Origin of the sequence: Erysipelothrix sp. strain 2 (EsS2-6-Brazil) (assembly GCF_016617625.1) — a bacterium.
In the GTDB taxonomy this organism is placed as follows: domain Bacteria; phylum Bacillota_I; class Bacilli_A; order Erysipelotrichales; family Erysipelotrichaceae; genus Erysipelothrix; species Erysipelothrix piscisicarius.
Window position 1 is genome coordinate 1 of record NZ_SBAR01000003.1, and the last position, 174850, is coordinate 174850.

Sequence of the window (174850 nt, forward strand, 5' to 3'; positions counted from 1 at the left end):
GAATATGTACATTATTTCAATTTTGAAAGACCTGCTTACTGTTTAAATTACAAAACCCCTATCCAATATAAAATGGATAAGGGTTTCTAGTTTTTTATTAATGTCTACTTTTGTTTGACAACTCCACCCTATATCTGCTGTCTTTTTACATGCTCTCAATGATATGTTTAACTTCAACCATCCCCATATCTAAGTCTTCAATGTCATCTTCGGATTTCCATACGAATCCTTGACCGGATGACTTAATGTTTTCTGAAAAATCACCCGACACTTCAAAAACAAGATTTAAATAATGGACGATTTTATTGTACTTTGGCAGTTCCACAATATCTTCCGCAATCCCTATGAAATATGAGTCATCGATATCATATCCAGATTCTTCTTTAACTTCACGTTCCAACGCTTGATAGATTGTTTCATTAAGTCGTTGACGACCACCAATTAAATTATGAGCATCATCGAAGAGAATTCCCTGATCTGAACGTATTACCGCACTTACTCGAAATGTAAACTCATGTCCGGTAGCGATCGCATAACTTAAATCCTTGGACTCCAAAGAACTCGGTTCTACGGTGCGATACTCATAAAAATCAAAATCCTCTGCATTAATCAATGGGAGCCACATCTCAGGATAATTTGCTTCTTGTACCACAGAGAAAGACGTATTTTCACTGAAACCTTCCACATCCGCAATCATGATAAAATTATGACCGTGACTACACTCAAATCCAAATGACTCTCCAAGACCGATAAATTCAAGATTTTCTATCGATTGATTAAGCGTTTCTTTAACCAAGCGCTTTGCGCAATCTTCAATGCGTTCTTTGTATCGTAAAACCCCTTGAATGGGTTTTTGGTTTTTATCAAATAAAAATTGATTGTTGTATTTAGTGAGAACTGTTACAAAAACACAGTATTCACTGTTAAATTTTAAGTCCATGGTTACTCCTTAATATAGAAAAACCGGTCTAAGACCGGTTTGTTTAATTTAACATAAATTAGTCGATTGAAACTTTGATTCCAGGACCCATTGATGTTGAGATTGTAAGGTTTTTAATAAAAGCACCCTTAACTGCAGCTGGACGTGATTTAAGAATTACGTCATGTAATGCGTTAAAGTTTTCTTCTAATGCTTCATCTGTAAATGATGATTTACCGATAATTGTATTGATGTTTGATTCTTTATCAACACGGTATTCGATTTTACCTTTTTTGATTTCTTCAACAGCTTTAGTAATGTCCATTGTTACTGTTCCAGTTTTAGGGTTTGGCATTAAACCTTTAGGTCCTAATACACGACCAAGTTTACCAAGTTCACCCATCATATCTGGTGTTGCAACGATAATATCAAACTCGAACCATCCTTTTTGGATTTCTTCAAGAATTTCTTTACCACCAACAAAATCTGCTCCAGCATCTTTTGCTTCTTGTTCCTTAGCACCTTGAGTTACAACCAATACCTTTTGTGAACGACCTGTTCCATTAGGTAATACCATAGCACCACGGATTTGTTGATCAGCATGACGAGGATCAACATTTAAACGGTATGAAACTTCAAATGTTTCATCGAATTTTGCGAAACTTGCTTCTTTTGCTAATTTGATTGCTTCAGAAATTGAGTAAACTTTTGAGCGATCCACTAATTCATTAGCTTTAACGACGTTTTTTGATTTTTTAGCCATTATACTCTAGTCCTCCATTCCTTCAATAGCAATACCCATATTACGTGCTGTACCAGCAACGATGTTCATAGCACCTTCGATGCTATTTGCATTTAAATCGGGCATTTTATATTCAGCAATTTCACGTAATTGATCTGCTGAGATTGTAGCAACAATGTTTGAATTTGGTGTTGCTGATCCACTCTTAACGCCAGCAGCTCTCTTTAATAAGATTGCAGCAGGTGTTGTTTTTAAGACAAAATCAAATGACTTGTCATCGTATACTGTAATTTCTACAGGAACGACATCTCCTGCACGTTCTCTACTTTGATCATTGAACGCAGTACAGAATTGAGGCATGTTAATACCAACACCAGCTAATGCAGGTCCTGGTTTAGCGCCACCGGCAGGGAATTGTAGTTTAACTACTCTTGCAACTTTTTTACTCACGAGACATTCCTCCTTATATGTGTTTGTCTGTGCTGTGGTTAAATGAATGGTTGCATCACTCTCCCACATAACAAAAGCCTTTTTATAGGCTTATATATTTTACATCTTACATCGGTCTAAGTCAAGTCTCTTAATGAGAGATCATTAAACTGTTTCTGGCCAAACCATGGTATGTTCGACAGGACTCTCGGGATGCGTTTCCACAACAACAAATCCTTCGCGTTTATAAAAGTTTTGTGCTTGTTTATTGTGATCATAAACATCAAGTGTGAGTTCATCATATCGCGTTTTTATATAATCAAGAAGTTGCTTACCAATTCCTTTGTTTCGATAATCTTTCAAAACAAAAATACCCGCAAGATAATAGCCCTCAGTCACACCTGCAAACCCTTGAATAACACCTTCTTCAACTGAAACATAGATGTTTGAATTCTCCATCATTTCTTTTACAGTATCATAATTGTCTGTCCAATAGGTGGCCTCCATAAAGGAATGAACCTCCAAGTTGCACTCCAACCATATTTTCATAACCTGTTCAATCTCGGGAATTTCCATATAACGTATCATCTAACATGCACCTCTTCTTTTTATGTTTATTATACCCTATCCTTTGAATAAAAAAAGATGTGAGACTTCCTCACATCTTAATCGTTATTATTTGATTACTGATTTTACAGTTTCAGATACATTTTCAACAGTAAATCCAAATGCTTCAAAGAGTTTTGGTGCTGGTGCAGAACCACCAAAGTGATCCAAGGTTACATACGCACCATCAAGTCCGATAAATTTACCCCAACTCATCGATGACCCTGCCTCTACAGCAACACGGGCACGAACGGATGAAGGAAGTACCGATTCTTGATATTCTTTGCTTTGCGCTTCAAAGAGTTCAATACATGGCATTGAAATAACACGAACACCGATGTTTTCTTTTTCTAATGACTCAGCTGCTTCAATTGCAAGTGAAACCTCAGATCCAGTAGCCATGATGATTGCATCAACCTTTTCCGCATCCTTCACAACATAACCACCCTTAAGTGCATCGGCACCTGTTAATTTAAGTTGTGGTAAGTTTTGACGTGAAAGAATCAGTCCAACTGGTGTTGTTTTTGATGTAAGTGCTAAAACCCAGCCGTATGCTGTTTCAGTAGCATCTGCAGGACGGAATGTATAGAAGTTCGGTAATGAACGTAACATTGTTAATTGTTCAACAGGTTCATGAGTTGGTCCATCTTCTCCAACGCCGATACTGTCATGCGTTAAAACGTAGGTTAGTGGCAAGTTCATAAGTGAACTTAAACGAGCCATTGGTTTTAGGAAGTCTGAGAACACGAAGAATGTTGCAACATATGCTTTAAGTCCACCATAGAGAACAATCCCATTTCCCATTGCAGCCATTGCATGTTCACGAATACCAAAATGAATATTACGTCCTGCAAAGTTTTGTGAAGAGAATGAATCTTCATCATTCATATGAGTCATGTTTGAAGGCGCTAAATCTGCAGACCCTCCAAAAATATTTGAATATTGATCTTTAAGACGGTTAATCATCATACCCGAAACACTGCGTGTTGCCATTGGCTTATCTTCAAATTCAAAAAGTGATTTATTTGCTGTGAGTTCTTCAACAGTAATATCTTTGAAATCTTGCTCTAATTGTTGTGCTAATTCTGGATACGTATTCTTATATGAATCCATCATTGCATTCCATGCTTCTTGTGCTTTTGCGCCTTCAGCTGCAATTGAACTAAAGTGTTCGTAAACTTCTTCGGGTACATAGAATGGTTCAAGACTTGGATAATTTACAAGTTCTTTAAATGTTTTGATACCTTCTTCACCGATTGGAGCACCGTGTGATGCGGCAGAACCTTCTTTAGGTGTTCCGAAACCAATTTTTGTTCGAATTTCAATAAATGAAGGTTTATCCAGATTTACTTTAGCTTCTATAATTGCAGCATTAATTGCTTCGATATCGTTACCATCTTCAACTACGAATGTATCAAACCCATAGGATTCATAACGTGCACAAACATCTTCATGGAATGAAAGATCTGTACTTCCTTCAATTGTAATGTTGTTTGAATCATAAAGAACAATCAAGCGACCTAAATTCATTGCTCCTGCATATGAGGAAGCTTCACTTGTAATTCCTTCCATCATACAACCATCACCTGAAATGACATAAGTGAAGTTATTGAAGACTTCAAAACCGTCTTTGTTATATTTTGCTGCAAGATGTTCTTGAGCCATTGCCATACCAACTGCTGTCGATAGACCCGCTCCTAAAGGACCTGTTGTAGCTTCAACGCCATCCGTATGACCATATTCTGGATGACCTGGTGTTAACGAGTTAAACTGACGGAAATTTTGTAAATCTTCTTTTGAAACATTATACCCAAATACATGGAGTAATGAGTAGAGCAGTGCCGAACCATGTCCTGCAGACAGAACAAAACGATCTCTGTTAATCCATTTTGGATCAGCAGGGTTAAAGTTCATATGGTTTGCCCAGACTGTGTATGCCATGGGTGCAGCACCTAAAGGCATCCCTGGATGACCAGAATTTGCTTTTTGAACTGCATCGACAGATAACACACGTAGTGTATTAACTGCTAAGTTTTCTATATTATTCATAATTTATATGTGCTCCTTCTTTTTCATATATAAGATACATGATTTTAACGAATATATCAATGTACCGTTTACGCCTTAAAAAGACATAGCACACTGTATTTTTAGTCGAGTTGCGCTATTTGATTAATGTCTTTTTTTAGTGCTTCAAATTTCAAGAGTGATTCTTCGATTGTTTTACCGACAACGCAATAGTAGAACTTGCATTTTGGTTCGGTTCCCGATGGACGAATTGCAATCCAAGAACCATCTTCAAGACTGTATTTAATAACGTTTGATTTTGGTAATGTTAACATCTCACCATTTGATCGTGTCGAAGTGAGATAGTCATCACGATATAGAACCTTAATTCCCGCAAACATTTCAATATTTGATTCTCTAAACGTTGTTAGTATTTCTTGAATACGATTTAAGCCTTCTTGTCCTGATAACGTAATCGCAACCTGCGTTTCATGATAAGCACCATGGCGGTCGTAAAGTCCGTTTAAAACATCTACAAGCGTCAACCCTTTGTTTTTATAGTAGTTTGCTGCCTCCGCAACCATCATACATGCTTGCAATGCATCTTTGTCACGTACAAAGTCCGCAATGAGGTAACCATAACTCTCTTCATATCCAAATACAAAATTGTAATCACCAACTTTATTGTGGTTTTCAATGCTATCACCAATATACTTAAATCCGGTTAATGTTTTCTCCACATTAACACCATATGCTTGCGCAATCTTTTCGCCTAGATCAGAAGTCACAACTGTATTAAACATAATTGGATTTTCGGGCATCGTTTCTTTTTCAATATGCGTAGCATAAATATATTCTTGGAGGATCGACCCACCTTGGTTCCCTGTAAGGTAAACATACGTATCTTGATGTTTAACTACAATCCCCATGCGGTCTGCATCCGGGTCACAACTCAACACGAGATCTGCATCATGGTTTTTCGCATATTCAACCGCGAGATCATAAGATGCTTTTTCTTCAGGGTTTGGTGTTTTAGTATCACTAAAATTAGGGTCATAATTACTTTGTTCAAGAACGGGTATAACATGATATCCTGCATCCGTTAGGATATCGGGTACAAGCGGATAAGATGTTCCGTGTTGAGATGTAAATACAACCGATAACGTCTTTTCTTCCTCAGGGCGTAATTGAATCGAATGAATTGCATCTTTATAGGTCTCATCAAAATCAGCTTCCATATATGTAATCATTGAACGATCACCTTGATTGATATCAACACATGTTTCATCCGGTTCCTCATTGATGAGCGTAATCACACGCGCAATCTTGTGATCCACCAATTGACAACCATTTTCATCATAGACTTTATAACCATTGTATTCTTTAGGGTTATGACTTGCTGTAATAACAATTCCCCCAACACAGTTTAAAGTTCTTACCGCAAACGATAACTCCGGTGTTGGTCGAGGTTGTGAGAAAATGTAACTTTTAATACCGTATGTGGACAATACCATTGCACTCACATCCGCGAATTCTTTAGACATATGACGGTTGTCATATGCAATCGCTATTTTTAATTCTTGATTTTTGAATGTCTCAACTAAGTATTTCGCAAATCCCACACTTGCTTTCGCTACCGTATAAACATTCATGCGGTTAGGTCCGATTCCTAATAATCCGCGCATTCCTGCAGTACCAAATTCTAATGACTTATAAAAAGCGTCCTGTTTTGTGCTTTCATCCATTGATTTCATTGCTTCCTCAATCCATGAATAATTGCGAGCCAACTCATTCCATCTATCTAATGACATAATTCCCTCCTGCATAAAAAAAATAGAAGATTCTCATCTTCTATTTTATTCTAATTATAAAATTAAGCAATTACTTTTTGTGCTTTTAGTACTTCTTCAATTGTAGCGATTGCATCATCTTGATCTTCGCCTTCAGCTGAAATAACGATTTCTGACTGAGTTGGAATTCCTAATGACATAACGCCCATGATTGATTTCATGTTTACAGCTTTACCTTTGTAGCTGATTTTGATTTCACTCTTGAATTTGCTTGCTGCATTTACTGCTACGGTTGCAGGACGTGCATGCAATCCAACAGGATCAATAACTGTTACTGTAATCTCTTTCATAAGTATAACCTCCTACTTTTCATTTCAATTTTATACTATTTTAAAGATTAATACAATGATTAGTCTTTTTTTACTTGTGATATGGATGATTTTTTGAAATCATAAAAAAACGGTACACTTGTTCGTACAACATGAGTCGTACAAGTTGGTGCGGAAATGTAAGGTTTGAAATCTTCCATCGATAGTTCGCACGATCTCGAATCGCTTGGTTCACACCATGAGAACCTCCGATGATAAAGATGATTGGTTTTCCCATATCAATCAGGTCAATTATTTTCTCACCCATTGATACAGAATCCAAATCTTTACCCTTTAAGTCCATAAGAATCACGTAATCACGATCATCAATTTTTTCCATAATACGCTGACATTCATCTTCGATGATGCTTGTAATATCCGTTTTATTGGAATTCGGAAGTTCAACCATCTCAACGGCATGAATGGGTTTAAGACGTTTTTCAAACTCTTGGATCAGTGCTTGCATTGGTTTCTCTTTTATTTTTCCAATTGCGATTATTTTAATCACTGCAATGTTACCTCTACCTCATGTGTTGCGCCATTTCGATTTATGGTGAGTTTAACAGCATCGCCCACTTTATGTGTATAAAGTTCGCGTCTAAATTCTCGATAACTCGAAATAGCTTTGTCATTAATGTGAGTTAAGATGTCACCCTCTTTAATATCTGCTTTTCGGGCTGGGCCATTTTGTGTTAATTCCGCAATAAAGACGCCGGCACTTACATCCGCAGGCACTTTATAGTAATTTCTTAGGAATGGATTCATTTCTGAAACGGAAACACCCGAAATTCCGATCACGGGATATTGAACCTTACCTGTTTCTTCAATTTGTTTAATGATTGGAACCACTTCATTGATTGGAATCGAGAATCCCATCCCCTCAACTTGAGCCGAAGAAAGTTTCATTGAATTAATACCAATTAATTCGCCATTCATATTCACAAGGGCACCACCACTATTTCCCGGGTTAATTGCGGCATCTGTTTGCATAACAACCATATCCCAATCTGGATTACGATCACCATTTAAATCTACCGGAACTTTTCGGTCTTTACCCGAAATAACGCCGAACGTTACTGAGTTTGCGAATTCCAAATCGACGGGACTTCCGATTGCAAGTACAAATTCCCCTACTTTAACAACCGATGAATCTCCAAGTTTCATGGGTTTTACGTCCGATTCGGTTTCTACCTGAAGCAATGCGAGATCGGTAAATGGATCTGATCCTAACAATTTCGCTTCGACTTTTTCACCATTAGAGAACTGAACATAAAACTGTTCCCCTTTTTCCGTTACATGATTGTTGGTAATGATATGAATTTTACCACCCTCATTTTTGTATACAACTCCAGATCCACTACCCGCCAGTTGTCCACCTTGAACATTTAAGACACTCACTACTTGGTCGCGAACATTCTCAACGACTTTTGTTGGATCTGTTTCAAATTCTGTGACAACTTTCTCAACAGTTTTTCCATCTTCTGTCTTTTCTGTGACTGTAGGGCGATTGTTTAAATCATACACTTGGTATGTTAAAAATCCATTCCAAGCAAGTAAAATAACTAAAATTCCGATAAATGTGTTTTTAAAGCCTTGGTCTTTTTTCATATTTGATATCCTCCAATTACAATTTCAAATTGTTTAGCGACATTGAATTCAATCCCCTCATTATCAACTAATTCACGAACTGTTGATAGGGCTAAATATTCATCATTAGCTTCCGAACTAAGATGGGCTAGTAAAATTTCCTTTGTTTTTTCCGAAACAACTTTTGATAACAGAACACCCGCTTCTTCATTTGACAAGTGACCTGTATCCGATAAAATACGACGCTTTATGGCATAAGGACGATTGGTTTGCATTAACAATTCAGGATCGTGGTTACTCTCTAGTATGTAGTAATCTGCATCACGAATCAGTTCAAAATCTTGTTCTCGAATATATCCTGTATCAGTAATATAAACAAGTTTTCGATGTCCATCATCCACAATATAGCCAACTGAATCATCCGCATCGTGAGATGTTTTCACGGCTGTAATTACGAATGGTCCAACGTGATAATTTGTATACGGTTCAACTCTGATATGATTGAACACAATATCAGAAGGACAGTAGATTTGATGGTGTGAAAAATGTTTAAGCTGACTTGTATGATCGCTATGATCATGCGTAATCAACACACAATCTACATCATCAAATGTTAGTTCAAGTGATTCAAAACTTTGCTTAAGATAACGCTTGGTGGTTCCACAATCAATCATAATTCGAACCCCTTGCGATTCCACAAGACAGCAATTCCCTTTAGATCCACTTGCAAGCATTGAATATTTCATAAACATCTTCCTTTATCTAACATCCCATAACAGAGCATGGGTCCACCCGCACGCCATGATAACGGAATTCTAAATGAACATGAGGACCATAAGTCGTTCCCGTCATACCCATATAGCCAATATTATCTCCGCGCTTTACAAGATCTCCAACATTAAAGTATGGTCCGGTAGCCATATGTGCATAAAGTGTTGTATAGCCGTTACCATGATCAATTACGATATGGTTTCCCCAGCCACTTCCACAGCCATAATTCCCTTCGAAACAACCACTTACCGTCTCCGAGACAACACCACGGTCAACCGCATAGATTGGACCAAATCCTCCACCATTAAGTACGAAATCTGTTCCATTGTGATTGTAATAACAGGAATTTCCGTATACACAAGAGATATTCGCGTTATCTAATGGCCAACGATAGTTACCCGATCCAATACGCGGTTCAACTTTAGTTCCATAACGGATTTTTCCACGAATTGGCTCTTTGGTCATTTGAGTCCGAATTTCTTCTGAAGACTTCGGAGCACCATTCACAATAACATCTTCATAAACCACATCTCGTTTACCATTTTGTTCCACAACATCCACAACTTCTTTCCCTTCCGATAATTCCGGGTCCGATTCATAGATGGTCGACTCGGGATAAACAACTTCTGAAGTCATTCGTTCGCGAGTAATTTTAACGGTAAATGGAGAATTAAACTTACTTACTCGAAGTTTTGATCCAACTTCAAGTACTTGGTTTACGTCTTTAATTATATCACTATTTATATATTTTATTTGATTTGCATCCATACCTTTATGCCAAGCAATCCCTGCAATTGTGTCATAAGGCTGAACTTCATAAATTTCAACTTTAGGATTATATCCATAACTTAAAAAGGTTAATACATCACTTTCATTCATAAGAATGTTTTCTTTTGACGTTAGTCCTTTGCTTATTTGAACCGTCTCTTCAACTTCCACATTGACATCGTGAGTTCCATAATCTTTGATACTTTCGATTTTATGGTTGTTTTTCATCGCTTCAAAAGTTTTCTCATCCGTAAAGTTTCGGATAAAGGTATCACGCGCTTTGTTGAAGTCATCAATATTCTTGACATAAATAATCGCACCATTTGAGAACTTCACTTGATTTACTTCAATCGCAAATAATTTTTCATCATAGAGATATTGAAAGATTTCATCATCACGATCTTCATAGTGATTAAAACTTAGCTCTTTAACCAGAATTAGATCATCAATAAACCCTAATTTTGAATCCGGAAATTCCGCTTTATATTCTTCTTCATATACTTTGTCAAACATCTTATTAAGTTTAGAGCCATCGCTGATAATCCCCACTAGTTTATTATCGCGATACAGTTTTGTAACCTCAATTGGTTTGTCGGACTTCCCTTGAGCCGCTTGTGGGAAAATTGATGTAGATGTATCGGTTAATTTGTATAAATCCACAACACTCGCATTCGCACTCACAGTTTCGATTGCATACGCAATAAGTACTGAGACTACAAAAGTTATCAGGATTAATTTCAGTTCTTTATGTTGTTTCATTAAACCAACTCCTTTTGGAAAGCACAAACGAGACCGTAATCTCGTTTATACTTCGATTTGATTAAGCCTTAACAGCCAATAACACCACATGCATCAACACGTGTTCCTCCACCTACAATAATTTCGAGGTGAACGTGTGGATAACTTGTTCGACCCGTCATACCAACATAACCAATGTTTTCACCCTTCGCAACCGTTTGGCCTGCTTGGAAATATCCTGGGCTTGCCATATGCGCGTAGAGGGAACGGTATCCGTTACCATGGTCAATAACAATATAATTACCCCATCCACCTGGATCATAGGAGTTTGTAGTTACAACACCACGGTCAATCGCATAAATTGGACCATATCCACTACCGTGTGTCGAGAAGTCAGTACCCGAGTGATTTGGATAACAACCATATCCACAGAGGACATAGGCATTGTCTAATGGCCAACGCCAAGCTCCACTACCTACTTTTGGTTCAACTTTAGTTCCATAACGAATGACACCACGAACTGGTTTCTTAGTTTCTTTACTTGAAATTTCTTTCGTTGAGATGGATGCACCATTTTCATAAACGTCTTCGTAAATAACATCTCGTGCACCATTTTGTTCCACAACGTCCACAACTTCTTTTCCTTCTGCAAGTTCTGGATCAGATTGATATACCGTTTTTTCAGGATAAACGGGTTCCGTCGTCATACGTTGTTTTGTTACGGTAACGGTAAATGGTGAGTCAAACTTACTTACTCGTAGTTCCGAACCGACTTCAAGCACTTGATTTACGTCTTTAATTTTATCAGCATTGATGGACTGAATTTGATTTACGTTCATTCCACTATGGTATGCAATACCTTCTAATGTATCAAACGGCTTAATTTTATACGTTTCAACTTTAGGATTATACCCATAACTAAGGAACGTAAGAATTTCCGTTTCATCTTTTAAAATCTTATCTTTCGTTGCCAGACCCCGCGTTACTTTAACGGTTTCTTTAACTTTTACATCGATGTCCTTCGTTCCATAATCGGTAATCGCTGGAATTTTTTTATTGTTTTTAATGGCATCAAATGTGCTTTCACTGGTAAAGTTCTGGATAAATTTATCGCGCGCCGAATCAAAATCTTCGGAGTTTTTTACGTAGATAATGGCTCCATTTGAAAATGTTACCTTATTTGCTTCAATCGCAAATAAATTTTCTTTATAAAGGTAGTCAAAAATATCATTATCGCGATCTTCATAAATATTAAAACTCATCTCATCGACTTGAATCAAGTCATCAATAAATCCAAGCTTTGAGTCTGGAAATTCTTCTTTATATTCATTTTCATATACTTCATCGAACATTTTTTGTAAGCGTGTTGAATCTTTAATAACGCCGACAAGTTTCTGTTCACGATAAAGTTTTGTAATAACCACTGGATTATCATTTACAGTAACTACTTCTTGAGGAAAAATCGCGGATGACGAATCGATTGCTTCATACGCGGTTTTTATTTCTGTTGCGGAAGTTGGCGACTTGTAAAGGTAACCCAATCCAATCGCAAAAAGAAATGCAACGGATATCATAATGAGGTTTTTATGTTTTTTCATATTACAATCTACCTCCTTCTCCGGCTACTCCATAAAATTTACTGATGGAAGCATTGAACATAAGGGTAATATCTGCCAATGCACCATTACGGTGTTTCGCCATTTTAAGTAATACTTCTTGTTGTTCTGGTTTTGGCATTTGAGGTGCGTCGTCATCCTCGCCTTCACGATCTTTATAGTAATCTTCTCGATATAAGAACATAACAATATCCGCATCTTGTTCAATTGAACCGGATTCACGTAAATCACTCAATTGAGGAATTTTACTGTCTCGTCGTTCTACTAAACGTGATAACTGAGACAGAGCAATAACTGGACAATCCATCTCACGAGCTAATTGTTTCAGTCCACGGGAAATTTCAGATACTTCTTGTTGACGGGATTCGGTTTTACCGCGTCCTGTAATTAACTGAATATAGTCAATTACAATCATATCGAGATTTCCTTCAGCTTTAAGTTTTCGACACTTCGAAAAGATTTCTGGAACGGTGATTGTTGAGCTATCATCAATAAAAATATTCAGTTTCGATAGAACATTCGCGCCAGCATAAACATTATTGAGTTGTTCATCATTGAGGTTGCCGGTTCGTAAATACTCACTTTTAACGGAAGATTGAGCACTTAACATCCGAGATATCAAATGTGTTGCAGGCATCTCAAGAGAAAAGATTGCCATACCTGCTTTTTCATCTTTGTTATGACGTGCAGCATTCAATGCCAGGTTCAACGCAAAAGCGGTTTTCCCTACAGAGGGACGCGCCGCCAAGATGATTAGGTCACCCCGTTGTAATCCATTGGTGACATTGTCCAAATGACTGTAATTTGTTTTCAAACCTGTAATACGATCATGATTATCACGAATACGATTTAGATTGTCGATTACTTCTCGTACAACATCACGACTTTGTTGCATCTCAGTCGTTCGACGGACACGCGTTACTTCTAAAATCCTCTGTTCTGCTTCATCAAGGAGTGCGGTAAGTTCTGTTGTAGAGTCAAACCCTTTTTCAGCGATAGACTGCCCAACATCGATAAGACGTCGCATCTGTGCTTTTTCTTGAACTACTTCGATATAATGCTTCACACTTGCTGGTGTCGCACTGTTTTCCGTAAGGGCAAATAAGTATTCAACACCACCTACACTATCAATTTCATGTTGATCTTTTAATCGTGTTATTAAAGTCGTCGCATCTAAAACACGACCACGTTCAATAATTTCCAACATATGAGAAAATATTCTTTGGTGCTCGGTATTATAAAAGTCATCGACTTGCATGTCATATTCTTCGACAACTGCAACAGACTCTGGAAACACCAATAGTGTTCCTAAAAGTGCCATCTCCGCGTCTTGACTGTAAGGCAATTTACGCATAGTTCCTCCTTTTATTCAGCAATTAATTTAACATGGATTTCTCCGGTTACATCTCCATACAATGTTGCTTGGATACGGTTCGATCCTAAATGAGTAATTGGACCATTTGGTTTAAATTTACGCTTATCTACTTTGATTTTGTGTTCTTTCTTCAATGCATCCTCTACTTGTTTTGTGGATACAGATCCAAATACACGACCCCCTTCACCCACTTTTACTTTAAATTCTAAAGTGATTTTTTCAAGTTCTTTTGCGAGTTCTTTCGCTTTTTCAATCTCTGCTTGCACTTCTGCAGCATGTTCTTTTTTTTGGTGGTCTAAAATTTCACGACTTTGATCACTTGCCATAACTGCAAGTTTATTGGGTAATAAAAAATTACGTGCATAACCGTCGGCTACCTCAACAATATCATTCTTCTTACCTACTTTTTTAACATCTTTTAATAGAATCAACTTCATATTATTCACTTTCCTCTCTTACATTTTCTATAGCTTTTTTCAACGATTCCACTACTTCATGAATCGACTGTCCTTTAATTTGAGCCGCGGCACCCGTAAAGTGTCCACCACCACCAAGGCGTTCCATCACAACTTGAACGTTAAGTTCTCCTTTTGAACGCGATGAGATGGCCACAATGTCTTCATCAACATAAGCAACCACAAATGAAGCCTCAACCTCTTTAACCGTGAGAATTTCATCAGCCGCTTGTGACATGAGTGGCCGTGGTAATAACTCATCTTTATAGGCCGCAATCACATAGTAATCATCGAAAAATTCACATTTGCTTAATACTTTATTCTTCATTTCAAAACTTTCATATTCATCTCGAAGCATGTTCTCAACTTCCATTAAGTCAGCGCCATATTTTCGTAACTCAGCAGCTGCTTGGAATGTTCGACTTCCACTTCGATTTCTAAATCGATTTGTATCAATCAACATCCCCGTATACATAAAGGTTGCTTCCAACTTTGAAATAACAACATTTCGACGGTGATATGGGAACAACTCAACAATTAGCTCACTTGCAGATGACGCGGAAGATTCAATATATGTTAGTGTTGGTTTAAACTTGAAATCACCCGTACGACGATGATGATCAATCACCACAATCGTTTCTGCTTTATCCACTAAATCCGGAAATTGACATTGTTGTAAGGAATGATGGTCTACCATAATAAGTAATGTATTGGGCCCAATAAGTTCACGCGCCTTTTCATGTGTTACTAAATTGTGATCCTTCTCAAATTCTTCACGATGCTTTCGAATTCCGCCTGCAAGATTAACCTCAGTGTCCTCTAAATCAATCACAATAGATGCTTCTTTATTGTAAACTGAAACAATTGATGAGACACCCAAGGCACTACCGAAGCAATCAAAATCCATCATGCGGTGTCCTACAATTACGACATTACTGGATTCTAAAATATGTTCACCGAGGTTTTGAGCCATGACCCGTACACGAACCTTACTTCGTTTCTCCACAGCTTCAGTATTCCCACCAAAGTATCGCATTACTTCATTTTTAGTATTAATTGCAACCTGGTCACCACCACGACTCTGTGCCATTTCAAGTGCTTTATTCGACATATCTTCTAAATCTTTAAAATTATCACTGTGTCGTGCAAAAGCCAATGACAAGGTAATGCTTGCGTCAATTTTTGTAGCTTGTTTTCGAATTTCATTCACAATCGAGAATCGTTCACTCTCAAGTCGCTGAAACACTTGCTCATTGAGTACTAAAAGATAACGGTCTGGTCGAATACGACGCACAAACATCTCATGATTATCCGCCCATCGCACAACAGCCTGACGAATGTTTGAATCAATAAAGGCAATCGTTTGTTCTTCTTCGTACTGTGTTGTTTCTTCATAATTATCAAGATGGGCAATTCCCAATACAACTTGGTTATTTTTATTAATAATTTCAAGTTCATTCAATTCGGTAACATCTTTAAAGAAAACGATGTTTTTCTGACCCATTGTTGATGCTTCAAAAACATGCGAATCAAAACGAATTGTCATGGTTTCTTGATTTCCTTTTATTATTTTCACAATTGATGGAAAAATATCGGTAACCAATTCTCCCGTTCCGAGAATATTAAGTTCATCAAAAAGTTCACTCATCCACGTTATTGTATTTTGATCATCAAGCGTAATAATCCCCATATTTGCATACTCAAAAGCGTACCGTGCTTCCTGACCTAATACATCCGCAACAGAGATAACACGCTCCTTACGACTTGTAATCGCGGTTGCAAAGATATAAAAGATAATCGCAAAATCAATCACAAGGAAAATGTATTGAACAACATATAAGTATTTATTAATAAAAACATGGAAAAAGAAGAGGACCACCAATTGGGTCAAAGTTAAAATCATTAAACGTGTTTTAAGAGTCTCAAATCGATTTGACATAATAAACCCCCTAGGTTTTCACCCTAAATTTTATCACAAAATAACACTATTTTCTATTGCGATGTAACATCACTAAAACGATGTCCGAACTCGTTTTAATAATAAAGAGCTCCATAGCCATTGTAAACAGAACCATACCGATGGAAATCCCATAAAGCACCCATGAATTGTGAACATTTAGTATTCCTTTCACAGATTGTATGATTTCTTGAAAATCCATACCGAATGCAGGTCCAAAATATCGAATCATTATAAAGTAAAACAATGCAATAACCGCTCCCATAACAAGATAACTCCGCGATGGGGAGGCATTCTTTTTCATACAGTAAACATACGCTAAGCCTACGGCACCATAACCCGCCATCATTAAAACAGTTGAGAAAAGCCCAGACATAATAACCGCCATAATGATACATGAGAGATAGACAACGAAGGCATCCGACCACTCACAATACGAACCATAAACAATTAAAGGCAGCGCAAGAAACGTCATAAAAAAACCTGCAGTTATACGATCAAAAAATAAAATAATACCTGTTAAAGCAACAGTCATTGCGCCATAAGTAAGACTCAATGTTTTCTTCATAATAGTATCCTCCATAAAGTAAAAACCTCTCGTTAGAGAGGCTTTTGTATATCTTAGTTATCTGATACGTATGGTAATAAAGCCATTTGACGAGCACGTTTAATAGCTGTTGCTAATGGACGTTGGTATTTAGCTTTTGTACCTGTAACACGTCTAGGAATAATTTTACCATTTGCTGAGATAAAGCGTTTTAGTAATTCCACATCTTTGTAATCGATTGTTTTTACGTTATTTTTTGTAAAATAGCAAACTTTACGACGTGGTCCACGGAATTTTCTGAATGACATAACAAATCTCCTTTCGATTAGAATGGAAGATCGTCACTGGTTATATCGAGAACAGGTTCATCATCCATTGAGAATGATGGTTCAGGATCTGGTTGATATGAAGGTGTATAACTTGATCCACCTTGATTTCCGCCTTGATTCTGATATTGACCTTGGCTTGCGCCTTGTTCTTGACGTTGCGCGCGGGATTCAAGTGACTGAAGTGTATCCACAACTACCTCTTGAACATACACACGTTTGCCAGTAGCATCTTCGTATGATCTCGATTGAATTCGACCTTCTAGCCCTACTAAAGCACCCTTTAGCAAGTAATTCGCCATGAAATCAGCTGTATGATTCCAAGCCACACAGTTAATGAAATCAGTTTCATCTTGTTGACCGAAGCGGCGGTTGCACGCTACAGTAAATGATACGACTGATTTACCTGTTTGTGTTTTACGAAGTTCTGGATCTCGAGTTAAACGACCCACTAATATAGTGCGATTAATCATAAATAATCACCCCTTGTGTTTTTGATTAGATTTCGTCTTGACGTACGATCATGTGACGGATTACATCGTTATTGATTCGTGTTAAACGGTTAAATTCATTAACTGCTTCGTCACCTGATGTAAATTGAGTTACTACATAGTAACCTTTTTTGAAGTCTTCAATTTCGTATGCTAGTTCACGTAAACCCCATTCATTAACATCATCAATTGTTGCTCCGTTATCTGTTAAGATAGCGTGTAATTTAGCAATAACTGCTGTACGAGCTTCCTCGTCTAATGTAGGTTTCACGATGTACATTACTTCATATTTGCGCATTTGTACACCTCCTTCTGGTCTATGGCTCTTTCGAGCAAGGATATTTTTTTATATTTTATCCGTTCTTCATTATACCAAACAAAAAGGTCTATGTAAACCTATTCCGTCATCACTAAATAAGTTTCACAGACCTAATGTCCTAATCTTCTTTTTTAAGTATAAATCGACGATTTCGCGAATCGCCCGCTTCAACTGCAATCTTAACGTCTGAGAATGCGGAGACAACTTCTGAATCATCCATAAACGTTCCACCCGATCGATTTGCTTTCGCATAACAACTCAAAATAAATGAAGTGTGATATGCCTGTGGTGTTTGGGTTTGAATGAAAGAATCTGTATCAACTGTTGACTCAATATAACCATCTACAACTCGGCACATGCGGCTGGTAGGAGGTAACCCGAGTACACATGCTTTTTCAGTTTGCATACGCACAAGAAGTTTATCAATTAAACCTTGACGCAACCATGGACGTACTCCATCATGAATCAAAACAACATCTTCAGAGACGGCTGTTAGACCAATTAGCACACTCTCTTGACGTGTTTTCCCACCTTTAACATAAACAATTTTACCGCTTCCATTCGATTTCACAACACGTGTCATATCGGCAGAACTCGCAACAATTACGACTTGTTTACATTGCGTGTCATGCATAAACACGGAAATTGTCTGACCTAAAACACTTTTAGAGTCATTAAATGAGGCAAGTGCTTTTGCGTAACTTGCACCCTCTGCTGCTTTTTTTCCAGCGGCAACAATTAATACTGAATAATCCATAAGTCACCTCTTCTTTTTTAGTATTCTAACATATCACACGCTCGGATTAAAGGAATTCGTATTATTTACCAAACGCCTTGATTACAATCTCCACAAATTCATTTAAAGGATCTTCAAAAACTTGATTTTTCCGATAGCACAGAGTTATCGGTGTACGAATATCTGACTTGATATCGTTATAAATATAAAATACATCATCAATGAGAACTTCCGGTAAAAAACCAATTCCTAAATCTTGACTTACCGCAAATAGGATGGCTTCTGAATTCACAGCTTGCCATGTTGCTTGATAAACCAATCCATTTCTTAAAAGCAATTCTTCAAATGCATTCCGAATTGAGCTGCCCGGCTCTCGGAGCAAGACTCGATGTTGAAGTAATGACTCGAGTGTCGAAATATCAAATGGAGTTTTTGAGAAAAATTTTAGTTCATAAGAACCAAGATGGATCGTTTCAAAACCATCGTCTTGCATTGCACCTTCAATAATGGCAACATCGACTTTATCCTCAACCAACAGTTCAAGGACATCTTGAGCATTCGCAATCGTTGTTACTGTTTTATTGGTTGAATTCAATGCCTCAAAATCTTTAATAATATCCGGGAGTGTGGTCTTGGCAACCGTAATGCTGGAACCAATTCGTAATGGATTGGACTGATCCAATTTAAAAACATCTGACTCAAACTGATGATACCCTTTTAAAAAATGAGTAACCTGAACGTAAAATTGAGTACCAAACGGTGTTGGTTCGATTCCTCCTGATTTACGTACAAAAAGATTACGTTTTAAAACCGTCTCAAGTTCCTTAATTGCTTGCGATACAGCGGGCTGTGATATGTACAAAATCTCTGTAGCCTTTGTAATTGACTTTAATTCATAAACTGTCTTAAAAATTTTTAATAAACGGATATTCATGCCTTCCTCCATAACGATACGGTTATACCTTCATTCATTCTATCTATTATAATTATCTCTAAGAATTACCTATAATACAAGCGGAGGTTTTTTATGAAGAAAATTACAAATTTCGAACTATTTTATACATCCTTTTTCTTATCCGCGGTGTCCTTTGGTGGTGGATACATAACCATCCCCATTTTACGTACAAAATATGTGGAAGAGAAACAATTAATCACCGAAGACACATTACAAGACCTAGCGGCGATTGCTCAATCTGCACCGGGTGCCATTTCCGTAAATCTTGCAACGGGTGTGGGCTATAAAATTAACGGTAAAGCTGGAGGCTTCGCCTCATTTATTGGCACCGTCTTGCCACCATTATTTATCATTTCAGTGATTACTTATTCTTATGATTTTTTTATGGGCCAGCCCCTTATCCAAGCAATTTTTAAGGGATTAGAGGTTGGTGTTGCTGTCATTATGGTGCGCCTTGTCATCGACATGGTGAAGGATCTATACCAAAGAGATCAAAAATCCGCAATCATGTTTTATGCTACGGGATTAATCCTTTCGCTGGTGTTCAAAATTCACATTGTTTTTATTCTTATCCTCAATTTTATGTTTGTATATCTTTTAAACCGATGGGAGCTGCGCCATGTTAGCGTTGATTAAATTGTTTGTAGAATTTTTATATGTAGGATTGTTTAGTTTAGGTGGTGGTTATGCAACCATTCCTTTGATTGAAAATCGAATTATCAATGTCCATGGTTGGATTACCACCCAAGAGTTTATCAATATGATAACCATCTCCCAAATGACACCCGGTCCGTTAACAGTAAACATCTCCACTTTTGTAGGACTAAACATTGCTGGAGTTCCTGGGGCCATGACCGCAACCTTGGGTTGTGTCCTAATCGGCGTCGTATTGACCCTTACTGTGTATCGTTCCTACGTTAATGCGACTCACAAAAAACTTTGGGAAATTATTCTTAAGTCATTACGTATTAGTTCTGCTACACTGATCAGCCTTGCAACGGTAACCATTTTTTCCATGTTAATCCTAAAAGAAAGTCAGTTTAGTGCTTTGACCGTTGTGTCATTTGCAATCGTGCTTGGCTTAAGTTATAAATTTAAGCTTCAAACTACTCATATTCTTATTGTATCGGCTTGTCTTGGTTTACTATGGCTTTTATAAAAAAAGATACTAACGCTGTGTTAGTATCTTTTTTCTTTTATCTTTTTTTCATATGTGGGAACAACAAGACGTCACGAATGCTTGCACTGTCTGTTAAGAGCATAATGAGGCGGTCTAAACCGATACCGATTCCACCTGTTGGTGGCATTCCGTATTCTAACGCTTCAACATAATCAACATCCATCTCATTCGCTTCTTCGTTTCCAAGTTCACGTTCACTCAATTGACTCTCAAAGCGCTCACGTTGATCGATTGGATCATTAAGCTCGGAGAATGCATTCGCATATTCACGTGCATCAATAAACATCTCAAATCGATCAGTAAAACGAGGATCTTCAGGATTTTTCTTTGCTAATGGTGATACTTCGACAGGATGACCATAAACAAATGTAGGTTGAACGATCTTCTCTTCACAGAATGTTTCAAAGAACTCATTTACAACATGACCAAATGATAATTGATGTTTTGCCATATTAATATTATGTTCTTTCGCAATCGCAACAGCTTCTTCATCTGATGTAACATTCCAAAAATCAATACCAGTTACATCTTTAATTAAGTCAACCATATGTACACGACGGTATGGTCCTTTCAAAGAAAGTTCTGTACCCTGATATACAATTTCAGTGGTTCCTAAAACTTCATGCGCAAGGTATTCAAGCAAACCTTCACTGATATCCATCATGTCATACATATCTGCGTATGCGACATAAGCTTCAATTGTTGTAAATTCTGGGTTATGTTTTGGACTCATTCCTTCATTTCGGAATAAACGACCAATTTCATAAACACCTTCCATACCACCAACGATTAAGCGTTTTAAAGGAAGTTCTGTCGCAATTCTTAAGTAAAATTCCATATCTAATGTATTGTGGTGTGTCACAAAAGGACGTGCAGCTGCACCAGATAAGATTGGTGTTAAAACAGGAGTTTCAACTTCAACCAAACCGCGATCATCGAAAAATTTTCGAATGGAACGCATAATTAACGGACGCAACATGGCAGTCCGGCGTGAGTCTTCGTTCATAATTAAATCTAAATAACGACGACGGTAGCGTTCTTCTTTATCTTGGAGACCATGAAATTTATCAGGTAATGGTCGCAATGCTTTGGTAAGGTGTGTTAATTCACTTGCTTTAACGGATAATTCACCGTGATTAGTACGGAAAATTGTTCCTTCAACACCTAAAATATCCCCTAAATCAAGCTCCTTAAAGTACTCAAATGCTAAGTCTCCAACGGTATCTTTTCGAACGTAAACTTGGATTTGTCCATCACGATCTTGAAGATGCATAAAACCCGCTTTACCCATAACACGTTTCGTCATAACACGACCTGCTATTTTAGTTGTCGCTTCCAATTCTGCGAGTTCTTCTTTTGATTTGCTATCGTAAGCACCAACAATGTCGGATGAGCGTTCTTCAGGTTTAAATCCACTCGCAAAAGGATTAATACCTTGTTCACGCAAAGCCTCCATTTTCTCACGACGAACAATTTCTTGTTCTGTTAATTCATGTCCCATATTATCACTCTTTCTTATGTAAATAATCTGATTCTATCTTATCAAATTCTACCAATGAATTCATCTAATTTAGTGAAACGGCCGTTAAAATCACACATAACAACAATTTATTCTTAATACTATCGCAAGCATCTAACTAATATGAAACAAATTCATCGCTTTTCGTGTTGTATCATACCATAATTTATGGTTTCTGTGTATTCGTATTCCCCAAATTCAAGAAGATACAATCTAGTTCTTCTTGCGTTCGCAAATGATTTCATTTAAATCGTCTTCACTAAATTCATATTTTGAATGACAATAATGGCATTCTAAAACGGCCCCTTTATCTTCCGCAATAAGTTCTTTAAGCTCGTCCGTACTTAAGGTACGTAAGACATCCGCCATCTGTTCTTTATTACATCCGCAATAATATTGCGTATCCGTTGTTTCAAGAATCAAAACATCACTAAATAGGTCTGCACACACTTCAATCGCATCTTTTTCAATCATAAGATTTGATACAGGCGGAAGCTTAGCAAGTGTTTTTTCAATTTCCAAAATATCTTCTTCTGTTGCGGAAGGAAGAACCTGAATTAAAATTGCACCTGCAGATTTAATGGATAGATCTTCATTAACTAAGACACCCACTGAAACCGCTGATGGAATTTGCTCACTCTGTGCATAATAATAAGCAAAGTCATCACCAATTTCACCTGATTGAAGTTCTACTTGAGAACTGAACGCCATTCCATCTAACACATCATGTGTTACACGAAGGGTTCCATTACCGATGGATCCACCAACATCAAGTTTACCAATGCTGTTTACTTTATGTACATGAGGATTTGATACAAGACCTCGCACAAACCCCTTGTTATCTGCATTAACAAGAATATGGCCTAATTCGCCATCACCACGAATTTCAATAACTAATTTCTCATCATCATTTTTTAATGTTGTTCCCATGATTGCACCAATACTGAGGGTGCGACCTAGTGCAGCGGATGCAGCCGGATAGGTCCCATGAAGTTCATGTGCTTTTTGCACGAGATTTGTTGTTTTGGCCACAAAAATTCGAACATTGCCATTTAGCGCCATTGCGCGAACGATTTTATCACTCATCATTATCTCCTTTTTCTTAAAAAAGCCCCAACGAATTGGGGCTCCCTCTAAGCTTAAATTTCTGTATCAATTGTTGTGTCAGGTTCTTGAACTGTTTCGCTGACAACTTCAGCTGCAATCACACCATCGTCGTTGGCTTCACGGCCTTCAACAATATTTTGAATTTGTTCTGCAGTAATTGTTTCATATTCAAGAAGTGCTTCAACAATACGATCAAGTAGATCACGGTTTTCTTCAATAAGTTTTCGTGCATCTTCTTTACATTGATCAATAATATGACGAACTTCTTTATCAATTTCAAATGCAATTTGACCGGAGTAGTTTTGCGGTTGAGAAATATCTCTTCCTAAGAAAACATTTCCATCGTTACTATCATATTGAATTGGTCCTAAGTCACTCATACCATATTGAGTAACCATTGCACGTGCAATTTTGGTAGCGGATTGAATATCAGAGTATGCACCTGTAGAAATTTCATTAAAGACAATTTCCTCAGCAACACGACCACCAAGATACCCTGTGATTTTACCCATTAAGTCTGAACGACTTTGTGTAAAGGTTTCTTCACGAGGTGTCATCAAGTTATAACCACCTGCTTGTCCACGTGGAATAATTGTGACTTTTTGTACTTTATCAGCACTTTTTAGTTTAATACCAATAATTGCATGTCCGGTTTCGTGAACCGCAACCATATAACGTTCTTTTTCAGTATATTTTTTCGATTTTTTAGCAGGTCCCATAATAACACGGTCAATCGCCTCATCGATAATATCGGTCGTGATTTCCGTTTTATTTTCTCGAACCGAAAGAATTGCTGCTTCGTTCAATACGTTTTCAAGATCAGCTCCTGAGAACCCTGGAGTACGACGCGCAATGTGTTTGAGGACAACATCATCTGCAATTTTTTTATTGCGTGCATGAACTTGTAAGATTTCAGTACGACCTTTTACATCAGGTAACCCAACCGTAATTGTGCGGTCAAATCGTCCTGGTCTAAGCAACGCAGGGTCTAAGACATCATCACGGTTTGTGGCCGCTAATACAAGAACCCCTGAATTTTCTTCAATACCGTCCATCTCAACGAGAAGTTGGTTAAGTGTTTGTTCACGTTCATCGTGTCCACCACCCATACCAGCACCACGTTGGCGTCCGACAGCATCAATTTCATCGATGAAAATAATGCAAGGCGCTGTTGCTTTTGCTTTTTTAAACATATCACGAACACGACTCGCACCAACACCCACAAACATTTCCACAAAGTCAGATCCGGAGATTGCATAGAATGGTACATCTGCTTCTCCAGCAGCTGCTTTCGCGAGCAATGTTTTACCCGTTCCTGGAGGGCCTACAAGAAGCATCCCTTTTGGAATTCGAGCTCCCATCGCTTCAAAGCGTTTTGGATGACGTAAGTACTCAATTAGCTCTTCCATTTCTTGTTTTTCTTCTTCAGCACCGGCTACATCCTTAAAGCGAACTTTAATATCACCTTGGACCTTAGCACGAGATTTACTGAATTCAAAGGCTTTATTATTACCACCATTTCCCATTTTTGAGAAAAGGAAGAACATAAATCCACCCAATAAGATGTAAGGAATGATTACAAGCAAGAAATCCACAAAGAAATTACTTTCATTTGGGTCTGCTGTCAACATTGCGGCATCTTTCTCAGCAAGTAACTTCGTTACTGCGTTAAGTTGTTCTGGTGTATTGGGTAAACGTGTTGAAAATCCAATCTTACGATCATTTTCAACATACACACCTGTAATATCAATAACATTATTATTTGGTTTAATAATTGTATTTTCAACTTTTTTTGTTTCTACAACACTGTAGAATTCTTTAACAGGTAAAACTTTTTGTGTTTGATGTGCAGCTAACTGCATGATAACAAGTGCCATCATTACAGTCATTACCATCAAGATAATATTATTCTTTTTATTGTTTTTCAACGGGATTCACTCCTTACTTATAGACTGTATCTTTTAAAATTCCAATGTATGGTAATTGTCTATATTTTTCATAATAGTCCATACCAAAACCGATTACAAATAGGTTCTCGATTTCAAACCCAATAAAGTCAGCATATACATCAACTTCACGACGTGATGGTTTGTCCAACAATGTGATAACTTTTACATCATTAGCGCCCTTATTCATTAAGAGTTTAATAACTGCTTTTAGGGTATTTCCTGTATCCACAATATCTTCTACAAGTAAGATATTCGTGCCTTTAATTGAACGATCCAAATCTTTTAAAATTCGAATATCGCGTGATGATTCCGTACCTTCGTAACTTGAAACATCCATGAAATCAAATTCGATATCAAGGTCGATATACTTAATGAGGCGTGCAAGGAATGGTACGGATCCTTTTAAAAGTGCCACAAGTACGAGCGGACCTTCTACATTTTTATAATGTTCTGTGATAACTTGTCCGAGTTCTTCACATCTTTTTTCAATTTCTTGTTCACTAATCAAAATACTCTCTACATCTTGGTGCATACTATAAATAATCCTCCTGCGATAACTATAATTCTAACATAAAAAGATTGGGATTGTTAGAGTAATGATGCGCATCACAACCCATTCCCACAACAAACACAATTTGTTGCGAAGAATTCACAATAACAGGGCACAATTCACGTTCATGACGTGGTATTTTTCGATCAATAAAGAATCGATTTAATGACTTCGTTCCAAACCGCATTTTAATTGCATCTCCCTCACGGGCATTTCGAATCACAATTGGAAAATCAGATTCAGAAAGGGTTACACCTTGAATCGTTTGACCCGTCTTACTTAAGATAAAATGATTCGTAGATTCATACCTTATCTCATTATAGTGATATTCAAATGCAGCGTTTTTTGCAAGGGATAGTTCACCATAACTTGAACTCAGCCGCATGTCCCCAAACTGGAGAAATGCCTTTTCTTGCAGAATGAGTTCATCAAGTTCTTTCAGAAAACGTCCACTCATTGTATGCGTATCGACTCCATGTTGTGACATCCACAAACGAAGCACGCGTGTCCGTATTCCATCCTGGATTAGAGCATACATATCGACCTTAACTTTAGAACCCAATTGTAAGGCGATACTCCTCACTATTTTACTCCTTTTTTCACCACATTGCTTTGCAGCAACCATTTCTTTAACTAAACTTTCATATGATGCCTTATCCATCTTCGAAATCTCATGACGTATTTGGTTGCGTGTATAGTCAAGACTTAAATTCGATTCATCAATACCAAAATGAATTTGCTGTTCTTCACAATACTTAAGAATCATTGCTTTTGTCATATCCAAAAGCGGACGCCAAACTGTAATCCCCATGATTTGTGTATACTCGGCCAAGCCAATGTGCTCACTTTCCATATTTCGTTTTTTTTGGAAAAGATACGTCTCCAAATCATCGTTAAAGTGGTGGGCAACCGCGACGCCTTCGGCTTGATACTTATTTACAAGATTTCTAAAGAAGGCATAACGAAACTCCCGCGCTTGGTGTTGAAAATTATGGTTTTGACCATCATCGATATAGTTCAAGCATTCGAATGTGATCTGATGTTTTTCACAATATGCTTTGACGATGTCTTCGTCACGTTGACTTGTTTCTCTTTTACCATAGTTAACATGGGCCGCAACACAATCTATGCCTTGTTGCGAAAGTTTATCGAGAAGGGCCATTGAATCAGGGCCTCCCGATACACCTACAATCCATTGTTTATGCATCTTCACTTACCTCCATACCAAACGTTTCTTTTATAATTAGATCACGAATTTCTTTAAACATCGGTCCATTCGGATCAATTCGTCCATTAATTGAAATCACTCTTGCTGAATTAACATATTTACAATCGTTAAGGAAGAGTACCGAAGACTTATTTAGACCCGGAATCTGCCCAATGTAATATAAATGGCGCTTTCCCAACTGATTAATATTGCGCGCCTGCTGAATAATTTCATAATTTGAAGTCATCGGCACGACAAATAGTTTATAGTTGAAAATTCCCATAACCAATCCAAAATGTTGATAACCGGCTTCATTGATAAAAGCCTGCCCAAACTCCATATAACAGATATCCCCAATCGATACACTCAAATTCAACGATTCACACGACCAATTTTTTTGCCGACACATTCGATTCAGACCACTGATACATTCTTTTCGAATATAGTAGGGTGGCAACAGATAAATATAACTTCGATATGTATTTAAATAATCTTCAACCGTCCGATGAATGGACCGGTTTTCACATTTTTTTAGCCAACCAGGTTCTAGTTTCATCATAAAAATCCCTCCGAAACTAGATAATCTTTTAATAGAATACTCCCTAAATAAAAAGAGCCATTGGCTCTTTTTAAAACACTTAGTTGTAATTATCGTACTAAGTCTAAGTTTTCTAACATGATTCCTGTTCCTTCAGCTACACAAGTTAATGCGTTTTCAGCAACATAAACTGGAATACTTAATTCATGTGAAATTAATTCATCAAGGCCATGTAATAGAGCACCACCACCTGTAAGGACAATTCCTCGTCCTACAATATCTGCTGATAATTCAGGAGGTGTTTGTTCAAGAACAGTACGGCATGCGCGAACAATATCTTGAAGACTTTCGTGCATTGCATTCGCTGTTTCTTCCGCTTTTAATGTAATTGTATTTGGAAGACCTGTAACTAAATCGCGACCACTAACCGCAATTGTAGTTTGTTCCATGTCTTTGACACTGTCAATACGAGCAGTTCCAATATGTGTTTTAATTTCTTCAGCGGTACGATCACCAATTAAAAGTTTATAAGTATCTTTAACATATTTGATAATGTCATGATCTAAACGGTCTCCCGCAACTTTTAGTGAGGTGCTTGTTACGATTTCTCCAAGTGAAAGGATTGCAACATCCGTTGTTCCTCCACCTATATCTAAAACCATTGATCCCGCTGGTTTAGAAATATCAAGATTTGCTCCTACTGCAGCAACCTTTGGTTCCTCTTCGATGTAAACACGTTTTGCACCTGCACGGTAAGCAGCATCACTGATCGCTTTACGTTCTACAGATGTAATGTTTGATGGACAGCAAATTAAAATTGTTGGTCGAGAAAACATCCCCTTCAGGTTTAATTTTCTAACAAAATATTGAAGCATCATTTCTGTCACTTCAAAATCTGCAATAACCCCATCCTTCAATGGACGAATTGCTAGAACACGTCCTGGTGTACGTCCTAACATATCTTTTGCTGATTGTCCTACAGCAAGGCATTTTTTAGTTTCAGCATCAATGGATACTACAGAAGGTTCGTCTAAAACGACGCCTTCGCCTTTTACATAAATTAAAATATTTGCGGTACCTAAGTCAATTCCGACTGCTTTTGAAAACATTCTTTGTCCTCCAATTCTCTCGTCTTTTCTACATGAAATAAGCGAATGATAATCCCATTAAAAACTGCGCTACAACATAACCTAATCCAAGAGATAAGAATATGTAGAGTAATTGAATACGCGTTTCACTACCTTTTCGCATCACTTTATGAAAATCAATCCCACTGAGCGCATACGCACTTGCGAGAAAACATACGAAATATAAAACAATTCTTTGGATATCATGCATAATTATTCACCTATATTACTATACCAAATAACACATCGAAATTCCATTGATAATATAAAATAACAAAATTTACGATATTCTTGTTTTTCGTTCATTCCAGAAGTCCCTTTGCACTTAAATTCATTCCAATTGCTCCCAAAGGTGTTGTCATTAAAATCGCAAGCACAGATAACGCAAGAATTACATCGCCATGTGCCAATCCAAGCGCCAAGGGTGTACCACCAATCGCGGCTTGAACTGTTGCCTTTGGTATGTATGAAATTGCTACAAAAACGCGTTCCTTAAGCTTTAAATCTGTTCTAATCAATGAAATAAACACACCGACCATACGCATCAAAAGAGCACCAATAATGATCACAACTCCGATTATACCCGATGACTGCGCGGCTTTAAAATCCACTTGCGCACCAACCAGCACAAAAAGAAACACCTCCGCAACCATCCAGAGTGAATCCATCGCCTGCGAAAGATAATCCGATATCTGTGGATTATACTCTTTAATTGTTATGGCGCTCACCATAATTCCTAGAAGTGATGCAACCGGAAAGACGCTTTCTGTTTTTTGTAAAACAAAAGCGAGAAAGAGTAGAAGGACTACCGTGTATTTTGTATGATTCCCCAATGCACTGATAAGGCGCCCCAGCATTACCCCGGAAATAATTCCAGAAACTATCATTACGGGTAATCTAAGCATAATTTGAAGCGTTGAGGCCGTCCTTGCAGTCGCAAGACTTAGAAAAACAGAGAAAATTGAGATAGCGACTACATCATCCACGGAAGCTCCAGCCAATATGAGTGTCGGAATCTTTTTTTCTGTGCCTATTTGGCTCTTTTCAAGATAAACCATCATGGGAACAACAACAGCCGGTGACACCGCGGCCAAAATAAACCCCATCATCCCGCCTTGTATTACAGTGAACCCCAATAAGTAGACACTTAGAGCCATTACCGTCACCGCCTCAAAAACTCCCGGTACAAAGCTTAGAAATAACGCTGGTCGACCCACGTGCATAAGATTTTCGCGATCAATCCCAAACCCCGCCCTTAACAGAATAATGATCAGAGCGACACCTCTAATGTCGGGGGATAACCCTTGAATCGTTGGATGAATCCAATCCAACCCAAAAGGCCCTATAACCATTCCCATAAGAACCAACAAAATCAACGGTGGTAGGTGTAGTCTTAGTCCTACCTTTTTCAAAAGAAAACCTAAAGCAATAATTAACACCATTGTATAAATCATAACGCCTCCATAAAAAAAACTCCTACAAAAAGACCCTATGGTCTATGTAGGAGTTATCAGCTGTCGCAATTATGGTGAATTCCATCACCGTTTTTAATATTATAACAGATTTTATCGACTTTGAATCGTCTTGATAAACACTTTGAGTTTTTCCTCACTCACACCCTCGAAGGCACCTAAATCACTATAAGCATACGATACCGTATCATTTTGAGTTGTAGGGTCCAAATACCACGTTTTAAATGAGCTGTGAAGTTGTGTAATCCCTGTTTTATCCACAATTTCTAAAGCGTTATGCTCATTCACGCCTGCACCCACACAAAATTCAATTTTCCCAGAATACTTCGCATTAAGGTCTGCCAATAAATCGGTGCCCGCGCCTGCCTGAGCTTGTAGACCACTTGTTAATACACGATCAACCCCACAAGCAATTAAATCTTCGATTGCTTGAACGGGATCGTTCACACAATCAAAAGCACGATGAAATACAGATTCAATTCCCGCACTTTTACACATCGCTACGAATTGTTGGGTTCGTTCTTTATTTACTGAGGCATCTTCATTTAGAAACCCAAAAACCAAACCATCGGATCCACTTTGAATTAAGCGCTCTGCATCAAGAACCATTGTCTCAAACTCTATCATAGAGTAAAAAAATCCGCCGCCGCGGGGACGAACCATCGTAATAATTGGTAACGTCGTATATTTTTTCGCTGATATAAGCATGCCCACACTCGGTGTTAAACCACCGAGATAAAGACCACTGTTTAGTTCAATACGATTTGCACCGCATGCATTCGCAACAATACAATCTTCTACACTTCCTGCACACACTTCCACAATCATGGTGAACCCCTCCTTTTAGTAATGCATGAATCAAAACAAAAAAACCACAGAAAAACTGTGGTTTGGAAATTATTTCGTACCGAAAATACGGTCTCCAGCATCACCAAGACCTGGAACAATATAGCCATCGTCATTGAGTTTTTCATCCAATGCCGCTAAGAAAATATCAACATCTGGATGTGCTTTTTTGATAAGCTCTACCCCTTCAGGTGCACCAACAAGACAAACAAGTTTAATTGTCTTTGCCCCATGTTTTTTAACGATTTCAATCGCTGCATCTGCACTACCACCTGTTGCTAACATTGGGTCTAAAACCAAGACTTCAGATTCTGCTAGGTTTTCAGGGAATTTTGCGAAATATTCATGTGGCATCAGTGTTTCTTCATCACGATATACACCAACATGTCCTACTTTTGCTGTTGGAATTAAATTTTGAATTCCATCAACCATACCAAGGCCTGCACGTAAAATCGGAACTAAAACAACATCACGTTTCATTTCAAATGTATCATATTCTCCACATGGTGTGTGAATTGTAATTGGATCTAATTTGAGATCACGTGTGATTTCATAGGCCATTAGACCTGCTATTTCATCGAGATTTTGACGGAAATCCTTTGTTTTTGTTGATTCCATTCTCATTTGTGTAAGTTTATGTGTAATTAATGGGTGATTTAATACTGTAATCATATTCTTTCTCCTCTCACCGGGTATTGACGTGTTAATGTTTTTACTTCATTACTAATTCGTGCCAAGATTTCTTCGTCTTCATAGTGCGTCAATGCTTCATGAATCCAATAAGCAATCTTTTTAAACTCTTCCTCTTTAAAGCCGCGACTTGTCATTGCAGGAGATCCTAGACGGATTCCACTGGTGACTGCTGGTCTTTCCGAATCAAAAGGAATTGCATTTTTGTTTATGGTAATACCTACTTTATCAAGGACTTTTTCCGCATGTGCCCCCGTCATTCCTATGCTGTTTTTCACATCCACAAGAATTAAATGGTTATCGGTTCCACCACTTACCAAACGGTATCCTAAATCCGCAAACGCATCTGCAAGTGTTTGTGCATTCAAGATAACTTGTTTTTGATATGTTTTGAAATTTGGTTGCAACGCTTCATAGAAGCACACAGCCTTTCCTGCAATCACATGCATTAAAGGTCCCCCTTGCATTCCAGGGAATACGGATCGATCCAGTTTACGAGCATATTTTTCTTTACAGAGAATTGCTCCCCCACGCGGACCGCGCAGTGTTTTATGCGTTGTTGTTGTTACAAAGTCTGCATAAGGAACGGGACTTTGATGAAGTCCTGAAGCTACAAGACCAGCAATATGAGCCATATCTACCATAAGATAAGCGCCAACCTCATCCGCAATTTCTTTAAAACGTTTGAAGTCAATTTCGCGAGAATATGCACTTGCTCCTGCCACGATTAATTTAGGTTGAACTTCTAAAGCTCTTTTCAATACATAGTCATAATCAATCATTTCAGTGTGTTTATCAACACCATATCCGAAGAATGTGTAATTAATTCCCGAGAAGTTTAATTGGTGTCCATGAGTAAGATGACCACCCGAATTTAAATCCATCCCTAAAACTACATCACCATGTTCTAATACAGTCATATATACGGCCATATTCGCTTGAGAGCCACTATGCGGTTGAACATTCGCGTGCTCTGCACCATAAATTTCTTTAAGACGGTCAATCGCTAAATTTTCAATAACATCCACATACTCACAACCGCCATAATAGCGTTTTCCAGGATACCCTTCCGCATATTTATTCGTTAGAATGCTTCCGGTAACTTCCAGTACTTGATCTGAAACATAATTTTCTGAAGCAATTAACTCAATGTGATCAAGTTGACGTTGCTCTTCTAATTCAATGGCTTCAAATACTTTTGTATCTCTCATTCACGGCCCTCCTTGGTCTCTAAATCAGATATCTTACAAATACGACGACCATGACGTGCATCTTCACTGTATGGTGTCTCAATCCATGTCTTAAGAATTGCGACATTGGTTTCATAAGGTGTTGTACGGCCTCCTAATGCGAGCATATTTGAATCATTGTGCTCACGTGTAAGTTGAGCAACTTCCGTACTTGTCACAAGCGCACAGCGAATCCCTTTTACCTTATTCGCCACGATTGAAACCCCAACACCGGTTCCACAAACAACAACACCTCGATCATACAGACCTTCTGCTACTGCTTTTGCAGCAGGATACGCAAAATCAGGATAGTCCTGGGATTCCTCGGAGTAAACCCCGAAATCCTTAACTTCATGACCCATTTCTTCTAAAACTAAACGGAGTCCCTCTTTTGTTTCAAACCCTCCGTGGTCCGCTGCTATAGCGATTTTCATAATCCTACCTCCTTATTGATTTCTTCTAATGTAATAACACCTTGTCGTAAACACTTAATTTCATCCCCTGTAATATCAAACACACTGGATGAAACCCCTCCGACACACTCTCCCAAAACCACACCTTCAATACGGCCATCAAGTTGATCAATAACCATGTCCGATGAAATTGCAGTATCAAACCCAGAACGATTTGCGGATGGAAGCCAAATTGGATAGCCTACTTTATTAATAATGTCTTGAACCCATACATCATCTGCCATACGAATACCAATTGTGCGTTGATCGCCTAAGAAAGGGAACACGCCATCTTTGATATTAAAAATAAATGTCACAGCACCTGGCATAAAGGTTTTCATGAGGTGACGATCACGGTCTGTTAATTCCGCAACGCACTCAATTTGATCAAGGGAACCAACCATCAATGGGAATGGTTTATTCTCAGGACGTTCCTTCGCATCCTTTAGCTTTTGATACAAAGCACCATCGGCACTGCTTGCAGCCAAGCCATATACTGTATCCGTCATAATCGCGACAAGCCCACCCTCTTGAATCATTTGTGCAATATCATCACTTTGATCTTTATTAAATCGTTTTGTATCCATATCGTTTCCTCTACTCTCTACGTCTATTTTATCATACACATCCCCAAAAAAAAGATACTAATCTTCGTGATTAATACCCTTGTAGACAAAGACCATACGATCAAGGCCATTGATGTCTTGACGAAGCACAATCTTAGCGTCACTAAAAAATTCTTGAGCTAAAGAAACAACGGCTTCTCCAATATCAAAACCAATCTCAAAAGCCATCACTGCTTTATCGTTTAAAACAAGATGTGCCTTTTCAAACACTTTGCGATAGAAAAACAAACCATCCTCACCACCAAATAAGGCAACATGAGGTTCATTATTTAATACCGATGTTTGAATATGTTCTGTATTTTTAATATAAGGTGGATTACATGCTAGAACATCAAGTTTAATATTTTTCTCGATTAATGGTTCTAACATATCTCCTTGCATAAATTCCATATCTGCTTGGTTGTAATCCGCATTATGGCGTGCTACTTCCAATGCTTCTTCACTAATATCCGAAGCATATACTTTTAAGTTTAATTCTTTCGCTAAAGCAATGCCGATAGCACCACTACCACAAGCAACATCCGCAATTACGGGTGTATCAAAATGTGCATCAATATCCGATAAAAGATGACCCACAAGCTCTTCAGTTTCTGAACGCGGTATAAGAACTCCCTCATTCACAAACATTTTATAGCCGTAGAACCATTCATAGCCCAAGACATACCCTAAAGGCTCGTCTGTAGTTAATTGATTGATCTTATTTCGATATTCGTCAGAGAAAACAGCATCAACCGTTTCATTGTAAATAGCAAACATATCCAAGTCTTGATCTCGTAAAAGTTCAAGCATCAAAACACGAGCGAAGCCCGTATAGATATTTGCTTTGTCGAGAATCGCTGTTCCCTCATTAACTAAATCTTTATAAGTCATTAAGCACCTTGTTCAAGGATTTCTTTTTGTTCTTGCTCAAGAAGAGCATTAACAATTTCATCCAACTTACCTTCCATAATAATATCTAATTTTTGTAATGTTAATCCAATTCGGTGATCACTCACACGATTTTGTGGATAGTTGTATGTACGTATTTTTTCAGAACGGTCTCCAGTACCAACTTTCGACTGACGTTCGCCATGACGTTCTGCTTGTACACGACGTTGGTGTTCTTCATAAACACGAGCACGAATTAAGCGCATTGCTTTATCTTTATTATCGTGTTGTGAACGACCATCTTGACACTTCACTGCAATCCCTGTAGGTTTGTGAACAATACGGACTGCTGAGTCCGTTTTATTAACGTGTTGTCCACCGGCACCGGATGATCGCATTGTATCGATTTCAAGATCGTTTGGATCAATATCAATTTCTTCATCCTCAACATCCGCTAAAACGAGTACGGTTGCAGTTGAAGTATGAATTCGACCTTGTGTTTCTGTTTTTGGCACACGTTGAACACGATGTGCTCCCGATTCAAATTTAAAGTGACGGAATGGTTCCGCACCTTTAACAACGAATGAAATTAAAGAATATCCACCCGCTTCAGCATCCATTGCTTCAATTAATTCATATTTGTATCCAAGACTTTCTGCATATCGGGTGTACATACGGTATAAGTCACCTGCGAAGATATTTCCTTCATCGCCACCCGCTGCTCCACGAATTTCCACAATTGCATCAAAGGAATCTGATGGGTCTTTAGGAACCAACAGAACTTCGAGTTCTTCGATAATTTTTACCATTTTTTCAGAATATTCCGCAGATTCCATCGCTGCAAGTTCTTGCAACTCAGGCTCATCGACCGCAAGCATTTCTTGTGCTTGCGTGAAAAAGTCTTCTGCTTCTAAGAATTGTCGGTATGCATGCAAGACTTGTTGCATGGACGATTGCTCTTTACCTAATTTTGCCATCATTTTACGATCCGACAACACTTCTGAAGACATCATCATCTCAGTGATTTCTTCATCACGTGCTTGGATCTTTTCAAGACGGTCTCTCATTGTTTGTTCCATCATTATTTATCACCTTCGCTATATCCATTAATTTGAGGTTTGTCCAAAACAATATGGTCGTGTCGGCAACGTGCTTCATACGCTTCACTCGCACCAATCATCACAACGGGGTCATGATAGGATGCTGGTTTTCCATTTACTAAGCGTTGTGTACGTGTCGCGGGTGCGCCACATTCTGTACAAACCGCCGTTAGTTTTGTTACAAACTCTGCAGTAGTCATTAATTTAGGAATTACGCCAAAAGGTTCACCACGAAAATCCATGTCAAGACCCGCAACCATCACACGTTTGCCTTCTAAAGCAAGATGGTCACACACCTTAACAATTTCTTCATCAAAGAATTGAACTTCATCAATCGCAACAACATCCGTTTCTTTCGTAACGTATTTTAAGATGTCTGTCGCATTATCAACTACAACACTCTGCACGCTAGTTCCCGCATGCGAAACGACCTTACTGTCACTGTAGCGATTATCCACAGCTGGCTTAAAAACAATAATGTTTTTATGTGCAAATTTTAAAACATTAATACGACGAATTAGCTCTTCAGTCTTTCCAGCGAACATGCAGCCTGTAATGACTTCGATATAACCCTCTTGATATTGATGATACATCATATTCTTTCACCTCATCATTATTATTCTATCGTATTTTAACAAAATTAATACACAAAGTCCTAAAAATAACACTATATTTTTACATTTCATAATTTACTCATAAAAAAGAGCGTTGTCGCCAACACTCTTTTCATTGTTTATAAGGTTGAACCTTATTTTATACCATATTTCTTATTGAACTTGTCAATACGTCCAGCTGCATTAGCAAAACGTTGTTTACCTGTATAGAAAGGATGGCAGTTTGAGCAAGTATCTACACGTAGATCTGTTGCTGTTGAACCAACTTCAATTTCAGTATTACAAGATGAACAAACAATTTTAGTTTGGTGGTATTCTGGATGAATTCCTTTTTTCATATGTACATGTCTCCTTCCGCCTAAAGTTTTTTCACTTTAGATAAGTGCTAAGTTATAATATCATATCCGATAGTAAAGCGCAATAAAAATTGCTTATGCATATCATGAAATTTTAACACACCCCAGTTTGCTTTGAATTCAAATTGAAATGAATGCCTTTTTAAGCCTTATTTGCGCCTTTAGCCGACTTAAAATGAGCGCTTAGTTTTTGTGTGCTTTAATGATGTTTTCAATGATAATGCCAATTAAAAGTCCGAAACTTGGTACCACAACCATTGAGTAGGTAGATAGGTGGTTCGTCAGAACTCCGACCGTCGTTCCAATTAAGAGTCCGAATCCAATACCATAACCGTTTTCTTTCATGAGACCCCTTTCCGATATTTTACGAAGCATTTCCCCTGGGCATCCTCAATAAGTGTCATGGGAATTCGTTTGTAAAATTCTATGAGTTTTGGATTATTATCGGTTACCAAGACCGTTTGTCGAACGTCGGGATACAAAGATAATAATGTCAACAGAAGTGTTTGCCCAATTCCCTGACGTTGGTATTCATTCAGAATAAGCAAATCCTGAACATAGAGAATGGTCTCGCCATCACCGACAGCACGGATAAGTCCTACAAGTTGGTTCTTATCCCACGCCGTAAGCGTGATCATTGAATTTTCAATCGCTCGCATGAGTTTTTCCGGATTGTTTGTATAGGTATACCAACCCGCATCTTCATACAGCTTCAAAACATTGTTCAATTCAAGTTTGATATCTTGTTGATACGTAATCATAAAGGATCACCACCTTTATGATTATTGTATGCTTTATGAATCGATTACACAACTGGATGCATTGTTTCATTGGTTTTACTTTGTTCGATTTCTTAGTTCTTTGTATTTCAACGTAAAATCAAGCGTGCCCACGGCAACAAGCAGCGACACTGTAATCAGATAGGCCAACTCGAGACGATGCGTTAAAAATAAAAAGATACTAATCCCAAATAAACACAGAAGAAACACACCTAAAAATCGCACTTCTTTTGAAAGAACTGGCGTTTCAAAATGACTTAAGGACTCTCGATTATATTTATACACACCCACCCCAGACATGATGATAGCAATATCGAGAAGATATGTCGTTATAAAAAAGAAGTTACCGGTCCTTGAAAAAACAAGCCACCCTAAGCCGATAGCAATGATGATATAGATTGGTGCATAAAGGGAAAGACTCTCTTTAATTTTTTTCATGTTAACACCCCTTTTGTTTGTTCAATCAAGCCTCAGTTGGATCTTGACGCTTGTACTTCATTATAAAGTAGAAAGGCACTGCAATAAGCAAGCCTGCAAGCCCCCAAAGCAGTTGTTCCATGGTTGCTTGTGATAACATCCAAAAACTTACGGTAATCGCAAAAAGCGGAATAACTGGACCTAAGGGCATTTTAAAGTCAAATTCCGTAGGCTGATTGCGTTTGCGAAAGACCAAAACAGATAAACATGTAGGTATATATTGTGCAAATCGCGAAACAACACTGATTGCAGCAAGCGTTGCGAAACTCCCTGAGAGTGCAATCGGAATTGCAACACCAACTGAAATTAAGATGGCATATGTGGGTGTATTACGTTTACTTCGTTTACTGATAAATGAAGGAAGTAATCCGTCATCCGCAAGTGCAACACCGCATCGTGGTGTAACAAATGAATTCGCAATATTTATACCACCTATAGAAACAAGCGTACCCGCTGCGACCAGTGCAGATCCAAAAGGACCTAATATCATCCCCATTGCAGTCTGAATCGGTGTTGGAATGTTCGCAAGTTCTGGTCCTAGAATTCCAATTGATACCAGCTGTATGAAAAAATAGAAAAACGAAACAACAATCATCACTATCACCGTTGCCTTCGGCAAATCCTTCTGCGGATTTTCCATATCCTCTGCAGCAACCGAAATGTTTTCGAATCCGGTAAATGCATAAAATAACAGCAATGCTGTTTTTCCAAAATTACCGGTTGATTCGATTTGTACCGGGTGGAAATTACCCGGTTGAATAAAAAAGATTCCAATCGCAATAAACATGAGCATGGGCACCAGTTTTGAAACCGTCACGACATTATTTAGAATCTTAGATACATTAACCCCTATCACATTCACAATCCCGAGTCCCACTAAAATACAAACGACCACACAATTTTGTATCATTGGGTCTTGAGCTGCTGGAATAATTTGTCCCAGCGCTGTTGCGAACGCTACGGCCATGGTGGCCCAAGCAATGATACAAATGGCCCACTTAATAAAACCAACTTCAAAGCCGATAAAGTCACCAAATGCTTCTTTCGCATAAACGTAGGGACCACCGTTTTTATTGAAATACGTTGCCGCCTCCGCAAAACACAATCCGATACTCATCACAACAAACATATTGAAAATAAAAACACCTAAACTTGCTGTTCCCATGAGTGCCATTGCTTTATTCGGTAAAAGAAAAATACCTGAACCAATAATAGCGTTAATGCCTAATAAAATGATGCTCAATAAACCGAGTTTTTTCTTCATGTCTACCATCCTAACTGAAAATTGAATTTATACCTAATGATAAACGAAATCAGATAAAATGGGTATCATTTTCTAAAAAATTGTATTAACGGTTTATGGAACGGGACATAATGGTTGTCGTGTGGCGGATACCACGAATCGCAACCGAGAGCGCAAAAATATTTTCCACCAATGCAAGTCCACCATAACCGGCATCACCAATATGTTGAATGTCTGCACCAGCAATCTTATTGCGAATTGCAATATTCTCAATAACTGATTTACTTGATCCTTCTTGACTTGTTCCTATAGCTGTAAGGACAAGACCCTTGTTATTATGAACTACTTTAATTGCACTTATAAGTTCATCATCTGTAAATCCCGGAACCGTTCCTACTGCTGGCATCAAGATAACATCCGCCCCCGCATCACAAAACGATTTTAGCGTTGCTTCATTAGGAACAACCGATTCATCAACGCCTGCACCATGCATTTTCCCCGCAATAATCATTCCACTAAAGTGCGTACGTGCACTTTGAATCGCTTTCTCAATTTCACGATTTGTAACACCCGTTCCAGGATTGCCAGTAAGACATATAAAATCAAAACCAAGATTTTCAGCTGCTTTCAGTGTCTTCTCAGAACACATTCGGCCCTCGGCAATAACGCCTTGCGACTCTAACATTGCTGCTTTAAAATCCACCGGTTCAAGATTCACACCAATGGGACGTCCTACCAGCTTTTTAAGCTTTCGTATGGTTTCATGCGGTTCACAATCACCAAGGCCCTCTATGAATGGTTTGAGTGTATCAAAGCCATTGAGAAGAATTAAATCTGCACCAAATGCCTTCGCAACTTCTGCGTTGGTAATGCCCCCTTGGACTGAGCCAAAAACAACATTTTCAGAACAAATTGTCCGACCTTCTGCTGCCTTAATGGCATTCTTTAAGGTTGTACCATCCATCGTCAGAAAATCACTCGCATTGCAATCTAAAATACGTTTACTCATTATAACTCCCCCTTTTGTTTATCATTTTTTATGAACGACAAAACTTACGTTGAATCACACGAACCACCAATCGATAAATGACTTCTGTCATAACAATTGCAATCGCAATCGTTACTGACAATGTAAAGGTTCGAACGAGTAATTCAATACCCAATATATAATCAGCACCAATAAATGCCTTTACAGTTTGATAGGCCATAATCCCTGGAACTAATGTGAAAATTGCAGGAATATTAAAAACAGTTGTTGGCATTTTCAAGTACTTCGCAAACTGCATGGATAACATGGATACCGTTGCGGCACCGATAAATATTGCTAATGTCGTATCAAATCCATGTTGTATCAAACTCCAATTCACAATCCATCCCATCATGCCCGTGATGCCACAAAAAACCAACGCACGCTTTGGTACGTCAATAATAATGCCAAATCCAAGTGCTGCTGCAAATGCACTCACAAGCTGTATCACAATTGTCATCATAGAAATACACCTGCCATTACTTGAAGTGACGCCATGATACCTGAACCGATCATAATCGCAATAAACAATGCCTCAACCATAAATACGGTTCCCGATATCGTATTGCCTACAAGAAAATCACGAATCGAATTCATGATAGGAATGCCAGGAACCATCAACATAATGCTTCCAATAATAACCGTCTCAAAATCTATAATAAGGCCCTTTCTTTGTAAACAAATCGTCAAAACACCAATACTAAACGAGGCAATGAATTCCGCAATAAACTTAACATTTAACTTTTTAGAAGCATAATAATGAATTCCAAAGCCAATCATTCCGAGAAGCATTGTAATTGGAAAATCAAAAAGAGACCCTTCAAAAATCAACATCATAAACGCACTCACGAATGCTGCCGCAACATATTTCATCCATACCGGATATTGCATTGCATCACTATTTATTTCTTTCAAACTCATATAGAGCTCATAAACATCAATTTCATTGGCACTAAAGAGACGTGATAATTGGTTTACATCTGCTAACTTCGCTAAATTACTTCGACGCTTTTGAATTCGCTTCATTTTAATTTGTTCACCATCTGAAGTCGTTACAAAGATACCCGTAGGTAAAACAAAACTAACCCCAGCACCTTCACCTTGCTTAGACTCCAAAATGCGATTCATTGTATCTTCTACACGATGCATCTCCGCACCGTTTTCCATCATAAGTTTTCCGGCTAAAATACAAGCATCTAATAATAATTCATACTCGGTCTTTTCCATTTCATTTCCTTTCATTCTTCTTAAACTAACTTTATTATACCTTAAACATCCACGCGATAGCGGTTTATTTACCGAGAAAATGCAAGTCAGAAATAAATTACAAAAACACTACCTTGTATAATAAGGTACTGTGTGATATATTGTATTAACGAGGTGAGATTATGAACACTCAATTTAAAAAAGGCGTCTTAGAGCTCTGCGTTCTATCACTGCTATCTCAAAAAGAATATTATGGATATGAATTAATCAGTAAGATTTCTGAGACCATCGAAATTACTGAAGGAACGATTTATCCACTTTTGAAACGTCTTAAGGATGATGGATATGTTTCCACAAAATTGGTGGAATCAACCCAAGGCCCATCGCGGAAATATTATGAACTAACCGATCGAGGGAAAACTTATACCATAGCACGCATCGACGAATGGTTCGTATTTACCGGCCATGTAAATGAATTATTGGGAGGAGAAAACCATGACTAAAAATGAATATTTATACATACTGAGAAAAAATCTACAAATTCTACCACAAAACGAGATTGATGATATTATTCAAGATGTCCACGAGCACTTTGAATTTGGACTTGCCGAAGGAAAAACAGAAGCTGAGATTTCACGAACACTGGGTGATCCAATTGAGATGGCACGTCAGTATACTGGTGGCAGAATCTATGAAGAACCACATCATTATGAACCTAAAAGCGATTCCTCGGAGCGTGTATTGACAATTCTAGTTAAAATCATTATTGCATTTTTCTTGATTGGTCCTGTCTTAGCGGCCTATGCGATTCTATTTGGATTCTTTATTTCAGGAATTGTCTTAGCATTTGTGTCCATTCCCCTCCTTTTTGGAGGCATTTTACCAATGATTACCATCCCTACATTCGGCCTTCTAGCCCTCACATCACTTGGTCTTTTGCTCCTTGGCGTCGGAACCACATGGCTTACAATTTATGGTTTTAAAGGTCTAAACTATCTCGTTAAGAAATTCTTTCAATTTAATTTAGGAGGTAATGCATAAATGAAAAGCGTTCGTAAAATTTGGATTCCGATTGTAATGGTAATCTGCGGTTGTGTCTGCTTAAGTTTCGCAATCGGAATCCCGCTCAAGAATGTACTCAATGACTCAACGACCATTTTAAATCCTAATGACTTTGAAGATGTTACGCATACATTTAAGGAGGATGTTTCAGCGATTCGAATTGAAACAGGAATTATCAATACATTAACAGTTAAATATGTTGAAAAACCAGAAATCACAGTTAAAGGATTTGGAAACCTAGAGCAATATCGTGCTGAAATCAATCATAAAACACTGACGGTAGGAACCATTCCGACCACATGTCACTTTGGAAAATGTAATATCTCAAATTTTGATTCCCTAGAAATTGAAATCCCTGTTTCCTATATGGGTACGATACATTTTGAAACCATTAAATCCAATATTATTTTGGAAGGGTTGGGCGATGATGCGGTACGTCCCATTTCAATCGATGGTATGAATTCAAACATTACCGCACATAATTTAATCGCTGACTATAAAATCGATAGTATGAATACCAAAATAACAATCAATGATGGTGGAGGGTCAATTCGCCTTAATGGATTAAGTACATCGGCTTACATCAACTCAATTATTGGTAATTTAGATATTGAATCGGATGCGATGTCCGCTTATACAGAATTCCCTCATGGCACCTCTGGATCGTATTCCATTACAATGAATGGGATGAGTAATTCATACTCCAATCCTCATGATAGCCAAAAACAAAGTACACTCGGTACCTTACAACATCATTTCCGACATGGTATGGAAGGCTTTTCCATAACCTATGAATCTAATGGACTCAGCAATACACTTGTTGTGAAATAAAAACAACCAGTTCCTAAAGGAACTGGTCATTTTTTTATAATTCTTTGCGAAGTGTTTCTACTTTTTCACGTAAATATGTTTGTAAGTCAGCACAAACATCACGATTCATGGGCGGAACACCTTCAAGTGGATATTCTTTATCGATGAGTTCGTACTTATTAACACCCATTGTATGATATGGGAGCAATTCAATGCGTTCAATATTATTGAGCGGTGCAATATATTCTGCAAGTTCATCCATATATTCGTAGGTATCATGGAATCCTGGCACAATAACAACACGAATCCATGTCGCAACACCATGTTCTTGTGCTTTCTCAAGGAATTGATGTGTAACCCGAATTGGAGCACTCGTCATTTCACGATATTTTTTTTCTTCCAATCCTTTGATATCGTAAAGAATTGTGTCTGTCACACTCAGAATATCATCAAACGTATCCGGACGTCCAAAACCTGAAGTATCCAAACATGTGCTAATGCCTTCGGCTTTACATGCTTTCATTGCTTCATATAAAAATTCAGGTTGGTTGAGCGGTTCCCCACCACAGAAGGTTACTCCTCCGTCTTCACCAAAATATGGCTTAAATCGGCGAAGCTTATCCATCAATTCATCAACGGTAATGGCATCTTCCGGATCAGTTTTCCACATATCAGGATTATGGCAAAATAAACAACGTAATGGGCATCCTGATAAGAATGCGATGGTACGAATTCCCGGTCCGTCCACCATTCCCATTGTTTCAAATTTACGAACATAACCGGTTCTAGAGTCTTTCATGGTCACATCTCCTTTTTAGTAATACAAGTGTATCATATATCTTAAAATGTACATGCTTAAGGCTCATCTTGTAAGCGTTTACTGAAATAACAATGTTCACAAATTCACGTATTTCACAAAAAAACGTTTGTACTTAGTATACAAACGTTTTGATTTCACAAAGATTAAGTTTTCGTATTACGCTTTATCTTCTCGCCAAATAACGCCACCTAAAGCCGTGAGTTTATTATCAATATCGTCGTAACCACGATCAATATGATAGATTTCACTAATCTCAGTGACACCTTCCGCGATCAATCCCGCAATCACAAGACATGCTCCGCATCGTAAATCCGTTGCTACTACCTTAGATCCATATAATTTCGATGGACCTTCGATTGATGCTTGCGCAGGAATCAATTGAATGTTTGCGCCCATGCGGTTTAATTCATTACAATGTTTAAATCGCTCAGCATAGATTGTTTCCTTAACCGTGGAATGGCCGTGCGTTTGTGTAAGCAGTGCCGTTAACGGTTGTTGGAGGTCTGTTGCGAAACCAGGATAAGTTTGTGTTGTAATATCAATTGCTTCTAGCGGTTTATCAGATTTTCGAATGCGAGCATAATCCACACCCACTTCAATATCAACACCCATCTCAATAAGTTTTGAAATCAAAGCATCTAAGTGCTGAGGAATGATATTTTCAATCGTCATATCATCCGCAGCCGCTGCTGCCATGATAATATAGGTTCCCGCTTCAATACGATCCGGAATCATCTCATGTGGCTTACCCGTCAAACGTTCTACACCTTCAATGGTAATCACGTTTGTACCTGCACCACGAATATTCGCACCCATCTTATTTAAAAAGTTTGCGACATCAATAATTTCAGGTTCTTTCGCAGCATTTTCAATGATTGTTTTACCTTCAGCTAAAACTGCTGCAAGCATAATATTGATTGTTGCCCCAACAGATTGAAAATCAAGATATATTTTCGCGCCAACAAGACGCTCCGCTGAGATTTCATAGAAACCATGCTTGTATTCAATGGAAGCACCCAGTGCTTCAAATCCTTTTAAGTGCAAATCAAAAGGACGCGGTCCGAGATAACACCCGCCCGGCATTTGCATTTTTACATATCGATATTTTCCTAAAAGTGCTCCCATAAAATAATATGATGCACGTAATTTTGTAACTGCTTCATGATCTAAATCCACGTTTTTCATACCTGTTGTATCAATTTGGAAATGATCAGGGGTTGGTGAGGATACATTTACATTAAGTTCTCTTAATAATACTGATAAAGATTCAACGTCCGAAATATTAGGAACGCCATAAATATTAACTTCACTATCAGATGCGAGAATGGCTGCAGGAATCAATGCCACTGTAGCATTTTTTGCTCCACTAATTCTTACCTTGCCGTTTAAACGATGTCCACCTTCAATTTTTATAACTTTTGCCATTCAAACAACTCCTTTTGTCCATTGATATTATAACCGATAATGAATAGAAAATATACCTATCCACCATCTCTCATTTGATATTCATAATCTAAGAATATCAAATGAGATCGGTACATAGGTATTAAATAAATTATTTAAGGTTTTTGAATTAAATTTTTTTGAATTAAAAAATCGCGCGCAACGGTTTCAGGGTTTTTAACTTCCACATCCACAAGATAGTTTAGATGTCGTGATTCGTCTGTCGTAATTGAATTTGAAAGTTTTTCCAATACCGCTTCAACCCCTGGAAAATCGTGTTCTAAGTCTGCTCGAACAAGAAAAGCGGATTGATAACGAGGAAAGAAATTCAGATCATCTTCAAGCATTGTGACAGGATAACGATTCACCATTCCATCCGCGCTTGTCACCAAAGTCACATCCATATTATCACTAACCAAGCCCGCAAGTTTTAAGCCAATATCAATTGAATTCGCTTCTTTAAAATCCATATCGTAAAACTTCGTTAAGGGCTTATAACGAACCGAGCCGTTATCATCAAAAAATGAATGCTCTGCCGCAAAGATTAGATCTTGAGCAAGCGGTTTAAGGTCTGAGATTGTTTTAATATTATAGGCCTGGGAAAGTTCATCCGTAATTGCAACAACATAAGAATTCTCAGATCCTAGTGGTTCGAGTAATTTTACGTTTGCATTTTCTTGAGCGAGATTGTTTGTGAAATCAAAGAGCGATTGACTTGATGGAATATCCTGAGGATCCTGTTTTAAAAATGTTGTAAGTACAGTGCCATCCCAACTTAATGTCATATCCATGGCACCACTTTTTATTTGATCAAAGGCTAAATTGTATGCCATCGATGGTTGGATATACACCGAGTAATCTGTATACGTTTCGATCATGATTTTTGCCATGTAGGTCGCAACATTCATCTCCGCAATATCCCCATCAATAATTACAAGATCACCCTCTTGACGGCTTCCACAACCACTTAGAGCGAGAAGCGCAACGACTAAGATGATTATTTTTTTTCTCATATCGATTTTCCTCCTTGCTTGGCGATCAGACGTTTTTCATACTGTCCCATCGCGGTATCAATCACAAGGGATATAACGACCAAGGCCAGCGTTCCATAACCCAATAGTTTCATATTTTGTGTACGGACACCGCGGTATAAAATGGAGCCCAATCCGCCACCACCCACAAGCGCACCAAATACCGCAACCCCTACCGATGTCACGACTGCAATACGCATTCCTGAAAATATAAATGGAAACGCTATGGGTAATTCAACTTTGAAAAGCCTTTGAATTTTCGTCATTCCCATCCCTTGGGCTGCTTCACGAATTCCCGGATCAACACTTTCCAATCCTGTAACAGTATTTAATACAACGGGGAGTAATGAATACAGCACCAAACCAATGATCACAGTTTTCTTTGTGGGCCCAAAAAAGGCCATCAAAATCCCCAACATCGCAAGTGTTGGAATTGTCTGTAGAATATCTACGATTAATAAAATCGGTTTCTTAAATTTTGGATAGATATACGCAATCATCCCAATCAGAAGACCTAAGATTAAGAGAAAAAAAGCAGATACTAAAACAAGAAATAGATGTTCTAAAACCATACTAACGGTCATGATGTGTACCTCCTGTTATAAGGCCTTTAGGCATAAATTTTGTTTGAAGATAATCTACAAAATATCCCATAAGAATTGCAAGGATAGCCGATGGAATCGCTCCAATTAAGATTGTTTCTTGAACATTGGTATCAATGCCTCGATAAATAAATACGCCCAGTCCACCTTGACCGATCATCGCCGCAAGGACTGCCCAACTTACGGTGTAAACTGTGGACATTCGAATACCTGCAAAGATTGAAGGCACCGCCATAGGCAATTCAACCTTTAAAAGTGACTGCCATTGGGTCATACCAATACCTCGTGCCGCTTCGACATAACTTGCATCCACATCTAAAATTCCTGCATAAGTGTTTTTTAAGACTGGAAAAATCGCATATGCCGTAAGGGCAATATAGATGGTCTTCGGACGCATCCCGGTGTATACAAAAAGCACCCCGATAAAAACAATTCCTGGAATGGTTTGAAATAATCCAATTATGGGCATCACATACTTAGAAATCGTTTTAAAACGGGATAGGATTGAGGCTAAAACGATTGCGATAAAGGATCCAAACGTAACTGCGACCACGACAAATTTAATATGTGTCATGATTGCTTTTAAAAGTTCGGGAAGCAATGCACTACTCATTACTATCACCACCCCAAACAACATTCGTTAGACTTCGTGCAATCGAACCCCGTGTAATAATCCCCATCACTTCACGATCATCGTTAATCACAATAACGTAATCGCGTTTATTTTCAGTAATTTCACCAATTGCTTGTTGGGCATCCTCATTTTGATTAAAAGCTGGCACACTTCGTTCAACAACTTCCGACACCCGTTGATAGGTATCGCGTTTTGAAATCATCTCATCAATCCAAGCAACCCCCAAATATCTCTTCGCTTCATCCACCACCACAACACTGTTTAAATCACGGGTACGCATTAACCCCAGACATTCAAGAATCGGTCTTCGCTCAAACACTTTAAAGACATTCGGTTTCATTAAGTCTCCACACGTCAAATCAAATGAAGACCCATTCTCGTGCATCTGTTTTCCCATAAACTGTTTAACTTGCTTGGTAGCAGGATGACGTAACATCTCTTCGGGTGTTGCTTTTTGAACAATTTTTCCACCTTCCATAAAGACAATTGTATCTGCCATTTTTATGGCTTCGTCCATGTCATGAGTAACGAAGACAATGGTAATACCTAATTTTTCTTGAATTGACTTCACTTCATCTTGCAAAGCATCACGCGTTACGGGATCTAATGCACCAAATGGTTCATCCATAAGAATCACGGGAGGGTTTGCGGCAAGTGCACGTAACACACCAATACGTTGCTGTTGTCCACCACTAAGTTCGGATGGATAACGACTGGCATACGTCTCATAAGGCATTCCAACAAGAGGCATTAACTCCCGTACCCGTTCATCAATACGTTGTTCATCCCACTTCAAAAGCCTTGGTACAATCGCAATATTATCTGCGAGAGTCATATTTGGAAAAAGGCCAATCTGTTGTATGACATAGCCAATATTTCGACGTAAATCAATGACATTCATGTCATCAATCTTTTGACCTTTAATATATATTTCACCACCATCATGTTTGATAATCCGATTCAACATCTTCAATGTTGTTGTCTTTCCACAACCTGATGGTCCGATAAGGCATACAAATTCGCCTTGATTTATTGTTAGATTTAAGTTTTCAATAACGACTTTGTCGTTATAAACCTTCTTAACATTTCTGTATTCGATCATATATTTTCCTCCTATTTTAATGCTGTCGCATAAAAAAAAATGTACGCGACATTTCCCTTAAAATTCATTCAGAATGTTGATTCAAGCACAACTTAATTAAGAGTCAATTATGATGTTTTTAATCATAATGATATAAATAGTATAACGCAAAATACACTTTGAAACAAATTACGCCTGTTTTCATTCCGTAATCAATTCAAGAAAACTTCAAAATAAGCTTCAATTTTTCAAGAATAGTTTGTACATAAATGACTTCCGATTTTTAAATAAAATGGACTGAAAGCTCAATACAGCGTCCCTATCCGTCCAAAACACATACATGGCATCTTTTATCCAAGATCATTGATATCCATACGAAACAGCGTAAAACAAGCACATACGCAAAAAAAGAATCACAGATTGTGATTCTTTGCATGAGATGCCTGAGTATAGAGATAGCCTACCAAAACTGCACCACCAATGATATTACCTGCATAGGAAAATAAAATATTTGATGCGAATTCAGAAAATTGAATCACACCATTTTGCATCCCTGCAGTTAATAAAAACATATTCGCAACACTATGTTGGAAACCAAGCAAAACAAAAACCATAACTGGAAACCAAATCCCCATAATCTTCCCAGCACCGTCTTTCATTGCGACATTAAGCCATACCGCTAGACCTACAAACCAATTACAACCAATTCCTGAGATTAAAGTTGCGAATGGGGAATACGATGCTTTACCCATTGCCAAACGATTTACCGTTTCACTGTAATGGCTCAGCTCTCCACGTCCTAAAACCAACGCCACAAACACAGCCCCTACCAAGTTCGCAAGTGTAATAACAACCCAATTCATCACGAGTTCTTTTAATGTAACTTTTTGATTTGCATAAGACGTTCCCACTACGGTCATATTACCTGTAATTAATTCTCCCCCGGCAAGCAAAATCACAATTAAACCAATCGGAAATACACTAGCACCCAAAACATTTCCAAATCCGCCATCTACAGTCGCTACGATTTTAATATAGGCAAGATACCCTAGCGAAATCATTGCTCCAGCAATAAATCCAAGAATCCATTGTTGCTTTAAGGTTTTATGTACCTTCACAACCCCTAAATCGGATACACGTTCAACCGTTTCATCTAATGAATACATAAGTCTCCTCCAAGTTCCAAATGTAATCTTACGTTGAGATGGCCGGCAATTCAAGGGTAGATCCACAAAGTTTGTGAATATTAACGCATCTTTAATTTAAATCGGTTTCAGTTTGGTCAACTTTGTTTATAACCGACATGATTGCACAAAAAAACCATCGACATCATACGATGCCAATGGTTTTATATATGTATCGAATTAAGCTTTGTTAGCTGAACCCATCATATCAATTTTTTCTTTAACTGTTGCACGGATTGCATCGGTACCTGGAGCTAAAAGTTTACGAGGGTCAAATCCTTTACCTTCTAAATCTTTACCTGATTCGATGTATTTACGTGTTGCTTCAGCAAATACTAATTGACATTCTGTGTTAACGTTAATTTTTGAAACACCTAATGCGATTGCTTTTTTGATTTGGTCTTCAGGAATTCCTGAACCACCGTGTAATACTAAAGGAATGCTTCCTGTAGCAGCTTTAATTGCTTCTAAAGTTTCAAAGCTTAAACCTGCCCAGTTTTCTGGGTATTTACCGTGAATGTTACCAATACCAGCTGCTAGGAAATCAATTCCTGTGTCAGCGATTGTTTTACATTCTGCAGGGTCTGCAAGTTCACCTGTACCGATGATTCCGTCTTCTTCTCCACCGATTGAACCTACTTCAGCTTCAACTGAAACACCTTTTGAATGTGCTAATTCAACGATTGCTTTTGTTTGTGCTAAGTTTTCTTCGAATGGTAAGTGTGATCCATCATACATTACTGATGTGAATCCTGCTTCGATGCATTCTTTAGCACCTTCAAAACTACCGTGGTCTAAGTGTAATGCTACTGGAACTGTAATATTTAGTTCTTCTAACATACCGTTTACCATACCAACGATTGTTTTGTAACCTGTCATATATTTACCAGCACCTTCTGATACTGCTAACAAGATTGGTGATTTCATTTCTTCTGCTTGAAGAAGAACTGCTTTTGTCCACTCTAAGTTATTAATGTTGATTGCTGGTACAGCGTAGTGTCCGTCACGTGCTGCTTCCAAAATGCCTTTAGCTGATACTAATGCCATAATAATAAATTCCTCCTATTTATATATCTATTCTACTCTTTTTTTCGCAAATTGCAAAGACGCATTCACAAATCCGTAGAATAATGGATGTGAACGGTTTGGTCTTGACTTAAACTCTGGATGATATTGACATGCCACGAAATAATCATGGTCTTTAAGCTCAATAATTTCCACGAGTTGACCATCAGGACTTAATCCACTGAAGCGTACTCCAGCCTTCTCAAATTGCTCACGATATTTATTATTAAATTCATAACGATGACGATGACGTTCAAAAATAACATCCTCATGATTGTAAAGATCATACACCTTACCCTCATGATCAAGTTGACATGGATAATTACCTAAACGTAATGTACCACCAAGATCTGTGTGTTGTAATTGGTCTTCCATAAGATCAATTACAGGATAATTCGTTTCCGGTACCAGTTCGGTTGAATGTGCACCTTCTAAATCGCATACATTACGACCAAACTCGATCATCGCTACTTGCATTCCTAAACAAATTCCAAAGTACGGAACATTATTTTCTCGTGCATATTGCGCGGCTAAAATTTTACCTTCTACACCACGTAACCCAAATCCTCCAGGTACAAGAATACCATCTAACCCCTTAAGTGTTTCTGTAACATTCTCGGCTGTAATCTCAGCTGAGTCAATCCATTCAACTTCAATTTCACTACTGCATGCATAACCCGCATGTAAGAGTGCTTCGCTCACAGATAAATAAGCATCATGAAGCTGAACGTACTTCCCAACAAGACCAATTTTAACTTTATGTTGTAGGTTTTTTGCACTGTCAATCATCGCAGACCATTCTGTCATGTCAGCTGCAGGTAAATCACCTAAACCAAATTTATGAAGAATATAATTATCAAGTCCTTGCGCTTGGAAAGAAAGTGGAAGTTCGTATAAGTTTTCCACATTGCGTGATTCAATAATTGCATTCTCATTCACATCACAGAAAAGCGCAATCTTATTCTTCATATCTTGTGTTAAAGGCTCATCACAACGTGTAACAATAATATTTGCTTTGATACCGTGTGACATGAGTTCTTTAAAACTATGTTGTGTTGGTTTTGTTTTGAATTCGTTACTTGCAGGAACCTTAGGAATGAGTGTTGTATGAACAAACACAACATCCTCAGTTTTATTTTCCGCATGGACTTGACGTACCGCTTCTAAAAATGGAAGTGATTCAATGTCCCCTACTGTACCACCAATTTCAGTGATAACAACATCCGCTCCCGATTCTTTTCCAGCATCATAGATTTTATTTTTAATTTCATCTGTGATATGTGGAATAACTTGAACTGTTGCACCTAAATATGCACCTTTTCGTTCCTTATTAATAACACTTGAGTAGACACGACCTGTAGTAATGCTGGCATTTCTCGTTAACTCTTCATCAATGAAGCGCTCATAGTGACCTAAGTCTAAGTCTGTTTCGGCACCATCTTTCGTTACGAAAACCTCACCATGTTGGTATGGTGACATTGTTCCTGGGTCTACGTTAATGTATGGATCAAACTTTTGCATGAACACTTTCATGCCACGATTTTTGAGCAATCGCCCTATCGATGAAGCGATAATTCCTTTACCAATTCCGGATACAACACCTCCGGTTACGAATATATACTTTGTTGCCATGTCTAATCTCCTTCTACTACAAAAATAAAAGCTCCCAATAAATTTGGAAGCTGCTGCCCTTTTATATTTTAGCAAACTTAATATATGAGTTCAACCAAAGACTTCAATTATTCTTCTTCAATGCTTGGAACAATCTCAAATTCTTCGAAATCTTCATCATAATCGTCATAAGTATCTAATAAATCAGGGTCGATTTGTAAACTTTCTAAAGTATGACGTTCGCGTAAATCCCATTTATTTCCTTCTAATGAGATAAATCGTGAATCCATCATCATTGCATTATAGAATGATGCCACTTTTCGTTTTGAAATTTCCTCAGAAAAATTCACTTCTTCAGCGACTTCTTTCCATAATTTACTAAATACAATTTCCTTACGTTTTCGTTTTAATTTTTCATATGCAATATCACTTAATGATTTTGATGACATAGTTTATACCTCCGGTTCCCACCTACATTCGAATTCAAGCGTATCAACGTGTGACCCAGCTTGCTTCAAATGATACCTCATATAAAGAAGACCACTTCTAATTTCTAATGTTTCTACTTCAACCTCGAACACGATAATTCCCTGTGCGCTTGAGACGAGCAACTCTGTTTGTTCGCCTTTACAGAAAACACCTTGTGTTAACCATTCCCCTTGCCGCTTAAATGATACTTCATCATTGGTGAAATCAAGAATAACATATGCATCTTCTTCGTCATACATTATGCGTTGATACGGTCCATAGTTTATGAGATCGGCTTGGGTATCGGTGTGATGAAAGGATTCATCACGAGACTTTTGCGTAATAGTGACTTTAGTTTTAATGGAGATCCCCCTTACGTATTTCACCTATGTATTATATGGCTTTGAACAACAATGTCAACATGTTTATTACATAAAGTAAAAAAGTGTGCTTCAATACACACACTTTCATTTTACATTCACATTACTTCACAAAATACGCTTCGATTTCACTTATTTCTCGCATGATTTGTGGGGCTAAATCTTCACATCCATTTTCCGTTACAAGTAGGTCTGTTTCAATGCGAATTCCAATACCTTCTTCAGCGATATAGAGGCCCGGTTCATTTGTAATAACATTACCCGGTACTAAGGGTTGGCCACGATCAATCCAAACATCATGTGTGTCCAAACCAAGTGAATGACCAATACTGTGATAGTAGTAACGCCCTACTTCCTCAACATTATCGATTAGTCCGAGTTTAATACATGATTGTCCTAATGTTTCTTTTGAGATTTCATTTAATTCCATAATTGAAATACCAGGTTTAACCGATTCATTAATGATGTGGAACGTATTCAAGACTTCTTGATAAACTTCTTTTTGGCGTGGTGTAAACGTTCCATTGATTGGGAACGTACGAGAAATATCGGCACCATAACCATTAACACGAATGCCTAAGTCAAGTAAAACAAGTTCGCCATCATTTAACGGTTGATTGTTTGAAATGTAATGAAGCACGGTCGCATTCTTACCACTTGCGCAAATTGTGTCAAACATTAAATCGCCGTGGGCCTTATTGCCTTCATATAAAAAGCGCGCAGCCATGTCATTTTCATTGGCACCTGGTTTCATTTCTTCTACCATTGCTTTGATTGCATAATCCGTTACATCAATCGCGTGACGAATGGCTTCCACTTCTTCAGGATGTTTAATTTGGCGACAACGTACAAGACATTCAAAAATATCCACAACATTTTCTTCGCCTACCGCATCCGCAAAGACAAGACCGGATGAATGTTCAACATCGCCAATGGTATCGTGATCCATATCAACTCCAATTGAGAGTCCTGAATCTAAAACTGATGTTACATACGCATCAAATTCATTAAAGTAACGGACATCTTCAATCCCCGAAATTGTTTGCGCTTCTTCTTTTGTCATAAAATATCCTACCCATTTTTCCATGTCTGGATTAATTTCACGTAAAAACAGGATTTCATGATTTGTTTCTTTTTCAAAAACAACAACCGCTTCCGGTTCTTCAATACCGGTTACATAATAAAAGTTTCGATTCGCTGAGAAAGGGTATTCCGCATCTGCTGAACGACGAACGCCGCATCCGCTGAATAAAAACGTAACTGTCTTTTCAGGCAATTCATTCATCACCTTTTCACGAATATTGATATAAGTTTGTTTTTTCATGATTATACCTCCTCAGGGTAGAAAATCTTTTCGTCCTGTTTCTTTTCACCCGTCGCGAATCCCCGAACGATTGAGGATGCGCTGGTTAATTCTACAAGTGTACCGTTTTTTAGGACAACCCATAACCCCTCTTCACCATTTTCAACATAAGGTGAATAAAGGATTTGCGATTGTTGATCACTAATAACATAGTAGCGATTATCAAAACCGGCATTTTGTACCCGTTCTTTAATCGCATCAACTTGTTGTGAAGACTCGAGATCTTCATATTTAAAGAGTTTACGATTTAAAAGACGTAACGCTAAGTCTTTTAGGATGGGATCTTTAGATTTCGTTAAGGACATAAATCCGGCATAGCAGGTCGATTCATCCAATTCAAAATGTTCTTGAGTACTAATTTCCCCACCCGAAACAAAGGGTTTGAAAAACGATATCTCATTCCCTAATGCTTTACCCTCATGAACCAAATCTTTCATTCGTTCAAAAATTGCGAAAAGAATCATCTCAAAACTTCGTGATGTTGGATGAAGGTAGACCTGCCAGTACATCTGATAGCGAGCCATAATATAGTCTTCAACCGCATGAATTCCACTCTCTTTTACCACAAGCTTATCATCAATTACAATAAGTGTTCTTAAAATACGAGATAAATCAAATTCACCATAACTAACACCCGTAAAGTATGAATCACGCAGGAGATAATCCATGCGATCTGCATCCAATTGACTTGAAATAATTTGTGTCAAGAGTTTGCGCGAATGACGGTGCGCGATAATATCTGCAACCAGTTGCGGCAACTCTGGATGCGCCTCAACAAGAATCTTATGAACCTGTGTGTCCTCTAGAATAATTCGATCCGTAAACTTTTCGTGATTAACCGATGTCACAGATTCGAAAGCATGAGAAAAAGGGCCATGACCCACATCATGAAGCAAACCGGCACATAATAATGCAATATGTTCCAAATCTGAAAGTGTATCCGACAATCCGTTCACATTTTCAATCATTAAGCGAACCACTTCGTATACTCCAACTGAATGAGAGAAACGCGAATGTTCTGCGCCATGATAAACTTGATTTGTTCCACCTAATTGATGGATGCGTCTTAGTCTTTGAAATTCTGGTGCGTTAATCAGATCCCAAATAACTTGATGATGTACATGAATGTATCCGTGCACAGGATCTCGTAAGACCTTGTGCTCGGAAGTTGGTTTAAATTTTATTGATGTATTCATTTAAACGTTTTTCAACAACGTCGCGACCTAAAAGATATAACGCACTCATTAAATCAGGTCCATGTGTTTGATGCGTTGCACTAACACGTAATCCCATAAATAACGGTTTTCCTTTAAGTCCAGATTCAGTTTTCGCAGCATTAAATGCTTCTTTCAGTGAATCCACATCCCATGATTCTGGTAAGTTATTCAAGAATGCTTGTGCAACCACAGGTGTTGTTTCCCACTCTAAAACTTCTTTTTCTGAATCGGTTAATTCTGGTTCAACAAAGTAGGGTTCGATTAATGAACCGATTTCTGCACCATATTGCAATTGTTCTTTAAAGAGAAGTAAACACTTTTTAATCCACGCTTCGTCTTTGTTTGTAAGATCGTGTGCTGCTTCCGCAAATGGTCTCACAAAGCTTAGCCATTCACCATCTTCTTTTTCTTTTAAGTATTGATGATTCATCCAAGTAAGTTTTGTAACATCAAACATGGATGGCGCTTTTGATAAACGATCCTCACTAAATTCTGCAATGAGTTCTTCATGTGTAAAGAGTTCTTTTTCTCCCTTTGGTGACCAACCAAGCAGTGCCATAAAGTTAAACATTGCTTCAGGAAGATACCCTTGATCTTTATATTGACTGATGTATTGCATAACTGAATTATCACGTTTGGATAACTTCTTACCGTTTTCATTAACGATTAAAGTCATATGTCCAAATAGCGGAATATCCCATCCAAACATTTCATATAACATCATTTGTTTTGGTGTATTTGAAATGTGCTCTTCACCACGGAATACATGGGAGATTTCCATCAAGTGATCATCAATAACAACCGCAAAGTTATAGGTAGGAATACCATTTGACTTCACAATAACCCAGTCACCGATATCTTTTGACTCAAATGAGATTTCACCACGAACCATATCATTAAAAGTATATGTCGCATCCGTTGGAACGCGCAACCTTACAGAGTAAGGACGTTGTTCTGTTTCATAACGTTGTTTGGTTTCATCATCAAGGTGAAGACACGTACGGCTGTAGCGTGTTGATTGGTGTCCTGCCGCAACTTGACGCTTATAATCTTCATCAAGTTCTTCCGTAGTACAGTAACACTTGTAAGCATCACCGCTCGCTAATAACTTTTCCACATATTCATTATAAATTTCTAAACGTTCCATTTGACGATATGGAGCATATTCTGGTTTTGGTTTGTCTGGAGATTCATCAGGTACAATCCCTAACCAGTTTAAGAAATAAAGTTGTGATTCCTCACCGCCCTCAACATTACGTTCAATGTCTGTATCCTCAATACGTAGGACAAAATCACCACCGTGATGTTTTGCCACTAAATAATCAAATAACGCTGTACGTGCGTTACCGATATGAAGAAATCCTGTTGGACTTGGTGCATATCTAACTCTAACTTTTTTCATTTTTAGTACCTCTTTCCAAATTCCATACTATTATAGCATGGTTATGTCAAGGATTAAATATTAAACAACCGCGATAATCCCTGCAAAAAAGAACCTACTTAGTAGGTTCTTCACGTTCAATCATCATTGCGACACCCATGCCGCCACCAATACATAACGATGCAATTCCTCGTTTTGTATTTGAATGAATTAATTCATAGATTAAAGTAACCATAATACGCGCGCCCGATGCACCAATTGGATGACCAATTGAAATCGCACCCCCATTAACATTCACTTTATCTAAATCTAAATTTAAGTCACGACAAACCGCTAAGGATTGTGAAGCAAATGCTTCGTTTAATTCAAAACGATCAACGGTATTTAAATCAGTATTTGTTTTCTCAACTAAAGATTTTACAGCATAGTAAGGTGCGTATCCCATGATTTCGGGTTCAATCCCAACTTCTGAGAAACCTTTAATTGTCGCAATTATCTCTAAATCCATCGCTTCAGCCTTTTCACGGCTCATTAAAATCAGTGCAGCAGCACCATCATTAACCCCGGATGCATTTCCAGCAGTAACCGTTCCGTCTAATTTAAAACTAGGTTTTAATCGTTGGAGTCCTTCCAGGGTTGAATTTGTTCGGATAAACTCATCCGTATCAATAAGTTCACGTCCGTTATTAACAGGAACAATTTCATCTTTAAACAGTCCCGCCTCAAGTGCACGCGTTGCACGCATTTGAGATTCTAATGCAAATGCATCTTGATCCTCACGCGATATATGAAACTGTTCAGCAACCGTTTCTGCTGTCACACCCATCAACTCATTGGTAAACGCATCAACAAAACCATCTTTTTGAATTGTATCTTCTGTCTCTAAGTTTTGAAATTTCGAACCAAAGCGACCATTTTTTATTATATGAGGCGCTTGTGACATATTCTCAAAACCACCCACAACTACAACATCCTTCTCACCAAGCATAATGGATTGCATTCCAAGATGAATTGACTTCATCCCCGATCCACACATCTCATTGATGGTCATGGCAGGTGTTGAATATGGAATTCCAGAAAACACCGATGCTTGTCGTGCAGGGTTTTGTCCCAATCCAGTTTGGATGACATTACCCATTACTACGTATTCAACATCTTCCGGCGAAATCTTTGCACGATGAATCGCTTCTTTAATTACTGCAGTTCCTAATTCTACCGCTGAAGTCTTCAAGAAGCTTCCCCCGAATTTACCTATCGCAGTGCGCGCAGCACTGACTATAACTACGTCTCGCAAAAAATCACTCCTTCTAAAATGTCGGCTAGACAATTATACCGTTTACAATTTATAAACACAACATTTTCCTTAACGCCTATCTCTATCTCGAACCCTAGTTTACCATTTGAGCGTAAAAAGCGCTCATTTTCACACAAGATACCATAAGTTTATGCCTAAAATACCCTACTTCGTGTGAATTATTCTTGAATTACACATAATTTTTGCTTATTAGCCAAGAGACTATTATAATGAAAGCATATTGAAAAAGGAGATATTCCATGGAAATTGGACTTGATAAAATAGGGTTTTATGCCCCATTAACGTATATTGATATGGCGGATCTCGCGCAAGCACGCGGGATTGATCCAAACAAATATATTCTCGGACTTGGACAAGATCTACAAGCTGTCTGTCCACTATCACAGGATACCGTTACTTTGGGGGCGAATGCCGCTTCAAAAATATTAGATGATGCGGATAAAGAGGCCATCGACCTTGTGATTCTCGCTACAGAATCCGGTATTGACCAATCAAAAGCAGGCGCAACCTCAATTCATACATTATTGGGGATTAACCCTTTTGCACGTTGTATTGAAATTAAACAAGCGTGCTATGGAGCAACTGCGGGTCTTCAACTTGCAAAAGGACATATCGCTTTAAATCCCAATAAAAAAGTTCTCGTAATCGCAAGTGACATTTCGCGATACGGCCTTAACACCGGAGGTGAAGCGACACAAGGTGTTGGATCAGTCGCAATGTTAGTCAGTGCACATCCAAAAATCATGACCCTTGAAGCAGATGCATCTTATTTTTCAGATGATATTTGGGATTTCTGGAGACCGAATTATAGTGATGTTGCTTTTGTAGATGGGAAGTACTCAAATGAGCAGTACCAACGTCTATTCACCACCGTATATGAAGATTATTTAAATAAAACAGATCAAAATCTTGAGGATTTCAAAGCAATCTGTTTCCATATTCCTTATACGAAACTTGGATTAAAAACACTCAAACTTATCGCAGATGAAGCAACACACCCTGCATTGTTTGAAAACTTTAAAACAAGTACACTATACAATCGTCAAGTGGGTAATATTTATACCGGTTCGCTCTACTTAAGTTTACTCAGTCTCCTAGAACAAGGATCCTTAAATGCTGGAGATCGTATTGGTTTATACAGTTATGGTTCTGGTGCCGTGGGCGAGTTCTTCTCCGGGATCTTACAACCTAATTACAAAAAACACTTGTGCATGACACATCAAGATGACCTTGATCAGCGTACAAAGTTATCAATTCCTGATTATGAAAAACAATTTGAAGCACGGTTGGTTACAGATGGCAGTCATCAATTGCTTGAAGGTGATGCTTCGAAATATTCACTCGAGTCAATTTTCGAACACCGACGTTATTACAAAACAAAATAAAAAGTTCCTTGCGGAACTTTTTATTTTATCTCACTTTGTATTTTCTTAGTTAGACTCTTAAAGATAAGTTCATACGACTCGTTAATAAGTGTTTCAATGAGTGGTTCATCCACATCCTTATCCATACGAATTGAAATCCAATGAACTTTATTCATATAGTAACCTTCAGTGATGACTCCTGGATACATTTCACGATAGCGTGCCCCTTCACTGGGTTCCGCTTTCACCGTTACAATTGAATTTCCCTCTTTATTGGTTCCCATCATCATATACATTTTCCCACCTACAAGAGCGCGTTCCGCATTCCACTCATCTTTAAAGTCATACACCGTTCCTTTATTTTGAAGGCATACGTCTTTAATTTTTTCCGGTTTCATAGGAACCTCCGGCAAAGGTAATGACGACACCATCAGGATCTGTTAACGCAAATTCCCATATATCATAAAATGTTTTATGGAGTGTCTTTATTAAATTTGGATGTGTTTTGAGCCGTTTGTATTCCGCCTCTACATCATCGACTTTAATAAAAAGTGTTAAAGAAGGATTAATCGAATCTGTATGAAGTGTTGGATATTCTTCAATCAATGTATTTTTTTCTTCAAGCATTAATGTTGTTTCGCCGCGACCAAGAATCGCGAAGATCGGGACTGAATCCCTATCCACTTGATCATAAACATTCATCTCTAAAACGGTTTGGTAAAACAAAATACTTTCGTTCACATTTGTAACCATTAGATTTGGTGTCAGTTTCATCGTATTACCGCCTTTATATTTTCATGTAAATCGTATAGAATAGGGGTGAAAGCAGGGAAAATCATGGCTTATTTTAATTATCATGCGAAAGCAAAACAACTTATCGCCGATGGGCATCTCACTCATTTTGAAATTGTGGATAACTGGAATGGCATTAAGCCTGCGCTGGTCCTCTATTTTGATAATAATCGGCCCATGCCCATTCGGGAATATCGCTGGCCAGAATATTTTGAATTAATTTAAAAAAGAAAGAACGAGATCGTTCTTTCTTTTTTAAAGTTTATGGAATTGCTCTACATCCATGACGAACACGGTTGCGCCACCAACTTGAACTTCCACAGGGAATGATGCGTAACGTCCGATATCATATGAGGCTGTAGATGGTACAACTTCCGTACGTTTACTACATTCATTACCAATGATTTCCAAACATCCTTCGACGCGATCATCATCAACACCAATAATAAGTGTTGTATTTCCTGCTCGTAAGAATCCACCTGTTGTAGCGAGACGTGTAACTTGATAGTTTTCTTTATTCAAAGCATTTGAAACTACAGTACTGTCATCATTTGAAACAATAGCTAATACTAATTTCATAAGATTCCCTCCTCTTACCTTTGTTTCATTATACCATAAAATAAATCCATGGTTCTTTTTTTATTTACATAAAACCCCCTCCACAAATCACGGAACTAGGTCAGTTCCCACCTTTGTAAGGGGGTCTTTTTATTAATTATTAAATCTAAAGTGTACGATGTCGCCATCTTTCATGACGTAATCTTTTCCTTCAGAGCGCATTTTTCCTGCTTCTTTAATTGCTTGTTCACTTCCAAACGCTTCCAAATCTTCCACATTATACGTTTCGGATCGGATAAATCCTTTTTCAAAGTCTGTATGAATCACCCCAGCACATTGTGGTGCCTTCATGCCATTCACAAAAGTCCATGCACGAATTTCTTGTGGACCCGCAGTAAAGAAAGTGCGTAAGTTTAAGATTTCATAGCTATTACGAACTAATACATCCAATCCACTTTCTTGAACCCCTAAATCGGCCAAGAATGCTGCTTTTTCATCATCTTCAAGACTTGATAAATCTTCTTCAACTTTTGCACATACAGGAATCACACGACATGATCGCGCTTCTGCATACGCTTTAACCTTTTGGTACATTTCGTTACTTTCAATATCCATAAGACTGTCTTCATCGATATTCGCTACATAAATAACAGGTTTAATGGTTAGGAAATGCAACGTACGAGCAAGTTTTTCATCATCTTCTGACAAATTGAGATCGCTTAATGGACGGTTATTTTCAAGCGTTTCCTTTGCACGATCTAATAACTTCATTTCTGCCATTGCTTCTTTATCATTCGATTTTGCTTTACGTCCTACACGTGAAATTCGGTTCTCTACACTTTGTAAATCCGCAAGCATGAGTTCAATTTCAATAATTTCAATATCAGAGATTGGATCACCAACAACACCATGCTCATGCACAATATCTGAATTCGCAAAACAACGTACAACATGCACGATGGCATCCACTTCACGAATGTTTGATAGGAATTGGTTCCCTAAACCTTCACCTTTTGATGCACCCTTTACAAGTCCTGCAATATCCGTAAACTCAAACGTTGTGGGAATAATCTTCTTAGACTCAATAAATTTTTGAATTGTGTCGAGTCGTGGATCGTTTACCTTTACAACACCTACGTTTGGTGCAATCGTCGCAAATGGATAGTTTGCTGCTTCAACCTGTGATTTCGTGATTGCGTTAAATAATGTGGATTTACCCACGTTTGGTAATCCAACAATTCCTGCTGTTAATGCCATCTATAATTCCTCGTTTCTTTCAATTACTTTCTTTAATTTTTTTTCAAAATCTTGACGTGTGAGCATAATAACAGACCCACATCCTTCGCACTTAATTTTTATATCTGCACCCATTCGTGTAATTTTAAAGTACTGTGATTTCTTACATGGGTGATCTTTTTTCATTTGTACAATATCACCTAAACCATATGTTTTATCAATCATGCTGACACTCCTTAAGTTTATATGCAATCATTGTATTTTCAAGTAAGCTCGCAATGGTCATCGGTCCAACACCTTTCGGAACTGGCGTCGCATACGATGCAATTTCATAAGCCTGACGCTCTACATCCCCTCTTAAATTTCCATCAATACGATGAATTCCTACATCAATGAGTACGTGCTGATTTGAAATCCAAGATGCGGGAATCGCTTCCGGTTTTCCCATTGCAACCACAATTATATCATTAGAACGAATGAGTTCCTCTAAGTTTTTTGTTTTTGAATGTGCCAAGGTAACGGTCGCATTCTTTTGCGTTAACAGTGTTGCGACAGGTTTCCCCACAAGGCGACTTCTGCCAATCACCAATGCTCGCTTCCCTTCAATTTCCACATTATACCAATCTAATAAGCGAATAATCCCTTTCGGCGTACAGGATACAAATCGTGGACGATTTAATTCTAAATAGCCTACATTAAGGGGGTGTAATCCATCGACATCCTTAAGCGGATCAATTGCTTCAATAATAACATTTTCATCAATATGCTTCGGTAACGGTAACTGAACCAAAATCCCATCAATATTATCATCTTGGTTTAAGGTCTTAATAATCTCAAGCAGTGCTTCTTGAGATGTATCCGCCTCACACGAAATCGCCTGTGAAGAAAATCCTACAGACTTACATTGTTTTACTTTAGAATTCACATACGTTTGTGAAGCGGGATCATTTCCCACGATTACAACGGTTAGTGAAGGTACACGTTTCCCTTGTTCAATAAGCACTTCTGTTTCTGCTTTTAACGAAGCACGAATTGCTTTTGAAACAGCCAATCCATCAAGTATTGTTGTCATGTTATCATCTCCAATTAACGTCTTTAATAATACCACACCTTAAATTACCTTACCATCTTTAATATTGAGCATAATCGTAATGGGGCCATCATTATCCAAAATTACATTCATATGGGTTTGGAAAATACCCGTTTCAACTTTGAGACCATGATTTCTTAACCCCGTGTTGAATGCCTCAAACATCGTATTTGCTTGAGTTGGCTCCATTGCATTACTAAAGCTTGGACGATTCCCTTTACGACAATCTGCTGCTAATGTAAATTGAGAAATTGACAAAATAGCCCCCCCTACATCTTGAATACTGAGATTAATTTTTCCTTCTGCATCATCAAAAAGTCGAATAGACGCAATTTTATCAACGGCTTTCTTAATATCAGCATCGCTATCACCTGTTTCCATCCCAACAAGTAACATATATCCTTGTTTAATTTCACCCACGATTGCTTGATCTACAACAACTTTTGCTTCTTTTACTTTTTGTATCACGATTTTCATGAAATCACCTCATCTCTATTCTACCGTAAACATGTTACAATATATAGGGTGATTTTATGAACAAACCATTAGCATTCCGAGTACGTCCTGAAACGATTGATGATATCATCGGACAAGAACATCTACTTGGGGAAAATCAAATTTTACGTAATGTCGTGGAAAGCGGTAATCTTCATTCCATGATTTTCTTCGGACCTCCCGGTACGGGAAAAACAACGACTGCGATGGCCATCGCTAATTCGTTAAAACGACCGTATCGACTTTTTAATGCTGTTACGGATAATAAAAAGAAACTGGATGCACTCTTTCTTGAAGCAGAAATGAGCAGCGGTCTTGTCGTGATTATTGACGAGGTTCATCGTTTAAATAAAGATAAACAAGATATTCTTTTACCTCATGTGGAAAGTGGTCTGATCACGATGATTGGTGCAACAACAGCCAATCCTTATTTTTCAATAAATCCAGCGATTCGATCTCGCGTACATCTATTTGAATTTAAACCCCTATCTTATAATAATATTGTATCCATATTAAAGCGTGCAGCTTCAGTATTTGAAAACAATCAAATTATTCAAGAAGATGTTTTAGAATCAATTGCTTCAAGTTGTAATGGTGATGCACGATACGCACTCAATGCCCTTGATTTACTGGCACAATCGACACGCGATGATGTTATTACCGAAAAACATCTTGAAAAACTGAGTCTCTCCGTTAATATTTCAATGGATAAAGATAGCGACAATCACTATGATGCCCTGAGTGCATTCCAAAAATCAATCCGTGGAAGTGATGTCCAAGCCGCTCTATACTATCTTGCGAAATTAATTCATGTGGGGGATATGGATTCGATCGAACGTCGGCTTATTGCCATAGCTTATGAAGATATCGGACTTGCAAATCCCGCATTATGTGCACGTGTTGTCACCGCCATCGATGCCGCAAAACGAATTGGATTTCCTGAGGCTAAGCTTCCGTTAAGTGTTGTCGTTATTGAATGTGCCCTTTCACCTAAATCTAAAGCGGGGGAACACGGTATTGATGCAGCCTTAAAAACCGTTCGTGAAACAGCACATCAAGTACCTCAATATCTACGTCTAAATGCTGTGGGTGTTGATGATCAGGATATGTACGATTATGAGCGTAGTGATTTGTGGCATAAAATCCAATATTTACCCGACGAACTTAAAGATGAGGAGTTTTATCGTCCTCAAAACCTAAATTCTGCGGAAAAAACATACGCTTCTAATTACGAACAACTCAAAAAAGTTCAGCGTACCAATAAATTAAGAAAACTCAAAGAAAAAAAGAAACCGTAGATATCTACGGTTTCTTTTTTTATAATTTCACGATTGTACGTCCCATCATTTTTCCTTCAAGAATATCTTCAAGTGCTTGAGGAACATCTTCTAAGGTTATCTCACGATCACAAAGCGCATGAATATTACGCGGTTTATAATCAGTCGCAATCAGTCCCCATAAGACATCTTTTAGATTATTATTGACTGAGTCAATCCCAATGACTTGAATACCGCGTAAGATAAAGGGAAATACAGTCGTTTCAAATTTTGCACCGGCAGTATTACCACTTAACAAATAAACACCTTCATAATTCAGATGTGGTAGCAAATACGAACTGTACTTTCCACCAATTGGGTCAATGACTGCGGTCCACATCATCTTTCCAAGGGGTTTTAGAGGTTCTTCCGTTAATTCATCGGGATGCATTACTTCTTTTACATTCATATTTTTAAAATAATCTTGAGCAGTATCCTTCTTGCGACTTACCGCTGTTACCGGATAACCGAGACGGTCTAAAATTGCGCAAGCCACTGAACCAACACCACCACTTGCTCCTAAAACCAATACAGGTTCGCGCTTCATTGGATTTGTCTGTTGCATCATACGATAAACTGAAAGGGCAGCAGTATACCCTGCTGTTCCGATAATTGCAGCCGTTTTTAAACTGAGTGATTCAGGAAGTAAGGTCACCTCTGACGCAGGGACCGAAGCATATTCCGCAAACCCTCCAGTTCGATATTTTAGAATATCATGGCTTGTGACAATGACCTCATCACCAATATGAAATTTCTCAACATTTGATTCCACGACGGTTCCTGTAAAATCAATACCCACAACCGTAGGATATTCACCTACAACGCGTGTTTTGGGTCTCATCGCAAGGCCATCTTTATAATTAACACTGGCGTAAGAGACCTTAATTAAAACATCATGATTTAGATCATCCGTATTGAGTATTTTTATTTCCGGTATGACATTATCGTGATTGGTATTTAAAACGAGCGCTTTATATTCCATAAGACCTCCTAAAAGTGTTGCTATTGATATAATAGCATAAATATGGCCATTTTCGAATTTCGCACAAAAAAAGATGGGTAAACCCATCTCTTTTATCCTTTGTTGTTACGACGACTTTGATCGTTTGAACGTCTTCCGCCATCACGACGTCCACCATCACGGCGACCTCCGTCACGACGTCCACCATCACGGCGACGATCATTTCCACCGCCACGACGTGAGTCACGTCCTCCGCGTCCGCTACGTCCACCACGTGGTGTTGGTTGTGCAAATTCATCAACCATTGTAACGTTCACGTCTTTATTATTAATTTTTGTTTCCGATAATTTATTAATAATATCTTGTGCAAATTCACGGGGAACTTCCACTGTACTTTCATTATCATCAATTTTAATACGTCCAATATCTTTTCCGCGAATTCCACTTGCAGTTGCGATTGCACTTACAAGGTGAGCTGCAGAGATACCATCACGATCTCCAACGGATAGTCCAATACGTGATATTTCACCTTTATTCTTAACATCTTTTTGTTTTGAAACTTTGATTGCTTCTAAGTTTGATTCACTAATCATCTTATTAATGAAAGCAACAATAATTTCTTCTTGTGTGAAGTTCTCTTTACGAAGACCTTCATAAGCGATATTAAAGAGTTTTCCTTGTTCATGATCATTCCATTTACGGATTTCACGAGCAAGTTGATCTACCATTAAGTCATTTAATTGTTCTTTAGTTGGTAGTGGTGTTTCAACGATTGTTGAATTTGATAAACGTTCGATTTGCTTAATTGCATAACGTTGTCTACGTGATACTAAAGTGATCGCAAGACCTTCTTTACCAGCACGACCTGTACGTCCAATACGGTGTACATAATATTCTAATTCTTGAGGTATATCGTAGTTTATCACTACATCCATACTGTCAACATCGATTCCACGTGCCGCAACATCGGTTGCAATTAACACAGAAACCATACCTTTTTTAAAACGGCCCATTACCATTGAACGCATTTCTTGTTTCATGTCACCATGTAACCCTAAAGCAGGGAATCCCGCTTTGTTTAATTGCGTTGTAAGTTCATCAACCATTTTTTTGGTATTACAGAATATCATTGTTCCACTTGTTTTATGCAATTGTAATAATTGAATTGTTAAATCAACTTTATCTCTTGATTCAACAGTGTAATAGATTTGTTTAATACGAGAAACAGTTAGATTGTTACGAGATAGTGTGATTCTTTCTGGTTCAACCAAAAATTTCTCGCTTAATTTAACGATTTCCTTAGGCATTGTTGCTGAGAAGAATGCGAATTGGCGTTCTTCAGGAAGGAATGAAAAGATTTCTTCAATATCCTCAATAAATCCCATATTTAGCATTTCATCAGCTTCATCCAAGACAATATGACGGCAATCATCTAAACGGATTGTCTTACGTCGAATATGATCCATTAAACGACCTGGTGTCGCAACTACAATGTCTGCTCCACGTTTAAGGTCTCTAATTTGTTTATCAATAGGGCTACCTCCGTATACACATGCGATGTTAACGCCTTGTTTATACTTCGAGAAACTTCTCATTTCTTCAGCCACTTGCATACATAACTCACGTGTAGGACATAGGATTAACGAATTTGTTCGTTTCTTATCTCCAGGTTGAGTCAAACTTAGCATTGGTAACCCAAACGCCGCAGTTTTACCTGTACCTGTTTGAGATTGAGCTAATAAGTCATGATTACCAAGCAACATTGGAATTGCTTGTGATTGTATATCTGTTGGCTCTTCGTAACCTTTTTCGATTACGGCTCTTACGATTTCTTCTTCTAATTCTAGTTCTTTAAATGTCATTAATTTTCCTACTTCTTTCAACACACCGTGATAGTATACCATTATCATCAACAAAAGTCATGGATTTACATCGATATCTCGTAATCATTTACAAGATACCGTTTACATTATATGTGTGATTATAAATACACAACGTTTATCATTAACGTTAAACTTTCACCGTTTACACAATTTAATAAAAACCTCTTGATGACGTATCATCAAGAGGTTTATGTTTAAAAATTAAGTTTAAGCATTACAGGACAATGATCACTTCCAAGAACTTGATCGAGAATATCTGCATCTTCAATGGCATTTCTTAATCGTTCAGAGACAACGAAATAATCGATTCTCCAACCCGCATTGCGACTGCGTGCATTAAAGCGATAACTCCACCAAGAATAACGATCGACTTCATTAGGATGCAATTCACGGAACGAATCAATAAATCCTGCATCGAGAAGATTGGTGAACTGTTCCCGCTCTTGATCGCTAAATCCCGGGTTCTTTCGATTCGCTGATGGATTTTTTAAGTCAATCTCTTTATGGGCAACATTTAAATCCCCACATAAAACCACCGGTTTTGACTCATCCAACATCTTTAAGTATTCTCTAAAATCATTTTCCCATTGCATACGATAATCAATGCGTTTCAACTCGGGTTGTGAATTGGGTGTATAAACACAAACTAGAAAAAAGTTATCATACTCACATGTGATGACACGTCCTTCAGCATTATGTTCATCTTCTTGAATTCCGTAGGTAACGTTAATCGGTTTAATACGCGTATAAACCGCGGTGCCAGAATATCCTTTTTTTTCTGCATAATTATAGTATGCGTAATAGCCTTCCGGATCGTAATCCAATTGACCCGCTTGCATTTTTGTTTCTTGAAGACAAAGGACATCTGTGTCCATCGCTTCAAAAATTCCTTCAAAATCTTTTTTCATAACGGCACGTAAACCATTAACATTCCACGAAATTAGTTTCATCATATCCTCCAAAGTTCACTAAACGGTATAAATTCTATTTTATTGCAATACTCTTTCGCTTTTTGACGATGTAATTTAATATCGCCTTGGTTTGTGTTCAGTAAGGTGTCCTTATCCATCATATATTGCACATAGAGCATTTTTTTCAGTAAATACCATGAAGCAATGGTTTGGTGAATGCGATCTGCTCGTCCTTGCGGATCATCACGAAGGCTTTGGTTGATATATTGAATATTTTCTTGACCTTTGGCAATCGCACTTTCAATGAGATGTTCCGTGTCACGATAATGACGGCGATCTTGTTCGCGTTGAAGTGATGCGATCGTTGGACGATCACTTGGTAATAGCTTCAACAACTCCAAGATGATCTCAGTTTCTTCAATTGGTAATACCAATACATTATGACGGTAAGCGCCTAAAATTCCTCCTTGTTCTGTTAAGCAATAGTAAATACCTTTCGCTTCAAGGTAATTACGATCGACAAGGATCAAAGCAAACTCTCGTTCATGCCCTTCACTATACAAAATTAAAGGCGCTTTAATATAACCTTTCGGAATTTTATGGACATCTTTATAGCGAATAATTTTATTCGCTACTAAATCTTTATTTATATGTATACGGACGTTTTCCAAAACACGTACGGAATCATCCATTTCTAAAACGTTTTCAAGTAATTCTTTATATTGAGCTTGATCACAATTTAGATAATCCTCGAGAAAACCATTAAATGTACAATCATGGCCCCCCTGGCGCTTATCTTTGATCTCACTCATAGCATAAACTAACCCCATAGTTTCCCCCTTTGTTTACTTCTATATCATGACATATTTATGGAAATTTTAAAAGACCCATACACTTCCACTCAATATCCCTTATAATTGATATTAAAGGGGGCTTTTTATGCACAAAATCATTGTTAGTAATCGAATCTTTCATGAAGATTTGAAGCACATCTTATTATCTGAACAAGAACATTATCTCGGGGTGGCGATCCGTGATTTTAAACTTGCGTTTTTTGAATCGGATACCCATCGTCGTTCTGTGGAAATCTCTGTGTTTAATCAACTGCAAACCTGTGATTGCCCACGTCTTCAAGAAGTCTTAAAATATCCCAAGACGATGCATGTTCTCATAGACTTACTCCAAGAATTATATTTGTACGGTTTAACACTTGATGCATGTCCTCGTAATACACCCTTACAAGAAGAAATATTTCAATGTTTATCTTTGATTGATCCTTTTCTTGAAAAGCCCGTTGTCAAAGATGGTGTTGATTATGAGGCGGTAGCCTATGGGTTATCCCATGCGGAGTATACGTTTTTAGCGCGTCATAACATTCCGTTTATTAAACCCCAATCACAATCTCTTGAATCATTGGCATTTAAAGTTGCATTAAATCCCCGTAGTGAACTCGAAGCGGTCATTCAAGATATCATTCGTAATGGTTATCAGTCTGCAACCATCGCGGTTGCCAACCCAACAACAATGGAACCTCTAATAGAATCGATTTTTGAACGTTATGGTTATCCGTTAAAATTACAAGACCGTCGTTTTGAACTGATGAAATCTCAATATCGAGCTTTGCTTGATTTTGCTTTTGACTCTAATATTCATCAATTAATTAAAGCGATTGAGTCCGGAGCTTTTGGCTTAAAACGTCGTGAAGATCTTGTAACTTATCTCAACCATTTTGAATTTGATCTTAGTGATGTCTTTGGCGTCTATGATTTATGTGAGGAAACAGAATCCTATCCGGATTTGTTTGCCCTTCAAAATCGAATTCAGGAAGATGTTGTGCTTTTACAAGCCACCCTTGCTTCGATAATGAATTTAGATTTTAAGGAAACGTTGATTGCCTGTTATAACGTCATCAAAAGTCATACACGCGGTGATTTAACCCCACTTTGTTCTTTACTTGAAAATCACTTAGGAGAATATCAGGAAGAAACCTATTTATTATTGTTGGAACATCTTGACGCACTTCAAATGCATCAACAGGTTAATGCCCCACTACGGATTGTTGATTATGGTTCATTGCCTTTAATCCCGCAAGACCACTTATACGTCGTGAATTTATCCGCTAAGAATTTTCCTTCAATTCGTTCACGGACTGGAATTATCGATGAGGCATACTTAAGCTCTATTAAAGATTATCCACGATTAGATGAACGCACAAAATTTACACTTAACATGCAAAATCATATCTTTGACCACAATGCAAACATGACGTTGTCGTATAGTTCCGCTACCTATGAAGGAAAAGGCCAAGAAGTTTCCTACCCTGTTGAACAATTTGCTCACGCTAATGGGGTTGCGCTTGAGTCTTGGATTTTGACGCAAAATACCCATCGAAAAACGGTTAAGCATCGTTTAAGCCCTCATCTTGCAGAAAAGCTCTATTTAGAAGAAGGGAAATTAGTCGGTTCGATATCAGCATTTCAAATGTTTGTAAATAACCCTTATCAATTCTTTATGGAACGTGGATTAAAGATAAGAGAACCTGAAATTCTTAAATTTGATGCCCGAATTATCGGTACTGTTAATCATGCCGTGATGGAATATTACCACGATTGCAAAGATCTTGATCCTTGGACGGATGTACGGAAGGTATTTCCCATGACTCAACCACGTTATCGTATGATTTATGATCGAAATCAAGACTTAATGAAACAGAATCTTGATTTTATTGACGCCTCAATGGCAGATACAACCTTCCAAGTTGTATCCAAAGAACGTTGGTTCCGTGAAGAAACAATGTTTAAAGGAATCATTCTTCGCGGTATTATTGACCGTATTGATGAAAACGATCATTATGTACAAATTGTCGACTATAAAAGTTCTCAATTAGCGATGACCGCTGAAAGCGTTAAGGCTGGTACACAATTGCAATTACTTACTTATGCAATGATTGCGGAAAAAGTGTTCCAAAAAAAATGCCTTGCAGTATACTATTATGGATTTAAAAATCCAAACCTAACCGTTCCATCACTCGAGTATAAAGTTGCGAAAGGCGTTGTTTCAAAAGACGTTGATTTTGAGGCGGAATGGCTAAAATCGAAACGATATCGCGGTTGGTTATTTGAACAACCACTTGACTCGTATGATTCCGCAATCTACTTTGGTGGATTACGAGAATCTAAGGATGGGGTGGTTACAACCTGGACTAAACCCTATGACATGAACAAAATCAAACCACTCCTTACTCAAGTTTACCAAACCATCTATTCGGATATCTTAAATGGCGTGTTGGATCCCGAGGATTCAAGTATTGAAATCGATAAAGATTTAGATTTAAAGAAAGAAGAGGAGGAAACGAAACATGACAACCTTTAATCCCCAGCAACAACAAGCCATCGAAGCATTGAATCAAAATGTAATTGTTTCTGCATCAGCTGGTGCTGGAAAAACTACCGTTTTGATTGCGCGTTTGATGAAGCGTATTATTAAAGATAATGTTCGAATTGATGAGGTGTGTGCGATGACCTTTACCGAAGCTGCCGCATCTGAAATGAAAACACGACTTCTTGCCGCGCTCAATGATGAGTATCGAAACAATGCATCCGACTTTATCGCTGAACAAATATCTTTGGTTGAGACTGCACAAATTTCGACAATCCATTCTTTCTGTCTCACCATCATTAAAAACTACGGTTATATCATCGGCGTCAACCCCTCCCGGGCTGACAACATTCTAGATGATGCACAAACGAAACTCTTACAACGTCAAGCAATGCGAGAAACCTTTGATATGTGGCTGCAAAATGACTACGAAAACCTTAAATATCTGTTAGATATCTTTTCTTCTAATCCACTTGACTATGCATCCTTAGAAACTGCAATTTACGATAATGCTACGTGGTTGATAAGTAAAAAAGATCCAGATTATGCAGTTCAAGCTGTTAAATCGCTTTATAGCGCTACCACATTTAACGATTTCCCTCAGGAATTCCAACAAATCTTTTTTAACTTTTACCAACAACAAGTTCATGAAATCATAAAAGATGTACAGGCAATTATTGCCATTTCTGATGAATCCTATGACCCAAATGACAAAAAAGGGAAAAAATACTTCGAGCAAAGTACCATGTTGCTTCAAGTTCTTGAAGGCCTTGGTAATCTCAAAACGTTAATTGATCAAAACGACATTCGCTTTTACGACCAAATTCCAACTGCTTGCAACTTCAAAGTTATCGCAGACACCAAAAATGATGTTTACACCGAACAACGAAAACGCATTGAGAAAACTGTTAATCGAATTTTTGAAAACTACATGCCTTTGAATGAGCATTTCCAATTATTAAATAATCAATTGGAAACCGTATCACTTTTAATTCAGATGACACAAGATTACTTGAATACCTTTTCATCCCTTAAAGAAGAAGAAAACTGCTTAGATTTCAATGATTTTGAATCGATGGCGTTGCAAATTTTGAATGAAAATAACGGTGAAATATCTGAATTGGTAAAACATAAATATAAAGAAATTATGGTTGACGAATTTCAAGATACCAATGAATATCAAGATGAGATCATTACTAAAATATCAACAGGGAATAATATTTTTAGAGTTGGTGACATCAAACAATCCATTTATCGATTCCGAGGGGCCAAGCCAAATATCATGCAGAACTTAATGCTTGACGACTCGACTCAAAATCTATATTTAAGTTTTAACTATCGTTCAAAAAAAGATATTGTTGAATACAACAACTTTGTGTTTGATAAACTCATGAACTTAACATTTGGAATTACCTATGATGAGCACGACCATGTAAATGTGGGGATTCCCTCTCAAAGTGAAGATACACATCCCGTAGAAATTCATATCATTGAAAAACTCGATAATCGTTTTAAGAAAACATCTGATCAACTTCGTGCACAGCATATTGCACAAGAGATTATTAACTATCATAATCAAGGTTATCGCTTTAAAGATATGGTAATTTTAGTTCGATCACACGCAAGTAAGGGTTATCTTAAAGAAGCATTTGAGGAATACAATATTCCTCATTATATTGATGATCAAAGTGGTTTCTATAAGTCCGAGATTATTGCTTCTGTTGTCGCATTATTAAATTACGCAACAACATTCCATGATTTTTATCTTGTTCCTGTGCTCACATCACCGTTTTATAACTATTCCGATGATCAAATCGCATCGCTTAAACTTATGGATGCACCAAGTATTCGTAAAGCACTGGAAATAGAAAATCCCGAACTCTACATGTCCCTTGAGACCATGGTTTTATCGTGGCGATCTAAAGATCTTATCTCAATTATTCAAGAAATTATTCAACTCAATGATGTCTATAATAAAACGCTATCCTTACAGGATAAAACAAATCTGGACTTCCTCCTTGAAAAAGCAATTCAATACCAAGCATCTTCAGTTCCGACTTTACAGGGATTTGTACGCTTTGTTGCGGAGTTTAAGGACGATACCAGTAGCGAAGCTTCACCACTGAATAAAGATGAAGATATTGTAACTGCAATGACCATCCATCAATCCAAAGGATTACAATTTCCAATTGTATTCTTGTGGGGTATGGGACGTCATGCTGTGCGTGACCACAGTGATATTTTACTTAATGACGATGCCTTTGGGATTGGATTGAATCATGTTGAATTACCGATGCGCTTTGTTTCTCGCAATTTAATTCGAACTGTTATGGAAATAAAACAAGATAATGAAGAGATTGAAGAAAACCTTCGTCTGCTCTATGTTGCACTCACAAGACCCCAGAAACACCTTATTCTTGTTGATGTAGTCAAGGAATATCAACCCGCTTCTTTAGATTACCAATTACTTAGAAATCATAAGCGAAAAGTTGATTTATTACTTGCTGCAAGTCCTCACAACACCATTTTACGTGTTATTGACGGAATGGAACTCACAGAAAACAGTCTTAATCCGATTAGCGAAGATGAAGGAGCCACAGTTTTCACTGAGAAACTGACCCTATCTTTTGATCAAGAGGAGCCGATAACTCCTAAAAACCGTGATTTAAATTTCGATAAGTCCTTTGAGTTTGCTACCGGATTTGGGTCTACCCTGCACGAAGCCATTGAAAAACTTCCGCACCGGATTTGGACCGATACAGATCTTAAAGATTTCGAACCAAAATTCAAACGGAGACTTCAAGCATATAACGAGCATCCATTTACTCAAAAGCTCTATAGATATCCACACATCTATCATGAAATGCCTTACTTAATTGAAGGGGATGCGGGTGTTATTGATTTTTATGTGTACAATGAAACCGAACTAATTCTTGTGGACTTTAAAAGTGATCATGCTTCTTTAGATATTATTGTAGAACGTTATGAAGATCAGATTAAAGCATATAAAAAAGCCCTCGGTATAATCTACCCAGAGCTTTTAATTAAAACATATATCTACAGTTTCCATTTAAATCATTACATACCTTGTTTGGATTCATAAATTAAATCCATCATATGCTTAATATTACCTTGACCCGCAAAGCGTGTGTCATCCGAGAAATCCTCTGTTATGGGCATCCATAATAGTGGATTTTTTTCTGGAACGAGAACGACTTCTCGGTTGAGGTAACCGTAAAATACTTGCAACTCGATACCGTCTTCAAAATATTGTGTAAAAAACAACGGTTTGATTTCGATATCATTTACGGTTATTCCACTTTCCTCGAAAAGTTCTCGATAGGCACCCTCGATATCGGATTCTCCTGGATTCTTTTTGCCACCAACAAAGTTATAGAGTCCCTTATAAGGATTCTTTTGTCGATGACACATCAAAACGTTTTCGGCCTTTCGGTCGAAAACGATAATGAGATTAACTTTAAGAAATGTTTGACTAGTCATTGAATAAATCAAAGAGTGTACTTACAGGAGTATGTAATTGAATCGCTTCAATTGCTTTCGCAAGCATATATCCAACAGAAATCTCTTTAATTTTTGGCTCTTGACGTGCTTCTTCTTTTAAAGAAATTGTATTTGTAATCAATAGTTCTTTAATGTCAGAATTTGAAATGCGTTCAATTGCTGGTCCTGAAAGAATACCATGTGTACATGCACAATAAACTTCTTTAGCACCTTTTTCATATAACATGTTGATTCCACCCATGAGTGATCCAGCGGTATCAACCATATCATCAATAACAACGGCAATTTTACCATCAACATCACCAATTAAGTTCATTGCTTCCGCAACGTTTGGTTTTGTACGACGTTTATCGATAATTGCGATTGTTGAGTTTGGAATTGTGTCTGAAAGACGACGCGCACGAGTTGCTCCACCGTGGTCTGGGGATACAACAACAACTTCATCTTGGAAGTTTTTATTTCTATAGTATTGACCAATCATTGCGACTGCAGTGAGGTCATCTGTAGGAATATCAAAGAATCCTTGAATTTGTGGTGCGTGCAAGTCTATCGTCACAACACGGTCTGCTCCGGCTGTTTGTAATAGATTTGCCATCAATTTTGAAGTAATTGGTTGACGTGCACGAGCCTTACGATCTTGGCGTGCATATCCATAATATGGCATTACAATCGTAATTTCTTCTGCAGATGCACGCTTACATGCGTCAATCGCAATAAGAACTTCCATATATGTCTCACTTACTGGTGAACTTGTAGATTGGATAATGTAAACATGTTTTCCACGTACAGAAACAAGTGGTTCGATTAAGATTTCGCCGTCTGCAAAATGACGTACATCAATCTTACCGCGCTCTAAATCTAAATGCTCACAAATCTCATCTGCTAGTTCTACGTTCGACGATAACGCAAAAATAACTGTATTGTCTTTCATTTCTTCTCTCATAGTCTTTTATTTACCCTCTTTATTCTTGTATTTCGCACCATATCCAGGTTTGTTTTCCTGACGAGGCCGTGCAATAGCCATCTCCCCATCAGCAACATCGCCATTAACGGTCGATCCTGCCGCCACCACTGCATTTTCCCCTATAGTAATTGGCGCGATTAGGTTCGCATTGCTTCCGACAAATGCGCCATCGCGTACTTCAGTTTGATATTTCTTCTTGCCGTCATAATTTACGGTTACAACGCCACAGCCAATATTAACTTTATTTCCAATTATTGCGTCACCTAAATATGTCAAGTGTGCACAGTTTGAATATTCTCCAAATCGAGTGTTCTTAAACTCAACATAGTTTCCAACTCGAGCATGAGAACCCACAACGGAATTCATTCTAAGGTGTGATGACGGTCCCAATGTTACAAAATCTTTAACTTCACTGTTTATAATGCGAGAAGCATCAATTGTGGAATTTTCACCAACAATTGCATTTTCAAGCCAACAGTTAGGTAAGAGCGTAGTTCCTGTCCCAATAGTCGTATCACCATAAATATGATTATTAGGATAGATCGTTACATCTTCCGCAATTTGAACATCCGTTCCGATGTACGTTGATTGTGGATCCATAATGGTTACTCCATTCGCAAGATGCTTCGCATTGACGCGTGCCTGTAACCACTTATTAGAGATATTAAGTTGCATTCGATCATTTACACCTAAAAATTCTTGGTGATCTGATACACGTAAAGACTGAATCGAATGACCATTCTTCTTCAAAATCTCTACAAGTCGAATGAGATTAATTTCTTCAGTAACTTCTTCGTCACGAATCTCTGGTAAATATTTAAAAAGTAACTCATTGTTTACACAATAGATACCTAGACTGATTTCTGTAATTGACACTTCGGATTCTGTCAAATTACGGTAATCGATAATCCGATCAATGTGTCCTTGGTTATCGCGTACAATACGACGATAAGTCCCAGGATTTTGTAATTGTGCAGAGATAACCGTTAAATCATGCCCCTCATGCTGTTCATAGATATGATTTAGCGTCTCTGGCTGAATTAATGCACAGTCTCCAAACACTAAGAGTGTCGAACCTTCTTTTCCATGAAGTTGCTGTGCTTGCAATACAGCATCTCCAGTTCCAATTTGTTCACTTTGGAATGCATATTCAACACGATCACCCAAGTAAGATTCTACCTGCTCATTTTGGTGTCCTGTAACAACTACAATTTTATCGGTATTAACCGCTTCAAGATGATCAACTAAATGACCAATCATAGGCTTATGAAGTATTTCATGCATAACCTTGTTTCGATTTGATTTCATTCGGGTACCTTTACCCGCAGCTAAAACAATTGCATATTTCATTGTGACCGCCTCCGCAACCATTTTAACACATTTCAAACTGTTTCATTCGGTAAAACCGTCATATTTCATAAAAGTAAATGTAAAGTATGGGTGATATGTCCCTAAACATGTGTTTTTAAATCAACTTTCAAGAAATAATCATAAAAAAAGAGTTCTTTGTGAAAACAAGAACTCAGATTAATCTTCTGTTTTTAAAATCTTTCCATATTTTATAAAGGGATAATCTAAAACGAGCGCCTCATATGCCTCCATGACTTTTTCCTTTTGATTGGATAGACCATAAATGGATGTTCCGCTACCGCTCATACAAACGCCTTCAAGCCCTTGTTTTTCAAGGATTCGCACAACTTTTTTAAGCCGTGTATTGCGTTTAATAACAGGGTGTTGAAAATCATTATGTGTATTCGCAACTAAAGCCTTATAATCATTGACATCAATTGCCTCGAGACAACGATTAAACATCTTTAAGTCTGTAAAGTCTTTAAAACGTTTTAAAAACGACTTTGTGCTCACTCCAAAGCTGGGTTTAATGAGTAGGTAATAGAGATCCATATCTAAATCTAAAGGGGTTAAGATATCGCCAATTCCCTCCACAACCATGGGTTGATTAAAAAGACAGTAGGGCGTATCTTCATCGATTTGACGTGCAATATCAATCAACGCTTGATTTGTAAGGTTTAATTGATACATCTCATCAATCATTCGTATGACACAAGCGGCATCAGCACTACCGCCACCAAGACCTGCTTGTGCAGGTATGTTTTTAACGATTCGCACTTTAAAATTATCTTCGAGATTAAATTGACGTTTCATAATCATGAGTGCTTTAAAAACAGTATTTCGTTTATCATTCGGTAAATATGTTTTATCCGTTTCGATGTGCATGGTGTCATGCTTCTCAAGATAAACCATATCAAAAAGATCAATAGGGACGATAATGTTCTTGAAGTGAAGCATGTTATCGACCCTTTTTTCTGCGTGCAAATAGAGTGTTATCTTTGCATACGCTTTTTTACGCATATAAAGCTCCATAAAGACGGAGATAGTCCTCAAACGTTAAGTAATCCGCACGAATGTTTGTTTCAAGCCCTAGCGACTCTAAAACACCCGCATAATCAACATCTTTATCAATCGTTTTTAAATTATTCACTAATGTCTTACGTCTAAACTGAAAACACTTCTTAACAAATTCAAAGAATATTTTCTCATCATACGGCATTGTTTGATGTTTCGGTGTGAGTTTAATGACAATACTTTCCACACCCGGTCTTGGATGGAACGATTCCTTAGACACTTTTAAAACCGTCTTTACATCAAAATAATATTGCATTTGAATCGAAAGAGAACTGTAATCTTTTGTTTGTGGACTTGCGCCAAGACGATCTGCAATCTCTTTTTGAACCATAATCGTCATTGCAACAATATCCAACTCCATCAATCTAAAAAGAATTGGGGTTGTGATGTAATACGGTAAATTCGCACAAACCGTAATGGGTTCTGTATACATACTTAAATCCGCTTTTAAAAAATCTTGATGAATGACCTTCACATTATCGTATTCCTCAAGTGATTCGTTTAAGATTTCAACCATGTGAGGATCAATTTCATAAGCAATGACGTGATCATATGTTTCCGCGAGTTGTTGCGTTAAAGCTCCTAAACCCGGACCAATCTCCAAAACAGTCCCACCCGCACCACTTTGTGATGCAATATTACGGACAACAGAAGGATCAATGATAAAATTTTGTCCAAAGTGTTTCTTTGCGCGTCGTTCATAGCGACGTAGTAATTCCATACTTACGGAATAGTTAGCGATTGTTTTCATAATTACTCTCTTTCAAAACCATTAGGCAGTCTGCTTTCGTAATATTAAGCATATTTAGATATTTCAGGCATGATTTCGCATTTGACTTAGGAAAACGAAATGCCTCCGACAACAAATCACGACGCAATGCACTATCACTTGCGCCACTGAGTCCCAAAGATTGGAATTCCTGAAGCGTTAAGGATTGATTGTTTAATGAAAAAGTAGAGCATGTACTTAATGCCTCAACGATATCATCACAGTCTGCATGTTCAATGCCTACTTTTTGTTTCTTTTTTGTTTGTAAGACATGAAGCGATGCATGCTTGCATGTTCCGACCGTCTCAATAATACGACGTCGAATCATTTCACCAGGCCCATCCGGATCGGTAAACACAATAATCCCGCGTTCTTCATTCAATCTTTTACATAATGCCAAGAAATCTGCTGACATGTGTGTGCCACTGGACATAATAACATCGGCATCAACACATTTAAGGATTTTTTCCTTGTCATGCTTTCCTTCTACAACAATTACTTCTTGTATCTTTAGTTTGTTCATGGGTCAATTATATCATGTTTTAAAAACAAAAAAAACCGAGTATACTCGGTCTTTGTGGATAGGACCTTTGGCTACTTAAGACCCTATCATAAGCTTTAACAGCCGTTACCCACACTTATAATTTCAACATGAGCATTCTGTACAGATCCTTGGGTTACACCCATATTGGTTTCTGTACCCACAAACAGGTCAATTTTTGACCCTTGAATGGCACCACCACGATCTAATACAATTGCGCGGAACGGTACATTGTACTCAATTCCTTTACCACTTACTGTGTGGTTTGATATCTCAACGATCGAGCACATTGGAATTGAGCTTGATGTTGCAATGATGTAATATCCGTTATATGTAATTCCTGGCAACCAAGAACCATCGCCTTGTTGCACTGCTGTAGTACTTACACGAACTCCGGCAGCTGTACCACCTTCGCCCGCACTGTTCATATTACAGCCATCACAGTCAACGCCATATCGAGTAATACGGCTTGCTTCATAGTAAGCACCTGCTTGAGCCTTTTGACCCCCTTCGTAAAGCGTAGGGGTTGTTGGCTCGATAACAGCCGCTTCAGGAATTTCAACACGTGATAACAATTCGTCTTTTATGTTATATGTTTCTTTGTATTTTGTTGTTTTTGTACCACGTACACCATCTTGTGTCTTCGCATAGATCCAACTGGCTCCACCCGACACAACCTCAGAAGCTTCGCGTTCTTCAACACCAGGCTCTTCTAAATCTTCAATTTTTTCGCTTATTTTAAACCTATAAGGTTCATCGCTATTTTCAGCGATGTCATTTAGTACTGGATAGGTAATATCCACATTGGCATCCGCATTCACGGCACACCCACTAATGATTGTTACCATGACCACCATGTAGATAATCACTAAGTATTTCTTCATTAAAATGTCTCCTTTCAAAAAAGACTTGAGAAGAATAGCATAAGAATATTTGTTTGGCAAATAATTTTACGTTTCGCTTGTTTGTGAAGACATTGTGAAATTAAAAAACTCACTATCTAAGTGAGTTTCCGAGTTATCTTTTGAATTGTGTGAAATTATGTGATTATCCAAATATTTCTTGCATCTTGGTATTTTTCTTTAGTGGCTTAATTAAGAAAATACCCGGAACAAATGTTGCGATAAATTCACCTAAAAATACCCATCCCATAGCCGGTAAGTACGGAACATTGAGAACATAACCTAACATTGCGCCAACGATAATTCCGTTCACAAGAGCTGGCCACACAAGAGCCAAATGATCATCTTTTGTAATACTCATTAAGAAACAGGTGATTGCCGTTGCCAATGTACCAAAAATGACATCCAGAATCCCCGCATCACTCACAAAATTCGCGAGTAAACAACCAATTATTAATCCATAAGCATGTTTTCGATTAAATAGAACTAGAATCAACATCACCTCTGAAATACGAACTTGCATAAAGCTATATGAAATCGGTTTTAGAAGCACGGTAACTGCGATATAAACTGCCGCAATTAATGCCTCTAAGGCTAAATCTTTTGTTTTCATATTATTACCTCTCTTCATTTCGTTTGTATTATATCATAAGTCTTTCAAATTAATTTTATAAATTGTGCATTTCACGTTTTATTGAATTTATATTTTTTGATCTAAAAGGTGCCAATTATTTCAATTTTTCTATCCTTATATATAGGGCAATATATTTTGTGTAAAAATCTTGCGCTTTTAGAAGGGAATACCCCCTGCTTTTTTTGAAAAAATATTTCACTATTTTAATGAAACGCTTCTTTTACTCATAACTTTTTTTTATTATAGAACGCGTATTGTAATTCAAACTTGATGCAGTTTATCGAAATATCTTTTGGATTAAGTTAAATTTTGTTTTTCGGTAAGGTGGATACATCACTGATAGTGGTATTGCACTTGATTTCATAATTGATTTGCAGTTTGAAAAAACTTCAAAACTCGAAAATCCATGATAGGTTCCTATGCCAGAATTTCCAATACCTCCAAAAGGCAGTGCATCATTCACAAGATGTAAAATTGTATCGTTGATGCAGCCACCACCAAATTGAATGCGATTTAAAATGGCGTCTTGTTCTTCAAAAGATTCAGTGAACAAATATAAGGATAATGGTTTGGGATTTTTTTCGATGATTGAGTACGCTTCTTCCAGTGTATCAAATGAAATAATGGGGAGAATCGGTCCAAAGATTTCAGACTCCATTGCAGGTCCCTCCGCATGGTTTAGGGATAGCAAGGTTGGTTCAATAAATGTTCCATCCGTCTTGCCACCAAATACAATATCTTGTTGATGGGCTTCAATTATCTTTTTAAGTCGTTCTGCGTGTTTTAAGTTCACGATCCTTCCATAATCTTCGTTATTTTGATAATCATCCCCATACATGGCTTTAATTGCTTTGATAAGTGCTTGTGTTAGGGCCGCTTCGTTCTTTTTTGAGACAAGGATATAATCCGGTGCAACACATGTTTGGCCATTGTTTAAAAATTTCCCCCATGCAATTCGTTGAGCACTTAATGTAATATTTGCATTTTGGGTTACCACACAAGGACTTTTCCCCCCTAACTCTAAAATTACCGGTGTAAGATGTTCTGCAGCATGTTGCATCACGATTTTTCCAACCTGCGTGCTCCCGGTGAAGAAAATAAAGTCAAAGGGAAGTTTGAGTAATGCTTGATTCACCGTCACATCCCCTTCCACGACCGCAATATAATCTTCAGAAAAAAATTCTGATATCATAGTATGTATTACGCTTGAAATTTTGGGTGTCAGTTCGGATGTCTTGATGATCGCGGTATTTCCCGCTGCAATCGCTCCTACAAGGGGCACAAGAACGAGTTGTAAGGGATAATTAAAGGGCCCTATGATCAATGTATTTCCTAAAGGCTCATACATTTTATAGCTTTTTCGTCCCACTAAAACCATGGGTGTTTTAACCCTTTGAAGTTTCATCCATTGCCCAAGATTTTTTTGCGCATCGCGAATGGATCGATATACCACTGCAAGTTCGGTCGTATATACCTCCATTTCAGGTTTTGCTAAATCGATTTTAAATGCATCATAAATCTTGTTTTCATATGCCTTAAGTGCCGTTTCAAGTGTATTTAATGCATCTTTTCTAAATGCAATTGGTTTTGTATTTTGTAAATTAAAATATCGTTTTTGCTTTTCTAGTAGGTTCATAGAATCACACTCCTTATGTACATCATAAGTCACTCAATGTGAAATGTTAAATGAATTGGTTGACAAATATTACATTTTGGAACATAATAATGAAAAGCAATGAAAAGGAAAGTAAGTCCGTGAAAAGTTTTACAGAGAGTCTGTATTGGTGAGAGCAGATGAATGGAAGCGTACTGAAAATGGCCTTGGAGCTGTGTAGTTGAATTCGAAAGATTTAGGCTACGCCGGGAGCGCCCGTTAAAGCGATAGAGTTTGATAGAACTTGAAGAGGTTAATATCCGTGAGGTATTAATAAATTAAGGTGGTAACATGAGCACGCTCATCCTTTGGGATGGGCGTTTTTTATTTGTCAGGAGGAAGTCTATGAAAAAGAATATTGAATCTGCAGTACTCAAACGCATCGATCATTATAAAGAAATCGCATTGGATCTTCATGCACATCCGGAGATATGTAATGAAGAGGTCTATGCTTGCAACTGTTTAAGCACGCTCTGTACTCAAGAAGGGTTTAACGTCACGGTTGGGGTTGCCGGACATCCTACAGGATTTGATGCCCGTTATCAAGCACAGAAAACCGGCCCAGTTATTGTCTTTCTTGCGGAGTATGACGCATTACCCGGTATTGGACATGCCTGTGGGCATAATCTCTTCGGTGTTACATCAATCCTTGCCGCAACTGCCCTTAAATCACTCATTGATGAGGTCGGTGGTGAAATTCGTATTTACGGTACACCTGGAGAAGAAGGCGGAACCAATGGAAGCGCCAAGGCAAGCTTTGTCCGAGATCATTACTTTGATGATGTGGATGCAGCACTTTGCGTCCATCCCGGTCACTTACACAGCCTCACGGTTGAAACCCTCGCAAATGACCCCGTAGATGTTGCGTTTTTTGGAAAACCCAGTCATGCGGCTGCAGCGCCTGAATTAGGAATTAATGCTCTTGAAGCGCTTATTCAAGTTTTCAATGCAAGTAACGCCATGCGCCAACACCTACCTAAAGATGTCATGATCCACGGTATTATTACCGATGGTGGTGTCGCGCCTAATATAGTTCCTGAATATGCGAAAGGACGCTTTTACCTCAGAGCAAATACCCGCTCCACACTTCGCGATGTTTATACTCGCTTTGAAAATATTGTAAAAGGGGCAGCGTTATCGACTGGATGTGAATATGAATTTGGCTTATTCCAAAATGCTGTCGATGATACAATTATTACCCCTTCATTTGATAACCTCTACCTTAAACACCTTCAAGATTACGGTCATCATGTTGTAAGTCGCGATGGTTCCACATTTGGATCCAGTGACGTTGGGAACGTAAGCTATGTTGTCCCTACAATTCAGCCAACCATAAACATATCCGATACTTTTATCGCTGGTCACAGTCCTGAATTTAAAGCAGCAGCGTGTAGCCCTCAGGGACTTGAATCCATTCAACTTGGAGCACAACTGCTCGCACTGACAGCGCTTGATTTAATTTTAAGTCCTGATCTCTTACAGGCAATAAAAAACGAACACCAAGAAAGGATTTCGAATCAATCATGATTAAACTACAAAACATCAACAAAACATTCCAAACAAACGATCGAACGGTTCATGCACTTAAAAACGTCTCTCTTGAAGTTGGTAAAGGTGAAATCTTTGGCGTTATTGGATTTAGTGGTGCCGGCAAGAGTACGCTTGTACGTTGCATTAACTTACTTGAACACCCAACCTCTGGAGACGTCATTGTAAATGGTACGCTTCTTAATCCCAATCTGACAAAGGCGAATGCTAAAACAAGACATCTCCAAAACCAACAATTACGTAAGCAACGCAAAAAAATTGGTATGATCTTCCAACAATTTAATCTTATGCGATCGCGAACAGTGTTCCAAAACATTGCCTTTCCCCTTAAAGACCAAAAACTTTCAAAAGCAGTTTTAAATCAAAAAGTAACAGGCCTCCTAGAACTTGTAGGTCTCCAAGACAAAGCAAACGCATATCCCAGCCAGCTATCAGGTGGTCAAAAACAACGGGTAGGGATTGCCCGTGCGCTCGCTAATGATCCCGATATTCTACTCTGTGATGAAGCAACCAGCGCATTGGATCCACAAACGACAAAAACGATTTTAAAACTTTTAAAGAAAGTAAATAACACTTTAGGAATTACGATCGTAATTATTACTCATGAGATGGATGTTGTGAAAGATATTTGTGATCGTGTTGCGGTCATGGAAGATGGGGAAGTAAAAGAGGTTAATACGGTCAAAGATATCTTTGCGAATCCTTCTGCACAAATTACCAAAGATTTTGTGGATACAACTACAAATACGCTTGAAACCATTGAACTCTTTAAAACAAATCCAGAAATTTTAGATTTAAAAGCGGACCAAAGTCTTGTACGCATTGACTTTATTGGTTCAAATACACGTGAATCCGTGATTTCAGAGATATCACAGCAGTTCAATGTTAGTGCAAGCATCATACATGCCAATGTCGAAATCGTTCAAAATGAAATTGTGGGTACCATGCTCGTTATTTTATCTGGATACCGTAAATTGGAAGCATTAGAAAATCTACGAAGTCGTAACATCAATGTGGAGGTTATCGAAAATGATTAACAATCTTGTCCCAAATCTTATTCAGTATTGGCCTGAATTTATCGAAAGCATTAAACAAACCTTATACATGCTTACCAAAGCAGGAATCTATTCCATCCTTGCGGGTCTTTTCTTTGGTGTCATTCTTGTATTAACGCGCGAGGACGGTTTAAAACCCAATCGGTTGATCTATAGTGTTCTTGATACTTTTGTAAATATCTTTCGCTCGATTCCATTTGTAATCTTACTCACGGCACTGATTCCAATCACAAAAATTGTTTCCAACACCGCGATCGGTGTTGAAGGTACCATCTTTCCCCTAGTCGTCGGATGCACACCTTTCTTCGTTCGACAGGTCGATTTAAGTTTATCTGAAATCGACCGCGGTCTCATTGAAGCGGCACAATCCATGGGTCTTTCAACCTTACAAATTGTTATACGGGTTTATTTAAGGGAAAGCATCCCTTCTCTTGTTCGCTCTACAACCATCACACTCATCAGTCTTCTCGGACTTACAACACTGGGTGGTGTTGTTGGTGGAGGGGGATTGGGGGATTACGTCATCCGCTATGGTCATAATAAATATAATACTGACATTTCGATTGTAGCAGTTCTTGTAATTCTTATTTTTGTATCAGTAATTCAATCAGTCGGTAATTTCATTATAAAGAAAACATCACATTAAGGAGAAACTTATGAAAAAAATACTAATCTTATTTGTTACATTATTAACACTTGTTGGTTGTGGTTCCAAACCTAAATCAAATGTCGTACGTATCGGACTTCATGGTGGCGACCAAACAAAGAGTTGGAATTATGTTGTGGAGCAAGCCGCTCAGGAAGGTATCAACATCGAACTGGTTTATTTCTCAGACTATCCTCAACCCAATGCAGCTCTAAATTCTAAAGAAATTGATATGAATGCATTCCAACACCACATTTACTTAGAAGATGAGAGCCAACAAAACGGCTATGAACTCACAGCGGTTGCGGATACATTCTACTCACCACTTGGTCTTTACTCTCGTTCGATTAGCGACCTTTCAGAATTAAAAGAGGGTGATAAAATTGCCATTCCAAGTGATCGAACAAATGGGGCACGTGCATTACAATTACTTCAAACACACGGTCTCTTAAAATTAAACGATGCGAAACTTCCTGATAAAAAAGATATCATTGAAAATCCACATAATTTTGATATTTTTGAATTAGAAGCATCAAACCTTCCTGGAGCGCTCGCAGAAGTTCCCCTTGCAGCAATTAACTCTGGAATTGCGGTTGATGCAGGATTTACGCCGAATCGCGATGCTTTAACACTAGAAACCCTAACCGAAGAGAATGCAGACTATGTAAACCTCATTGCAATTCGTACAGAAGATAAGGATCGCGATGATTTAAAACGTATTGTGGAACTGTATAAAACAGATGCTGTGAAGGCGTTAATTATTGAAGAAACAAGTGGTGCTTCAGTCCCTGTATTCTAAAGGGAAGTAAGTCTCAGATGCGTGTACTAATTAAGTTGATACCAAATCAAAAAGACATTTATATCTGATAGTACTACGATACCCAAGATTATGGATGCGTTCGACATGATTCCCATGAACGTATCCTTTTTTGTTTTGCGCTTCATTTTTTTAGACACCAAAAAACACCGATGACGTTTAACGAAATATTTACACAATCGTGTTTTATTTAGTGTTAGCGTCATCGGTGTTTTTTTGGTGGAATTCCTTTTTATCGCTTAAAGAGTTGCTTATAGTTTTGATGAATTTGTTTTCGAACTTCTTGTGGTGTCAAATCCTTCAGTTCCCCTATTTTCTCGCCAGTATAACGAACAAAAGCCGGCTCATTGCGTTTTCCACGTTTCGGTACTGGTGCCAAATAAGGCGAATCTGTTTCAGTTAAGATGCGATCTATTGGCGCGATATTCAAAACATCACGAACATTTTGACCGTTTTTAAAGGTGAGAATACCACCAACACCGATATAAAATCCCATATCAAAAAGATGTTGGGCATTCTCAACTGTATCACTGTAACAGTGTACAATTCCGGATGCTGCTGCAGGATGTGTTTTAAGAATAGCAATGACATCATCCATAGCATTTAGCTCCCCATTCCGAACATGAATCGCAATAGGCTTACCCGACTCATTCGCAATCGCAATTTGTCTTTTAAAGATTTCTTTTTGTTCTTCTCTGTTTGAATCATCCCAATAATAATCCAAGCCAATCTCACCCACACAAACAACTTGGGGATGATTGATGTAGGTCATCATCTTTTCAAGTTCTTCTTCTTTTGAATCCTTCACATCACAAGGATGAATTCCAATCGCTAAATCAAACATCTCAGGATTTGTTTTTGTTTTTTCAAGTGCATCTTCAATTTCCTTTACCGATCCGCAGATAATGCATATTTTATCAATACCTTCGGCCTTCGCATTCATGACCAATGCTTCAAAAGATTCAACCAATCCTTTGGAGGCAATGTGGGCATGCGAATCAATCCAACCATATTCCATTTTCATACTCCTAACTTATGATACGAAAGGCTCCGTAAGGAGCCAAAATTTATTTACCCAGACAGAAACGCGCAAAAATTTCATCAAGCACATTAATGTCCTTCTTCGGTTTAATAATTGAAGCAAGTTCTACATACGACTCATTTAAATCAATCGTTACTAAATCGAGCTCCATTCCAAATTCCAACGCCTCAATAGCACGCTGCATTGCGAGATAACTCTTTTGTACCTGCGCAATATGACGTTCATTTGACAGTGTGGGTTTCGATAAGGCTTTCGTATGTTCGACATACCGCTTATTGATTTCATCAACGAGTTCATGAACATCTGCCTCTAGAGCACTGACGTATAGACCATCGGGAGCTCGCTCTACAAGATCTTTTTTGTTGTATACAATAATGCGTTCTTTGTGCTTAGTTGCTTCTAATAACTCAAGATCTTCTTGATCTCTGGGTTGCGATGCATCAAAAACAACAATGACAAGTTCGGCAGTTTCAAGCGCTTTTCGACTTTTTTCAATTCCAATTTGTTCAATGCGGTCACCGGTATCACGTAAGCCTGCTGTATCAATTAAATGAAGAGCTACATTCTGCAACCGAATCCAACCTTCGACCAGATCACGTGTTGTTCCGGCTATTTCCGTAACGATTGCCTTATCTTCTTCAAGAAGGACATTAAGGATACTTGATTTACCAACATTGGGCTTTCCAAGGATAACCGTCTTGACCCCTTCTTTCATGATACGACCACTTTGCGATTCTTTTAGAATTTTTCCAAGATCTTTTAGAAATTCTTTTGCATCCGGGAGAATTACCGCTTCTGTTAAGACCTCCACATCATCATACTCAGGATAGTCGATATTTACTTCAATATTGGCAATCATTTGGATTAAACGTTCAAGTAATGGCTCAATTAATTTACGTACATTTCCTTGGACCCCAGAAATTGCAAGTTCTTGCGCAAACTCATTTGGAGCTTGAATCAATTCCATAACTGATTCTGCTTGCGAAAGATCAATACGTCCATTAAGGAATGCACGTTGGGTGTATTCGCCTGGTTCTGCCATCCGTGCGCCTACAGACAGACAAAGACTTAATATTTTTTTGGTCACTAAAACACCACCGTGACAGCTTATTTCAACAACATCTTCTCGTGTATAAGTTCGAGGCGCTCTAAAAACACTGACGAGTACCTCATCAACAACTTGTTTGTTCACAGGGTCAATAATATGACCGTAATGAACGGTGTGTGAATCAACTTGTTCAAGATCCCGAGAGAATATCTGATTCACGGTTTCTATGGCATCGACTCCACTTATTCTTAAAACATTGATGGCACTTTCTTGCAGTGCCGTTATAATTGCTACTATTGTATCTGTTATCATACGCATATTATAGGTAAAAAAAAGAGAATGCGCAATGAATTCTCTTTTTTAATCGTGTTTTAGGGATTCAAGTGTCTCGCGAACTTGCTCAACAGCGTTTTCCTGAATTTCAATGATTTCCGCTCCATTTGCATATGCAATTTCACGCAAATCAGTTGCGACTGCGGTAAAACGTGACGCACCAATCACAAGAAAGATATCATCTTCTCGTAAAGCATCAACTTTTTCATACGCACGTCGATAATTAGGTGCCGGATCGCCATATAAGACGGGTTTATTAAAAAGTTTATCTGCATATGCAAGTTCACTTTCATTGGGCATGGTCCCGTGTAACGCAATTGGTGTACTTCCTGCTTTCTCATGTAAGCCATCAATGTTCATCGTGATAATAGGAATCTTGTATTCCGCCAATGCAAAATGAGCATCATTGGGTTCCGCTTTTTGAATCATATAATACATTTCTGAAATTGTTTCGCAATATGTTTTCGGATTTTGTGTCGCAAAGCTACGATGCAAACGATCTCGAATCTCAGGTTGTTCCATAAACGTATTAATTCCGGATGCTTTACTAATTCCTGCACCTGTGAATGCTAAAATCATCAAACCACTCCTTTAAATTATTGTATCACGATATTGAATCAAGTAGTGAATCGATATCCCCCAATAAAGATTTCTTAAAATGTTCAATATCCACATCGAGTGCAACCTTAACATTTGGTGTTTTCCCAACCTGATACGCATGCGTATCCAAAATCGTTCGTCCTTTTTGTTCAGGGTCTGTCAGAACTTCGACGTTTATAGTCGGTCCGGATACAAATTCAGGATGAAGTGCCGCAAAAACAGCGAGAGGGTCATGCAAGGCACATCCCCCCCACGTTGGATATGCATCTTTATAAGCGTCCAAATAATATTGAATAATTTGATAAAGTTCGGGCGCCGATGTTGTCCAATGGTTGATGTCTTCATAGGTAATAATTGCACGTGTCGTAACATCCAAACCAATCATCGTTATTGGGATTGAACTTCCCAAGACAATCTTGCTGCTTAAGTCATCTTGTGCAACATTTGCTTCCGCAAACTTGCTGACATTTCCAGGAACACTCAATGCACCACCCATTAAAACAAGATTATTAATTCCTGCCATCGCCTTAGGATTTCGTTCAATGGCTCTCGCCAAGTTTGTAAGTGGTCCCGATGATATGATTACAAGATCTTTTCCATACTTCTTAGCTGACTCAATTAAAAAATCAACCGCATGGATTGAATTTTCAAGTATTGGAGATGGTGATAAGACAGCATTCCCAATTCCATTCTTGCCATGAAACTTAATGCCGCCAGCTAGATGTTCATAAGCCTCATCACTTCGCGCATGCGTACACCCACGATATACGGGAATTGTTTCGCACTTAAAATAGTAGAGTAAGTCCAACGTATTTTGTGTCGCTTGATCAACATCAATATTTCCATAAACTGTAGTAATACCAATTAACGATACATCCTTTTGCGCACACATATAGGCTATTGAAAAGGTATCATCAATCCCAGTATCCACATCTAAAATAACTTTCATAACTTCCCCTCTTTTCCCTTGATTACGGAATAGAGCACGTTAATTGACGTGCTTTAACGAATTCATGAATCCCTTCAATTGTTTCAGAGCGCTCAATCCATCGTCTGTATCCCTTTACCTCATTATTATCATACACAATTTCTACCGCTCCGGATAATAAGTACTCCGGTTTGTATTCTTTTTCCTTGGTTTCAGGATTTTCTTTTTCAATGTTTACCACATAAATTTGAGATTGAATCTTTTGATTATCGCTCTTACACAGATCAATTGGATTTAGATGATAGGAACGAATGGTCTCAGATTTTACAAGATTTTGGTAAAATGCATCTGCATTTTCATTCAAGACATCACCCAATGCATTGACTGGAATCGATATATTTTGAACAAGTGAATCATCTTGATTAGTATGATCGTTAACTTGTGACTTTTGATAGACTAGAAGTCCCAGAACAATTAAAAATAATACGACTGCGATTTTCAGTAGACGTTGGTTCTTCCGATTAGACTGATCCAACACCTTTTGTCGTTCTTGTTTCATAGTTTCACCTCTAATGTTACGATATCATTATCATTTTATCGATATGAGAAATTACAATGAAAGATAGAAAAAGGACGCGTCAGCGTCCTTACTCGATGATATCAAGCAATTCTAAAATACGATTTAAATCTTCATCATCATCAAACGATATTGTTACTTTATTATTTGCAATATTAACGCGCGTTTGTAGACGTCGTTCAAATAATGATTGAGCATAATCATAATCTTTATTACGGATTTTCGGTTCAACAGGTTTAACATCTTCTTTATTAATGAGACGTTCTGCTTCACGAACAGACAACTTCTTACTTAAAATTTCTTCCGCAATGCGTTCAATTTCTTTTGGATCTTCAATTGTAACAAGTGGACGTACATGACCCATTGTTAATTTATTATCGCTCACCATCTCTTGTACAGATTTTGGAAGTCTAAGCAGACGCAACAAGTTTGTAATATGGCTGCGGGATTTACTTACACGTTTAGCAACTTCTTCTTGAGTTAGACCTAAACGATCAATTAAAGAACTGTAACCCATCGCTTCTTCAATTACATTTAAATCTTCACGCTGAACGTTTTCAATAATCGCAATTTCCATCATTTGTGAGTCATCAAAATCGACAACAATTGCAGCAATTTCTTCTATTTTCGCACGTTTTGTAGCACGTAAACGACGCTCTCCTGCGACAAGTTCGTAACCTTTATTGGTTTCACGAACTAATATCGGGGTAAACAAACCATGAGTTGAAATTGATTGTGATAATTCTTCTAATTTATCCTCGTCAAAATGACGACGTGGTTGGTATGGGTTTGTACGAATATCTTTAACTTTAAGGCTTGTCTTAACGCCTGTAAACTCATCATTATTACCTTGTTGAATATCCTCAAGGACTGAAGACACATCATCACCAAAAATTGCACCCAGTCCACGACCTAAACGATTACTATCTTTCTCTGCCATTCGAGTCACTCCGTTTCTTATTATATGATAAGACTTCTTTCGCTAGAGATGCGTATGCTTTAGCGCCTTCCGATTTTAAATCATATTCGAAGATTGAGTTTCCACGAGAAGGAGCTTCTGACAACTTAACATTTCTAGGGATATTACTCTTATAGACACGTTCTTTAAAATATTTACGAACTTCTTGTTGAACCTCAACACTCAAACGAGTACGGACATCAAACATCGTAAGTAAAACGCCTTCTATTTTTAAATCTGGATTAAACAGCTTTTGCACCAGTCGAATTGTGGATAACAATTGCGTTAATCCTTCAAGTGCATAATACTCACATTGGACCGGTATAATAACCGAATCTGCAGCTGTTAGAGCATTCGTATTTAACAAACCTAATGATGGCGGACAATCGATGATGATGTAATCATAGTCATCCTTTGCTTTTATTAATTTATTCTTTAAAAGACGTTCGCGACCAATCTTAAACTCTACCATTTCGAGATCTGCACCCGCAAGGTCAATTGTTGCGGGAATTAAATCCATTGGAGGCGTGTTTAGAGACATCTTAATGTCACTTACTTCTTTTTCAGAAAGAATTAAATCATAGGTACTGTCTTTGATGGCCATTCTATTTGCACCTACACCTTGAGATGCATTTCCTTGGGGGTCAAGGTCTACTAATAGAACTTTTTGGCCTAAGTAGGCTAAACCAGCAGATAAATTAATACTTGTCGTTGTTTTACCAACGCCACCTTTTTGATTCGCTACAGCAATTATTTTCCCCATTGACTCACATCCTTTGTTATCTTCTTAAGTTATTTAGGGAAGCGTATCGTGATGACGACCTCATCATTCGTTTCTTCCATATCATGTTTTACCGTAATTCCTGTTTTTTCGATCATACCAATCGATTGTTTGATTGTATTGATTCCAATCTTGATGTGTTGAGAAATACCACGTGTTACAGCTTTTTTCTTTCGTGGTTTGTTAATGAGGGTTTCGGTCTCTTTAACGTTCAACTTTTTATTAAGGATTTCGTCTAAAACTTCTTCAGTTTTTTCCTTTTCAACGCTTAATAACGCGCGCGCATGACGCTCCGTAATTTTACGTTCGCCAAGGGCTTCGAGTACGGGTTCTGGCAATTCAAGCAAACGGATTTTATTCGCGATTGCGGATTGCGATTTTCCTACTTTTGTTGCAAGTTCCTTTTGAGTTATTTTTTGAATTCGCAAAATATCGCGATACGCTTTCGCTTCTTCCAAAACACTTAAATCTTCGCGTTGGATGTTCTCGATAAGCGCTAATGTCGCACTTTTATCATCATCAATATTACTAATGATGCATGGTACTTCAGTAAATCCAAACATTCGCATTGCTCGATATCGACGTTCTCCGGCAATAATTTCATATTCATCTGTCTCGTCAACTTCACGAACAACAATCGGTTGAAGAAGGCCATTTTCACTAATCGATTGTCCTAATTCCAACAAACTCTCATCATTAAAAGTTAGCCGAGGCTGATTACGGTTAGGTTTAATTTTTTCAATAGCTATTTCTCTACGATCAATCATGATTCCTCCCAGACAGTGGTGTCTTTTTAATTTTAGCATAACTTCTTGGATACTTCTTCGAAGCGGACTTCACTTTTGTAATCTCTAAATTATAGCGGTCACCCATGATATCATCACTGAATTTATGTGTCTGCGTAAGTTCGCCACCAAGGATTTTAATCGCTTTGAGGGAGTCTTCATACTCCTCAATTCCTTTAGATCCTTTCATCGCTAAAAATACACCGCCTACCTTCACGAAAGGCAGACATAACTCACTTAGAATATCAAGATATGCAACAGCCCGAGCCGTCGCAATATCAAATGATTCACGAAGTTCTCCGATAACATCTTCTGCTCGACCATTAATTACAGTTGTATTTTTTAATCCACATTCAAGTACAACACGTTCTAAAAAATTTGTTCGTTTTGTTGTGGGTTCAATACAGGTCACCGTGATATCCGGACGGGCAATGGCAAGAACAATTCCTGGAAAACCTGCACCACTTCCTATATCAGCAATCCGACTGTTTTCTTTTATTAATGGTGAAATAAGTAATGAATCGTAGAAATGCTTTAAAAATATGCCTTCATCATCATCGATACCGGTTAAATTTAAGACTTTATTCACTTCTTGAATAAGATTCTTGTACGATAAAAATTGTTGTTTCATCTCTTCTGAAACAACAATTCCCAACGCTTCAATTTTACTAATAAATTCTAAAAAATTCATGAAGCCTCCAATTGCAATGCATCTTTTATTAACACATTTTTATCATATTTGATTCTTATGATTAGAATCGAAACTACGTTGTAATTATAGCGTATTTATAAGATTTCCACAACAAATCATCGTGACAAATATTTGGTCTAAAATGCATAAAAGACAGTATATACTGCCTTTTATGTGCTAATTAACAATTCTATTTTTATGCCTTTTCGGTAATAATACACAAACTCCCATTAATATCAGGATTATTCCCCATTTATTACTGTGTTTTTGTTTTCCGGTCTTAGGAAGAACGCCCTCTGTGTCCTTGTTTATTACCCGGGCAATCGTTTTCTCATCAAACTTTTGTTTAATGGTACTGTAATGACTTTTGATTACATGACTCTCTTCGGTCTTTTCTATTGGAGTATGTGTGGTTTTTATACTTTTATCTCTCACCAAATTTGATGATTGTTGTTCTGTTGTTATTTTTGAAACGCCGTCTTTTTGTTGGATAATTGGATTTGACATGATTATTTCATAATATTCAAGTGGTTCAATCACGTTGGGACTGTCTGGTTGCCTACGTAGCAATGCGTCTAATATATTATTTGTTTCACGTTCGTGCTGCTTCCGATTTTCAATATCTTGAAGTAAAATCCGCTCCAATTCCACACGTTTTTTTGTTTCAATGATACTCAAAAACTTCGATGCCGCATCCCTTTCAGTGTGGTTGAATGCATGTTCAGGAACTTCCTCTCCTTCTAAATAAGGTGGAAGGATATCCCCTTTTATAGGTTCTCCTTCAACATCTACCATACTAAAAATCTGCTGATTATCATTAAACACTCCAACTTCTATTATTGGATTAAGATTTTCGTGTAAGGCTGTTTCTTGTAGTTCAATTGGAAATCCATCAAAATGATTCTCTAAAATTATGGGGTTGAGGTGTGCCTCATATTCCTTCGTACTGAGTTCGTAAGCAATGCGATTTTTCCGATCTTGCTCTAAAACATCTTCTAAATATTTTTGCTTCATCCTTTCCTTCTGCATAATGGCTTCCATTCCACTGATGTATTCGTGATTTTGAACGTCTTCGATACCATATCCATCAAGAAATACCGGATCGGGTCGTAAACGATTTTTAGGTTCATCGAGAGTATCGTGAATAACAAAACCGTCTACCGATAGCATGACCTCACGATCAGGTTTTATTGAAGGCTTCGGAGTTTCATGAATGATAAATCCATCCACACCAAGCAGTTCGTTCAAATCAATTTTGCCTGTTGCACGAGGCGGACTTAATATTTCTACTTGGATATCCAAATCGTCATCTCTTTTCGGCTTATATGCCTTCTGAATGTCAATCTGAAGCGGCTGAATCACCCGATCGATATAAATTTTCAAATCATTTGCGACACTTACAAACCCATCATCAACGGAGAATGTCGTTTCTTTACGAGGATTTACCTTGAAGGTTACTTCCGACTGATTAAAGGCGACGGTTTTTTTGAACTCGGTGGCTTGATTTCCTTCAAAGAGGTGAATATCAATCGTATCTGTTTCCTTGGCTCCTGGATAGGCCAATATATTAGGTCCCCACTCCACATTAAATGTTTTGTCAATGAATCGCTCGACTGCAATTTCAGAAATTTCTTTTAACCGATCTTCTCTGATATTAAGTTCTACGCTTGCATCATTCAAATTATATCGTTTCATTCGAGTAAATGTATTCAAGTCTTCATGTCTAATATTCTCAAATACCACATTCCCGTCTTTAATAATACCTGTTAATTCTTTTTGGTTATCAGTAATAAAAACGACTTCTCCCGTAAGACCACTTGTATTATGGCCTTTTAAAGGAATTTCTTTCGTAATATCTTGACGAATACGAAATTCAAATTCGTTTTCATTGATTACCTTTTTTTCAATTTTTACCCTATCATCACCATCGGTAATAATATCAAATGTATAAGGTCGATTCTTATCGTCATACTTGGTTGTAATAAACGAATAATGTTGACTTGAAGAACGTGTGTAAAATGTAGTGCGATGGCTTTTCGATTGCTCACCATTTTTTGTTAAGACAAAAGGAAGCGATCGCACACCATTGATGGGTCCATCCCGGACCACCGAGAATTTAATTGTTTGATTTTTAATTCGCACAATATTAATGATATTTTGAGTCTGAATCACTCTATATTCAAGAGCATCTGGCGTTTCTTTATCAATTTTAAAGCCATAAACTTTGTGATAAAGATTGCCTCCATCAGCATTAAAGTTGAATGCATCTTGAACGACTAGATTATCAATCGTAATTGACTTTATATCTTTTGTAAGATTTGTAATCTTACCAATTTCAATGGAGGTATCATCATTAAACTCCTCTTGCATTGTTAAGGAGATGGGCTGATCACCGCTCTCCATCCCGAACCAATTAATTGTGTAAGTTTTAGAACCTGATACACAGGTATTAGCGCGATGACAAAGACCGCGTAGCATTACATCAGTTCCTTGATTTAGATTTTGAAAATCAAAACCTACTTCCGCAGAAACATGTTCTGTTCGAAAAATACCAAAAAGTAAAATAAACATTACAAATATACCGATTTTTCGTATCATTAAATCCCCCTCCACATTTAATAGCATTTTAAATTTTTACATATACATCCTTGGATTGTAAAGAGGTCTTTCGATTTACAACAAAGTGTTGTCTACTCAATAAGAAATCATAAAAGTAAAAGTGGTGCGGTTGAGATTTGATAAAAGAAAAGCCAACCCTACTGGGTTGGCTTTAAGTAATTATTAGCTGTTTTACGGGCCTTTTCTGCAATTCGAACCACACTCAGTGTTTGTTCTAAATACAGATCTCGAAGTTCAAAATCCTGTGTTCGAATCGCACGCTCAAATACTTCTACTTGATATGCAAGCCTTGGAAGATCTTGAATGTTAATCATCTCTTTTGAATCTTTCGTTACAATACTTACAGACTCAATGCTGCTGACACTTTCAGGAATATAAATATAGCCCTTTTCCCCTTGGATTTGTCCAAAATTTTGAGAAAAACTATCCTTAGCACCAACACACTCTACGGTCATGGTCGGATATTTCATAATTAGAACACCTGAAGTATCAATACCATTAGAATGTTTATTTGCATAATATTTTACTTCATCGGGCATTCCAAAAATCCCAACAACAAAATGAATATTATATATATTGATATCCGCTAAGGCACCTCCAGAAAAATGAGGGTTGAAGACATTGGGTATTTCACCTGCTAAGAGTGCATCATATCGGCTTGAATATTGACTGAAATTACACTGAACAAGCTTAATATCACCAATAACTTCTAAATTTGATTTGATAAATTGATAGTGCGGTAAATGAATATTGCAAATTGCTTCAAAGAGGAACAAATGATGCTCTTGTGCATAACGAATCAATCGTTGCGCACGTTCCTCTGTTTCAACAAAAGGTTTTTCTACAATGACATGCTTCCCGGCTTTTAACGCAGCATATGCTTGTTCATAGTGAAGACTGTTGGGTGAAGCAATATAAATCGTATCCACCAACGGATCTGAAAATAATCCCTCAAGTGTCGTGTGTGTTTGTGTAATCCCAAAACGCTTCGCTAAAGCATCCGCTCTGCCTTGCGTGCGGGAATAAACCGCTTTAAATGACACACCCGATATATCTTGTGATGACTTAATAAATTCTTCAACAATAATTCCTGTACCAATTGTTCCAATATTCATGTTTTCCACCCTATCCTTTGTGTTTGAGTACCATAGCAAGAATTGCAATATCTGCTGGATTAACACCTGAAATACGCGATGCTTGACCCATTGTAATCGGTCTTACAGCAGTCAGTTTTTGACGCCCCTCAATTGATAAGTTTTCAATAGAATCATAGTTAATATCTTCCGGTAATTTAATATTCTCCATCGAACGAAGCTTTTCTGCTTCTTTCATGGCTTTCTTAATATAACCTTCATACTTGATTTCTACTTGGATTTGGAATGCTAAGTCTTTGCGGACTTCCATGTCCATCAGTTCTAATACCTCTAACAATTCAATACCCGGTCTTTTAACCGCGTCGTAAATTGTTAAATCATGTGCTTGAAATGGTGAATCCTTTTCAGCAAAATATGCTTCAAATTCCGGACTATGCGGTAATTTGATGGTTTTACTTGCTTCAATGAATTCATCAATAATTTGAATATCTAACTCTATTTTCTCATAATCTTCGTCACTTAACAATCCAATCTCATGACCAAAGTGAGATAATCGTCGGTATGCATTATCATGACGCAATAAGAGACGATACTCTGCTCGTGAGGTTAAGAGACGATACGGCTCTAATGTTCCTTTAGTTACAAGATCATCGAGCATTACACCAATATAAGCCTCATCGCGTTTAAGAATAAGGGGTTCTTTCCCTTGATTTTTAAGTGCTGCATTAATCCCTGCCATCAGACCTTGACCGGCTGCTTCTTCATAACCTGAAGTACCGTTAATTTGCCCGGCAGTAAATAAATTTTCCACAGTCATGATTTCAAGTGATGGTTTTAACTGAATTGGATCAATTGCATCATATTCGATAGCATAACCATAGCGTTGAACGCGACAGTTTTCTAATCCAGGAACGGTTCGAATCATTGCGTCTTGAACCTCTTCTGGTAATGATGAAGACAGCCCTTGAACATAAGTTGTATCCAACTCTGCGGATTCTGGCTCTAAAAAGATTTGGTGACGATTTTTATCTGCAAAGCGGACAATTTTGTCTTCGATTGATGGACAATAACGTGCACCGACCCCTTCAACAACACCTGAGTACATGCTTGATTTTTCAAGATTAGCCTCAATTAGATCGTGAGTTGTAGGATTTGTATAGGTTAAATAACAAGGATATTGTTCCTTAATTACATCTTCCTTCTGAGTACTATTGGAGAAGTAATACGGCTCATCATCCCCAGGCTGAATGGTTGTCTTACTAAAATCAATACTATCTGTATAAACACGTGCTGGCGTTCCTGTTTTAAGACGGAACGTCTTCAACCCTAAAGCACGTAATGATTCTGATAGGCTATTGGTTGTGGGATCGCCATCAGGTCCACTTACGGTAACCGTTGAGGACAGTAAAATTTTTGAACTCATATACGTTCCACTGGTAATAATTACAGCCTTAGCCGCTACAAACTCATCACCTTTACAACGAACACCGGTGACAATGCCGTTTTCAGCAACAACACCTTCTACCATTTTTTGAACAATTTCAATTCCAGGTTCCGCAAGAACAGCATCACGCATCGCACGCGAATACGCTAATTTATCCGACTGAACACGCAAGCATTGAACACCCGGTCCCTTACTTGAATTTAATATCCGAAACTGCAAGGCTGTCTTATCCGCAATTTTCCCCATAACACCGCCAAGTGCTTCAATTTCACGAACAACAATCCCTTTTGCAGGTCCACCAATTGATGGATTGCAAGGCATTGATGCAATTTTATCTACATTTAACGTAAAGAGTGCAGTTCTTTGCCCCATTCTGGCTGAAGCAACTGCTGCTTCAACACCGGCATGACCGCCTCCTACTACTATAACATCATACATATAAAAGCCTCCGTTGGTATTTTATCACAATTATACAACATTCGAGTTGATAATGATTTAAGTTCACTTATTTATTCAAACTTGACACATACGTCATGATGTAATACTGTATTAATGTAAGTGGTACAGATAGGAGGTATCTATGTTTACAATTAACACACGAAACGCAACACCAATATTTGAGCAGATTATTCAACAAGTTGGAAAGTTTATCGCAATGGGGATACTCCAACCACATGAACAACTTCCAACCGTACGTTCCCTCGCCAAAGATCTCGGTGTCAATCCCAATACCGTTTCAAAGGCATATCACGAATGTGAAATGAATGGACTTATTTACTCAATTCCTGGTAAGGGATCTTTTGTAAGCGAGCATGAAAAAGGTGTCAGTAATCTCGTTAGTGATGCCTATCAAGAACTCACCCTGATCTATCACAAATTACTTGAACTCGGAGAAACACAAGAAACGATATTCAATCTATTAAAGGAGTCACATAATGATACGATTCACTAATGTAAATAAAAAATTTGATAACAAAATTGTTCTCGAAGATATTAATATTACGTTTGAAGAAGGTTCAATTATTGGCCTTGTTGGTAAAAACGGTTCCGGAAAGTCGACACTATTACGCCTTATCAGTGGGGTCCTTCATGCCGATGCTGGTGTTGTTTTAATTAATGATCAACGCGTCTACGATAACCCCGAAACCAAAAAAGACGTATTCTTTGTTGGGGATGATCCTTTCTTCTTTAGTCAATCTACGATTAAAGACATGCAACAGTTTTACAAAGTATTCTATAAATCGTTTGATGACCATTACTACCAAGATCTTCTTGAGTTGTTTGGTTTGGATGAAAATCGAAAAATCAATGCACTATCAAAAGGAATGAAACGACAAGTTTCCCTTTTACTTGCTTTGGCATCAAAACCAAAAATATTACTTCTTGATGAAGCTTTCGATGGTCTTGATCCGATCATGCGGTTTCGAATTAAGCAGTTTCTTGGGGAAATGATCATCGATCATAACGCTACCGTTATTATTTCATCCCATAACTTAAGAGAACTTGAAGATATTTGCGATACAGTTGCGATTATCGATGAAAACAATATCATGATGAATCAATCAACCAATGATTTTGGATCAATTTATCATCGCTATCAAATAGCTTTTGAATCTGAAATGAAACGTTCGGACTTTGATTTTATGAATCCTTTAAATATAACAGGTTCAGCACGTATTTTCTCAATTATTATCAAGGGAAACCGTGAAACAATTGAAAAAGAACTCAATTCAATGAATCCCTTACTCGTCGAACATAATGACGTGACCCTTGAAGAGATATTTATTTATGAAATGGAGAACAAGAATCATGAAAACATTGATTAATTCACGAATCAATTTTGATTATTTAAAGTTTAACTTTAAAAAATATAAAGGTTTACTGTTATTCTATACAATACTTCTAATGACTTCGTTTCCAATACCCACTTTAATCCGTTGGATCCAAACTCGAGATCAGCAGAATTTTGAGAATTACTCAAATGCTTCTGTGTATGTACCAATCATCATCACAATATTTTTATCCATCGTTACCCCAATGATTCTCTTCAATTACTTGAGTAGTAAGAAATCTGTCGATGTATTTCACTCACTACCGATAAAACGGAGTGATTTATTTCTTACAAACTATGTTGCATCCCTTCTTATTATCTTTATACCGTTCACCATCGCCTATTTTTCAGGCTATGCCCTTAATAATCTCTTATTTAATATTTCTTTAAAATGGTATCATATTGAGACTTACTTCCAATTACTCGCAATTTTCTTTGCAACCACAACACCGGTTATGTTTGTTTTGATGAACACGGGTACACTCTCAGATGCATTAATCTATACCGTGATTATCTTTATTGCGCCATTTTTAGCTTTTGGTGCTTTAGAATTGTTTGCATCCACTTTTGTAATTGGATATACCTCGATGCGCATGGATTCATTGGCCTTTCTATCACCGCCGATTTCCGTACTATTTGGACTAAGAACTACGAATTCACCTTATGATATGGGTCTTTACGCATCATATTGGTTAATTCTTGGACTTATACTGCTGTCTGTGTCGCTTGTGATTCATGATGCACGTAAATCTGAAAAAAGTGAGACGCCATTTATTAATAATTGGTTTTTCCCTTTAATCATCTATCTCTTCACAGGCATTGTTTTGATATTTTTACTTCCAATCTTTGCCATGGGAACGCGAACCCTTACTGTAGGATCGGTTGTGATGCCCATTTTAATCGCTTTATTACTTTTTACGCTTTTAAACATTATCAAAAATCGTTCTCTAAAAAACATGACAGAAATCCTGAAGAACTATACAATCTTTGCGGTGGTATTAATGATATTCTGTACAATCTTATATGTAACCAACGGGCTGGGTTATACATATTATATTCCGAAGATTGATAAAATTGAGTCGGTTACGATAACTTCTCAAGGGGAATTTTCGGGAATCGAAGATGAAGACTTCCTCATAAATGCTGGAAACTATCTTTTTCAAAAAAATCTTCATATTACCCGTGAACAACCCGAATTACTCCAACTTACAAATACATTCCATTACTCAATCGTTAGCCAATTGAAAGAAAATGAAGGCTTAGTAAGTTCAAATCTTGAGTATACTTCAGAATATACGCCCATATACATCGAGTACAAACTCAAAAGCGGAAGTAAAATTAAGCGCCGTTTTAATGTAAAGGATGAGTTATTAAAACCACTCTATCCTGCAGTTGTAAATCCTGATACTTTAAAAGATACAAACATCCTCTTCAATGAAGAAAAGCAAATCAATCAAATTTATATCTTCAATAATACCCTAACCAAGGGATATCGATTTACAGGTTCACGAAGCGAACTCATCGAAACATATAAAGATGACCTTCAAAATGCTGAACTACAACCCAATGGCGATACATTAAACTTTGTCCTTGCCTATAAACTAAAAGATCGTGACTATATGAACGATTACCTGTTAAACATCGATAATCGTCATCCTAAAACAACAGAGTACATCAAAAACAACTTAAAACCAATCGATAACATCAATACTGAAGGGATGATTTATCGTGCCGAGAATGAGGATTCTGTATTCGCGAAAGGAATCAGTGCATCTTCATCAATCTATGTCAGTGACAGTGTAAGTAATCATGATTCGGATTTTGTTTCTTCAAGCGAATTAGAGTTACTTAAAGACAAAGTATCTTCATTTGTAATTTCGGATCGACCTCATGATATTTATCGAGTTAATGTTGAAGTTACAGATCTTAATATTTATTTTGAATACTACCTCTCTGTTAAAAAAGATTCATAGAGTTCTACATAAAAAAAGACACGTATCGATACGTGTCTTTCTTATTTTTTTGGTAATGCTTCTACACTCTTTAAGATAATGCGATTTAACGAATCATCGAAATCAACATCAAGTATGTATCCCAGTCCATTGGGTGCATGAATTGCTCTAAAGTCTAGGAATGGTCTGTTTTCTAAGAAAATTAACAGTGTTTTAATAACACCTGAATGACAAACAATTGTTGAAGATTCCACACTGTTTGCTTTCATATCTTTTAGAATGCATTCCAACTTAGAGATGATTCGGTAGCTAAATTCAGTTAACGTCTCTCCATGAGCAATGCGTTTATTAATAAGGAATCCATCAAAATAATTTTCGGATACGTCATCCCCATGTACATCTTCATAATCACCAAAATAGATCTCGCGTAATTCTTTACTTGATTCATAGATTGGTGTCTCTTTACCGTAAAGAATTTCAAACGTATCAATCGTACGTGTTAAATCAGATGTATAATAACGCTCTGTTTGTGGATACGCGTACTCCAATTTATATTGTTTTAGGTCTTCAATTCCTTGTTTCGATAAGTGAACATCAGACCAACCTGAATACGTTCCTTCTTCATTAGAAGTCGTATAACCATGTCTTACTAATACAATTTTCATAAAGCACCCTCTTTTCTATACAATACCTATCTTAACGCAATAGCGTTCCGTTTGCGACATCACCACCGGTTACAAGTCTTACTTTGTCGCCTTCTTCAGCTGTAAGAATCATACCATTTGACATTATACCGCGTAGTTTAACGGGTTTGAGGTTTGCAACGAGAACAACTTTATGATTGAGGAGTTCTTCTTCCGTAAAGAAATCTACAAGGCTGCTTACTACAGTTACTTCTTTGCTTCCTAAATCAACTTGTAAGACATAGAGTTTATCTGCTTTAGGATGTTTTTCGACTTTTACGATTGTCCCCGTACGAAGTTCTACATCTTGAAATTGATCAAATGTTATTTCTTTTGTTTCTTCTTCAACAACGTTTGTTTCTACCACAGGTTCTACCTCCTTTTCTAATAACTCAAGTGTTTCTTTCACATCTAAACGATTAAAGATGATGTCTGTTTTTGAAACAACAGGTTTATTAAGTTCAAAGAGTCCAAACACCTTCGCACTTTCAAACGTTGTATGTTCTGTTTGTAATTGTGCAAGAATGCGTTGGGATGTTTCTGGGATAAATGATTCAAGGGCGATACCACCAATACGAATCAATTCCGTTAGATTATAAAGTACTGTTTGAAGGCGATCTTGTTTCGTTTCATCTTTCGCAAGAACCCAAGGTTGTGTATCATCAATATACTTATTCCCTTTTCTAAATAAGGAAACAATCTCAGAAATTGCATCCGCTACATGAAGCGTATCCATCTTCGCTTCAACATTTGGAATAAGATTTTTACATGCATCAATCAATTCATCATCGATTGCTTCATGCACATGATTAACAGTCAATACGCCGTCAAAGTATTTATTGGTCATTGAAATGGTACGGTTAACCAGATTCCCAATAATATTCGCAAGGTCTGTATTAATACGTTCAATCATCAATTCATATGTGAGGTGACCATCACGTTCAAAAGGCATTTCATGAAGCATAATGTATCGAACTGGATCAACACCTAAGACGGATGTTAGATCATCAACATAAAGTGCATTCCCTTTTGATTTACTCATCTTGCTGTCGCCAGTAAGTAACCATGGGTGTCCGAAGATTTGTTTTGGTAACTCAATATCAAGGGCCATTAATAGAATTGGCCAATAAATTGTATGGAAACGTAAAATATCCTTACCAATTAAATGCACGTCAGCTGGCCAGAACTCATCAAAAAGTGGCCCATTATTCCCATCAACATCATATCCTAAACCCGTGATATAGTTAATCAGTGCATCAATCCAAACATACACAACATGTTCAGGATCAAAATCTACAGGAATTCCCCATTTGAAACTTGTTCGTGAAACCGCAAGATCATAGAGATCTTCTTTAAGGAAGTTTTGAAGCATTTCATTTTTTCGTGATTCAGGTTGAATAAATGATGGATTATCCTTGATGTATTGTACAAGGCGATCTTGATAGTTACTCATTTTAAAGAAGTAGCAAGATTCTTGTTGGCGTACAACCTTCGCACCACACTCTGGACATGTTTCATCTTCTACCTGTGAATCTGAATAAAAGGATTCGCATGACTTACAGTACCATCCTTCATAATTTCCTTTATATAAATCCCCTTGATCAAAGAGTTTCTTAAAAACCTTTTGAACTTGTGTTTTATGATAGTCGTCTGTTGTTCGAATAAAATAATCATATTGAACATTCATCAGATCAAATAAACCACGAATCACACTCGAAATATTATCGACATATGCTTTCGGTAACATATTATGTGCTTTCGCATTATCTTCTATTTTTTGACCGTGTTCATCCGTTCCTGTTTGGAAACGAACATTATAACCTTGAGCACGTTTAAATCGTGCAATACTATCTGCTAGCACAATCTCATAAATGTTACCAATATGAGGTTTTGCTGATGTATAAGCAATAGCGGTTGTTATATAGTAATTTTTATTGTTTTTCATTTGATTGCCTCCGCTAGAATTTCCCCTTAATTATAGCCTATTTATGTAAGCTCTACAATAAGACAAAACCTCGTACTTTTCACAATACGAGGTTTTTAAATATAAAACTAATGTTTCTTTTTCAATAATAAAATAACACCCAAACCAAACAGTACCGTTCCCGGAATCAATCGAACTTGATTTCCAACGCCTGTTTGGGGGAGAACCTCATGATTCACAGTATGATGATTCGGTTTTTCATCTGGTAGGATTGGTTCTTTATTCGGTGTATTCTTTGAGGGATTTTCGTTCCGAATGTTAGACACATCTTCTTGACATTTATTAAATATTTCCAGTCCATCTTCACTATAGGAAACTTGGTAACCTTTAGGGGGATCAATTTCATAAACACGATAGTCATATGCATTGCCTTGTTCATCGGTCTCATCTAAATGTTTCCATGTATAGGTGCTTTGACCACTCTCTAAAGTAATTGGGTCACCCATTGGTTCATTGTTTCTTAAGAGTTGAAGATGAATCGTTGGTACCGTTTCAGGCGCATTGATCCAATGCTTTGTCACGGTTACATCACGTTTAGGTGATGTGTAGGTATTACGGAAGGTCCATGCATCAATACGTTCCGATACAAAGGCATCAGGTACGGAAGTTTCTTCAAGGTGATACGTAAACGCATTTCCTTTAAGATCCTTTGCGTCTACAAGCCATTTATAATTTGTATCGTTGTATGAAAGCTTTACCACATCATAGACCTTTTCGTTTTGATACAACGTAAAGGTTGCTTCTGCCTGGGTCTTTTCGCCCCCCACCCATTGCTTATTTAACGTAATTTCCTGAACAGGGGGATGATATGTGTTAATTACTGTTAAGCGATCGACACCATACCGCATTGTGTAATCTTCAGGAAGGTTTCTTTGCTTTACAAAATACTCGATGTTTTTTCCTTCATGTGTTTGCACAGGTACATCCCATGATACATGTGACATGCCAGTTACCAAGGTTTTAGATTCATCAATACGTGTTTCTACACCATCGACAACTTGATAGAGATCAAAAATAACCGTTGGCTTTTCATCCGGTCCATGTTCCCAATATAAGTAAGCGTTAATGGTTCGAACTTCAGGTTGAAAGTGATTTGTTATGATGGCGCCTGTTTCATCAAGTGCTTGGATATATCCTTCAGGTTCGTTGATTTCATGAACACGATAGTTAATTATATTTCCGTCTTTGTCAAATTCATCAAGATCGGTCCACGTATAGGTTGTTTCGCCGTGATGAAGAATGATTGGATTGCCTACAGTTTCACCGTTTTTTAGAAGCTGAACTTCAATTTCAGGTTTAATTTCTGGACCACCATCCCATATTTTTGTCATGGTGAATGTTGTTTTAGGGGAATGATAGTGATTCACGATCGTGAAGGCATCGATGCGCTCAGCGGTATAGTGGTGTTCTTGAAGCAGACCCTCTTGATCGCCTTCTTCAACCCAGTATGTATAAAGATTTCCATTTTTATCTGTTTTTTCTAAATCAGTAAATATGGCTTTTGTTTGTCCATTTGTTAAGCGTTTTGAATCTACACGTTCAGGATTTGTCACACTTTGACGATAAAGAATCATTTCAATCTCTGGTTTTTCGAGAGGACCGCCATCCCATATTTTAGTTGCAATGATGGGATCGGTAATACGCGGTTGGCGGTATTCATTTTTAATAACAAGCGGGTCCTCGGATGGAATGTTTACGTAATCGTGTGCCCCTTGCGTTTCAATTGCTCTGTATGTTATCGGTAATCCATTACGATCATTAATAGGCTGTTCTTTAAATGTAATACTGGTCGTTCCTGTTTCAATTTTTTGTCGCGCTACTTCATGACCATCCGCAAGCAGTGCTACTTCGATAGTTGGTTTAATATCCGGTCCACCAATCCATTCTTTTGTAACGATGATATCTCGCGTAGGACTTACATAGGTATTGGTAATGGTAGATCCATCAAGGTTCATTTTATAATTCTCCGGAACATTGATTTCATCGATATGGTATTTAAACGTATTGCCTGAGTCGTCTGTCTCAGGTAGATCATTCCATGTATACGATGTTTCTCCTGATTCTAAATCAATACGATCATAAGGTTGATCATTTTGGTAAAGTTGGAGTGTGATGGTCGGTTTAACGGTAGGACCGCCGTCCCAAATTTTTGATGCCGTATAACTTCGTTTTGGAGTTATGTAAGTATTTGTAATCTTATTTCCCTCTACGGATGATTCAAAATGATCTGGAACATTCGGTTCATAGGGCTCATACACATATTCATTACCTGCCTCATCAAATCGTGGGAGATCTGTAAACTCAATCTTTGTATTCCCTTTCTCAAGGACTTTAGGTATGTTAAGGGGTGTTCCATTTTGTTTTAAATCAATCAGAACATCCGTATGTCGAGTCGTCCCACCAACCCAAATCTTTTCGACCTCATAAGATGTTTTATTCTCAACATCGTTTGTGAAATGAAGGGTATGATCACGACCTTGATACGTTATTTCAAGGGATTGTTGTGGGGTTCTTGGACTAAATCCTTCTAGTGTTTTTTCTTCAACACGATAGGAGCCCAGCGGTAAATCGGTGAGTGTTTTATGCTCGCCCGCTTTTAACCGAATTTCATCAATTTTGTAGTCTTGATTAAAGACTTCAAAAATAAAAATATCATCAGGATATATTGTTTTTGATCCCTGTTTAACGGTCTTATCAATTGTGATAGTTCCTAATTGTTTCTGATAAAGTTTAACCACAACCTCATACGATTCCGGTTGATTCTGAATGTTTAAACGCGATACAGGTTTACGCTCACCATTTACATACTCATAATATTCGTAGACAACATCATAATCCTTAAGATTATGTGCTTCGTCTTTCACATTGAGTGCCTCAATCCGAACATCATACGCTCCATAATCTGTAAAGGACCATGACGTCGTGCTTTCATTCATTGCACTAACATGATGAAGTTTCTGTTCATCATGTTCCGATTTAAAGACGACATTCGCTTGATAATCTGTTTTTAAATTGCGTGATTTATCCGCTTTATAGACTTCTGTTTTAAGGCGAACGGGTGTTGGCTTAGCTTGTGGAACTGTAATCTCTTTTTTAACGGTTTGATTATTGATGTCTGTATACGTAATGGTTGTTGTTTTGTTTAGTTCAAAGAAGTTGTGCTCATTTATATTTGCCAATGGATTTGTTTTGACTTCATAGTGATAGCCAAAGTGTTGGATATCACTATCGTAATCATACAGTCCTAGACTTCGAACATTAAAACGTTTTTGGTTTGAATCATACATTGGTAAGAGTGCATCATCCAAACGTGACATATCAACATCAAAAGCATCGCTCATTGGGTCATCAATATGAATATCCTTCGCCGCAGAAAAAATATTGTTTGAAATTTCCTTAAAGATATCATCCAGATTATCACGGCTTGATGTAGCATCATAATAATTTCCTTTACTGATACGCTTCAATATTTCGGTTCCCTTATCATCGGTATCAAATCCAATTGAGTATAAATGGATTTGTTCTTGATGAATTTGATTGGATTCGACAATGGATGCGTCTGCTGAAGACATATAGACAAAATAATTCTTATTTTCATGTGATAGTACATCGCCAAGTTGATCCAAATAATACTCATTACCCGTTCCGTAAACCGGAGCGCTATAATCAAAATGATCGGTATTCGGTAATGATTTAAATCGATATCCGGGAATCGCATAGTTCCCCGAACTTGGAATTCCCGTATCAAAAGGACGTTGTTGTCCATTATAGCGTTTTTGAACCATAACATTTCCCTCAAAACCAAGTAATTCTTGATTTACTTTTGCCTTGAGTGGATATCGATAAGTGGGTTGCCCATCTGATAACAAGATTATTGTTTTATTTGGCGCCGTACTCTGATTTAATAATGTTTTCGCTTCATGAAGTGCCCCTTGCGTAAAGGTCCCTCCTTCGGCTTTAAGATTATTAATTTCATCAATTAAATGCGTTGCATCATTTTTGGTATGAAATGAATTTGTTTTTACCCGTGTTCCATAGGATACAAGGGCAATTCGAGCGGTGTCATCTCTTTCAAAAATTTCATTCACAAAACGAATCGCTTCACGTTTAGCCTTTGATATCCGATCAATTCCTTGTGGATTTTTTTGTGGATCCATACTTCCGGATGTATCAAGTACCAAAACAATGTCTGATGGTTCCCGCTTTACGCGTCCATATACATCAATCGATATTTCCCAACGATTAATCGTGTTGGGAATTGGTTTCGCTGTTTTAAATACGCGAACCGAACCTTCTTGCATATCATCTATTTGTACTGAATTTGTTATTGTTTTAACACTTGTAGAAGGATGTCCTTCCGCAGATACAAAAGATGTACTTACTGATAATAATACCATTGTGATTAACACGGTTGTTAATCCGCTTTTAATGATTCTCGTTCTCATTTTTTTCCTCCTTACAAGTATCATTTAAAAGTGATTTTTAATCACAACGTTGATAATATTTGTTTTCACATATTTAGTCAATTATTTTTGTCATAAAATGTCCACTTTTTTTACCATCTTGGTAATAATTTATCCAAAAGGGCGTATTATTCACCATATAAATTCAAGAAAGGACAGATTTTATATGGAAATTTCACACTCTCTGAATAGATATTGCAAATTAGAGATATAAATGCTATATTCATTGAGGTGAAGGAGTAATTATGTCGAATATATTAGGTCAAAGACTGAAGGCACGTCGAAAAGAACTACGTATTTCTCAACAGGAACTTGCTGTTGCTGTAGGGTATACATCACGTTCTACAATTGCCAAAATTGAAGCAGGTGTGATCGATCTTCCCCAGTCAAAAATTTATGATATCGCCGAGGCTTTAGAAACAACTCCAACGTACTTATTAGGTTTAGAAGAAGAACTTGAAGCTTTAACCGCAACAGCAATCGTTGAACATCTTCAATCTGTTACAGTTGATCAACTTGTTGAATGTTTTTCTCAATTAGATTTATATAGTTATGAAAAAGTAAATGAAGCAGTAGGTAAAGTAGCACTGGGTTACAAATAGAAAGCCATCATCTTTCGATGAAGGTAAAAAAAAGGAGCAAAGGCTCCTTTTTTTGTTCTTACTTATGTTTTTGATTTGATTTTGCCAAACAGTCCTTACAAATCCCCTCGAATGTAATGTCGTGATCTAACACGAGGCATCCTAATTCTTCTTCGACGAGTTGATGTAATTCTTTTCGGTAATCTAATTCCACATCTTCAATGCGATTGCATTCTCTGCATCTAAAATGATAATGATCGTGTAGATTTTTATCGTAGATAAATCCAAGTTCTGGATGTCTTACACGGTTTATTAATTTTTCATTATAGAGCACATTTAAATTTCGATAGACCGTCGCAATTCCAATTGATACATCACCTTCTTTAAGTTTTGTATGAATTTGATCTGCCGTCATATGACCTTCAGATGCTTGAATTAAATCTAAAATCTCTTGTCTTTGTTTAGTAAGCTTGATACTCATTATCATCACCATCTTAATTATAGCATAAAATATGCTTTTACAAGAATATTTGCTTTAATCTAACGGTCCCCATTAAAAATACTGTTCTTAACAATCACGTAATCAACCTTACGAATCGCTTCAAGATCGCGACCTCCAGCATAAGAAATGGATGATTGAAGATCTTGTTGCATTTCGCGTAGCGTATCCTCGATTTTTCCTTTATGTTCAATTAAAATGCGCTTTCCTTCAACATTTTTATGTTCACCTTTTTGAAATTGTGATGCACTTCCAAAATATTCTTTGAATGGAACGCCATCAACTTCAATTGTTTCTCCAGGTGATTCTTCATGTCCTGCAAATAATGATCCAACCATACACATCGTAGCACCAAATCGAATTGACTTAGCGATATCGCCATGATCTCGGATTCCTCCATCTGCAATCAAAGGTTTGCGAGCGGCCTTAGCACACCATGATAATGCGGATAATTGCCATCCACCTGTTCCAAACCCAGTTTTTAATTTCGTAATACATACCTTACCCGGGCCAATACCCACTTTCGTAGCATCTGCTCCTGCATTCTCAAGTTCACGAACCGCTTCTGGGGTTCCAACATTTCCTGCAATCACAAATGTGTTTGGTAAGAATTCTTTTATGTGCTTAATCATTCGAATAACTTGCTCAGAATGACCATGCGCAATGTCGATTGTAATATAGTCAGGAATGACATTATCTGCTGCCAATCGACGTACAAAATCATACTCGTCATCTTTTACACCAACACTAATGGATGCATATAGACCGCGTTGATTCATATCTTGAATAAAGCCATAACGACGTTCCTCGTTAAAACGATGCATAACATAAAAATAATTATGTTCTGCTAACCAAATAGCGAGCGGTTCATCGATTATTGTTTGCATGTTTGCAGGAACAACAGGCATTTCAAAGGTTCGATTTCCCAATTTAACGCTTGTATCGCATTCAGAGCGACTTTTCACAATACATTTATTTGGAATTAATTGAATATCTTCGTAATCAAATATTTTCATTACGGCCTCCTATTTATTCTCGTGATAGTAAGAATAGAGCTCGTTTTTTGAAACACCATTCTCTTTGGCCACAGAAGAAATTGAACGTGAAACAGAATTTCCTGCATTAATCTGTTCCTTAATGCGAATGATTAAATCATCAAAGCTTACTTCTGATACATCAGTGTTCGCCTCAATAACAATTACAAACTCACCTTTTATCGTCTCAACTGACTCCATAACCTCGGTAACCGTACCACGTATAAACTCCTCGTGCATTTTTGTAATCTCACGCACAAGACAAATCTTTCGATTACCTAACACATCATACACGATTTCGAGTGTCTTTTCTAATTTATGAACTGATAAATAATAGATTGTCGTCATTGGTAAATCCTTGTTTTGGATTAATTGTTTCTTAAGTTGGCTTTCTTTATGCTCCATAAAGCCCATAAATGCGAAAGGTTGAACAATAAGTCCCGATGCAACCAGTGCATTAAGAAAGGCACTACTTCCTGATATTGGGACAACATTAAAGCCCGCGGCAATGACATCGCGAACTAATGTTTGGCCTGGATCAGAGATTAATGGATATCCTGCATCACTGACTAAACCAACACTTAAGCCTGATTCCAATAAATCAAGAATCCCTTTAGTTGATTCTTGTTCATTATGCATATGATGGCTGATCATTTTTGTGTTGATATCAAAGTGTGAACAGAGCTTGCGTGCATTGCGTGTATCCTCTGCCGCAATAACATCAACATTTTTCAATGTCTCAATCGCTCTGGGTGTCATCTCATTCAAATTTCCTATTGGTGTTGCAACCAGGAATAGTGTTGGTTTTTCGTTTTTAAAACTTTGTTGTTTTATCATAACATTCTCCTAAAATAGATAAACCTTTAATCGAAATTAAAGGTTCTGATAGTATTTCGTTAATTCATAAGCAAATTGATCAATGATAAGGTTAATATTGATGCCCGGTCGAATCCGATCTTTTAAGCTTAAAACAATTTGAAGCAAATGAATACGATCTTCATTTGTAATGTGATTTGTTCGAACTTGGATTGTTTGTTCGTGTTGACCTTGTATTGAGAACGATAATTCGAATAATTCAAAGAGTAATACCAATCGTTCCCGATCCAATCTTTTTTTCTTAATCCCCTCAACTTGTAAGGTTAAGATCGCCGACAAATAGTCTCGTTGATTTAAAGAGTCAAGTACATCAAAGAAAATTGAACTGGCTTCTCTATAGACGTCATCATTAATCTGATGATTTAGTTCTTCACTATTTTGATTCATCCTCGATAATAAATAAGCATCAATTGGATCAATCCCTTGTTCACATGCCACATCAAATAACATTTGATGATTCATCGATTCCAAATGGATTGTGAGACATCTGGATCGTATGGTCTCAAGAACACGATTTTCATTGCGTGTTGTTAAGATTGCAACGATATCACCTTCTGGCTCTTCTAAGAATTTCAAAAGACTGTTCATCGCCTCTACGGTCGCATTATCCACATCTTCAATAATGTAGACTTGGTGCCCTGATGTTTCTATTGATGATTGACTGAAATATTCCTTGAGATCAATGATCTCTGATTTCTTAATACTTTGTTCTTTACCACTAAGTATTCTAAAATCCGCATGGTTTTCATTGTTTATTCGTTGGCATGTAAGACAAGAACCACAGGCACCAATGTCTTGTTCGCAACACATCATACTCATTGCCATGTATTTAGAAAAATCAAGCGTTCCATAATCTCCAACGATTAAATAGGCATGGGAAACACGATTTTTTGATTGTTGACGATGAAAGAGATTTAGCGCTTTAACCTGACTTGAAACATTATTCATGATTCAAATGTTTCTCAATAATCTTAATAACATCGAAAGCAACATCATCAATCGATTGATGCGCATCCACAATCTTAATACGGTTTGGGAAACGACGAATCACTTCTTGATACCCTTCATATACTTTCTCATGAAAGACATCGCCTTCGAGCTCTAAACGATCTTTATATCCACGAACACCAATTCGATTTAGTCCTTCTTGTGGTTTGACATCCAAAAAGATTGTTAAATCGGGCAGAAAACCATCAATAGCGAACATGTTTATATCCCATACATCATCAATACCAATACCTCGAGCATAACCTTGATAAGCGAGTGAGCTATCAATAAATCGATCACATATTACCAATTCACCTCGGTTTAGTGCAGGTTGAATTTTCTCAATTAAATGTTGTCGGCGACTTGCAGCATAGAGCAAAGCTTCGGTACGATCATCCATTTCTTTATGATCCGGATCAAGAATCAGTTCTCTAATTTTCTCAGAAATACGAATTCCTCCAGGTTCTCGAGTACAAAGGACGGGTTGATTTTTTTTCTCAAAATACTCCGAAACGATCTTGGTAATTGTTGTTTTACCACTTCCCTCAGGACCTTCAAATGATACAAATAATGTCATGTTGCCACCTCTTCTTTGAATATTATAGCATGGTATAGCGTGGTCTATTCTAAAAGTTGTGTGTTTTATCATTTTGGATTATTATGTAAGAGAAGAAGAAAACTTTAGAGGAAAAAATTATGATCCAACAAATTAAAAAAGGATTTCAAAAAGCATCAAATGACAACGTCTATATGATTGTTTTAGGGATTGTTGTACTCTTAATCGTTATTAATTATTTTCTTAATACGACGGTCCTCACAATTCTCACGCTCTTGATGTTTTGTGTCGCTTTTGGAGTTCTTATCAAACACATTATAAAGAAGGAAGATTAGATGGTAAGAGATGGCTTAAAACTAAATGAAATATTAAAGTATCAAGGAAAAATTGTAGATGTATATAATGTTGAATTTGAAACACAAACTGGCATGTTTGAAGCTGAGATTTTAAAACATGATGGCGGTGTCTGTATTGCCGCAACCCATGACGATCAAGCATTCTACTGTGTTGATCAATATCGTTATGGTGTTGAACATATTATGCAAGAGTTCCCTGCAGGAAAAATTGATAAAGGTGAGTTGCCACTTGATGCTGCGCTAAGGGAATTGCGGGAAGAAATTGGATTTGTAGCGAAAACACTTGTTCCACTTGGATACATTCATCCATCACCCGCATATCTTGACGAAGTCTTGTATCTTTATTATGCATCGGATTTAGATTATGTCGGCCAAGACCTCGACGACAATGAAGTGCTCAATGTTTATACTCGTGATCTTCATGATATTATTACTGATATCGAAGCAAATAATATTACGGATGCAAAAACTATTTCCCTTGCTTACAAAGTAAATCATTATCTATCACAAAAATAATGAGCGAACCGTCCAATTGGTTCGCTTTTTTTATGCTTCTTCACTAATTGCTCACATAAAATGGTAATATATTAAAGACGAGAAAGGCGGTACTTATATGTGTACAGGAATACAAGTAATTTCAAAGCAAAATAATACTTATTGGGGTAGAACTCAAGAATTTGATACATTTTTGCCCGTTTGTGGCGTGCTTGTCCCTCGTGGAACAGCAATTAATCATATGCTTTCACCCATTGTAGCGAAAAATGCTGCAGCTGGCATTAGTCTTCATGATTCGAACCAGGATCTTTTATTTATGGATGGTATGAATGAACATGGACTCGTAGGTGGGAGTTTCTATTATGGAAATGATTACTCAGATTATGCACCCACCAGTGCAATTGAATTGATGGGTAAACAGGCCTTAAGAGGAGAGGAATTTGTAACTTGGGCTCTACTAAATTGTGATTCGATTGTCGATTTACACCGTAAAGCAATTAAAGAGGTCGCAATATCCAACGAACCTAATATTCATGGTAATGTAATCCCTCAACATTATGTTTTTGTAGACCGTACAGGAGCTAGCATCGTTCTTGAACCTTCCTCCGCCGGTTCCTTTGATATTTATCCCAACGAGATTGGAACCTTCACCAATCAGCCTGAATTTCCTTGGCATGTTCAAAACCTTCAAAACTATGTCTCCATGAACAATCAAATTTATCCTTCACGTAAGTTTGGTAAATTTGAAAGTTTGAGTTCTGGTACGGGGAATGGATTGTTTGGCTTACCCGGAGACTATACACCACAATCACGATTTGTAAGGGCAACAGTCTTGAATAACCTCTCAAATCAACCCAATGATGACCAAGCACTTGATAAAGTTTTCCGCGTCCTCAATACCTTTGATATTCCTTACGGATTGATTATCGATGAAAAAAACCAGGTACAATACACACAGTATACCTCTGCATACGATTTAGAGAATAGAACGGTTAACATCTCAACCTACGAGAATAGACAAATCCAACAATTTTATTTTGATCCCTTATTGGTTAATAATCATGAGATTATTCGCTATGAGATTAAACGTAAGCAGATGATCGAAACAATGAATAAATTATAATAAGCATTAAAAAAAGAGTAACATTAAATGTTACTCTTTATTGTTTGTTATTCTGTTTTAGGTAAGATGAATACTTGTTCTTCTGACTTCGACAAGAGATGTTTGCCTCGAGCATAGTTTTGAACATAAGTAGGATCTTGAAGTTTTGCCTTCTCAAGAGCAAGTTCACCTTGTCTTGTTTCGAGTACTTTTAAATTCGAGCGCTCGCTTTTTAGTTGTTGATTCAATTGGAATGTTGATACTAATTCTTTTGCAGATTTAGATAACATCAGGCATGAAACGGATACTATCAAAATACCAAGAATGATTGATGCAAATTTAATTGTTGGATTCTTAGCTATTCGCGGTTTCGTAACTGTTTGTCCCATCTTTCCACTTCTCTTTCTTTTTTGTTAGTTTATTTATCTATATTCATTATACTGACATTCTCAAAAATTGCAAGAGTTGTCAGTTTTCTGAATCGCTTCTATCGATCCGTTGATCTGAAATAAGTTCATACATCGGCGGATTACTTCGTAAAATTTTGTCGCTTAAAAATGTAACTTCTATTTTAATATGGCGATGTTCAAATCGAATTTCAATTACATCTTCAAGTGTAACCTCTGATGATGGTTTTGCTTTCTTTCCATTAATAAAGACACGCTCATCATCAGCGAGTTCTTTCGCCACAGTACGGCGTTTAATGATTCGTGATACTTTCAAATATTTATCAAGTCTCATAGTGTTTGCTCCTTTAAATTTTCGAGTATATAAATCAAATCTTCTGCCCACTCTGTATACATTGGCATGGTAATAATGATTGTTTGATTTAGATACTTTATCTTAATTTCACTCGACTTTTCAGAGATTAATTCAAAGAGATGGACACCATCTACTTGACTACTATATTCCTCTGTAAAGACTAATTCTACTTTATTAACACGTTCTTTAAATGACTTAATGCGCTGATCATTTAAGAATAATTCCAGACGTGTTTTTTCCAACAGCATTTTAACTGAATTTGGTAATTTCCCATAGCGGTCATCAATCATCTCATGAAACTGCTTCAATTCATCCAGTGATTGGATTTGGTTAATTTGTTGATACAGATCTAATTTTTCGCCATCATCACTTGCGAAGTCTTCGGGTAAATATCCATCCACTTTAAGATTGAATCGTTCTTGTTCTTCAACATCAATAACCTCTTTACCTTGTCTTTTCGCAATGGCCTCTTTAAGAAGTTGTACGTATAAGTCGATACCTACAGTATCAATAAATCCCGACTGATTACCACCAAGGAGTTCTCCGGCACCACGAATCGTTAAATCACGCATTGCAATCTTATATCCACTACCAAGCTGTGTAAACTCTTTAATTGCTTGAAGTCTTTTTTGTGCTAACTCCGTTAACCCACGTTTATTGGGTACAACAAAGTACGCATACGCTAAACGATCTGACCGTCCAACGCGTCCCTTGATTTGATAGAGCTGTGACAAACCAAAACGATGCGCATTGTCCACAATGATCGTGTTGGCATTTGGAATATCAATTCCAGTTTCGATGATTGTTGTACAAACTAAAACATTAATTTCCTTACTAATAAATCGTATCATCACATCTTCAATTTCATGACGTTCCATTTGGCCATGCACAACAGCTACACGTGCATCTTCCACATGATTCGCAATGACTGAAGCAACAGAGTAAATTTGCTCTACATTATTAAATAGGTAGAAAACCTGGCCTTCCCGACTAAGTTCTTTGGAAATAATATCATTAAGCGTTTGTTGGTTTTTTTCAATGATATAAGTCATTACCGGAAGACGGTTTGATGGCGGAGTATTGAGTTGTGATAAACTACGAAGTCCAATTAGAGACATTTGAAGTGTTCGTGGAATCGGAGTCGCACTGAGTGATAAAACATCCACAGAAACTTTAAATTCCTTAATACGCTCTTTATGTTCCACCCCAAATCGCTGCTCTTCATCAATAATTAGTAATCCTAAATCTTTAAACTTTACATCGCGTGATAATACACGGTGTGTTCCCACTAAAATATCAACTTTGCCATCTTTGACCCGTTCAATAATTTCCTTTTTTTCTTTATCTGATACAAAGCGATTTAAAACTTCAATCGTCACAGGAAAATCACTCAATCGTTCTTTAAGAGTTCGTGCATGTTGTTGTGAGAGGATTGTTGTAGGACAAAGAAAAACGACTTGTTTATGATCTACAAAGGCTTTAAACGCTGCACGAATGGCTACTTCGGTTTTTCCAAATCCAACATCACCACAAAGTAAACGATCCATCGGAACATTGCGTTCCATATCCCGTTTAATTTCTTCAATGGCTGTTTTTTGATCATGAGTTAATTCATATTCAAACGCATCCTCAAACTGTTTCTGGTATTCCGTATCGGGACTAAAAGCAAATCCACTTGCCTCCATTCTTGAAGAATAGAGCGTTACGAGTTTATCTGCCACATCGGCAACATCTTGTTTAATACGTTCTTTGTTCTTTTGCCAGGTACTTGTACCAAGCTTGCTCAGGCGAACTGATGCTGCCTCTCGTGACATAAACTTACGAACCAGGTTAAATTGTTCGAGAGGTACGAACAGTTCATCACCGTCACGATATTGAATGCGCATAAAATCTTTATGAATTCCTTCAATTTCTTTGGTAGTAATTCCCATATACTTACCGATACCATATTGGCGGTGCACAACATAATCCAATGTATCGAGATCTGATAATTGATTTAAAGATTCTGCCTTTAAAAACTTATTATCGTATCGGAACATCTTTTTCTTATACTTATACAATTCACTTGCTGTATAAACAACCGTATCAATATCTTCTAGAATAAATCCAGAGGTGATATGACCGTATTCAATATAGATTCCATTTGTAGTTGGTTTGTCGGTTAACACCTGATACTCAATACCTTGATTTAGTAGCGTCTTAACAAAATCTTCCATAGTATCTTCATCGAGTATGATGATCACTTTTTGTGTTATTGCCTCTTTACGAAGCCACTTCATGGTTTGCTCTATACTTTCCGATACAATATTGGGTGCATGCCAAGGAATAAAAACTTCACCCTCGGTTTGATATTCAAAAATTTCACGATACGTATGTTTTGCTTTAATCCGTTCAAATGACTCGAAAATATCTGAGACATAAATCATTTGATTCATCTCATACTGTTCTTCAATAAACGTGTGAGCATCTAAGGTATTTTGTTTAAGTGTTCTTTCAATAGCTTCAATCGGGCTCATGTACGTCGTTGATTCACTTAAATAATCATAAATCGTCGCATAGTTTGACCAAAATGAGAGCAGAGGGTACAACGATACATCAAACTGATTCATTTGTAATAATTCTCGTTTTTGTTCCATTTCATGAATCAAATCATCATTATCGATTCCCTCGATTTTTTGCGTCAATGAATTACTGATTTCTAAAATATCCTGATCGTTAAGAAGAATATCTGTCGCAAATGCAATCATCGCTTCATCAACTCGCGATAGCGATCGCTGATTCTCAATGTCAAAATATCTTAGACTATCTACTTCTACATCAAAAAATTCAATTCGAAGTGGCTGCTCCATTTGGATAGAAAACACGTCACAAACACCACCACGAATTGCATATGTAAATGGCTTTTCAACATATTTAACACGCGTATACCCCAGTCGTTCGAGCTCACGTGCAAGTTGGAGCGGTTCCCACTCATCACCGGTCTTAATGTTGATTATCGAATTTTTAAGAACTTTCAACGGGGATAATTTTCTTACTGAAGCAATTGCATGCGTAATACAAATATCAAAGTCTCCGTTCACAATTTTAAATAATGCATCAATTCGATTCGCTTTCATAATTTCTGATTGAACAATAGCCTCAACACGTAGTGACTCTTCATGGTTGTAATAAACTACATTTGCATTTTCATCAAGATGTTTTATCTCATTATATAAATTTGATGCTTGCTGTTCGTTTTCCTTAATTATAAACAAAGGTTTTTTACTTACTCTACTGGATCCTAGAACTAATAAAGCTTCTTGAACCACGCTTAAATGGGCAAAAATACTTTTGCCCTGGGTGTACTCTTTAACAAGTTCATGCTTTTCTAAATAATTATATAACCAATTCATTTTTACACTCTTACATTGTATTCATTCATCAATTGATCAGTCCGTTTTCCACTGATAAAATCACTTACGCATCGAGCACCCAATGAAATTGCTGTTTCTTCATCAATTTTTCCAAGTACCCAATCAACTGTTTTTATTTGACTGCTTTTACCAATTCCAACTTTTAGCCTTAAAAATTCATTTGATCCCAAATGATCAATGATGCTCTTAACACCTTTTTGTCCACCTGACGATCCTTTTTCGCGAAGTCTCAGTGATCCGACGGTAATATCCATATCATCACTAATAACAAGAAGATCTTCAAGATCAACATTATAATAACGCATGACTTCTCCGACTGATTCTCCTGAGAGATTCATATATGTTTGTGGTTTAACCAAAACGACTTTTTCAGTACCTACAAACGTTTCAGCAATAAGTGCTTTAAATTTATTCGTTGTGATCGAAACACCTAATTTCGATGCAACTTCATCAATAACCAGAAAACCTGCATTATGTCTTGTATTCTCATACTGTTTTCCGGGATTTCCTAATCCTACGATTACTTTCATACATTCCTCCATTAAGCAAAAAAGAATAAGGGACTCCCCTTACTCTTTGTTTGGATCATAGACAATCTTAAGATGACGGTCTCTTCCTGAACCTTCACTTTGTGTGCGAATTCCTGGAAAATCAGTCAATTCTTTATGAATCACACGACGTTCGTCGTTTGGCATTGGGTCTAAAGATGCGTCAATTTTAGAACGACTAACATTCTTAGCAATCCGTTTTGCCATTGCCTTAAGTTTTTGATAACGATCTGTTTTATAGTTGTTTATATCAATCATAACGTAAAAACGACGTTTAAACTCGGAATTAACTGCATGTTTGAGTAACATATTCATGCCTTCCAATGACTTCCCATTTTTACCAATTAGGATTGCATTGTTTTCTGCATTCAATGATACTTTAACGTTATTATTCTTAACAGTAATTTCTTGTTCAACTTTTAATCCCAAACCGGTAAAGAATTTATTAAAATATTCTTCAACAAACAATTTGACATCATTAAGGGCAAACACTTCAGCAGTAACACTCGCCCCAATGCCTAAGAAACCTGATTTTTCTTCGATGACATAGTAGATAAGATCACTTTTTTCAACATTCTTTTCTTTAGAGACATTGTTTAGAACATCATCTAAAGACTTAGCTGTATATTGCTTCACGTGTATTCCTCCCTTTTTTATTTTGTGCCGTATTTATGATTAATAAATAATGTTTGTACTAATTGTGCAAGAGCCGAAACCATCCAGTATAAACTCATACCCACTTGCCAGTTAAGAGCAAGAACTACAATCATAATAAGTGATGAATACATCATCATATTTGCTTGATTAGCAGGTTGTTTTTCATATGAACGTTTACGAAGTTTTTGTTTTGCAAGATATTGTGGCAAGAACATTGAAAGGAACTGTGATATTGCCATTAGAATGAAAATTACAATGATAATAATATTTCCTTGAGTAAATCCTTGCATCGGCGTTACTTCTAGAGTTTGTCCAAATACCGTACCATTAATGATGGCTTCTGAACGCATAACAGCTTGATACATTGCAATCATAATTGGTAACTGAAGGAATGTTCCACCTAAAGCACCCATTGGATTAATTTCATGTTTTTCAAACAACTTTTGCATTTCAGTAGCTTTTTGAAGTTTTGCTTGTTGATCATTTCGACCTTGATACTTCGCTTCAATTCGAGCTTGTTCAGGACCAATTAATTGCATTTTTTGTTGTTGAACTGTTGCTTTAATTGAACCTTTGATTGTAATAAGCTTAATAATCAATGTTACAACAACAATTGAACCAATGGTTCCAATGTATTGTGAGAAAAAGTTTAATGCTTGTGCAATTGGCCATACAAAGAGCGCTCCAAACCATGTGTCCGTACCCCATGACCATGCATCACCTAAACTAATAATCTTGTCAGCGTATACTTGTTTCGTTTGTGGATCAATAACTTGAGTACATCCCGTTAATGCTAATAGCAAAATACTGAATATAATCAGTTTTTTATATTTTTTCATATCTATCTCCTAATCTAAAATACTCACTTTACATTTTAACCGTTTTTATTAGGTTTTCCAAGTCTTTTCGATTTTCCTCATAACTCTGTTCGTAATATTTTTTTCGAACTAGAACGATGTAATCGTAAGGTGTATCAAACATGTTGATGTCTTGGAGCATACTTCTTATTTGACGTTTTGTTTTATTGCGCACTACTGCATTTCCTAGTTTTTTAGGTGCTGCAATTCCATATCGCGAGTGATTTTTAGTTTTTTTATTTATATATACTGTAAAAGCTTTGGTATTTTTAAATCGACGAGCCCCCATGATTTTTTGGAATTCCGCTGCTTTTTTTACTCTATATTCTTCTCTCATTTTTTTTCACTTCCATTATGACAAAAAAGTCACCCATAAGGGTGACTGTTATGCAGATAACACTTTTCTTCCTTTTGATCTACGACGTGAAAGCACGCGGCGACCGCCTACTGTTTTCATACGGGCTCTAAAACCATGGACCTTTTGGTGTTTCCGTTTGCTCGGTTGATAAGTTCTCTTCATGAAAACCACCTCCAGTTCTTTATATATACGAAGAGCAAATGCTTTAAAATTATATAAGAAATACTTTTCAATGTCAATAAAGTGCCTTAAATAACGTTTTGATTATCTGATTCACCATCTAATTGATACTATTTCATTCTAACTTTATAGAATTATCATCGCTATTGTAACACATTCATCTTTCAATCACGATATTTTTTTCAATTTTTTTTTATTGATCGGAGCGCCTTTAAATAATTCACAGGTAATAAAAGAGTGAGCATTCCTCTTTAAAATTAGTTGATGCTTGCCCTTTTATTACCAATATCGGATTATTTTCGTTCGAAAATGCTTTTGGTTATCCACTTTTTCATGCATATGCAACGAAATGTTGGTAACTCTATCGGATTCGTGGGATAAATTTAGTGGAAGATTTTAATGATTAAAAAATCAGTGGAAAACTATAAACCATCTTTTATACGAGTTCATAACAATGTTTATCAACAGATTGTGGATAGTGTGGATAAATGCATCATACCCTTTTATAAGTAGCTATTTTCATGTTGAGATGTCCGCGTATAAATGACAAAAATCAAGCTCTACATTTTTTGTCAACGCTATGTTGAGAATGTATTTAAGAAGTCCGCAATTTATAAACATTCATAATTTTGTGGACAACTGTGGATAACTATCAAAATAAGCATTAGAATAGCCGTATTCCACAGTAGATTATGTGGATAACTTGTTGGGAGTTTTTTTGTCTATGGAATTGTATTCTAAATTTGATATTATAGAACTTGCAAAGGGGTATTTGAATATGACAACTATGAAATTTTATTTAGAAGATGTGTGGGGAAAAGTAAAGCTTGCGATCAAGGAAAGCAATCATTTCGATGAGCCCATTTATAATACTTACATCGAAGATACAAACCTTGCTGCGTTGGATGAGACAAAAGCGATTATTGTGGTCCCAACCTATCTCCAAAAAGTAATTCTTTCTGAAGAAATTCCTTTTTTAAATGATGTTATTAATCAAATTTTAGATAAAACATCTATGGTTTGTGAGGTTCTGCTTGAAAATGAATTCAAGAAAAATATCGCCGTTCAAGTTCCTGTTCAACCTCAAATTCCAGTCGTTGTTCGCAATGATGGCATTGCCCCAAATCAAACTTTTGATAATTTTGTCGTTGGTCCAAGCAATAAAGAAAGCCATTCTGCAGCATTAGGGTGTGCGTATCGCCCTGGACAATTTTATACGCCCCTATTCATTTATGGAAACTCCGGTCTAGGAAAAACACATCTTTTAAATGCAATTGGAAATTACATCAAAAAACTAAATCCAGATGCACGTGTCCTGTATACGTCTAGTTCAGATTTCGTTAGACAAGTTGCTAATTCAATACAGAATCGCACGATTGAAGACTTTAAAGAACAAATGTATAATCTCGATGTCTTACTTATTGATGATATCCAGTTCCTCGCAGGTAAAGAAAAATCTCATGAGATCTTCTTTCATATCTTTAATGAACTTATTTACAATAAGAAACAAATTGTTATTACAAGTGACCGCCTTCCTACCGAGATAAAAGGTCTAGAAGACCGCTTAATCAGTCGATTTTCTTCAGGTCTTTCGGTCGGTGTTGATTCCCCGGAATTTGAGACCTCACTTGCCATTCTTGAATTGAAAATCAAACATAAAAGTGTTGATCCAGGATTATTTGATGAAGATGTTTTAAGCTACATCGCCTCTAATTTTTCTAAAGATGTCCGTATGCTAGAAGGTGCCTTAAATCGACTGCTCTTTTTCTCGATTGAGTTTTCTCAAAATGACCATATTGACATTAACATCGCAATGAACGCCTTTAAAACAAATGGTGAACCTATTAAAACAAATGAATTGGATACAAAGACCATTAAACGGATTGTTGCAGATTACTATGGGTTAACCCAAGCTCAGCTTGTTTCAAAGGCTCGAACCAAAGCAATTGCAAATGCCCGACACATTGCAATCTACTTATGTCGTAAGCATCTTGATTTGCCTTACAATAAAATTGGTGAGGATTTTGGAAAACGTGATCACTCTACAATTATTAGTGCTTGTGACAAGATTGAAAAGAAACTTAAAACGGACCAAATGCTGGCTCGTGCTGTTTATGAACTTGAAGCCAAAATTAAATAGTTATCAACAGTTATCCACACTTTAATAACACCGTTTTTCGTAAGTATTGTCGCTTGTTTAGAGTGTTTTATACAAGTTATACACTTATCCACAGGCCCTAGTAATACTAATTAATTATTTAATACTAATAAACATATCGCCTTGGAGAATAATTTACTTAAAAGTTCTCGCAGTGATCCATTTATTTTTATAAAAAAGAATATAATAAAAAGTACATAATATGATATAATTAATACAATAGTGTTTATCATTTGGAGGGTTATATGAAGTTCAATATAAAGAAACAATCATTTTATAAAGCATTGTCCTCTGTAGGACGTGCAGCATCTACACATTCACCATTACCAATTCTTTCAGGAATTAAATTTGAATTAAGAGATGATGCTCTAACATTAATTGCAAGTGATTCTAATATTTCAATTAAAGAAGTTCTTTATGCGAATGACGAAAATAAATTGAACGTATATGAAGAAGGGGAAGTTGTTTTAGAATCTCGTTATATTCTTGAAGCAGTTCGAAAACTTGATAGCGATTTTATCGACTTTGAAATCATTGATGGTGCTTTAACACGTATTAGTGGAAATAAAGCAGAATACAACATCAATGGTAGTAAAGCAGAACTTTATCCAACAATTGATTTTACAAAACCAACAAAAGAATTTAAGATGCCAGGCTTTAAACTTTCTGAAGTAATTCAACAAACTGCTTTTGTTTGTTCGACAAGTGAAGATCGTCCAATATTTACTGGAGTAAATTTTAAAGCAGATGGGAATGTTATGAATTGTGTTGCTACGGATAGTTATCGATTAGCCAAAAAATCAATTGAACTTCCTACACCAATGGATTTTAATATATGTATTCCAGCAGTTAACCTTTATGAAGTAGCAAAAACGATTAGTGATAATAAAGATGTTCATATTGCTGTTTCTGATAAACTTGTTCAATTCTATGTCGATTCAACGTTAATTCAATCCCGTTTAATTGATGGATTATTCCCCGATGTTAATCGATTAATTCCTTCGGAATATGGTTTTGAACTCACAGTTAATAGTCACGATATGATCAGTGCAATCGATCGATCCTCTTTCTTAAAGAGTGATGGATATTGGACTGTTAAATTGGAGGCATCCAATGATGGTGTCCTAATTAGTTCTAAGTCACAAGAAATTGGTAGTTCAGAGGAAATTTTAAGACCGATTGATTATATTGGTGGTAACTTAAAAATCTCATTCAGTGGACGTTATATGATTGAAGCCCTTAAATCATTTAAAACAGATATCGTTAAGATTTTATTTGTGGGAGAAATGCAAGCGTTTATTCTTAAAAACCCAGAAGACGATTCAATTGTCCAACTTGTTTTACCTGTAAGAACATTTGATTAACGATTATGTTAAAGAATCAAAGACATTTACAACTTATCCACTATATTGATTTGCATCAATTTGCTAAAGTTGAAGAGCTTGCACAACTTGTGGATGTTTCCGAAATAACCGTTCGTCGAGATATTAATGAGTTGGATGAAAAAGGGTTAGTTCATAAAGTACATGGTGGTGCGACATCCATCACAATTCGTGATTATTCAAATGATGTTGAATTACATACTCGAAATGATGTGAATTCAGAAATCAAAGACCAACTCGCTAAAACAGCTGCAGCGTTGGTTAAGCCGAATAGCGTCGTGTATCTTGATGCAGGAACATCTGTTTCGCGGATGATACCGTATCTTAAAGATAAGCATGTTACTGTGTATACACATGGATTGCATCATGTTGATGCGTTAGTTCAATTTGGTATTGAGTGCTATGTTATCGGTGGATTTGTGAAGCCGACAACTCGTGCAGCAGTGGGTGGATTAAGTACTCAATATCTAAAGCAAATGAATTTTGATCAATCCTTTATCGGATTTAATGCTTTGGATGCAGATTTTGGTTTTTCCACACCGGATGAAATGGAAGCAGTAACAAAATCTACGATTGTTGCGCAATCATCGCAGGTATTCTTTATTGGGGATAGCTCTAAGTTTAATAAGCGCTCCAGTGTGAGTTTTGCGTTATCAGATGATGGATTGCTCATTACGGATAAAGATCCAGGCGAAGCATATAAAAATTATGATATTAAAATACAAGGTGAACACTAAGTTCACCTTTTTTTATAATTTGAATATAAATGATATTATATGATAAATAATGTTTGAAACCACTTACATATTGTGTTATTCTATATTTAGGAGGAAATTAATATGATTTATATCGTTACACTTAACCCTTCGATTGATTACCTAATGACACCTAAAACGTTATCACTTGGCGTTACCAATCGTTCTCAAGAAGAACAGATACGTATTGGTGGAAAAGGGATTAATGTTGGTATTGTTTTAAACAATCTGGGACAATCTTCTACATGTATTGGTTTTCTTGGAGGTTTTACAGGGAATCATGTTCGTGAAGAATTGAAAAAATATCCTCTGCTTGTTGATGGGTTTATGGACGCAAACAATCCAACCCGCATAAATATTAAACTCGATTATAAAGGTGAGACTGAAATTAATGGTAGTGGTCATCCGATTGATGACGCTTTAATTGAAGAACTTTCCACATTTATCACGACACTTACTCCGAATGATTTTGTAGTCTTAACTGGAAGTGTTGCATCGGGCATGTCTTACGACTGGTATGTCTCAGTTTGTGAGGCATTGAATAAACAAAATATTCCCTTTGCAGTAGATGTCAGTTCCGATAAACTCATCGATATGATCGCTTATCATCCGCTTCTTATCAAACCGAATCAGGATGAAATTCGTGCAATTCTTGGCATCGAAGAAAACGATTTATCATTAGAACGTTTAATAAGTGAGTCAAAAATACTTATTGAAAGGGGGGCTCGTAATATCATTGTCTCACTTGGATCACAGGGATCTCTATTGATAACTGAAGATGCATGTTATCGAGCTTACGCGCCGGAAGGTGTCTTAGTGGATTCTGTAGGTGCTGGAGATTCTATGGTTGCTGCATTTATTTATGGTTATGTAAATAAATATTCATTACTTGAATCGTATCAGCTAGCCTGTGCTGCGGGAAGTGCAACTGCATTTTCGGACCATCTTGCATCAGCGACATCAATATCTGAATTAAATGAAAAAATAATTATCGAAAGGATCGATTAATAATATGAAAAATATAACTCAAGTTTTAAAACCAAATCTTGTTATTTTCGAATTAAATGCATCATCTAAGGAAGAAATCCTATCTGAAATGACTCGAAAACTAAGCAAAGAGGGAATTGTTTCCAATGAACTGTCGTTTATCGAAACACTTAAAGAACGCGAAGCCATTAGTACAACGGGTGTTGGAGATGGTATTGCAATCCCTCATGGTCGAAGTTCAGTCGTATCAGAATCTGTTGTCGTCTTTGGTCGAAGTGATAAGGGCATCGATTTTGATTCTATGGATGGTGAGCCAGCCCATTTGTTCTTTATGATTGCAACTCCAGAAAATTCTGGGGATGATCATTTAGCGATTTTATCTACATTATCAGGTTTACTCATGAAATCAGAAGTTCAAGAAGCATTAAAAACTGCTTCAACGTATGATGAACTTGTGGCGGCTTTTGATGTTGATCAAGAAGAAAAAGAGAATAATGATAAGAGTGAATCTTTTGTAGTTGCGGTAACAGCATGTGCAACAGGGATTGCACATACGTATATGGCAGCAGAAAAGCTTCAAGAAACAGCTAAAAACAAAGGAATCGCAATAAAAGTCGAAACAAACGGTTCTTCGGGTGTAGGAAATCGTTTGACACAAAGTGATATTAATAATGCTGATGCAGTTATTGTTGCCGCAGATATTAATGTAGAGATGAATCGCTTTAACGGAAAAAAATTAATCAAAGTTCCGGTTGCTTCCGCAATCAGTCATCCCGATTCTCTTATTGATAAAGCATTAACAGAATCGGAAATCTATACGTCATCATCTTCTGTAACATCGAGTGAGGAAAATGAAGGCAGTAATCTGTATAAACATCTCTTAAATGGTGTATCACACATGCTCCCATTTGTTGTAGGGGGCGGTATTCTAATTGCGATTGCATTTATGCTTGACCAATTGATGGGAGTTCCAACTACAGAATTAGGACAGCTTGGTTCATATAACGCATTTCCAGCGATTTTAAAAGATATTGGTGGGCAAGCATTTGGATTTATGTTGCCTGTACTCGCTGGTTATATTGCTTACAGTATCGCTGATCGTCCAGGACTTGTTGTAGGGTTTGTTGCTGGAGGTATTGCTTCGGCAGGTGGAGCAGGATTTTTAGGGGCATTAATTGGTGGTTTCTTAGCGGGTTATGCAATGAACATGATTAAAAAACTCCTTGCAACGCTTCCACAAAGTCTTGATGGTATTAAGACAATCCTCTTGTATCCCGTTTTAGGTGTACTTGTGATCGGTTTATTAATGGTTTTAATTAATATACCGATGAAGTCCGTAAATGAGGCGATGAATGGCTTCTTAAATGGTTTATCAGGTACCAATGCAATATTGTTAGGTGCATTATTAGGTGGTATGATGGCTGTAGACCTTGGTGGGCCAATTAATAAAGCTGCTTATGTGTTTGGAACGGGTACGTTAGCTGCAACTGCCGCAGGGCAAGGTAGCGCTGTTATGGCTGCTGTTATGGCAGCAGGGATGGTTCCACCACTTGCTGTTTTTGTTGCTACACTGTTCTTTAAAGACAAATTTAAAGATGAAGAACGTCAAGCTGGTATGACAAACTTAATTTTAGGTGCTTCGTTCATTACTGAGGGAGCGATTCCATTTGCATCCAGTGATCCTCTTCGTGTTATTCCAAGTTTCGTTGTGGGTTCTGCCTTGACAGGAGCCTTGTCATTAGCATTTAATATTACCGTTAACGCACCACATGGAGGTCTCTTTGTGATTCTTCTTGTGAGTCAACCACTCTTATATATTCTATTTATCATTATTGGTTCGATTGTTAGTGGGCTTTTAATGGGTATTTTAAAGCGTAATTAGTTCTTTTTTAACACAATTATCATGAAACCACATTTGGTTTAAAGAATGTGGTTTTTTGTGCGTTATATGAGCCGTAAAAAGATGATTTTAATTCGTTTTTATAGTATAATAATAAGGTAATAAAAAGGATGGGTGCTATGAAAAAAGAGACTCAATATATCACTTTAGGGCAATTTCTAAAAGTGGCGGATTATGTTAATTCAGGTGGAGAAGCGAAACACCTCATTCATACGTTTTCGATTCAAGTAAACGGTGAAGAAGAGAACCGACGCGGTAGAAAGTTGTATCCTGGAGATGTTGTTGTAATTAACGGTAATAAACACGAAATCACAACAGAACATGAAGGTTAAAAATCTTGAATTAAGGCAATTTCGAAATATTTCGAATCTCAATCTATCATTTAACAAAAACATAAATGTTTTTGTAGGGGATAATGGTCAGGGGAAGACGAATATTATCGAGTCGCTTGTCTATCTTTCTTCAGGGCGATCCTTTCGTGTTAATTCGGATGAATATCTCATTCAATACGGTAAGGAATTTTTAAGTGTTTTTGCCGATATTGAGGATCAGAATAATACTCAAAACCTTAAGGTAGTACTCAGTACTGCTGGAAAGTATCTTCAAGTAAACCAACAACCATTAAAAAAAATGACCGAGTTTATCGGTCGTTGTAATGTTGTGCTGTTTAATCCTGAGGATATTAACTTTTATTCTAATAGTCCGAGAAAAAGACGAAGAGAAATTGACTTTGAATTGGGGAAAATGTCAAAGCGGTATCTCAATCAATTAAGTTTGTCGAATAAGTTACTATCAGAACGCAATGCGTACTTGAAAAATAAAAGTGTTGATCGAGATTATCTAGAAATTTTAACGGAAAAATTAGTGGATGCGTCTATTTTGATTATTGAAATGAGAGCAAAATTTGTTCAAGCGCTCAATCCAATCATTAATCACTATTATCATCTACTCAGTGATTCTGATGATCATATCGTTCTACATTATAAAGCACCGATTACACTCGAAGGGGATTTGAAGGTGCAATTATTATCAAAGATGCAAGATTCATTCCAACGTGACTGTGATTTTAAAGTCACACAGAATGGAATTCACCGCGATGATTTTATTTTTATGATAAATGATATTCCTGTTGTGAATGTATCATCTCAGGGACAAAAGCGAATGCTTATAATTGCTTTTAAACTTGCGATTGTGGAATTGATTTTTCAAAGTCGTAAAACTTATCCAATTTTGTGTTTAGATGATTTGTTTTCTGAATTGGATAATGTCAGACGTGAGCGTGTTCTAAACGTGTTACACGAAGAAATGCAAGTATTTATTACTACTACAGATTTAGATTATATTAAATCCAAACGCGATAAGACGGTCTTTAAAGTTGTTAGTGGTAATGTAGAGGAGGTTATTTAATGTCGAATACAAAAGTAGATCATTCATATACGTCTTCCGATATTCAAGTTCTTGAAGGATTGGAAGCGGTACGTAAACGACCTGGGATGTATATTGGTACAACTTCATCCCGTGGTTTACATCATTTGGTTTGGGAAATTGTAGATAATGGGATTGATGAAGCTTTAGCTGGATTTGCGACAGAAATTGTTGTGAATGTCGATAAAGATAATGTAATTTCTGTATCAGATAATGGTCGTGGGATTCCAATTGGAATTCATGCGAAAACAGGCGTTTCAACAGCTGAGACGATCTTTACAGTACTCCATGCCGGAGGAAAATTCGGTGGTGGTGCATATAAAGTATCGGGAGGTCTTCACGGTGTTGGGGCTTCTGTTGTTAATGCGTTGTCAGAATGGTTGGAAGTTAAAATTTATTTGGATGGTACAGAATACTATCTTCGTTTTGAAGAAGGTGGAAAAGTAGCAATACCACTTAAAGAAGTTGGTAAAACAGATAAAAAAGGAACAACGGTTCGATTTAAGGCTGATCCTACTATTTTTACGGAAACAACTGAATTCTCACATGATATTTTACGTGATCGTTTACGTCAAATTGCATTTTTAAATAAGGGAATTAAACTTGTTTTCCAAGATGAACGTGAACCTGAAGAAACAAGACATCTTGAATTTATTTACGAAGATGGGCTCCGTGAATATGTTCAGTATATGAATGCGAATAAATCTCCAATACATGAAGAGATTGTTTATTGTGAAGGAGAAGAAGAAGGAATACTCGTTGAAGTATCAATGCAATATAATGATGGTTTTACGCCAAACATTTATTCATTCTGTAATAATATTAATACACATGAAGGTGGAACCCACGAAGATGGGTTTAAGCTCGCATTAACACGTGTAATTAATAATTATGCAAAAGATCACAATCTACTTAAAAAGGATGATGATGGATTTTTAGGGGACGATGTTCGTGAAGGACTCACCGCAATTATTTCTGTAAAACATCCTGATCCTCAATATGAAGGACAAACTAAAACTAAACTCGGTAATAGTGAAGTGCGTAAGATTGTTTCTAGTGTCTTTGGTGAGCAATTAGAACGTTTCTTGATGGAACATCCGGATGACGCTAAAATCATCGTAGATAAGGCTGCAATCGCATCGAAAGCGCGTGTTGCTGCTCGTAAGGCGCGTGAGTTAACACGTCGAAAAGGGGCTCTTGAAGTTTCTTCTTTACCTGGAAAACTTGCGGACTGTTCAAATCGTAATCCATCTGAGTGCGAAATTTATATCGTCGAGGGGGATTCTGCGGGTGGTAGTGCTAAACAAGGCCGCGACAGCAAATTCCAAGCGATTCTACCGCTTCGAGGTAAAGTTATTAACGTAGAAAAAGCACGCCTACATAAAATATTTGATAACAATGAAATTCGTATGATGATTACAGCATTTGGTACGGGTGTATCAGATGAAATGGACATCGAAAAATTACGTTACCATAAAATTATTATTATGACTGATGCGGACGTCGATGGTGCACATATTAGAACGTTATTATTAACATTCTTCTACCGATTCTTAAGACCGCTCATTGAAAATGGATTCGTCTATATCGCGCAACCACCACTTTATAAGATTTCTCGTGGAAATAAGATTGCTTATGCCTATGAGGAAGAGGAGTTGGATGAACTAAAGGTCGAATTTGGAGACCGATTTAACGTACAACGATACAAAGGTCTTGGGGAAATGAATCCGGAGCAGTTATGGGATACAACCATGGATCCAGAAACACGTACATTAATACAAGTTACAATTGATGATGCAATGGAAGCCGATGTTATTTTTGAAACCTTAATGGGTGATGAAGTGGCACCGCGTCGTGAATTTATTCAGACGAACGCTGAATATGCTGATTTGGATATTTAGGAGGACACAATGGAAGATAATACACAAAGTTATGACAAAATAAAACAACGTAATATTTCTGAAGAAATGAAAAAATCATTCGTCTCCTATGCCATGTCGGTTATTGTTTCACGTGCGTTGCCAGATGTCCGTGATGGTCTAAAACCCGTTCATCGTCGAATCTTATACGCAATGAATGATCTTGGTATGACGAGTGATAAACCTTATAAAAAGTCAGCACGTATTGTTGGTGAAGTAATTGGTAAGTATCACCCGCATGGGGATACGGCTGTGTATGATTCAATGGTACGTATGGCCCAAGAGTTTTCATACCGCTATATGTTGATTGATGGTCACGGAAACTTTGGATCAATCGATGGCGACGGTGCAGCTGCGATGCGTTATACCGAAGCGCGTATGTCTAAAATTTCGATGGAATTAATTCGTGATATCAATAAAAACACCGTTGATTTCATTGATAACTACGACGGTGAAGAACGCGAACCTGCAGTGCTTCCGTCACGTTTCCCAAACGTTCTCGTTAATGGTGGAACCGGAATTGCGGTTGGTATGGCAACAAACATCCCTCCTCATAATCTTGGCGAAGTTATTGACGCAACGATTGCACTTATCGATAATCCAGATATTACAATTAAAGAATTAATGGATGAGTACATTTTCGGACCCGACTTCCCAACAGGTGCGCTCCTATTAGGTCGTAGTGGTATTAAGTCAGCATTTGAAACAGGACGCGGTTCTGTAGTTATGCGGGCTAAAGTGGATATCGAAGAAATGAAAAACGGGAAGCCACGTATTGTTATTTCTGAAATTCCATATCAAGTAAATAAAGCCACATTAGTTGAAAAAATTGCTACTCTTGTTCGTGATAAAGAAATTGACGGAATTACCGATTTAAGAGATGAATCAAACCGTGAAGGAATTCGTATTGTTGTTGAATTACGAAGAGAAGTTCAAGCAGAGGTTGTCTTAAATCAACTTTATCGTCTTACTGCCCTCCAATCATCTTTTGGGGTAAATATGCTTGCGTTGGTGAATGGCCGTCCCGAGCTCTTAAATCTATTACAGGTATTAAGTCATTATCGCGACCATCAAATTGAAATCGTTACACGTAGAACACAATTTGAATTGAAGAAAGCCGAAGATCGGGCACATATTCTTCAAGGGTTGATGATTGCACTTGATCATATCGATGAAGTAATCTCAATTATTCGATCATCTAAGGACGATCCGGAGGCGATTACCCGACTTAATGAAGCATTTGACTTAACAGAGATCCAGTCTAAAGCGGTATTAGATATGCAATTACGTCGTTTAACTGGGTTACAACGTGATAAAGTCGAGAGCGAATTTAATGAATTAACAATTCTAATTATTGATTTAAAAGATATTTTAGCGAACCATGATCGCTTACTTACCATTATTAAAGACGAATTGACCGAAATTAAAACAAAATTCGGTGATGATCGCCGTTCAGAAATCGTAGAAGCGGATATTGACATGTTGGATGAAGATTTAATTCCGGTGGAAGATATTGTTGTTACGATGACTATGAATGGTTATATCAAGCGAACAACAGTTGATTCATTCAACACACAAAACCGTGGTGGGAAAGGTGTACGTGGTATTAGTACTTATGATGAAGATACAGTGGATCAGTTCATTGCAATGTCGACGCATGACTATCTACTACTCTTTACAAACCTTGGTAAAGTGTACCGTATTCGTGGATTTAATGTACCGTCTTCAAGCCGAACATCAAAAGGGATACCTGTTGTAAACTTATTGAATCTTGCAGAAGGTGAAACCGTTAAAACGCTCGTGAAAGTTGCCAAAGATGATGAATCGAGATATGCATTCTTCGTTACAAAGCAAGGTATAGTGAAACGAGTTGAAGTTCAAGAATTTGAATCGATCCGTCAAAACGGTAAAATTGCAATTACGTTACGAGAAGATGATGAACTCGTAGGTGTTCGTATGACTAACGGGGACAACGAAATCATTATCGGAGGAAGCAACGGTAAAGCTGTTCGATTCGATGAGAATGAGGTTCGTTCAATGGGACGTACAGCGTCAGGTGTTATTGGATTCAATGTTGATGAAGGTGAAGTTGTAGGGATTGCGACGGATCGTGAAGGTCAATATATTTTAGCGGTAACTGAAAAGGGATACGGTAAGCGTACAGACATTTCAGAATACCGCCGTACGAAACGTGGTGCTAAAGGTGTTAAAACAGTAAATATTACTGAGAAAAACGGCGAACTTGTTTCATTACGTGCAGTTAACGGTGATGAAGAAGCATTAATTATATCAAACGAGGGTACTGTTATTCGAACAGAGATTAGCAATATCGGAATCTATGGCCGTTCAACAATTGGTGTAAGATTGATTAATGTTGGTGAATCGGATTCTGTTTCTCAAGTAGCAATTCTACAACCGACAGTTGATGAGGAACCCGAAGACGATCAAACGAACGAACCGGAAGTACAAATTGAAAACAAAGAAATAGAAATAACCGAATAAGCAAAGCAAGGATAAAATCCTTGCTTTTTTTCTTTCGATTCTATTTGACTTAAAATATGATAATCGCTATAATTTACTTAAACTCGTTGAAAGGGAATAATATAACTGTTTTATTTAAGAGAGATGATGTTTGGTGAAAATCATTATAAAACGCTATAGTTCCACCCTGGAGAGATTAATTTCGGAAGACAACCGTTATCTGTTAAAGGTATGTTCCACGTGGAACATATGAAAAAGGGTGGCACCACGTACATACGTCCCTTAAGAGGTGTTTTTTTTATTTTCAAAAGGAGAAAAATATGTTAGATATTAATCTATTTAGAACGAATCCTGAGCTTATTAAGGACAACCTTAAGAAGAAATTCCAAGATCATAAGGAAGATATGGTAGATGAAATCATTGCTTTGGATATCGAATACCGCGGTATTAAAACACGTGCGGATGAATTAAGAGGGCAACGTAATGCTTTAAGTAAGCAAATCGGCCAACTTATGGGACAAAAGAAGATTGAAGAAGCAAATGCTGTAAAGGAACAGGTACAGGCCTTCGCCCTTGAACTAAAAGAAATCGAAGAGAGAGAAGAACCTCTATTTGAAAAAATTAAAGGTTTGATGATGGAAATCCCTAATATTATTGCGGATGACGTTCCTATCGGAAAAGATGATAGCGAAAATGTAGAACGTTATACTGTAGGTGAAATTATCGATAAAGGCTTCGATGTTCCTTACCATACGGATATTATGGAGTCATTTGGTGGAATTGATCTTGATGCCGCGCGTAAGGTTGCCGGAGCAGGATTCTACTATTTACAAAAAGACATTGCGAGACTTCATTCAGCGGTGACAACTTATGCCCGTGATTTCATGATTGATCGTGGATATGACTATGTAATCCCTCCATTTATGATTCATCGTGACGTTGTTAGTGGTGTTATGAGTTTTGAAGAGATGGAAAACATGATGTATAAAATTGAAGGTGAAGACCTTTATCTTATCGGTACGAGTGAACACTCAATGATAGGTAAGTATATCGATACAATTATTGATGGAGAAACGCTACCACACAAACTTACCAGCTACTCACCATGTTTCCGAAAAGAAGTGGGCGCGCACGGTATTGAAGAACGCGGTGTATACCGTATACACCAATTTGAGAAACAAGAAATGGTAGTCGTTTGTCATCCAAATGATAGTGCAGCACTCTTTGAAGAACTTTATCATAATTCAGTAGATTTCTTTAGAACCCTTGATATTCCTGTACGTGTACTCGAATGTTGTTCCGGAGACCTTGCCGATTTAAAAAACAAGAGTGTTGATGTAGAAGCATGGAGTCCTAGACAGAAAAAATATTTTGAAGTTGGAAGTTGCTCAAATTTAACAGATGCACAAGCGCGTCGATTAAAAATACGTATTGACACACCAGAAGGACGTGTTTACGCACATACCTTAAACAATACGGTAGTAGCACCACCACGAATGCTTATCGCCTTTTTAGAAAACAATCTTCAAGCAGACGGAAGCGTACTTATACCAGAAGCATTACAACCCTATATGGGATTTAAGAAAAAAATAGAGCCGAATCAATAGGCTCTATTTTTTTATTTAGTGATTAATTTTTGAATTTGATTCATTACCGCATTATTGTTATTTGAATCAATTACCTCAGTAACGATTCGCTTCACATCTTCGTGTGCGTTAGAAACGGCATACGAGCGTCCAGCGAGCTTTAACATCTGGATGTCGTTGTGATAGTCACCAAACGTAACAATGTCCGCAGCATCAATATTAAGCGTTTGTAGAAGGTGCTGGATTCCTTGTCCTTTATTAACATCAGAGTGCATAACATCGATCCACACCGCGCCAGCTGTAACGGCATTAAAGGTTCCGTTTAGAGCTGATTGTACGATCTCTTGGAAATTAGAAACGGTGTGATGAAGACTGCATGCAGTTATTTTAACGAAATTAAGATCAACGTCTGTTAAGTCATCAACGATAACAAAACCAGGATAATACTCTTCAAGATATTGTTCGTGGACTGGATCACCAAGTTCGACATAGGCGCAATCAATACCGGAAGCGATAATCGATGTTTCTTTGCATTGTCTAAAAACCTCGGTAACGGTCTTAATATCGCGTTTTGAAAAGATAGATTGATAAAGTATCTTACCCTGATGTTCAACGATCGCACCATTATCAGAAACAAACGAAAGATCATCGATATAATCATGGGCCTTTTTCTTAATGCTAAAGAGGGTGCGACCACTTGCAAGTACCATATGGATGTTGTTGTTCTTGAGCTCCGCAAGCACCTCTTCAAAATTACAAGGAAGATTTGAATCATCATCTAAAAGCGTGTGATCCATATCAGTTGCTATTAATTTAATCATAAGAAACCTCCATTGAAATTATACCATAATGTTTCACGTGGAACATTTAAATTAGTCGTTTAAGAGGTTGCATTTTAAGACAGTTTTGGTATAATAACTATGCTACAACAACATAATCTAGTTAACCAGGTCAGGGCAGGAATGCAGCAGCCTTACATTAGCTCTTATGTGTGTTGTGGCTCTTTTTGTATATAAGGGGGCGTTACTATCGAACATAACAAATATATGGATGCGGCATATCAAGAAGCACTTCAAGCTTATGATAAAGAAGAAGTTCCTGTTGGTGCTGTCGTTGTCTACAACAATCAAATCATTGGACGAGGTCATAATGTTCGAGAAACGCAACACCAACCTTCTGGGCATGCGGAAATTATTGCGATGGATCAGGCAGGAGAAACACTTGGTTCTTGGAATTTAGAAGGTTGCACTTTATATGTAACACTGGAACCCTGTGCAATGTGTACAGGAGCCATTATGCAATCAAGGGTAAGTACCGTTGTTTACGGATCAAAAGAACCTAAAAGTGGTTGTTTAGGGTCGGTAATCGATTTTACGAAGATAGAGGGCTATAACCACTATCCAGAAGTGATTGCGGGAATACAAGGAGATAAAACCAAACAACTGATGTTGGATTTCTTTAAACAGCAACGAAATAAACAAGTGAAAATTAAAAAGGTAGATGAATCTATGTTTGAAAGCTATCTTGATGTCCGTAAAAAAGTATTTGTAGATGAGCAAAATATTGACCCTTTAGAAGAATATGATGAACTTGACATCCTTGACCATCAACAAGTTAGTCATGTAGTTGCAATGCAACAGAATCACGTTATCGGTACAATGCGATTATATTGCTCTGATGGAACAATGAAAATTGGAAGACTCGCAGTTCTAAAACCATATCGTAATAAAAAAATTGCTTCCAAACTAGTTCGCTATGCAATTATCCAAGCAGAAAACAATGGGATTGATAAAATTGAATTGAACGCACAACTGAGTGCAATGAACGTATATAAGAGACAAGGATTTGAAATAACTGGGGAAATATATGAAGAAGTAGGTATTTCCCATATTAAAATGATTAAACATATAAAAACACCGATTCAATAAGGGGAACTAGTTCAGTTCCAGGAAACGGTGTTTTTATATGTTTAACGAGTTGGTTCAGAGCTTTCAAGCTCTGCTTTGATTATTGTACGGTTAACGCTGTAATCGTTCGCTTCGGTACAAGTCACAAGTGTAAGTGTTGCACCACGTGATTCATCGTCATTCAGTACAGAAGTATCCGTATAAGGTACTTCAAAGTTGTCATAGACTTTATAGATATAAGTTGTATTATCTTCTTTTCGATGCAATTTAATTGTATCGCCTTTTTCGATTTTTTCGAAATCACGGAAGACACAGCTTGCACAACGTCCATTATGTCCTGCTATCGAGAAGTTTCCTTCTCCAGGCGGGTCAATTGAACGATTCCAAGCTACAACATAACGGTTGAGATAACCCCAGTCGTCTGATTTCACAATCAAATGGTTGATATCAAGTTTTTCAATCTCGATCGAGCCCCATTTATCCGTCTCTTGTTTTGAAGGACCATCAGAATCATCTTGAGGTAGGGGAGCATTTAGAAAGTCTTGTAATTCTCGTTTGAGCGCTTCGCGTTCAAGGTAAGAAGAACCGACATCGTAAATGATTATTCCTAATCCAGCGAGGATCATCATGATTCCTAAAAAACCAAATAAATTAAATTTTTTCTTTTTCTTAGTATTGTTTTCCATAGTCATCCACCTTAAATACATTATATAGATTGTAAAACAGAATATCAATATAAGGTCCTCCATGATATAATGAGATAAAGGTGATAATATGTCGTATCAATCGTTATATCGTAAATATAGACCTTCACATCTTGACGAAGTTGTGGGGCAAGAACATGTCGTTCATGTTTTAAAAAATTCAATTACTAAAGATAAGATATCACATGCATATCTTTTTTGTGGTCCACGTGGAACAGGAAAAACATCGATAGCGAAATTATTTGCGCGGGCAGTCAATTGTGAGAATCCTGATCAAGTAATTTGTGGAACTTGTGACAATTGTAAGGCTGTAGCGGATGGAACGCATCCAGATCTCATTGAAATTGATGCCGCAAGTAACAATGGTGTTGATGAGATTCGTGGTCTTATTGAAAAAGTGAAATATACACCGATTCTCGGAAAATATAAAGTCTACATCATCGATGAGGTTCATATGCTTTCACAAGGTGCTTTTAATGCACTTCTTAAGACATTAGAAGAGCCACCAAGTCATGTTGTATTTATATTAGCGACAACAGAAATACATAAAGTGTTGCCTACAATAATTTCGCGCTGTCAACGCTACGATTTTAATCGTATTGGCGAAGTGGATATTGCGAAGCGATTGGATTATGTCCTTGAAAAAGAAGATGTAGAAGCTGAACAAGGTGTTTCGAAACTTATTGCAAGTTTATCTGGCGGTGGTTTAAGAAATGCATTAACGATTCTAGAACAAGCGATTGTTCTCGCAGATGATCAGATTACGGTAGCACAAATTTATGATACCAATGGTATCATTACAGACCAAGATAAGATTCGTTTATTCAATAGCATTCAGGAACAAAATATGGAAACGCTTGTGAATCAAATTGCAATGATGAGTGAGAAGAGTGTTAATATTGATCGCTTGATGATGGATCTCATTAGTGGATTAAAAGATTCAATTATCTATTCACATACAAATTCTGAAACGCTTGTCAACGAGAATAGTTTAATGTTTATCCAATATCTTGCGAAGTCGTTACAGGTTCAAGAACGCTTGCAAGTGATTGACAAACTATTAGGTTATATGGATAAAATGAAATTTTCTCAAAATCAATCAATATATTTTGAAGTCGCTATGGTGGATGTTTTTAATTCATTTAATCATAAAAAAAATAATGTGAATTTGAATCAACAAAGCCAAGAAGCAATGACAGCTGAAGAAATCTATCGATTAGAACATGGTAATAAGCAGAGAAAGACATCACACAACGATGTTCCTAAGTCAAACGAGTCGACTCATGAACCAATTATTTTCGAAACAAATAATCCGGAAGAAATGATTGAAGATGAGATTATTGAAGAAGAAATTCAAATTGATACAGAAGTCTTTATTACAGATCCAAATGACCAGCCGGATGCACTTCTAACAGTAGATGAAGTTGTTCAGTATATGGTAACGGCTGATAAAGCAATTCGTATCCAAGACGATGCCTCATATCAAGCAATTGATCGTTATAAGGTTGATTTAACGTGGGCACGCGCAAGTAGACTCATAAGTGGTGGGAAACTGGTATTAAGCAGTAATTTCTTTGTTGTTATTGCACTCGTCAATGACGCAGCGGTTCGAGAAGTGGCAGAAATACGAAATCAAAGCGAACTTTATCATTTTTCAAAAGTTCTTTTTGGTGGATCAAAGCAAATTTTAGCCATTACACAAGAAATGTACGCAGAAGCTGTTTCTAAATTTCTAGATCTTTCAAAGAACAACAATTTACCAGAACCAATAGAAGCAAAACCGTTTAACGATCAATCTCAAGAAGATGAAGTTGAACAAAAAGATGAAAGTTTAGAAAAAGTAAAAGAACTGTTTGGGGGAATCGTAGAGATTATAGAATCGTGAGGTTGTTAATAAATGTATCCTAAAAAACTAGAAAAATTAATTGAATCGTTTATGATGCTGCCTGGGGTTGGACAAAAAACGGCTGAGCGTTATGCACTAAGCATTTTAGATCAAAAACCAGAAGATGTGGATAAATTCTCACAAGATTTGAGTACCGCACGGCATGAAATTCAATCATGTAAAGTTTGCCATAACCTCGCGGATGAGGCGGTTTGTCAAATATGCCAAGATGAAACGCGTGATCGTTCAATCATTTGCGTTGTCGCAACAGCAAAGGAAGCATTTTCAATCGAAAAAATGAATGAATATCACGGTGTTTATCATGTCTTAGGGGGATTAATCTCTACTCAAAAAGGGATTCTTCCAGAGAATTTGAATATTCAGTCACTCATTAATCGTGTTGATGAAAACGTAACTGAAGTTATATTAGCGCTCAATGCTACCGTTGAAGGGGAAATGACATCGCTTTATCTGGCGAAAAAATTAGAAGATCAAGCAGATGTTTCACGTTTAGCTTTTGGATTACCAATTGGTGGTCATTTGGACTACGCAGATGATATGACATTGATGAAAGCTTTTGAGGGTCGCAGTAAAGTTAAATAGGAGGTCCATATGAGCTCAATAGCATATATTTCCGATGAAAAGATGATTGAATATCATCGAATTAATGGAAATCAAACCGTAAATTTTTGGAGACTCAGTCTTAAAGGCTTTGAGCGGTTTGATGTTGGCGACTTACTTTTTTTCTTAGACAAGCGTTATATCCATCCTCAGACGAAAGAAAAGGGGATTATTGGTTATGGTCGCGCAAAAACAGTGCGCACCATGAGTGTAAAACGAACATGGGATCAGTATGGAACCATGAATGGCTATACTTCATTTGAAATGTTTGAAGAAGCAATTTTGAACCGTACTAAAGATCATGAAGTGCCAAAGCAAATTCAGAGCATCGAACTCGAAGATCTCAAGTTCTTTGCTGCACCAATCTATCTCCATGAAGTAGATTTTAAACTTACCAAACGTTTAGAATCATTTACTTATCTTGAGGATGATGACCAAAATACCGTATTGAATCTTCTAAACAAAGGATTAGAAATTGGGCTGGATGAGTGGTTTACCAAAGTCCATAAACATGAATTAAGCGAACGTGACATTATTCAAGATCTCGAGCATCAACGTCTAAGAGATATCCTATCAAGCATTCGGACGGAGTGGACGCTTATTCAGGAGTCGATGATTTCTACCAATCAAGAAAAGTATAAAATCGGACCGATTGGATATACCTATTATGGAAACAAAACTGCATCCATATCATTGCCCTGTTCATCCCTTAAGAATCAAATATATCCTTTGCTTGGTATTTCCTGGGTAATAAAAAAAGAACTTGAAGATTTCAAGTTCTCAATTTCTTTATGCATTAAAAATCAAACAGCATCACAATCATACAAGGATCTTATTCAGCAGATGAATCTAGAGCTCGTAGATATTTAGGTTTTGAAGGTTTATATTGAATCCCCAATAATTGAAGCGTATCAAGGTAGTGCGGGTACGCTTTTTCATTGCTTTCATGAAGTTCATATTCCAGTTCATAATCGGAATTATTTAAAAAACGGGTATAATCTAAACACCAAACACCATAGATGTCAGAGTATTCATAGCGGACTGTATTACTGAATGCGGTGACCTCCATCGTATTTACGTCAATGTCTTTTTCATTTAAAAAATCAATAATGCGTTCATCCATAAGTGACTTTTCATTTAAAATAACCTCGTATTCCAATACACCTTCTTCTTGAGGTACTTTTAATGTGAACTCATGAATACTACCAATTGTGCGTATACGGCACATGGAGTGTTGTTTAAATAAAGAACCTTTCGGTGTATCATAGTATGTATTTTCTTGATACTTAGGATCTTTAAAAGGGAACGAATTCAAAATATGGTTAAATTCGTCCTGGGTGAGTTGAGTTTTATATTCAATTTCGAGATGTTGTTTCATACATCTATGGTACAATAAGTCTAAAGGAAAAGGAAGTGGATTATGAAACGTTTTACACTTGTTCAACGTGGTGATGTTGCGTCACAAGGTATCTGCATGAAGATTCGCGATGCTCTTGTGGAAAATAATTTTATATTTGATGACCAGAATCCTGAACTCATTATTTGTGTTGGTGGAGATGGAACACTTTTAAAAGCGTTTCATGACTGGATTCACATTATTGACGATGTAGCCTTCGTTGGAATTCATTCGGGAACGTTGGGTTTTTCCACAGACTATACTAAAGATTGTGTGGATCAATTTATAAAAGACGTAATCCATAATGAACCCGTGATTGAAGAAAAACGGATTCTTGAAGCACTCTGTATAAACGATACGCGTGAAATCCATGTCTGTGCTCTAAATGAAATACGTGTTGAAAACATCGTTAAAACACAAGCGTTAGATATTTACATTGATGATTGTTATTTCGAGACATTTAGAGGGAATGGTGTTTGTATCTCTGGGCAATATGGTTCGACGGCATATAATCGTTCCATCGGTGGTGCCGTTATTTTCCCAGGATTAGATTTACTACAACTAACCGAAATATCTGGAATTCATCATCGATATGCACGCAGTTTGGATTCGCCTTTGATTATGAAACCGGACTCTAAAATAATTCTAAAAAGTGATTCATTCGATCATGCATTATTATGTTATGATCACCTTCATAAGCATTTAGATGGTATTCATGAAATTAGAATTTCCAGCTATCCAAAAGTGATGCGTTTTGCGCGGTTTAATGATATTCCGCATATTCAACGATTGAATGCTTTATTTTAAAAAGAAAAGAAGGAGTGACCCTAAAGTCCTTCCTTCTTTTTTAGTGTTTGTGTAAATTAATGGTTTCGCTGTACATATGCAGTGCGACAGCAATGGGTATCATATAGGAAACAAGAGATGATCCTCCATAAGATATAAAGGGTAAGGTAATTCCGGTAATTGGCAGGATGCCTAGAATCATACCGATATTCTGTAAATCCTGGAACACAATCATTCCAATGATTCCCATCATCATATATCGTTCTTTAGATAAATTACTTCTTAGTGTATTTATCACAAGTTTTATATCAAAGGCAAATGATAAGATAACAACTAAAGATGCACCGAGAAACCCAAAGTTTTGCGAAATAACGGCGAAAATAAAGTCAGTTTGAGGTTCTGGGAACTGAGCAATTACAGATCCTAAGGGATGACCTGTAAGACCTGCAGTACCAAGTGATAACAGTGCTTGGAAGAGTTGGTATCCATATGTTTGAGGATACTTCTCATAATCGAGCCAACCATAGAAACGGGTGAGACGATAATGCGTTGCACCACCACCCAAAATGGTATTGAGTAACTCTTGATTATTGTAATAAAGCCAAACAATACCCAGTAGCAGTCCAAGTGCAAGACCAACAATAACAATGATCCATTCGCGTCGAACACCAGATAGGAAGAACATCGTAGCGAGGCTGACAAGAATAACAATTGGAACCCCAGTATCAGGTTGTAGAAATATCAAGATAAAGGGTGGAAGAACATATTTAATCATTTTATAGATTAATTCAAAATCACTTTTAAATGAATATTCAGTTTTCAATGTATTATGTTCATGAATAGTATTGGCGGTTTTAATTACGAGTACGATTTTCATAAATTCACTCGGTTGGAAGGAACCAATACCCGGAATAGAATACCAAGCATGCGTCCCATTTATTTCTGCAGCGAAGGGTATGTGAATACCGAATCGAGAAGATAGAACACGTGCTATAACAAGACCGAGTAGACATACCATTAAAATCCAATAGGCAATATCTACTGCAGTGAAGATACGATCGACGCCGATTTTGAGGAGAAAAGCAATGACTCCAAGACCTACGACAATCCAGCTAATTTGTTTTATTACTAAATTGACGCCCCCATCTTGGTTCATAAGTGGTGCTGCAAGATGAATTGCCACAAGACTTATTCCAAAGAGTGCAAAGAGTAAGACAATTAAAGTTACATCAATGGTGAAGTGTCGTTTGCTTTCATTTATAAATTTGTTCATCGTGCCTCCTTTTGCGAATGAATGTAATAGTGTATAATAGAATGGAAAAGTTAGAGGTGCTCAAAATGAATCGTCTTCAGACATATTATGAACAGTTACAACTCCCATTGAAATCATTATTCTTGGGTTGTTTCTTGATTACAATCGGTTCTATCATAGCAAACCCATATATCGTAATGATATTTAAATTTAACAGTCCACTATTTGTTACAGCATCGAAATTGTTGTTGTATGCTGGTGGTATCATTTTATCATATTTTCCACTGTATGTTTTTATTAAATTGTTAACGCATCGAAATGATGAAACCAATGTCGTGGTTACAGGATTTATTTCATATTTAGTGTTCTTAGTTGTGATGACGCTGTTGTCACCAACAACATCACCAAAAGCTGCGTATTCAGACATTTTAAACATTACAATTGGAAACGAATCATATGGTTTGTTTAAAACAGGAATTTTTGGCTTCTTAGCCGTACTCCTTGTGGTTCGATATTGTTATCGAAGCCATAAAGAAACAACTGGTTTCTCCCAAGTTTCTTATTTAGATAAAGATACACTTAAATTAGTAAATGCAATTATTGGATCTGCAATCGTAGGGGCGCTTTTTGCATATGGATGGCCTATGTTTGTGGATGGTATCTACAATGCATTGAAATTTATATCTTCAGATTCTCATAATCCGATGAGTCTTTTTGCATACGGAGGGTTAGAACGACTTCTAACACTTGGGAACATTCAAACGATGATGCATCAAGAAATATGGCTTGGATCTCTTGGGGGGTCCTGGATGAATATTGGAGGCGAAACGTTTGTAGGGGATGCCAATATTTGGACGGCTCAACTTAAAGAGGGTCTAAATATGATTAGTGGTGCTGGACGCTATACGAGTGCATACTATGTGCTTAATTTATTTGCGATTCCAGGTTATCTGCTTGCAGTTGTTTCAACAATCTCCAATAAAAAAGTTTTAAAGAAAAACATTTCACTCTTCGTTATTGTAATTCTAACATCAATGCTCGGGGGAATTATCTTCCCAGTTGAGTTGTTAATGCTTTTAACAAGTCCAATTCTATATTTCTTCCATCTCTTTATGACCGCATTTATTTATGCGATTCTTGTAGGATTTGGAGCAACCGTAGGCTTCTCGTATTTGGGAACGTTGACAAGTGCAACACCGGGAAACCTTATCGATTTTATTGGTCTTATGAGAAATACAGTAATGTTTAATAAAATTATGATTATTCTATTAGTTGGTATTATTACATTTATTATTTACTTTGCGATGACCCGTTTCTACTATAGTAGAATGGCAATTGATGTCTTAAATATTGGAAGTAAAAAAGAACGTGTTAATGATTTTATTGAACGATTGGGAGGCCTTGAAAATATTGAAGCGATTTCAAGCACACCAACGCATATCCATGTTGCGCTCCGTGATCGTGATGAATTAAATGTTTCAGGATTACACCGACAAGGGGTTACTCGTATCGTTGAGACTCGACAAGGTTTTACACTTTCTGTAGGATCCTCATCGTATATGTTGCAACGTGCGGTAAATCGTCATCTTGATGCACTTCCTAAAGCGGAAGAGGATGCTGAAGAATGACACAAGCAACATTAACACCAATGTTACAACAATATATGGACATAAAGAAAAACACCAATGATGCGTTGGTGTTTTATCGCTTGGGAGACTTCTATGAATTGTTCTTTGAAGATGCTATCACGGCATCAAAAGTCTTGGATCTTGTTTTAACAGCGCGTTCAGCTGGAAAGGATCAAAAGGCCCCAATGTGTGGTGTTCCACATCATGCGGCGCAAGGTTATATTCAAAAATTAGTGTCCGCAGGGTACAAAGTAGCAATTGTGGAACAAGTTGAAGATCCTAAAAACGCAAAAGGGATTGTTAAGCGTGATGTCGTTGAGATTGTAACGCCAGGAACATATTTTGAAATGGATGATAACGAAACGCGCGAAATTGCTTCAATAACGCTCGATTTAGTGTATGCAACGATTGTCAGTTGCGATATCGTTTCAGGAAATCTACGTGCAATTCGTGTCATGAATGATTTTGTTGAAATTATTAAAGTACTCCAACAATTTCAAGTAAAAGAAATTGTTGTTTCTGAACATTTTGATTCTAAAATTCTAAATGAAATTAAAAGTAAAACCGAAATCTATATTTCATATCAAGAAGACTTAGCAGAAGATGTTCAACATCAAGATCCAACAATTTGTAAAACACAAGCACGGTTAATTCAATACCTCATTTATACACATAAGCGTAGTTTGAATCATTTATCAGAAGTTGTAGTGCTTAATGATGAAGCATATTTACGTATGGATTATGCTACAATGACGAATCTCGAACTCATTGACCATCAAAAGGGAAAAGAATTATCCCTATTCCACTTTATTAATCATACTAAAACAAACATGGGAGCACGCGCACTTAAAGAAATGTTGATGCAACCATTGGTGAGCGTTGATTCCATCAATAAGCGACACATTCAAATTGAGACACTTATCGAAGATTATCTTCTTGCGGATGCACTTTCTCAATGTTTAAAAGAAACTTATGACATTCATCGCGTTATTGCACGCTTATCAACCGCAAAGCATAATGCACAGGATCTTGTACGTCTTAAAAAAACACTCGGTACCTTCAAACGAATACAAGAAGTAGTGGACGGTATTGACTGTTTTAACTTTATGCAGATCAACCCTCTTCAGGATGCGTATCAAGTACTTGATACACATATTTTAGACGATGCGCCGGTTGCACTTAAAGAAGGGAGAACCTTTAAACAAGGGATTCATTCTGAACTTGATGAACTTTTAGAGTTATCAAAAAATGGGAAGAAATGGCTTGTTAATTTTGAGGCGGAACAACGCGAAAGAACGGGCATTAAGAACTTAAAAGTGGGTTATACCCGTGCTTTTGGATATTACATTGAAATTAGTAAAGGCCAAATTGAGAATGTTCGTGAAGAGTTTGGTTATATTCGAAAGCAAACCTTAACAAATGCTGAACGATACATTAGTGAAGCATTACAAGAATATGAATTAAAAACAAGCCAAGCCAGTGAACGTATTTTAGAAATTGAACATGAGTTGTTTGATTCTGTTACTCAATATATTTCACAATTTTCAACGGAAATCCATAATATTGGATCATCGATAGCGCTCATGGACGCTTTGCTCTCACTTTCAGAAGTGTCTGCTTTACCAGGTTATCAACGTCCAGAATTTGTATCCGGGAGTGAGTTAGATATTAAAAACGGAAAGCATCCAGTTTTAGAATCAACATTAAAAGATCACCAGTATATTGCAAGTGATGTATTAATGAATGCGACCCGTAATACTCTAATCTTAACGGGACCCAATATGGGTGGTAAAAGTACCTATATGAGAATGGTCGCACTTAATGTTATTTTGGCGCAAATTGGATGTTATGTTCCGTGTGAAAGCATGACACTCAGCCTTGTAGATCAAATCTTTACAAGAATGGGTGCAAGTGATGATATTTTAATGGGACAGTCAACATTTATGGTTGAAATGATGGAGGCTCAAGCAGCACTTTCGCGTGCTACCAAACATTCCTTAGTGCTTTTTGATGAAATTGGACGAGGAACGTCAACATATGACGGAATGGCACTAGCTCAGGCAATTATCGAGTATATCAATAATTCAATTCAAAGTCGCACAATTTTCTCAACGCATTATCATGAATTAGTGACGTTAGAATCGATGTATGAGGGGATTAAAAATATTCATGTGGAAGTACATGAAGAAAACGATGAAGTGACGTTCCTCTATAAAGTCATTGATGGACGTGCGGATAAGTCGTATGGGATTAATGTAGCGCGTTTGGCTCATTTACCTCAAAGTATCATTGAACGTGCTAAACACAATTTAGAGGTTCTTGAATTGTCCAAAAGCCGTTTAGATATTGATTCTAAGGTTGTTACGGTAGAAGTAGAACCGCAGGGATATAGTGTCGTAAAAAATAAATTGCAGAGCCTTGATGTTAACCAATTAACACCAATTGAAGCACTCATGGTTCTTTCTGAATTAAAATCAATCATTGAGGACAAGGGCGATGAATAAAATAAAAGTACTGGATACACATCTAACGAATATGATTGCTGCTGGAGAGGTTGTAGAACGTCCTGCGGGTATTATTAAAGAACTTGTAGAAAATTCAATTGATGCGAATGCTACAAGTATTGAGGTGCGTATTGTTGAAGGTGGGATGGGCCTTATTGAGGTCAGTGATAATGGTGATGGAATGAGCGGTGATGATTTATCACAAGCATTTGAACGTCACTCAACATCAAAAATTAATAGTGTCCTCGATCTTAATGCGATTGCTTCTTTTGGATTTAGGGGTGAAGCATTACCATCGATTGCTTCAGTAAGTCATGTTGAAGCGTTATCAAATGACGGTACTGAAGGTCATCGCATTATTATTGATAATGGAGTAAAAAAGGTTAAAGAGCGAGCAGCTCGCAATCAAGGAACAACCATATCTGTTTCAAGTCTATTCCTTAAAACACCTGCAAGGTTGAAGCACATCAAAAACATCCATTATGAAACATCAATCATCCTTGATACAATTCAAAAGTTTGCAATGGGAAATCCACACATATCATTTACCCTTTATAACGAAAGTAAAATAAGTTTTAGAAGTTATGGCCGGAATGATATAGCGGATGTTTTTCATCGTGTTTATGGTGCTCAAGTGACTCAAGACACGAAACTTTTTAATGCTGAAAATTACGATTTCAAAATTGATGGAATTATGGCGCTCCCTCAACATAATCGCGCAAACCGATATTCAATTTGGCTTTATATTAATAATCGTATGATTCGATTCCCTAAGATTCAAAAAGCAATCGTTGATGGTTATCGCCGTCATATGCCTACTGATCGCTACCCAATTGTTGTGATGAATATTCACGTTGATCCTCAATTAGTGGATGTGAACGTACATCCAAGCAAGTGGGAAATTCGTTTATCAAAAGATAATGTTCTTGTGGAACTGATTCAGGACTGTTTTTCATCAATTTTAGATCAACATATGCGTCCACAACGCATTACCTTTCCCACGCAACCACCCGTTCAAACAGATATAAAAGAAGACCTGCTTGGTGAACCACTACCACGTTTTGAACCGTTGATTGAAGAACCCAAAAAAGTCTATGTTCCTGATTATCTGCCTGAATCATTGCCACTTTCAGACTTTAAACCCCGAGAAATTGAACCTTTGGAGGTATCTGAAAGAATTGAACCCCTTACCGTCTTATCACAAATGAGTGGATGTTATATTTTAGCTCAAGGCGATCAAGGCCTGTATATCATTGATCAGCATGCTGCAATGGAGCGTGTACGGTATGAATATTATCAAAATAAAATGTTAAATCAAAACAACCCTACACAAGATTTTTTAATACCTCTAATAATCGAAGGACGTAAGCCAATTATTGGTCGTGTTCACGAGATTAATCAGATTCTTAAAGAATTTCAACTTGAGTTGGAAGTGTTTGGTGATGATGCATTTGTATTAAGAAGTACACCTCTATGGATCGAGGAAAAAATCGTTTCGGAGTTTATACATGAAGTTTTGGATATGTTTGAAGATGAACGAACAATTCGTGAAGAAGACTTACGACGAAATGTTTTGGCTACGTTAGCATGTCATTCTTCAGTTCGATTTAATGAATATATGTCTATGGATGAGATGACGGAGTTGGTGCGACAACTGAGATCGTGTGATCAACCCTTTCATTGTCCACATGGTCGACCAACATTTATTACAGTTGAGCATAAACAACTCATCAAGGAGTTTAAACGATGAAAAAAGTTATCGTCATTGCCGGTGTAACAGCATCCGGAAAATCGAGCTTGGCAGTTTCATTAGCCAAAGAACTTAATGGAGAAATTATAAGTGCCGACTCCGTTGCTGTTTATAAAGAACTCAATATTGGCAGTGCAAAACCAACCGAAAAGGAACAAGATGGAATTTCGCACCATCTCATTGATATTGTTTCCATTACGGACGCATATCATGTTGCACGTTTTCAAAAAGAAGCTCGAGAAGCGATTGACTTAATATTAAGTAGAGGTAAAACACCAATTGTGGTAGGTGGAACAGGGCTCTATATTAATGCATTGCTTAATGATTATAGATTTAATGAGGAGGTTCACCTTCCTCAAATTGATGAAACGTTATCCAACCAAGATTTACTGAATGAACTATTAGAAATTGATCCAGTTACTGCAGAAAAAATTCATGTCAACAATCGAAAGCGTCTTATTCGATCTTTACAAATGGTCAAGAGTGCGAATTTGACCAAAGCGGATGTTAATGAGAATCGGGGAAAAACACGTCTTTATGATGCTAGAATCTATTTCTTGCAAGGGGAGCGTTCAAGACTTTATGACCGAATAAATGCGCGTGTTGATATAATGATGCAACAAGGACTTTTGGAAGAAGTGACTGAACTTTATTCGAAGTATCCTGAGTTATTCACGATGCAAAGCATGCAATCGATAGGGTATCGAGAGTTCGTAGATTATTTCCAGGGGAATAGTACGTTAGATGAAGTTCAAGAATCCATTAAAAAAAACACCCGAAGATTGGCAAAGCGTCAAATTACCTGGTTTAAGCATCAAACTGAAAGTACATGGATTGATATTTTTAACAGTAATCCGTTAGAGTTCGTGCTAAATGATTTAAAAAAGTGGTAGATCCACTTTTTTTTAGGTCAAAATTTAAAGAGTGCACATCTATTAGAGGGGTGTACTATGAAAGTTGAACAGTTAACGAAGCTTTACAAGAACAAACGAGGAATCAAAGATATCTCGTTCGAAATCAATGACGGTGAAATTCTCGCTGTGTTGGGGGTTAACGGAAGTGGTAAATCGACGCTGTTTAAGACAATTACAGGTCTAATTCAGAAAGATTCAGGAAATATTTATGTTACTAACATCGGATATATTCCGGAAAATCGTTCGCTGTATAAGGATATTACAGTAAAAGAGCATTTAGAACTCTATGCGCAATTGCATGGTATGGAACTTAATGAAATACGGTCAAGTTTGGAATATTGGATGAAGTATTTGGAAATTGAAATCTATTTCAAATCTAAAATCATGACACTTTCTAAAGGGAACCAGCAAAAAGTACAAATTCTATGTGGGCTGATTCACGATCCCAAAACAATCATAATGGATGAACCACTCAGTGGTTTGGATATCCACAATATGAGACTGATTAAAGGATTACTTCGTAAACTGGCGAAAAAAGGAAAATCAATTCTAATTTCAAGCCATCAATATGAAGAGGTCGAAGAGGTCTCCGATTATGTTCTAATTTTAAAAAACGGAAAAATGATGAAATATGGTTCACTCAAAGCGTTAAAGCGGGATGCAGCGATAACATATCTAATCGTGGAAAAGGAACAGTTTTATGATATCAAACATCTTGGCTTAGACTTTAAAGTTGTAGAGGACAAGGTGTACCTGATTATTCATAATAAGGACATTTTAAAAACTATACTTCCAAATTTAATTGAAAATCGATGCGTTGAAAAAATTATCGTTGATTCAATTTCTTTAAAAGAAATGGTGGAAACTACTTATGAAGACACTCATTAAGTTTTCAATTAAGCGACGCATGCTGAATCGGGCTACCATCCTATTTTATGCAATCGTATTTACCGTGATGGGATGTTTGCTTTTTGGTGATAAAATTTTAGCGATTCTTTTACCCAGTGTTTCAGAACCAACTCCCATTAAAACCATCGATATTGATTGGGAACGTTTTGCTGATGGATTCGAAAAAATAATAAAATATGATGATGAAGCTTCAGTTCTAATTACAAAAAAAGAAGGCGTTTATACAATCCAAACGGAAACACCCTTAAGTCCGACGGAGAAGAGTACATTAGGCTTGATTATTGATAGCTATGAAAATGGGAGTCATGAGAAGCCAGTGATTTTATACAAGACTACCGCCAAGAATAATCTTAATCTTGAAATTGTCTTTTCAATTCTTACAACCTTATATTTCTTAATTACCTCTTTAAGTTCTTCCGCAATGAGTGAGGTTATTATGGAGAAAACTTCCAACGTCCTAGAGATGGTATGTTCGGTGATTCATGTGAAAACATATTTTGTAACTAAAGTAATTCTTGGACTCATGATGATGACAATTCAACTCACAAGTCTTGCACTTATTTTTAGTTTTTGGGTATGCATGCGTCAGACATATGATCAAGGTGAGGGGTTGGTCGATTTATTACAAACGCTTGGTATTCTTGATTTTGAGGGACAAACATTTATTGATATCATAAAGAACCTAAACTTATCACAGAGTGATTTTATTAATATTGGATGTGCCTTTTTAATTCTAATGGTTGGAATTGCAACGATTCAAATCATCCTACTCGTACTTGCAGTTCGTATTCGATCCATTGAAGAAGCAGGTAGTGTTCATGGTCCGCTATACTTTTTAATGTTGTGTATTTACTATCTATCGATTTTTCTCAATACACGTTATCATATGACCGAAGGTTGGGGTGTCTATTTGTCCCTAACACCATTATTTAGCATGTTGTTTCTCCCTCTTCGTGTGCTTGTCTATGATGTCAGCATCTACGAGATTGCATTTTCATTTGCGACGGCCATTGGTTTTTTTACACTCGTTTTTGAGTACTCGAAGTACTACAGTGAGAAGTTTATTTTTGACAATGATACGAAAAAGATTGACTAATAACATCTAATGTATTACTGTGTTAATACATTAGAGGTGAAAATAAAATGTTAAAATTAGATAAAATAACCAAAAGATATGGTGAAGTAGAAGCGCTCAAGGGCGTCTCTTTAACATTTAGAAAAAACGAGTTCGTTTCAATTCTCGGTCCTTCAGGATGTGGGAAGACAACGATGTTGAATATAATAGGTGGACTTGATCGTTATACGAGTGGGGATCTTAATATTTCAGGAATCTCAACGAAAAACTATAAAGATCGTGATTGGGATTCTTATCGGAACAGCTCTGTAGGTTTTGTTTTTCAATCCTATAACTTAATTCCGCATCTTACGGTTCTTCAAAATGTTGAACTATCATTAAAATTATCCGGAATTTCAAAAAAAGAAGGGGAGTCACGTGCTCGTACTGCTTTAGAAAAAGTTGGATTAATCGATCATATTAATAAAAAACCGAATCAATTGTCAGGTGGACAAATGCAACGCGTTGCAATAGCGCGTGCGATTGTTAATGATCCTGAAATTATTCTAGCCGATGAACCCACGGGAGCACTTGATAGTAAAACCAGTGTTATTATCATGGATTTACTCAAAGAAATTGCTCAAGATCGTCTTGTTATCATGGTTACTCATAATGCAGAGCTTGCGCATGAATACAGCAATCGAATTGTAGAATTGTTGGACGGGCAAATTATAAGTGACAGTAATCCTTATGAAACAGATATTAATGGAGAAAAACTTACTAAACAAAAACGTACAAAAATGCCATATATTACAGCGCTTGGGCTCAGTGGAAAGAACTTGTGGGCTAAAAAAGGACGTACCGTCTTAACAAGTTTTGCTGGAAGTATCGGAATTATCGGAATCGCGTTGATTTTGGCGCTTTCTTCAGGTTTATCCAACTCAATTAATAAAATGCAGTCGGATACACTCGCGACATCACCGATTACAATTGGTTCCTCCGATTTTGATTTTTCAGGACCTGTTGTGGCAGAAGATACATCGAATATGAGTGAGTTTCCAACAGATTCCAAGTTGCAAATCTATGAACCTAAAGTTCAAACAAATGTTATTACAAACAATATTACTCAAGAGTATATTGATCATGTGAATAAGCTTGATGCAGATAAATATATCTCAATCCAATATATTCACAAAGCAAATATGAATATGATACGTAAAACCAGTGATAAATACGTTCATGTACAATCAAGTTCATCACATATGGGTGAGTTACTCGATAATGAAGACTTCAACAACAATCAATATGATGTTCTTGAAGGCCGTATGCCTCAAGGTGATAACGAGATGATTTTAGTTGTGGATAACTATAATCGTATCGCAAAAGAAACAATTAAAGAATTAGGTCTAGGTGATATCGAAAATAACGTTGATTTGAAATCGCTTGTAGGTCAAGAATTTAAGTTAATTCAAAATAATGACTATTTTGTTAAAGATGAATTTGGGCTCTATCGCGAAGCAAGTCAACAGAACTATGAGACAATCTATGGATCTGAAAATGCCAGAACCTTATCGATTGTGGGTGTGATGAGACAAAAAGAAGATTCATCATTCCAAATGTATCAGCCGGGTTTATATTACCGTTCGGATTTAGTTAAGGCCTTTATCAAGGACTCTACAAATTCTGATGTTGTAAAAGCTCAAAAAGAGGTTGGTAAAGCGTATAGTGTTGTATCGGGGATGGGATTTGAAGGGCATCCATTTAAAGAAGCGGATGCACTCTACCAAGATCAACTTGAGGAACTTGGGTCATCTTCATTACCACGAAACATCTCAATTATTCCTTCAGATTTTGAAGCGAAAAAGGAAATTCGTACACACCTTGACGCTTACAATATTGATAAAAAAGATGCCGATAAGATCACTTACAGTGATATGTCAGAAATGATTACAGGTGTCATGGAAACAGTCGTGAATACAATTTCTTATGTGTTGATTGGATTTTCATCCATTTCTCTTGTCGTTTCTTCATTGATGATTGGAATTATTACATACGTTTCAGTTATCGAACGTACCAAAGAGATTGGTGTACTTCGTAGTCTTGGAGCTCGTAAAAAAGATATTTCGCGTGTATTTAATGCTGAAACATTCTTAATAGGATTTGTATCCGGGACATTGGGGATTGTAGTTACATATCTGCTTACCTTCCCAATCAACGCGGTTATTTATAACCTCACAAAAACAGAAAATATAGCCGTGGTTAATCCAATACATGCAGTGATTTTAATTATAATTAGTATCGTACTAACATCCATTTCTGGAGTAATACCTTCAAGAATGGCTGCCAAAAAAGATCCTGTAATTGCTCTAAGAAGTGAATAGAAAATAAAGGCGTCCTCGTTCAAAGGATGTCTTTTTTTAAAAGAAAAAGAAGTCCAAATTAGACTTCTATTTTTTTCATATATTGAAATGCAAGTGAACCAATTCCCACATGAACACTAACGGTTGAAATTAACTCCGTTACATATATTTCAGTATTTGGGAATGCTTCTTCAAACTTCTTAACAGTTTTTTGAAGTTCATCTTTCGCATCCACATCTACGATTGTAATTTTAAAAGTTTCATCAACGCCCGCTTCCTGCATCGCTTCAATAACACGATCAATTGCTTTAGACATCGTTCGTACTTTATCAAAAGGTTCAATAATTCCTTTTGTTTCTTTATTAAGATGAAGTATTGGTTTGATTTTTAGAAAACCACCAAGTTTTGCGGCGAGTGGTGATAGTCGACCTCCACGTGATAGATGCGCTAAATCATCAGGAATAATAAACGTGTTGCCGTTATTGAGCGCTACATCAATGCGTTCTTTAATTTCAGGGATATCATATCCTTGATCAAGAAGCTTGCGAGCAGCAATTGCACAGTCCAGTTCAATCGAAGCAGCTGTAAAGCAGTCGATATAAACAAACGCAATATCAACAAATTGAGCCGCAGTATTCATGGCACCAATTGTTCCAGAAATTCCAGTAGTTATCGGTATCGCAAGAATACGCTCATAACCTTCTGATTTAATTTCTCTAAATAAATCTTCAATCATGCCCAGTGCAGGCAGTGATGTTTGAAGCATAATATTTTCCCTCATGAGGGCATTAACTTGATCAATTGATATCTCAACACTCTCAAGTGAAGCATCCTCCTCATTGATGATCTGTAAGGGTATCGCGAAAAGACCATCCATTTCGATATGTTCATTATAATAATTACTACTACTATCGACAATAACCGCAGTTTTCATAATACAACCTCCAAGTACTACCATTATACACTAATAATGAAATGCATACGACCTCACATGATATATTTATCGGTTTTTGGAATCCATTGAATTGCGACGGTTCCAAGGCCTGCATGCGTGGCAACCGCAGCTGGAAGATCCATAATATATGCATCATGGTTCCCAAACGAATCTAAAAGTGCGTCACGAAGACGTGTAATGATTTCTTTAGCGTCGCTATGTAGGTAATAAAAATCATACGCTTCAGGGGTAATGCCTTGTTCTTTCATATGATTAATCAACAGTTCAAAAATTTTAGTTTCAGTCCGTGCAGTACCAAATTTTTCAATCGTCAAACCATGATTTTCAAGATAGAGGAGGGGTTTCACCTTTAAAAGTGAAGCCAGTGTGGCTGCATGTTTCGAAATACGACCACTTACTCGTAATTGATCTAAGTTTTGGGGATAAACAAATGATTCTGTGTGAAGTAAGAATTTGTTTATTCTTTCAATCATCACATCAAGTGTAATTCCATTTAACTCCATAGAGCGCACAAGCTTTACGGTTTGTTGGACGGGTCCACCTAACGTAAAGGAATCTACAACGCGAATGTCGCAGTTCTCGACATGAGAAGCAGCCTGGTTGAAGGCACTATAAGTTCCTGATAAATTCGATGAGAGTGTTATCGAAAGAATCTGATGATAGCCCTCGTCTCGAATTGATTCAAAAAGATTAATCAAAGATCCAAGATTTGGTTGTGAAGTCATAATCTTTTCTTTCTTAGAGAGTAAGTCATGAACTTCTTCTTTGGAAATCGTTTCTTGATCTAAGTACTCCACATTGTTATGAATTAAAGTTAAGGGTGCAATAAAAACGTTATATTTCTTAATTTCTTCTGGTGTGAAACAAACTGATGAATCACATACAATCGCTAAATTTTTCATACATATCCTCCGATGAGAGCATTATAGAATATAATACTTTGAAAGTCAAACTATTATATTCCTTTATGAACGCGGCGAAATGATTTATAATAAATACATGGAACAATTAGACTATAAAACAATTCAATCAGAAGTCATTGCGGAACAAGAAATCAATAAGTCAAAATTTATTGGTTATTTGGCCCCGATTCATTCTGAAGAAGAAGCAAAAGCATATTTAAAATCAATTAAAAAGATGCACCCAAAGGCAACCCATCATTGTAGTGCTTATCGGACGGGTGATATTGAACGATCAAATGATGATGGTGAGCCTGCATCGTCTGCAGGATTACCCATGCTTCAAGTGCTCCGTGGTCATAAGCTTGACGGTGTTATTGCGGTAGTGGTTCGCTATTATGGCGGTGTTTTGCTAGGGGTTGGTGGTCTTATTCGAGCTTATGGTTCAACCGTTTCGCTTACACTTGACGAAGCAAAACTCCTTGCACCTCAAAAGGTATTTACGATTGATCTTTCGTTCCCATATGAGTTTATTAATGATGTGGAGATTCATATCACAAGCGTGGGTACGGTGTTGGATCGTAATTATGATTCCTTAGCTCGCTATCAGATTTGTGTAACTGACCCAATGTTGCTTGAGCCACTAAAGGATATAACACGGGGTACGTTAAGCACGTCCATTGTGAATGAAACCATTGAATTTATCTAGGAGGTCTTGATTATGGATATCAAAACAGAATTAAATCATCATGGCATAAAATCAACACGCCAACGCGAGGCAATTTTAACGATCTTAAAGGATAGCGATACGCCTATCACGATTAATCAGATTCGTGAAGCCTTGGATGCAGATGGAGAATATATGGACTTATCAACGATTTATCGCGTGTTGGATGTCTTTGAACAGAAAAATATCATAACCAAGACGGTTCCGCTTGAGCCCTCTCAAAGTGTTTATGATTATAAACGTCATATTCACAAACACCATCTTATTTGCACGCATTGCGGAACAATTACGATTATTGAAGGATGTCCTTTGGGAGATTATGAAGGTAAGGTAGCCCGCGAGAGTGGTTATATTATCGATCGTCATCAATTAGAACTCTATGGTTTATGTCCGAAATGTCAAAAAAGTGCCTAGCACTTTTTTTTATGCATAATACTTCCATTTATAACATAGTGTAGTAATATGTTAATAGAGGTGAAACTATGAAAACATTAAAAAATATTTCAATTAAAAATGTCATTCTTAAAGTTCTTGATCTTGAAGCGATGAAATCATTTTACGAAAATACATTAGGACTTACTTTATTAAGTCAAAATCAAAATACAGTTATCTTGGGTATTGATGATGTGCCTCTTGTCACACTTAAAGCTTCCGAAAGTTATGAAAAACCAAACAAAAACTATAGTGGGCTTTATCACATGGCCTTTCTCTTACCGGATGAATCACATTTAGGTCCATTTTTAAAACATCTCATTTCGGTTAATCAATCGATTACAGGACTTGGGGATCATCTTTATTCTCAAGCCATTTATCTCAATGATCCTGAAGGAAATGGTATCGAGGTTTATGCCGACCGACCACGATCATCATGGATTATTCATGATGATGGCAGTATTGTTGGTGGGACAGAACCTGTAGACGTAGACCGACTTATGCGGATTGCTGATCCAAAAGCATGGGATGGGATGCCTTTGGGTACAATTTTAGGTCACGTTCATGTTCAGGTCGCCGATATCGAGAAAGCACGGATGTTCTATATTAATCAGTTAGGGTTTGATCTAAAAACAGAAATGCAAAAGGCTCTCTTTGTTTCTCGTGATGAATATCATCACCATATAGGGATCAATGAATGGGCAGGACCTCATATTGGAGACCTTCCTCATAATAAAACAGGTATGGAATCCTTTACAATTTCAACGTCATCTTTTACGGAATATCGAAATGAACTGATTCAAGCCGGAGAAACGATTAGAGATCTCGATGAGAATCATTTTAAAGTCATGGACCCATTTCACATAAACATTATCTTTGAGAAAATTTAATATGATATAATATGGGTATGAAAAACTTAGAAAACAGAAATGTGATTGGAATCAAGGCAGGTATCGTGGGGATAATCTGTAACTTGATTCTTTTTACTTTAAAATTAATCGTTGGTACTTTGTCGCATAGTTTTGCGATTCTTGCGGATGCAATTAATAATCTATCAGATAGCTTATCATCCATTATTACGATTGTTGGATTTAAAATTGCGGCAAAGCCAGCAGATAAGGAGCATCCTTATGGACATGAGCGATTTGAATACATTAGCGGATTTGTGATTTCGATTATCATGCTTTATTTAGGTGTTGACATTATCAAGTCATCCGTTAAAGATCTTCTCAATCCTCAACCGATGCAGATGAGTCAAGCCATGATTTTTGTATTGGTATCCTCAATCATCGTGAAAATAGCGATGGCTTTATATTATTCAAAGAAAGCGAAAGAAGTAGATTCTGATGTATTGGTTGCGAGTGCTAAAGATAGTCAAAATGATGTCTATATAACAGGCTCGATTTTGTTGGCATTGATTGTTCAATATTATTTTAAGGTTCGAATTGATACCTACCTTGGGATTATTATTGCTCTTTTTATTATCTATTCTTCGGTGATGATGCTTCGTGAATTTATGAATGAACTCTTAGGAAGTAGACCGGATGGGGATACATTACAAAAAGTAAAAGAAATTCTTTGTAGGAATTCAAACATCGAGGGTTATCATGATTTAATGATTCATAATTATGGTAAATATCATATTTATGGTGTTGTCCATGTAGAAGTTAATGCAACGTTATCCCTGATTGAAGCGCATAATATTATTGATGCGATTGAACGTGAAATAAAAGAAGAAACAAATATCGACCTTGTGATTCATTTAGATCCATTGGATATGGATAGTCCGGAAATTTTAAATATTCAACAGGTAATTAAACATTACCTAAGAGATTCTTGCGCGGGATGTACATTCCATGATTTACGAATTATTAATAATGTCCTACGATTTGAAATTGTTTTATGTGATGCATTAAAGCATGAACCCGATCGCATTAAACATGAAATCACAGAGTATTTAAGAGAAGAAGGAATTCCTTACGAGTTAGAAATCACCATGGATACCGATCAGCTAATTTAAAACGTCTTGGAACAAAACCAAGACGTTTTTTATGCATACGTGGCAAGGACGGAAAAAGACCATGATAAAAGATGATAAATAAGAATGAGAGAAGGTATAAAAGGATTCATGAGATGATCCTTTTTGATTTGAGAAAAGGGGAAAAGAAGAAGTGCTAGAAAATAGAAGGGATTGATCCATAGAGAAAAGATTAATGTAAGGACGATCCATCCTGAAAATTGAAGACGCGGAGCATCTTTTAAAATATAGAGAAGACTTGCAAAGGAAATAAGGATGAGCGCTTGATTAAGATATTTAAAGCTTAGAAGCAGTGTGATCGGAAGACAAATCCAACCGATTAATTGAAAAGTCGGGTACTTTTCTGTAATAAAGTATTCGTAGAGATAAAACAACAAGAAAATTAAAAAGAACGTCAAGCACAAATTACGCTTAACCTGGTACTGAGGAGCAAGTACAAAGGCATTAAAGAAAGCATTGAGGATAAACAAAAGTACGCTACCACCCCATAATTTGTAAAGTAAAAGACGCTTGTTTTTTGAAGCAAGAAAGTAACGATATACCATCACAGCAATCATGGGATTAACAAGTAAAGCGAGGATTCTAAGCGGCTCAAGATTTAAGAATGAATGAATGGATTCTAAAACAATGGGTGAGCCCTGCGAGAATAGAACAGATAACATTGGATCAACTCCTTCTATAATTATCATAAGAAATAATTGGATTTTGAACCATTGAATTTACTTACACAGGTCTTACAAAGTTGTAAGTTTATGTATTTGATAATTATATAATTGTTTCACATTAATTTTGGGAGCATCTCTTAATACTACAATGCTTAAACTATCAAAGAAATATAAAAAAAATATCATACTGGGAATGACAGTGTTTGATTCGATTTTGGAAAAATATATGAAATAGAGCAAATGCCTTCAGAAAGTGCTTGTAGACTTATGCTTGGTTAGGTGTTCATGTTTTCATAATGTTCCAAACATTGTAATACCTCTTTTAATTTATTCTATCATCAACGTAAATATGAATGGTTATTATGTTAAGGAGTTGACAGTTAAATCAGAAACGCATATGATTAGTTAGAAATAGGAACCTTTAAAATTGTCCAGAGAGGCAAGCAAGGAAAGAGAAATTACCACTTCATCTAATGATGAGCCTCTTTTCGTGCGCGAGAAGGGGCTCTTTTCTATGATTGGAGGGAAATGATGACAAAAATGATTATGAACCAAGAAGAAATTCAACGTGCTATGAATCGGATTGCGTTTGAAATTTTAGAGCGTTTCCATGGTGTTGAGAGTGTTGTGCTCGTAGGTATTGAAACACGAGGTATCGATATTGCAACGCGAATCCAGAAGAAACTTGAAAGCATTGAAGGACCGGTTGAATGCATAAGTTTAAACATCCATGCTTATCGCGATGATGTCCGTTCCAAGCAGGCACTCAAGCGATCGGATTCATTAACACAAAAACATGTGGTTATCGTAGATGATGTTTTATTTACAGGACGAAGTGTTCGCTCATCGATGGATGCGATTATTGATTTAGGGCGTCCAGCTTCCATTTCCCTTGCTGTACTTATAGATCGAGGCCATCGCGAGTTACCTATTAGTGCAGACTTTATTGGTAAAAACATTCCAAGTTCACTTAAGGAGCGTATTTACGTTCAAACTGTTGAGACTGATGGAATTGATAGAGTTGTACTTGAAACTACGTAAAAGGAGAATATAATGGAAAACGTAATTATTGCATTAGATTTTGATGGAACGGACGCTGCATTAGCATTTTTAGATTTATTCGAGGGTAAGAACCTCTTTGTGAAAGTGGGAATGGAACTGTATTATCAAAGTGGTCCCTCTATTATTCATGAGATTAAAAAAAGAGGACATAAAATTTTCTTAGATCTTAAACTCCACGACATCCCCAATACTGTTGAGCGAACCATGCGTCGCTTAAAAACAATGGGTGTTGACATGACGAATGTTCATGCAGCGGGCGGTCTTGAAATGATGGAGGCGGCACGACATGGGTTTGGTGATGAGGGTGTATTAATTGCGGTAACACAATTAACATCAACATCGGAATTCCAAATGCAACAAGAACAACTTGTCCATGCATCTTTAAACGATTCGGTACTGCATTATGCTGAGCTAACACAGAGTGCTGGCCTTGATGGTGTGGTGTGTTCTCCACTCGAATCCAAACTGATTCGTGAAACTTTGGGAAATGACTTTTTAACCGTTACACCGGGCATTAGACCAAATGCTGCTGATAAAGGAGATCAAAAAAGGGTAACGACGCCTGCTCAAGCGCGTGCAAATGGTTCAAGCTATATTGTTGTGGGAAGACCCATTACGCAAGCCGAAGATCCTGTCTTAGCATATGAACAGATTGTTGCAGAATGGGAGGTCGCATCATGAATACATCTAAAAAAATAGCACAATATCTTCTTGAAGTAGAAGCTGTAACCTTAAGTCCAGATAATCTTTATACATGGGCAAGTGGAATAAAGAGTCCAATATATTGTGATAACCGAATCACAATGAGTTATCCTCATGTTCGAAAATATATTGCGGAAGCCTTTGCAAAAGCAATTCGTGAAACGTATCCAGAGGTAGATTATATTGTTGGAACTGCAACTGCTGGAATTCCACAAGCATGTTGGGTCGCAGATTTATTGGACAAACCCATGGCTTATGTTCGACCTAAACCGAAAGATCATGGGAAAGGGAAACAAATTGAAGGGATGATTCCAAAAGGTTCAAAAGTTATCGTTATCGAAGACTTGATTTCAACTGGGGGAAGTTGTATCAAGGTTTGCGATGCATTGAAAGATGAAGGAATTGAAGTTCTTTGTGTTTATGCGGTCTTTACTTATGAGCTCCAAAAAGCTCTAGTGGCTTTCAATGAAGCAAAAATCACGTTACATACTTTGTCCAATTACTCAACATTGATTCAAGTAGCACGGGAAATGGAAGCGATAACGGACGAAAACCTATCATTACTCCAAGCTTGGGCTGAAAATCCATCTTCATTTAAATAAAAAACTTAGTATATTTTATACTAAGTTTTTTATTTCATAGATTTAAACAAATCAAGACGGGCATCATTATCCAATGGCATGTCAGAAATTCCCTTGAGGGGATTATCAGTGTTGAAAATCGCAATCGTTTTATGCGTTTCCACCCATGAAAGATCAGGATATTGAACGAGATAGAAATCATCAAGTGGTGTTGCTTCAAGATAATCTGAAAGAACCCGTTTTGCAAGATAAGCCCCTTCAAAAAGGTTAAACTCAACAATCCAAATATCATAGTTATTATCTTTAAGTCGTTTGATGATGCCATCTCCTAGGGTCATCGCTTCCTCATATTTAATGTAGAAGTTTTTTTGTTCTTCAATACGATTGATATCTAAATTCTCAACGGGAACCGTAAATCGATCAAGGACAACATTAAATCCTTTTAAGATATAGAGGTAATGACTGCGGTGTTCGCAACTCATTTGATGATTATTAATAACACGATTAATTCTTTCCTGTAACATAATTATCACTCCTTTATTTTTATTATACTCCTCTATGTTTACTAAACAATACTGAAAGGGCGAAAACATTCTATATACAACAAAACCACGCTTAGATGTCAGTTTACGTGATATATTTCGCCTATTTTGGGGATCATAACTTTTTTGGGGGAGCATTTTAGTTTAAACAATTCTGGATCCGCTTGAATGAGGGGGAAGGTATTATAGTGCATAGGTATATAGTACTGGGATGAAATAAAGTGGGTAGCATGAGCTGCATCCTCAATACCCATCGTAAAGTGATCTCCAATGGGAAGGCATGCGATGTCAACTGGACCGATAAGTTCCATATCACTAAATAGTGCGGTATCTCCCGCATGATAGAAACGAGAAGTCCCATCATCGATGACAAATCCAGCAGCGACACCTAGTTCCTTTCCTTTATAAGATGAAGAATGGAGGGCAGGCGTCATTTTTATGGACGCAAAGGGAAGACGATACGTTCCACCCAAGTTCATCCCAATGGTTTCAAGCCCTTCTTCCTCGAAGTAATTCGCAAGCTCTACGATACAAATAATCGGGACGTTATTTTGTTTCGCGATTCGGGCTGCATCACCCACGTGATCTTCATGTGCGTGCGTTATGAGAATCGCATCCACGGATATCTCAGTGATATCGGTCGTGCTTAAAGGATTTCCTGTAATAAATGGATCAATAATCATACGATTGTTGTTACAAATAATTTCAAAACATGAATGCCCGTGCCAAATATATTTCATAGAAAGACCTCCTTTATCTTAGTGTAACACGGGACTGTGTGTAAGGTGTGTGAAAGGAAAATGATGGATAATGGGTTGCATAACATAGAGGTTAGGTGTATACTACTAATGAATTAGGTTAGCCTAATTATTAGAAAGAGGTATGCAATGACACCGAATCGTGAAGATTATATTAAAACAATTTACTCATGTAATGAAAAAAATGAAAAGCTAACCAATAAAGAACTTGCGGAACGATTAGGCGTTTCTCCTGCTTCAACAAGTGAGATGGTTCGAAAGCTTATTGAATCAGATCATGTCGTTAAAGATAAACAACTTGGATTATCTTTAACGGAAAAGGGAACAAATGAAGCCAAAACGTTAGTTCGTAAGCATCGTCTTTGGGAAGTATTTCTTGTAGAGCATCTTGGTTATTCATGGACTGAAGTTCACGAAGATGCGGAAGTTCTTGAACATGGTACTTCAGAACTCCTTGCAGATCGGTTAAATGAATTTCTAGGTTTTCCAGAACACTGTCCTCACGGAAGTCGGATTTATGGAAATGCGACGGCAGATACGAATCTGTCAGTCCCATTAAGTTCATTAAAAAAAGGCCAACGTGGTGTGCTAGCGAAAGTACGTGATCACGAAGAACTCTTAAATTATTTAGAACATGTGAAATTAAATTTAGGTGCAACGTTTGAAGTTGTGGAAGTTGATCCATATGAGGGACCCCACCATATCTTGATCGACAATCGTCATGTTCCGGTAAGTCATAAGGCATCACAAGAAATCTACGTAATATTAGATAGCGAGGAATAGTATGAAAAAAATATTAGCAGTTTTACTTGTTTCACTCTTAGTATTAACAGGATGTAAATCCGCACCCGATAAACCATCGACTGAAAAAGAGGGGAAACTTAATGTTGTTGCGACAACAACAATGATTAAAGACCTGGTGGAAATTATTGGTGGAGATAAGGTAACCGTTAATGGAATGATGGTTGCTGGTGTTGACCCTCACTTGTATAAAGCAAAGCCAAGTGATGTTAAAGCAATCCAAGAAGCGGACGTTGTAGCATTTAATGGTGTTCATCTTGAAGCTAAATTGGATGATGTTCTATCGGGTCTTGAAGGATCTGGTAAAAACATTATTAAACTTGAAGATGCACTTGTACCAAGTGACATCATTAATGATGAAGAACAAGGGGGTCATGACCCACACATTTGGTTTGACGTAAATCTTTGGAAAAAAAGTGCACAACATGTAGCGGATAAATTATCAGCATTTGATGCAGAGAACAAAGATTATTACCAAAATAATGCAACACAATATGTATCTGAATTATCAGATATGGATACTTACATTAAAAATCGTATTGCTGAGATTCCAGAACAACAACGTGTATTAGTTACAGCCCATGATGCGTTCGCATACTTTGGTCGATACTTTGGTGTTCATGTGGAAGCAATCCAAGGGATTTCAACACAATCTGAAGCGGGTATCGCAGATATCAATAAAGTTTCAGACTTGATTGTTGATCGAAAAATTAAAGCAATTTATACAGAATCAAGCGTACCTAAGAAAACAATTGAATCGTTACAAGCAGCAGTAAAAGACCGTGGTTTTGATGTTTCAATTGGTGGAGAAATTTATTCGGACTCCTTAAAAGAAGATGCGAGCTATATCGAGACGTATAAAATTAATGTTGATACAATTGTAGACAACTTAAAATAAAAGAAAAGGGAGTGTGAATATGGCAGAGAAGGAATATGCAATCGAAGTTGAAGATTTGACGGTCACTTATGACGTTAAACCTGTTCTATGGGATTGTGATGTAAAATTTGAAAAGGGGAAATTGACCGCAATTGTTGGACCTAACGGTGCAGGGAAATCGACTATGATTAAGGCGATTATGGGTCTTTTAAAACCTATTTCTGGAAAAATAACAATAAATGGACAGCATCAAAAGGATGAATATAAGAATATCGCTTATGTACCTCAAAGCGGAAGTGTTGACTGGGATTTTCCCGCTACCGTGGAAGACATCGTTTTGATGGGACGTTATGGTCATATTGGATGGATTAAACGCCCACGTAAAGAAGACCGTGAAATCGCAAATGAGATGCTCGAACGTGTTGGAATGAGTGCTTATCGGGATCGACAAATTAGTCAACTCTCAGGTGGACAACAACAACGTGTTTTCCTTGCTCGTGCATTAACACAACAAGCTGAGATTTATATCTTAGATGAGCCTTTAAAAGGGGTAGATGTTAAGACAGAAGAAATCTTGATGACATTGCTCAAAGAACTTGCGGCAGCAGGTAAAACGGTAATTGTTGTGCATCACGACCTAACAAGCATTGAAGGTTATTTTGATAACATAGCACTTGTTAATGTAAAACTTGTTGCGTGGGGTCCTGTTCAAAATACCTTTACTCAAGAAAACCTAAAAATTACCTACCATACAGATGTAGGAGGTATTGTAAAATCATGATAAATGCAATTATCGATTTGTTTAGTAACTATACATTTCAAATCGTTGCACTTGGATCGATTGCGTTAGGAATTCTTACCGGAGTTACTGGAACATTTGCGGTACTTCGAAAACAAAGTTTACTTGGAGACAGTATTGCTCACTCAGCATTAGCTGGGATTACGGTGTCATTTATTATGACCGGAACTAAAAATACAGAGATATTGCTTCTAGGTGCCCTTATTGCAGGTCTTCTTGCAACGTTAATTATTAACTCAATCTCAAACAACACTCGAATAAATTTCGAGAGTGCAATGGCACTTGTGATGTCGGTATTCTTTGGGGTAGGATTTATTCTTCTTACTCATATTCAAAAAATGCCGGATTCACAACAAGCTGGTTTGGAACGATTTCTATTTGGTCAAGCGGCCACAATTCTACAAAGAGATGTTTACTTTGTAATAGGGGTAACCCTTGTTGTGGTTGTTCTTATGATCTTATTATGGAAAGAAATTAAGGTGTTCTCATTTGATCCGATTTATGCGCATTCAATTGGGTTATCCACACAGTTTCTTAATATTGTATTATCTGGATTTATTGTCGCTGCAATTATTATGGGAATACAGATGGTAGGGGTTGTCTTAATGTCAGCACTTATTATTGCACCTGCAGTTGCTGCCCGACAATGGACCCGATCCTTAACAGGAATGACAATTCTTGCTGCAGTATTTGGTGCAATTTCAGGTCTTGGAGGAACCATCGTAAGTTCTCTCATAAATAAATTTCCTACAGGTCCTGCGGTTGTCGTGATTGCAAGCAGTATTGTTATTGTAAGTCTTCTATTTGCTCCTGGACGTGGAATTATTAACAAAGGTCTCCGTCAACACGGTGCAAAACAAGCATTTGAAGCAGATATGGCAATTATTAATCTATTGACACATCAATTGCTTGATATTGATGCACAGTTTACAAAAGAGCAATTACAAGAAGCATGTATTATTGATCATCATCGTGAAGGAAAATCGTTTGATCGTCTCTTCAACAATCTCAAGAAACGACATATGGTCGAACGGGTTGATGACTCAATGTACTTTAAGTTAACGCGTGTTGCGAAATTAGAATACGAACAAAATCGAGGTGATCAGTTATGACAATATCAATTCCAATGCAAATCATGATGATTGCGGTTGTCGTCGCTTTATCCTGTTCATTACTCGGTGTATTCTTAGTTCTTAAAAAAATGGCGATGATGAGTGATGCAATTACGCATACGATTTTATTGGGGATCGTTATCGGATTCTTTATAACACATGATTTTAACTCCCCAATCCTTATCTTAGGAGCATCCATTACAGGTGTACTCACCGTATACCTCATTGAGATGTTGCAAAGTACGCGTCTTCTTTCAGAAGAATCCTCAATTGGTGTTGTATTTCCACTGCTCTTTAGTATCGCAATTATCTTAATTACGCGATATGCAGGTTCGGTACACTTAGATACCGATGCAGTATTATTAGGTGAGATTGCTTTCGCGCCATTTGATACAATGCTCGTTCTTGGGATGGAGTTGCCAAAGAGTTTAGTTACGATGTCGGTTATACTCGTTGTTGATTTACTCTTTGTACTAATATTCTTTAAAGAACTAAAACTTACAAGTTTTGATCCACTTCTTGCCGCAACACTGGGCTTTGCGCCTGTACTCCTACATTATGCGTTAATGACGCTTATTTCAGTAACGGCTGTCGGTGCATTTAATGCCGTTGGATCGGTGCTTGTTATCGCATTTATGATTGGACCTCCAATCACAGCATTCTTATTGACACATGACTTAGTTAAATTGATTCTTATTAGTTCTGGGTTCGCAATCTTTAATGCCATCACGGGTTATCAATTCGCAAGTCACTTTGACGTTTCAATAGCTGGAAGTATGGCACTGATGACAGGAATCTCATTTGGTATCGTATTTCTCTTCTCGCCACGAGAGGGTTTAATTTCAAATAAAATTCGCCGTCACCAACAAAAAAGCGAATTTGCTGAACTTACAGTTCTCTTCCATCTGTTTAATCACGAAGAAAGTGAAGTAGAAGCAGAAGAAGCGGGTGTATGGAGTATTTATGAACACCTCAACTGGTCTCAAACAAAGATACAAAAAATTATTGAAAGTTTAGAAATGAAAAAGTATGTTACGATTGATCGAGATATCATTAAATTAACGGACTTGGGCCGTGAAGTAAGTATCAATCATGCTGAAACAATCTTTGACCGCTAGAAATAGCGGTTTTTTTATGTCAGAATCCACACTTTATAATTCGGATTTGGTATGATGAATAGGGTGATAAATATGGAACTATCAATCTTAAACTGGATACAGACTTTGCGCACACCGATGTTGGATCGTTTTTTTGCGCTCTTTACATCATTGGGTGATCATGGTGAGATTTGGTTTATCATTTTAATAATCTTATTTATAATGAAAAAAACACGTAAAATCGCAATTTTAGGGCTCATTGCGCTTGCGATAGAAGTGGTCTTAATTAGCGGCATTATTAAACCAATAGTCATGCGTCCTCGACCTTTTTACGCTAATCCCGTAGATTTAATCATCTCGGTTCCGAGAGGATCGTCATTTCCTTCAGGCCATGCAGCCAGTTCATTTGCGGTTGCAATGATTCTGTACTTTAATCATATTAAATACAAGCCTATTTATCTCACTTTAGCGATTCTCATGGCATTTTCAAGGCTTTATGCTTATGTTCATTATCCATCGGATGTTTTGGTAGGGACGTTGTTGGGTATTCTAATCGCATATGAGGTTACGAAATATCAGGATGAACTCTTTAAAATCATGAATTCAATTCTAATTAAAATAGGTATAAAAAAAGAAATAGCTCCTTAAAGGTGGAGTAGTAAACTAAAAGTAGACAAGTAAAAAAGACTTGTCTACTTTTTTTGTGTAATAATAAAATCAGAGATAAAACGGAGGTATTAATGATGGGAAGACCCAAAGGCGGATTAAATAATAAATGGACTTATGAGGATCGTATTAAAGTCGTTACACGTCATATTGATGAACATATAAGTGCTGCGAAACTATCACAAGAAACAGGAATACCTAAAGGAACGA

174 protein-coding genes, 1 other RNA gene, 1 riboswitch and 2 other annotated features are annotated in these 174850 nt (G+C 37.2%); of the genes, 57 read left to right on the forward strand and 118 right to left on the reverse strand.

Annotation, left to right across the window (positions count from 1 at the left end; genetic code table 11):
- Nucleotides 1-145: 145 nt before the first annotated feature.
- The 21 genes from EPJ89_RS02715 to EPJ89_RS02815 form a co-directional block, all read right to left on the reverse strand.
- Nucleotides 146-940 (reverse strand): NUDIX domain-containing protein, encoded by a 795-nt coding sequence (locus tag EPJ89_RS02715; protein WP_161636806.1) that lies wholly within the window; start codon nucleotides 938-940, stop codon nucleotides 146-148.
- Nucleotides 941-998: 58 nt separating this feature from the next.
- Complete coding sequence (gene rplA / locus EPJ89_RS02720) at nucleotides 999-1682, reverse strand: 50S ribosomal protein L1 (protein ID WP_161636807.1); 684 nt, start codon at nucleotides 1680-1682, stop codon at nucleotides 999-1001.
- Nucleotides 1683-1688: 6 nt separating this feature from the next.
- Nucleotides 1689-2111 carry a 50S ribosomal protein L11 gene (rplK, locus tag EPJ89_RS02725; RefSeq protein WP_125163991.1) on the reverse strand — a complete coding sequence of 141 codons (423 nt, stop codon included), beginning with the start codon at nucleotides 2109-2111 and terminating at the stop codon, nucleotides 1689-1691.
- A gap of 144 nt (nucleotides 2112-2255) precedes the next feature.
- Nucleotides 2256-2678: a GNAT family N-acetyltransferase gene (locus EPJ89_RS02730; RefSeq protein WP_161636808.1), complete on the reverse strand. Its 423-nt coding sequence runs from the start codon at nucleotides 2676-2678 to the stop codon at nucleotides 2256-2258.
- An 87-nt stretch (nucleotides 2679-2765) separates the two neighbouring features.
- The gene (tkt, locus tag EPJ89_RS02735; RefSeq protein ID WP_207106281.1) at nucleotides 2766-4745 is read right to left on the reverse strand and encodes a transketolase; all 1980 of its coding nucleotides are present in this window, start codon (nucleotides 4743-4745) and stop codon (nucleotides 2766-2768) included.
- Nucleotides 4746-4846: 101 nt separating this feature from the next.
- Nucleotides 4847-6514 carry a phospho-sugar mutase gene (locus tag EPJ89_RS02740; protein WP_200548944.1) on the reverse strand — a complete coding sequence of 556 codons (1668 nt, stop codon included), beginning with the start codon at nucleotides 6512-6514 and terminating at the stop codon, nucleotides 4847-4849.
- A gap of 62 nt (nucleotides 6515-6576) precedes the next feature.
- Entirely contained in the window at nucleotides 6577-6843 is a 267-nt protein-coding gene (locus EPJ89_RS02745) for a phosphocarrier protein HPr (protein ID WP_003774368.1), read from the reverse strand.
- Between the two features lie 70 nt (nucleotides 6844-6913).
- On the reverse strand, nucleotides 6914-7369 hold the full coding sequence (locus EPJ89_RS02750; RefSeq protein WP_200548946.1) for a 23S rRNA (pseudouridine(1915)-N(3))-methyltransferase RlmH: 456 nt from the start codon (nucleotides 7367-7369) through the stop codon (nucleotides 6914-6916).
- On the reverse strand, nucleotides 7366-8469 hold the full coding sequence (locus tag EPJ89_RS02755) for a S1C family serine protease (protein WP_125163986.1): 1104 nt from the start codon (nucleotides 8467-8469) through the stop codon (nucleotides 7366-7368). The genes EPJ89_RS02750 and EPJ89_RS02755 overlap by 4 nt, the downstream gene beginning before the upstream one ends.
- Complete coding sequence (locus tag EPJ89_RS02760) at nucleotides 8466-9194, reverse strand: MBL fold metallo-hydrolase (RefSeq protein ID WP_125163985.1); 729 nt, start codon at nucleotides 9192-9194, stop codon at nucleotides 8466-8468. Before EPJ89_RS02760 ends, EPJ89_RS02755 begins: the two co-directional genes overlap by 4 nt.
- A 16-nt stretch (nucleotides 9195-9210) precedes the next feature.
- Nucleotides 9211-10746, reverse strand: coding sequence for a M23 family metallopeptidase (locus EPJ89_RS02765; protein WP_200542578.1), 1536 nt, complete (start codon nucleotides 10744-10746; stop codon nucleotides 9211-9213).
- A gap of 68 nt (nucleotides 10747-10814) precedes the next feature.
- Nucleotides 10815-12323, reverse strand: a complete 1509-nt coding sequence (locus EPJ89_RS02770; protein WP_125163983.1) for a M23 family metallopeptidase — start codon at nucleotides 12321-12323, stop codon at nucleotides 10815-10817.
- Nucleotide 12324: 1 nt separating this feature from the next.
- The gene (gene dnaB / locus EPJ89_RS02775; protein ID WP_125163982.1) at nucleotides 12325-13695 is read right to left on the reverse strand and encodes a replicative DNA helicase; all 1371 of its coding nucleotides are present in this window, start codon (nucleotides 13693-13695) and stop codon (nucleotides 12325-12327) included.
- 11 nt (nucleotides 13696-13706) lie between these two features.
- The gene (rplI, locus tag EPJ89_RS02780; protein ID WP_125163981.1) at nucleotides 13707-14153 is read right to left on the reverse strand and encodes a 50S ribosomal protein L9; all 447 of its coding nucleotides are present in this window, start codon (nucleotides 14151-14153) and stop codon (nucleotides 13707-13709) included.
- A 1-nt stretch (nucleotide 14154) separates the two neighbouring features.
- Nucleotides 14155-16110, reverse strand: a complete 1956-nt coding sequence (locus tag EPJ89_RS02785) for a DHH family phosphoesterase (protein ID WP_161636813.1) — start codon at nucleotides 16108-16110, stop codon at nucleotides 14155-14157.
- Nucleotides 16111-16156: 46 nt separating this feature from the next.
- Complete coding sequence (locus EPJ89_RS02790; RefSeq protein WP_161636814.1) at nucleotides 16157-16696, reverse strand: DUF2232 domain-containing protein; 540 nt, start codon at nucleotides 16694-16696, stop codon at nucleotides 16157-16159.
- Between the two features lie 53 nt (nucleotides 16697-16749).
- A complete protein-coding gene (gene rpsR / locus EPJ89_RS02795) occupies nucleotides 16750-16983 on the reverse strand; it encodes a 30S ribosomal protein S18 (RefSeq protein ID WP_003774357.1) in 234 nt (77 codons plus the stop codon).
- A gap of 17 nt (nucleotides 16984-17000) precedes the next feature.
- Nucleotides 17001-17474 (reverse strand): single-stranded DNA-binding protein, encoded by a 474-nt coding sequence (gene ssb, locus EPJ89_RS02800; protein WP_125163979.1) that lies wholly within the window; start codon nucleotides 17472-17474, stop codon nucleotides 17001-17003.
- 25 nt (nucleotides 17475-17499) lie between these two features.
- Nucleotides 17500-17790, reverse strand: a complete 291-nt coding sequence (rpsF, locus tag EPJ89_RS02805; protein WP_018580287.1) for a 30S ribosomal protein S6 — start codon at nucleotides 17788-17790, stop codon at nucleotides 17500-17502.
- A gap of 139 nt (nucleotides 17791-17929) precedes the next feature.
- On the reverse strand, nucleotides 17930-18568 hold the full coding sequence (locus EPJ89_RS02810) for an IspD/TarI family cytidylyltransferase (RefSeq protein WP_161636815.1): 639 nt from the start codon (nucleotides 18566-18568) through the stop codon (nucleotides 17930-17932).
- Between the two features lie 61 nt (nucleotides 18569-18629).
- Nucleotides 18630-19481, reverse strand: coding sequence for a LysR family transcriptional regulator (locus tag EPJ89_RS02815; RefSeq protein WP_161636816.1), 852 nt, complete (start codon nucleotides 19479-19481; stop codon nucleotides 18630-18632).
- 93 nt (nucleotides 19482-19574) lie between these two features.
- Here EPJ89_RS02815 and EPJ89_RS02820 point away from each other — a divergent pair, with 93 nt between their 5' ends.
- A complete protein-coding gene (locus tag EPJ89_RS02820; RefSeq protein ID WP_125163977.1) occupies nucleotides 19575-20138 on the forward strand; it encodes a chromate transporter in 564 nt (187 codons plus the stop codon).
- Complete coding sequence (locus EPJ89_RS02825; protein ID WP_200548948.1) at nucleotides 20122-20661, forward strand: chromate transporter; 540 nt, start codon at nucleotides 20122-20124, stop codon at nucleotides 20659-20661. The genes EPJ89_RS02820 and EPJ89_RS02825 overlap by 17 nt, the downstream gene beginning before the upstream one ends.
- Nucleotides 20662-20698: 37 nt before the next feature.
- Here the strand turns inward: EPJ89_RS02825 and lysS are convergent, their stop codons facing one another.
- The 25 genes from lysS to EPJ89_RS02950 all read right to left on the reverse strand — a co-directional run bounded on the left by lysS (nucleotide 20699) and on the right by EPJ89_RS02950 (nucleotide 41699).
- Nucleotides 20699-22183, reverse strand: a complete 1485-nt coding sequence (lysS, locus tag EPJ89_RS02830; protein WP_161636819.1) for a lysine--tRNA ligase — start codon at nucleotides 22181-22183, stop codon at nucleotides 20699-20701.
- A 231-nt stretch (nucleotides 22184-22414) separates the two neighbouring features.
- Complete coding sequence (gene hslO / locus EPJ89_RS02835; protein ID WP_161636820.1) at nucleotides 22415-23287, reverse strand: Hsp33 family molecular chaperone HslO; 873 nt, start codon at nucleotides 23285-23287, stop codon at nucleotides 22415-22417.
- A 53-nt stretch (nucleotides 23288-23340) separates the two neighbouring features.
- Nucleotides 23341-25236 carry an ATP-dependent zinc metalloprotease FtsH gene (gene ftsH / locus EPJ89_RS02840; protein ID WP_161636821.1) on the reverse strand — a complete coding sequence of 632 codons (1896 nt, stop codon included), beginning with the start codon at nucleotides 25234-25236 and terminating at the stop codon, nucleotides 23341-23343.
- A gap of 13 nt (nucleotides 25237-25249) precedes the next feature.
- Nucleotides 25250-25789, reverse strand: coding sequence for a hypoxanthine phosphoribosyltransferase (hpt, locus tag EPJ89_RS02845; protein WP_161636822.1), 540 nt, complete (start codon nucleotides 25787-25789; stop codon nucleotides 25250-25252).
- A gap of 25 nt (nucleotides 25790-25814) precedes the next feature.
- A complete protein-coding gene (gene tilS, locus EPJ89_RS02850) occupies nucleotides 25815-27014 on the reverse strand; it encodes a tRNA lysidine(34) synthetase TilS (RefSeq protein WP_125163971.1) in 1200 nt (399 codons plus the stop codon).
- Complete coding sequence (locus tag EPJ89_RS02855) at nucleotides 27007-27573, reverse strand: hypothetical protein (protein WP_161636823.1); 567 nt, start codon at nucleotides 27571-27573, stop codon at nucleotides 27007-27009. The genes tilS and EPJ89_RS02855 overlap by 8 nt, the downstream gene beginning before the upstream one ends.
- Before the next feature lie 89 nt (nucleotides 27574-27662).
- Complete coding sequence (locus EPJ89_RS02860; RefSeq protein WP_003774334.1) at nucleotides 27663-28661, reverse strand: rod shape-determining protein; 999 nt, start codon at nucleotides 28659-28661, stop codon at nucleotides 27663-27665.
- A gap of 28 nt (nucleotides 28662-28689) precedes the next feature.
- Nucleotides 28690-28890, reverse strand: coding sequence for a DUF1146 domain-containing protein (locus EPJ89_RS02865; protein WP_018580299.1), 201 nt, complete (start codon nucleotides 28888-28890; stop codon nucleotides 28690-28692).
- Between the two features lie 91 nt (nucleotides 28891-28981).
- Nucleotides 28982-30133 carry a cation:proton antiporter gene (locus EPJ89_RS02870; RefSeq protein ID WP_200548950.1) on the reverse strand — a complete coding sequence of 384 codons (1152 nt, stop codon included), beginning with the start codon at nucleotides 30131-30133 and terminating at the stop codon, nucleotides 28982-28984.
- Between the two features lie 40 nt (nucleotides 30134-30173).
- A riboswitch (Fluoride riboswitch) is annotated at nucleotides 30174-30231 on the reverse strand.
- 13 nt (nucleotides 30232-30244) lie between these two features.
- Nucleotides 30245-30979 carry a copper homeostasis protein CutC gene (locus EPJ89_RS02875; protein WP_161636825.1) on the reverse strand — a complete coding sequence of 245 codons (735 nt, stop codon included), beginning with the start codon at nucleotides 30977-30979 and terminating at the stop codon, nucleotides 30245-30247.
- Nucleotides 30980-31048: 69 nt separating this feature from the next.
- Nucleotides 31049-31669 (reverse strand): uracil phosphoribosyltransferase, encoded by a 621-nt coding sequence (upp, locus tag EPJ89_RS02880; RefSeq protein ID WP_125163969.1) that lies wholly within the window; start codon nucleotides 31667-31669, stop codon nucleotides 31049-31051.
- On the reverse strand, nucleotides 31666-32898 hold the full coding sequence (gene glyA / locus EPJ89_RS02885; protein ID WP_200548951.1) for a serine hydroxymethyltransferase: 1233 nt from the start codon (nucleotides 32896-32898) through the stop codon (nucleotides 31666-31668). Before glyA ends, upp begins: the two co-directional genes overlap by 4 nt.
- The gene (gene rpiB / locus EPJ89_RS02890; RefSeq protein ID WP_125163967.1) at nucleotides 32895-33350 is read right to left on the reverse strand and encodes a ribose 5-phosphate isomerase B; all 456 of its coding nucleotides are present in this window, start codon (nucleotides 33348-33350) and stop codon (nucleotides 32895-32897) included. Before rpiB ends, glyA begins: the two co-directional genes overlap by 4 nt.
- Nucleotides 33347-33955: an L-threonylcarbamoyladenylate synthase gene (locus EPJ89_RS02895; RefSeq protein WP_125163966.1), complete on the reverse strand. Its 609-nt coding sequence runs from the start codon at nucleotides 33953-33955 to the stop codon at nucleotides 33347-33349. Before EPJ89_RS02895 ends, rpiB begins: the two co-directional genes overlap by 4 nt.
- A gap of 57 nt (nucleotides 33956-34012) precedes the next feature.
- Nucleotides 34013-34864 (reverse strand): peptide chain release factor N(5)-glutamine methyltransferase, encoded by an 852-nt coding sequence (prmC, locus tag EPJ89_RS02900; RefSeq protein ID WP_125163965.1) that lies wholly within the window; start codon nucleotides 34862-34864, stop codon nucleotides 34013-34015.
- The gene (prfA, locus tag EPJ89_RS02905; protein WP_200542854.1) at nucleotides 34864-35943 is read right to left on the reverse strand and encodes a peptide chain release factor 1; all 1080 of its coding nucleotides are present in this window, start codon (nucleotides 35941-35943) and stop codon (nucleotides 34864-34866) included. Before prfA ends, prmC begins: the two co-directional genes overlap by 1 nt.
- Nucleotides 35943-36554, reverse strand: coding sequence for a thymidine kinase (locus EPJ89_RS02910; RefSeq protein ID WP_164503768.1), 612 nt, complete (start codon nucleotides 36552-36554; stop codon nucleotides 35943-35945). Before EPJ89_RS02910 ends, prfA begins: the two co-directional genes overlap by 1 nt.
- Nucleotides 36555-36709: 155 nt before the next feature.
- Nucleotides 36710-36913, reverse strand: a complete 204-nt coding sequence (rpmE, locus tag EPJ89_RS02915) for a 50S ribosomal protein L31 (RefSeq protein WP_018580309.1) — start codon at nucleotides 36911-36913, stop codon at nucleotides 36710-36712.
- A 201-nt stretch (nucleotides 36914-37114) separates the two neighbouring features.
- Nucleotides 37115-37276, reverse strand: coding sequence for a hypothetical protein (locus EPJ89_RS02920; RefSeq protein WP_200542855.1), 162 nt, complete (start codon nucleotides 37274-37276; stop codon nucleotides 37115-37117).
- Nucleotides 37273-37692 (reverse strand): GNAT family N-acetyltransferase, encoded by a 420-nt coding sequence (locus tag EPJ89_RS02925; protein WP_161636827.1) that lies wholly within the window; start codon nucleotides 37690-37692, stop codon nucleotides 37273-37275. The genes EPJ89_RS02920 and EPJ89_RS02925 overlap by 4 nt, the downstream gene beginning before the upstream one ends.
- A gap of 75 nt (nucleotides 37693-37767) precedes the next feature.
- Nucleotides 37768-38148, reverse strand: a complete 381-nt coding sequence (locus EPJ89_RS02930) for a hypothetical protein (protein WP_161636828.1) — start codon at nucleotides 38146-38148, stop codon at nucleotides 37768-37770.
- 25 nt (nucleotides 38149-38173) lie between these two features.
- Entirely contained in the window at nucleotides 38174-39451 is a 1278-nt protein-coding gene (locus tag EPJ89_RS02935; protein ID WP_161636829.1) for an APC family permease, read from the reverse strand.
- Between the two features lie 85 nt (nucleotides 39452-39536).
- Nucleotides 39537-40439, reverse strand: a complete 903-nt coding sequence (locus EPJ89_RS02940; protein WP_161636830.1) for a haloacid dehalogenase-like hydrolase — start codon at nucleotides 40437-40439, stop codon at nucleotides 39537-39539.
- 28 nt (nucleotides 40440-40467) lie between these two features.
- Nucleotides 40468-40920, reverse strand: coding sequence for a threonine/serine exporter family protein (locus tag EPJ89_RS02945; RefSeq protein WP_125163957.1), 453 nt, complete (start codon nucleotides 40918-40920; stop codon nucleotides 40468-40470).
- The gene (locus tag EPJ89_RS02950) at nucleotides 40917-41699 is read right to left on the reverse strand and encodes a threonine/serine exporter family protein (protein WP_244660796.1); all 783 of its coding nucleotides are present in this window, start codon (nucleotides 41697-41699) and stop codon (nucleotides 40917-40919) included. The genes EPJ89_RS02945 and EPJ89_RS02950 overlap by 4 nt, the downstream gene beginning before the upstream one ends.
- A gap of 146 nt (nucleotides 41700-41845) precedes the next feature.
- Between EPJ89_RS02950 and EPJ89_RS02955 the strand changes: the two genes are divergently transcribed.
- From EPJ89_RS02955 to EPJ89_RS02965, 3 genes are read left to right on the forward strand one after another with little or no spacing between them, the layout of a single operon-like run.
- Nucleotides 41846-42166: a PadR family transcriptional regulator gene (locus EPJ89_RS02955; protein WP_125163955.1), complete on the forward strand. Its 321-nt coding sequence runs from the start codon at nucleotides 41846-41848 to the stop codon at nucleotides 42164-42166.
- Nucleotides 42159-42704 carry a DUF1700 domain-containing protein gene (locus tag EPJ89_RS02960; protein WP_161636832.1) on the forward strand — a complete coding sequence of 182 codons (546 nt, stop codon included), beginning with the start codon at nucleotides 42159-42161 and terminating at the stop codon, nucleotides 42702-42704. The genes EPJ89_RS02955 and EPJ89_RS02960 overlap by 8 nt, the downstream gene beginning before the upstream one ends.
- Nucleotides 42705-43556 carry a hypothetical protein gene (locus tag EPJ89_RS02965; RefSeq protein ID WP_161636833.1) on the forward strand — a complete coding sequence of 284 codons (852 nt, stop codon included), beginning with the start codon at nucleotides 42705-42707 and terminating at the stop codon, nucleotides 43554-43556. It begins immediately after the preceding gene.
- A 34-nt stretch (nucleotides 43557-43590) separates the two neighbouring features.
- Here the strand turns inward: EPJ89_RS02965 and pflA are convergent, their stop codons facing one another.
- The 15 genes from pflA to EPJ89_RS03040 all read right to left on the reverse strand — a co-directional run bounded on the left by pflA (nucleotide 43591) and on the right by EPJ89_RS03040 (nucleotide 59109).
- Entirely contained in the window at nucleotides 43591-44334 is a 744-nt protein-coding gene (gene pflA / locus EPJ89_RS02970; protein ID WP_161636834.1) for a pyruvate formate-lyase-activating protein, read from the reverse strand.
- Nucleotides 44335-44511: 177 nt separating this feature from the next.
- Entirely contained in the window at nucleotides 44512-45780 is a 1269-nt protein-coding gene (locus EPJ89_RS02975; RefSeq protein WP_200548952.1) for a UDP-N-acetylglucosamine 1-carboxyvinyltransferase, read from the reverse strand.
- Between the two features lie 134 nt (nucleotides 45781-45914).
- Nucleotides 45915-46811 (reverse strand): glycine betaine ABC transporter substrate-binding protein, encoded by an 897-nt coding sequence (locus EPJ89_RS02980; RefSeq protein WP_161636836.1) that lies wholly within the window; start codon nucleotides 46809-46811, stop codon nucleotides 45915-45917.
- Entirely contained in the window at nucleotides 46808-47413 is a 606-nt protein-coding gene (locus EPJ89_RS02985; protein ID WP_200548953.1) for an ABC transporter permease, read from the reverse strand. Before EPJ89_RS02985 ends, EPJ89_RS02980 begins: the two co-directional genes overlap by 4 nt.
- The gene (locus tag EPJ89_RS02990) at nucleotides 47403-48044 is read right to left on the reverse strand and encodes an ABC transporter permease (RefSeq protein ID WP_200548954.1); all 642 of its coding nucleotides are present in this window, start codon (nucleotides 48042-48044) and stop codon (nucleotides 47403-47405) included. The genes EPJ89_RS02985 and EPJ89_RS02990 overlap by 11 nt, the downstream gene beginning before the upstream one ends.
- The gene (locus EPJ89_RS02995) at nucleotides 48037-49167 is read right to left on the reverse strand and encodes a betaine/proline/choline family ABC transporter ATP-binding protein (protein WP_161636838.1); all 1131 of its coding nucleotides are present in this window, start codon (nucleotides 49165-49167) and stop codon (nucleotides 48037-48039) included. The genes EPJ89_RS02990 and EPJ89_RS02995 overlap by 8 nt, the downstream gene beginning before the upstream one ends.
- 392 nt (nucleotides 49168-49559) lie before the next feature.
- Nucleotides 49560-50312, reverse strand: a complete 753-nt coding sequence (locus tag EPJ89_RS03000) for a formate/nitrite transporter family protein (protein ID WP_125163947.1) — start codon at nucleotides 50310-50312, stop codon at nucleotides 49560-49562.
- A gap of 198 nt (nucleotides 50313-50510) precedes the next feature.
- Complete coding sequence (gene fba, locus EPJ89_RS03005; protein ID WP_125163946.1) at nucleotides 50511-51377, reverse strand: class II fructose-1,6-bisphosphate aldolase; 867 nt, start codon at nucleotides 51375-51377, stop codon at nucleotides 50511-50513.
- A gap of 27 nt (nucleotides 51378-51404) precedes the next feature.
- Nucleotides 51405-53027: a CTP synthase gene (locus tag EPJ89_RS03010; RefSeq protein WP_161636839.1), complete on the reverse strand. Its 1623-nt coding sequence runs from the start codon at nucleotides 53025-53027 to the stop codon at nucleotides 51405-51407.
- 107 nt (nucleotides 53028-53134) lie between these two features.
- Nucleotides 53135-53455 carry a DNA-directed RNA polymerase subunit delta gene (gene rpoE / locus EPJ89_RS03015; RefSeq protein WP_003774292.1) on the reverse strand — a complete coding sequence of 107 codons (321 nt, stop codon included), beginning with the start codon at nucleotides 53453-53455 and terminating at the stop codon, nucleotides 53135-53137.
- Between the two features lie 3 nt (nucleotides 53456-53458).
- The gene (locus tag EPJ89_RS03020; RefSeq protein ID WP_161636840.1) at nucleotides 53459-53860 is read right to left on the reverse strand and encodes a DUF1934 family protein; all 402 of its coding nucleotides are present in this window, start codon (nucleotides 53858-53860) and stop codon (nucleotides 53459-53461) included.
- Between the two features lie 97 nt (nucleotides 53861-53957).
- Nucleotides 53958-55178 (reverse strand): aminopeptidase P N-terminal domain-containing protein, encoded by a 1221-nt coding sequence (locus EPJ89_RS03025; protein ID WP_200548955.1) that lies wholly within the window; start codon nucleotides 55176-55178, stop codon nucleotides 53958-53960.
- 2 nt (nucleotides 55179-55180) lie between these two features.
- On the reverse strand, nucleotides 55181-56413 hold the full coding sequence (locus EPJ89_RS03030; protein WP_200548956.1) for an HD domain-containing protein: 1233 nt from the start codon (nucleotides 56411-56413) through the stop codon (nucleotides 55181-55183).
- Nucleotides 56391-57836 carry a glutamate--tRNA ligase gene (gene gltX / locus EPJ89_RS03035; RefSeq protein ID WP_200548957.1) on the reverse strand — a complete coding sequence of 482 codons (1446 nt, stop codon included), beginning with the start codon at nucleotides 57834-57836 and terminating at the stop codon, nucleotides 56391-56393. Before gltX ends, EPJ89_RS03030 begins: the two co-directional genes overlap by 23 nt.
- Before the next feature lie 94 nt (nucleotides 57837-57930).
- Nucleotides 57931-59109 (reverse strand): acetyl-CoA C-acetyltransferase, encoded by a 1179-nt coding sequence (locus EPJ89_RS03040; protein WP_161636843.1) that lies wholly within the window; start codon nucleotides 59107-59109, stop codon nucleotides 57931-57933.
- A 260-nt stretch (nucleotides 59110-59369) separates the two neighbouring features.
- Between EPJ89_RS03040 and EPJ89_RS03045 the strand changes: the two genes are divergently transcribed.
- The gene (locus EPJ89_RS03045; RefSeq protein ID WP_200542862.1) at nucleotides 59370-60515 is read left to right on the forward strand and encodes a hydroxymethylglutaryl-CoA synthase; all 1146 of its coding nucleotides are present in this window, start codon (nucleotides 59370-59372) and stop codon (nucleotides 60513-60515) included.
- A 20-nt stretch (nucleotides 60516-60535) separates the two neighbouring features.
- Here EPJ89_RS03045 and EPJ89_RS03050 read toward each other — a convergent pair whose 3' ends face one another.
- Together EPJ89_RS03050 and EPJ89_RS03055 are read right to left on the reverse strand one after the other, a co-directional pair.
- A complete protein-coding gene (locus EPJ89_RS03050) occupies nucleotides 60536-60892 on the reverse strand; it encodes an MmcQ/YjbR family DNA-binding protein (RefSeq protein ID WP_125163937.1) in 357 nt (118 codons plus the stop codon).
- Nucleotides 60873-61268, reverse strand: a complete 396-nt coding sequence (locus tag EPJ89_RS03055) for a VOC family protein (RefSeq protein WP_161636845.1) — start codon at nucleotides 61266-61268, stop codon at nucleotides 60873-60875. Before EPJ89_RS03055 ends, EPJ89_RS03050 begins: the two co-directional genes overlap by 20 nt.
- Nucleotides 61269-61331: 63 nt before the next feature.
- Here EPJ89_RS03055 and EPJ89_RS03060 point away from each other — a divergent pair, with 63 nt between their 5' ends.
- Complete coding sequence (locus EPJ89_RS03060; protein ID WP_125163935.1) at nucleotides 61332-61511, forward strand: thermostable hemolysin delta-VPH; 180 nt, start codon at nucleotides 61332-61334, stop codon at nucleotides 61509-61511.
- Nucleotides 61512-61541: 30 nt separating this feature from the next.
- Here EPJ89_RS03060 and EPJ89_RS03065 read toward each other — a convergent pair whose 3' ends face one another.
- From EPJ89_RS03065 to dtd, 5 genes are all read right to left on the reverse strand, one after another.
- Complete coding sequence (locus EPJ89_RS03065; RefSeq protein ID WP_125163934.1) at nucleotides 61542-61865, reverse strand: cyclic-di-AMP receptor; 324 nt, start codon at nucleotides 61863-61865, stop codon at nucleotides 61542-61544.
- 132 nt (nucleotides 61866-61997) lie between these two features.
- The gene (gene ychF / locus EPJ89_RS03070) at nucleotides 61998-63101 is read right to left on the reverse strand and encodes a redox-regulated ATPase YchF (RefSeq protein ID WP_200548958.1); all 1104 of its coding nucleotides are present in this window, start codon (nucleotides 63099-63101) and stop codon (nucleotides 61998-62000) included.
- Complete coding sequence (locus EPJ89_RS03075; protein WP_003774276.1) at nucleotides 63102-63305, reverse strand: DUF951 domain-containing protein; 204 nt, start codon at nucleotides 63303-63305, stop codon at nucleotides 63102-63104.
- A complete protein-coding gene (locus tag EPJ89_RS03080; RefSeq protein WP_200548960.1) occupies nucleotides 63298-64152 on the reverse strand; it encodes a bifunctional 5,10-methylenetetrahydrofolate dehydrogenase/5,10-methenyltetrahydrofolate cyclohydrolase in 855 nt (284 codons plus the stop codon). Before EPJ89_RS03080 ends, EPJ89_RS03075 begins: the two co-directional genes overlap by 8 nt.
- Before the next feature lie 39 nt (nucleotides 64153-64191).
- Nucleotides 64192-64647 carry a D-aminoacyl-tRNA deacylase gene (gene dtd, locus EPJ89_RS03085; RefSeq protein WP_125163931.1) on the reverse strand — a complete coding sequence of 152 codons (456 nt, stop codon included), beginning with the start codon at nucleotides 64645-64647 and terminating at the stop codon, nucleotides 64192-64194.
- Nucleotides 64648-64703: 56 nt separating this feature from the next.
- On the opposite strand from dtd, the gene EPJ89_RS03090 reads away from it, so the two are divergent.
- The gene (locus tag EPJ89_RS03090) at nucleotides 64704-65963 is read left to right on the forward strand and encodes a replication-associated recombination protein A (RefSeq protein WP_161636848.1); all 1260 of its coding nucleotides are present in this window, start codon (nucleotides 64704-64706) and stop codon (nucleotides 65961-65963) included.
- Nucleotides 65964-65982: 19 nt separating this feature from the next.
- Here the strand turns inward: EPJ89_RS03090 and EPJ89_RS03095 are convergent, their stop codons facing one another.
- From EPJ89_RS03095 to EPJ89_RS03110, 4 genes are all read right to left on the reverse strand, one after another.
- A complete protein-coding gene (locus EPJ89_RS03095) occupies nucleotides 65983-66963 on the reverse strand; it encodes a YhdH/YhfP family quinone oxidoreductase (RefSeq protein WP_200542898.1) in 981 nt (326 codons plus the stop codon).
- A gap of 92 nt (nucleotides 66964-67055) precedes the next feature.
- Nucleotides 67056-68804, reverse strand: a complete 1749-nt coding sequence (locus EPJ89_RS03100) for a DEAD/DEAH box helicase (protein ID WP_244660797.1) — start codon at nucleotides 68802-68804, stop codon at nucleotides 67056-67058.
- 215 nt (nucleotides 68805-69019) lie between these two features.
- Nucleotides 69020-69775 carry an exodeoxyribonuclease III gene (locus tag EPJ89_RS03105; RefSeq protein ID WP_200542900.1) on the reverse strand — a complete coding sequence of 252 codons (756 nt, stop codon included), beginning with the start codon at nucleotides 69773-69775 and terminating at the stop codon, nucleotides 69020-69022.
- The gene (locus tag EPJ89_RS03110; protein ID WP_200542896.1) at nucleotides 69775-70566 is read right to left on the reverse strand and encodes a hypothetical protein; all 792 of its coding nucleotides are present in this window, start codon (nucleotides 70564-70566) and stop codon (nucleotides 69775-69777) included. Before EPJ89_RS03110 ends, EPJ89_RS03105 begins: the two co-directional genes overlap by 1 nt.
- 109 nt (nucleotides 70567-70675) lie before the next feature.
- On the opposite strand from EPJ89_RS03110, the gene EPJ89_RS03115 reads away from it, so the two are divergent.
- Nucleotides 70676-73108 (forward strand): PD-(D/E)XK nuclease family protein, encoded by a 2433-nt coding sequence (locus EPJ89_RS03115; protein WP_200548963.1) that lies wholly within the window; start codon nucleotides 70676-70678, stop codon nucleotides 73106-73108.
- Complete coding sequence (locus EPJ89_RS03120) at nucleotides 73095-76217, forward strand: UvrD-helicase domain-containing protein (RefSeq protein WP_200548964.1); 3123 nt, start codon at nucleotides 73095-73097, stop codon at nucleotides 76215-76217. The genes EPJ89_RS03115 and EPJ89_RS03120 overlap by 14 nt, the downstream gene beginning before the upstream one ends.
- Here the strand turns inward: EPJ89_RS03120 and EPJ89_RS03125 are convergent.
- The 9 genes from EPJ89_RS03125 to EPJ89_RS03165 all read right to left on the reverse strand — a co-directional run bounded on the left by EPJ89_RS03125 (nucleotide 76193) and on the right by EPJ89_RS03165 (nucleotide 84506).
- A complete protein-coding gene (locus tag EPJ89_RS03125; RefSeq protein WP_125163923.1) occupies nucleotides 76193-76615 on the reverse strand; it encodes an NUDIX hydrolase in 423 nt (140 codons plus the stop codon). The two genes, EPJ89_RS03120 and EPJ89_RS03125, sit on opposite strands and share 25 nt — an antisense overlap.
- Nucleotides 76608-77579: a ribose-phosphate diphosphokinase gene (locus EPJ89_RS03130; RefSeq protein ID WP_125163922.1), complete on the reverse strand. Its 972-nt coding sequence runs from the start codon at nucleotides 77577-77579 to the stop codon at nucleotides 76608-76610. Before EPJ89_RS03130 ends, EPJ89_RS03125 begins: the two co-directional genes overlap by 8 nt.
- A gap of 6 nt (nucleotides 77580-77585) precedes the next feature.
- Entirely contained in the window at nucleotides 77586-78950 is a 1365-nt protein-coding gene (gene glmU, locus EPJ89_RS03135; RefSeq protein WP_125163921.1) for a bifunctional UDP-N-acetylglucosamine diphosphorylase/glucosamine-1-phosphate N-acetyltransferase GlmU, read from the reverse strand.
- A gap of 177 nt (nucleotides 78951-79127) precedes the next feature.
- Complete coding sequence (gene ispE, locus EPJ89_RS03140) at nucleotides 79128-79970, reverse strand: 4-(cytidine 5'-diphospho)-2-C-methyl-D-erythritol kinase (protein WP_200542893.1); 843 nt, start codon at nucleotides 79968-79970, stop codon at nucleotides 79128-79130.
- Nucleotides 79963-80775, reverse strand: coding sequence for a 16S rRNA (adenine(1518)-N(6)/adenine(1519)-N(6))-dimethyltransferase RsmA (gene rsmA / locus EPJ89_RS03145; protein ID WP_161636854.1), 813 nt, complete (start codon nucleotides 80773-80775; stop codon nucleotides 79963-79965). Before rsmA ends, ispE begins: the two co-directional genes overlap by 8 nt.
- A complete protein-coding gene (rnmV, locus tag EPJ89_RS03150; RefSeq protein ID WP_161636855.1) occupies nucleotides 80759-81316 on the reverse strand; it encodes a ribonuclease M5 in 558 nt (185 codons plus the stop codon). The genes rsmA and rnmV overlap by 17 nt, the downstream gene beginning before the upstream one ends.
- 95 nt (nucleotides 81317-81411) lie before the next feature.
- A complete protein-coding gene (locus tag EPJ89_RS03155) occupies nucleotides 81412-82218 on the reverse strand; it encodes a 3D domain-containing protein (RefSeq protein ID WP_003774258.1) in 807 nt (268 codons plus the stop codon).
- A 163-nt stretch (nucleotides 82219-82381) separates the two neighbouring features.
- Nucleotides 82382-82849, reverse strand: coding sequence for a QueT transporter family protein (locus tag EPJ89_RS03160; RefSeq protein ID WP_125163916.1), 468 nt, complete (start codon nucleotides 82847-82849; stop codon nucleotides 82382-82384).
- A 298-nt stretch (nucleotides 82850-83147) separates the two neighbouring features.
- The gene (locus EPJ89_RS03165) at nucleotides 83148-84506 is read right to left on the reverse strand and encodes an aldehyde dehydrogenase family protein (RefSeq protein WP_200548965.1); all 1359 of its coding nucleotides are present in this window, start codon (nucleotides 84504-84506) and stop codon (nucleotides 83148-83150) included.
- A 90-nt stretch (nucleotides 84507-84596) separates the two neighbouring features.
- Nucleotides 84597-84836, forward strand: a binding site (T-box leader).
- Nucleotides 84837-84869: 33 nt separating this feature from the next.
- Between EPJ89_RS03165 and EPJ89_RS03170 the strand changes: the two genes are divergently transcribed.
- From EPJ89_RS03170 to EPJ89_RS03185, 4 genes are read left to right on the forward strand one after another with little or no spacing between them, the layout of a single operon-like run.
- Nucleotides 84870-86051, forward strand: coding sequence for a M20 family metallopeptidase (locus EPJ89_RS03170; protein WP_161636858.1), 1182 nt, complete (start codon nucleotides 84870-84872; stop codon nucleotides 86049-86051).
- Nucleotides 86048-87109, forward strand: coding sequence for a methionine ABC transporter ATP-binding protein (locus tag EPJ89_RS03175; RefSeq protein ID WP_200548966.1), 1062 nt, complete (start codon nucleotides 86048-86050; stop codon nucleotides 87107-87109). Before EPJ89_RS03170 ends, EPJ89_RS03175 begins: the two co-directional genes overlap by 4 nt.
- Nucleotides 87102-87773: a methionine ABC transporter permease gene (locus EPJ89_RS03180; RefSeq protein ID WP_161636860.1), complete on the forward strand. Its 672-nt coding sequence runs from the start codon at nucleotides 87102-87104 to the stop codon at nucleotides 87771-87773. Before EPJ89_RS03175 ends, EPJ89_RS03180 begins: the two co-directional genes overlap by 8 nt.
- A gap of 10 nt (nucleotides 87774-87783) precedes the next feature.
- Nucleotides 87784-88572 (forward strand): MetQ/NlpA family ABC transporter substrate-binding protein, encoded by a 789-nt coding sequence (locus tag EPJ89_RS03185; protein ID WP_200548967.1) that lies wholly within the window; start codon nucleotides 87784-87786, stop codon nucleotides 88570-88572.
- A gap of 250 nt (nucleotides 88573-88822) precedes the next feature.
- On the opposite strand, the gene EPJ89_RS03190 is transcribed toward EPJ89_RS03185, so the two are convergent.
- The 12 genes from EPJ89_RS03190 to mnmG form a co-directional block, all read right to left on the reverse strand.
- Nucleotides 88823-89614: a TatD family hydrolase gene (locus tag EPJ89_RS03190; protein WP_244660798.1), complete on the reverse strand. Its 792-nt coding sequence runs from the start codon at nucleotides 89612-89614 to the stop codon at nucleotides 88823-88825.
- A gap of 43 nt (nucleotides 89615-89657) precedes the next feature.
- Entirely contained in the window at nucleotides 89658-90998 is a 1341-nt protein-coding gene (gene mnmE / locus EPJ89_RS03195) for a tRNA uridine-5-carboxymethylaminomethyl(34) synthesis GTPase MnmE (protein ID WP_200548968.1), read from the reverse strand.
- A 42-nt stretch (nucleotides 90999-91040) separates the two neighbouring features.
- Nucleotides 91041-91592: an SIR2 family NAD-dependent protein deacylase gene (locus EPJ89_RS03200; RefSeq protein WP_200542885.1), complete on the reverse strand. Its 552-nt coding sequence runs from the start codon at nucleotides 91590-91592 to the stop codon at nucleotides 91041-91043.
- A gap of 25 nt (nucleotides 91593-91617) precedes the next feature.
- Nucleotides 91618-92562, reverse strand: a complete 945-nt coding sequence (locus EPJ89_RS03205) for a nucleoside hydrolase (RefSeq protein ID WP_200542884.1) — start codon at nucleotides 92560-92562, stop codon at nucleotides 91618-91620.
- 22 nt (nucleotides 92563-92584) lie between these two features.
- Nucleotides 92585-93100: a hypothetical protein gene (locus tag EPJ89_RS03210; protein WP_200542883.1), complete on the reverse strand. Its 516-nt coding sequence runs from the start codon at nucleotides 93098-93100 to the stop codon at nucleotides 92585-92587.
- An 88-nt stretch (nucleotides 93101-93188) separates the two neighbouring features.
- Nucleotides 93189-94058 (reverse strand): ParB/RepB/Spo0J family partition protein, encoded by an 870-nt coding sequence (locus EPJ89_RS03215; protein ID WP_161636866.1) that lies wholly within the window; start codon nucleotides 94056-94058, stop codon nucleotides 93189-93191.
- Complete coding sequence (locus EPJ89_RS03220; protein ID WP_003774236.1) at nucleotides 94042-94839, reverse strand: ParA family protein; 798 nt, start codon at nucleotides 94837-94839, stop codon at nucleotides 94042-94044. Before EPJ89_RS03220 ends, EPJ89_RS03215 begins: the two co-directional genes overlap by 17 nt.
- A gap of 29 nt (nucleotides 94840-94868) precedes the next feature.
- On the reverse strand, nucleotides 94869-95624 hold the full coding sequence (gene noc, locus EPJ89_RS03225; RefSeq protein ID WP_125163908.1) for a nucleoid occlusion protein: 756 nt from the start codon (nucleotides 95622-95624) through the stop codon (nucleotides 94869-94871).
- Nucleotides 95617-96333, reverse strand: a complete 717-nt coding sequence (gene rsmG / locus EPJ89_RS03230; protein WP_161636867.1) for a 16S rRNA (guanine(527)-N(7))-methyltransferase RsmG — start codon at nucleotides 96331-96333, stop codon at nucleotides 95617-95619. Before rsmG ends, noc begins: the two co-directional genes overlap by 8 nt.
- Before the next feature lie 177 nt (nucleotides 96334-96510).
- Entirely contained in the window at nucleotides 96511-98931 is a 2421-nt protein-coding gene (locus EPJ89_RS03235; RefSeq protein WP_200548970.1) for a hypothetical protein, read from the reverse strand.
- Nucleotides 98932-99089: 158 nt separating this feature from the next.
- The gene (locus tag EPJ89_RS03240) at nucleotides 99090-100067 is read right to left on the reverse strand and encodes a Gfo/Idh/MocA family protein (RefSeq protein ID WP_200548971.1); all 978 of its coding nucleotides are present in this window, start codon (nucleotides 100065-100067) and stop codon (nucleotides 99090-99092) included.
- 10 nt (nucleotides 100068-100077) lie between these two features.
- Nucleotides 100078-101928 (reverse strand): tRNA uridine-5-carboxymethylaminomethyl(34) synthesis enzyme MnmG, encoded by a 1851-nt coding sequence (gene mnmG / locus EPJ89_RS03245; RefSeq protein WP_161636870.1) that lies wholly within the window; start codon nucleotides 101926-101928, stop codon nucleotides 100078-100080.
- Between the two features lie 142 nt (nucleotides 101929-102070).
- On the opposite strand from mnmG, the gene EPJ89_RS03250 reads away from it, so the two are divergent.
- From EPJ89_RS03250 to EPJ89_RS03260, 3 genes are read left to right on the forward strand one after another with little or no spacing between them, the layout of a single operon-like run.
- Nucleotides 102071-102442, forward strand: a complete 372-nt coding sequence (locus EPJ89_RS03250) for a GntR family transcriptional regulator (protein ID WP_125163903.1) — start codon at nucleotides 102071-102073, stop codon at nucleotides 102440-102442.
- Nucleotides 102426-103316, forward strand: a complete 891-nt coding sequence (locus EPJ89_RS03255; RefSeq protein ID WP_161636871.1) for an ABC transporter ATP-binding protein — start codon at nucleotides 102426-102428, stop codon at nucleotides 103314-103316. Before EPJ89_RS03250 ends, EPJ89_RS03255 begins: the two co-directional genes overlap by 17 nt.
- Nucleotides 103300-105294, forward strand: coding sequence for an ABC transporter permease (locus EPJ89_RS03260; RefSeq protein ID WP_200548972.1), 1995 nt, complete (start codon nucleotides 103300-103302; stop codon nucleotides 105292-105294). The genes EPJ89_RS03255 and EPJ89_RS03260 overlap by 17 nt, the downstream gene beginning before the upstream one ends.
- A 41-nt stretch (nucleotides 105295-105335) precedes the next feature.
- Here EPJ89_RS03260 and EPJ89_RS03265 read toward each other — a convergent pair whose 3' ends face one another.
- The 3 genes from EPJ89_RS03265 to EPJ89_RS03275 form a co-directional block, all read right to left on the reverse strand.
- Complete coding sequence (locus tag EPJ89_RS03265; protein WP_161636873.1) at nucleotides 105336-105938, reverse strand: histidine phosphatase family protein; 603 nt, start codon at nucleotides 105936-105938, stop codon at nucleotides 105336-105338.
- Between the two features lie 31 nt (nucleotides 105939-105969).
- Complete coding sequence (metG, locus tag EPJ89_RS03270) at nucleotides 105970-107901, reverse strand: methionine--tRNA ligase (protein ID WP_200548973.1); 1932 nt, start codon at nucleotides 107899-107901, stop codon at nucleotides 105970-105972.
- Between the two features lie 107 nt (nucleotides 107902-108008).
- Nucleotides 108009-112385, reverse strand: coding sequence for a Cna B-type domain-containing protein (locus tag EPJ89_RS03275; RefSeq protein WP_244660799.1), 4377 nt, complete (start codon nucleotides 112383-112385; stop codon nucleotides 108009-108011).
- 263 nt (nucleotides 112386-112648) lie between these two features.
- Between EPJ89_RS03275 and EPJ89_RS03280 the strand changes: the two genes are divergently transcribed.
- Entirely contained in the window at nucleotides 112649-113005 is a 357-nt protein-coding gene (locus tag EPJ89_RS03280) for a helix-turn-helix transcriptional regulator (protein WP_161636876.1), read from the forward strand.
- A 58-nt stretch (nucleotides 113006-113063) separates the two neighbouring features.
- On the opposite strand, the gene EPJ89_RS03285 is transcribed toward EPJ89_RS03280, so the two are convergent.
- The 5 genes from EPJ89_RS03285 to tmk are packed head-to-tail and all read right to left on the reverse strand — an operon-like array spanning nucleotide 113064 to nucleotide 116957.
- Nucleotides 113064-113465, reverse strand: coding sequence for a Fur family transcriptional regulator (locus EPJ89_RS03285; RefSeq protein ID WP_161636877.1), 402 nt, complete (start codon nucleotides 113463-113465; stop codon nucleotides 113064-113066).
- A gap of 59 nt (nucleotides 113466-113524) precedes the next feature.
- Entirely contained in the window at nucleotides 113525-114499 is a 975-nt protein-coding gene (guaC, locus tag EPJ89_RS03290; RefSeq protein ID WP_161636878.1) for a GMP reductase, read from the reverse strand.
- Between the two features lie 9 nt (nucleotides 114500-114508).
- The gene (rsmI, locus tag EPJ89_RS03295) at nucleotides 114509-115354 is read right to left on the reverse strand and encodes a 16S rRNA (cytidine(1402)-2'-O)-methyltransferase (protein ID WP_200548975.1); all 846 of its coding nucleotides are present in this window, start codon (nucleotides 115352-115354) and stop codon (nucleotides 114509-114511) included.
- A gap of 36 nt (nucleotides 115355-115390) precedes the next feature.
- The gene (locus tag EPJ89_RS03300) at nucleotides 115391-116341 is read right to left on the reverse strand and encodes a DNA polymerase III subunit (protein WP_200548976.1); all 951 of its coding nucleotides are present in this window, start codon (nucleotides 116339-116341) and stop codon (nucleotides 115391-115393) included.
- Nucleotides 116334-116957: a dTMP kinase gene (gene tmk / locus EPJ89_RS03305; protein ID WP_161636881.1), complete on the reverse strand. Its 624-nt coding sequence runs from the start codon at nucleotides 116955-116957 to the stop codon at nucleotides 116334-116336. The genes EPJ89_RS03300 and tmk overlap by 8 nt, the downstream gene beginning before the upstream one ends.
- A gap of 119 nt (nucleotides 116958-117076) precedes the next feature.
- On the opposite strand from tmk, the gene EPJ89_RS03310 reads away from it, so the two are divergent.
- The 3 genes from EPJ89_RS03310 to EPJ89_RS03320 all read left to right on the forward strand — a co-directional run bounded on the left by EPJ89_RS03310 (nucleotide 117077) and on the right by EPJ89_RS03320 (nucleotide 118910).
- Nucleotides 117077-117271: a hypothetical protein gene (locus EPJ89_RS03310; RefSeq protein ID WP_125163893.1), complete on the forward strand. Its 195-nt coding sequence runs from the start codon at nucleotides 117077-117079 to the stop codon at nucleotides 117269-117271.
- A complete protein-coding gene (locus tag EPJ89_RS03315) occupies nucleotides 117272-117808 on the forward strand; it encodes an NUDIX hydrolase (protein WP_161636882.1) in 537 nt (178 codons plus the stop codon).
- A 97-nt stretch (nucleotides 117809-117905) separates the two neighbouring features.
- Nucleotides 117906-118910, forward strand: coding sequence for a linear amide C-N hydrolase (locus EPJ89_RS03320; protein WP_200548977.1), 1005 nt, complete (start codon nucleotides 117906-117908; stop codon nucleotides 118908-118910).
- A gap of 47 nt (nucleotides 118911-118957) precedes the next feature.
- Here the strand turns inward: EPJ89_RS03320 and EPJ89_RS03325 are convergent, their stop codons facing one another.
- From EPJ89_RS03325 to rpmH, 8 genes are all read right to left on the reverse strand, one after another.
- A complete protein-coding gene (locus EPJ89_RS03325; RefSeq protein WP_125163887.1) occupies nucleotides 118958-119278 on the reverse strand; it encodes an FtsB family cell division protein in 321 nt (106 codons plus the stop codon).
- 79 nt (nucleotides 119279-119357) lie between these two features.
- Nucleotides 119358-119630, reverse strand: coding sequence for an RNA-binding S4 domain-containing protein (locus EPJ89_RS03330; protein ID WP_161636884.1), 273 nt, complete (start codon nucleotides 119628-119630; stop codon nucleotides 119358-119360).
- A complete protein-coding gene (gene mfd / locus EPJ89_RS03335) occupies nucleotides 119627-123043 on the reverse strand; it encodes a transcription-repair coupling factor (protein ID WP_200548978.1) in 3417 nt (1138 codons plus the stop codon). The genes EPJ89_RS03330 and mfd overlap by 4 nt, the downstream gene beginning before the upstream one ends.
- Nucleotides 123044-123045: 2 nt before the next feature.
- Complete coding sequence (gene pth, locus EPJ89_RS03340) at nucleotides 123046-123594, reverse strand: aminoacyl-tRNA hydrolase (RefSeq protein WP_125163884.1); 549 nt, start codon at nucleotides 123592-123594, stop codon at nucleotides 123046-123048.
- A gap of 39 nt (nucleotides 123595-123633) precedes the next feature.
- Complete coding sequence (locus tag EPJ89_RS08870; protein WP_161636886.1) at nucleotides 123634-124248, reverse strand: protein jag; 615 nt, start codon at nucleotides 124246-124248, stop codon at nucleotides 123634-123636.
- 17 nt (nucleotides 124249-124265) lie between these two features.
- The gene (yidC, locus tag EPJ89_RS03350; RefSeq protein ID WP_161636887.1) at nucleotides 124266-125108 is read right to left on the reverse strand and encodes a membrane protein insertase YidC; all 843 of its coding nucleotides are present in this window, start codon (nucleotides 125106-125108) and stop codon (nucleotides 124266-124268) included.
- Between the two features lie 28 nt (nucleotides 125109-125136).
- Nucleotides 125137-125463 carry a ribonuclease P protein component gene (gene rnpA, locus EPJ89_RS03355; protein ID WP_125164898.1) on the reverse strand — a complete coding sequence of 109 codons (327 nt, stop codon included), beginning with the start codon at nucleotides 125461-125463 and terminating at the stop codon, nucleotides 125137-125139.
- 48 nt (nucleotides 125464-125511) lie between these two features.
- Complete coding sequence (gene rpmH / locus EPJ89_RS03360; RefSeq protein ID WP_003774176.1) at nucleotides 125512-125646, reverse strand: 50S ribosomal protein L34; 135 nt, start codon at nucleotides 125644-125646, stop codon at nucleotides 125512-125514.
- A 796-nt stretch (nucleotides 125647-126442) separates the two neighbouring features.
- Here rpmH and dnaA point away from each other — a divergent pair.
- The 10 genes from dnaA (at nucleotide 126443) to serS (ending at nucleotide 140278) form a co-directional block, all read left to right on the forward strand.
- Nucleotides 126443-127804 carry a chromosomal replication initiator protein DnaA gene (gene dnaA / locus EPJ89_RS03365; RefSeq protein WP_161636888.1) on the forward strand — a complete coding sequence of 454 codons (1362 nt, stop codon included), beginning with the start codon at nucleotides 126443-126445 and terminating at the stop codon, nucleotides 127802-127804.
- Nucleotides 127805-128067: 263 nt separating this feature from the next.
- Nucleotides 128068-129186, forward strand: a complete 1119-nt coding sequence (gene dnaN, locus EPJ89_RS03370; RefSeq protein WP_161636889.1) for a DNA polymerase III subunit beta — start codon at nucleotides 128068-128070, stop codon at nucleotides 129184-129186.
- Between the two features lie 5 nt (nucleotides 129187-129191).
- Entirely contained in the window at nucleotides 129192-129941 is a 750-nt protein-coding gene (locus EPJ89_RS03375) for a DeoR/GlpR family DNA-binding transcription regulator (RefSeq protein ID WP_161636890.1), read from the forward strand.
- Between the two features lie 102 nt (nucleotides 129942-130043).
- The gene (locus tag EPJ89_RS03380; RefSeq protein ID WP_161636891.1) at nucleotides 130044-130967 is read left to right on the forward strand and encodes a 1-phosphofructokinase family hexose kinase; all 924 of its coding nucleotides are present in this window, start codon (nucleotides 130044-130046) and stop codon (nucleotides 130965-130967) included.
- A 4-nt stretch (nucleotides 130968-130971) separates the two neighbouring features.
- Complete coding sequence (locus tag EPJ89_RS03385) at nucleotides 130972-132828, forward strand: PTS fructose transporter subunit IIABC (RefSeq protein ID WP_200548980.1); 1857 nt, start codon at nucleotides 130972-130974, stop codon at nucleotides 132826-132828.
- 128 nt (nucleotides 132829-132956) lie between these two features.
- The gene (locus EPJ89_RS03390; protein ID WP_125163877.1) at nucleotides 132957-133178 is read left to right on the forward strand and encodes an RNA-binding S4 domain-containing protein; all 222 of its coding nucleotides are present in this window, start codon (nucleotides 132957-132959) and stop codon (nucleotides 133176-133178) included.
- A complete protein-coding gene (gene recF / locus EPJ89_RS03395; RefSeq protein WP_200548982.1) occupies nucleotides 133168-134253 on the forward strand; it encodes a DNA replication/repair protein RecF in 1086 nt (361 codons plus the stop codon). Before EPJ89_RS03390 ends, recF begins: the two co-directional genes overlap by 11 nt.
- Entirely contained in the window at nucleotides 134253-136172 is a 1920-nt protein-coding gene (gene gyrB / locus EPJ89_RS03400; RefSeq protein WP_161636894.1) for a DNA topoisomerase (ATP-hydrolyzing) subunit B, read from the forward strand. Before recF ends, gyrB begins: the two co-directional genes overlap by 1 nt.
- A 9-nt stretch (nucleotides 136173-136181) precedes the next feature.
- Complete coding sequence (gene gyrA / locus EPJ89_RS03405) at nucleotides 136182-138692, forward strand: DNA gyrase subunit A (protein ID WP_200548984.1); 2511 nt, start codon at nucleotides 136182-136184, stop codon at nucleotides 138690-138692.
- 77 nt (nucleotides 138693-138769) lie between these two features.
- Nucleotides 138770-138957 (forward strand) — a binding site (T-box leader).
- Nucleotides 138958-138991: 34 nt separating this feature from the next.
- Nucleotides 138992-140278 (forward strand): serine--tRNA ligase, encoded by a 1287-nt coding sequence (gene serS, locus EPJ89_RS03410; protein ID WP_161636896.1) that lies wholly within the window; start codon nucleotides 138992-138994, stop codon nucleotides 140276-140278.
- Nucleotides 140279-140289: 11 nt separating this feature from the next.
- Here the strand turns inward: serS and EPJ89_RS03415 are convergent, their stop codons facing one another.
- A complete protein-coding gene (locus EPJ89_RS03415; protein WP_161636897.1) occupies nucleotides 140290-141078 on the reverse strand; it encodes an HAD family hydrolase in 789 nt (262 codons plus the stop codon).
- 98 nt (nucleotides 141079-141176) lie between these two features.
- Between EPJ89_RS03415 and ffs the strand changes: the two genes are divergently transcribed.
- An RNA gene (gene ffs / locus EPJ89_RS03420) (signal recognition particle sRNA small type) lies at nucleotides 141177-141264 on the forward strand.
- 21 nt (nucleotides 141265-141285) lie between these two features.
- A complete protein-coding gene (tadA, locus tag EPJ89_RS08875) occupies nucleotides 141286-142185 on the forward strand; it encodes a tRNA adenosine(34) deaminase TadA (RefSeq protein WP_345944260.1) in 900 nt (299 codons plus the stop codon).
- A gap of 41 nt (nucleotides 142186-142226) precedes the next feature.
- Here tadA and EPJ89_RS03430 read toward each other — a convergent pair whose 3' ends face one another.
- Nucleotides 142227-142850: a sortase gene (locus EPJ89_RS03430; protein ID WP_003774146.1), complete on the reverse strand. Its 624-nt coding sequence runs from the start codon at nucleotides 142848-142850 to the stop codon at nucleotides 142227-142229.
- 88 nt (nucleotides 142851-142938) lie between these two features.
- Here EPJ89_RS03430 and dnaX point away from each other — a divergent pair, with 88 nt between their 5' ends.
- From dnaX to EPJ89_RS03445, 3 genes are read left to right on the forward strand one after another with little or no spacing between them, the layout of a single operon-like run.
- The gene (dnaX, locus tag EPJ89_RS03435; RefSeq protein ID WP_161636899.1) at nucleotides 142939-144753 is read left to right on the forward strand and encodes a DNA polymerase III subunit gamma/tau; all 1815 of its coding nucleotides are present in this window, start codon (nucleotides 142939-142941) and stop codon (nucleotides 144751-144753) included.
- 12 nt (nucleotides 144754-144765) lie between these two features.
- Nucleotides 144766-145356 carry a recombination mediator RecR gene (gene recR / locus EPJ89_RS03440; protein WP_161636900.1) on the forward strand — a complete coding sequence of 197 codons (591 nt, stop codon included), beginning with the start codon at nucleotides 144766-144768 and terminating at the stop codon, nucleotides 145354-145356.
- Between the two features lie 9 nt (nucleotides 145357-145365).
- The gene (locus EPJ89_RS03445) at nucleotides 145366-146244 is read left to right on the forward strand and encodes a hypothetical protein (protein WP_161636901.1); all 879 of its coding nucleotides are present in this window, start codon (nucleotides 145366-145368) and stop codon (nucleotides 146242-146244) included.
- On the opposite strand, the gene EPJ89_RS03450 is transcribed toward EPJ89_RS03445, so the two are convergent.
- The gene (locus EPJ89_RS03450; protein WP_200548986.1) at nucleotides 146207-146752 is read right to left on the reverse strand and encodes a CYTH domain-containing protein; all 546 of its coding nucleotides are present in this window, start codon (nucleotides 146750-146752) and stop codon (nucleotides 146207-146209) included. The two genes, EPJ89_RS03445 and EPJ89_RS03450, sit on opposite strands and share 38 nt — an antisense overlap.
- A gap of 42 nt (nucleotides 146753-146794) precedes the next feature.
- Here EPJ89_RS03450 and EPJ89_RS03455 point away from each other — a divergent pair, with 42 nt between their 5' ends.
- Entirely contained in the window at nucleotides 146795-147577 is a 783-nt protein-coding gene (locus tag EPJ89_RS03455) for an NAD kinase (protein WP_200548988.1), read from the forward strand.
- A 40-nt stretch (nucleotides 147578-147617) separates the two neighbouring features.
- Here EPJ89_RS03455 and EPJ89_RS03460 read toward each other — a convergent pair whose 3' ends face one another.
- Entirely contained in the window at nucleotides 147618-148829 is a 1212-nt protein-coding gene (locus tag EPJ89_RS03460) for an FtsW/RodA/SpoVE family cell cycle protein (RefSeq protein ID WP_200548990.1), read from the reverse strand.
- A 65-nt stretch (nucleotides 148830-148894) separates the two neighbouring features.
- Here EPJ89_RS03460 and EPJ89_RS03465 point away from each other — a divergent pair, with 65 nt between their 5' ends.
- Genes EPJ89_RS03465 through EPJ89_RS03495 form a run of 7 tightly spaced genes read left to right on the forward strand, consistent with a single transcriptional unit; the run spans nucleotide 148895 to nucleotide 159948 of the window.
- Nucleotides 148895-150436, forward strand: coding sequence for a PTS transporter subunit EIIC (locus tag EPJ89_RS03465; RefSeq protein WP_200549011.1), 1542 nt, complete (start codon nucleotides 148895-148897; stop codon nucleotides 150434-150436).
- Nucleotides 150433-152940 carry a DNA mismatch repair protein MutS gene (gene mutS, locus EPJ89_RS03470; RefSeq protein ID WP_200548992.1) on the forward strand — a complete coding sequence of 836 codons (2508 nt, stop codon included), beginning with the start codon at nucleotides 150433-150435 and terminating at the stop codon, nucleotides 152938-152940. The genes EPJ89_RS03465 and mutS overlap by 4 nt, the downstream gene beginning before the upstream one ends.
- A complete protein-coding gene (gene mutL, locus EPJ89_RS03475; protein WP_200548994.1) occupies nucleotides 152933-154690 on the forward strand; it encodes a DNA mismatch repair endonuclease MutL in 1758 nt (585 codons plus the stop codon). Before mutS ends, mutL begins: the two co-directional genes overlap by 8 nt.
- Nucleotides 154687-155583 (forward strand): tRNA (adenosine(37)-N6)-dimethylallyltransferase MiaA, encoded by an 897-nt coding sequence (gene miaA, locus EPJ89_RS03480; RefSeq protein WP_161636907.1) that lies wholly within the window; start codon nucleotides 154687-154689, stop codon nucleotides 155581-155583. The genes mutL and miaA overlap by 4 nt, the downstream gene beginning before the upstream one ends.
- Nucleotides 155584-155640: 57 nt before the next feature.
- Nucleotides 155641-156492: an ABC transporter ATP-binding protein gene (locus tag EPJ89_RS03485; RefSeq protein ID WP_161636908.1), complete on the forward strand. Its 852-nt coding sequence runs from the start codon at nucleotides 155641-155643 to the stop codon at nucleotides 156490-156492.
- Nucleotides 156476-157609 (forward strand): ABC transporter permease, encoded by a 1134-nt coding sequence (locus tag EPJ89_RS03490; protein WP_200542757.1) that lies wholly within the window; start codon nucleotides 156476-156478, stop codon nucleotides 157607-157609. The genes EPJ89_RS03485 and EPJ89_RS03490 overlap by 17 nt, the downstream gene beginning before the upstream one ends.
- 47 nt (nucleotides 157610-157656) lie before the next feature.
- Nucleotides 157657-159948 (forward strand): ABC transporter ATP-binding protein/permease, encoded by a 2292-nt coding sequence (locus EPJ89_RS03495; RefSeq protein WP_200548996.1) that lies wholly within the window; start codon nucleotides 157657-157659, stop codon nucleotides 159946-159948.
- 58 nt (nucleotides 159949-160006) lie between these two features.
- On the opposite strand, the gene EPJ89_RS03500 is transcribed toward EPJ89_RS03495, so the two are convergent.
- Both EPJ89_RS03500 and EPJ89_RS03505 read right to left on the reverse strand, forming a co-directional pair.
- Nucleotides 160007-160861, reverse strand: coding sequence for a DegV family protein (locus tag EPJ89_RS03500; RefSeq protein WP_200548998.1), 855 nt, complete (start codon nucleotides 160859-160861; stop codon nucleotides 160007-160009).
- Nucleotides 160862-160914: 53 nt separating this feature from the next.
- Complete coding sequence (locus EPJ89_RS03505; RefSeq protein ID WP_200549000.1) at nucleotides 160915-161784, reverse strand: DegV family protein; 870 nt, start codon at nucleotides 161782-161784, stop codon at nucleotides 160915-160917.
- 79 nt (nucleotides 161785-161863) lie between these two features.
- Here EPJ89_RS03505 and EPJ89_RS03510 point away from each other — a divergent pair, with 79 nt between their 5' ends.
- From EPJ89_RS03510 to EPJ89_RS03525, 4 genes are all read left to right on the forward strand, one after another.
- Nucleotides 161864-162490 carry an IMPACT family protein gene (locus tag EPJ89_RS03510; protein ID WP_161636912.1) on the forward strand — a complete coding sequence of 209 codons (627 nt, stop codon included), beginning with the start codon at nucleotides 161864-161866 and terminating at the stop codon, nucleotides 162488-162490.
- Nucleotides 162491-162502: 12 nt separating this feature from the next.
- Nucleotides 162503-162922: a Fur family transcriptional regulator gene (locus tag EPJ89_RS03515; RefSeq protein ID WP_161636913.1), complete on the forward strand. Its 420-nt coding sequence runs from the start codon at nucleotides 162503-162505 to the stop codon at nucleotides 162920-162922.
- A 68-nt stretch (nucleotides 162923-162990) separates the two neighbouring features.
- Nucleotides 162991-163830, forward strand: coding sequence for a VOC family protein (locus tag EPJ89_RS03520; protein WP_161636914.1), 840 nt, complete (start codon nucleotides 162991-162993; stop codon nucleotides 163828-163830).
- A 17-nt stretch (nucleotides 163831-163847) separates the two neighbouring features.
- Nucleotides 163848-164960, forward strand: a complete 1113-nt coding sequence (locus tag EPJ89_RS03525; RefSeq protein WP_200549001.1) for a cation diffusion facilitator family transporter — start codon at nucleotides 163848-163850, stop codon at nucleotides 164958-164960.
- 29 nt (nucleotides 164961-164989) lie between these two features.
- Here EPJ89_RS03525 and EPJ89_RS03530 read toward each other — a convergent pair whose 3' ends face one another.
- A complete protein-coding gene (locus EPJ89_RS03530; protein ID WP_244660800.1) occupies nucleotides 164990-165640 on the reverse strand; it encodes a hypothetical protein in 651 nt (216 codons plus the stop codon).
- Nucleotides 165641-166174: 534 nt separating this feature from the next.
- Here EPJ89_RS03530 and pyrR point away from each other — a divergent pair.
- Genes pyrR through pyrE form a run of 3 tightly spaced genes read left to right on the forward strand, consistent with a single transcriptional unit; the run spans nucleotide 166175 to nucleotide 168009 of the window.
- Nucleotides 166175-166684 carry a bifunctional pyr operon transcriptional regulator/uracil phosphoribosyltransferase PyrR gene (pyrR, locus tag EPJ89_RS03535; protein WP_275970723.1) on the forward strand — a complete coding sequence of 170 codons (510 nt, stop codon included), beginning with the start codon at nucleotides 166175-166177 and terminating at the stop codon, nucleotides 166682-166684.
- 12 nt (nucleotides 166685-166696) lie between these two features.
- Entirely contained in the window at nucleotides 166697-167386 is a 690-nt protein-coding gene (gene pyrF, locus EPJ89_RS03540) for an orotidine-5'-phosphate decarboxylase (protein WP_200549004.1), read from the forward strand.
- Nucleotides 167383-168009, forward strand: coding sequence for an orotate phosphoribosyltransferase (gene pyrE, locus EPJ89_RS03545; protein WP_200542753.1), 627 nt, complete (start codon nucleotides 167383-167385; stop codon nucleotides 168007-168009). The genes pyrF and pyrE overlap by 4 nt, the downstream gene beginning before the upstream one ends.
- Before the next feature lie 29 nt (nucleotides 168010-168038).
- Here the strand turns inward: pyrE and EPJ89_RS03550 are convergent, their stop codons facing one another.
- Both EPJ89_RS03550 and EPJ89_RS03555 read right to left on the reverse strand, forming a co-directional pair.
- A complete protein-coding gene (locus tag EPJ89_RS03550; protein ID WP_125163849.1) occupies nucleotides 168039-168512 on the reverse strand; it encodes a hypothetical protein in 474 nt (157 codons plus the stop codon).
- A 98-nt stretch (nucleotides 168513-168610) separates the two neighbouring features.
- Nucleotides 168611-169270, reverse strand: a complete 660-nt coding sequence (locus EPJ89_RS03555) for a metal-dependent hydrolase (protein ID WP_161636920.1) — start codon at nucleotides 169268-169270, stop codon at nucleotides 168611-168613.
- Nucleotides 169271-169417: 147 nt separating this feature from the next.
- Here EPJ89_RS03555 and EPJ89_RS03560 point away from each other — a divergent pair, with 147 nt between their 5' ends.
- From EPJ89_RS03560 to EPJ89_RS03585, 6 genes are all read left to right on the forward strand, one after another.
- The gene (locus tag EPJ89_RS03560) at nucleotides 169418-170071 is read left to right on the forward strand and encodes a metal-dependent transcriptional regulator (protein WP_125163848.1); all 654 of its coding nucleotides are present in this window, start codon (nucleotides 169418-169420) and stop codon (nucleotides 170069-170071) included.
- A gap of 1 nt (nucleotide 170072) precedes the next feature.
- Entirely contained in the window at nucleotides 170073-170987 is a 915-nt protein-coding gene (locus tag EPJ89_RS03565; RefSeq protein ID WP_161636921.1) for a metal ABC transporter solute-binding protein, Zn/Mn family, read from the forward strand.
- A gap of 19 nt (nucleotides 170988-171006) precedes the next feature.
- Complete coding sequence (locus tag EPJ89_RS03570; RefSeq protein ID WP_200549005.1) at nucleotides 171007-171747, forward strand: metal ABC transporter ATP-binding protein; 741 nt, start codon at nucleotides 171007-171009, stop codon at nucleotides 171745-171747.
- The gene (locus EPJ89_RS03575; protein WP_125163845.1) at nucleotides 171744-172877 is read left to right on the forward strand and encodes a metal ABC transporter permease; all 1134 of its coding nucleotides are present in this window, start codon (nucleotides 171744-171746) and stop codon (nucleotides 172875-172877) included. The genes EPJ89_RS03570 and EPJ89_RS03575 overlap by 4 nt, the downstream gene beginning before the upstream one ends.
- A complete protein-coding gene (locus EPJ89_RS03580; RefSeq protein ID WP_161636923.1) occupies nucleotides 172874-173995 on the forward strand; it encodes a metal ABC transporter permease in 1122 nt (373 codons plus the stop codon). Before EPJ89_RS03575 ends, EPJ89_RS03580 begins: the two co-directional genes overlap by 4 nt.
- 72 nt (nucleotides 173996-174067) lie before the next feature.
- Nucleotides 174068-174622, forward strand: a complete 555-nt coding sequence (locus EPJ89_RS03585; protein ID WP_161636924.1) for a phosphatase PAP2 family protein — start codon at nucleotides 174068-174070, stop codon at nucleotides 174620-174622.
- Nucleotides 174623-174850: the final 228 nt, after the last annotated feature.

Excerpts from the sequence above, each read along its gene's own strand:
- EPJ89_RS02715 (WP_161636806.1), bottom strand. The coding sequence starts at position 940 with ATGGACTTAAAATTTAACAGTGAATACTGTGTTTTTGTAACAGTTCTC.
- rplA (WP_161636807.1), bottom strand. The coding sequence starts at position 1,682 with ATGGCTAAAAAATCAAAAAACGTCGTTAAAGCTAATGAATTAGTGGAT.
- EPJ89_RS02730 (WP_161636808.1), bottom strand. The coding sequence starts at position 2,678 with ATGATACGTTATATGGAAATTCCCGAGATTGAACAGGTTATGAAAATA.
- tkt (WP_207106281.1), bottom strand. The coding sequence starts at position 4,745 with ATGAATAATATAGAAAACTTAGCAGTTAATACACTACGTGTGTTATCT.
- EPJ89_RS02740 (WP_200548944.1), bottom strand. The coding sequence starts at position 6,514 with ATGTCATTAGATAGATGGAATGAGTTGGCTCGCAATTATTCATGGATT.
- EPJ89_RS02745 (WP_003774368.1), bottom strand. The coding sequence starts at position 6,843 with ATGAAAGAGATTACAGTAACAGTTATTGATCCTGTTGGATTGCATGCA.
- EPJ89_RS02755 (WP_125163986.1), bottom strand. The coding sequence starts at position 8,469 with ATGAAAAAAGACCAAGGCTTTAAAAACACATTTATCGGAATTTTAGTT.
- EPJ89_RS02760 (WP_125163985.1), bottom strand. The coding sequence starts at position 9,194 with ATGAAATATTCAATGCTTGCAAGTGGATCTAAAGGGAATTGCTGTCTT.
- EPJ89_RS02765 (WP_200542578.1), bottom strand. The coding sequence starts at position 10,746 with ATGAAACAACATAAAGAACTGAAATTAATCCTGATAACTTTTGTAGTC.
- EPJ89_RS02770 (WP_125163983.1), bottom strand. The coding sequence starts at position 12,323 with ATGAAAAAACATAAAAACCTCATTATGATATCCGTTGCATTTCTTTTT.
- dnaB (WP_125163982.1), bottom strand. The coding sequence starts at position 13,695 with ATGCGTAAATTGCCTTACAGTCAAGACGCGGAGATGGCACTTTTAGGA.
- rplI (WP_125163981.1), bottom strand. The coding sequence starts at position 14,153 with ATGAAGTTGATTCTATTAAAAGATGTTAAAAAAGTAGGTAAGAAGAAT.
- EPJ89_RS02785 (WP_161636813.1), bottom strand. The coding sequence starts at position 16,110 with ATGTCAAATCGATTTGAGACTCTTAAAACACGTTTAATGATTTTAACT.
- EPJ89_RS02790 (WP_161636814.1), bottom strand. The coding sequence starts at position 16,696 with ATGAAGAAAACATTGAGTCTTACTTATGGCGCAATGACTGTTGCTTTA.
- rpsR (WP_003774357.1), bottom strand. The coding sequence starts at position 16,983 with ATGTCATTCAGAAAATTCCGTGGACCACGTCGTAAAGTTTGCTATTTT.
- ssb (WP_125163979.1), bottom strand. The coding sequence starts at position 17,474 with ATGATTAATCGCACTATATTAGTGGGTCGTTTAACTCGAGATCCAGAA.
- rpsF (WP_018580287.1), bottom strand. The coding sequence starts at position 17,790 with ATGCGCAAATATGAAGTAATGTACATCGTGAAACCTACATTAGACGAG.
- EPJ89_RS02810 (WP_161636815.1), bottom strand. The coding sequence starts at position 18,568 with ATGGATTATTCAGTATTAATTGTTGCCGCTGGAAAAAAAGCAGCAGAG.
- EPJ89_RS02815 (WP_161636816.1), bottom strand. The coding sequence starts at position 19,481 with ATGAATATCCGTTTATTAAAAATTTTTAAGACAGTTTATGAATTAAAG.
- EPJ89_RS02820 (WP_125163977.1), top strand. The coding sequence starts at position 19,575 with ATGAAGAAAATTACAAATTTCGAACTATTTTATACATCCTTTTTCTTA.
- EPJ89_RS02825 (WP_200548948.1), top strand. The coding sequence starts at position 20,122 with ATGTTAGCGTTGATTAAATTGTTTGTAGAATTTTTATATGTAGGATTG.
- lysS (WP_161636819.1), bottom strand. The coding sequence starts at position 22,183 with ATGGGACATGAATTAACAGAACAAGAAATTGTTCGTCGTGAGAAAATG.
- hslO (WP_161636820.1), bottom strand. The coding sequence starts at position 23,287 with ATGAGTGATAAAATCGTTCGCGCAATGGCGCTAAATGGCAATGTTCGA.
- hpt (WP_161636822.1), bottom strand. The coding sequence starts at position 25,789 with ATGCACCAAGATGTAGAGAGTATTTTGATTAGTGAACAAGAAATTGAA.
- tilS (WP_125163971.1), bottom strand. The coding sequence starts at position 27,014 with ATGCATAAACAATGGATTGTAGGTGTATCGGGAGGCCCTGATTCAATG.
- EPJ89_RS02855 (WP_161636823.1), bottom strand. The coding sequence starts at position 27,573 with ATGATGAAACTAGAACCTGGTTGGCTAAAAAAATGTGAAAACCGGTCC.
- EPJ89_RS02860 (WP_003774334.1), bottom strand. The coding sequence starts at position 28,661 with ATGTTTTCAAAAGCAGTCGGAATTGACTTAGGTACCGCAAATATTTTA.
- EPJ89_RS02865 (WP_018580299.1), bottom strand. The coding sequence starts at position 28,890 with ATGCATGATATCCAAAGAATTGTTTTATATTTCGTATGTTTTCTCGCA.
- EPJ89_RS02870 (WP_200548950.1), bottom strand. The coding sequence starts at position 30,133 with ATGATTTATACAATGGTGTTAATTATTGCTTTAGGTTTTCTTTTGAAA.
- EPJ89_RS02875 (WP_161636825.1), bottom strand. The coding sequence starts at position 30,979 with ATGATTGTGGAAGTGTGTGCAGGAAGTGTAGAAGATTGTATTGTTGCG.
- upp (WP_125163969.1), bottom strand. The coding sequence starts at position 31,669 with ATGATTACAGTATTAAATCACCCATTAATTACACATAAACTTACACAA.
- glyA (WP_200548951.1), bottom strand. The coding sequence starts at position 32,898 with ATGAGAGATACAAAAGTATTTGAAGCCATTGAATTAGAAGAGCAACGT.
- rpiB (WP_125163967.1), bottom strand. The coding sequence starts at position 33,350 with ATGAAAATCGCTATAGCAGCGGACCACGGAGGGTTTGAAACAAAAGAG.
- EPJ89_RS02895 (WP_125163966.1), bottom strand. The coding sequence starts at position 33,955 with ATGGATACAAAACGATTTAATAAAGATCAAAGTGATGATATTGCACAA.
- prmC (WP_125163965.1), bottom strand. The coding sequence starts at position 34,864 with ATGACTTATAAAGATTTAGTTAATGAGGGAACAGCGATTCTCGACAAA.
- prfA (WP_200542854.1), bottom strand. The coding sequence starts at position 35,943 with ATGATGGAACAAACAATGAGAGACCGTCTTGAAAAGATCCAAGCACGT.
- EPJ89_RS02910 (WP_164503768.1), bottom strand. The coding sequence starts at position 36,554 with ATGTATCATCAATATCAAGAGGGTTATATCGAAGTCATTACAGGCTGC.
- rpmE (WP_018580309.1), bottom strand. The coding sequence starts at position 36,913 with ATGAAAAAAGGAATTCATCCAGAATACCACCAAACTAAAATTGTTTGT.
- EPJ89_RS02920 (WP_200542855.1), bottom strand. The coding sequence starts at position 37,276 with ATGAAAGAAAACGGTTATGGTATTGGATTCGGACTCTTAATTGGAACG.
- EPJ89_RS02925 (WP_161636827.1), bottom strand. The coding sequence starts at position 37,692 with ATGATTACGTATCAACAAGATATCAAACTTGAATTGAACAATGTTTTG.
- EPJ89_RS02930 (WP_161636828.1), bottom strand. The coding sequence starts at position 38,148 with ATGAAAAAAATTAAAGAGAGTCTTTCCCTTTATGCACCAATCTATATC.
- EPJ89_RS02935 (WP_161636829.1), bottom strand. The coding sequence starts at position 39,451 with ATGAAGAAAAAACTCGGTTTATTGAGCATCATTTTATTAGGCATTAAC.
- EPJ89_RS02940 (WP_161636830.1), bottom strand. The coding sequence starts at position 40,439 with ATGAGTAAACGTATTTTAGATTGCAATGCGAGTGATTTTCTGACGATG.
- EPJ89_RS02945 (WP_125163957.1), bottom strand. The coding sequence starts at position 40,920 with ATGATGACAATTGTGATACAGCTTGTGAGTGCATTTGCAGCAGCACTT.
- EPJ89_RS02950 (WP_244660796.1), bottom strand. The coding sequence starts at position 41,699 with ATGAAAGGAAATGAAATGGAAAAGACCGAGTATGAATTATTATTAGAT.
- EPJ89_RS02955 (WP_125163955.1), top strand. The coding sequence starts at position 41,846 with ATGAACACTCAATTTAAAAAAGGCGTCTTAGAGCTCTGCGTTCTATCA.
- EPJ89_RS02960 (WP_161636832.1), top strand. The coding sequence starts at position 42,159 with ATGACTAAAAATGAATATTTATACATACTGAGAAAAAATCTACAAATT.
- EPJ89_RS02965 (WP_161636833.1), top strand. The coding sequence starts at position 42,705 with ATGAAAAGCGTTCGTAAAATTTGGATTCCGATTGTAATGGTAATCTGC.
- pflA (WP_161636834.1), bottom strand. The coding sequence starts at position 44,334 with ATGAAAGACTCTAGAACCGGTTATGTTCGTAAATTTGAAACAATGGGA.
- EPJ89_RS02975 (WP_200548952.1), bottom strand. The coding sequence starts at position 45,780 with ATGGCAAAAGTTATAAAAATTGAAGGTGGACATCGTTTAAACGGCAAG.
- EPJ89_RS02980 (WP_161636836.1), bottom strand. The coding sequence starts at position 46,811 with ATGAGAAAAAAAATAATCATCTTAGTCGTTGCGCTTCTCGCTCTAAGT.
- EPJ89_RS02985 (WP_200548953.1), bottom strand. The coding sequence starts at position 47,413 with ATGACCGTTAGTATGGTTTTAGAACATCTATTTCTTGTTTTAGTATCT.
- EPJ89_RS02990 (WP_200548954.1), bottom strand. The coding sequence starts at position 48,044 with ATGAGTAGTGCATTGCTTCCCGAACTTTTAAAAGCAATCATGACACAT.
- EPJ89_RS02995 (WP_161636838.1), bottom strand. The coding sequence starts at position 49,167 with ATGATCGAATACAGAAATGTTAAGAAGGTTTATAACGACAAAGTCGTT.
- EPJ89_RS03000 (WP_125163947.1), bottom strand. The coding sequence starts at position 50,312 with ATGTATTCATTAGATGAAACGGTTGAACGTGTATCCGATTTAGGGGTT.
- fba (WP_125163946.1), bottom strand. The coding sequence starts at position 51,377 with ATGGCATTAGTATCAGCTAAAGGCATTTTGGAAGCAGCACGTGACGGA.
- EPJ89_RS03010 (WP_161636839.1), bottom strand. The coding sequence starts at position 53,027 with ATGGCAACAAAGTATATATTCGTAACCGGAGGTGTTGTATCCGGAATT.
- rpoE (WP_003774292.1), bottom strand. The coding sequence starts at position 53,455 with ATGTCATCAAAATCATTAAGTGATATTGCATATGAAAAATTAAAACGA.
- EPJ89_RS03025 (WP_200548955.1), bottom strand. The coding sequence starts at position 55,178 with ATGAAAAAACAAACTTATATCAATATTCGTGAAAAGGTGATGAATGAA.
- EPJ89_RS03030 (WP_200548956.1), bottom strand. The coding sequence starts at position 56,413 with ATGAATACATCAATAAAATTTAAACCAACTTCCGAGCACAAGGTCTTA.
- gltX (WP_200548957.1), bottom strand. The coding sequence starts at position 57,836 with ATGAAAAAAGTTAGAGTTAGATATGCACCAAGTCCAACAGGATTTCTT.
- EPJ89_RS03045 (WP_200542862.1), top strand. The coding sequence starts at position 59,370 with ATGGAAATTGGACTTGATAAAATAGGGTTTTATGCCCCATTAACGTAT.
- EPJ89_RS03050 (WP_125163937.1), bottom strand. The coding sequence starts at position 60,892 with ATGAAACCGGAAAAAATTAAAGACGTATGCCTTCAAAATAAAGGAACG.
- EPJ89_RS03055 (WP_161636845.1), bottom strand. The coding sequence starts at position 61,268 with ATGAAACTGACACCAAATCTAATGGTTACAAATGTGAACGAAAGTATT.
- EPJ89_RS03060 (WP_125163935.1), top strand. The coding sequence starts at position 61,332 with ATGGCTTATTTTAATTATCATGCGAAAGCAAAACAACTTATCGCCGAT.
- EPJ89_RS03065 (WP_125163934.1), bottom strand. The coding sequence starts at position 61,865 with ATGAAATTAGTATTAGCTATTGTTTCAAATGATGACAGTACTGTAGTT.
- ychF (WP_200548958.1), bottom strand. The coding sequence starts at position 63,101 with ATGGCATTAACAGCAGGAATTGTTGGATTACCAAACGTGGGTAAATCC.
- EPJ89_RS03075 (WP_003774276.1), bottom strand. The coding sequence starts at position 63,305 with ATGATTGATAAAACATATGGTTTAGGTGATATTGTACAAATGAAAAAA.
- EPJ89_RS03080 (WP_200548960.1), bottom strand. The coding sequence starts at position 64,152 with ATGACAACAATACTTGATGGATTGGCTGTTTCAAAAGCAATTCGTGCT.
- dtd (WP_125163931.1), bottom strand. The coding sequence starts at position 64,647 with ATGAAAATCGTGATACAAAAAGTAAAAGAAGCAAAAGTTGTTGTAGAT.
- EPJ89_RS03090 (WP_161636848.1), top strand. The coding sequence starts at position 64,704 with ATGAACAAACCATTAGCATTCCGAGTACGTCCTGAAACGATTGATGAT.
- EPJ89_RS03095 (WP_200542898.1), bottom strand. The coding sequence starts at position 66,963 with ATGGAATATAAAGCGCTCGTTTTAAATACCAATCACGATAATGTCATA.
- EPJ89_RS03100 (WP_244660797.1), bottom strand. The coding sequence starts at position 68,804 with ATGACATTTAAAGAACTAGAATTAGAAGAAGAAATCGTAAGAGCCGTA.
- EPJ89_RS03105 (WP_200542900.1), bottom strand. The coding sequence starts at position 69,775 with ATGAAACTAATTTCGTGGAATGTTAATGGTTTACGTGCCGTTATGAAA.
- EPJ89_RS03110 (WP_200542896.1), bottom strand. The coding sequence starts at position 70,566 with ATGGGGTTAGTTTATGCTATGAGTGAGATCAAAGATAAGCGCCAGGGG.
- EPJ89_RS03115 (WP_200548963.1), top strand. The coding sequence starts at position 70,676 with ATGCACAAAATCATTGTTAGTAATCGAATCTTTCATGAAGATTTGAAG.
- EPJ89_RS03120 (WP_200548964.1), top strand. The coding sequence starts at position 73,095 with ATGACAACCTTTAATCCCCAGCAACAACAAGCCATCGAAGCATTGAAT.
- EPJ89_RS03125 (WP_125163923.1), bottom strand. The coding sequence starts at position 76,615 with ATGACTAGTCAAACATTTCTTAAAGTTAATCTCATTATCGTTTTCGAC.
- EPJ89_RS03130 (WP_125163922.1), bottom strand. The coding sequence starts at position 77,579 with ATGAGAGAAGAAATGAAAGACAATACAGTTATTTTTGCGTTATCGTCG.
- glmU (WP_125163921.1), bottom strand. The coding sequence starts at position 78,950 with ATGAAATATGCAATTGTTTTAGCTGCGGGTAAAGGTACCCGAATGAAA.
- ispE (WP_200542893.1), bottom strand. The coding sequence starts at position 79,970 with ATGCGTAAAAAAGCGTATGCAAAGATAACACTCTATTTGCACGCAGAA.
- rsmA (WP_161636854.1), bottom strand. The coding sequence starts at position 80,775 with ATGAAAACAATCGCTAACTATTCCGTAAGTATGGAATTACTACGTCGC.
- rnmV (WP_161636855.1), bottom strand. The coding sequence starts at position 81,316 with ATGAACAAACTAAAGATACAAGAAGTAATTGTTGTAGAAGGAAAGCAT.
- EPJ89_RS03155 (WP_003774258.1), bottom strand. The coding sequence starts at position 82,218 with ATGAAGAAATACTTAGTGATTATCTACATGGTGGTCATGGTAACAATC.
- EPJ89_RS03160 (WP_125163916.1), bottom strand. The coding sequence starts at position 82,849 with ATGAAAACAAAAGATTTAGCCTTAGAGGCATTAATTGCGGCAGTTTAT.
- EPJ89_RS03165 (WP_200548965.1), bottom strand. The coding sequence starts at position 84,506 with ATGAACCTACTAGAAAAGCAAAAACGATATTTTAATTTACAAAATACA.
- EPJ89_RS03170 (WP_161636858.1), top strand. The coding sequence starts at position 84,870 with ATGAAAAAGAATATTGAATCTGCAGTACTCAAACGCATCGATCATTAT.
- EPJ89_RS03175 (WP_200548966.1), top strand. The coding sequence starts at position 86,048 with ATGATTAAACTACAAAACATCAACAAAACATTCCAAACAAACGATCGA.
- EPJ89_RS03180 (WP_161636860.1), top strand. The coding sequence starts at position 87,102 with ATGATTAACAATCTTGTCCCAAATCTTATTCAGTATTGGCCTGAATTT.
- EPJ89_RS03185 (WP_200548967.1), top strand. The coding sequence starts at position 87,784 with ATGAAAAAAATACTAATCTTATTTGTTACATTATTAACACTTGTTGGT.
- EPJ89_RS03190 (WP_244660798.1), bottom strand. The coding sequence starts at position 89,614 with ATGAAAATGGAATATGGTTGGATTGATTCGCATGCCCACATTGCCTCC.
- mnmE (WP_200548968.1), bottom strand. The coding sequence starts at position 90,998 with ATGCGTATGATAACAGATACAATAGTAGCAATTATAACGGCACTGCAA.
- EPJ89_RS03200 (WP_200542885.1), bottom strand. The coding sequence starts at position 91,592 with ATGATTTTAGCATTCACAGGTGCAGGAATTAGTAAAGCATCCGGAATT.
- EPJ89_RS03205 (WP_200542884.1), bottom strand. The coding sequence starts at position 92,562 with ATGAAAGTTATTTTAGATGTGGATACTGGGATTGATGATACCTTTTCA.
- EPJ89_RS03210 (WP_200542883.1), bottom strand. The coding sequence starts at position 93,100 with ATGAAACAAGAACGACAAAAGGTGTTGGATCAGTCTAATCGGAAGAAC.
- EPJ89_RS03215 (WP_161636866.1), bottom strand. The coding sequence starts at position 94,058 with ATGGCAGAGAAAGATAGTAATCGTTTAGGTCGTGGACTGGGTGCAATT.
- EPJ89_RS03220 (WP_003774236.1), bottom strand. The coding sequence starts at position 94,839 with ATGGGGAAAATAATTGCTGTAGCGAATCAAAAAGGTGGCGTTGGTAAA.
- noc (WP_125163908.1), bottom strand. The coding sequence starts at position 95,624 with ATGATTGATCGTAGAGAAATAGCTATTGAAAAAATTAAACCTAACCGT.
- rsmG (WP_161636867.1), bottom strand. The coding sequence starts at position 96,333 with ATGAATTTTTTAGAATTTATTAGTAAAATTGAAGCGTTGGGAATTGTT.
- EPJ89_RS03235 (WP_200548970.1), bottom strand. The coding sequence starts at position 98,931 with ATGATACGAAAAATCGGTATATTTGTAATGTTTATTTTACTTTTTGGT.
- EPJ89_RS03240 (WP_200548971.1), bottom strand. The coding sequence starts at position 100,067 with ATGAATATTGGAACAATTGGTACAGGAATTATTGTTGAAGAATTTATT.
- mnmG (WP_161636870.1), bottom strand. The coding sequence starts at position 101,928 with ATGTATGATGTTATAGTAGTAGGAGGCGGTCATGCCGGTGTTGAAGCA.
- EPJ89_RS03250 (WP_125163903.1), top strand. The coding sequence starts at position 102,071 with ATGTTTACAATTAACACACGAAACGCAACACCAATATTTGAGCAGATT.
- EPJ89_RS03255 (WP_161636871.1), top strand. The coding sequence starts at position 102,426 with ATGATACGATTCACTAATGTAAATAAAAAATTTGATAACAAAATTGTT.
- EPJ89_RS03260 (WP_200548972.1), top strand. The coding sequence starts at position 103,300 with ATGAAAACATTGATTAATTCACGAATCAATTTTGATTATTTAAAGTTT.
- EPJ89_RS03265 (WP_161636873.1), bottom strand. The coding sequence starts at position 105,938 with ATGAAAATTGTATTAGTAAGACATGGTTATACGACTTCTAATGAAGAA.
- metG (WP_200548973.1), bottom strand. The coding sequence starts at position 107,901 with ATGAAAAACAATAAAAATTACTATATAACAACCGCTATTGCTTATACA.
- EPJ89_RS03275 (WP_244660799.1), bottom strand. The coding sequence starts at position 112,385 with ATGAGAACGAGAATCATTAAAAGCGGATTAACAACCGTGTTAATCACA.
- EPJ89_RS03280 (WP_161636876.1), top strand. The coding sequence starts at position 112,649 with ATGTCGAATATATTAGGTCAAAGACTGAAGGCACGTCGAAAAGAACTA.
- EPJ89_RS03285 (WP_161636877.1), bottom strand. The coding sequence starts at position 113,465 with ATGAGTATCAAGCTTACTAAACAAAGACAAGAGATTTTAGATTTAATT.
- guaC (WP_161636878.1), bottom strand. The coding sequence starts at position 114,499 with ATGAAAATATTTGATTACGAAGATATTCAATTAATTCCAAATAAATGT.
- rsmI (WP_200548975.1), bottom strand. The coding sequence starts at position 115,354 with ATGATAAAACAACAAAGTTTTAAAAACGAAAAACCAACACTATTCCTG.
- EPJ89_RS03300 (WP_200548976.1), bottom strand. The coding sequence starts at position 116,341 with ATGAATAATGTTTCAAGTCAGGTTAAAGCGCTAAATCTCTTTCATCGT.
- tmk (WP_161636881.1), bottom strand. The coding sequence starts at position 116,957 with ATGACATTATTTGTATCATTTGAAGGTCCTGAGGGAAGTGGTAAAACA.
- EPJ89_RS03310 (WP_125163893.1), top strand. The coding sequence starts at position 117,077 with ATGATCCAACAAATTAAAAAAGGATTTCAAAAAGCATCAAATGACAAC.
- EPJ89_RS03315 (WP_161636882.1), top strand. The coding sequence starts at position 117,272 with ATGGTAAGAGATGGCTTAAAACTAAATGAAATATTAAAGTATCAAGGA.
- EPJ89_RS03320 (WP_200548977.1), top strand. The coding sequence starts at position 117,906 with ATGTGTACAGGAATACAAGTAATTTCAAAGCAAAATAATACTTATTGG.
- EPJ89_RS03325 (WP_125163887.1), bottom strand. The coding sequence starts at position 119,278 with ATGGGACAAACAGTTACGAAACCGCGAATAGCTAAGAATCCAACAATT.
- EPJ89_RS03330 (WP_161636884.1), bottom strand. The coding sequence starts at position 119,630 with ATGAGACTTGATAAATATTTGAAAGTATCACGAATCATTAAACGCCGT.
- mfd (WP_200548978.1), bottom strand. The coding sequence starts at position 123,043 with ATGAATTGGTTATATAATTATTTAGAAAAGCATGAACTTGTTAAAGAG.
- pth (WP_125163884.1), bottom strand. The coding sequence starts at position 123,594 with ATGAAAGTAATCGTAGGATTAGGAAATCCCGGAAAACAGTATGAGAAT.
- yidC (WP_161636887.1), bottom strand. The coding sequence starts at position 125,108 with ATGAAAAAATATAAAAAACTGATTATATTCAGTATTTTGCTATTAGCA.
- rnpA (WP_125164898.1), bottom strand. The coding sequence starts at position 125,463 with ATGAGAGAAGAATATAGAGTAAAAAAAGCAGCGGAATTCCAAAAAATC.
- rpmH (WP_003774176.1), bottom strand. The coding sequence starts at position 125,646 with ATGAAGAGAACTTATCAACCGAGCAAACGGAAACACCAAAAGGTCCAT.
- dnaA (WP_161636888.1), top strand. The coding sequence starts at position 126,443 with ATGACAACTATGAAATTTTATTTAGAAGATGTGTGGGGAAAAGTAAAG.
- dnaN (WP_161636889.1), top strand. The coding sequence starts at position 128,068 with ATGAAGTTCAATATAAAGAAACAATCATTTTATAAAGCATTGTCCTCT.
- EPJ89_RS03375 (WP_161636890.1), top strand. The coding sequence starts at position 129,192 with ATGTTAAAGAATCAAAGACATTTACAACTTATCCACTATATTGATTTG.
- EPJ89_RS03380 (WP_161636891.1), top strand. The coding sequence starts at position 130,044 with ATGATTTATATCGTTACACTTAACCCTTCGATTGATTACCTAATGACA.
- EPJ89_RS03385 (WP_200548980.1), top strand. The coding sequence starts at position 130,972 with ATGAAAAATATAACTCAAGTTTTAAAACCAAATCTTGTTATTTTCGAA.
- EPJ89_RS03390 (WP_125163877.1), top strand. The coding sequence starts at position 132,957 with ATGGGTGCTATGAAAAAAGAGACTCAATATATCACTTTAGGGCAATTT.
- recF (WP_200548982.1), top strand. The coding sequence starts at position 133,168 with ATGAAGGTTAAAAATCTTGAATTAAGGCAATTTCGAAATATTTCGAAT.
- gyrB (WP_161636894.1), top strand. The coding sequence starts at position 134,253 with ATGTCGAATACAAAAGTAGATCATTCATATACGTCTTCCGATATTCAA.
- gyrA (WP_200548984.1), top strand. The coding sequence starts at position 136,182 with ATGGAAGATAATACACAAAGTTATGACAAAATAAAACAACGTAATATT.
- serS (WP_161636896.1), top strand. The coding sequence starts at position 138,992 with ATGTTAGATATTAATCTATTTAGAACGAATCCTGAGCTTATTAAGGAC.
- EPJ89_RS03415 (WP_161636897.1), bottom strand. The coding sequence starts at position 141,078 with ATGATTAAATTAATAGCAACTGATATGGATCACACGCTTTTAGATGAT.
- EPJ89_RS03430 (WP_003774146.1), bottom strand. The coding sequence starts at position 142,850 with ATGGAAAACAATACTAAGAAAAAGAAAAAATTTAATTTATTTGGTTTT.
- dnaX (WP_161636899.1), top strand. The coding sequence starts at position 142,939 with ATGTCGTATCAATCGTTATATCGTAAATATAGACCTTCACATCTTGAC.
- recR (WP_161636900.1), top strand. The coding sequence starts at position 144,766 with ATGTATCCTAAAAAACTAGAAAAATTAATTGAATCGTTTATGATGCTG.
- EPJ89_RS03445 (WP_161636901.1), top strand. The coding sequence starts at position 145,366 with ATGAGCTCAATAGCATATATTTCCGATGAAAAGATGATTGAATATCAT.
- EPJ89_RS03450 (WP_200548986.1), bottom strand. The coding sequence starts at position 146,752 with ATGAAACAACATCTCGAAATTGAATATAAAACTCAACTCACCCAGGAC.
- EPJ89_RS03455 (WP_200548988.1), top strand. The coding sequence starts at position 146,795 with ATGAAACGTTTTACACTTGTTCAACGTGGTGATGTTGCGTCACAAGGT.
- EPJ89_RS03460 (WP_200548990.1), bottom strand. The coding sequence starts at position 148,829 with ATGAACAAATTTATAAATGAAAGCAAACGACACTTCACCATTGATGTA.
- EPJ89_RS03465 (WP_200549011.1), top strand. The coding sequence starts at position 148,895 with ATGAATCGTCTTCAGACATATTATGAACAGTTACAACTCCCATTGAAA.
- mutS (WP_200548992.1), top strand. The coding sequence starts at position 150,433 with ATGACACAAGCAACATTAACACCAATGTTACAACAATATATGGACATA.
- mutL (WP_200548994.1), top strand. The coding sequence starts at position 152,933 with ATGAATAAAATAAAAGTACTGGATACACATCTAACGAATATGATTGCT.
- miaA (WP_161636907.1), top strand. The coding sequence starts at position 154,687 with ATGAAAAAAGTTATCGTCATTGCCGGTGTAACAGCATCCGGAAAATCG.
- EPJ89_RS03485 (WP_161636908.1), top strand. The coding sequence starts at position 155,641 with ATGAAAGTTGAACAGTTAACGAAGCTTTACAAGAACAAACGAGGAATC.
- EPJ89_RS03490 (WP_200542757.1), top strand. The coding sequence starts at position 156,476 with ATGAAGACACTCATTAAGTTTTCAATTAAGCGACGCATGCTGAATCGG.
- EPJ89_RS03495 (WP_200548996.1), top strand. The coding sequence starts at position 157,657 with ATGTTAAAATTAGATAAAATAACCAAAAGATATGGTGAAGTAGAAGCG.
- EPJ89_RS03500 (WP_200548998.1), bottom strand. The coding sequence starts at position 160,861 with ATGAAAACTGCGGTTATTGTCGATAGTAGTAGTAATTATTATAATGAA.
- EPJ89_RS03505 (WP_200549000.1), bottom strand. The coding sequence starts at position 161,784 with ATGAAAAATTTAGCGATTGTATGTGATTCATCAGTTTGTTTCACACCA.
- EPJ89_RS03510 (WP_161636912.1), top strand. The coding sequence starts at position 161,864 with ATGATTTATAATAAATACATGGAACAATTAGACTATAAAACAATTCAA.
- EPJ89_RS03515 (WP_161636913.1), top strand. The coding sequence starts at position 162,503 with ATGGATATCAAAACAGAATTAAATCATCATGGCATAAAATCAACACGC.
- EPJ89_RS03520 (WP_161636914.1), top strand. The coding sequence starts at position 162,991 with ATGAAAACATTAAAAAATATTTCAATTAAAAATGTCATTCTTAAAGTT.
- EPJ89_RS03525 (WP_200549001.1), top strand. The coding sequence starts at position 163,848 with ATGAAAAACTTAGAAAACAGAAATGTGATTGGAATCAAGGCAGGTATC.
- EPJ89_RS03530 (WP_244660800.1), bottom strand. The coding sequence starts at position 165,640 with ATGTTATCTGTTCTATTCTCGCAGGGCTCACCCATTGTTTTAGAATCC.
- pyrR (WP_275970723.1), top strand. The coding sequence starts at position 166,175 with ATGACAAAAATGATTATGAACCAAGAAGAAATTCAACGTGCTATGAAT.
- pyrF (WP_200549004.1), top strand. The coding sequence starts at position 166,697 with ATGGAAAACGTAATTATTGCATTAGATTTTGATGGAACGGACGCTGCA.
- pyrE (WP_200542753.1), top strand. The coding sequence starts at position 167,383 with ATGAATACATCTAAAAAAATAGCACAATATCTTCTTGAAGTAGAAGCT.
- EPJ89_RS03550 (WP_125163849.1), bottom strand. The coding sequence starts at position 168,512 with ATGTTACAGGAAAGAATTAATCGTGTTATTAATAATCATCAAATGAGT.
- EPJ89_RS03555 (WP_161636920.1), bottom strand. The coding sequence starts at position 169,270 with ATGAAATATATTTGGCACGGGCATTCATGTTTTGAAATTATTTGTAAC.
- EPJ89_RS03560 (WP_125163848.1), top strand. The coding sequence starts at position 169,418 with ATGACACCGAATCGTGAAGATTATATTAAAACAATTTACTCATGTAAT.
- EPJ89_RS03565 (WP_161636921.1), top strand. The coding sequence starts at position 170,073 with ATGAAAAAAATATTAGCAGTTTTACTTGTTTCACTCTTAGTATTAACA.
- EPJ89_RS03570 (WP_200549005.1), top strand. The coding sequence starts at position 171,007 with ATGGCAGAGAAGGAATATGCAATCGAAGTTGAAGATTTGACGGTCACT.
- EPJ89_RS03575 (WP_125163845.1), top strand. The coding sequence starts at position 171,744 with ATGATAAATGCAATTATCGATTTGTTTAGTAACTATACATTTCAAATC.
- EPJ89_RS03580 (WP_161636923.1), top strand. The coding sequence starts at position 172,874 with ATGACAATATCAATTCCAATGCAAATCATGATGATTGCGGTTGTCGTC.
- EPJ89_RS03585 (WP_161636924.1), top strand. The coding sequence starts at position 174,068 with ATGGAACTATCAATCTTAAACTGGATACAGACTTTGCGCACACCGATG.